Source organism: Pseudomonas sp. 22082, assembly GCF_052046055.1.
Lineage (GTDB): Bacteria > Pseudomonadota > Gammaproteobacteria > Pseudomonadales > Pseudomonadaceae > Aquipseudomonas > Aquipseudomonas pharyngis.
The window spans coordinates 309,993-498,112 of sequence record NZ_JBQEQB010000001.1; the positions used below are offsets into that span (position 1 = coordinate 309,993).

General features: G+C 60.3%; 175 protein-coding genes, 2 tRNA genes and 8 pseudogenes (1 of these 185 only partly in view). 113 read left to right on the top strand and 72 right to left on the bottom strand.

All coding sequences use genetic code 11. The features are described from left to right. The 4 genes from ACTJK9_RS01510 to ACTJK9_RS01525 all read left to right on the top strand — a co-directional run. On the top strand, positions 1-1,244 hold the 3' portion of the coding sequence (locus ACTJK9_RS01510) for a molybdopterin cofactor-binding domain-containing protein (RefSeq protein ID WP_440811543.1). It extends 1,006 nt beyond the left edge of the window; the window shows 1,244 of its 2,250 coding nt (coding positions 1,007-2,250); its start codon lies off the left edge, out of view; it ends in the stop codon at positions 1,242-1,244. A 17-nt stretch (positions 1,245-1,261) separates the two neighbouring features. Continuing rightward, positions 1,262-2,614 carry a c-type cytochrome gene (locus tag ACTJK9_RS01515; protein ID WP_440811546.1) on the top strand — a complete coding sequence of 451 codons (1,353 nt, stop codon included), beginning with the start codon at positions 1,262-1,264 and terminating at the stop codon, positions 2,612-2,614. A 157-nt stretch (positions 2,615-2,771) separates the two neighbouring features. Then, positions 2,772-2,933, top strand: a complete 162-nt coding sequence (locus tag ACTJK9_RS01520) for a hypothetical protein (protein WP_166742318.1) — start codon at positions 2,772-2,774, stop codon at positions 2,931-2,933. Between the two features lie 219 nt (positions 2,934-3,152). Continuing rightward, on the top strand, positions 3,153-3,572 hold the full coding sequence (locus ACTJK9_RS01525; protein ID WP_221399556.1) for an organic hydroperoxide resistance protein: 420 nt from the start codon (positions 3,153-3,155) through the stop codon (positions 3,570-3,572). A 123-nt stretch (positions 3,573-3,695) separates the two neighbouring features. Here the strand turns inward: ACTJK9_RS01525 and ACTJK9_RS01530 are convergent, their stop codons facing one another. After that, entirely contained in the window at positions 3,696-4,214 is a 519-nt protein-coding gene (locus tag ACTJK9_RS01530; RefSeq protein WP_440811549.1) for a hypothetical protein, read from the bottom strand. 326 nt (positions 4,215-4,540) lie between these two features. Between ACTJK9_RS01530 and ACTJK9_RS01535 the strand changes: the two genes are divergently transcribed. Both ACTJK9_RS01535 and ACTJK9_RS01540 read left to right on the top strand, forming a co-directional pair. After that, a complete protein-coding gene (locus ACTJK9_RS01535) occupies positions 4,541-6,715 on the top strand; it encodes a TonB-dependent siderophore receptor (protein ID WP_440811552.1) in 2,175 nt (724 codons plus the stop codon). 345 nt (positions 6,716-7,060) lie between these two features. Continuing rightward, the gene (locus tag ACTJK9_RS01540; protein ID WP_440811852.1) at positions 7,061-7,879 is read left to right on the top strand and encodes an alpha/beta fold hydrolase; all 819 of its coding nucleotides are present in this window, start codon (positions 7,061-7,063) and stop codon (positions 7,877-7,879) included. A gap of 111 nt (positions 7,880-7,990) precedes the next feature. On the opposite strand, the gene ACTJK9_RS01545 is transcribed toward ACTJK9_RS01540, so the two are convergent. Next, entirely contained in the window at positions 7,991-8,965 is a 975-nt protein-coding gene (locus ACTJK9_RS01545) for a LysR family transcriptional regulator (protein WP_414881642.1), read from the bottom strand. A gap of 402 nt (positions 8,966-9,367) precedes the next feature. Between ACTJK9_RS01545 and ACTJK9_RS01550 the strand changes: the two genes are divergently transcribed. The 5 genes from ACTJK9_RS01550 (at position 9,368) to ACTJK9_RS01570 (ending at position 13,614) form a co-directional block, all read left to right on the top strand. After that, the gene (locus ACTJK9_RS01550) at positions 9,368-10,015 is read left to right on the top strand and encodes a response regulator transcription factor (protein WP_440811556.1); all 648 of its coding nucleotides are present in this window, start codon (positions 9,368-9,370) and stop codon (positions 10,013-10,015) included. A 346-nt stretch (positions 10,016-10,361) separates the two neighbouring features. After that, a complete protein-coding gene (locus ACTJK9_RS01555; RefSeq protein ID WP_440811558.1) occupies positions 10,362-11,816 on the top strand; it encodes a sensor histidine kinase in 1,455 nt (484 codons plus the stop codon). A gap of 47 nt (positions 11,817-11,863) precedes the next feature. Then, positions 11,864-12,574, top strand: a complete 711-nt coding sequence (locus ACTJK9_RS01560) for a GlxA family transcriptional regulator (protein ID WP_440811561.1) — start codon at positions 11,864-11,866, stop codon at positions 12,572-12,574. A gap of 15 nt (positions 12,575-12,589) precedes the next feature. After that, positions 12,590-13,114 (top strand): hypothetical protein, encoded by a 525-nt coding sequence (locus ACTJK9_RS01565; RefSeq protein WP_221399551.1) that lies wholly within the window; start codon positions 12,590-12,592, stop codon positions 13,112-13,114. Positions 13,115-13,239: 125 nt separating this feature from the next. Next, a complete protein-coding gene (locus ACTJK9_RS01570; RefSeq protein ID WP_221399550.1) occupies positions 13,240-13,614 on the top strand; it encodes a response regulator in 375 nt (124 codons plus the stop codon). A gap of 144 nt (positions 13,615-13,758) precedes the next feature. On the opposite strand, the gene ACTJK9_RS01575 is transcribed toward ACTJK9_RS01570, so the two are convergent. After that, positions 13,759-14,718 carry an MBL fold metallo-hydrolase gene (locus ACTJK9_RS01575; protein WP_064596038.1) on the bottom strand — a complete coding sequence of 320 codons (960 nt, stop codon included), beginning with the start codon at positions 14,716-14,718 and terminating at the stop codon, positions 13,759-13,761. Positions 14,719-14,993: 275 nt separating this feature from the next. Here ACTJK9_RS01575 and ACTJK9_RS01580 point away from each other — a divergent pair, with 275 nt between their 5' ends. The 3 genes from ACTJK9_RS01580 to ACTJK9_RS01590 all read left to right on the top strand — a co-directional run bounded on the left by ACTJK9_RS01580 (position 14,994) and on the right by ACTJK9_RS01590 (position 17,962). Continuing rightward, positions 14,994-16,013, top strand: coding sequence for a GlxA family transcriptional regulator (locus tag ACTJK9_RS01580; protein WP_085611789.1), 1,020 nt, complete (start codon positions 14,994-14,996; stop codon positions 16,011-16,013). Between the two features lie 148 nt (positions 16,014-16,161). Beyond that, on the top strand, positions 16,162-16,536 hold the full coding sequence (locus ACTJK9_RS01585) for a response regulator transcription factor (protein ID WP_041475244.1): 375 nt from the start codon (positions 16,162-16,164) through the stop codon (positions 16,534-16,536). Positions 16,537-16,759: 223 nt separating this feature from the next. Further along, on the top strand, positions 16,760-17,962 hold the full coding sequence (locus ACTJK9_RS01590) for an NAD(P)/FAD-dependent oxidoreductase (protein ID WP_440811564.1): 1,203 nt from the start codon (positions 16,760-16,762) through the stop codon (positions 17,960-17,962). Positions 17,963-18,081: 119 nt separating this feature from the next. Here ACTJK9_RS01590 and ACTJK9_RS01595 read toward each other — a convergent pair whose 3' ends face one another. Further along, entirely contained in the window at positions 18,082-18,999 is a 918-nt protein-coding gene (locus ACTJK9_RS01595; RefSeq protein WP_440811566.1) for a LysR family transcriptional regulator, read from the bottom strand. A gap of 100 nt (positions 19,000-19,099) precedes the next feature. Next, on the bottom strand, positions 19,100-20,299 hold the full coding sequence (locus ACTJK9_RS01600; RefSeq protein WP_440811568.1) for an MFS transporter: 1,200 nt from the start codon (positions 20,297-20,299) through the stop codon (positions 19,100-19,102). A 308-nt stretch (positions 20,300-20,607) separates the two neighbouring features. Between ACTJK9_RS01600 and ACTJK9_RS01605 the strand changes: the two genes are divergently transcribed. The 5 genes from ACTJK9_RS01605 to ACTJK9_RS01625 all read left to right on the top strand — a co-directional run bounded on the left by ACTJK9_RS01605 (position 20,608) and on the right by ACTJK9_RS01625 (position 26,431). Beyond that, positions 20,608-21,873: a c-type cytochrome gene (locus tag ACTJK9_RS01605; RefSeq protein ID WP_440811571.1), complete on the top strand. Its 1,266-nt coding sequence runs from the start codon at positions 20,608-20,610 to the stop codon at positions 21,871-21,873. Beyond that, positions 21,870-22,343 (top strand): (2Fe-2S)-binding protein, encoded by a 474-nt coding sequence (locus tag ACTJK9_RS01610; protein ID WP_440811574.1) that lies wholly within the window; start codon positions 21,870-21,872, stop codon positions 22,341-22,343. Before ACTJK9_RS01605 ends, ACTJK9_RS01610 begins: the two co-directional genes overlap by 4 nt. Next, positions 22,340-24,577, top strand: coding sequence for a molybdopterin cofactor-binding domain-containing protein (locus ACTJK9_RS01615; protein WP_440811576.1), 2,238 nt, complete (start codon positions 22,340-22,342; stop codon positions 24,575-24,577). The genes ACTJK9_RS01610 and ACTJK9_RS01615 overlap by 4 nt, the downstream gene beginning before the upstream one ends. A gap of 150 nt (positions 24,578-24,727) precedes the next feature. Continuing rightward, positions 24,728-25,840, top strand: a complete 1,113-nt coding sequence (locus ACTJK9_RS01620) for an alkene reductase (protein WP_440811579.1) — start codon at positions 24,728-24,730, stop codon at positions 25,838-25,840. A gap of 111 nt (positions 25,841-25,951) precedes the next feature. After that, a complete protein-coding gene (locus tag ACTJK9_RS01625; RefSeq protein WP_039772141.1) occupies positions 25,952-26,431 on the top strand; it encodes a helix-turn-helix domain-containing protein in 480 nt (159 codons plus the stop codon). Between the two features lie 57 nt (positions 26,432-26,488). Here ACTJK9_RS01625 and ACTJK9_RS01630 read toward each other — a convergent pair whose 3' ends face one another. Beyond that, positions 26,489-31,543, bottom strand: coding sequence for a trifunctional serine/threonine-protein kinase/ATP-binding protein/sensor histidine kinase (locus ACTJK9_RS01630; RefSeq protein WP_440811854.1), 5,055 nt, complete (start codon positions 31,541-31,543; stop codon positions 26,489-26,491). Between the two features lie 348 nt (positions 31,544-31,891). On the opposite strand from ACTJK9_RS01630, the gene ACTJK9_RS01635 reads away from it, so the two are divergent. Beyond that, positions 31,892-32,884 carry a response regulator gene (locus ACTJK9_RS01635; protein WP_064596008.1) on the top strand — a complete coding sequence of 331 codons (993 nt, stop codon included), beginning with the start codon at positions 31,892-31,894 and terminating at the stop codon, positions 32,882-32,884. Then, on the top strand, positions 32,881-33,285 hold the full coding sequence (locus tag ACTJK9_RS01640) for a response regulator transcription factor (protein WP_052266604.1): 405 nt from the start codon (positions 32,881-32,883) through the stop codon (positions 33,283-33,285). Before ACTJK9_RS01635 ends, ACTJK9_RS01640 begins: the two co-directional genes overlap by 4 nt. Positions 33,286-33,377: 92 nt before the next feature. On the opposite strand, the gene ACTJK9_RS01645 is transcribed toward ACTJK9_RS01640, so the two are convergent. Both ACTJK9_RS01645 and ACTJK9_RS01650 read right to left on the bottom strand, forming a co-directional pair. Further along, the gene (locus ACTJK9_RS01645) at positions 33,378-33,803 is read right to left on the bottom strand and encodes a cupin domain-containing protein (RefSeq protein ID WP_440811582.1); all 426 of its coding nucleotides are present in this window, start codon (positions 33,801-33,803) and stop codon (positions 33,378-33,380) included. A gap of 132 nt (positions 33,804-33,935) precedes the next feature. Continuing rightward, positions 33,936-34,823, bottom strand: a complete 888-nt coding sequence (locus ACTJK9_RS01650) for a transcriptional regulator GcvA (protein WP_440811585.1) — start codon at positions 34,821-34,823, stop codon at positions 33,936-33,938. Positions 34,824-34,931: 108 nt separating this feature from the next. Between ACTJK9_RS01650 and gstA the strand changes: the two genes are divergently transcribed. After that, positions 34,932-35,546 (top strand): glutathione transferase GstA, encoded by a 615-nt coding sequence (gene gstA / locus ACTJK9_RS01655; protein WP_440811588.1) that lies wholly within the window; start codon positions 34,932-34,934, stop codon positions 35,544-35,546. Between the two features lie 155 nt (positions 35,547-35,701). Here gstA and ACTJK9_RS01660 read toward each other — a convergent pair. Next, positions 35,702-35,893: pseudogene (locus tag ACTJK9_RS01660) on the bottom strand (hypothetical protein); the annotation flags it as partial. Between the two features lie 157 nt (positions 35,894-36,050). Between ACTJK9_RS01660 and ACTJK9_RS01665 the strand changes: the two are divergent. Both ACTJK9_RS01665 and ACTJK9_RS01670 read left to right on the top strand, forming a co-directional pair. Further along, positions 36,051-36,647, top strand: a complete 597-nt coding sequence (locus tag ACTJK9_RS01665; RefSeq protein ID WP_011333863.1) for a paraquat-inducible protein A — start codon at positions 36,051-36,053, stop codon at positions 36,645-36,647. Then, positions 36,644-37,315: a paraquat-inducible protein A gene (locus ACTJK9_RS01670; RefSeq protein ID WP_064381884.1), complete on the top strand. Its 672-nt coding sequence runs from the start codon at positions 36,644-36,646 to the stop codon at positions 37,313-37,315. The genes ACTJK9_RS01665 and ACTJK9_RS01670 overlap by 4 nt, the downstream gene beginning before the upstream one ends. Positions 37,316-37,321: 6 nt before the next feature. Here ACTJK9_RS01670 and ACTJK9_RS01675 read toward each other — a convergent pair whose 3' ends face one another. Then, positions 37,322-38,071 (bottom strand): SDR family NAD(P)-dependent oxidoreductase, encoded by a 750-nt coding sequence (locus tag ACTJK9_RS01675; RefSeq protein ID WP_440811590.1) that lies wholly within the window; start codon positions 38,069-38,071, stop codon positions 37,322-37,324. A gap of 164 nt (positions 38,072-38,235) precedes the next feature. On the opposite strand from ACTJK9_RS01675, the gene ACTJK9_RS01680 reads away from it, so the two are divergent. Together ACTJK9_RS01680 and ACTJK9_RS01685 are read left to right on the top strand one after the other, a co-directional pair. Further along, positions 38,236-39,132, top strand: a complete 897-nt coding sequence (locus ACTJK9_RS01680) for a LysR substrate-binding domain-containing protein (protein ID WP_440811593.1) — start codon at positions 38,236-38,238, stop codon at positions 39,130-39,132. A gap of 116 nt (positions 39,133-39,248) precedes the next feature. Then, entirely contained in the window at positions 39,249-40,241 is a 993-nt protein-coding gene (locus tag ACTJK9_RS01685; RefSeq protein ID WP_440811595.1) for a zinc-binding dehydrogenase, read from the top strand. Positions 40,242-40,247: 6 nt separating this feature from the next. Here ACTJK9_RS01685 and ACTJK9_RS01690 read toward each other — a convergent pair whose 3' ends face one another. After that, on the bottom strand, positions 40,248-41,174 hold the full coding sequence (locus tag ACTJK9_RS01690; protein WP_440811597.1) for a LysR family transcriptional regulator: 927 nt from the start codon (positions 41,172-41,174) through the stop codon (positions 40,248-40,250). A 101-nt stretch (positions 41,175-41,275) separates the two neighbouring features. Here ACTJK9_RS01690 and ACTJK9_RS01695 point away from each other — a divergent pair, with 101 nt between their 5' ends. The 6 genes from ACTJK9_RS01695 (at position 41,276) to ACTJK9_RS01720 (ending at position 46,466) form a co-directional block, all read left to right on the top strand. Next, a complete protein-coding gene (locus ACTJK9_RS01695; protein WP_440811600.1) occupies positions 41,276-42,115 on the top strand; it encodes a type 1 glutamine amidotransferase domain-containing protein in 840 nt (279 codons plus the stop codon). Between the two features lie 109 nt (positions 42,116-42,224). Next, entirely contained in the window at positions 42,225-43,076 is an 852-nt protein-coding gene (locus ACTJK9_RS01700; protein ID WP_440811603.1) for a putative selenate ABC transporter substrate-binding protein, read from the top strand. After that, positions 43,073-43,870 carry a phosphonate ABC transporter ATP-binding protein gene (locus tag ACTJK9_RS01705; protein WP_440811605.1) on the top strand — a complete coding sequence of 266 codons (798 nt, stop codon included), beginning with the start codon at positions 43,073-43,075 and terminating at the stop codon, positions 43,868-43,870. Before ACTJK9_RS01700 ends, ACTJK9_RS01705 begins: the two co-directional genes overlap by 4 nt. After that, complete coding sequence (locus ACTJK9_RS01710; protein WP_440811607.1) at positions 43,864-44,691, top strand: PhnE/PtxC family ABC transporter permease; 828 nt, start codon at positions 43,864-43,866, stop codon at positions 44,689-44,691. Before ACTJK9_RS01705 ends, ACTJK9_RS01710 begins: the two co-directional genes overlap by 7 nt. Beyond that, positions 44,688-45,455, top strand: a complete 768-nt coding sequence (phnE, locus tag ACTJK9_RS01715) for a phosphonate ABC transporter, permease protein PhnE (RefSeq protein ID WP_440811609.1) — start codon at positions 44,688-44,690, stop codon at positions 45,453-45,455. The genes ACTJK9_RS01710 and phnE overlap by 4 nt, the downstream gene beginning before the upstream one ends. A 210-nt stretch (positions 45,456-45,665) precedes the next feature. Then, a complete protein-coding gene (locus ACTJK9_RS01720; RefSeq protein ID WP_440811611.1) occupies positions 45,666-46,466 on the top strand; it encodes a hypothetical protein in 801 nt (266 codons plus the stop codon). A gap of 260 nt (positions 46,467-46,726) precedes the next feature. Here ACTJK9_RS01720 and ACTJK9_RS01725 read toward each other — a convergent pair whose 3' ends face one another. Both ACTJK9_RS01725 and ACTJK9_RS01730 read right to left on the bottom strand, forming a co-directional pair. Next, the gene (locus tag ACTJK9_RS01725; protein ID WP_440811614.1) at positions 46,727-48,391 is read right to left on the bottom strand and encodes a TIGR04141 family sporadically distributed protein; all 1,665 of its coding nucleotides are present in this window, start codon (positions 48,389-48,391) and stop codon (positions 46,727-46,729) included. A gap of 147 nt (positions 48,392-48,538) precedes the next feature. Next, positions 48,539-48,778, bottom strand: a complete 240-nt coding sequence (locus ACTJK9_RS01730; protein ID WP_282473879.1) for a DUF2188 domain-containing protein — start codon at positions 48,776-48,778, stop codon at positions 48,539-48,541. Positions 48,779-48,875: 97 nt separating this feature from the next. Between ACTJK9_RS01730 and ACTJK9_RS01735 the strand changes: the two genes are divergently transcribed. The 8 genes and pseudogenes from ACTJK9_RS01735 (at position 48,876) to ACTJK9_RS01770 (ending at position 54,962) form a co-directional block, all read left to right on the top strand. After that, positions 48,876-49,232, top strand: a complete 357-nt coding sequence (locus tag ACTJK9_RS01735; protein WP_440811857.1) for a DUF7079 family protein — start codon at positions 48,876-48,878, stop codon at positions 49,230-49,232. A gap of 357 nt (positions 49,233-49,589) precedes the next feature. After that, on the top strand, positions 49,590-49,949 hold the full coding sequence (locus tag ACTJK9_RS01740) for a DUF6124 family protein (RefSeq protein WP_039773181.1): 360 nt from the start codon (positions 49,590-49,592) through the stop codon (positions 49,947-49,949). A 296-nt stretch (positions 49,950-50,245) separates the two neighbouring features. Further along, positions 50,246-51,220: a quinone oxidoreductase family protein gene (locus tag ACTJK9_RS01745; protein WP_440811618.1), complete on the top strand. Its 975-nt coding sequence runs from the start codon at positions 50,246-50,248 to the stop codon at positions 51,218-51,220. Positions 51,221-51,256: 36 nt separating this feature from the next. Further along, positions 51,257-52,186, top strand: a complete 930-nt coding sequence (locus tag ACTJK9_RS01750) for a LysR family transcriptional regulator (protein ID WP_440811620.1) — start codon at positions 51,257-51,259, stop codon at positions 52,184-52,186. A 144-nt stretch (positions 52,187-52,330) separates the two neighbouring features. Beyond that, positions 52,331-52,690: a c-type cytochrome gene (locus ACTJK9_RS01755; RefSeq protein ID WP_143492923.1), complete on the top strand. Its 360-nt coding sequence runs from the start codon at positions 52,331-52,333 to the stop codon at positions 52,688-52,690. Positions 52,691-52,841: 151 nt separating this feature from the next. Beyond that, a complete protein-coding gene (locus tag ACTJK9_RS01760; protein WP_440811623.1) occupies positions 52,842-54,032 on the top strand; it encodes an MFS transporter in 1,191 nt (396 codons plus the stop codon). A gap of 186 nt (positions 54,033-54,218) precedes the next feature. After that, positions 54,219-54,458, top strand: a pseudogene (locus ACTJK9_RS01765) (alpha/beta fold hydrolase); the annotation flags it as partial. A 243-nt stretch (positions 54,459-54,701) separates the two neighbouring features. Further along, positions 54,702-54,962, top strand: a complete 261-nt coding sequence (locus ACTJK9_RS01770; protein WP_440811626.1) for a hypothetical protein — start codon at positions 54,702-54,704, stop codon at positions 54,960-54,962. Positions 54,963-55,063: 101 nt separating this feature from the next. Here the strand turns inward: ACTJK9_RS01770 and ACTJK9_RS01775 are convergent, their stop codons facing one another. Further along, positions 55,064-55,798 carry a DUF695 domain-containing protein gene (locus tag ACTJK9_RS01775; RefSeq protein ID WP_085611823.1) on the bottom strand — a complete coding sequence of 245 codons (735 nt, stop codon included), beginning with the start codon at positions 55,796-55,798 and terminating at the stop codon, positions 55,064-55,066. A 235-nt stretch (positions 55,799-56,033) separates the two neighbouring features. Continuing rightward, positions 56,034-56,336 carry a DUF7660 family protein gene (locus ACTJK9_RS01780; RefSeq protein WP_085611824.1) on the bottom strand — a complete coding sequence of 101 codons (303 nt, stop codon included), beginning with the start codon at positions 56,334-56,336 and terminating at the stop codon, positions 56,034-56,036. A 196-nt stretch (positions 56,337-56,532) separates the two neighbouring features. Between ACTJK9_RS01780 and ACTJK9_RS01785 the strand changes: the two are divergent. Then, positions 56,533-56,706, top strand: a pseudogene (locus ACTJK9_RS01785) (HIT family protein); the annotation flags it as partial. A gap of 34 nt (positions 56,707-56,740) precedes the next feature. On the opposite strand, the gene ACTJK9_RS01790 reads toward ACTJK9_RS01785, so the two are convergent. Further along, positions 56,741-57,187 carry an anti-virulence regulator CigR family protein gene (locus tag ACTJK9_RS01790; RefSeq protein WP_085611825.1) on the bottom strand — a complete coding sequence of 149 codons (447 nt, stop codon included), beginning with the start codon at positions 57,185-57,187 and terminating at the stop codon, positions 56,741-56,743. Positions 57,188-57,438: 251 nt separating this feature from the next. Here ACTJK9_RS01790 and ACTJK9_RS01795 point away from each other — a divergent pair, with 251 nt between their 5' ends. Then, the gene (locus ACTJK9_RS01795) at positions 57,439-58,356 is read left to right on the top strand and encodes a bifunctional helix-turn-helix transcriptional regulator/GNAT family N-acetyltransferase (protein ID WP_440811630.1); all 918 of its coding nucleotides are present in this window, start codon (positions 57,439-57,441) and stop codon (positions 58,354-58,356) included. A 211-nt stretch (positions 58,357-58,567) separates the two neighbouring features. Next, positions 58,568-59,128 carry a hypothetical protein gene (locus ACTJK9_RS01800; RefSeq protein WP_440811633.1) on the top strand — a complete coding sequence of 187 codons (561 nt, stop codon included), beginning with the start codon at positions 58,568-58,570 and terminating at the stop codon, positions 59,126-59,128. A 106-nt stretch (positions 59,129-59,234) separates the two neighbouring features. Here the strand turns inward: ACTJK9_RS01800 and ACTJK9_RS01805 are convergent, their stop codons facing one another. Continuing rightward, entirely contained in the window at positions 59,235-59,969 is a 735-nt protein-coding gene (locus ACTJK9_RS01805; protein ID WP_440811636.1) for an SDR family oxidoreductase, read from the bottom strand. Between the two features lie 180 nt (positions 59,970-60,149). Next, positions 60,150-61,094 carry a helix-turn-helix domain-containing protein gene (locus tag ACTJK9_RS01810; RefSeq protein WP_440811639.1) on the bottom strand — a complete coding sequence of 315 codons (945 nt, stop codon included), beginning with the start codon at positions 61,092-61,094 and terminating at the stop codon, positions 60,150-60,152. Positions 61,095-61,380: 286 nt separating this feature from the next. Between ACTJK9_RS01810 and ACTJK9_RS01815 the strand changes: the two genes are divergently transcribed. The 5 genes from ACTJK9_RS01815 (at position 61,381) to ACTJK9_RS01835 (ending at position 64,788) form a co-directional block, all read left to right on the top strand. Beyond that, positions 61,381-62,145: an SDR family NAD(P)-dependent oxidoreductase gene (locus ACTJK9_RS01815; RefSeq protein ID WP_039773162.1), complete on the top strand. Its 765-nt coding sequence runs from the start codon at positions 61,381-61,383 to the stop codon at positions 62,143-62,145. Positions 62,146-62,322: 177 nt separating this feature from the next. Next, on the top strand, positions 62,323-62,697 hold the full coding sequence (locus ACTJK9_RS01820; protein ID WP_085611829.1) for a hypothetical protein: 375 nt from the start codon (positions 62,323-62,325) through the stop codon (positions 62,695-62,697). 19 nt (positions 62,698-62,716) lie between these two features. Continuing rightward, positions 62,717-62,974 (top strand): Atu4866 domain-containing protein, encoded by a 258-nt coding sequence (locus ACTJK9_RS01825; RefSeq protein WP_440811644.1) that lies wholly within the window; start codon positions 62,717-62,719, stop codon positions 62,972-62,974. A gap of 81 nt (positions 62,975-63,055) precedes the next feature. Next, positions 63,056-63,973, top strand: a complete 918-nt coding sequence (locus ACTJK9_RS01830; protein WP_085611830.1) for an AraC family transcriptional regulator — start codon at positions 63,056-63,058, stop codon at positions 63,971-63,973. Between the two features lie 452 nt (positions 63,974-64,425). Then, on the top strand, positions 64,426-64,788 hold the full coding sequence (locus tag ACTJK9_RS01835) for a DUF6124 family protein (protein ID WP_240865021.1): 363 nt from the start codon (positions 64,426-64,428) through the stop codon (positions 64,786-64,788). 159 nt (positions 64,789-64,947) lie between these two features. On the opposite strand, the gene ACTJK9_RS01840 is transcribed toward ACTJK9_RS01835, so the two are convergent. Then, on the bottom strand, positions 64,948-69,717 hold the full coding sequence (locus ACTJK9_RS01840; RefSeq protein WP_440811647.1) for a DUF3320 domain-containing protein: 4,770 nt from the start codon (positions 69,715-69,717) through the stop codon (positions 64,948-64,950). A 539-nt stretch (positions 69,718-70,256) separates the two neighbouring features. On the opposite strand from ACTJK9_RS01840, the gene ACTJK9_RS01845 reads away from it, so the two are divergent. The 6 genes from ACTJK9_RS01845 (at position 70,257) to ACTJK9_RS01870 (ending at position 75,531) form a co-directional block, all read left to right on the top strand. Further along, positions 70,257-70,724, top strand: coding sequence for a metallophosphoesterase family protein (locus tag ACTJK9_RS01845; protein ID WP_440811650.1), 468 nt, complete (start codon positions 70,257-70,259; stop codon positions 70,722-70,724). 43 nt (positions 70,725-70,767) lie between these two features. Beyond that, complete coding sequence (locus ACTJK9_RS01850; protein WP_440811652.1) at positions 70,768-71,388, top strand: LysE family translocator; 621 nt, start codon at positions 70,768-70,770, stop codon at positions 71,386-71,388. A 118-nt stretch (positions 71,389-71,506) separates the two neighbouring features. Next, complete coding sequence (locus ACTJK9_RS01855; protein ID WP_085611839.1) at positions 71,507-71,854, top strand: metalloregulator ArsR/SmtB family transcription factor; 348 nt, start codon at positions 71,507-71,509, stop codon at positions 71,852-71,854. 9 nt (positions 71,855-71,863) lie between these two features. Beyond that, positions 71,864-72,334, top strand: coding sequence for an arsenate reductase ArsC (locus tag ACTJK9_RS01860; RefSeq protein ID WP_440811656.1), 471 nt, complete (start codon positions 71,864-71,866; stop codon positions 72,332-72,334). Between the two features lie 11 nt (positions 72,335-72,345). After that, positions 72,346-73,035, top strand: coding sequence for an arsenical resistance protein ArsH (gene arsH / locus ACTJK9_RS01865; protein WP_221399514.1), 690 nt, complete (start codon positions 72,346-72,348; stop codon positions 73,033-73,035). A gap of 117 nt (positions 73,036-73,152) precedes the next feature. After that, positions 73,153-75,531 (top strand): DUF3772 domain-containing protein, encoded by a 2,379-nt coding sequence (locus ACTJK9_RS01870; RefSeq protein WP_440811660.1) that lies wholly within the window; start codon positions 73,153-73,155, stop codon positions 75,529-75,531. Positions 75,532-75,558: 27 nt separating this feature from the next. Here ACTJK9_RS01870 and ACTJK9_RS01875 read toward each other — a convergent pair whose 3' ends face one another. From ACTJK9_RS01875 to ACTJK9_RS01890, 4 genes and pseudogenes are all read right to left on the bottom strand, one after another. Further along, a complete protein-coding gene (locus ACTJK9_RS01875) occupies positions 75,559-75,723 on the bottom strand; it encodes a DUF2986 domain-containing protein (RefSeq protein WP_064595861.1) in 165 nt (54 codons plus the stop codon). A 54-nt stretch (positions 75,724-75,777) separates the two neighbouring features. Further along, complete coding sequence (locus ACTJK9_RS01880) at positions 75,778-76,473, bottom strand: tRNA (adenine(22)-N(1))-methyltransferase (RefSeq protein ID WP_440811663.1); 696 nt, start codon at positions 76,471-76,473, stop codon at positions 75,778-75,780. Between the two features lie 105 nt (positions 76,474-76,578). Then, positions 76,579-77,175, bottom strand: coding sequence for a LysE family translocator (locus ACTJK9_RS01885; protein ID WP_440811667.1), 597 nt, complete (start codon positions 77,173-77,175; stop codon positions 76,579-76,581). 52 nt (positions 77,176-77,227) lie between these two features. Continuing rightward, positions 77,228-78,064: pseudogene (locus ACTJK9_RS01890) on the bottom strand (AraC family ligand binding domain-containing protein). 167 nt (positions 78,065-78,231) lie between these two features. Between ACTJK9_RS01890 and ACTJK9_RS01895 the strand changes: the two are divergent. Together ACTJK9_RS01895 and ACTJK9_RS01900 are read left to right on the top strand one after the other, a co-directional pair. Then, positions 78,232-78,426 (top strand): PLDc N-terminal domain-containing protein, encoded by a 195-nt coding sequence (locus tag ACTJK9_RS01895; RefSeq protein ID WP_041475233.1) that lies wholly within the window; start codon positions 78,232-78,234, stop codon positions 78,424-78,426. Positions 78,427-78,636: 210 nt separating this feature from the next. Then, positions 78,637-79,701, top strand: coding sequence for an alpha/beta fold hydrolase (locus ACTJK9_RS01900; RefSeq protein WP_440811671.1), 1,065 nt, complete (start codon positions 78,637-78,639; stop codon positions 79,699-79,701). Positions 79,702-79,722: 21 nt separating this feature from the next. On the opposite strand, the gene ACTJK9_RS01905 is transcribed toward ACTJK9_RS01900, so the two are convergent. Beyond that, on the bottom strand, positions 79,723-80,748 hold the full coding sequence (locus tag ACTJK9_RS01905) for a GlxA family transcriptional regulator (RefSeq protein WP_085611847.1): 1,026 nt from the start codon (positions 80,746-80,748) through the stop codon (positions 79,723-79,725). Positions 80,749-81,103: 355 nt separating this feature from the next. Here ACTJK9_RS01905 and ACTJK9_RS01910 point away from each other — a divergent pair, with 355 nt between their 5' ends. Then, positions 81,104-82,414 (top strand): MFS transporter, encoded by a 1,311-nt coding sequence (locus tag ACTJK9_RS01910; protein ID WP_085611848.1) that lies wholly within the window; start codon positions 81,104-81,106, stop codon positions 82,412-82,414. A gap of 74 nt (positions 82,415-82,488) precedes the next feature. Here ACTJK9_RS01910 and ACTJK9_RS01915 read toward each other — a convergent pair whose 3' ends face one another. The 4 genes from ACTJK9_RS01915 to ACTJK9_RS01930 form a co-directional block, all read right to left on the bottom strand. Beyond that, positions 82,489-84,477: a peptidase U32 family protein gene (locus ACTJK9_RS01915; RefSeq protein WP_085708386.1), complete on the bottom strand. Its 1,989-nt coding sequence runs from the start codon at positions 84,475-84,477 to the stop codon at positions 82,489-82,491. Positions 84,478-84,733: 256 nt separating this feature from the next. Then, entirely contained in the window at positions 84,734-85,114 is a 381-nt protein-coding gene (locus tag ACTJK9_RS01920; RefSeq protein WP_440811674.1) for a RidA family protein, read from the bottom strand. Positions 85,115-85,215: 101 nt separating this feature from the next. Beyond that, positions 85,216-85,947, bottom strand: coding sequence for a DUF72 domain-containing protein (locus ACTJK9_RS01925; protein ID WP_440811676.1), 732 nt, complete (start codon positions 85,945-85,947; stop codon positions 85,216-85,218). Then, entirely contained in the window at positions 85,944-86,375 is a 432-nt protein-coding gene (locus ACTJK9_RS01930) for a DNA methylase (RefSeq protein WP_440811679.1), read from the bottom strand. The genes ACTJK9_RS01925 and ACTJK9_RS01930 overlap by 4 nt, the downstream gene beginning before the upstream one ends. A 462-nt stretch (positions 86,376-86,837) precedes the next feature. Between ACTJK9_RS01930 and ACTJK9_RS01935 the strand changes: the two genes are divergently transcribed. The 3 genes from ACTJK9_RS01935 to ACTJK9_RS01945 all read left to right on the top strand — a co-directional run bounded on the left by ACTJK9_RS01935 (position 86,838) and on the right by ACTJK9_RS01945 (position 90,305). Beyond that, positions 86,838-87,221, top strand: a complete 384-nt coding sequence (locus tag ACTJK9_RS01935) for a DUF6124 family protein (protein WP_440811681.1) — start codon at positions 86,838-86,840, stop codon at positions 87,219-87,221. Between the two features lie 314 nt (positions 87,222-87,535). Further along, positions 87,536-89,212, top strand: a complete 1,677-nt coding sequence (locus ACTJK9_RS01940) for an MFS transporter (RefSeq protein ID WP_440811683.1) — start codon at positions 87,536-87,538, stop codon at positions 89,210-89,212. A gap of 124 nt (positions 89,213-89,336) precedes the next feature. Further along, a complete protein-coding gene (locus ACTJK9_RS01945; RefSeq protein ID WP_440811686.1) occupies positions 89,337-90,305 on the top strand; it encodes an AraC family transcriptional regulator in 969 nt (322 codons plus the stop codon). A 29-nt stretch (positions 90,306-90,334) separates the two neighbouring features. Here ACTJK9_RS01945 and ACTJK9_RS01950 read toward each other — a convergent pair whose 3' ends face one another. Beyond that, positions 90,335-92,245, bottom strand: a complete 1,911-nt coding sequence (locus ACTJK9_RS01950) for a tyrosine-protein phosphatase (RefSeq protein WP_440811689.1) — start codon at positions 92,243-92,245, stop codon at positions 90,335-90,337. Positions 92,246-92,469: 224 nt separating this feature from the next. On the opposite strand from ACTJK9_RS01950, the gene ACTJK9_RS01955 reads away from it, so the two are divergent. Genes ACTJK9_RS01955 through ACTJK9_RS01965 form a run of 3 tightly spaced genes read left to right on the top strand, consistent with a single transcriptional unit; the run spans position 92,470 to position 93,706 of the window. Continuing rightward, positions 92,470-92,724, top strand: a complete 255-nt coding sequence (locus tag ACTJK9_RS01955; RefSeq protein WP_085611857.1) for a FecR/PupR family sigma factor regulator — start codon at positions 92,470-92,472, stop codon at positions 92,722-92,724. 55 nt (positions 92,725-92,779) lie between these two features. Further along, positions 92,780-93,274, top strand: a complete 495-nt coding sequence (locus ACTJK9_RS01960; protein WP_440811692.1) for a PaaI family thioesterase — start codon at positions 92,780-92,782, stop codon at positions 93,272-93,274. 24 nt (positions 93,275-93,298) lie between these two features. After that, the gene (locus tag ACTJK9_RS01965; RefSeq protein ID WP_440811695.1) at positions 93,299-93,706 is read left to right on the top strand and encodes a RidA family protein; all 408 of its coding nucleotides are present in this window, start codon (positions 93,299-93,301) and stop codon (positions 93,704-93,706) included. Between the two features lie 11 nt (positions 93,707-93,717). On the opposite strand, the gene ACTJK9_RS01970 is transcribed toward ACTJK9_RS01965, so the two are convergent. Beyond that, complete coding sequence (locus tag ACTJK9_RS01970) at positions 93,718-94,680, bottom strand: LysR family transcriptional regulator (RefSeq protein WP_440811698.1); 963 nt, start codon at positions 94,678-94,680, stop codon at positions 93,718-93,720. A gap of 134 nt (positions 94,681-94,814) precedes the next feature. On the opposite strand from ACTJK9_RS01970, the gene ACTJK9_RS01975 reads away from it, so the two are divergent. The 3 genes from ACTJK9_RS01975 (at position 94,815) to leuD (ending at position 97,387) form a co-directional block, all read left to right on the top strand. Continuing rightward, positions 94,815-95,231 carry a RidA family protein gene (locus tag ACTJK9_RS01975; protein ID WP_085611861.1) on the top strand — a complete coding sequence of 139 codons (417 nt, stop codon included), beginning with the start codon at positions 94,815-94,817 and terminating at the stop codon, positions 95,229-95,231. A 122-nt stretch (positions 95,232-95,353) separates the two neighbouring features. Next, the gene (gene leuC / locus ACTJK9_RS01980; protein WP_440811702.1) at positions 95,354-96,775 is read left to right on the top strand and encodes a 3-isopropylmalate dehydratase large subunit; all 1,422 of its coding nucleotides are present in this window, start codon (positions 95,354-95,356) and stop codon (positions 96,773-96,775) included. A gap of 3 nt (positions 96,776-96,778) precedes the next feature. Then, a complete protein-coding gene (gene leuD / locus ACTJK9_RS01985; RefSeq protein WP_440811705.1) occupies positions 96,779-97,387 on the top strand; it encodes a 3-isopropylmalate dehydratase small subunit in 609 nt (202 codons plus the stop codon). 37 nt (positions 97,388-97,424) lie between these two features. Here the strand turns inward: leuD and ACTJK9_RS01990 are convergent, their stop codons facing one another. Further along, entirely contained in the window at positions 97,425-98,342 is a 918-nt protein-coding gene (locus ACTJK9_RS01990; RefSeq protein WP_221399495.1) for a LysR substrate-binding domain-containing protein, read from the bottom strand. Positions 98,343-98,473: 131 nt separating this feature from the next. On the opposite strand from ACTJK9_RS01990, the gene ACTJK9_RS01995 reads away from it, so the two are divergent. From ACTJK9_RS01995 to ACTJK9_RS02005, 3 genes are all read left to right on the top strand, one after another. Next, entirely contained in the window at positions 98,474-99,811 is a 1,338-nt protein-coding gene (locus ACTJK9_RS01995; RefSeq protein ID WP_440811708.1) for a 2-hydroxycarboxylate transporter family protein, read from the top strand. Positions 99,812-99,950: 139 nt separating this feature from the next. Next, positions 99,951-100,157 (top strand): hypothetical protein, encoded by a 207-nt coding sequence (locus ACTJK9_RS02000; RefSeq protein WP_440811710.1) that lies wholly within the window; start codon positions 99,951-99,953, stop codon positions 100,155-100,157. A gap of 229 nt (positions 100,158-100,386) precedes the next feature. Beyond that, a tRNA-Gln gene (locus tag ACTJK9_RS02005) sits at positions 100,387-100,461 on the top strand. 264 nt (positions 100,462-100,725) lie between these two features. Here the strand turns inward: ACTJK9_RS02005 and ACTJK9_RS02010 are convergent. Together ACTJK9_RS02010 and ACTJK9_RS02015 are read right to left on the bottom strand one after the other, a co-directional pair. Beyond that, positions 100,726-101,067 (bottom strand): hypothetical protein, encoded by a 342-nt coding sequence (locus ACTJK9_RS02010; RefSeq protein ID WP_115077529.1) that lies wholly within the window; start codon positions 101,065-101,067, stop codon positions 100,726-100,728. Between the two features lie 86 nt (positions 101,068-101,153). Beyond that, complete coding sequence (locus ACTJK9_RS02015) at positions 101,154-101,801, bottom strand: ATPase (protein WP_440811713.1); 648 nt, start codon at positions 101,799-101,801, stop codon at positions 101,154-101,156. A gap of 163 nt (positions 101,802-101,964) precedes the next feature. On the opposite strand from ACTJK9_RS02015, the gene ACTJK9_RS02020 reads away from it, so the two are divergent. After that, on the top strand, positions 101,965-102,210 hold the full coding sequence (locus tag ACTJK9_RS02020; RefSeq protein WP_440811716.1) for a hypothetical protein: 246 nt from the start codon (positions 101,965-101,967) through the stop codon (positions 102,208-102,210). Positions 102,211-102,324: 114 nt separating this feature from the next. Here the strand turns inward: ACTJK9_RS02020 and ACTJK9_RS02025 are convergent, their stop codons facing one another. Next, positions 102,325-102,987, bottom strand: coding sequence for a hypothetical protein (locus tag ACTJK9_RS02025; RefSeq protein ID WP_156669326.1), 663 nt, complete (start codon positions 102,985-102,987; stop codon positions 102,325-102,327). Between the two features lie 334 nt (positions 102,988-103,321). Between ACTJK9_RS02025 and ACTJK9_RS02030 the strand changes: the two genes are divergently transcribed. Next, positions 103,322-103,483 carry a hypothetical protein gene (locus ACTJK9_RS02030; RefSeq protein ID WP_170928274.1) on the top strand — a complete coding sequence of 54 codons (162 nt, stop codon included), beginning with the start codon at positions 103,322-103,324 and terminating at the stop codon, positions 103,481-103,483. Positions 103,484-103,536: 53 nt separating this feature from the next. Continuing rightward, positions 103,537-104,127 (top strand): helix-turn-helix domain-containing protein, encoded by a 591-nt coding sequence (locus tag ACTJK9_RS02035; RefSeq protein ID WP_165369529.1) that lies wholly within the window; start codon positions 103,537-103,539, stop codon positions 104,125-104,127. A 69-nt stretch (positions 104,128-104,196) separates the two neighbouring features. Here the strand turns inward: ACTJK9_RS02035 and ACTJK9_RS02040 are convergent, their stop codons facing one another. Further along, positions 104,197-104,706: a hypothetical protein gene (locus ACTJK9_RS02040; RefSeq protein WP_074690788.1), complete on the bottom strand. Its 510-nt coding sequence runs from the start codon at positions 104,704-104,706 to the stop codon at positions 104,197-104,199. A gap of 390 nt (positions 104,707-105,096) precedes the next feature. On the opposite strand from ACTJK9_RS02040, the gene ACTJK9_RS02045 reads away from it, so the two are divergent. After that, positions 105,097-105,558 carry a DUF3574 domain-containing protein gene (locus ACTJK9_RS02045; protein WP_440811719.1) on the top strand — a complete coding sequence of 154 codons (462 nt, stop codon included), beginning with the start codon at positions 105,097-105,099 and terminating at the stop codon, positions 105,556-105,558. Here the strand turns inward: ACTJK9_RS02045 and ACTJK9_RS02050 are convergent. From ACTJK9_RS02050 to ACTJK9_RS02125, 16 genes and pseudogenes are all read right to left on the bottom strand, one after another. Then, positions 105,534-106,919, bottom strand: coding sequence for an APC family permease (locus ACTJK9_RS02050; RefSeq protein ID WP_440811722.1), 1,386 nt, complete (start codon positions 106,917-106,919; stop codon positions 105,534-105,536). The genes ACTJK9_RS02045 and ACTJK9_RS02050 overlap by 25 nt on opposite strands. A gap of 42 nt (positions 106,920-106,961) precedes the next feature. After that, positions 106,962-109,349 carry a TonB-dependent receptor plug domain-containing protein gene (locus tag ACTJK9_RS02055; RefSeq protein WP_440811725.1) on the bottom strand — a complete coding sequence of 796 codons (2,388 nt, stop codon included), beginning with the start codon at positions 109,347-109,349 and terminating at the stop codon, positions 106,962-106,964. 387 nt (positions 109,350-109,736) lie between these two features. Next, complete coding sequence (locus tag ACTJK9_RS02060) at positions 109,737-110,402, bottom strand: sulfite oxidase-like oxidoreductase (protein WP_440811727.1); 666 nt, start codon at positions 110,400-110,402, stop codon at positions 109,737-109,739. Between the two features lie 9 nt (positions 110,403-110,411). Further along, entirely contained in the window at positions 110,412-111,467 is a 1,056-nt protein-coding gene (locus tag ACTJK9_RS02065) for a substrate-binding domain-containing protein (RefSeq protein WP_197871566.1), read from the bottom strand. A 31-nt stretch (positions 111,468-111,498) separates the two neighbouring features. Then, on the bottom strand, positions 111,499-112,524 hold the full coding sequence (locus ACTJK9_RS02070) for an ABC transporter permease (RefSeq protein ID WP_221533448.1): 1,026 nt from the start codon (positions 112,522-112,524) through the stop codon (positions 111,499-111,501). Next, positions 112,517-114,073, bottom strand: a complete 1,557-nt coding sequence (locus ACTJK9_RS02075) for a sugar ABC transporter ATP-binding protein (protein WP_440811731.1) — start codon at positions 114,071-114,073, stop codon at positions 112,517-112,519. The genes ACTJK9_RS02070 and ACTJK9_RS02075 overlap by 8 nt, the downstream gene beginning before the upstream one ends. Positions 114,074-114,081: 8 nt before the next feature. Beyond that, entirely contained in the window at positions 114,082-114,753 is a 672-nt protein-coding gene (locus ACTJK9_RS02080; protein WP_074690781.1) for a methionine ABC transporter permease, read from the bottom strand. Further along, complete coding sequence (locus tag ACTJK9_RS02085; protein ID WP_221399485.1) at positions 114,750-115,550, bottom strand: methionine ABC transporter ATP-binding protein; 801 nt, start codon at positions 115,548-115,550, stop codon at positions 114,750-114,752. Before ACTJK9_RS02085 ends, ACTJK9_RS02080 begins: the two co-directional genes overlap by 4 nt. Continuing rightward, positions 115,547-116,356, bottom strand: coding sequence for a MetQ/NlpA family ABC transporter substrate-binding protein (locus ACTJK9_RS02090; RefSeq protein ID WP_440811859.1), 810 nt, complete (start codon positions 116,354-116,356; stop codon positions 115,547-115,549). Before ACTJK9_RS02090 ends, ACTJK9_RS02085 begins: the two co-directional genes overlap by 4 nt. A gap of 58 nt (positions 116,357-116,414) precedes the next feature. Next, positions 116,415-117,467 (bottom strand): isopenicillin N synthase family dioxygenase, encoded by a 1,053-nt coding sequence (locus tag ACTJK9_RS02095; protein WP_440811735.1) that lies wholly within the window; start codon positions 117,465-117,467, stop codon positions 116,415-116,417. A 182-nt stretch (positions 117,468-117,649) separates the two neighbouring features. Continuing rightward, positions 117,650-117,760 (bottom strand): annotated as a pseudogene (locus tag ACTJK9_RS02100) (PAAR domain-containing protein); the annotation flags it as partial. Beyond that, positions 117,747-117,878: pseudogene (locus ACTJK9_RS02105) on the bottom strand (dioxygenase family protein); the annotation flags it as partial. The pseudogenes ACTJK9_RS02100 and ACTJK9_RS02105, both read right to left, overlap by 14 nt. Before the next feature lie 11 nt (positions 117,879-117,889). Then, positions 117,890-118,261 (bottom strand): fe2+ zn2+ uptake regulation protein, encoded by a 372-nt coding sequence (locus tag ACTJK9_RS02110; RefSeq protein WP_440811738.1) that lies wholly within the window; start codon positions 118,259-118,261, stop codon positions 117,890-117,892. A gap of 89 nt (positions 118,262-118,350) precedes the next feature. Then, positions 118,351-120,555, bottom strand: a complete 2,205-nt coding sequence (locus ACTJK9_RS02115; RefSeq protein WP_085611882.1) for a TonB-dependent receptor — start codon at positions 120,553-120,555, stop codon at positions 118,351-118,353. A 160-nt stretch (positions 120,556-120,715) separates the two neighbouring features. Then, positions 120,716-121,117 carry a ParB N-terminal domain-containing protein gene (locus ACTJK9_RS02120; protein ID WP_039771147.1) on the bottom strand — a complete coding sequence of 134 codons (402 nt, stop codon included), beginning with the start codon at positions 121,115-121,117 and terminating at the stop codon, positions 120,716-120,718. A gap of 15 nt (positions 121,118-121,132) precedes the next feature. Beyond that, positions 121,133-122,020: an HpcH/HpaI aldolase/citrate lyase family protein gene (locus tag ACTJK9_RS02125; RefSeq protein WP_440811741.1), complete on the bottom strand. Its 888-nt coding sequence runs from the start codon at positions 122,018-122,020 to the stop codon at positions 121,133-121,135. A gap of 588 nt (positions 122,021-122,608) precedes the next feature. On the opposite strand from ACTJK9_RS02125, the gene ACTJK9_RS02130 reads away from it, so the two are divergent. The 12 genes from ACTJK9_RS02130 to ACTJK9_RS02185 all read left to right on the top strand — a co-directional run bounded on the left by ACTJK9_RS02130 (position 122,609) and on the right by ACTJK9_RS02185 (position 137,737). Beyond that, positions 122,609-124,003 (top strand): Y4yA family PLP-dependent enzyme, encoded by a 1,395-nt coding sequence (locus ACTJK9_RS02130; protein ID WP_440811743.1) that lies wholly within the window; start codon positions 122,609-122,611, stop codon positions 124,001-124,003. A gap of 14 nt (positions 124,004-124,017) precedes the next feature. Further along, positions 124,018-125,061, top strand: coding sequence for a PLP-dependent cysteine synthase family protein (locus tag ACTJK9_RS02135; RefSeq protein ID WP_440811746.1), 1,044 nt, complete (start codon positions 124,018-124,020; stop codon positions 125,059-125,061). 28 nt (positions 125,062-125,089) lie between these two features. After that, complete coding sequence (locus ACTJK9_RS02140) at positions 125,090-126,238, top strand: NAD/NADP-dependent octopine/nopaline dehydrogenase family protein (protein ID WP_221399480.1); 1,149 nt, start codon at positions 125,090-125,092, stop codon at positions 126,236-126,238. A 45-nt stretch (positions 126,239-126,283) separates the two neighbouring features. Then, positions 126,284-128,137, top strand: coding sequence for an IucA/IucC family protein (locus ACTJK9_RS02145; RefSeq protein ID WP_440811748.1), 1,854 nt, complete (start codon positions 126,284-126,286; stop codon positions 128,135-128,137). Between the two features lie 13 nt (positions 128,138-128,150). Then, positions 128,151-129,395: an MFS transporter gene (locus ACTJK9_RS02150; protein WP_074690762.1), complete on the top strand. Its 1,245-nt coding sequence runs from the start codon at positions 128,151-128,153 to the stop codon at positions 129,393-129,395. 14 nt (positions 129,396-129,409) lie between these two features. Beyond that, positions 129,410-130,594 carry an aminotransferase class V-fold PLP-dependent enzyme gene (locus ACTJK9_RS02155; RefSeq protein WP_440811750.1) on the top strand — a complete coding sequence of 395 codons (1,185 nt, stop codon included), beginning with the start codon at positions 129,410-129,412 and terminating at the stop codon, positions 130,592-130,594. A gap of 83 nt (positions 130,595-130,677) precedes the next feature. Continuing rightward, the gene (locus tag ACTJK9_RS02160) at positions 130,678-131,193 is read left to right on the top strand and encodes a sigma-70 family RNA polymerase sigma factor (protein ID WP_039771138.1); all 516 of its coding nucleotides are present in this window, start codon (positions 130,678-130,680) and stop codon (positions 131,191-131,193) included. After that, positions 131,194-132,171 carry a FecR domain-containing protein gene (locus ACTJK9_RS02165; protein WP_440811754.1) on the top strand — a complete coding sequence of 326 codons (978 nt, stop codon included), beginning with the start codon at positions 131,194-131,196 and terminating at the stop codon, positions 132,169-132,171. It abuts the gene before it with no gap. 93 nt (positions 132,172-132,264) lie between these two features. Then, positions 132,265-134,679, top strand: a complete 2,415-nt coding sequence (locus ACTJK9_RS02170) for a TonB-dependent siderophore receptor (protein WP_440811757.1) — start codon at positions 132,265-132,267, stop codon at positions 134,677-134,679. Between the two features lie 63 nt (positions 134,680-134,742). After that, on the top strand, positions 134,743-135,930 hold the full coding sequence (locus ACTJK9_RS02175; protein ID WP_085611891.1) for an ABC transporter substrate-binding protein: 1,188 nt from the start codon (positions 134,743-134,745) through the stop codon (positions 135,928-135,930). Then, positions 135,927-136,988, top strand: coding sequence for a FecCD family ABC transporter permease (locus tag ACTJK9_RS02180; protein ID WP_064595757.1), 1,062 nt, complete (start codon positions 135,927-135,929; stop codon positions 136,986-136,988). Before ACTJK9_RS02175 ends, ACTJK9_RS02180 begins: the two co-directional genes overlap by 4 nt. Beyond that, the gene (locus ACTJK9_RS02185; RefSeq protein WP_039771128.1) at positions 136,982-137,737 is read left to right on the top strand and encodes an ABC transporter ATP-binding protein; all 756 of its coding nucleotides are present in this window, start codon (positions 136,982-136,984) and stop codon (positions 137,735-137,737) included. The genes ACTJK9_RS02180 and ACTJK9_RS02185 overlap by 7 nt, the downstream gene beginning before the upstream one ends. A 10-nt stretch (positions 137,738-137,747) precedes the next feature. On the opposite strand, the gene ACTJK9_RS02190 is transcribed toward ACTJK9_RS02185, so the two are convergent. Further along, positions 137,748-139,874: a TonB-dependent receptor family protein gene (locus ACTJK9_RS02190; protein ID WP_440811761.1), complete on the bottom strand. Its 2,127-nt coding sequence runs from the start codon at positions 139,872-139,874 to the stop codon at positions 137,748-137,750. 143 nt (positions 139,875-140,017) lie between these two features. Between ACTJK9_RS02190 and ACTJK9_RS02195 the strand changes: the two genes are divergently transcribed. Next, positions 140,018-140,446, top strand: a complete 429-nt coding sequence (locus ACTJK9_RS02195; RefSeq protein WP_440811763.1) for a hypothetical protein — start codon at positions 140,018-140,020, stop codon at positions 140,444-140,446. Positions 140,447-140,503: 57 nt separating this feature from the next. Here ACTJK9_RS02195 and ACTJK9_RS02200 read toward each other — a convergent pair whose 3' ends face one another. Together ACTJK9_RS02200 and ACTJK9_RS02205 are read right to left on the bottom strand one after the other, a co-directional pair. Beyond that, entirely contained in the window at positions 140,504-140,776 is a 273-nt protein-coding gene (locus tag ACTJK9_RS02200; RefSeq protein WP_440811765.1) for a hypothetical protein, read from the bottom strand. Positions 140,777-140,840: 64 nt separating this feature from the next. Beyond that, positions 140,841-141,611 carry a helix-turn-helix domain-containing protein gene (locus ACTJK9_RS02205; protein WP_440811767.1) on the bottom strand — a complete coding sequence of 257 codons (771 nt, stop codon included), beginning with the start codon at positions 141,609-141,611 and terminating at the stop codon, positions 140,841-140,843. Between the two features lie 223 nt (positions 141,612-141,834). On the opposite strand from ACTJK9_RS02205, the gene ACTJK9_RS02210 reads away from it, so the two are divergent. The 5 genes from ACTJK9_RS02210 to ACTJK9_RS02230 all read left to right on the top strand — a co-directional run bounded on the left by ACTJK9_RS02210 (position 141,835) and on the right by ACTJK9_RS02230 (position 148,342). Beyond that, positions 141,835-143,466, top strand: coding sequence for an APC family permease (locus ACTJK9_RS02210; RefSeq protein ID WP_440811770.1), 1,632 nt, complete (start codon positions 141,835-141,837; stop codon positions 143,464-143,466). Positions 143,467-143,488: 22 nt separating this feature from the next. Further along, entirely contained in the window at positions 143,489-144,415 is a 927-nt protein-coding gene (locus tag ACTJK9_RS02215; RefSeq protein ID WP_440811772.1) for a 4-hydroxyproline epimerase, read from the top strand. Positions 144,416-144,469: 54 nt separating this feature from the next. After that, positions 144,470-145,417 (top strand): dihydrodipicolinate synthase family protein, encoded by a 948-nt coding sequence (locus ACTJK9_RS02220; protein ID WP_064595748.1) that lies wholly within the window; start codon positions 144,470-144,472, stop codon positions 145,415-145,417. Positions 145,418-145,497: 80 nt separating this feature from the next. Beyond that, the gene (locus ACTJK9_RS02225; RefSeq protein WP_440811774.1) at positions 145,498-147,090 is read left to right on the top strand and encodes an aldehyde dehydrogenase (NADP(+)); all 1,593 of its coding nucleotides are present in this window, start codon (positions 145,498-145,500) and stop codon (positions 147,088-147,090) included. Further along, positions 147,080-148,342: an NAD(P)/FAD-dependent oxidoreductase gene (locus ACTJK9_RS02230; RefSeq protein WP_440811777.1), complete on the top strand. Its 1,263-nt coding sequence runs from the start codon at positions 147,080-147,082 to the stop codon at positions 148,340-148,342. Before ACTJK9_RS02225 ends, ACTJK9_RS02230 begins: the two co-directional genes overlap by 11 nt. Before the next feature lie 8 nt (positions 148,343-148,350). On the opposite strand, the gene ACTJK9_RS02235 is transcribed toward ACTJK9_RS02230, so the two are convergent. Continuing rightward, positions 148,351-149,526: a XylR family transcriptional regulator gene (locus ACTJK9_RS02235; RefSeq protein ID WP_440811779.1), complete on the bottom strand. Its 1,176-nt coding sequence runs from the start codon at positions 149,524-149,526 to the stop codon at positions 148,351-148,353. A gap of 188 nt (positions 149,527-149,714) precedes the next feature. On the opposite strand from ACTJK9_RS02235, the gene xylA reads away from it, so the two are divergent. The 4 genes from xylA (at position 149,715) to ACTJK9_RS02255 (ending at position 154,947) form a co-directional block, all read left to right on the top strand. After that, positions 149,715-151,031: a xylose isomerase gene (gene xylA, locus ACTJK9_RS02240; protein WP_221399467.1), complete on the top strand. Its 1,317-nt coding sequence runs from the start codon at positions 149,715-149,717 to the stop codon at positions 151,029-151,031. A 142-nt stretch (positions 151,032-151,173) separates the two neighbouring features. Next, a complete protein-coding gene (gene xylF, locus ACTJK9_RS02245) occupies positions 151,174-152,175 on the top strand; it encodes a D-xylose ABC transporter substrate-binding protein (RefSeq protein WP_064595737.1) in 1,002 nt (333 codons plus the stop codon). 78 nt (positions 152,176-152,253) lie between these two features. Continuing rightward, positions 152,254-153,810, top strand: a complete 1,557-nt coding sequence (xylG, locus tag ACTJK9_RS02250; RefSeq protein WP_440811783.1) for a D-xylose ABC transporter ATP-binding protein — start codon at positions 152,254-152,256, stop codon at positions 153,808-153,810. After that, the gene (locus ACTJK9_RS02255) at positions 153,811-154,947 is read left to right on the top strand and encodes a sugar ABC transporter permease (RefSeq protein ID WP_039771099.1); all 1,137 of its coding nucleotides are present in this window, start codon (positions 153,811-153,813) and stop codon (positions 154,945-154,947) included. Between the two features lie 77 nt (positions 154,948-155,024). Here the strand turns inward: ACTJK9_RS02255 and ACTJK9_RS02260 are convergent, their stop codons facing one another. From ACTJK9_RS02260 to ACTJK9_RS02270, 3 genes are all read right to left on the bottom strand, one after another. Beyond that, on the bottom strand, positions 155,025-157,301 hold the full coding sequence (locus ACTJK9_RS02260) for a hypothetical protein (protein WP_085611905.1): 2,277 nt from the start codon (positions 157,299-157,301) through the stop codon (positions 155,025-155,027). 24 nt (positions 157,302-157,325) lie between these two features. Continuing rightward, positions 157,326-157,400, bottom strand: a tRNA-Arg gene (locus tag ACTJK9_RS02265). 107 nt (positions 157,401-157,507) lie between these two features. After that, positions 157,508-158,389, bottom strand: a complete 882-nt coding sequence (locus ACTJK9_RS02270) for a LysR family transcriptional regulator (protein ID WP_085611906.1) — start codon at positions 158,387-158,389, stop codon at positions 157,508-157,510. Positions 158,390-158,515: 126 nt separating this feature from the next. Here ACTJK9_RS02270 and ACTJK9_RS02275 point away from each other — a divergent pair, with 126 nt between their 5' ends. Next, positions 158,516-159,505, top strand: a complete 990-nt coding sequence (locus ACTJK9_RS02275) for a zinc-dependent alcohol dehydrogenase family protein (protein WP_440811787.1) — start codon at positions 158,516-158,518, stop codon at positions 159,503-159,505. Between the two features lie 88 nt (positions 159,506-159,593). Here the strand turns inward: ACTJK9_RS02275 and ycaC are convergent, their stop codons facing one another. Further along, positions 159,594-160,226 (bottom strand): isochorismate family cysteine hydrolase YcaC, encoded by a 633-nt coding sequence (gene ycaC / locus ACTJK9_RS02280; RefSeq protein WP_440811788.1) that lies wholly within the window; start codon positions 160,224-160,226, stop codon positions 159,594-159,596. Between the two features lie 219 nt (positions 160,227-160,445). On the opposite strand from ycaC, the gene ACTJK9_RS02285 reads away from it, so the two are divergent. The 4 genes from ACTJK9_RS02285 (at position 160,446) to ACTJK9_RS02300 (ending at position 164,321) form a co-directional block, all read left to right on the top strand. Next, positions 160,446-162,047 carry a sensor domain-containing diguanylate cyclase gene (locus ACTJK9_RS02285; protein ID WP_085611937.1) on the top strand — a complete coding sequence of 534 codons (1,602 nt, stop codon included), beginning with the start codon at positions 160,446-160,448 and terminating at the stop codon, positions 162,045-162,047. Positions 162,048-162,647: 600 nt separating this feature from the next. Next, entirely contained in the window at positions 162,648-163,154 is a 507-nt protein-coding gene (gene msrA / locus ACTJK9_RS02290; RefSeq protein WP_011333723.1) for a peptide-methionine (S)-S-oxide reductase MsrA, read from the top strand. Positions 163,155-163,288: 134 nt separating this feature from the next. Beyond that, positions 163,289-163,723 (top strand): DUF6130 family protein, encoded by a 435-nt coding sequence (locus ACTJK9_RS02295; RefSeq protein WP_440811792.1) that lies wholly within the window; start codon positions 163,289-163,291, stop codon positions 163,721-163,723. Between the two features lie 25 nt (positions 163,724-163,748). Continuing rightward, positions 163,749-164,321 (top strand): eCIS core domain-containing protein, encoded by a 573-nt coding sequence (locus ACTJK9_RS02300; protein WP_440811795.1) that lies wholly within the window; start codon positions 163,749-163,751, stop codon positions 164,319-164,321. 59 nt (positions 164,322-164,380) lie between these two features. On the opposite strand, the gene gabP is transcribed toward ACTJK9_RS02300, so the two are convergent. Then, positions 164,381-165,787, bottom strand: a complete 1,407-nt coding sequence (gene gabP / locus ACTJK9_RS02305) for a GABA permease (protein ID WP_440811798.1) — start codon at positions 165,785-165,787, stop codon at positions 164,381-164,383. Between the two features lie 297 nt (positions 165,788-166,084). Next, complete coding sequence (locus ACTJK9_RS02310; protein ID WP_236190744.1) at positions 166,085-166,732, bottom strand: hydrolase; 648 nt, start codon at positions 166,730-166,732, stop codon at positions 166,085-166,087. A gap of 178 nt (positions 166,733-166,910) precedes the next feature. Here ACTJK9_RS02310 and ACTJK9_RS02315 point away from each other — a divergent pair, with 178 nt between their 5' ends. Continuing rightward, positions 166,911-167,834 carry a LysR family transcriptional regulator gene (locus tag ACTJK9_RS02315; protein ID WP_440811801.1) on the top strand — a complete coding sequence of 308 codons (924 nt, stop codon included), beginning with the start codon at positions 166,911-166,913 and terminating at the stop codon, positions 167,832-167,834. A 20-nt stretch (positions 167,835-167,854) separates the two neighbouring features. Beyond that, a complete protein-coding gene (gene alaE / locus ACTJK9_RS02320) occupies positions 167,855-168,316 on the top strand; it encodes an L-alanine exporter AlaE (protein WP_440811803.1) in 462 nt (153 codons plus the stop codon). 13 nt (positions 168,317-168,329) lie between these two features. On the opposite strand, the gene ACTJK9_RS02325 is transcribed toward alaE, so the two are convergent. Next, complete coding sequence (locus ACTJK9_RS02325; RefSeq protein ID WP_440811805.1) at positions 168,330-169,544, bottom strand: aldose 1-epimerase family protein; 1,215 nt, start codon at positions 169,542-169,544, stop codon at positions 168,330-168,332. Between the two features lie 528 nt (positions 169,545-170,072). Here ACTJK9_RS02325 and ACTJK9_RS02330 point away from each other — a divergent pair. Further along, complete coding sequence (locus ACTJK9_RS02330; RefSeq protein ID WP_440811808.1) at positions 170,073-170,435, top strand: DUF6124 family protein; 363 nt, start codon at positions 170,073-170,075, stop codon at positions 170,433-170,435. 245 nt (positions 170,436-170,680) lie between these two features. Beyond that, complete coding sequence (locus ACTJK9_RS02335) at positions 170,681-171,112, top strand: hypothetical protein (RefSeq protein ID WP_440811810.1); 432 nt, start codon at positions 170,681-170,683, stop codon at positions 171,110-171,112. A 40-nt stretch (positions 171,113-171,152) separates the two neighbouring features. Here the strand turns inward: ACTJK9_RS02335 and ACTJK9_RS02340 are convergent, their stop codons facing one another. From ACTJK9_RS02340 to ACTJK9_RS02370, 7 genes and pseudogenes are all read right to left on the bottom strand, one after another. Further along, positions 171,153-171,740 carry a hypothetical protein gene (locus ACTJK9_RS02340; RefSeq protein WP_440811812.1) on the bottom strand — a complete coding sequence of 196 codons (588 nt, stop codon included), beginning with the start codon at positions 171,738-171,740 and terminating at the stop codon, positions 171,153-171,155. Beyond that, positions 171,686-172,210: a hypothetical protein gene (locus tag ACTJK9_RS02345; protein ID WP_440811814.1), complete on the bottom strand. Its 525-nt coding sequence runs from the start codon at positions 172,208-172,210 to the stop codon at positions 171,686-171,688. Before ACTJK9_RS02345 ends, ACTJK9_RS02340 begins: the two co-directional genes overlap by 55 nt. Before the next feature lie 103 nt (positions 172,211-172,313). Continuing rightward, on the bottom strand, positions 172,314-172,550 hold the full coding sequence (locus ACTJK9_RS02350; RefSeq protein ID WP_440811817.1) for a hypothetical protein: 237 nt from the start codon (positions 172,548-172,550) through the stop codon (positions 172,314-172,316). Beyond that, positions 172,547-173,722, bottom strand: coding sequence for an N-methyl-L-tryptophan oxidase (solA, locus tag ACTJK9_RS02355; RefSeq protein WP_440811819.1), 1,176 nt, complete (start codon positions 173,720-173,722; stop codon positions 172,547-172,549). Before solA ends, ACTJK9_RS02350 begins: the two co-directional genes overlap by 4 nt. Before the next feature lie 143 nt (positions 173,723-173,865). Continuing rightward, complete coding sequence (locus ACTJK9_RS02360; RefSeq protein ID WP_064595685.1) at positions 173,866-174,111, bottom strand: colicin E3-like toxin immunity protein; 246 nt, start codon at positions 174,109-174,111, stop codon at positions 173,866-173,868. 7 nt (positions 174,112-174,118) lie between these two features. Next, a pseudogene (locus tag ACTJK9_RS02365) lies at positions 174,119-175,343 on the bottom strand (colicin E3/pyocin S6 family cytotoxin). Between the two features lie 91 nt (positions 175,344-175,434). Then, positions 175,435-176,358: a LysR family transcriptional regulator gene (locus ACTJK9_RS02370; RefSeq protein ID WP_440811821.1), complete on the bottom strand. Its 924-nt coding sequence runs from the start codon at positions 176,356-176,358 to the stop codon at positions 175,435-175,437. A 105-nt stretch (positions 176,359-176,463) separates the two neighbouring features. Between ACTJK9_RS02370 and ACTJK9_RS02375 the strand changes: the two genes are divergently transcribed. From ACTJK9_RS02375 to ACTJK9_RS02390, 4 genes are all read left to right on the top strand, one after another. Beyond that, a complete protein-coding gene (locus ACTJK9_RS02375) occupies positions 176,464-178,431 on the top strand; it encodes an alkyl/aryl-sulfatase (RefSeq protein WP_440811823.1) in 1,968 nt (655 codons plus the stop codon). Between the two features lie 153 nt (positions 178,432-178,584). Beyond that, a complete protein-coding gene (locus tag ACTJK9_RS02380) occupies positions 178,585-179,223 on the top strand; it encodes a response regulator transcription factor (RefSeq protein ID WP_085611941.1) in 639 nt (212 codons plus the stop codon). 225 nt (positions 179,224-179,448) lie between these two features. Further along, positions 179,449-179,703, top strand: coding sequence for a transmembrane sensor/regulator PpyR (locus ACTJK9_RS02385; protein WP_085611921.1), 255 nt, complete (start codon positions 179,449-179,451; stop codon positions 179,701-179,703). Positions 179,704-179,785: 82 nt separating this feature from the next. Then, positions 179,786-180,301, top strand: coding sequence for a hypothetical protein (locus tag ACTJK9_RS02390; protein WP_440811825.1), 516 nt, complete (start codon positions 179,786-179,788; stop codon positions 180,299-180,301). A gap of 16 nt (positions 180,302-180,317) precedes the next feature. On the opposite strand, the gene ACTJK9_RS02395 is transcribed toward ACTJK9_RS02390, so the two are convergent. Then, positions 180,318-181,886: a winged helix-turn-helix domain-containing tetratricopeptide repeat protein gene (locus ACTJK9_RS02395; protein ID WP_221399451.1), complete on the bottom strand. Its 1,569-nt coding sequence runs from the start codon at positions 181,884-181,886 to the stop codon at positions 180,318-180,320. Positions 181,887-182,137: 251 nt separating this feature from the next. On the opposite strand from ACTJK9_RS02395, the gene ACTJK9_RS02400 reads away from it, so the two are divergent. The 4 genes from ACTJK9_RS02400 to ACTJK9_RS02415 all read left to right on the top strand — a co-directional run bounded on the left by ACTJK9_RS02400 (position 182,138) and on the right by ACTJK9_RS02415 (position 185,310). Then, positions 182,138-182,893, top strand: coding sequence for an SDR family oxidoreductase (locus ACTJK9_RS02400; RefSeq protein ID WP_085611924.1), 756 nt, complete (start codon positions 182,138-182,140; stop codon positions 182,891-182,893). A 30-nt stretch (positions 182,894-182,923) separates the two neighbouring features. Then, on the top strand, positions 182,924-183,337 hold the full coding sequence (locus ACTJK9_RS02405) for a cupin domain-containing protein (RefSeq protein WP_064595669.1): 414 nt from the start codon (positions 182,924-182,926) through the stop codon (positions 183,335-183,337). Between the two features lie 71 nt (positions 183,338-183,408). Next, the gene (locus tag ACTJK9_RS02410; RefSeq protein WP_440811829.1) at positions 183,409-184,101 is read left to right on the top strand and encodes an HlyD family secretion protein; all 693 of its coding nucleotides are present in this window, start codon (positions 183,409-183,411) and stop codon (positions 184,099-184,101) included. 159 nt (positions 184,102-184,260) lie between these two features. Next, positions 184,261-185,310 (top strand): NAD(P)-dependent alcohol dehydrogenase, encoded by a 1,050-nt coding sequence (locus ACTJK9_RS02415; RefSeq protein WP_085611925.1) that lies wholly within the window; start codon positions 184,261-184,263, stop codon positions 185,308-185,310. A gap of 108 nt (positions 185,311-185,418) precedes the next feature. Here the strand turns inward: ACTJK9_RS02415 and ACTJK9_RS02420 are convergent, their stop codons facing one another. Beyond that, the gene (locus ACTJK9_RS02420) at positions 185,419-186,741 is read right to left on the bottom strand and encodes a hypothetical protein (protein ID WP_440811832.1); all 1,323 of its coding nucleotides are present in this window, start codon (positions 186,739-186,741) and stop codon (positions 185,419-185,421) included. Positions 186,742-186,764: 23 nt separating this feature from the next. After that, entirely contained in the window at positions 186,765-187,676 is a 912-nt protein-coding gene (locus tag ACTJK9_RS02425; protein WP_158090091.1) for a GNAT family N-acetyltransferase, read from the bottom strand. Between the two features lie 269 nt (positions 187,677-187,945). Between ACTJK9_RS02425 and ACTJK9_RS02430 the strand changes: the two are divergent. Then, a pseudogene (locus tag ACTJK9_RS02430) lies at positions 187,946-188,120 on the top strand (type VI secretion system tip protein TssI/VgrG); the annotation flags it as partial.

The following is a 188,120-nucleotide window of genomic DNA, read 5'->3' on the forward strand; positions in this document are numbered from 1 at the left end:
GAGACGATGAACATGAGGGCGATGTGGCTTCGATTCTCAAGGAGTCCAAGACCCGGATCGACGCCACTTACCACAACCAATACCTGAACCACGGCCAACTGGAGCCGCCTTCCGCGCTGGCCCGGTTCAATCCGGACGGTTCGCTGGAAGTCTGGTTGCCGAATCAGGCGCCGGACATGTTCCGCGCCGACATCGCCAAACGCACCGGGCTGGATCCGTCGCGCATCACTTTGCATTCGCCGCTGCTGGGCGGGTTCTTCGGTCGGCATTTCCTCTACGACTCGGCCAGCCCCTACCCTCAGGCCATCGCGCTGTCCAAAGCGGTTGGTCGCCCGGTCAAACTGATCTGGAGTCGTGAGGAAGAGTTCCTGCGTGACGTGCTTCGCCCGGTTGCCGCGGTGAATTTCCGTGCCGCGCTGGACAACGACGGCTGGCCGCTGGCAATCGAAGCGATCAGTGCCACCGAAGGCCCGACCGAAGCCCTCGCCGGCAAGCAGGGTGAAAAGCTCGATCCGACGGCACTTGAAGGCTTGTCGGGCAAGTCCTATGCGATCCCCAACAAGCGCATCGCGCAGATCTACGTCAAAGGCCCGGCGATGCTCGGCTATTGGCGTTCGGTGGGCAATTCCCTCAACGACTTCTTCTATGAATCGTTCCTCGATGAACTGGCCGACAAGGGTGGCAAGGACCCGTTCGACCTGCGCCTGCATTTGCTGCGCGGCAACCAACGGCTGACCACACTGCTGCAATCCGTGGGTGAACTGTCAGGTGGCTGGAAACGTGGGCCGTTTACCGCCGAGGATGGCAGCCGACGTGCGCGCGGGGTGGCAATGGCTTCGCCGTTCGGTACGGAGACGGCGGTGATCGCCGAGGTGTCCATCGAGAACGGCCAGGTCAAGGTGCATGACATCTGGCAGGCGATTGACCCGGGCAGCATCGTCAACCCGGCGATTGTCGAGGCTCAGGTCAATGGCGCCGTGGCGCTGGGCCTGTCGCAAACACTGGTGGAAGAAGCCGTGTGGATCGATGGCAAACCCCGGGCGCGCAACTACGACTTGTATCCGATCCTGCCGCCTGCGCGGATGGCACGGGTTCATGTGCGTGTGGTCGAGAGCGGAGAAAAAATGGGTGGCATCGGTGAACCGCCGTTGCCTGCGGTCGCGCCCGCTGTCGCTAACGCGGTGGCAGCGCTGACCGGTCAGCGGGTGCGCAGCCTGCCCATGAGCCGACACACCTTCAGTTGATCAGCGCCGGAGCGTCCATGAATAACAGCCGATTCGCAAGAACCGCTGGCTGGCTGGCGGTGCCGTGCCTGGTCGCGGCAGGCCTGCTGGCCTGGTATGTCACCCGCGAGCCTGTCTCGCGCCTGGAGAACCATCAAATCGCCGTGGCCGATATCGACCCGGCGTTGGTAGCTCGGGGCGAATACGTCGCCAGGCTCAGCGATTGCGTGGCCTGTCACAGCGTGCCGGGTGGCGCGCCATTCGCCGGCGGCCTGGAAATGGCCACGCCGCTGGGCGCGATCCATGCGACCAACATCACCCCGGACTCGGAAACCGGCATCGGCCACTACAGTCTGGCGGACTTTGATCGTGCCGTTCGCCACGGCGTGGCGCCCGACAGTCGCCGTTTATACCCGGCCATGCCCTACCCGTCCTACGCCAAGCTCAGTGATGACGACGTGCGAGCGCTGTATGCGTTCTTCATGAAAGGGGTGGCGCCGGTCAAACAGGCGAACATCCCCAGTGCGATTCCATTTCCGCTGAACCTGCGTTGGCCAATTGCGCTGTGGAACGGTGTATTTGTCGACGCCGAACCTTATGTGACCAAACCGTCGCAGGATGAACGATGGAACCGCGGCGCTTATCTCGTGCAGGGTGCCGGACACTGTGGCAGTTGCCACACGCCGCGCGGCCTGGCGTTCAACGAGAAGGCACTTGACGAGTCCGGCAAGCCATACCTGGCCGGTGCCCTGCTCGATGGCTGGTACGCCCCGAGCCTGCGTGATGATCACAACACCGGGCTCGGCCGCTGGAGCGAGCAAGAGATCGTGCAGTTCCTCAAGACCGGTCGCAACCAGCACGCGGTGGTCTACGGCTCGATGACCGAGGCGTTCAACAACTCCACGCAGTTCATGAGCGATGACGATCTGACCGCGATTGCCCACTACCTGAAGTCGCTACCCGGGGATCGCGAACGGGATGGCGCGCCTTGGCAGTATCAAGCGGTTTCGGCAGCGCAACGTCTGGAATCGCCCGGTGCACAGACCTACGTGACGCGCTGTGCATCGTGCCACGGTCTGGACGGCAAGGGTCAATCGCAATGGATGCCGCCACTGGCAGGCGCCACCTCGGCATTGGCCAAGGAAAGTGCCTCGGCAATCAACATCACTCTGAATGGATCGCAACGAGTGGTGACGGCCGGCGTGCCGGATGCCTATCGCATGCCAGCCTTCCGTGAGCAGCTGTCGGATCAGCAGATCGCCGAGGTGCTGACCTTCATGCGCAGCACCTGGGGCAATCAGGGCAGTGCTGTTGATGCAAACACGGTTGGCAAGCTGCGTGAGCACACCGATCCGGCCAGCAGCAGTCCGATCATCCTGCAGATGCGTTAAGAGGAAAACCCGACGGGAGCCATCGACTTGCGTGTGGAAACGCCCTTGCGCCGTAGCACATTCCACACCTCGTCGAATGAACATACATTCATCTAAAACATCGCTCCAAGCGTCTAGTCTGCGGGTTCCGACATAGTGACTACAGGAGTTACCCACCATGTTCTCGCATGAAAGCATCCCGCTGATCATCATCTTCACCATCATGCTGCTTGGCGTTCTCGTCGCCGTCCTCCACCCGGTACATGCTGTCGTCACGTGGCTTCGCAGACGCCGCGAAGCATCTGCAACGCAACGTACGCGAAACGCCGATTCGCGCTGAATACGTCCATCACCCGCCCGGCAAGGTCCGGGCTTTCGGCTCCCCCTGCGCTGCACCCGGTTAAAAACGGCCAGGTGTGACCCCTTCCACACCGATAAGGCTACAGAGCGATACAAAAGCGCCACTGCACGACACATCCCGGGTACACGCCAATGCAAAAGTGTGGGCCATCGGAACCTTCGCTGTCCGACATCCCCCATCACTCAGGCAGGTATTTCCATGATCAATCAACTCGACACCGTGCTGTACACCGGCAAGACCCGCACCACTGGCGGGCGCGATGGCGCCTCACGCAGCTCGGACGGCAACCTGGACATCAAGCTTTCGCCACCGGGTTCAAATGGCAGCGGCACCAATCCGGAACAACTGTTGGCCGCCGGTTGGTCAGCCTGCTTCATCGGCGCCATGGGCAAGGCAGCCGCGGCACAGAAGATCAGGCTTCCGGCGGATGTGGCGGTCGAAACCGAAATCGATCTGGGCAAGGCCGGCGATGCATTCTTTCTTCAGGCGCGCTTGAATGTCAGCCTGCCGGGGCTGGAGCCTATGGTTGCCCAGGCGCTGGTGGACGCTGCGCATCAGACCTGCCCTTACTCAAAAGCCACTCGCGGCAACATCGACGTCACCCTGCGGTTGATCTGAATCAGCCCTGTTTGATCCTGCAAACCGCCCGATACACGGCTTCGGGCGGTTTTTTTTTACAGAGTTGAGCGATGCCGTTCCTCCGGTTCAAACAACCAGAGGAGCGAACGGTCATTGAATGATTTACGCGAACGATGTCTCGTGCTCGCTTTCGTGGACGTAAATCCACGAGATTCCCGATGGCGAATCCGGGTCGAGGCGCATGAGCGCCGAGTCGACTTTCTTCTTGGTGATCCCGTTCTTGACCAGGTCGAAAACCGTCAGGAAGAAATCACCGGGAAGCGGCGTGATCGAGAGATTGATGATGTGCGATTCGGGGCTGCCGGCACGCTGGCCGTGCAGACCCCAAAGGCGTTCCCAGTAGTTTTCCCGGTCCATGATCTGACCGTCCGTGAGCACCACTCGAAAATCATTCGCCAGGGCATCGTACAAAGGCTTGATCGCGTCTTCCGACTGGGAAGCCACACCGCGCGACCACGGGAAAAAGAGGTTGTACCAGCGGTACACCTCGGCTTTGACGAGTGCGGTTTTATCGGTTGTTTCGGTGACTCGGCTGATTGCCATCTGCGTTCTCCTTAACGAGCTCAAAGGCGCGGGTTCTCCGTTACGCATCGCCTGGGCGATGCTGCGCGCCTCATTCAAGATCCATCCTGAAATCAACGTCACGGGGTCAGCTCGAAAGCGCTTAATGACTTCAGAATGTCTCCTGTCATTTGGCTGACCCGGCCACAAAAGTAGACACCAACCTGTTGGTTTGCATGGCAAGCTGACCAACGGTGTAACCGGCTCCTGCGCTGCAAGTGCCGCGCTTAAGCGGTTCCTTGATCACGTTTGTCCACTCCCTCTCCTCCTGCGCAATTTCACATTTTTTTCACGAAGCGCTTTGTTGCTGTAAAAAACCCTGACACAATTATTAGCAATGATTCTCAACAGCTCTTTGTTTGCTATTTAAAAATCAGGAAGCCTTCATGTCGCGCCCTACCTCGCCGCATCGTTTCAACCCGTCACGCAACCTCCTGTCCATGGCCATCTGCATGGCCGTCATGGCCCCGGCGCTGGCCGATGAAACCCGCGAGGCGCAGGACACCGCCCCGCCCGCCACCCTCGAGCTCGGCGCGACCGCCATCACATCGACCCAACTGGGCAGCACCACCGAAGGCTCGGAGTCCTACACCACCGGCACCATGGCCACCGCCACCAAACTGCCGTTGACACTGCGCGAAACACCGCAAGCCGTGACCGTCATCACCCGCCAGCGCATGGACGATCAGGCGATGACCAGCATCAATGACGTGGTCAACGCCACGCCAGGGTTGTTCCTCGACTACTCCAACGGCCCAGGCCGGCAGGCCTACAAAGCCCGGGGCTTCAACATCGACAACCTGATGTACGACGGCATTCCAAGCGGCTACGACGGCGTGAACGTCGGATCCCAGCCGAATCTGGCGATGTTTGATCGGGTCGAGGTTGTTCGGGGTGCGACCGGTCTGGTCACCGGTGCCGGCAACCCTTCGGCGGCGATCAACCTGGTGCGCAAACGGCCATTGGCCGAGCAGCGCGTGACCCTGACCGGCGCCGCCGGGACCTGGGACAACTATCGCGGCGAGCTCGATGCTTCCAGCCCGCTCAACGACAGCGGCACCCTGCGCGGCCGGGTGGTCACGTCCTACCACGACGCCAACAGCTTCATCGATGACGTGGACGAACAACACAACCTGTTCTACGCCGTCACCGAAGCCGATCTGAGCGACGACACCACTTTGACCCTCGGTTTCTCGCACCAGAAGGACAGGACCAACTACTTCTGGGGGTCATCAATGATCGGTCTCGACGGCCATCACCTGGATCTGCCGCGCTCGTATAACCCCGGCACCTCCTGGGAAGACAAGGATCAGGAGATCAACACGGTCTTCGCCGAGATCCGTCAGCAACTGGCCAACGACTGGAAGCTGCAGGTCAACGCCAACTATTCCGAGCAGAACGCGCTGTTCTCTGGCTCGTACCAGTCGCGCTGGGTCAACGACACCCTGGCCCGCACGGTTTACCAGTCCAAGGCCGATGAAAACCAGGCAGGTCTCGACGCCTTCTTCAGCGGCCCGTTCGAAGCCTTCGGGCGCAGCCATGAACTGGTGGTCGGCGCCAGCAAACGCATCTACGACCTGACCACTCACAACTACTCGCCCTATGACACAAACTGGCCGATCAACGCCGGCAAACCGGACTTCGTCCACACCAACAACACGCGTGAAGTCACCACTCAGGACGGCGTGTACCTGACGACTCGCCTGAGCCTGGCCGACCCGCTGAAGCTGATCCTCGGCGGGCGTCTGGACTGGTACGACTACGACAACCGCGATGGCGACGGCGACTACAAAGTCACCCGCAACGTCACCCGCTATGCCGGTCTGATCTACGAGCTGGACGACCATCATTCGGTGTACGCCAGCTACAGCGACATCTTCACCCCGCAGAGCAACAAGGGCACCTCCGGTAACCCGGTCAAGCCGATCGTAGGCAAGAACTACGAGGTCGGCATCAAGGGCGAATACCTGGGCGGCGCGCTGAACGCCAGCCTCGCCGTGTTCCGCGTCGATCAGGAAAACCGCGCGGTGCAAGTGTTCGTCCCGAACTGCCCGCAGTCGTCCTGCTATGAAGCCTCCGGCGAGATCCGCAGCCAGGGTATCGACCTCGAGCTGCAAGGCGCGCTCACCGACAACTGGCAGATCGGCGGCGGCTACACCTACGCCCGTACGCACACCATCAAAGACGAGGCGAACCCGCAGAACGTGAACAAGCAGTTCGACACCGACACCCCGGAACACCTGTTCAAACTGACCACCCGCTACAACTTCCAGGGCCCGCTGGAAAAACTGCGCGTGGGCGGCAACATCTCCTGGCAGAGCCGCATGTACAACGACATCGAACTGCTCGATGGCGGCAACTACCGCCTCAAGCAAGGCGCTTACGCCGTGACCGACCTGATGGCCGGCTACCGGGTCAATGACAACCTCGACCTGCAACTCAACGCCAACAACATCTTCGACCGCAAGTACTACTCCACCATCGCCAACTCCGTCAGCTACGGCGGCGACAGCTATGGCACGCCGCGCAACATGATGCTGACGGCCAAGTACACCTTCTAAGTAGTCCAGGCGCAGGGACGCGCCAACCCCGCAGCACTCCTCTCGCCACGCCCTACATACCAAAGCGTTAATTTCGAAAACCCATGTCTGGTGGTCAGTGGTTGTCCTTTGCCCAAAGATTGCCTTCGGCCAGGGCGGCAGCCTTGCGCCGCCTGTGCAACTTCTTTAATTCAATGGGTGTTCAAAATGACTGACGAGAAAAACGGAACCACCCGTCGTGGCTTGATCACGACGGGCGCCATGGCCGCAACCCTGGCAGTGGCATTGCCGGCGCTGGCGACGCAGCAGACACCGGCATCCGCGTCAGGGGTCAGCAAAAGCGCCGGCAACGGCAGTGGCTCGGGAATGCTCACCGTCAGGGATGGCACGCAGATTTTCTACAAGGACTGGGGCCACGGCCAGCCGATCGTTTTCCACCACGGCTGGCCCCTTTCGAGTGATGACTGGGACACGCAAATGCTGTTCTTCCTCAACAAGGGCTTTCGCGTCATCGCCCATGATCGACGTGGCCATGGTCGCTCCTCGCAAACGGCCATGGGCAACGCAATGGACACCTACGCCGCCGACGTTGCCGAGTTGATGGCGCACCTGAACATCCGCAACGCCGTGCACATCGGCCACTCCACCGGCGGCGGTGAAGTGGCGCGCTACGTGGCGCGGCATGGTCGCGGCCGGGTGGCCAAGGCCGTGCTGATCGGCGCCGTGCCGCCCATCATGCTGCGCACCGCAAAAAATCCCGGCGGCCTGCCGATGGAGGTGTTTGACGGTTTGCGCAAAGCACTCGCGCAGAATCGCAGCCAGTTTTATCGTGACTTCCCGAGTGGACCGTTCTACGGCTTCAATCGCCCAGGTGCGAAAGTGTCTGAGGCGATCGTCGAAAACTGGTGGCGTCAGGGCATGAACGGCGGGATCAAGGCGCAATACGACTGCATCAGCGCGTTCTCCGAAACCGACTTCACCGATGACCTGAAAAACATCGATGTGCCGACCCTGGTGCTGCACGGTGAAGATGACCAGATCGTGCCGATCACCAATTCGGCTCACCTCTCAATCAAATTGCTCAAGCACGGCACGCTGAAAACCTACCCCGGCCAGCCCCATGGCATGTGCACCACCCACGGCGACACCATCAACGCGGACCTTCTGGCGTTTATCAATGCATGAGGTTCCAGGGCCGCGCCCTCACGACAAGCCACGTACAGCCCCCTGAAAAGAAAAGCTCCGATCGAGTCGGAGCTTTTTTTATTGGGCGAATCACACAGCCGTTGCAGTTATCTACCGGGCCATCATCAACGCCTGATCGACGGGCAACGCCGGGCGCAGCTTGGGCACTACCTGCAACTCAATCGGCGTACCGAAAAACGCCTGGCAGCGCGAACGCAGCCAACGCTGAGCGCAATCGTTGTGCGCAGCGGCACGCCAGACCATGGAAAGCTCCCGCGATGGCAGCAACAGAGGGGCCGGCTCGGCCCTGATGCCATTCACCGAGGCCATGGCCCTGGCCACGTAATCCGGAACGATGACCAGCATGTCGCTCTGCGCCAACAACCTTGGCAAGGCACTGAACTGCGGCACTGCCAGCACCACTTTGCGCCGACGTCCGAGCAGGTCCAGCGCGTGGTCGGTGTCGTCTTTGGCTTTGCCCATGGATGACACGATGGCGTGCGGTCGCTCGCAGAACTCATCGAGCGCCAGCAGGCCCGGGCGGGTATCCGAGCGCAGGAGCATTGGCCGGATCGACCGTAGACTCTTGCGTCGGGCGTTGGCCGGCAGATCGAGCGTAGGGCTGATGCCCAGAGAAATCTCGCCATTGAACAGCCGCTGCGACATCTGCTGCTGATCGACGCGCAGCACCACCAAGGCAATATTCGGCGCCTCGCTACGAAGCTGGCGCAGCAGTCGCGGGAGCAACGCGTATTCGACATCGTCGGACAGGCCGACCTGAAAGGTCACCTCGCTGGTAGCTGGGTCGAAGGGCTGACAACGGCTCAACGCCGCGACAACGCCATCCAGCGCCGGCGTCAGGTTGGCGAAAATTTCCTCGGCCCGCCTTGTCGGCTCCATCACCCTCCCCGCACGAACGAACAACGGATCGTCAAAAAGCACACGCAAACGCCCCAGCGCGGCACTGATGGTTGGTTGACCGAGAAACAGCTTCTCGCCGACCCGGCTGACGTTGCGCTCATGCATCAGCGTCTCGAAGACCACCAGCAGATTGATGTCGACACGACGGAGTTCATTTCTGTTCATGAAGTTCACCACCCGGCACGCGGCCATTGAGATCGACGGAGAGCTGTTAAAGGTTAAGGGCGCGGCTGCCGGACGTCTGTGGTACTTGGGGACAGCGGGATCATGCGTTAGGTGAGTGTTTTGATACTTGTGTATGAACCGTTTGAAACCGATAGCTGCATCGGGCCGCGCAAAGACCGGTGCAATGGCCGTTTTTTCGGGTTTTTTGTCCTAGCTGACGGCGTGCTGCGCCACTACGATGCTTAACCGTCTATCTACTCACGCCCACACCTGCGCAACGTGTCGCACGGCGCTATCGCCAGCGGGACCGTGTCTCTGGTCGGGCATCAACCCGCACGAGCAAACACCGGCCGCCCGGCCAAGGGATTCGCCACAACGTCACAACCTTTTGGGAAAAGAGCAATGAACAACAATCCCATCAGCAACAACCCCAGCGAGCCGGTGGTATTCATCGTCGACGACGATGCCGCGTTGCGCGACTCCCTCGGCAGCCTGTTGCGCTCCATTGGTCTGCGGGTGGAGCTGTTCGGGTCGGTCGCCGAGTTCATGACGTATCAACGTCCGGACACGCTGAGTTGCCTGGTACTCGACGTGCGCCTGCAAGGCAGCAGCGGGCTGGATTTCCAGAATGAACTGGCCACCGCCGGAATCAATGTGCCAATCGTGTTCATCACCGGACACGGCGATATCGCCATGACCGTGCGCGCGATGAAAGCCGGCGCGGTGGACTTCCTGACCAAACCGTTTCGCGAGCAGGACCTGATCGATGCCGTCTGCGCCGCACACTCGCGGGACAAGCAGCGTCGCGAGTCAGGGCGGCATGCCGATGAACTGCGCGCCCGTCATGGGACGTTGACACCCCGGGAGCAGACGGTCATGGCGCTGGCGGCCTCAGGCTTGATGAACAAGCAGATCGCCGGGGAAATCGGCCTCAGTGAAATCACTGTGAAGATCCACCGGGGCCAGGCCATGCGCAAGATGGGCGCGCGCTCGTTTGCCGACCTGGTGCGCATGGCCGAGGTCATCGCGGCGCTGCCTGCACATCGGTGACCGAATGAAACGATACGGTATGGCTCAAGCCGCCGTGGCTGGCCGGCACAATCAACACTCAAGTTCCGAACAACTAACACTTGGGTATAGCCGGTTCATACGCAGTCATACTGCAAATGACCCAATGCAGCAGTGCCAGCGTAGAAGTCTTCGAATAAGATCTTTATTCAAATAACCATTACTCAATACAACGATTGGTGAATGACAGACAGTCGCCAACAACCGTCATGCCTGAAAAACAACTTCAGACTTTTTAACCTCTTCATTAATACGCCTTTCATAGCGTTTGCCTGCTTCATCGAAAGAACACGCCCTGCCGTCCGATAGCAAAAATCTGGAAGAATAAATGTCTATCATCAAACGTCGCGCACAACTTCTATGTTCAGACGCCTTCGCCTGGCTTTGCGCCATAGCGGTCGGCAGCATGATCTATATCACCAACGCGTACCTCGATCTGGACGTTGCGCCGACGTTGTTCTACATCACGCTGGTATTCATGTCAGCGAACATCTTCCCGGTACCGGTATTTCTTGCCGTCGCGTTGGGTTGCCTCACGCTGCTGACGGCCGACTTCCTGGTCGATGAAGGTTATCGCGATCACCGCAGCATCGCCGGATTCGTCAGGTGCCTGATCGCGCTGACGACCATTTCCCTGCTCGCGTTGCGCAGCAAACGCGCCACTGAAACGCTGCGGCGCAAGGAAGCGTTCTTTCTGGGCGCACAGAAACTTACCCACACCGGCAGTATCGGTTTCATCATCGATAAAAAGGTCAGCGTGTCATGGTCGCAAGAGTCGTCGCGTATTTTCGAGTATTCGCCGGACGTCACCCCGACACTGGCGCTGGTCAAGTCACGCACTCATCCCGACGACCTGCCGGTTATCGATCAGGTGCTGGAGCAGTTTGCGCGCCGGCAGGAGCTGGTCGAAGTCGAGCATCGGCTGCTCATGCCGGATGGTCGGATCAAGCACGTGCAGATGATCGCCAGCCCGTTGCCCAGACATCGCGGGCGCACGCAATACGCCGGGGCGCTGATGGACGTCACCGCCAGCAAACAGTCGGAAGAGGCGTTGTTTCACTCGCAAGCCACCCTCGCCCACGTCACGCGCCTGACTTCCATGGGCGAACTGGCGGCCTCCATCGCCCACGAAATCAATCAGCCGCTGGCAGCGGTCATCACCAGCGGTGAATCCTGCAAACGCTGGATCAACCGGCCCGAACCCAACCTGGAAGAAGCCCGCCGTTCGCTGGACCGGATCATTCAAAACTCGGTCAGGGTCTCCGATGTCATCGCCTGTATTCGGGCGTTGTCGCGACACAGCGAGGTGCAACGCAATGTCGAAGTGTTCGACGAGATCGTCAGTGACTCGCTGACGCTGATGCAACATGACATCAGCTTCCATGAGGTGCGCCCGCACGCCCGACTGGGCACTCACGGGGCACGAATCAAAGGTGACCGGGTACAGCTGCAGCAAGTCATCATCAATCTGATCATCAACGCCTGCCAGGCCATGGCCAATGTACTTGACCGCGCCCGGACGCTGCGGATCACCACCTCGATCCTGCACAACGAGGCCGTGCTTGAAATCGCCGACTCCGGCGTTGGCATTGCCGAGGACATCCTGCCTTCGCTGTTCGACCCATTCTTCACCACCAAGCCCACCGGCCTGGGAATGGGCCTCTCGATTTGCCGTTCGATCATTGAATTCCACGGCGGCCGCATCTGGGTCAACAGCACCGAGGGCGTCGGCACGCAGTTTGTGTTTGCGATTCCATTGGCTGCGCTCGAACACGATCAATGACAACCATCCACCCCTGATGTCGCCCGGTGGCGATATGGAGACCCGCATTGTCTATCCAACGTACAACCCCCGGCGCAGAACCCGAAACCCCGGTACACGAACGAACCGTCGTTTTCGTGGCATACCCGCAAATGGGCCTGCTGGATCTGACCGGTGCGCAGACCGTTTTCTGGGCGGCGACGTGCGGACTGGCGCAACTCGGTTTGCCCGGTTATGCCTTGCACACCGCGAGCCTGCAAGGCGGGCCGGTGCAGACCGGCGAAGGCCTGGTGGTTCAAACCCGGCGGCTGGATGAGCTCGGCGACGAGCCGATCAATACGTTGATCGTTCCGGGCTCGGCGTTCATCAGCCAGGCGTTGCGAGACAACGCGCCGCTGGTCGATTGGTTGCGCGCCACGTCAGCCACTGCAAACCGTACGACGTCGGTATGCAGCGGTGCTTTTTTCCTGGCTCAGGCCGGACTGCTCGATGGATTGCGCGTGGCGACACACTGGTTGATGGCTGACATGTTCGAGCGGCTGTTCCCCAGGGTCGAGCTGGATCGCGAGGCCATCTTCGTCCACCAGGCATCGGTGTGGACCTGCGCCGGCGTCAGCGCCGGGATCGATCTGGCGCTGGCGCTGGTCGAGGCCGATCACGGTCGCGAGCTGGCCATGCAGGTCGCCCGGCGCATGGTGGTGTACTACCGACGCCCGGACAACCAGAAACAGTGGAGTCCGCTGCTGCAATCACAACATTCAATCGCGCACGAGCGCTAGCCGGAGACGGTGGTCATGAACGCACCGCACAAACTGTATTTGGTCAGTCACCCGCCCTGCGTCACCCGCTATGGCACGCACACATCGTTGTCCACCGCTGAGCGCGTGGAGATCATCGACGCATTGACGCAGACCCTGAGCGCGACGCTGAGCATTCTGGTGCGACTCAGACACAGCCAGCAGACATTGCGCACCGTCAGCTTTTTGCCGGTGCAGACACTGTTGCGCAGACTGTTGAATGCCAATACCCGTTACGCCGACTTTCTCGTCACCGGCATCACCGACCTGGGCGGCCATGCCCAGCGCGACGCGCTCTACCACCTCAACGAGGCTCCCGAACCTTTATGCTTTGCCGACTGCCTTAAAGGCATTGACCGTGCCCTGCGCCGACTACGGGCCGCCGATGCCTTGTTCCGCGACTGTCGCGCCAGCGCAATTGCCAACAACGACTACGCCAGCCGACAACTCTTTGAAGCCTGCACTCGACATAACAGTTACTTTCTTTCGTTAATCAACAACCATTTATTTGCTGAACATTGATTAACTGTCGCAACTAACAAAAAACCAACTAAACATACCCACGTATACTATTCCACAATTTTTGAAAGCGTATCTTGCAAGTATGGCGGGCGCGACAGACACCCGCAAAGAACGCAAGGTTTCCCATGTTCAACTCAGCTATTGTTTCAGTTGTCGATGATGACGAACTTGTTCTGGTTTCAATGGACAGTTTGTTGCGGTCTTGCGGTTATACGGTCAAGACATTCAACAGTGCTTTTGCATTTCTTGAATCGAGCGCGCCAGAGCAGACCGGGTGTCTGATCTCGGACATTCAGATGCCAGGCATGTGCGGGGTCGAAATGTACGAGGCGCTGGCGGCCAGGAAGATCCATATTCCGACGATTTTCATCACGGGCAAACCGGGCCTGCCCCCCGAGTTCAGTGCCCGGGTAAGGACGCCGGAAGGTTATTTCTCCAAACCGTTCCATACCGAGGCTCTGCTGGCTTGCATCGAGCAGGCGCTGATGCGCCGTCGTTGAGCGGTCCTCTCGAACAACTCGATGCAGAGCCGCCGCTGCCCGACCGACAAACCTCAAAGCAAAAAAAGGCCCCGCAAGTTCGTCACTTGCGGGGCCTGATTTTTATCGAGCCCGGCCGAATGCAGCCGGGCCGCCGACAGCCGATCAGTAATCCCAGAACGCTGCAATCCAGCGGAACGCATCGCCATCGACCGCCACTCGACCTACCGACGGGAACGGCAGATGGGTGGCGACAAACCACTCGCCACTCGCCGCCGCCTCACGCATCAGGCGTACGCGGACACGCACCGACTCTTCAGGATCATGCTCGAAACCGTTGTGCCATTCCGGATGCTCGAAGGCCACCGGAAACAGGGCGTCGCCGGCAAAGGTCAGGCGTTCGCCGCCCGAGTTGACGTAGACAATACTGTGCCCCGGCGTGTGACCGCCGGTGAGTTTCACCACCACCCCCGGCGCCACTTCGTATTCATCCTCGAAGGTGCGCACCTGGCGGCGGTAATCGTTGATGAACTGATTGGCCGTCGCGCGCAGAACGTCAGGCACTGGCGCCGGCATGACGGTCTGGGTGAAGTCCGGTGTCTCCCAGAACTCGACCTCTTTTGCCGAGACGTGAATGCGCACGTCCGCACGCAACCGGCTCTTCACCTCGTCGACCAGCAGACCGCCGACATGGTCCATGTGCATGTGTGTGATCACAATGTCAGTCACGCTGGCCAGATCGATGCCCGCCGCTTCCAGCCGTTTCGGCAACTGGCCGGCCCGGGGGAAACCGGGAAACTGCCCGCCCAGTCCGGCGTCGACCAGAATGATCTGCTCGCCGCTGCGCACGACCAGCACGTTGAGTGCCCAGTCAAACGCGTCCGGCCCCAGGAACATGTCCTTGAACCAGGCGGCGCGAGCCTGCGGGTCGGCATTTGTGGACATGGTCGAGGTCGGCAGCGGCAGCACGCCGTCGCTGATCACCACCACGTCAATGTCGCCGACCTGCAGTGCGTAGCGCGATGGCACCAACTCCTGCGCCGGAGCGAATGGCTGGCGGGTGACGGACGCCTGCCGGTCATCGGTTGCGTTGGTTTGATTGGAGTGATTCAGATACGTTGACATGGTCGCTTTCCTCTTGGCTGAGTCAAAATTTCCCGGACGAATGCCCTTGCTGGCGCAAGCGCTGAATGGCGCGCCTTGAAATCGAGTGTGCATCGCGACCACGACGTCCAACACCATACGCGGGTATAGGGCTTGAACCACATCGACCGAGTAACGCCGCTGTTGAGGTGGCTGTGGCCCATACCAATGTATATTCGCGCTCCTGCCCGCAAACACCGAAACTACGGCGCACCGGATCGCCGAAAAGCGGGCGATCATCAGGTCCCTGAGCAGTCATGAACTCTATTTTTCACCATCCCGACCCTCTCACCTGCTTGCTCGCGCAACCGCGCACGCTGGTGTTCCTGGCGTATCCGCAGATGGGCTTGCTGGACCTGACCGGCGCACAAACCGTGTTCTGGGCCGCATCCAAGGCCATGGCCGAACGCGGCTTGCCTGGCTACGCGTTGCACACCGCCAGCCTGGACGGCGGATTGATCGCCACCGCCGAAGGGCTGTCGGTCAACACCTTGGCCCTGCGCACCTTTGACGAGACAACCATCGATACGCTGATCGTGCCCGGTGCGCCGAACATCCGTCAGGCCATGCTCGACAATGTTGCGTTGGTCGACTGGCTGCGCGCGGCGTCGGCCAAGGCCAGACGCACCGCCTCGGTGTGCAGCGGCACCTTTCTGCTGGCCCAGGCCGGGCTGCTGGAAGGCTTGCGCGCAACCACCCATTGGGGAATGTGCGACATGCTCAAGGGTGGTTTTCCGAGTGTCGATGTCGACCTTGATGCGATCTACATCCAGCAAGGCAACGTCTGGACTTCCGCCGGGGTCACCACCGGAATCGACATGGCGCTGGCTCTGGTCGAAGCCGATTGCGGCCGCGCCGTAGCGTTGAAGGTGGCGCGGGAGCTGGTGGTTTTTCTCAAACGTCCTGGCGGTCAGGCGCAGTTCAGCCAGTTGCTGCAAGCGCAGATCGACGACAGAGGCTGCTTCGAAGAATTGCACCTGTGGATCAGCGAAAACCTCGGCGACCCGCAATTGAGCGTCGAATCGCTGGCCCGACAGGCGCAGATGAGCCCGCGCAATTTCGCGCGGGTCTACAAACGCAAGATCGGCCGCACGCCGGCCAAGGCACTCGAGCTGTTTCGCCTGGAAGCGGCGCGACGAATGCTCGAAGACTCTCAGCGCAACATCGACCAGATCGCACAGTTGTGCGGGTTTGGCGACGAAGAACGCATGCGCGACACCTTCTACCGTCACCTCTCGGTCTCGCCCCGGGAATACCGCAGCCGGTTCTCGCGCTGACGCCACACAGCGCAATGGCGCCGGGCTCGCAGACGTTCAAATATGGTCGCTATACACACGTATAAGTACGCCGCCGAACCGAGCGGCGTATCGTGCGGCAATGGCGGGCGTCCTTGACGGGCTACCCGAGATCAGCCCTGGTAAAGCAATGTCCCACACCGCTGTTGTATCGGTTGTCGATGATGATGAGTCCGTGCGCATGGCGCTGGACAGCCTGTTGCGCTCTCACGGCTACACCGTGCAGTTGTACCCGAACGCGGAGGCTTTTCTGGCGATGAAGGCGCCGCCCCGCCCTGGCTGCATCATCTCGGACATCCAGATGCCCGGTCTGTCCGGTATCGAGATGTATGATGAGCTGTGCGCCCGAGGCGTGCGCATCCCGATCATTTTCATCACGGGCTACCAAGGGCGTCCACCACGGGTCAACGCCGCATTCCCCGAGCCCCTCGCCTATTTCCCTAAACCCTTCCCGTGCGGCGAACTCATCACCTGCATCGAAAGCGCATTCAATCGCGCCGTTTGACGGCCCTCTTTCTATACCTGTGTATACCGAACCCCATACCTAAGCATGTCGGCACTGACCCTATGTAGAAGTGTCTCGCCGCACCTTCCCCGATAGCATCTTCCCCAGCGAATCGAACCGGCTCTGCGGTTGTTCACAACCACCTGCTTCGTGCAGAGCGGCAGACGGTCACGCATGAACGGACAAGCCGTTCAACGACCAGAATTTCCACAGGAGTCATCCGATGAAACAGCACATTTTAGTGATAGGCGCAGGGTTTGGTGGCGTCTGGAGCGCCCTGAGCGCCGCACGTCTGCTGGACCAGCATGATCGTAACGACGTGCAGATCACCGTCCTCGCACCCCAGGCAGAACTGCGCATCCGTCCGCGCTTCTACGAGCCGGATGTCCACAACATGAAAGCGCCGCTGGGTGAACTGTTCGATGCCGTGGGCGTGAAATTTGTCAAAGGCATCGCCGACAACATCGACACCGCCAGCAAGCAAGTGACCTACAGCGATGCCTTCGGCACACAAAGCACGCTGAGCTATGACCGACTGGTGTTGGCCGCCGGCAGTCGCGTGATTCGCCCACCGCTCAAAGGCATGATCGAACACGCCTTCGATGTCGATCAGATCGAAGAAGCCGCGCGCCTCGAAGCCCATATCAAGTCGTTGAAGGACCAGCCGTCGAGCGCTGCGCGTAATACCGTGGTGGTCGCCGGTGGTGGTTTTACCGGGATCGAAACCGCCACCGAAATGCCGGCCCGCCTGCGTGCCGCACTGGGTGACGATGCGCCGATCAGGGTCATCGTGGTGGATCGTTCGCCGCAAATCGCCGCGACGCTGGGTGACGGTATTCGCCCGTCCATTGTCGAAGCGTCCCGAGAGCTGGGCATTGAATGGGTAGTCGACGCCTCGGTCGCCTCGGTGGATGCCGGCGGCGTGACCCTGGCCGACGGTAAACGTATCGAGTCCAACACCGTCATCTGGACTGTTGGCTTTCGCGCCAGCCCGCTCACTGAACAGATTCCGGGCAGCCGTGATCCGCAAGGTCGCCTGCACGTCGACGGCCACTTGAAAGTGCTGGGGCACGTGGATGTCTTCGCTGCCGGCGACGTCGCTTATGCCGCTACGGATGATCTCGGAAACTACGCCGCGATGTCCTGCCAGCATGCGATCAGCCTGGGCCGTTATGCCGGCAACAATGTGGCCGCTGACCTGATCGGTGTCGCACCGGTCACCTACCGCCAGCCCAAGTACGTGACCTGCCTTGACCTCGGTGCCTGGGGCGCGGTGTTCACCGAGGGCTGGGACCGTCAATTGAAACTGGTCGGGCAAGAGGCCAAAGACCTCAAGACTCAGATCAACACCGTGTGGATTTACCCGCCGGCCGCCGATCGTGCAACCGCACTGGCCGCGGCCGACCCGTTGATTCCGGTGGCCTGATCACCCGACGCTTCACACTTCCCTATCGCTGCGCATTCCCAGGCGCCCGCCACGGTTTTTTTGGCGGGCGCTTTTTTTATGCAGAACTCACAAAGCGTCGGGCGGCAATAAACGGCACTCTAGCGTTGAGTCGATGGCTCCGCTGCCAGAATGTCTTCCAGAAAGTCGATGAACACATTGATACGACTGGAGCCCCGGTGATTGGGCAGATACAACGCATTGATGCAGCAGCTCGCATTACCGGGGTTGACTTCATAACCCTCCAGCAGCCGCGTCAAACGACCGGCCTCGACATCGGCGCGCACCAGCCAGTCCGCCAGCAGGGCCACCCCGCGCCCCGCCACCGCGGCTTCGCGCAGGATGTCGGCGTTGTTGCTTTGCAGGCGGCCATGCACATTGAGCTGGATGGTTTCCTCGTCGCCCTGGAACGTCCAGTGCTGGTGCGAACCCGCGTAGTCGAAGCGCAGGCATTGATGCTCGAGCAAGTCTCGTGGATGCGCCGGAACAGCGTGACGGCTCAGGTAATCCGGACTCGCCACAATCCAGCGCTGGAATCCGCCCACGCGCTTGCTGACGATATCGTCACTGACCACCGACGATCCCAGCCGCACCGAGACATCGATCTGCTCGCTCAGCAGATCGCTGACCTGATCGCTCAACGACACACTGATTTCAAGCCCCGGATGGCGGTCGAGCAATACCCCCAGTTGCGGTGCAATGATCTGCCGGCCGAACTCCACCGGCACACTGATGCGCAGGCGTCCTTGCGCCTCGCTGCCACGGTCGGCGACAACCGCGTCGGCCTCATCGATGGCATCGAGAATGGCCAGCGCTTTCTCGAAATAGGTTTGGCCGGCGACCGTCACGCTGGTGTTGCGTGTCGTGCGGTTGAGCAGGCTGGCGCCCAATTCGTTTTCCAGCCCCGCCACCTGGCGTGTCACCGAAGAGGTGGAGATGCCGAGTTTGCGTGCCGCCGAGGAATAACCACCGCAACGGACGGTTTCAACGAACATCTTCAGTGCCAGCAACTTGTCCATAAGTGGAGCCCGATCGAAAGGAAACGGTGATGATTGTGCATCACCGTTCGCCAATCGTCTTGTAGGACCGTGCTTCATCGGACTCAGCGGTGCCTGCGGTTCAGGCATCGGCCTTGCGGCTCAGGAACAGCGCCAGGGCCAGTGCTGGCAGCAACGCCACGGTCACGGCGGACAGGTTCCAGCCGAAATGCTCGTAGAGCGGACTGGCGACCAGCGATCCCAGCGCGCCGCCGACGAAGATGCTGGTCATGTACACGGCATTCAGGCGGGCCCGGCTGTGAGGGTCGATGGCGTACACCTCGCGCTGGCCCAGCACCATGTTCAGTTGCACGGCGAAGTCCAGCAGCACCGCGCAAACCACCAGCCAGACATAACTGCTGCCCGGCAGCGCGGCGATCAGCAACGAGACTGGCGCCAGCAACAGTGCCACGAGCGTCCCGCGCCGACCGTGCCCGGCATCGGCCAGCCGTCCGGCAATCGGCGCTGCGACCGCGCCGACGGCGCCGACCAGGGCAAATATCGCCACCTGTGCCTGACTGAAACCGTGGTGCCGCATCAGCTCAATCGGTGCGAGGGTCCAGAACAGGCTGAAGCTGGCAAACAGCAAGCCCTGATACAGCGAACGCTGACGCAGAACCGCGTGCCGACGGGCCAGCGCAAACACCGAGCCGATCAGCGCCACGTACGTCGCCTGATGGCTCGGGACGCGGCGCGGCAAGGCAATCGCCGTGATCAGGGCGATGACGGCCATCAGTGCCGCCGCGCTGAAAAACACTCCGCGCCAGCCGAACACCTCCACCAGCAGACTCGACAGTGGCCGCGACAGCAGAATGCCCAGCAACAGGCCACTCATGATGTTGCCCACCACCCGGCCACGGCTCGCCTCGGGCGCCAGGTGCGCGGCCAACGGCACGAGGATCTGCACCGCCACCGAAGTCAGGCCGATCAGCAACGACAGGACCAGGAACATCGACGGCGAGTGCGTCAGACCGGCGCACAACAGCGTCACGCTCGCCGCCAGGGTGAAGCCCACCACCAGCCGACGGTTTTCCATCAGGTCGGCCAGCGGCACCAGCAACAGCAGGCCCAGCGCATAACCGAACTGCGTGAGTGAAACGATCAGACTGGCATTGGCACTGGACAGGCCGATCTGCGGCGCGATCAGTTCGACGATCGGCTGAGCGTAATAAAGGTTGGCCACGACCGCGCCGCAGCAGAAAGCCAGGAACGCGACCATCAGGCCGGAAAGAGAAGCGGATGGTTCGGCCTTGGCCGCCGCTGCCGGATTGCCCGTAAGCATGATGACACCTCAATGAGTTGGGAAAGTGACGCCAAGGCTAAGGGTCGCGCAGGCCTTCGAGTATCCATCCCAAAGGCAATTGAGTGATGCGCCAAATGCAACGACCCTCGGCGTTGCACTTGGCGCAACGTGCTATTGCGCGGTCTGGCAATACTCGGACGTTTGCACCTTCTCTACCCTTGGGCACCTGGCGCAGGGCTTTGCATCGGCGCCCTTCCCCGGTCGTTCAAGGAGTTGTCGAAGATGCCGAATCCGTCCCTCACGCCCACCGCGTGCCTCTTGGGCCAACGCTCATGAACGGCCATTTCATGAGATCCAGAGCGCTGTGGGTCAGCGCGGCAGCCCTCGCGTCGATCGGTGCAATCGCTGCCCTGGCGCTGATGTGGCGGCCGGCAATTGCGCCGGTCGAACGCCCGCAAACCTTCGACTCCGCACAACTGCAACGCGGCGCGCGCGTCGTCGAGGCTGGCGACTGTGCGGTGTGTCATACGCGGCCCGGCGGCCAATACCTGGCCGGTGGATTGCCGCTGGTGACGCCGTTCGGCACCCTCTACAGCACCAACATCACCCCGGATCCACAGACCGGCATCGGCCAATGGTCGCTGCCGGCCTTCGAGCGGGCGATGCGTGAAGGGATCTCCCGCGACGGCCACTTCCTGTACCCGGCCTTCCCTTACGTTCATTACCGGCGCATGACCCAAGACGACATCGCCGACGCCTATGCGTACCTGATGAGCGGCCCGGCCGTGGACTCGCCGCCACAACAGAACCGCATGAACTTCCCGATGAACATCCGGCCTCTGGTGTCGTTCTGGAACCTGCTGTTCCTGCATGGGCAGCCGCTGACGCCACTGGCGGAGCAATCGCAGGCGTGGAATCGCGGACGTTACCTGGTCGAGGGGCCCGGTCACTGCGCGGGCTGTCATTCGCCGTTGAACCTGATCGGCGCCGAGAAATCCGGCGAAAACCTGGCCGGCGGCAGCGTGGATGGCTGGGTCGCGCCGTCACTGCTGGGCATGGCGCACCGTGCAAACCCGTGGAGCAGCGAGCAACTGGTGAGTTACCTGCGGGCCGAAGTGGTCGACGGACACGGCACGGCGGCGGGCCCGATGCGCCCGGTCAGTCTCGGTCTGGCGCGCTTGCCCGTGGAAGATGCTCAGGCGATTGCCGAATACCTGCTGAGTCTGCCGGCGAAGGCCACAATCAACGAGGTCCCCAACGCCAGCGCCAGCGCTGAACCTGCGGATCGATCCTCTGGCGCGTTGCTGTTCGCCAGTGCCTGCGCCGGCTGCCATGCCCAAGGCGCGCCGATGCGTGACATCGACGGCCGCCCGGCACTGGATCGCACCTCGGCACTACAGGCCGCCAGCCCGCGCAACTTTGTGAAAACCGTACTTGAGGGCATCCCGGCAGAACCCGGCCAACCGGGACCGGTGATGCCCTCGTTCGCCGCCAGCCTCGACAACGCTCAACTCGACGCCCTGGCCGTCTACCTGCGCCATCAGGCCAGCCCCGACCAACCGTGGACCGACCTTCCTGCCACCCTCCAAGCGCTACGTCAGGAGACGAAATGACTCAGATCACCCTCAACGTCAACGGATCTTCCCGGGCTCTCGAGCTGGAACCGGACATGCCGCTGCTCTATGCGCTGCGCAATCACCTGGGCCTGAACGGCGCCAAGTACGGGTGTGGCCTGGGCCAATGCGGCGCCTGCACCGTCATCGTCGATGACCAACCGGTGTTTTCCTGCCTGACACCCTGCGCCGGCCTCGAGGGCAAAAAGGTGCGGACGGTCGAGAGCCTGGGAACAGCCGAACGCCCCGGCTCCCTGCAGCAAGCGTTCATCGACAAACAGGCCGCTCAATGCGGTTACTGCATCGCCGGCATGTTGATGCGTGCGCAGTCACTGCTCGAAAGCAATCCGCATCCCGACGAGCAGACCATTCGCGAACACATGGCAGGCAACCTGTGCCGCTGTGGCACGCACTTGCGCATCATCGAGGCGATCAGCCTGGTCGCCCGGCAAAACGGGAGTGCGCAATGACGACGATCAATGAGGTCGATCAAAGTCGCCGTGCGTTCCTGCGCGGGGGCGCGCTGCTGGTGGCGTTTGCTTTGGTGCCGGTCTCGCGCCGCGCCCTGGCTGACACCGAAGTCGATACCCTCGGCACGGTCGTCCTGGCGCCGGACCTGCCCGGCAGCCTGCGCACCAACCCCTGGCTCGATGCCTGGATCCGCGTCGGCCACGACGGCATCACCGTCTACACCGGCAAGGTCGAACTGGGCACCGGGGTCAAAACCGCGTTACTGCAAATTGCCGCTGAACGGCTGGAGGTCGCCCCGACCGCGATCAACCTGCTCACCGCCGATACCGCACTCACGCCGAACGAAGGCTACACCGCCGGCAGCCACACGATTTTCGACAGCGGCACCGCGCTGTTCAACGCGGCGGCACAAGTGCGCGAGATGCTGCTGGAATCGGCCGGGCGCAGCTGGAACGTTGCGCCGGCACTGCTGACGACTCGCGACGGCAGCATTCTCGGCCCGACCGGGCAACACATGTCCTACGCCGACGCCGTGCAGCAGGTCGATCTGCACCGCTATGCAACGTCCGAGTCACCCTCGATGCCGCCGGCGTCGTTCAAGCTCATCGGCCATTCGCTGCCACGCCTGGACATTCCGGGCAAAGTCAGCGGCGGCGCCGCGTTCGTGCAGGACATTCGCCTGCCGGGCATGCTCCACGCCCGGGTCATCCGCCCGCCGCGTCCCGGCTGCACGCTGGAAGCCATCGATATTGAATCGATCAAGACGCTGTCCGGGGTGGTGCAGGTGATTCGCGACGGCAATTATCTGGCCGTGGTCGCGCGGGACGAATGGCAAGCGATCAAAGCCATGCGTCATGGATACGCCTCGGCGCGCTGGAGCGGCGGGCAGGCGATTCCCGAATCGCGCGACATCCATGCGCTGCTCAAGCGCCTGCCCTCGCGTCGTTATCCGATCAGCCATGAAGGCACGCCCCAAGGCAAGACCGACAACGAATATCGCGCCCGGGTGACCAAGCAATATCTGATGCATGGCTCGATCGGTCCGTCCTGCGCCGTGGCCTGGTTCAAGGACGGCACCCTCACCGTCTGGACCCACACCCAGGGCGTATACCCGCTGCGTGCCGGGATCGCCGAAATGCTGCGGCTGCCGCCCGACCGAGTGCGCTGTATCCACACTGAAGGTTCCGGCTGTTACGGCCATAACGGCGCAGACGATGCCGCGGCCGACGCGGCGCTGATTGCCATGCGCGTACCGGGCACGCCGGTGCGGGTGCAATGGATGCGCGAGCAGGAAAACCTTTGGGAGCCGTACAGCTCGGCGATGGTCACCGAAGTGCAAGCCAACCTTGACGCACAGGGTCGGCTGCAGGACTGGAACTATGAGCTGTGGACCACGCCGCACAACGAACGCATCGTCAACGCCGGGCGCTTGCTGCCCGCACGCCTGCTGGCCCGGCCGTTCGCTTCCGCACCCTCGGTGCCGATCGCCCAGCCTGAGGGCGATGGCGATCGCAACGCGGTGCCGCTGTACACCGTGGCCTCCTCGCGGATCGACATGAACTTCGTCACCGAGATGCCGTTCCGCACTTCAGCCATGCGCTCGCTGGGGGCGCACATCAACGTCTTCGCCATCGAAGCCTGTATCGACGAGCTGGCCGCCAAGGCCGCAGTCGATCCGGTTGCCCTGCGCCTGGCACACCTGACCGATCCTCGGGCACGGGCGGTGGTGGAAAAGGTTCGCGATGCCGTCGGCTGGGCGCAAAAAAGCAGTGAACCCGGCGCAGGCCTTGGCTTCGCCTTCGCGCGCTACAAAAACATCATGGGCTACTGCGCCATCGCCGTGCGTCTGCGGGTGCATCCGCAGACCGGCGAAGTGCAGATTGACCACGTCGTCACCGCAGTGGACGTGGGGCAGATCGTCAGTCCCGATGGCCTGCGCAACCAGGTCGAGGGCGGGATCGTGCAGTCCACCAGCTGGACGCTGTATGAAAAGGTCGCCTATGACGCCGGCGGCATCCGCAGCTACGACTGGAGCGGCTACCCGATTCTGCGCTTCTCGCAAGTGCCCAAAAAGGTCGACGTTCACCTGCTCGACCAGCCGGGGCAACCGTTTCTCGGTGCCGCCGAAATCGTCCAAGGCCCCATGGCGGCTGCCATCGGCAATGCAGTGGCGAATGCCACCGGCCGGCGTTGGCTGAACCTGCCCCTGACCCGCTCGCAACAGCCTTCCTGAACCGCGCCACGTTGCATTTCACGCAATGCAGCGTGGCGTCGCGTGCGGATTATCAAGCACCGGACAGCCGCTTAACGTAGGGCCATCCGGTGTCGGGCCAAATGTCCCGACACCGCCCTGCCGATCCTTTTCGAAGACTGGAGAACCCCCATGACACAACAACTGTTCCGCCCCATCGCCCTCGGCCCCTACACACTTCCCCATCGGGTGGCGATGGCGCCGTTGACTCGCTCCCGTGCCGGGCAACCGGGCGACATCCCGACGTCCATGAACGCCGAGTACTACCGCCAGCGGGCGAGCGCCGCGCTGATCATCACCGAGGCGACGCAAATTTCCCGTCAGGGCCAGGGTTATGCGTGGACGCCTGGCATCTACAACGATGAACAAGTGCAAGCCTGGCGCGAAGTCAGCCGCCAGGTACACGAGGCCGACGGGTTGATCTTCATGCAGCTGTGGCATGTGGGCCGCGTATCGCACCCAAGCTTTCAACCGGACAACGCACTGCCGGTGGCGCCGAGCGCATTGCCTGTACCGGGCAAGACCTTCATCGTCGATGCCGAGGGCAACGGTGTGTGGGGCGACGTGCCAGTGCCGCGCGCACTGCAGGTTTCGGAAATCGCCGACATCATCAGCGACTACCGCCGCGCCGCCCGCAATGCGCTGAGCGCCGGGATGGATGGCGTGGAAATTCACGCCGGCAACGGCTATCTGCTGGACCAGTTCATCAACAGCAACAGCAACCAGCGCACGGACGGTTATGGCAGCACCCTGGAAAACCGTGCGCGCCTGTTACTGGAAGTGGTGGCGGCCGTGGTCGACGAAGTCGGTGCCGACCGTGTCGGCGTGCGCCTGACGCCCATGGGTCGCTTCATGGGCATGGGCGATGAATCGCCGGAGGCCACATTCGGCTACATCGTGCGTTCGCTGAACCGCTGGAAGCTGGCCTACCTGCACCTGGTCGAGCCGGCGGTGGTCGGCACCGTCAAGGACGAAAATTTCGACCCACGCTGGGACGCGATCATCGCTCAGTTGCGTGCGGCATGGGATGGCGTGCTGATGATCGCCGGCGGCTACGACCCCGAGTCGGCGGAACAGGCCCTGGCCGACGGTCGTGCCGACATCATCGCGTTCGGCCGACCGTTTCTGGCCAACCCCGATCTGCCTCGGCGAATCCGCGAGGGCCTGACGCTCAACGCACCGGACCCGAGCACGTTCTTTGGCGGCGATCAGCGTGGCTACATTGACTACCCGTCCCATGCCTGACCCGCTGACCGCAGGGTGCTGACCGAGGGAATTTAATAACTCTTCAGGATTGTTTAAGGACTTTAAAGGGCGTCGACGCAGAGACTTTGCACAACGATAAGGAGAGCAAACATGAGCCCGCAATCGCTGATTTCCGACCATCCACGCCCCCTGATGCGCCCGCTGGGATCGTTGACCAGTTGGCAGGAACGTCGCGCCAAGGAACTGATGCTCAGGGACCTGAGCCGCAGCGCGCGCATCAGCGAGATCGCCGGCCTCTGCAATCTTTCGCGCAGTCATTTTTCCCGTGCGTTCAAAAAGAACACCGGGTACTCACCGCAGGAGTGGTGGCTGAGGATGAAGATCGAGAAAGCCAAAAGCCTGCTGATCACTTCGATGCCGATCACCGAGGTCGTCTACGAATGCGGGTTTTCGGACCATTCGCACTTCACCCGCACCTTCAACCGCCTCGAAGGCATGCCGCCCCGAGAATGGCGTCGCGCCTTCGTCGCCAACCGCGCGCCCATCGCGCTTCAGTTGCCTGCCATCGAACTCGACGCTGCACTCTGGAGCGTGCACAACGCTGGGCACGCCCACCCCTCGCACGCGTGACCTGACCGAACCTGACGTTACCCGCTCCTCCCCTTTGGCCGCTGATGCGGCCTTTTTTTATTCGGCGCCAGCCGGTTCCAGCGGCAGGTCGAAACTGAGTCGGGCACCCTGCTCGCTGTCCTCGATCAGCAACGTCCCGCCATGTGCGCCGATCACCGACCTGCAGATGGCCAGGCCCATTCCCATCCCGCTGCCCTTGGTGGTGTAAAAGGCATCGAATACCTGCTCGCGCTGAGGCACGCCAATCCCCGGCCCGTTGTCCTGGAACGTCACCCGCACATGGCCGTCCCTGACGGTGGAGCTGATGACGATGCGCCCATCCGGCACCCCGGCGCCGGCGATCGCCTCCATCGCATTGGTGATCAGGTTGTACACCACCTGCTGGATCTGCACCGAGTCGACCCACACCTGACATTGCGCTTCGAGTCGGGTGTGCAGGGCAACGTTGCGGTTGGCCAGTTCGGTCGCTGTCAGTTGAACGACACCACTCACCAACTCGTCGATCTGCACCGGCAAGCGCTTGAGCGGCGCCTGCCTGGCCAGTGCGCGCAACGCCTGGACAATGTCGGCGGCCCGCGTGCTGTCCGAACGAATGTCTTCCAGGCCCTGAATCGCCTCGTCCAGATCGGGCTTTTCACGCTTGAGCCAGCGCAGGCTGGCCGAGGCATTGGATTGAATGCCAAGCAGCGGCTGACTGATCTCGTGGGCGATGGAGGCTGAAAGTTCGCCCATGACCTTGAGGTGCGAGTTGCGCGCCAGTTCGGCGCGGGAGCTGCGCAGATCCGCTTCCATCTGCGCCCGCAGGCGGTTGTCTTCCACCAATTGCGCATACAGCCGGGCGGTCTCAAGCGACACCGCTGCCTGCGAGGCAAGAATTTCCAGCATGGTCAGCCGTTCGGCATTGAACAGGCCGGGTACCAGGCTGTTTTCCAGATAGACCAGACCAATCAACGTGCCTTGTCTGAGCAGCGGCAGGCACAACATCGAGCGGGTCTGCCGCCGACGCAGATCGGCGCCATAGGCTTCCGGGCAATCGACCCGCACATCGTCGAGCATCAGGGGCGCACGGGTACGCATCGTTGCATTGAGCACCGACGCAGGCGCCAGCGCTTCAAGCGCCTGATCGCTGTCCAGCGCAATCAGCAGATTGCCGGCTTCCATCGACGCGGCGGCCGCCAGGCGCAGGTCGCCTTCAGCGACCATCATCAGCACGCCTTGGTCAGCCCCGGCCTGAACCATCAGGTGGTTCATCAAGGTCTCGACCAGCCGATCCAGCAAGACCTCCTGGGACAGTGCCCGCGCGGCCTCGATACCCGCCTCCAGATCCAGCCGGCCCCGGTTGATCGGTTGTGAAGGTTGCGAAGCGGGTTCCGTGCGCAGAAACGGATGGCGGTTTTCCAGTTGCCGCGCCTTGGCGCTCGCCCCCCAGAGGTCGTAGCAATCCCGGGCAAAACGCAGGTGGTGATGAGCCCCCGAGACCAGCTCATTGGACATGCAGACGTCGGCCAGTTGCTCGTGCGCCAGTGCCTGTTCGTGAACGAAACCGGCGGCGGCCGCTGCGATCTGCGATTGATCGAAGCAACGGATGGCAATCAGATCCTGACCGCGCAAGCGCGCGATCACGCCCTCGATCAACAGCAGTTTGTTGCGGAACGTCGCCGGATTGAGCGCGGCCCATGCAAGAAATCGCTGGCGTTGCTGCTCAAGCATTTGCAGCTTTCGCTGAACGTCACCCGGCACTTGCGCACTGGCCAGTGCGAGGCTGCGAAAGAGATGGTAATCGGCAAGATTGATATGCGCCGGAATGGACCAGGCCACCGTCGCAGCGTCTTCGAAACGCCGCCAGGCATACAGCGCATCACCTGCATAAAAGGCCGACATGCCGGAATACAGCCACGACAGGAACAACGTCGACTGCGAAACACTGGCGCGATCAATGGGGCCGAAACGGTCGTGTTCCACGCCCTCCAGTTCAGACAGCGGCCGCACGGGGCGACCGTCACGCAGGTCGATGGCGAACGCCTGCTGCGCCAGCAAAATGCGTTCGATATCGACGTAATTGAACTGCCTCACCCAGGCCAGTCCGTGCTCCAGTTCGTCCAGCACCTTTTGCAAGGGTTCGCCCATGAACAGCAGGTCGGAAACGATGTGATTGCAGGCATAGCAGGACATGCCCAGGTCACCCCCGGCCTGACCGCACTCGAACGCCGCGAGCGCTGTCTGCCGGGCATACGCCATCGGCCGGGTCCATGGGCTGACCTGATCGAGCGCCACCAGGGTGCCTGTGCGGCCGGCCTCATAGCCATGCAGGTCAGTCAGTTTCAGGGCGACTTGCGCAAATGCCAGTCCGTCCACGTATTCGCCGAAACGCTCGGCGATCATCACGCCAAACCATGCAAATCCGTAGCCACTGCTTGGCGTAGTGCCGTGCTCGAGCGTGAGTTCGACCATTTTCGCCAGGTGCAGCAAGCGGAGATCGTCATCGACGAAGAACGAAGGAATCAATGTGCCGAGCAGCTCCATGGCCGCCTCGATCTGCGCATCCTCAGCCTTGGGCAAATGAACCAGATCGGCGATCGCTCGCGTGCCGATCAGGTCGCGCACCTGCGCAAAGGCCCGGGTCAGATGGTCCACGGGAGGTTTGCGTTGCAAGGTGATGCCCAGCAGCGCCAGGCCGGTCAAAGCCTCGGTGATCGCCCCTTCATAGTCGGAGTGCAGCGTGCGCAACGTGGCACGCAAGCGATAGGTTTTCGCGCGGTCCGCGTCCGTGAGCGCGTGGTTCAGGCAATCATCGAGACGTCCCTGGGCCCCCGCCAGATCCGCCAGCAGCATCGCGCACTCGGCAGCGAGCCACGTGCTGGCGAACGCTTGCGGATAGAGGTGGGTCCAGCCGCTCTGACCAAGGAGGCGTTCGGCCGTCTGCAGATAATCCGCCGCCAGTTGCACGGCGGCCGAATCCCTCGCGCGCTCGGCAGCCTCGACCAGGACATCAATAAACGCGGCGCGCTGCGGCTCCATCAGTGCAGCATCGTCGACACGCTGGATCTGACCGGCAACCTCGAACACGCGCTCATGGGCCTGTTCGCCCCACAGGTCCAGCATGGCAGCGGCGATGCGCGCATGCTCACTGCCACGCCCCACCGGCGAAGGCAGCTGACAGGCCGCCTCGAGCACCCGGTCGTGGCCGAACACCAGTTGCGCGCCGGCGCGCAGCAGCAATCCCCCCTCGACCAGACTTTGTACATCACGCGCCAGTTGCACCGAATCAAACGGCAACAACCGGCCCAGCAGCGACTCGTCACAGCGACCGCCGATGTAACCCGCCGTGCGCAGGACGTCTCGTTCGGTCAGTGTCAGACGGTCCAGTCGCTGCACCATCAACTCGGCGACGTTGTCGGCATAGCGATAGCTGTCCACGTCGCTCTGGTTCCAGACCCAGCGATCCGCCGCCGCGTCGAAACGCACCAGACGCTCATCGATCAGCGCCCGCAACACCTGACTGACGAACAGCGGATTGCCGGCCGTTTTCAAATGCACGACCTGGGCGAGCACTTCAATGCTGGTGGGATCGGTGTCCAGTTCTGCGGCCAGCAGTTGCGCGACGGCGGACACCGACAAGGCGCCCAGCGTGATGTGAATACCGGGCAATGCCTGTTCGCCGCGCAGCACGTCGAGTATGGCGTCCTCCCGCGCAAAGGCCTTCGACCCGCTGTCCCGGTACGCCAGGATCAGTACCAGATGCCGCGGTGGCCGGGCGAAGAAAGCGCGCAGAAACGCAAGCGTCGAATCGTCCGCCCACTGCACGTCATCCACGAAAAGCACCAGCGGCCGCCCGGGCTGAGCAAACACCTCGAGCGCATCGAGCAACGTGCGATTGAGCCGCTCAAGTGCGTGCCGGGCGGGCATGTTGGGTAATTCCGGCGTGGCACCGATCACCAGTTCGGCCTCGGGGGCCAGATCCACCAGGATCCTGCCGCGCCCCTTGAGCCGTTCAATCAGTTGCGCGCCGAGGGTTTGCAGTTCCAGTGCGGGTTTGCCCAGCAACTGAGTCATCAGCGAGCGAAAGATTTCCGCCAGAGGCGCATTGGGGATTTCCTGCTGCAACAGGTTGATCTTGCCGCTGGCCCAATAGCCGGGAACCAACGGCCGCACGCCCTGATGGATCAGGGTTGACTTGCCCGCCCCCGGTGTACCGCCCACCCACAGCACGCGGGCGATACCGTCGCTGCGCACCTGGCTGATCTGCTCGAGCAGTTGTGCGCGCTCCGCCTCCCGACCAAACAGCACCGGGTCGTCAGCAATGGATGGCAGTGCATCGAAGGTGCCCAGCCTGAAAGCCTTCACATGGCCATGCTCCAGCCATTGCTGACGGCACCAGACAAGGTCAGTGGCCATCGACTCCATGCTTTGATAGCGAGCACCCGGCTCCTTGGCCAGGCCTTTGAGCAACACGCGACAGAGGCCTTCCGGCAGGTCGGCGACATGCACGGCCGGCGATGCCGGCTGGACCGCGGCATGCACATGCCGCCAGTGCGAAGGGTCGCGCGCCGTCAGGGGCGGCTGGCCGGTCAAGGCGTGATAAAGAATGCTCGACAGCGCGTAGACATTGCTGCGCTCATCGAAACCGGCGCCATCGCGCCGAACCTGCTCGGGGGCCAGATAGGGCCAGTGCTCCAGCGCAGGAAGCTCGGCGACGGCGCCCGCCTGCTCGTCGGTGTGATAACCCAGAAGGCTCACCGAATCATCGGCGCCCACCCGCAAGTGCCAGGGCAACAGATTGGACTGTCGTGTGCCGGCCCTCCCGGCATTGACCAGCGCATGGGCCGCGGCGACCGCGATGGCAAGCAAGCGGCCCGGCGGCAGGCCAGGCTGACCGAGCAGATCAGACAGGGCCACGCCCGTCTCGGGGTAGACCAGCAACGGCCCTTCTGCCGAACGGATGAAGGCGACGGGACGGATCGCCCAGGCTGAATCCGGGCGCAGATGAAAGTCCCGTTCCAGACGCTTGCCCACGTCAGGACGCTGGATCGGTGCGCGGGCGGCCAGCCAGCGGAAGTCCGACCGAGGATCGTGGATGGTGAACCAGGTCAGGTCGTTTTCCCGGCGCAGCAGCTCGAATGCACAGCCCTCCAGCCAGGCGTCATCCGGCACGACATCCGGGTTGCAGAGGGCTGGAGAGGAGGAAAGTCTGCCGGGCATTCGCTGTCACCGCTCATTATTCGTTTCAGGCCTGGCGCAGGAGTATACGCAAGGCTCTGGCGCAGAGGTTTCGTGGTGATGCCCATGTCCGCATCCGGCACCATCATGGCCGTCGAGCGCCCGTCCCGACCGGTTGCAGAGATTGAAAAACCACCGGCCTTATCCCTCGGGATAATTGCATTGTGCGAGGTCGTCGCCTAGCGTGTCGTCCTGATGAACCGGCGCCCTGTGCCACTCACTCGACACCACGCAGAGAACCGTATGATCCGACTCGGCCAAGCGACTATTTCCCTGGAGCGGCGTGAAGCCTTTCTTGACGGACGGCCGCTTCGCGTGGGAGGACGGGCATTCGAACTGCTGTCGGTGCTGATGCAGGCCGATGGCCGGATCGTCAGCAAAGATGAATTGCTCACCCAGGTCTGGCCCGATACCGTCGTCGAGGAAAACAATCTTCAAGTGCAGATCTCATCGCTGCGCAAGTTATTTGGAGAGAATGAGATCATCCAGACGGTCCCGCGCCGAGGTTACCGATTATTGAAAGACAGTGCCCCTTCCCTGCCCCCGTTCCACCCGGTCGCTGCGAGCGTCCCTGCAACAGAGGTTCAGCCTGCGATTGATCCGGACAGCGTGCCGGTGTTCATCGTGGACGACGAGGCTTCCGTGCGCACGTCACTCAGCCGTCTGCTGCGGGCCGAAGGCGTGCCCCACCGGATCTTCAATTCGGCTGAAGAGCTGCTTGGCGCTGACCTCGAGGCCGGGCCGGCCTGCCTGTTGCTCGACGTCAGCCTGCCGGAGGCGACCGGTCTGCAGCTGCAGTCGACGCTCGGCGAGCGAGGACATCCATGGCCGGTCATTTTCATGACCGGTTACGGCACCATCCCGATGTCGGTACAAGCGATGAAAGCGGGCGCCGTCGAGTTTCTGACCAAGCCGTTCGACGACGACCAGTTGCTGGCCATCCTGCAAGCGACCCGCCAACGCGCAGCGGTTGATTTCCAGCAGTGGCAGCGGGTCCAGAGCGTGCGCCAGCGAGCCGCCCTGCTGACGCCACGGGAGCGTGAAGTGTTGCCGTTGATCGTTGCGGGTCTGTCCAACAAGCACATCGCCAACAGGCTGGGCACCAGTGAAGTGACGGCCAAGGTTCATCGCAAACACATCATGGTGAAAATGCAGACGCGCTCGCTCGTCGGGCTCGTCGAGCTGTATGGCCTGATCAGCGCGCCGCCACCGTCCGGCGTGCAGAACCCTTCATGAGTCAGGACACCGACACGCCCGCGCTCACCGTCAGCGCGGTTATCGTCTGCATCGTCGACGACGATGCTTCCGTACGTAAAAGCCTCGCCAACCTGCTGCGCTCCGCCGGTTACCACGCGCGGTTATACAGCGGTGGCGAGGATTTCCTGGCGCAGGAACATTTCGAGGACATTGCGTGCCTGTTGCTGGACCTGAAAATGCACGGTTTGTCAGGGATCGAGGTGATGCAGGCGCTGGCGTCCCGAGACAGGAAATTCCCGGTCATTTGCATGTCCGCCCATTGGGACGACGCCGCCCTGGCCGAGACCCGTCGCTACAATGCCTTCGCCTGCCTGGGCAAGCCGTTCTCCGGTGATGTGCTGCTCAGGGCCGTGGAGTCGGCACTCGAAAACGACAGTTGAAACGGTCGTTCGCCGCGTCCCACGACTTTGGCTGCACGCCAGATGCAAGAAGGCCTGCCAAACCGGCAGGCCTTCTTCGTTTTCGCGGAGCGTTACTGCTTGAGAATCAGCAGTGGCTCGCCCTTCTTGACGATGTAAGTCGCCAGTTCGGAGCCCTTCTCGTTGCCAATGTTCTTGGCGATATGCGCCACGCCCGCCGGGATGAACAGCGAATCCCCCGCCTTGAGCGTCACCGGCGCCTGGCCTTCGAGCCGGTACTCGAAGGTGCCGCTGATCACGTAAGCCACTTCCACACCGGGATGCGCATGGTTGGGCGACGTGACGCCCGGTTCGAAATCGACGCGAGCCTGGATCACCTCGCGATCCGCAGCACCCAGGTCCTGTCGGACCAGATCGGTACGGCTCAGGCCTTGTTGCCAGTTCTTCGCCGGGGCGGCAGATGGGGTGTCAGCCGCGTGGGCGAGGCCGGTCAGCGAAACGAGTACGGCGGCAGCGGTCATCAGAAGTGTGCGGCGCATGGTGTTGTCCTCTTGGAAGTAGTGATGTGTTGGCCACTACTTTGAGCGGGGCATGTACTCGGGATGTGTTCTGAGGTCGGGGTTTGTTACCCGATTGTGTACGGCGGCGGGATTGATACACGCGCATACAACTCACAGCACGTCTGACAGCCATTGCCTGAATGCCACGATCTTTTTCGACTCGGCATTTTCATGGGGCGTGACGAGGTAGAAGCCGGAAGCGGATTTCAAGCGCAGATCAAACGGCGCCACCAGCCTGCCCGCGCGCAGATCGTCATCGACATAGGTCGAGCGACCGATGCACACGCCCTGCCCGTCAATTGCCGCCTGCACCGCCATCATCGCCAGGTCGAAGGTCAATCGCGGGCCTTTGGCCGTCAGCGGTGGCTGGCCTGCCGCATGCAGCCAGTCGTTCCAGTCATTGGCGGTCACGCCGCTGACTTGCAGCAAAGGGTGATGGGCCAGGTCCACCGGCGTATTCAACGGTTTGTCGCCGGTCAGCAAGCGCGGGCTGCACACCGGAAAGATCTCGTCGGACATCAACCAGTCGGCCCGCAGCCCCGGCCAGTTCCCGTCGCCGTAGCGGATCGCCGCATCGATGCCGCCCTTGCGAAAGTCCACCCACTCGGTGGAAGCACTGATCCGCACATCAATCTGCGGATGCGCCTCGCGAAACGATGGCAGACGCGGCAACAGCCATTTGGACGCCACCGACACCAAAGTGCTGATGGTCAGGACGCTGTTGTTGCTCGACTCCAGCAGCTTTTCAGTCGAGTAGCGCAATTCAAGAAACGCCGAACGAATGCCGGGCAAGTAGGCATTGCCCTCCTCGGTCAACGCCAAACCGTCCTTCAAACGCATGAACAGACGCACGCCGAGTTCATCCTCGAGGCGACGGATCTGATGGCTGATCGCAGTTTGCGTGACGTTCAGTTCTTCGGCGGCGCGGGTGAAGCTCATGTGCCGGGCGGCACATTCGAAGGCGCGCAATCCGTTGAGCGATGGCAGTCGGGACAGCATATGACCTCTTCAGTCCATGAGAATTTGTCATACGCTAGCACCGGATTTGTCCTTTGCGAAGTCGAGCGGCGATGGCGGATTCTGAGGCTCCATTTGCAAGGAGCTCTCATGAAACTGTACTTCGCCCCAATGACCTGTTCACTGGCGCCGCACATCGTATTGCGCGAACTGAACCTGCCGTTCGAACTGATCCGGGTCAACAACCAGACCAAGCAAACCGCCGACGGCCGGGACTTTCGCCAGATCAACCCCAAGGGTTACGTGGCCGCGCTGATGCTGGACAACGGTGAAGTGCTGACCGAGGGGCCGGCCATTCTGCAATACCTCGCCGACCTCGTGCCCGGTCATGCGCTGGCCCCGGCCAATGGCAGCTGGGAGCGCTCGCGTTTGCAGGAGTACCTGAACTTCATCAGCTCGGAAATTCATGGCGGCAGCGCGCCGTTGTTCAGCAGCGAAATTCCGGAAACCACCAAAACCATCTTCAAACACAAACTGTTCAAGCGACTGGATTACCTGAACCGCATCCTCGCCACCCAGCCGTTTCTGATGCAGGCCTTCAGCGTAGCGGATGCCTATCTGTTCACCGTGCTGAAGTGGTTGCCGACATTCAGTATCGCTATCGAAGACTGGCCAGCGCTGGCGAGCTACATGTCGCGCATCGCCGAGCGGCCCAGTGTGCGGGCTGCCATCGCGGCAGAGGAAGCCACGCAACCGGTGCTCTGACACGACCGATTGCGCTGAACGCCCTTAAATGAGCCGGCGCGCAGTCAGGCACCGGACTCCGGATCACTTGCCGGCAGGCCCCGCGCTTCTCGGTCCTCATCATCCTTGGCGGTGCTCGGCGGGTTGGCGTCGGCGCTTCCCGAGCCGTTGCCGTCCTGCGGATGCTCGGATCCCACTGAATCGTTGGCCGCCACATCGCTCATGTCTTCTTCCAGCGGTGCTTCATCGTCCGGCGGCAAGGGGACTGGCGACTCGTCTTTGCGCGGATCATGGCCGGTTTCGTTGTCGGTGGTGCGCGTCACAGCCTGTTGTGACAGGTTGCCGGGTGCATTTTCATCAATGTCCATGGGGTTCTCCGTTCTGGTGCGCAATGTTCGTACCTGAAGGTGTGAAACGAGTGAGTGGTGGTTAGTGCCCGGCATTGGACGAATGGCACCCCGGTTGCCGAATGCCCCAGCGCTTCTATAGTGAAGGGGTTCAAGCCCTCCTTCCGTCGAGCGCCCCATGGCCAGCACCGATCAACTGATCATCTGCGAGCATTGCGACTGCGTGTACGAAAAAGTCGTGCTGGCCAAACACCAGAAGACCCTCTGCGTGCGTTGCGGCGCCGTGCTCCAGCGCTACAACAACCTGAGCGTGGAGCAACGGCTGGCCCTGAGCTTCACCGCGGCGATGCTGTGGCTGTTCGCCAATTTCTACCCGGTGATGAGCATCAGCATGAAAGGCCTGAAGAACAGCGCGACCCTGTGGGATTCAGTGTTGGCCCTGAGTCAGGGGCCGATCACCTTCATGGCGATGGTCGCGGCGATCTCGATCATCATCGCCCCGGCCTTTCAACTGGTTTTGTTGATTTGGGTCTTGAGCTTCGCCCTCGCCTCGCGCCGTTCACCGGGGTTCAAGCTGTGCATGCGCTGGCTGGAAACACTGCGGCCGTGGAGCATGCTCGAAGTGTGTTTGCTTGGTGCGATGGTGGCGGTGTTCAAACTGGCGGGCATGCTCGACGTCATTCCCGGCATCGGCCTGTTTGCGCTGGCCGTGCTCAGCCTGTTGCTGATCCGCATCGCCGGGCGCGACGTGCGCGAACTGTGGGACATCCTATGAAACGGCCACCGACTGCCAGCGAACTTAACCTGTGCCTGTGCCACAGCTGCGGGCTGGCCTGCGACATGACCGGCGAACCGCACCAATGCCCGCGCTGCGATGCGCCGCTGCACCGGCGCAAGACCAACTCGCTGACCCGCACCTGGGCCTACATGTTCGCCGCGCTGGCGTTTTACGTGCCGGCCAATCTGCTGCCGGTGATGAACACCACCCTGCTCGGCAGTGGCGCCGACAGCACCATCATGAGCGGCGTGCTGGAGTTCTGGGAACACGGTGCGTGGGACATCGCCGTCATCATCTTCGTCGCCAGCATCGCCGTGCCGGGGGTGAAATTCGTGGCGCTGACCTTGCTGCTGGTCACCGTGCAACGGGACAGCCACTGGGCGCGCAAGGAGCGTTCGAAGCTGTACCGCTTCGTCGAGCTGATCGGCTATTGGTCGATGCTCGATGTGCTGGTGGTCGCGTTGGTGGCGGCGCTGGTGAAATTCCAGGCGCTGGGGGATATCGAGCCGCGCGTAGGGATTCTGTTTTTCGGCCTGGTGGTCGTGTTCACCATGCTCTCGGCCATGAGTTTCGACCCGCGCCTGATCTGGGACAACGCGCCGGACGAAGAAACGGAAAAACCCCGGCACTCGACTGAACAAGTGCCGGGGCATCAAGCGGTTTAAATCAGATCAGATCTGCGCGGTGCCACCGTCGACGAACAACTCGATGCCGTTGACGAAGCTGCTGTCATCCGAGGCCAGGAACAGCGCAGCCTTGGCAATCTCGCTCGGCTCGCCCAGACGCCCGATCGGCACGATAGACGCCAGTTGATCGAACAGCCCCTGGGTGTGTTCCGCCGGCACCAGCCCTGCCAGACCTGGCGTGCGCACCGGGCCAGGGCTGATGGCGTTGACGCGGATGCGCCGTGGTTTCAGGTCCAGCAACCATGAGCGGGCGAAGTTGCGCACCGCCGCTTTACTCGCGCTGTAGACGCTGAAGTTCTCCGTGCCCTGCACCGAGGTGGTCGACGAGGTCAGCAGAATCGAGGCGCCATCGCGCAGCAGCGGCAAGGCCTTCTGCACGGTAAACAGCGTGCCCTTCACGTTGGCGTCGAAAATCCGGTCGAAGTGTTCTTCGGTGATCGCGCCCAGCGGCAGCATGTCCCCGCCGCCGGCGTTGGCGAACAGGATGTCGAGGTGCCCGGCCTTCGCGGCGATCTCGCTGTAGATGCGATCCAGATCCTCCAGCTTCGCCACATCGCCCTGGATGCCGATGGCACGCGGGCCGATGGCGGCGACCGCTTTGTCCAGTTCGGCCTGACGGCGGCCGGTGATGAATACCGTGGCGCCTTGGGCGACGAATTCCTGCGCCGAGGCCAGGCCGATGCCGGTGGTGCCGCCAGTGATCAGTGCGATTTTGCCTTCAAGTCTGTTGCTCATGATGAATCTCCAGTAACCGTTTCGAGGTAGGTGACGGGTCGTAGGTGAGCCGTTGGAAGCGACTTTAGGCCGATCGATTGAATTGAAAAATCCGCAAAATCGGTTTTGTTTGTGCACAGACATGCACAATACTCAACCGCATCTACCCCACCGAGCCCGAATCGATGAACCAGTTAATGGCGATCCGCACCTTCGCCCGCGTCGTGGAAAGCGGTTCTTTCACCAAAGCCGCCGATTCGCTGAACCTGCCGAAAACCACGGTCAGCAAACTGATCGGCCAACTGGAAAACCACCTCGGCGTGCGCCTGCTGCAACGCACCACCCGCCGCCTCACCGTCACCGCTGACGGCGCCTCCTACTACCAATTGACCCAACAACTGCTGCATCAACTGGACGACATCGATCAGGGTTTCAGCCAGGCGCAAGGCCTGCCGCGCGGCAGGATTCGCGTGGACATCGGCGGCTCGACCGCGACGATGCTGGTGATCCCCGAACTGCCGAAGTTCTTCGAACGCTATCCGGATATCCAGGTTGATCTGGGCGTCAGCGACCGCCCGGTGGACCTGATCAGTGAGCGGGTGGACTGCGTGATTCGCGGCGGCCAACTGACCGAACAAACCCTCGCGGTGCGCCGCCTCGGCGAAGTGTCCTGGACCACCTGCGCCACGCCCGATTATCTGCAACGCCACGGCACCCCGAGCCACCCGCTCGACCTGGCCAGCCATCAGCTGATTGCCTACCGCTCGGCCTCCACCGGGCGCATCCTGCCGTCGAACTTCCAGCGCAACGGCGAGCGCCACCAGATCGAAGGCAAAGGCCTGATCAGCGTCAACGAGAGCAACGCGCACCTGGCGGCCGGGCTCGCCGGGCTGGGGATCATCCACACCTTCAGCTACACGGTCAGAACGGCCATCGAGCGCGGCGAACTGGTGCCGATCCTCGAGGACTGGCGTCCACCGGCCTATCCGTTTCATGTGCTGTATCCGCCGAACCGGCATTTGAGCAACCGGGTGCGGGTGTTCATTGATTGGCTGGTGGAGCGGTTTGCGCAGGTCGATTGACGTACTGCGGAAGCATTGCTGACTTTTACGCAAAACACCTTTGACCCAGGGCCGGTTCTTCTCATGCCCGTTGCCACCGATACTGGCGGCCATTGACTGTCATGGGAAAACGCACAATGCAAACCGACTACGCTGCCTGGGCGTGGACGTCCGGCCAAGGGCTGGATGGCCTGACACTGACCCGCAAACCTCTCCGGCAACCCGGCCCCGGGCAAGTGCTGGTGGCCAACCGCGCCATCGCCTTGAACCCGGTGGACTGGAAGATCATCGAGTGGGGCCATCCCGCCTGGAGCACCGGCCGAGTGCCGGGTGTCGACGGCATGGGCGTGGTGGTCGCGGCCGGCGCCGGCGTGACACTACAACCCGGCAGTCGCGTGGCGTATCACCAATCACTGGCGAACGATGGCAGCTTCGCCGAGTACTGCCTGCTCGACGCCGCCACCGTGCTGTCGGTGCCCGCCGCGCTCGATGATGCCGCGGCGGCGTCACTGCCCTGCCCCGGACTGACCGCGTGGCAAGCCGTGGAAAAAGTCCCCGCGAATGGCGCGGCCGATGTGCTGGTGATCGGCGCCGGCGGCGCGGTCGGCCTGCTGCTGGTGCAACTGGCGGTACAACGCGGATGGCGGGTCTGGGCGACCGCGTCCGGCGCGCATCATGCAAAGCTCAAGGCCCTGGGCGCAGTCGGCGTATTCGATTACCGCGAACCGGACTGGCAAAGCGCACTCGCAGCCAGCCTCGGCGAACGTCGTTTGCACGCCGTATTCGACACGGTCAGCGGCGCTCACGCGGCGAAAATGGCCGACCTGCTGGGCTACAACGGCCATCTGGTGTGCATTCAGGATCGTCAGGAAAGCGCGCCGCTGCCGGCCTTCACCAGCGCGATTTCGCTGCATGAAGTGGCATTGAACAGCTTCCACGTCCACGCCAGCCTGCACGATCGCCAGACCTTGCGCCGCAACGGCGAGCACCTGCTGCAAGCCTTGCTGGACGGCAGCCTGATCGGCCCGGCGCTGCAGATGTTTGACTTCGATGAATTGCCCCAGGCCTTGCGCGCCCTGAAGGACGGCGCGGGTGGCGGGAAATGGGTGACGCGTCTGCCCGTCGTTTGAATCGCGTCAGTCGAGGCCTTCCCCAGTGCCTTGACTGACCTCCCGGGTCAAACAATCAATCAGCGCCCGCGCCGAAGCCGACAGCTGCCGGTGCGGCGGGTAGATCACCGAGAACGGTCGGGAGCGCCCGCCCGACTGTTCAAGCAGGCGCACCAGTCGCCCGCTTTCGATCCGCTCGCGGACGATGAAGTCATAGGTCTGGCAGATGCCCAGCCCCTGCTCCGCCAGCGACACAATTCCCAGCACATCGCCGGACACCTGAATATTGGCGCTGGGCAACCATTCGCGGTCTTCGCCCTGCTCACGGAACAGCCACGGCCCGACGCGCCCGGTGCTGGGCATCACGAACGGCAGGCACGCATGCCGCTGCAAATCGTCGACGCTCTGCGGTGTTCCGGCCCGTCGCAGATAATCCGGCGCGGCCACCACACATAAACCCGCGTCCTCCAGCTTGCGACCGATCAGCCCGCTGTCCGGCAACGCGCCCAGCCGAATAGCCAGGTCGAACCCTTCGGCCACCAGATCGACGTTGCGATTGCTGATGCTCAACTCAACGCGCACTTGCGGATGCTGCCGGGTGAAACGGGCGAGCATGGCCGGCAAACGATAGTGGCCGTAAGTCGTCGGCACGCTGAGGCGCACGCGGCCGCTGAGTTCGCCGTCCTGTCCCTGAATCGTGCGCTCGGCGTCGTCGATCAGGCCGAATGCCGCCCGCGACTGCTCCAGATACAACACCCCGGCATCAGTCAGACTCAAACGCCGCGTGGTGCGCCGCAGCAACTGCACACCCAGGCGCGCCTCCAGCCGCGAAATCGCCCGGCTGACCACCGACGGCGTGGTTGCGAGAAACACTGCACCGGCGCTCAGCGAACCCTTCTCCACCACCGTGACGAACACTTCGACGTCGGCCAGATAATCGAATCGGCGACTCATCTTGATCTCCAGAGAACAAATGCTTTGCTGTGGCGCGAGTTTATCGCCGCCATGAGCATCAATACAGTGAGCCGCACTTTCCTTCATCTTCTGGAATCGCCATGCGCTCAATTACACGTCTTGCTTTCGCCTTGTCTCTCTCCGTTGCCGCGTTGAACGCCCAGGCGGCCAATGTACTGGTGGTGCTGTCGGACTCCGACCATCTCGATCTGAAGGACGGCAAGGTCTTCAGCACCGGTTTCTACCTCAACGAACTGATGCAACCGGTCAAGCTGCTGCTCGATGCCGGCCACACCGTGACCTTCGCCACCCCGACCGGCAAGGCGCCGACGCTGGATCGCTCCTCCGACGACAAGATGTATTTCAACAATGACGTGGCAGCCCTGCAGACCCACAAGGCGCTGCTGGAAAAACTGAAGATCACCTCGCCCGGTGAATCGCCGGTCATCAGCCTGTCGCGGGTCGAGCAAGTCGGTTACGAGCATTTCGATGCCGTCTACATTCCGGGTGGCCACGCACCGATGCAGGATCTGCTGCACAGCCAGGCGCTGGGCAAACTGCTGAACAACTTCCATCGAACAGGCAAAACCACAGCGCTGGTGTGCCACGGCCCGATTGCACTGCTGTCGACCCTGACGGATCCGACCGCATTCACCCGCCAACTGGAAACCGGCAAAACCACGACGGCAAACAACTGGACGTATGCCGGCTACACATTCACGGTCATCAGCAATCAGGAAGAAGAAATCGCCAAAGGCCTGTTGAACGGCGGTGCGATGAAGTTCTATCCGCAGACGGCACTGGAAAAGGCTGGCGGTGTTTTCAGCAGTAACACGGCGCCGTGGGCCAGCCACATAGTGGTTGATCGCGAACTGGTCACCGGACAGAACCCGGCGTCGGCCCTGGCCGTGGGCAAGACCCTCGTTGACCGCTTGAAGTGATCTCGGCGCCCTCGCACTTTCACCGTTTCGTCTAACCTGACGTTGCACCCGACGATGATTGCCCATCGACGGGTGCATCGACCTTGATGCCCACGAAACGGAGAATTCCATGCTCAAGCGAACCCTGGCACTGACCGCTGGTTTGGCCCTGTCCCTGTCCGCCGTGCTGGCGCAAGCCGCGGAGGTGTTGAAGGTCAGCGCGATTCCCGATGAAGCCCCGACCGAGCTGCTGCGCAAGTTCGAGCCGCTGGGGTCTTATCTGGAGAAGCAACTGAACATGAAAGTCGAGTTTGTGCCGGTGGCCGACTACCCGGCAGTGGTCGAAGCGTTGGCCACCAACCGTCTCGATCTGGCCTGGCTCGGTGGCTTCACCTTCGTTCAGGCGCGGCTGAAAACCGGCAACGCCATTCCGCTGGTGCAGCGTGAGCAAGACGCGCAGTTCACCAGCAAATTCATCACCGCCGACCCGAACGTCAAAAGCCTTGCCGACCTCAAGGGCAAGACCTTCGCCTTCGGCTCCGTGTCGTCCACCTCCGGCAGCCTGATGCCGCGCTATTTCATGCTCAAGGACGGCATCAAACCGGAAAGCTATTTCAGCCGCGTCGGCTACTCCGGCGCCCACGACGCCACCGTCGCCTGGGTGCAGGCCGGCAAGGTCGACGCCGGTGTGCTGAACGCCAGCGTCTGGCAGAAACTGGTAGACGCCGGCAAGGTCGACACCAACAAGGTCAAGGTCTTCGCCACCACCCCGGCCTACTTCGATTACAACTGGACCGTGCGCGGCACCCTCGATCCGGCGCTGGCGGCGAAGATCAAAAAAGCCTTCCTCGACCTCGACCCGGCCAACCCCGAGCACAAGAAAATCCTCGACCTGCAAGCCGCCAGCCGCTTCATCGAAACCAGCCCGGACAATTACAAAGGCATCGAGGAAGCCGCCCGCGCCGCCGACTTGCTGAAATGACGCTGCGCCTCAAACAGGCTTTTCTGCACCACACCAATGGCGTGGAAGCCCTGCGCGGCGTCGATTTGCAGATTGAGGCCGGCGAACAGGTGGCGATCATCGGCCCGTCCGGTGCTGGCAAATCCAGCCTGCTGAATATGCTGGCAACCGCCATTCGGCCCAGCAGCGGCGACATCGAAGTGCTGGGCGAGCGCGCCTGGCACTTGTCCGCCCGCCAACGGCAACGCCTGCGTGCGCGCATCGGTCTGGTGCATCAGGCGCCGCCGCTGCCGCCCCGGCAACGGGTGGTGACGGCGGTGCTGGCCGGCAAACTCGGCCAATGGAGCCTGGGCAAAAGCCTGATCAATCTGCTGCACCCGCTCGACGTGCCCGGCGCCCGCGCCGCCCTGGCAAAACTGGATCTGGCCGACAAACTCTTCAGCCAGTGCCAGCAACTGTCCGGCGGGCAATTGCAGCGGGTCGGCATTGCTCGCGTGCTGTATCAGGCGCCGGAGGTGTTGCTGGCGGATGAGCCGGTCTCGGCGATGGACCCGGTGCTGGCCGGGCACACGCTGTCGATCCTGTCGCGCCATGCTCGCGAGCACAACGTCACGCTGGTGGCGAGCCTGCACGCGGTGGAACTGGCGCTGGCGCACTTCCCGCGAATCATCGGTTTGCGCGAGGGGCGGATCCTGTTCGACTGCCCGTCCGCGCAAGTCAGCCGCGACATGCTCGACACCCTCTACGCCAACGAACAACTGCAATCCCCGGCGCCCGCCGTCCCCCCGCTGATTGTGCAGATTCCGCGATGCTGAGCGCCGACACCCGCGACCCCGCCGCGCTGCCACGGTTGCTGCTGACCGGACTGGCGATTGCCTTGCTCTGGCCCGGTATCCAGCTCAGCGAACTGAATCTGGGCGTGCTGTTTCACGCCGACAGCCAGAGTGAAATGGGCCGCTTCGTGTCGATGTTCTGGCCACCGGCCCATGACCGCGAGTTTCTGCAATTACTCCTCAAGGCCACCCTGCAAACCCTGGCCATCGCCACCGCCGGCATGGCCCTGGCGCTGCTGTTGGCGGTGCCGGCCAGCCTGCTCGCCAGCCGCGCCCTGTCGCTGACCGCCGCCTCCCGCAGCGGCCGCCCGAGCCTGTTGGGCCGACTGCTGCGCTGGCCGGTGCGCGGGCTGCTGATCTTCCTGCGCAGCGTGCCGGAAATCGTCTGGGCGCTGCTGTTCGTGCGCGCCGTCGGCCTCGGCCCGGCGGCGGGCGTGCTGGCCATCGCCATCACCTACAGCGGCATGCTCGGCAAGGTCTACGCCGAAATCTACGAATCCACCGACCAACGCCCGGCCCACGCCCTGCTCCAGGCCGGCAGCGGCCGCCTCGCCAGTTTCGCCTACGGCGTACTGCCCAATGTCGCAGCGGAACTGCTCTCCTACACCGTCTACCGCTGGGAATGCGCCATCCGCGCCTCGGTGGTCATGGGCTTCGTCGGCGCCGGCGGCCTCGGCCAACAGATCGACCTGTCGATCCGCATGTTCGCCGGCGGCGAAGTCGCCAGCATGCTCCTCACCTTCCTCCTCCTCGTCCTCGGCGCCGACCAACTCAGCCGCCTGCTGCGCTGGAGGCTGGCATGAAACGCCTGATCAATTCGGTGCTGATCCTCGCCATTGTTGCGGCCGTTATCGCGTCGTTTGCCTACCTGGGCCTTGACCTTGAAGAACTGGGCAGCGCCACCAGCCTGAAACAGATGGGCCTGTATGTGGCGCGCTTTCTCAGCCCGGACCTTAGCGCTGACTACCTGACAGCCATCCTGCGCGGATCGATGGAAACCCTCGCCATGTCGGCCCTCGGCACCCTGCTCGCCGCTGTGCTGGGCCTGTTGTTGGCGCTCCCCGCCGCTGGCCGATTTGGCTGGCTTTTTCAGAGTGCTGCTCGTCTGGTGCTCAATGCACTGCGCGCGATTCCAGAACTGGTCTGGGCTGCGTTGATGGTGCTGGCGGCTGGGCTTGGGCCGAATGCCGGGACACTTGCGCTGGCCCTGCACACCACGGGCGTATTGGGGCGGTTGTTTGCTGAGGCGCTGGAGAACACACCGCCGGAACCGGCGGATGCGATTCGGTTGCAAGGGGGGAATCCGGTTTTGGCGTTCTGCTACGGCACGCTGCCGAACCTGGCGCCGCAGTTGCTGGCGTACTGTTTGTATCGGTGGGAGAACAATATTCGGATGGCCAGCGTGCTGGGGTTTGTCGGGGCTGGGGGGTTGGGGCAGATGTTGTATGTGAGCTTGAGTTTGTTTCAGGAGGCGCAGGCGGGGACGGTGATATTGGCTATGCTGATTTTGGTGTGGGGGGTGGATTGGTTGAGTGGTTGGGGGCGGGGGCGGTGGGTTAAGGCGTAGTTGTTTTTTAGAGTATTCCTCCTATCAAGTAGGACAGTTGATGCAAATCTGAAGTGGTCGCAATCGAAAAAAGCACGCTGTAACCCGACGCTAACCATCTTCGGAAAACCTCGCATTACAGAATGTATACGCAGAAATCTTGATGTAAAATCAGCATTCGAACCAAACTATATTTTGCCCTATAACAGCTTCGATTAGAGACCCCAAAATATGCCAGATCCTATCTCAATAATTGGTGGCGGTGCAATTGCAGCCTACATAGGCAAAGATGGATTAGAAAAGCTCTTAGGCCCAACCGCTTCTTACTTAGGCGACACTCTTAAGGAGATAACCAAAAGCAGAGTCGAGAACATTGGGAAAATCTTCAAAAAAGGAGAAAGCAAACTTGGAGAAAAGGCAAGACAAAAAGGACAGATTCCTCCAAAGTTGCTTAATACGATTCTAGGGGACGCTTCATTCAACGAAGACGACTTGAGCATCGAATACTTCGGTGGGATACTCGCTTCATCAAAATCAGAAACGGGACGAGACGATCGAGGAGCAAGCATAGCAAAATTATTAGACAGCCTTTCGACCTATCAAATTAGAGCACACTACATTTTATACAAAGCATTTATCGATCACTATAAAGGCCCTAGTGAAATCTCTGCCTCCGAAGTTCGATCAAAGATAAAACTTTTCATGCCAATGAATACGTTCATATCAGCGATGGAGTTTTCAACAAAAGAGCTTGAAAATATTGATCGAATGTTCTCACATACGCTATTCGGCCTCTACCAATATGGTCTCTTAGAAAACTTTGAATACGGCGGAGCTAATCATATGAAAACATTCATGCCAGATATTCGAGAGGATGGGATAGGCTTTGTTCCTAGTGTAAAAGGTTTAGAGCTATTAGCTTGGGGGTTAGGAGTTGGAGACAAGGATCACTCTTTACTATTCTCCGGCGGGTACATTGAACCAGATGTAAATATTCCAGCTTTCAGCACAGGGGTAGTCATAACAAACTGAATAGTTATGTGTGGAAAAACAGGGGACGAATTTATCTCCAAAGGATAATCCTCTTTTTTTGGTTTATGAGTACAAAGATGACTGCGCACAAAGGTGACAGTTTTATTTTCTGAAAACAATTCAGTCACCTTTTCTCAAATCAAAAAGCGCAGATCAAAATTATCACAATATCAGCAAAAAAAAACACGAAACACGAAACACGAAACACGAAACACGAAACACGAATACAAGATCGCAGGGTAAATATAAAAACATCAACGTCATTTCGGTTTGTATTTTTTTCTTACCTTAAGCGTTGGATCAATATCAATAGCAACCATCTTAACCGAATAATTTAACCCTCGAAGAACCTTTAGCGCGTTTCTCAAAGTGACCTTCGAAAAAAATGGCAGCTCCAAGGGCAATTGTTTTGTAGTCGCTATAGCGTATACAACTGTATATCTCTCGGGACTTGGGCGCGGCACAGGATCTTCTAACTGAATTGATTTCGGAAGCTTGGCGTTAAGCTTCTTTCTAAATTCCACGTCCCTGACGAATGCTTCGGCTGAAACACAACCTTGTGAGAACAGGTGACTTAAAGTGCTCGAGCTTCTGTAATATTTTACGTGAATTAAGTCTTCTCCATTTCGAACCAAATCACAAAACTCCAACTTATCGTAAGACCCGCCTATCTTAATATTTTTCTTATCCAGCAACTCAAACGAAGGATCACCAACTACAATTTTATTATAATCCTCCTCCCTATCCTGACTATAAACCGGAAATGAATAACCGTACAACTCCATACTTGACAAACTAGAATCAACAGCTGTTAAAAAATCACTATCAACCCTATACCAAGTGGCATTCCTTAGAATAAATTGATCCGCACCATACTTTACCTCAGCATACAAACACTTGTATGCACTCCACGTTTTTATCGCATGGTATTGCGAGTCATTTATATGAATAGAAGTATGCTTTAGGCTCTCGACAGAAAGCGGCAATGATTTCGTACCAAGATACGACAAAAGTTGTGATAACTCTAAAACTGCATAGCGCTCACTACGCGCATACAACTCAAACGAATAACCGATCTGATCTTCCCAATCGACGATCTCAGGCTCACCGAGCCACAAGCCAGACAAATCAGCACCACATAAAATCTTTTCTAGTTCGAGATCCAAAATATGAATTTCATCATGATCTCTTACCTTATTTACGTTATCCACCCACTCAAAAGCATCCGGAAGTTTTTTCTTATACCTTTCAAGCGCCTCCGCCAAAATGCTTTCTAATTTATCCAGCTCCATACCAGTAATTACCGTTAGAGCGTCACGCCCAGTTACATGAGTCCCAAACAAATCCACAATGGAACTACCCGTAACTGCGTATAGCATTTCCAGATCAGAATCTATATGCAGGTCAAATATATCAACCTCTCGTGTGCTTTGCGTTCTCGAATTCAAAGGATTGTGATCATAACTTGACTTATCCAAGCTTCTAAGCTTATCAGGATCAACTGAATTCAATGTAACCCGCAAACCGAAATCTCGCTCAATCGCCTCCTCACGCAGAAGATGAAAACCCGTCCCGAACGTTAGTATGAATTTGTTTTGATGCACAAAAACACACAGTGCAGCCCCTACACTACTGCTACTCCCAAATGCATCAGAAGACACCTCCGGTCTTGAAGTAAACAGATCCGTCCATGGAGGTGAGTGTTTTGGAGGCTCTTTTTTTATATACAGCCGAGCAATCTCAAGTCCAGAAATGGAAAGTTCAATTGGCGATTTAGTATTCTCCAGCTTCAAAAGAACGGAATCTTCGACTTGCGAATTTTTTGCCAAATATATAGATAGCTTCTCTTTTCTCTCCTTTTTATTCTTTTGCGGAACTAACGTCGAATTACCTGGCACAGCACTGACATCATTCCATGTCGACATGTCCGCTCCTATTTTTCTCTGCCTCGCCAGAACTCACTTAGAATAGAGGAGGCCGCTTATTTTGACCGCTATATGAAAAGGAGGCAGGTGTGTCCTGCCTTCTTTTCCTTCATTTCCTAATAATCATCACATGCAAACATTGTTGGTCTATCCTTTCGGTGGATTGGGGTCATTCCCGGGCGCGACAGTGTCTTTGTCGCGAATTCGCCCATCAACGCCCTTCGTCGTCAATTCACCTCCACCTTGATTCTTGAGCATTTCACGAGCTGCTTTCTGGGCATCCGCTTGTGTGCTGTGAACGCTCGATGCGCGCTCTGCGTCATTGCGCTTGTTTTCCCAGGTTCCGTCAGGTCGCTTGGATATTGTTCTGTCTCGGCCTTTACTCATGATCGCCTCCTAGGCAATGTGGTCATTGAGGTATAGCTCAATGCCATCAAAACGCACACGGCCACAAAATCTGGACGCGAAACAGGAGGTTCTTTGTATTGGGCACTTTCTGAGTGAATCACAGCTGACCGACGTCAGAGCTGCACTTTCCTGGCCTTTCAACGATTTGCCGGTCGAATACGACTACGTAGCAGCGGAGGTCAGAGGCATCGATCCTGACGTGCTCTACGGAATCCTTTATTCAGAGGTCGCACCGGTGTGCTTCACCAACCTTGTGGCCACAGTGCCCCCGGTATGGACTGGCTTTGATCCTGACTCGCTCAGGGTAATGATCGAGGAAAGGCTGGCCGCGAGGGAGAACAGCTGGTTTCGCAGGCAGTTTGATAAGGCGTTGGTTCGCTGGCTGCGATACAACTACGGCTACATTTGGAAGGAGATTTCCTCCAGGCTTTGAGCGCTTAAACAGCTCCGTTTAAAGCAACCCGCCGTAACTTCCCCAAGGCTACAACGCCTTGCGTCATTGCCTACGACTACGCCAGAATCCGCCGGCTTGTGCGCCTGGCATGCGGCTTTTATCGTTCTGGGGTCACTGAAAATCAGTGATCGGGTTTGGTAGCCCGGTATTTCCAGGCGCATAGCGCCACCTCTTTGCAGGGATCGTTCTCGTCTCTGCTTTTTTATGGTGGCCGTGCGCAGGGCTTCTTCGGAAGCGCCGGGTTCCTGGACCGGTCTACCAACCTGAGCATGGCCACCACCTTACGTTTGGTAGCGAAGGGTGATGGCTCCTAGATTGCTTTCCAGGAGATACATCATGATCAAACCAACACCCAACCCACCCGAAACAGACCCCACCTCCCCCTACGAATCCCCCAACTCCAAAAAACTCCACGACGCCGCCGAGCGCGCGCTGGATCACTACCTCTTCCCCGCCGCCGGGATCATGTCGTCCTTGAACGAGCCCGAGCGGATGTACCTGGCCAATCCGAAATTCAACACCGAATGCCTGCTGGCCAATGCCAGCGAAAACCTCGGTGCGGCCAGTGAGATGCTGAGTAATTTCGCGGCCACGCTCGATCCCTCGCATCGCAAGACGGCGATCGGTATTACGCAGATCGTGATGATTGCCGAGCTGGCGGTGAATCAGGCGCTGGATCACGTCGAGGTCGCGTAAGTCGGCGATGACTGTAGTAGCCGTTCGTGGCGGCTTCTACAGCGCGACTAATTGAGTCTCCCGTTGCAGGAAAAAGTGAGGCTCAAGAGGTAATGGAATGCAAAACAGCCCGGGCCGACACCCTCGTTAACGACGAAGGGCGTCGGCCCGGGCTGTTTGCGTTTCAGTAAATCGAACCACGGAGCCTTGATCCATTTACTGCATCAAATGCACATATGAACTGCAATCAACCCAACTAGTGCTCCCCAAGCAGGCCTTTAGACTCTCCCCACGATCAACGTAAGGGAGCGTTCAACATGGTCACCAGCGCCGTCATCCATCAAATCGGTGAGCCTCAAGTCATTCAGCTGGAGCAATCCACCGCGCAAACACCCGGCCCCGGCGAGGTCTGGCTTGAGCAGTTGGCCGTTGGCGTCAACCCGCTCGACTTGAGCCAGCGTTCCGGTGCCGCGCCGTTGGCGTTGCCTTCCGGGCTGGGGCTTGAGGGCGCCGGGCGGGTTGTGGCGGTGGGGGCCGATGTGACGAACGTGGTCGTCGGCGACCGGGTCGCTTATGCCACGGGACCTATTGGCGCCTATGCCAGCGGCCGCCTCTACCCGGCCAATCGTCTGGTGAAGATCCCCGACAGCCTGAGTTTCGAGAACGCGGCGGCGGTGCTGTTCAAGGGCATTACCGCGCAGTATTTGCTCAAGTCCACTTACCCGGTCGGGCCGGGGTCGACGGTGCTGATCTACGGTGCGGCCGGTGCGCTGGGGCAGATCATGGTGCCGTGGGCGAAGCATTTGGGGGCGTTGGTGATTGGTGTGGTGTCCCGCGCCGAGAGTGTCGAGCGGGCCCGGTTGGCGGGTTGTGATGAGGTGTTGGTGTTCGATGCGGCGACGCTGGCCGAGGCGGTGGTCGACCTCACCCAGGGCAAGAAAGTGGATGTGGTGTACGACCCGATTGGCCGGGTGTCTTTCGAGGCGTCGTTGAATTGCCTGCGCCCGCGCGGGTTGCTGGTGTCGTTCGGCATGGCGTCGGGGGCGCCGGCGCCGGTCGAGATCAGCACCCTGAACGCCAAGGGTTCGCTGTTCCTGACCCGACCGTCCCTCGCCGCCCACACCGCCACGCCGGAGGAATACCAGCAGCGCGCAAAGGACGTGTTGCAAGCGATTGACGCCGGTATCATCCAGCCCAATGTCGGGCGTCGTTATCCGCTGGCGGACGCCGCCCGGGCCCATGCCGATCTGCACCTGGGCGGTTTGCCGGGGGCGGTTGTGCTGGTGCCTTGAGTCTTTTTTCGGGTCATCCACGAGGGTTGTCGTTGCATGGATCTGTTCGATAGCCGTCAGGCCGATGAAGTCGCCACCCTGCTGGCCCTGGCCGAGCACGGCTCGTTTGCGGCGGCGGGCCGGACGTTGCAGCGCCATCCCTCGGTGCTGTCGAAACGGCTCAGCGCGCTGGAGTCGCGGCTGGGGGTGCGGCTGATCGAGCGCACCACCCGGCAATTGCGTTTCACCGATGAGGGGCAACGGCTGGTGGCGCGGTTCGGGCATGCGGTCAGCCTGATCGCCGAAGCGGAGCAGGATGCGCGCGAGGGCGCCGCCGAGGTTCGCGGGCGTTTGCGCATCGCCCTGCCGGCCGCCATGGGTCGGCTGTGGCTGGGCGATATCGTTTCGGCGTTTGCCTTGGCCCATCCGAGCGTGGCGTTGGAAGTTGAGTATGCCGAGCGCTTTGTCGATATCGTCGCTGAGGGTTTCGACGCGGCGATCCGCATCGGCGAGCTGGCGGACAATCGGCTGGTGGCGAAGAAACTCTGCGATCACCGCCGAATCCTGTGTGCCGCGCCCTCCTATCTTCAACAGCACGGCGAGCCGAAAACGCCGGTGGATCTTGCCGATCATCATTGCCTGGGGTTTACCGGGTTGCATTCGTATCCCGAATGGCGGCTGACCCGAGGCGACGAGAAACACACTCTGAAAATCCGCAGCCGACTGGTCAGCAACGACAACGAAGCGCAACTGTGTGCCGCGCGCATGGGCGTGGGGATTTTGGCCGGCGGCGACTGGCTGATGACCAAAGAACTGCGCGAGGGGCGTCTGGTGCGGGTGCTTCCCGAGTGGCAACTGGATGCCGACACGGGAGTTTATCTGGTGCGGCCTTCGGCGCGGTTCAACACGGCGACGACTGCGGCGTTCAAGGAGTGGATCGAGGGCGCTTTTGCCGAGGGTGCGCCTTGGATGACTCTGCCCCGCTGATTTACCAGCCGCGATGGGATATCGTGCCGGCCTCGGAATCGACGTGCATTCATGGAGGAAAAAGTGCGGATTTACATGACCAGGGCTTTTTGTGCGGGCGTGTCCACACCGGGACGCCTGAGATTCAAAATATTCCTAATCGCCATGTCAGGCTTCTTTGCCCTCACCCAAACGGCGCTATCCCTCGCCGATACTGCCAATGGAAAAGCCCTCTACTCCCAGCGATGCGCCGTGTGCCACGGAGCAGACATCAAGGGCACCGGGCCGTTGGCCAGGAAAAGCAATCCGCCGACACCTGACCTGACAACCACAGCTTTCAAGAAGCGACTGAGTGATTATCCGGGCGTTATTGTGTCCTCGGTGATACTTCGCCCCAACGGGGATTTGATTCCAAAGACCTTGCGGGAGAATGGCGTGAAGATCCCGCCGCACGCCTGGAGCGTTAACGATTTTCGCGACTTGCACCAATATATGAGCGGTGTGATTTCCCATACGAACAGATAAAAATGGCGACGAATCTATTATCCGGTGGTGAAAAAATAGATCCGTCCCCATTTCTGCGTGCAATCAAAGGACATATGGCTTGAGCATATTTAGAAAGTATCTTTGCCTTGAAGCTTTAATATGGATATATCTCAGCTGTTGGAATGCAACCGTGCCCCTTATTATCGTTCAGCGTGGAAGCTTGTTGGAGCTGGCAACCTATGAAACGGGGCTGGCCCTTGCCGCCGTCATTTCCATACTGTTTTTGGCTTCCCGCGTCGAAGTCATGCGACGCAGCACCGCTCTAAGGATAGGCTGTATCGCCATTGCGTTGACCGGCATCCTGCGCTACGTGTCTGTTTCCGCTTCGTATTCGATAGAGGCTCTGCTGATAATTGACATCCTTGCGGTCGCGGCTTTCGGCGTCGTTCAATCTCTTTTCGGTGTTTATCCGGCTGAAACCGTAGAAAAAGTTCGAATAGAACATGCCTTTCGCATCCGGCGCATCATCGTAACCATAAGTCGCGTTATTGGCCCGCTCCTGGCGGGCGTTGTCATTGGATTGTCTTCCCCACAAGCCTCACTTCTCTTTGCAGCCATTGTGGGTGTGTTCGCAATGGGGTTAGCGTTCGTATTACCGCACAGCGTCAAATCCGACTCGACACAGATAAAATCGCCGGTACAACGAGTTCGGGAAATGTTTTTGGGAATTAGACTTAAATTAATTCTTCCACCTGAAAGATTCCTGACTGTTGCTGGTTTCATGTTGAGCCTGGCTGTTACTGCCACAGTACCCATGCTGATTCCAATTCAAATTCACACCCATAATCTCGCTGAAAGCAGTGTCGGCCTGTTCAACGCCATATTTGCGGGAGGCGCAATCGGTGGCCTGTTATTTTTGAGCCCGTTTGTTGCCAGAAGACACAACCAGCGAAACAAATATATTGGACTCTGGACTTTATTAACCGCCGCCCTCGTCACAGCGGCTCTCTCTGTCGAAGTCTGGCAATTGGCTCCATGCCTCTTTATTGCTGGAGCCTCCAGTGCTTCGCTTTCACTGATCGGGATGGATAAGAGAACTGTCTCGGTGCCGTCTGGAGTTCGTATCAGATTAATGGCCGCCACACTTATTGTCGGCCAACTCGCAAATTCGGCCTCTTATATGATGATGGGAACAACGATGACGCAGTTCGGCACCCATGGTTTGCTATTGGTTTACTGCGCAATTTTTCTGTTTGTCTTGTTTCATGCAGCACTTTCGAAGTCCGTCTGGTTTTTCCTTGAAGATGCAGCAGACTGCGAACTGTTTTATAAAAAGAACCATCCCGGACTGGAGTCGATCATGGTTTCGGTTGCAAAGTGATGAGTGATGATGTTCACCGCCTCGTTGAGGGCCGTGTTTGTTCACGGGTTGGAGACGATATTAAGGGGTGGGATAGTGCTAAAAGATCGGCTAGCTGGACAAACACTGTTGCCGGATTTCGTATGAATACTGTCTGAAACATCAAATCCGTCTACGCTCCAGCCACCCCCCTCTGGAGTGAACGCCATGATCCGCGCCCTGCTCACCGCTTCCCTGCTGCTAGCCATGAGTGTTCCGGCCCATGCGGACGTGACGCCCTTCCCCGCCTCGTTCCGCACTCAGGACATCGCCCTGGAAGGGGCGAAAATCCACACGCGCATCGGCGGCAAAGGCCCGGCGGTGGTGCTGTTGCACGGTTTCGGCGACACCGGGGATATGTGGGCGCCGCTGGCGGCGGATCTGGCGAAGGATCACACCGTGGTGATCGCCGGTGCGGGGCATTGGCTGATGGAGGAAGCGCCAGTGGGAACCACTCAAGCGATTCGCAGGTTTATGGCGCAGTGACTGGCAAGCGGGTTGTTGTCATCGGTGCCGTTCAGCGCATCTCAGGCCACCGAGCTCAATCATTGACTGCATCAATAACAACCATTAACTCAATGAAGTTCTCATATCGAATCCAAAGCGTAGGATCTGCTCCATACCAACCCACTGCACACGGAGTACAGAACCATGAAACGCCAAACCCTTCTCGGTATCGCCTTCTCGCTCTTCGCCCTGAATGCTTTTGCAGCGACTGAAACCGATCCACTGTTCAGCGATGCAGTTGCTGCTGCGACCCAAACTGATCCATTGTTCAGTGACGCTGTTGCCGCGACCGAAACCGATCCGCTGTTCAGTGATGCCGTTGCCGCGACCGAAACCGATCCGCTGTTCAGTGATGCGGTAGCCGAAGGTGGTTCTGACCGTCTGATCGAAAGTCGTAACGCCTGAATGCAGGCTTTTACCGCAGTACCCGACGAAAGCCCGGCCTTATCCGCCGGGCTTTTTCATGTCTGATGGGTATCGCCCTGTCCTTTGTGGCTATGCAGCTTTCACTCCACGCATTTTTTGGGAGTGATGCGAATCACTTCCGCCAGGTTGTCAGCAGGCTGCGAACCGGTACTCAACACCACATCCCGGCGTGCACTCAACTCGATAGGGTATGGCCCGCGCTGCGAAAGCGCCGACCGCGTCCTGGCGGTAAACGCTTCATCGTTTTGCGTATAGAAAATCCACTCCCGCTGGTGTCCACCCGTCACCGTGCAGACCCACTTCGCCAGTCCCTTGTCCTCTACCGCCGGCACTATCAACTTCTCCATTTCAGCCATGCGGATGGCGTCCCCACGCTCCGGTATCACGCCTGTCGATGTGTACTTCCAGACGATCCTGATTTTGAAAGGCAACGCTCGTTTCTCAATCAGCGATATCGAGTCCAGCCCCTTGTAGATCATGGGTGCGGGGGATTCTGGAAAATCGGATGGCTGATAGTTGCTTTCAGAGGCCTCGAGAATTTGCTGCTGTGGGGGATAAACGAATTTGTCGTCGAGAAGCGCTTCGAGCGCCACCCTGCTTTCGCGTTCTCGATTCGCTACACAATTATCGTAATCAACACTTTTGGCCGGACCAGCCTCCAGGCACGCGTCACGCTCGACCGGAGGAGGCGATTTGGAGCTGGAGCAGCCAGCGACGACTACGCTGACTATCGCCATCAAGCGGAAGCGGTTTGTGGCGTGCATCACGCCAAAACCGGACCTCATCAGAGAACGCCCGGTTTTATCAATGACCATGAATAGCTTTCCTTTAAACCTTGACCTGTGGCTGCAAACCAGCTTCGCTGGCTTCAATTTTTATTGCGTCCATGATGTCCTCCTGAAAATAGATCGGCAGGTGTAAAACATCTTCAGGACGTAACAGTTGTCGTCATTGCGAGCATTTTCTGAAGATCGGAGAACCGGCTTAAAGAGGACGCATCTTTTGTCGGGGGAGAAGAAACTGTCACTTCTGTGCCCGACAATACAACTGTCACTCATAAAACTTTCCAGCGAACAGAATCGCTGCACAGCGCTGCCATACATTCGATTGGGCATTATCGTCCAAAGGAGATCGGTTGCTGGCATGCGCCCATGCAGCTGCCGCATCGAGAAACGCATCAACCGTTCCGTTTTCCCATTCCTGGCTATCTGATCGATCTATTGATGAGGGAGCGTTATGTTCCAACAAACGTTCACTGGCAAAATCAGCCCCCAGCGCCTCGACAAATCGAATGAACGACTGCTCATCTCTGACAAGCGCTAACAATTCATCAAGATCTACAGGCGTGTGCATAGGTTTTCCGGGTAAGGCGTTTGAGTGAATGCATGCTGCGACAGGGAAACGCGAACGGTCAACTCAACGTCGGACGTAACGGCACAGTTCCTCCGGCAGAAAGGTCTGCACTTTTGCTACGCTGGCGCACCGCTTGCCCCATGGCACATGGCACATGGCACATGGCAAATGGCAAATGGCAAATGGCAAATGGCACATGGAAATTGCCCCGCACTTCATTCTTCATGAAACCGAGCACTGGATCATCAACCACCATCTGGCCAGTGCACTTCCCGGCTATCTGATGCTGGGGACCAAAATCCAAACCAATTCACTGGCCGAGCTGTCGACAGAGGCACTGGCGGAGCTCGGAGGGCTGCTCGTTCAAATAATCAGTTCATCGAGTCGCCCGCTGCGCTGATCACTCAATCGAAGACGCCATTCAGCACTTCATAAATCAGCCCTGTAGCCAGCGCGACCAGGATCAGATCGGTACCGACCTGCTGCCATTCATAGCCGTCGTAGTGCGGCAGTCTGCCGACCAGTCGACCATCGAGCTTCTTCGCAATCCCTGGCGGCAGCGGTTTGCCCCGCGCCAGGTTCTTCTGAATGCCGGGCGGTAACGCCGGGCCCGGGGTCCAGTAGCCACGATAGCCTTCCACAATCCCGATCACCCCGCCGCGATCGATACTCGGACCGTGCCCCTGATAACCGCCCCCGCCTTTTTTCCCCTGATTGCCATGATCCTGGCTGTTATGCGGATTGCCTTTGCCCTGCCCCTTTCCGTTACCAGGATCGGCCAGCGCGGTCACCGAACTGCACAGCAGCGCAATACAGGTCGTGGTCGCAATCAACGTGCGTAAACCGGACATGAGTCGTTCCTTGAATGAATGGGTGTGTTTGGATTCTAGTCAGTTTTTTTTACAGGCATGGAGAGATGGCCCTGTCATCGCGGTCACGCGGCGACGCATCTGGAAACCGTGAGCCTCAGAACATACGAACGGACACGACTGAGCGGTTTTTTCCGGCTGACTTTGCGTTCGGGGTCGTGAAATCATTCATTTGACTTGCTTGCCTAAGGCAACTATATAGTTGCTTAAAGCAAATATATGAGCATCACGCCATGTCCACGATCACCGACCGCGCCGACATCGTCCGGCAGTTCAACCGTTTCTACACCCATCAGATCGGCGTGTTGCAGGAACACTTGCTGCAAAGCGACTACTCGCTGACCGAGCTGCGCATCCTCTACGAACTCGCGTCCCAGGGCGATCTGACCAGCACCGACCTGCGCCAGATGCTGGGCCTCGACGCGGGCTACATGAGCCGGCTCATCAGCGGTTTCGACAAAAAGGGTCTGATCCAGAAAGTCCCCTCCACCACCGACGCCCGCGCCAGTCAGTTGCACATCACCGACCTCGGCCGCGAGATCCTCGCGCCGCTGGAACAAGCCTCTCGGCAAGAAGTCATCACCCTGCTCGAACGCCTGTCCGAACCGCAGCAACTGCAACTGATCGCTTCCATGAAGCAGATCCAGACGCTGCTCGAGGGCGGCCAGTCGACGACCTACCTGCTACGCGATCCGCAGCCCGGTGACATGGGTCTGGTGGTGCATCAGCAGACTGCGATCTACAGCCGTGAATACGGCTGGAATTCAGAGTTCGAAGCGCTGGTGGCAGAGGTCGTCGCCAAATACCTGCGCGAATTCGACCCCACGGGCGAGCGCTGCTGGATCGCGGAGAAGGACGGCAAGGTGGTGGGTTCGGTGTTCGTCATCCGTCACGACGAAACCACCGCGAAACTGCGCATGCTCTACGTGGATGCCAGTGCGCGGGGTTTGGGGATCGGCAATCGGCTGATCGAGGAATGCCTGCGTTTTGCCCGGGATGTCGGCTACAAAAAGATGATTCTGTGGACCACCAGCAATCTGGTGGATGCCCGCCGGTTATACCAGCGGGCGGGGTTTGAATTGGTCGAGGAAGAGCCGATTCACAGCTTCGGAAAGGAACTGGTGAGTCAGACGTGGGCGATTGAGTTGTAAGGTCTACACCCGCTGTGAGTCGTTGTAGTCAGGCAGGACAATGGCGTCGGCTTTCGGCGGAAGGAATCGCCGAATAGTCTTTTGAGCCCCAGCGCAGTGGCCAACCGAAGCACTGCATCAAGCAAAATGACGATAGACGAGGCGCTTGAATTTAGCCAAGGTGTCGAACGACAGAACCCTAGACCATGAATAACCGGGATGAAAACCGAGCATGCATCGATTAATAGCGAATGGATTTACTGTTATCAGCATTGCAATACTGTTCTCTGGCTGCACTTCATATTCGTCGCAGCCCACAATCAACCAACACGTTGGAGCCGGCAACGCAGAAATCATCTCCAGCTACAGTTACGAAATGGACTCTCCATTGAAAGTTAGTCGCTTTGGCAAGGACACATACGCAGCGACACAAAAAACCATTCCAGATGCAAAAGACGTCAGCTCCAAGCCGACAAATTCGCCTCTCCCTACGTTAGAGATAAAAGTCTCAGAGTTCACGTTTGGTGGTGCTTGCGGACAAGAGTATTTAACCGGTTTGAGTCTTGGTTTGATTCCTAGCTGGTGCACAAGGGAAAATCTGTTCAAGTTTGATTTCACGCTAAACAATGAACATGGCTTTTGCAGGCAAAAAACCTACTCAATAAACGCCACGACATTCTCACATCTGGTCTTGATTCCATTTGCCTTGTTTGAGGCTGACAACCGACCGTTAGCTATTTACCAGGCTGCTCTAAAAGATTTCCTTCAAAAAAGTCAATGCGTAACGCTCTGACATAAAACCGAGGGGGGACTGTTTTTTTCAGAAAGTAGAAAATAAATCAGTCCCCTTTTTCTGGCAGAACGGGGCACAAACCACGGGTGATTGCGCCTGGAACGGCTCAGTGCGGACTGGCGGTCGGACGAACCACGATCTCACTCACATCGACATCATCGGGCTGTTCGATGGCATAGGCGAGCGCTCGCGCAATGGCGTCTGCATTGAGCGCCACACGGCGGAAGGCTTTCATTTCCTCGCGGGCCACCTCATCGGAAATCGTATCGGCCAGTTCGGACTCGACCACACCCGGGCACACCACGGTGACGCGGATCTTGTCCGTTTCCTGGCGCAGACCGTCCGAGATAGCCCTGACCGCGAATTTAGTCGCGCAGTAGACCGCGGCGGTCGGAGAAACCGCGAGGCCACCAATCGACGAGATATTGATGACCTGACCGAAACCCTGCGCCTGCATGTCCGGCAGGACAGCGGCAATACCGTGCAATACGCCACGCACGTTGACATCGAGCATCTGGTTCCATTCGTTGACCTTCAACGAGGCCAGCGGAGACAACGGCATCACGCCCGCGTTATTGATGATCACATCGACCTTGCCATGTTGCGTCTTGGCGAACGCCACGAAGGCGTGCATCGATTGCAGATCCGTAACGTCCAGTGCACAGGCACTTGCTGAACCACCTTCGGCCTGGACCTCGCTGACCAGTTTGTCCAGACGCTCGGTGCGGCGGGCACCGAGGACCACATGCGCGCCTTTGGCGGCGATCAACCTGGCCGCTGCTTCGCCAATACCACTGCTTGCACCGGTAATCAGGACGACTTTGTTTTGAATGTTCGACATATCCGTAGCTCCTGCTGTCTGCATTGAGGTTCAGCACCGACCGCTGAAGACGCGTTCGTTGCTGCGGGGTACGTCGAAAAGATTAAGGGCACGAGCCTCGTCGGCGCGTGCCGAAACCTGCGCCACTTTTGCCTATTCGTGTCTGTGTGCATCGCCTGCAAATTTTTAATGAGGCGCCGCTCAGGCCCCACGGAACTCGCTGGGCGTTACGCCCACTTCACGACGAAATACCTGCGAGAAATGACTGGGGCTCGAGTAGCCGACCTCCAGCCCGACGTCGATGACGCTAAGGCGGGTTTCCAGTAGCAGGTGCCGCGCACGAACCATACGCATGCGAATGAAGTACTGCGATGGCGACAGCCCTGTCGCCCGCTTGAACAGGCGACTGAAGTGGTACTCGCTCAGCTCGGCAAGGCTGGCCAGTTTGGCCAGGCTGAATTCAGCGCTCAGTTGCGCGCGCATGGCGTCCGTGACTTTGCGCAACTTGTAGGCTTGCAAGGCGTTGACCCGACGCCCGGGCTGGCTTTCAGCAAGATAGCTGCGCACCAGATGCACGGCCAGTGCCTGCGCCAGAGAGCGGGCGAAAAGCGCGCTGGGCGAGCGTTCCAGAAGCAATTCGGTGCGCAACTGCTCCATGACAAACGCGACGCGCCCGTCCCGTGCCCCTGAAACATCGCGTAACCGCACAGGCCCGGCGTGCTGGCCCGACAGCTCTCGAGACGCTTGCTCGATCAAGGGCAGCCCCAGATAAAGATGCATGACTTCGAAGGTATCGCCTCCGTGCGTCTGCCAGCGCATTTCATACGGCTCATCGGAACTGGTGAGGAAAAAATCGCCGGCACTGACATCTGCAGCTTCCCACTCGCCACCCAATGCGCGCTCCTCTACCGTCGCCGCCCCGGCCAGAACCAGAACGAGCAGCGGTTCCACCACTGCAGGCACGAGAATCGGCTCAGTAACGCTGCGATGGGTAAACAGCTGAATCACCACGTCCGTGATTTCCGGGCGCGAGGGTAACGCCTGGGGTTCACTTGGCAGGAACTCACCCATCGACTCGCCGTTGATGCGCAAGTCTCGAGAGGATGTCGACAACGCGTCCTGGGAGGTACGCCCGGTATTTGCCATGAACTCGTCCTTTTCAGATTCGGCTGTGCGAAGCCAGACAGGTCTCGGATGCTTGCCCGCACGCCGCGTCACGGAGACCGGCTCGATGATATCGGGCTTTTCCCGTGGGTTGAATCGAGCACCAAGCCTCGCTCACTGACATTCAGCGCAAAACCCCGACAGCATGGGCAATCTCACGAAAGCCGACCTCACTCCGCTGCGAGACAGTAGGCCCGTCGCCGATGAAAGCGCCTCGCCGGCGCCAACACGGCTTATCCCTACTCGATCAAAAACGCTGGAGAACATCATGACCGACTTCAAGAACAGCACCCCAAACGAAGTGGCCGGTAAAGTCGCGCTGGTCACTGGCGCGGCCAGTGGCATCGGCAAGGCCATCGCACTGCTGCTGCATGCCCGCGGCGCCCAGGTCATTGCTGAAGATATAAACCCTGAAGTGGAAGCACTGGCCCGCCCCGGCCTGATCCCCCTGGTGGCCGACATCACTCAGGACGGGGCCGCCGAACGCGCGGTCGCCCTGGCCGTCGAGCAATTCGGGCGGCTGGACATTCTGGTCAACAACGCCGGCATCATCATCAACAAACTGGTCATCGACATGACCCGCGAAGACTGGGAACGCATTCAGGCGGTCAACGCCACGGCGGCCTTTTTGCATAGCCGGGAGGCGGTCAAAGCGATGATGCCCAACAAGTCCGGATCGATCGTCAACATCGCGTCCTACGCCTCCTATTTCGCCTTCCCCACCATTGCCGCCTACACCGCCTCCAAAGGCGCGCTGGCCCAACTGACGCGCACCCTGGCGCTTGAGGTCATTGGCCACGGCATCCGCGTCAATGCTGTCGGTGTCGGCGATGTGGTGACCAATATCCTCAACAATGTGGTCGACGATGGCCCTGCCTTTCTCGCCCAACATGGCGAAGCGGCGCCGATCGGCCGCGCCGCCCAACCGGAAGAAATCGCCGAAGTGGTCGCGTTCATCGCCTCGGATCGGGCCAGCTTCATGGTCGGTTCGGTGGTCATGGCCGACGGCGGCATGACGGTCACGGCCGGCTGAGCCGCAGCACAAACGCGCCGCAGGACATGCCCGACCAGCCCGAGAGGATCAGGCAAATCTGCGGCAGTTTCGTCCTAACACCGCTGCGCTCGGCTACGTAATCTGAAAGCACGCAACGGATGCACACACAGGCCACGGCAGGCCGCTCAGATGAACAACGTCAATGAGGACTGAATAATGAAAAACGCAAAACGGCTTTCCCTTTCACTGGTGATCGGCGCGATGGTGGCCTGCGCGATCAACCTTTCCTCGACCAGCCTGTACTTGGCCGCTGACGGTGCTGATCGAACTCCCGGCATGCGCGTGAGTGAAGGCGGCAGTGACCGCACTCCAGGGTTCCGCGTTGCCGCAGATGGTTCGGACCGCACGCCAGGCATGCGCGTCACTGAAGGCGGCAGTGATCGCACTCCAGGGTTCCGCGTTGCCGCAGATGGTTCGGACCGCACGCCAGGCATGCGCGTAACTGAAGGTGGCAGTGATCGCACTCCGGGTTTTCGCGTTGCCGAAAACGGCTCTGATCGCACGGCTTTGGGCCGTATCGGCTCAGTCTGAAAATCCGAGGAAAAAAGTGATGAAAGATGCCAAAAAAACCACTCAGGACCATCGTTACGCAGGCATGTGGGTCACCGCGGATGGATTCATCCGTCATGAGCTTCTGACGACTGGTCGTTACGACGAGGCCCGTGGTAAAAACACGAGCGCCTATCAGGGCCGTTACGAACTGGTCGGTGATTACATCCAGTACTGGGACGACACCGGCTTCACCGCTGATGGCCACTTTCATGACGACGTGCTGTATCACGCCGGAATGATCCTCTATCGGCAATGAGTACTTTGATGATGTCGGGTGAATATCGTCTGCCTGAAAAGCTTCAGGCAGACGCTCATGAACACTTGTGAGAGCCTTGAAATGGAACAGAGCGATGCTTTCATCCTTCAAAACACAGCCGTCTACCGTGACGAACTGGTTCGCCTGCTGACGCAACGCTTTACCACACCCGGGATCTATGAGACCGCCATAGCTCCCCTGCATGTCATCCGTTTCGATGCACCTTCGGAGCTGATCCATACCGTGCACAAACCGGCACTTTGCCTGATCGTGCAAGGGCAAAAGGAAATCGGCCTGAGTGACGACCACTACCTGTACGACCCCCTCAGCTACCTGGTGGTTTCGGTCACCCTTCCGGTGTCCGGTCGCGTGCTGATGGCGAGCCCGGAGGCGCCCTACCTGTGTATCCGGTTTGATTTCGAGCCCACGGAAATCGCTCAGGTCATCGCCGACGCTCCGCCGGCAGGTGTCCCGGACGAGCCGGAGCTTGGTCTTTTCCTCGAGAAAGTCGATGTGCCCCTGCTGGAAACAATGCTGCGGCTGGTTCGGCTGCTGGAAACACCGAAAGACATCGGCATGCTGGCACCGCTCGCCCTTCGCGAGTTGTATTACCGCCTCCTGCGAGGCGTGCACGGCCGTCGTCTGTACGAGCTTGCCCTCGGCGACTCGCAAACACGGCGAGTAACACGGGCAATCGATTGGTTGAACAACCACTACACCCAACCCTTGCGCATCGAAGAACTCGCCCGGGTCGCCAACTTGGGCAACTCCACATTGCATCATCGTTTCAAGGCGGTGACTGCCATGAGCCCGCTGCAGTATCAGAAACAACTGCGCCTGCAGGAAGCCCGCCGGCTGTTGCTCGGCGAAGGGCTGGATGTGGCGAGCGCCTGTTATCGAGTGGGCTACGAAAGCCCGTCGCAATTCAGCCGGGAATACAGTCGCCAGTTCGGGTGCCCGCCCTCCAGAGATGCCAGCCGGGTTCGGAATCCTGCTTGAATGCCTGGCCAGAGCCAGTCCAGAGCAGCAGAGCGCCGGGGAAAGATCCAAGACACCGGTTATTGAAGGAACCATCGGAGGTTGTTTAAGGGCTTTGGCCTTTGCTGTTTAAAGACACTCAGCGTTACTTCCTCAAGGCTACAACGCCTTGCGTCATTGCCTACGACTACGCCAGAATCCGCCGGCTTGTGCGTCTGGGACGCGGGTTTTATCGTTTCCGGGTCACTGAAAAACAGTGATCGGGTTTGGTAGCCCGCTTCGTTCTAGACTCATGGCGTCACCGTGTGCAGCCCTTTCTCTGGGCTCGGATTTCATGGTGGTCATGCGTGGGGCTCATTCGTGGGCGCCGGGTTCTAGTGCGACCGGTCTACCAACCCGCGTATGGCCGCCACCCAACGTTTGGTAGCGAAGGGTGATGGTTCCTTTTGGTAATCGCGCTAGAGGATTCATCCATGTTCAAACCAACACCCAACCCACCAGAAACCGATCCAGTCTCCCCCTACAAATTCCCCGACTCCCGAACCCTCAACGAAGCCGCCGAACGCGCCCTCGATCACTACCTGACTCCGCAGCAACGGATCATGGGCAGCCACCACAAACACGACCCCATGTATCTGGCCAATCCGGCCTACGACACTGAATCCCTTCTCGCCAACGCTAGCGAATCACTGGGATCGGCGAGTGAAATGCTTAATAACTTTGCGGCCACGCTGGAGCCCGCCCATCGCAAGACCGCAATCGGGATCGCGCAATTGGTGATGTTGAGTGAGTTGGCGGTGAATCAGGCGTTGGATCATGTTGAGGTGAAGAGCTAAGCGTTTGCCCTTTGCGACAGAATAGTTCGCGGGTAAAGACGGCATGAGCGTTGGCCGTAGCTGCCACGATGAATGGCAGCTATCGGCCAAAAACGGACGGCCACATAGCAGCTTAGTGGACATCCATTTGAGGTTTTAAGATGTCTACGAAAGCGGGGACTATTCAGGAGTTATGAGCCCATCAACCATTCGCAAACGCCCGCTGTTGACCAGAACAACAATCCTTTCGTCAACCATTCCAGTTATCTTCGCCGTTGCCCGTCCAAAGCCCAGAAGCGCTAGCGCTCCTGAAATAACTTCATCCCGACTCATCGAGAATCCTAGGGTGACCGTTTCTACAAGCGCCTGATCAAGCTCTTCCGGGGCGACCCATTCCACCTTACGCTCCGAAGATTCAAAATGGGCCCGGTTACGAATAGGGATAGCTTTGTTTTCAGCTGAATACATAAAGCCACCTCGCCCGTGGAATAACCTGTGCTGCACACCAAGACGGATAGCCTGCTCGACCGCATTAGTAATCCTCGCACCGGCCCTTGTCACGCCGAACGCCTCCATGAGTCGGCGGGTGACTTCGGTGGTGTGCACCGGAGCTTCGACCTCGACCACAGTACGAATCATCTGCATTAGGTGCTCTGTTTTTTCCTGATGCAACTCATTCAGCGAAACTACGGCTGCCAAGCGAGCTTTCACGTATTGCCTGCTTGCATTCGGCATGGTTTCAGCGGCCGCCTCATCCCTAAAAATCTCATGCTTCGGTTCTGGAACCACCTGGGGAGGCGCATGCCGCCCCTCGGCGATCCTGGCACGAGCGGCTTCGATCGCGGCAACGACACGTGTAGTTTCCTGCTGAGGATTGCGGAACCAGTCCGTGCTCCAGATCCGGTGGAAGTTCCAGCCTAACCCCTCCAGCACTCCCTGGCGCAGGCGATCACGATCACGCGCCGATCGTGCGCTGTGATAGGCCGCGCCATCGCATTCGATCGCCAGGACATAGCGCCCCAGATACTCGGGATCCTTGACGGCAATATCGATGAAGTAACCTGCGGTTCCTACCTGCGGCTCTACCACATAGTTTCGCTCTCTCAGCGCCTCGATCACTTCCAATTCGAAGGGCGAATCTGCTGCTTTACCGGTCTCGCACGCGACTTCGAGTTCGCCTGTCTCAGCATACTTGAGGAAGTTCTTCAGCGCCCTAACGCCTTGGGGAGCATTAGCGTCGAGTTCAAGTTCTTCGGCCTTAAAGTTGCTGAACACGCGCATAGCCAGTTTGGCCCGGGTGATCAGAACATTGAGGCGACGGTGGCCACCCTCCCGGTTTACCGGACCGAATTCTTTGGCGATGCGGCCGGATTCATTACGCCCATACCCGATGCTGATGAATATCTTGTCCCGCTCATCACCTTGTATGTTTTCCAAGTTCTTGACGAAAAATGGTTCACTTCCTTGGGCGGTAAAGAACGCTTCCGCTTCCGGCGACTGACGACGCAGCAACTCGATTTCCACCTGGATCAGATCACGCTGCGCCACACTAAAAGCAGCCACTCCCAGCGATAAGTCGGGCGTGCGGATCGCGTGCTCCATGACAGCATTCGCGACAGCCTTCGCCTCCCCCTTGTTCGTGCGGGTACGCCCCCGGTCGTAGAGTGCCTCGGGCAAGTAATCGAAGCTGATACCCGTGGCGTGGGGATGCTGCCCCGCCGATGGGAAGACCACCAATTTACTCTCGTAAAACTCGACGTTAGAAACCGCGATCAACGACTCGTGCCGGCTCCGATAGTGCCAGCGCAAATAGCGCTCCTGACTACCGGCGGCCTTGAACATGCTCAAAATACTCTCAATGTCGGCGGTAGCACCCTCTTCGTCGTCCATCTCGACATCACGACTGAAGAAATCGGTAGGTGGCATCTGGCGAGTGTCACCCACGACCACGACCTGCTTGCCGCGCATGATGGCGCCAAATGCATCGACGGCTTTCACTTGCGAAGCTTCGTCGAACACCACCACGTCGAATTCGACTTTGCCTGGCGGGAGGAAGTTGGCGATAGACATGGGGCTCATCATGAACACCGGTTTAATTTGCTGGATCGCTCGCCCCGCCTTCTCGATCATTTGCCGGATCGGCATATGGCGGCGCTTTTTGTTCAGCTCGGCTCGCAATACCGCCATCTCCCCGGGCTGATTAATATTGGGCATCCCCTCCCATGCCTGCTTGGCCAGGGATGTCTGGGCGTGGTTGAGGGAGGCGAGATCGAGTGACTTGAAGCGCGCGATCTGGTGCTCATGCTTGATCCGGTCGAACTGCTGAAGCGTGGGGTTGTGGGCGTACACCGATTGCACCAGACCTGCGTACCAGGAGAGATCCAGAATGGCAGTCAGACTTTCGTGCTGGTCACTGCTGATGGCAATGCCGAGCAGCTCCCCCAAGTTGGCAGTAAGCATCTGCCCCGCGAGCACGTTGAATCGTGAAATCTGATAGAGCGCGGTGAGATTGCCCTGCCATTCCAGCAGACGCGCTTCCAGAGTAGCCAGAGAGAGCTTCCTAACATCAGCCTTAACGTTCTCCTCCTGCATGCCGGTCACTTCCAGCGAATCTCGAATCGCTTTGTCCAGACCGCTTACATGCTGCTCTACATCAGCGACCGCTGCGCCTAACCCTGTGGCATCGGCATGTCCGGCCAAGAAGGCGATGATGCCCTGCGGGATCTGTCCATGGCCTAAGTCGTCATGCAATTGGATCACCCAGGCACTCAGGCGCTCAAGTACCGGCCAATCGGTCTTCTGCCGCTGCCACTGGGCGCCAAACAGCGCGCTTCCCAAGGCTTCATGCTGGTCATACACCTTCTTGTTCTGCTGGTAGGTCAAAACCGAGTCGACCAGTTCCAGCATGCCTGCATTACTTTTAGGCAACACCTCGCGGACCAGCCCTTGCAGTCGAGTACGCGAGGCGCGAAAGCGTCCGGAAAAGACTCTCCACCACTTATCGCCGTAGGCCTGCAGATTCTGGCGAACCTCTAGGAGATCTTGGTCCCAAGCCGCATCGATCAACTGTTTGTCGAGCAGATCACGACAGGCAGACATCTTCTCGCCCGCCTCGAGCAAATCGCGAATGGAGTCGCGACGCGACTGCCATTCCCCCGTGGAAATCTTGATACCATCAAGTCGCGGGGCCTCCGCCGCACGGCGTGCAGCGCGGCAGACTACATCGACGTCTGCCAAGGTGGCCGGCTGGGTAAGCATCAATCGCTCGGAGAGCGCGGTTGTGGAGGATTGCAAGGCATTGAGGTGAGAGATCGCCGACTGCAACGCGTCATTAGCAGTGCTTTGTTCGATGGGAGAGAAGAAGGTGCGCTGGCTGCCCCAGAATGGGTTGCGATCCGGTCGCCCCATCGAGTTGAGGTGGAGCACCAGTTCTTCGACCAGCTCTCGCTGTTTTTGCTGTTGAGTGAAACTCCAGCCGGCCATTGGCCCAAACGGGATCACAGGTAGTCCCGGATGAACTCTCTTCAGCTTCAGATAGCGACCAAGTACGTCGAGAAAGGGCAAACCACTCGCCCCGGCCGACGCGCTGACGGCTTCGCAGTAGTTATTAAGGGAATCCTGCAGCTCTTTCAGGCTGGCTAGGTCTCCCTCTGCGCCTTTTGTCATGGGTCGCCCTTGGTTCAGAGTTCGCCCCAACTCCTTGAGCACGGACTGCTTTGTGGATTTATGGGAATGCAGCTCTAGCACTGCGTCGCCGAGATGACTTTCATCTAGACGGCGCTTCACCACCTCCAGGGCCGCCATTTTCTCGGCAACGAAAAGTACCGTTTTCTTTTGCCCGATAAGCTCGGCGATGATGTTGGTAATCGTCTGGGACTTGCCGGTACCCGGTGGGCCCTGAATGACTAGGTTGGAGCCATCGCGCACTTCCAGGATTGCTTCAGTCTGGCTGCTGTCGGCGTCCTTGACGAAACGGACCTCACCCGGCTTGATCACCGAGTCGATATTCACATCCTCTGAATATGCCGCACGCAGATCGCCGAAGCCCGAGCCCAGCAAGCGCTTCATCACCGGGTTGGCATCGGGTTGTTTGTCTTCTGGCCAACTTTTCGGATCGAGATCCTTGAACATCAGGAACTTGCCGAACGAGAAAAAGCCGAGTGCAATTTCGTTACTGGCAACATTCCATCTCGGTTGTTTGCTGACCACAGCCGCGACATCGCTGAAAAAGCGATCAAGGCTCCTGTCGTCAGTTTCGAAGATGTCTTCGTCGAATGCACAAGAACTCAGGTCCAAGCCAAAATCGGTCTTGAGTTTGGCGACTAAGGATAAGTTCGGCATCAACTCGTCACCGGAGTATCTCAGCTTGAACGCATCCTTGGCCCCACTGCGTTCAAGGGTGACGGGCAGCAGGATCAAAGGCGCCTTGCGTAGGTTTTCTGAGCTGTCGGCCTCGTACCACTGCAGAAAGCCAAGAGACAGGAACAGCGTGTTGACGCCCTGTTCCTCGATAAATCCTTTGGCCTCGGTATGGATTTTCAATAGTTGGAGGAAAAGCCGATCATCTTCGATGGCAGTCTGTAAACGCGTATCGAGATGACGGCGAGCCTTGCCCGTTTCATCCTCGTCGGCGTCGCCAGTGGCAGCGTTCCAGTCCAGACTATCGAGCTCATACAACAACTCTTCATCGCCAGGGGTATCACCATCTTCCCCAACCTCCTCTGCCGACTTGGAAGCCTTGACTAGTTCCGCCAGTTTCTTGCGAGCCATTGGCGCAAAGGTCATGGCCTTTTCCTGACGATAGAGGATCTTGAAGACCTCTTCGGACTGCTCATCGACCACCATCAAGGTCTTGGCGGTCTTGCGGAAATTAAGCATGTTGTTGCGAAGCCCGATATCCAGAAGCTCTTTGCGACTGCTCTGTAGCTTCTGGCCGATCACTGCATTCATAAGAAAACCTGCTATCTGAATTTGCACATCAACGGTTTTGATCGTGTCCGCGGCCTGGAAAGATGCTGATAGATAACTATCCCACCTTGGCGCTATCCCCGTAGGTTTGGCCTCAAGTCTAGCGAGCAGCCAGCCGAAAGATTGAACGCTGAGGCGGTCAACTCATCGGACAAAACGATTGCTAAGCTTGGCTTGCTAGAGTGACAAAGATCAGGGAGGGATGGAGATGGGTGAGCCAGTCGAGTGATCACTTTGAGCGCCTTTCCTTGAGACTCGAATATTTAATATCCTTTTGCCAGCAACATATCCGCAGCATGAATACAGGTAAAGAAATAAGTGATTTGCGGTCATGGCTTCACGCTAGAAGTGGACGCTTCTGGATCCCCCGATCAATAACTTACACATGAACGGCCGACCTCGGAAATACATCCCTGCCTGAATCCTGATGCCCAGGTATGATGCGGCGGCCTAGACCGAATAAAGCGCAAGTTCGCTCCCAGCAACATTGCTAGGCGCCGAACCACCAACGGAGAACCCACATGAAAACCGCCCTAATCTCCGACACCCACAACCTCCTCCGCCCCGAAGCCCTCGCCGCGCTCCAGGGCTGTGACCAGATCATCCACGCCGGCGACATCGGCAACGCGGACGTCCTCGCCCAACTGGCCAAAATCGCCCCGGTCCACGCCGTGCGCGGCAACAACGACCTCAACAGCCCATGGGCCGAAAACCTCCCCGACCTCCTGACCTTCACCCTCAACGGCTGGCCAACCCTCCTCGTCCACGACATCGCCGACGTCCCCGCCGATCTCGATCCGGGCATCAAGCTCATCATCACCGGCCACTCCCACAAACCCCGCATCGAATGGCGCGATGACCGTCTTTACGTGAACCCCGGCAGCGCCGGCCCTCGGCGTTTCAAATTGCCGGTGACGCTGGCGATCCTCGAGATACAACCCGACCGCATCGAACCGCGCCTGATTTCCCTGCTGGATCCCCCCGCCTGAAACCGCTACCGTTCCCGCATCCAGAACAGGGAACCCACGCACCATGTCCATCGCCGACAACCTCCTCGCCTTCACCCTCGCCGCCACGCTGTTGACCCTGACGCCCGGTCTCGACACCGCGCTGGTGCTGCGCACCGCCACCGTCGAAGGCAAGCAGCAGGCGTTGCGTGCAGCGTTGGGGATCAATGCCGGTTGTCTGTTGTGGGGCGCAGCGGTGGCGTTTGGGTTGGGGGCGTTGATTGCGGTGTCGGAGCTGGCCTACAACCTGTTGAAGTATTGCGGCGCGGCGTATCTGGCGTGGCTGGGGTTGAACATGCTGCTGCGCCCTCGCCGCTCGCTGGCACCGGCCGAAGCCGACGGCAAGCCGGGGGCGAACTGGTTTTTCAAGGGCATGCTGGGGAATGTGCTGAATCCGAAGATCGGGATTTTCTACGTGTCGTTCCTGCCGCAGTTCATTCCGCAAGGTCAGCCGCTGGTGCCGTGGACGTTCGGGCTGGTGAGCATTCATGTGGTGCTCGGGCTGATCTGGTCGCTGGCGTTGATTGGCGCGACGCAGCCGTTGTCCGGGTTTCTGCGGCGCGAAAAGGTGATTCGCTGGATGGATCGCACCACCGGGATGATTTTCGTGTTGTTTGCTGCGCGGTTGGCGTTCAGCAAGCGTTGAAGCGCCTGCGCTAAACAAATCTTGGGTCGAGAGCTGCCACCGTCATCAAACTCCAGACTTGCCCAACACATATGGATATCCGTATATTCGGACAACCATATGTACTGAAGACCTCGTCATGCTCACCCCCGCTTCCGTTTTCAAATGCCTCGCCGACGAAACCCGCGCCCGGGCCACGCTGCTGATCACCCGTGAGGGTGAGTTGTGTGTCTGCGAACTGGTCTGCGCGCTGGACGACAGTCAGCCGAAAATCTCCCGCCATCTCGCGCAATTGCGCACCTGCGGTCTGTTGCTGGATCGCCGTCAAGGCCAGTGGGTTTATTACCGGCTCAACCCTGATTTGCCGGCATGGATTCGCACGCTGCTTGAAACCACGCTCGCTGCCAACACCGCCTGGCTGGAAGAAAACAGCGCACGGCTGGCGGCCATGGGCGATCGCCCGCTCAATACGTCTGCCTGCTGCTGAGGATCGAAAATGCGCGTTCTATTCATGTGCACCGCCAACAGCTGCCGCAGCATCCTGTCGGAGGCGATGTTCAACCATCTGGCGCCGGCCGGTTTCGAAGCGGTCAGTGCCGGCAGTTTCCCCAAGGGCCAGGTGCTGCCGCGCAGCCTGACCACGTTGCAGGCAGCCGGCATTTCCATCGCCGGGTTGAGCAGCAAGGGCAACGAGGCCTTCGAAGACAACCCGCCGGACATCGTCATCACCGTGTGCGACAAGGCCGCCGGTGAAGTCTGTCCGGTGTACTTCGGCCCGGCCCTTAAAGCTCATTGGGGGCTGGAAGATCCATCGGATGTGGTCGGCGATGAACGGACCATCGATGCCGCCTTCCGCGCCACCCTCGCCCGCATCGAAACCCGCTGCCGAGCCTTCCTCGCCCTGCCCTTCGCCCAACTTGACCGTGATGCCCTCAAGCGCGAGCTCGACCGCATCAGCACGCTGTAACCGGAGCCGACATGACCGACCTGCCCAACCTCGACCCTTCACTGGTTCAAACAACCACGCGTGACGAAGACGCGCCCAAGCCGCGCATCCTGCTGCTTTACGGCTCGACCCGCCCGCGCTCCTTCAGCCGTTTGCTGGTCGAAGAAGCCGCCCGCCTGCTGGAGCACTTCGGTGCCGAGACACGAATCTTCAACCCTTCGGGTCTGCCGCTGCCGGACGATGCGCCGGGCGATCACCCGAAAGTCCAGGAACTGCTCGAACTGATGCAATGGTCGGAAGGCCAGGTCTGGTGCTCCCCGGAACGCCACGGCGCCATGTCGGCGGTGTTCAAGGCGCAGATCGACTGGGTGCCGCTGGCCCTCGGCGCGGTGCGTCCGACCCAGGGCAAGACCCTCGCGGTGATGCAGGTCTGCGGCGGTTCGCAGTCGTTCAACGTGGTCAATCAACTGCGCGTACTGGGCCGCTGGATGCGCATGTTCACCATCCCCAATCAGTCATCGGTGCCCAAGGCTTATCTGGAATTCGACGAAGGCAACCGCATGAAACCGTCGGCGCTGTACGACCGGGTGGTGGACGTGATGGAAGAACTGGTGAAATTCACGCTGTTGCTGCGTGATCGCCCGGATCTGGTGGATCGCTATTCCGAGCGCAAGGAATCGGCGGAGGAATTGATGCAGCGGGTCAATCAGCGGTCGATCTGAATAACCGCAACGCCGCGAACGGTGGCCCGTCGCCCGGGTCACCGAAACTTTTCCGCGCCCTCCGGCCCCATCACCTAACCTCAATGTTTGTGTGATCAACCGGAATCGCCCAGTCCCATGCGTAATGCATTGAAGTCATTGATGTTCATCACCCTGACGCTGCTCTGTCCGGGTGTCTTGATGGTGTCGGCCGCCGACCTGCCCGGCACGCCCGATGTCGGCGCCCCGCTCCCCGGCGTCACGCAAAGCGATCTGCAAGCCCTTCAACTGCGCCTCGACGGCCTCAAGCAGGAGATCTCGTCCGCCAACAATTACAACCAGCTCGAAGGCCCGCAGGACCGGGTGCAGACGTTCATTCTGGACATCGATCGGCTGTCCGCGTCGCTGTTGCCGCAGCAGGCGCAACTGACCGTGCAACTGGGCGTACTCGGTGCCGCGCCGGCCGAAGCGGTCGCCGCCGAACAAGCCGATATCGCGGCGCAACGGGCGACGTTGATCGAGCAGAAAACCAAAGTCGATACGGCGTTGAAGAACCTCGCCACCCTCAAGCAAAACGCCACGGAGCTGATCACCCAGATCGCCGGTATCCGCCGCACGTTGCTCGAAAGCGAACTGACGCTCAGCACCCACAGCATTCTGAATCCCGGCTTCTGGGCTCCCCTTGTCAATCCGTCGGCGGATGACCGCCAGCGTCTGAGGCTTTTCGTCGATCAGGTGCAACAGACCGGCGCCGAAGCCTGGCAACCGGGTCAGCGCTTTTACACCGCCCTGCTGGTGGTGCTGGCCTTCGTCGTCTGGACGCTGGGTCGGCGGCTGGCCGACCGCTGGCTGGCGTGGGTGTGCATTCACCGCATGCCGGAGGGTCGACTGCGCCGCAGTTCGCTGGCGTTCGCCTCGGCGCTGGCGACTCTCGCGACCACCGCCATCGCCCTGCAACTGCTCTATTACGCCTGCACCCGTCACGTGCCGTTGCCGCCGATGCTGGCGACATTTTCCGATGAGTTCGGGAAAGTGGTTTATGCCTGCGTGCTGATCACAGGGCTCAGCCGCGCGTTGCTCTCGACCGAGCACCCGTCCTGGCGACTGCCGGCGGTGGCTGACCCGGTGGCGCTCGCGCTGCATCCCTACGCGCGGATTCTCGCCGCGACGCTGCTGGTGCTGGTGACGGCGGTGCAAGTCAGCAATGCCGCCGGCATGAGCAGTCAGATTGTGCTCGCAGGCCGGGGCATCATTGCGCTGGCGGTGCTGGGTATCGTCACCACGCTGCTGATGCGCGTCGGCAGGGTGCGCAAAACACTGGCCGCAGCCGGAGACAGCCAAGTGGCGGGCAATGCCTTCGCCGGGGTGGTTTACACCGTTGCCACCTTGGCGATGGTGCTGTCGTTCGGCGTCCTGCTCACGGGTTACGTATCGCTGGCGCGGTTCATCACCTATGAACTGGTGTGGGCGTTTATCGTGTTTTCCGGGTTTTACCTGCTGATGCAGCTGCTCAAGGACAGCTGCGAGTACTTCTTCTCGCCCCGCCACTCCAGCGGCAAGGCGCTGAAACAACTGCTGGGCGTCGGCGACCGGCGACTCGAACAAGCCTCGACCCTGCTGGCCGGTTTCGGTCGAGCCGCGCTGTTGCTGCTGGCGGTCATCACCCTGTTCGTCGGCGGGATCGGCACCACCCTGGGCCAACTGGCCAACAACATCGGCACGATCCTCGGCGGCGCCGGCCTGCGCAAGCTGAACATCGTCCCCGGCCACTTGCTCAACGCGATGCTGGCGCTGCTGATCGGCATCTACCTGATCCGCGCCCTGCGCCGCTGGCTCGACAACGAGTTCCTGCCCAAGACCGACATGGACCCGGGCATGTGCGCCTCGCTCAGCACGCTGTTTTCCAACATCGGTTATGCGGTGGTGATCCTGCTGACCCTGTCATCGCTGGGGGTGCAATGGACCAATCTGGCGTGGATCGTCAGCGCCCTGTCGGTGGGCATCGGCTTCGGCTTGCAGGAGATCGTGAAGAACTTCGTCTCCGGCCTGATCCTGCTCACCGAACGCCCGGTCAAGGTCGGCGACCTGATCAGCATCAGCGGCGTCGAGGGCGACATCCGCCGGATCAACGTGCGCGCCACCGAAATCCAGCTCAGTGACCGCTCGATCGTGATCGTGCCCAACTCGCAACTGATCTCGCAGAACCTGCGCAATGTCACCCTCGGCGGCAGCGCCCAGGGCGTGGCGACGCTGGAGCTGATGTTCCCGCTGGACATCGACCCCGAACAGGTGCAGAACCTGCTGTTCGACACCTACAAGGAACACGAAACCATCCTCGAAAAACCGGCACCGTTCGTGCGCTTCAGCAAGCTGACGCCGGACGGGATTACGTTGACGGTGACCGGGTATGTGGCGAGCCCGAGGATTGTCGGGACGACCAAGAGTGATTTGCTGTTCGAGATTCTCAAGCGGCTGGGGGCGGCGGGGATCGAGCTGGCGAAACCGCCGAGTACCTGAGGTAAAACCTGCTGCGCGCCAGCTTGATCAAGCCTCAGGGGTTTCAATCGACTCTGGAGCCGCTTGCGCCTCGAGCTTCAAGCGATCCGCCTTGCTGATGTACTTCGGCTTGTTGCTCTTGGGTGCCAGTTTGGCGTTGGCCTTTCTGGATTTTTCCTTGAAGAGCTGTTGCAGTTTTTTCTGACGGTTCATGGTGTTTTTTGGCCTGCTTGAAAGTTGTTGGATGATATCAGCGTTGGGCCTGCTTCACCCCAGCACGTCAGTAATCCACCGCACCTGCTGCGTCAGCTCCTGCACCTTGTGTTCACAAACGGCATGCCGAGCCCGTCCAAAGTGCGCCAGCGTCTGCTGCTTGTGCCGCAGCCGGTGCTGCCACTTGCTGACAAACGCCGGACTGCGCGCCTGCAATTGCAGCGGGCCGAAGTACAGTTCCTCGGCGGTATACGTCACCGGCTCGCCGCGCTTGGCCACGATGATTTCGTAGTCGAAGCGGTTCTCCCGCAGGATTTCCTCACAGAGGATTCGGTAGTCGTTGTCCATCAGCCATTGGCGCAGCGGTTGCTCGCCGCCGTTGGGTTGCAGGATCAGGCGTTCGCGACCGCTCAGGCGCGCCTTGCCGGCTTCGAGGATGTCGCGGATGGTTTCACCGCCCATGCCGCATACGGTAATTGCCGTGATCCCGTCTGCCGGTTCGACGGCCATCAAGCCATTGGCCAGACGCACGGTGATCTGCTGCTCAAGATCGTTGTCGCGCACGGTGCGTTGCGCCGAACGGAACGGCGTCTCGGCCATCTCGCCCGCCACCGCCGCCGCGATCGCGCCACGGCGCATCAGGGCCACCGGCAGGTAGCCGTGATCCGAGCCGATATCGGCCAGCCGCGCACCGGCGGGCACGTGCGCCGCCACCCGCTCCAGGCGCATGGACAATGTCTGTTCGTTCAACCGCAACCCCTTTCACTCTGAACGCCCGGCGCTGGTGGCCGGATCGGGGCGCGATTCTGGGGGGCAACGGCGGGCAATTCAAATTTATGTGACCAAACGCGCCGGCTACACCAACACCGCCAACCAGGCCGACAGCAACAACAAAAACGCCAGCCCGGCATTCATGCGCCGCAATGCCCGTGGCGAGCCAAAAAACCGCGCACTGCCCACGCCCAGCAGCGCCCACGCCGTCATGCACGGCAGGCAGACCATTAGAAAAACCGCCGACAACAGCAGCATCCGCGCGCTGTCGTCGCCGTTGCCGCCAAACACACTCACCACCGCCACGGCCATCATCCACACCTTGGGGTTGATCAATTGCAGGCCGGCGGCGCCGAATACGTTGAAGCCTTCGTCACTCGACGTTGAAGACTCCAACGATGGCGGTGTGCTGCGAAAGATCTGCCACGCCAGCCAGCTCAGCCACAACACCCCGGCCCAAGCCATGGCCTGCTGTACTCGCGGATAACAGAGCAAGGTTTCCCCCACGCCGAGTCCGAACACCAACACCACCAGCGCCGCCGACACACACGCACCGAAGATGATCGGCACGGTGGCCGTCAGACCGCGCCGCGAACTGTGGCTCATCACCAGAATATTGGTCGGCCCCGGGGTGATCGAGGCGACGAAGGAAAACAGCAGAAAAGGCAGCAACGATTCCATGACAGGACTCCCGAATCAAAACAGGAGGCCATGGTCGCGGTTGCGCGGGGGTTCAGTCTGGAAGGTTTGAGCAGCGCTTGCGGTAGTCCGCCGGCGTCAGGTGATAGGCGCGGCGGAACCAGCGCCCGAGATGGCTTTGATCGGCGAAACCGAGGGCGCTGGCGACGGTGGCGGGTGTTTCGCCGCGCGCCAGCAACTGCCGGGCGCGGGCCAGCCGCAGCTGAATCAGATAGGCATGCGGCGCCAGTCCGAAAGCGGCCTTGAATGCACGGGTCAGACGAAAGCGATCGACCCCGCAGGTCTGGGCCAGGTCGTCCAGCCCGATGTCTTCGAAGGCATGCGCATGCAGATAGTCCCGCGCCACCTGGGCCACCCGTGGCAGGCGCGGATCGAACGGCTGGCGCTTTCGCCAGTCGAGGTGGGACGTCAGCGAACCGAGCAAGGTGTCGATGGCGGTCTGGCGCACGATGCGCAAGTCGCCGTGATGCAGGGCGTTGAAGGCCTGATTGATGGCCGTGGACAGGCGCGAATCCTGACTCAGGGTATCGGTGAACCCGAGCTGGCTGTTGTCCGGCGCATGCTCGAACAGCACGCGCAATTCGCGCTCCAGCCAGTGCGGGTCGAGGTAGAGCATGGAATAGGTGAAACCCTCCTCCGTCGGCGCGTGCCCGTCGTGGATCTCACCCGGTTCCAGCATGAAAATCTTGCCCGGCGTACTCAGATGGCGCACGCGCCGGCAATGAAACTGCTGCACACCCTGCTCGGTGACGCCCACCAGAAAGCTGTCGTGCCAGTGCGGATCGTAGGCGTGGCCCTAGAAATGGGCACGAATCGACTCGATCCCGGTGTCGGCATCCTGAGACAAGTCGATCCAGTTGCGTTTGTCCACGCAAGGCTCCGAAGGCAGTGGTTGTTCGTCAAGGACGTCTACGTTACCGCGACTTTGCCGATGGGTTTAGAACATTTGTGCACGTGAGCCAGGCAGGCCATCCAGCAAATTTAATGAACCCTGAGTGTCACGGCCCGCCTAAGCCAAAGACCATCAGGAGGTAGCTCATGCAAATTGAAACCACGTGGATCGTACTGGCCGTCGTGCTTTTGCTCATCGAATTGTGGGCGATCAACCGGGTGCGCAAGAGTGAGGGGAAAGCCAGCAACAAAGGCGTCTGGATCGTATTGATCGTGTTTGTGCCGCTGTTCGGGCTGATCGCCTGGGCGCTGGCCGGGCCCAAGCACGTCACGCAGGCCTGAAGCCCAAGGCAAGCAAGAGCCCCGAACATTCGGGGCTTTTTGTTGGCCGCTGGTTTGTATCCCAGTGTGTACGAATGCCGCCCGGATACATGCCTGGGCATCAGATGACGAAAACGGAAACAGCGCAGATACGTGGCCAGTCTTTAATGGGCTCCAGATTCGAAGGGTTCGGCCAGAACCCGGCCCTCGCCGATCATAAGGAGACTTGCCATGAAGCACGCACCACACGCCACCGTCACTACTGGGAAAAACCGTCGTCGCCTGTTGGGCTTGTCGATTCTTGCGACTGCGCTGCTGCAATTCGGCGCGCTCGCCCAGGCACAAACCGCAACGCCCGATCCAGTCAAGACCGCAGCCGCCAGCGTCAAGGCCGATCTGCCCTTCGGCCCGCTGAAACACGTGAAGGCTGGCCTGCTGGACGTGGCCTACGCCGAAACCGGCCCGGCCAATGGCCCAGTGGTGATTCTGCTGCACGGCTGGCCGTACGACATTCACAGCTACGACGACGTTGCGCCGCTGCTGGCGGCCAAGGGTTATCGGGTGCTGATGCCGTATGCCCGGGGTTATGGCGAGACGCATTTCCTGTCCGACAAGACCGTGCGCAACGGTCAGCCGGCGGCGCTGGCCAGTGACGTGATCGATTTCATGGATGCGCTGAAGATCAAGCAAGCCGTGTTCGGTGGCTACGACTGGGGCGCGCGATCGGCAGACATCGTTTCGGCGCTGTGGCCGGAGCGGGTCAAGGCGCTGGTCTCGGTGAGCGGTTACCTGATCGGCAATCAGGCCGCCGGCAAGAACCCGCTGCCGCCCAAGGCCGAACTGCAATGGTGGTATCAGTTCTACTTCGCCACTGACCGTGGTGAGGCGGGTTACACCAAGAACACCCATGATTTCGCCAAGCTGATCTGGCAACTGGCGTCACCGAAATGGGCGTTCGACGACGCCACCTTCGACCGCAGCGCCAAGGCGTTGCAGAACCCCGATCACGTCGCGATCACCGTGTTCAACTACCGCTGGCGTTTGGGCCTGGTGCAAGGTGAAAGCCAGTACGAGGCACTGGAACAGAAACTCGCCACCGCACCGTCGATCAGCGTGCCGACCATTACCCTGGAAGGCGATGCCAACGGCGCGCCGCACCCGGCGCCCGAGGACTACGCCAAGCGCTTCACCGGCAAATACCAGTTCCGCCTGATCGACGGCGGCATCGGTCACAACCTGCCGCAGGAAGACCCGAAAGCCTTCGCTCAGGCGATCATTGACGCCGATCACCTCTGAAGCCGCACGCCAAACGGCTCGTCATTTGACGAGCCGTTTTTCTTTGGACGGGCGATAACCGAAATAGGCGCTGTAGCACTTGCTGAAATGGCTCGGCGAAACGAATCCGCAGGCCACCAGCACGTCCACTTGGGACAGCTCGGTGTGTTGCAGCAGGCGCCGAGCCTCGGTGATGCGCAGTTCCATGTAATAACGCTGCGGCGTGGTGCCCAGTTGTTCCTTGAACAGCCGCTCCAGTTGACGCCGGGAACGCCCGGCATACACCGCCAGTTGTTCCAGCTCCAGCGGTTCCTCCAGATTGGCGTCCATCAGCTTCACCACTTCACGCAACGGCGCGCTGACGCAGAGGTTCTCGGTCGGTTTGATCCGCCGGTAACGCGATTCCTCGAACGCCAGAATGTCTTCGATGCCTTCGACCAGCGCCTTGTCGTGCAGGCCCTTGATCCAGTCCAGCGCCATGTGGAACGCGCCGGACGGACTGGACGCGGTCAACCGGTCGCGGTCGATTACGTAGGGTTCGCTGCTGACCTGGGTCGCCTTGGAAATCTCCGCCAGCGCCGGCCGATGCTCCGGGTGAATCGCACAGCGATAGCCTTCCAGCACCCCTGCCCGGCCCAGGAACCACGCGCCGTTCCACAACCCGGCCAGTATCACGCCGGCCTCGGCGGCCATCTTCAGCAGGTTGATGAGCTCATCGCTCGCCTTCAATTCCGTGCGGTAACCGCCGCAGATCACCAGCAGATCCAGCTCCTGCAACACGCTGGTTTCCAGACGCGAGTCCGGGCGAATCACCAGCCCCAGATCGCTGATCACTTCGCCGTCGCTGAGGCCGAAGGTGCGCGTGGAAAACAGACCGGGGCGCAGCAGATTGGCGGTGACCAGGGTGTCCAGCGCCTGGGTGAAGGCCGGCAGGGAAAAATGCTCCAGCAGCACAAACCCGGTGCGGGTCATGCGTCCCGGCCCGCTGGCGGGCTCGTTCAGGTAGCGAAGGTTCTTGCCCTTCATGCCACCGCTGAATTGGCGTCGTTCGATCAAGGTGGGGTCCATCGTTTCGTTGTTATGCCGCCATGCTAACCGGCGCCGCAGCAAATTACTCGCGAACGACGCAAGCACGTCAGTGCGGTCGCTGCTGATACCAGCGAGCCTGCGTCCCAACGTCGCAGGCCCGGCACCTTGGCAAACGCCACACAAGGCTTAAAATCGCGCCTCCTCTTGCAGTCGCCCGAACGGCGCCTGCCCGCAGCCATGACAACCCTCAGGTTTGAACAGCCGGCCACTTTCACGAAGTGCGCCAGGCTCAATCGCCCTGCCCGTTCGGCGGTCGTTTGTCTTCAACACACTTCGGCTTGGCACTCGCATGCGCAGAGGCGCACGTTCCGCTGTTCGATCACTTGAGGTTTTTATGACACCGCGTTTGCTGGCCATGGCGCTGGCGCCCCTGCTCGGGCTATTCATTGTTGCCCTGGGCAACGGCTTTCTGTCTTCTTTGACCACCCTGCGCCTGGGCGCTGCCGGCGAATCGGCGACGATGATCGGCATCGTGTCCTCGGCCTATTTCATCGGCCTGACCCTGGGCGCGATCTTCAACGACCGGCTGATCCTGCGCATCGGCCATATCCGCGCCTACAGCAGCTTCGCCTCGCTCATCGCCGCGACCATCCTGCTGCAAGGGCTGTTTTATGACACCTGGGGCTGGGTCGTCCTGCGCCTGATCAACGGCTGGGCCACGGTCGGTGTATTTCTGGTGATCGAGAGCTGGCTGCTGCTGGCCGGTGACGCGAAGATTCGCGGCCGCCTGCTGGCGCTGTACATGATCGTTCTCTACGGCGCCGGCGTGCTGGGTCAGGCGTTTTTGGGAAAAATCACCGGGCTGGGCGACACCGCGCCGTTCATGGTCGCCGGCATGCTCGCGACCCTGTCGGTGCTGCCGATCGTGATCCTGCCGCGGGTTTCACCGCTGCTTGAACAGGTCGAACCGCTCAAGCCACGGGCGCTGCTGGGTGTGTCGCCCACCGGACTGGTCGGGTGCTTCGGCTCCGGCGTGACCATCGCGGCGATCTACACCCTGCTGCCGCTGTACCTGCAACGCATCGGCCTGAACGTCGGCGAAGTCGGCAGCATGATGGCCTGGACAATCCTCGGCGCGATGCTGCTGCAATACCCGGTCGGGCGCTGGTCCGACCGCAAGGATCGCCTGCAAGTGCTGACCGTGCTGTGCGCCGCGTGCACGGTGCTGTCGCTGGTGATCGTGCTGGTGCCGCTGTCCTCGGCCATGCTCGCGGCGATGCTGTTCCTGCTGGGCGGCGGCGTGTTCGCGTTGTACCCGGTTGCGGTCAGCCACGCTGCCGACCGGGCGCCGGTGGAAACCTTGGTACCGATGATTCAGGGCATGCTGCTGATCAATTCGCTGGGCTCGGCGATGAGCCCGCTGCTGATCTCCCCGGCGATGAACGCTCACGGCGAAACCGGCTTGTTCTGGGCCTTCGCGCTGGTCAACCTGAGCATGGTGACGTTCTTCTTCTGGCGTCGCGGCAAGCGTCCGGTGCCGGCCAATCCGGCGCCGTTCGCAGCAGCGGCGACCTTCTCGCCAACTGGCGCCGAACTGCGGGTGACCGAGGATCTGCGCCAGGCGGCGCAGGAGCATCCGCCGATGGTCGATGCGTTGAGTGGCGAAGCGGCGCCGCAGACAGGATCGCGCTACGAAGCCAGTTGAGTTTCTGGCAGGCATAAAAAAACCGGTGACTTTCGTCACCGGTTTTTTTTATTTATCGCACAGCAGCCTCTGAATCAGTGCGGCGCGCGCGGGATCGTCTTCATCAGATCCTCAGGGCTGATATGCCCCACCACACTGCCCGGCTGCGGCAGGTTCAGGATGTGGCCCTTCATCTTGCCGATCACGTGCATCTCGCACGGTTTGCAGTCGAACTTCAGGGTCAGCACTTCGTCGCCGTGAATCAGCTGCATCGGCGCGACCTTGGTTTTCACACCGGTCACGCCTTTGGCCTGTTTCGGGCACAGGTTGAAGGAGAACCGCAGGCAGTGTTTGGTGATCATCACCGGCACTTCGCCCGCCTCTTCGTGGGCCTCGTACGCCGCATCGATCAGCTTCACGCCGTGACGGTGGTAGAAGTCGCGGGCCTTCTGGTTGTAGACGTTGGCCAGGAACGACAGGTGCGCTTCCGGGTACACCGGCGGTGGCGTGGTCTCAGCCTTGCGCGAACCGCGCGGATGAGCGGCAACGCGGGCAGCGGTCAGCGCTTCGATCACTTCACGGCGCAACGACTTGAGCTGCGAGTTCGGGATGAAGAACGCTTGCGGCGCATCCAGCTTGATCGAGGTCGCGTGGTACTCGGTGGTGCCGAGCTGACCGAGCAGATCGTGCAAGGTGTCCAGCGCCTGTTCCGGTTTGTTGGCGACGCCGAACGGGCCGTCCAGCGCGACGCTGGCGCTGATGCCCTCTTCGCTGGTCACGGTCAGTTCCAGACGCTCTTCACGCAACTTCGCCAGCCAGCTCACGCCGATCCGACGCTCGGCGGAGGTCTTGAGCAAGGCCTGCTGCCAGTTGTGGTCGAGGTTGCGGTTCAGTGGGTGGTTCGGACGCAGCTTGTACAGGCCTTCCGGCATTTCGTTCGGCTCGACGCGGTAGCGGTAGCGCTTCTCGCCTTCTTCCTCGAACTCGCCCTTGGCTTCGGCGATGTTGGCGCGGAACCCCACCACTTCGCGCTTGACCAGCACGTTGAGGCCGTCGCCGTTGGACAGCGGCTCGTGGGTGATGACCTGCATGTCACGCTTGCCGACTTTCTCGACCGTGCCCACCGCCAGACCGGTGAAGGTCGGCGAATCGAACGCGCCGATGTCGATCTTGCGCTCGCTGACGAAGTAGTCGGTGCTGCCCCGGTGGAAGGTCTTTTCCGGGTCCGGCATGAAGAAATGCGCGGTGCGGCCGCTGGAAGCGCGAGCCAGGTCCGGGCGGTCGTTGAGCACGTCGTCGAGGCGCTGGCGGTAATAGGCGGTGATGTTCTTCACATAGCCCATGTCCTTGTAGCGACCTTCGATCTTGAACGAACGCACACCGGCCTCGACCAGTGCGCGGATGTTGGCGCTCTGGTTGTTGTCTTTCATCGACAACAGGTGTTTTTCGTAGGCGATCACGCCACCCTTCTCGTCTTTGAGGGTGTACGGCAGACGGCAGGCCTGGGAGCAGTCGCCACGGTTGGCACTGCGCCCGGTCTGCGCGTGGGAAATGTTGCACTGACCGGAAAACGCCACGCACAAAGCGCCGTGGATGAAGAACTCGATGGCGGCATCGGTTTCGTCGGCGATCGCGCGGATTTCCTTGAGGTTCAGTTCACGGGCCAGTACCAGTTGCGAGAAACCGGCCTGATCGAGGAACTTGGCCCGCTCGAGGGTACGGATGTCGGTCTGGGTGCTGGCGTGCAGCTCGATGGGTGGAATGTCCAGCTCCATCACGCCCAGGTCCTGGACGATCAGCGCATCGACGCCGGCGTCGTACAGCTGATGGATCAGCTTGCGCGCCGGCTCCAGTTCGTTGTCGTGCAGGATGGTGTTGATGGTGGTGAAGATGCGCGCGTGATAACGACGGGCAAATTCCACCAGTTCGGCGATTTCGCTCACCTCGTTGCACGCGTTGTGTCGCGCACCGAAGCTCGGACCGCCGATGTACACCGCGTCGGCGCCATGCAGGATGGCCTCGCGGGCGATGGCCACGTCACGGGCGGGGCTGAGCAGTTCCAGGTGATGTTTGGGCAAGGACATATATAGTTTTTAGTCAGGCTGTCACGGTCGAGGCGCGCATTGTAGCCGCGAAACGCGTGGCCGGCACGCCTGTGCTGCCGGGTGGCAGCTTTGGTTCGGCCCTGTCCCTGCAGGGGACACCCCGTAACCCTGTGGGAGCGAGCCTGCTCGCGATTGCGGTGAATCAGTCAACATCTTTATCAACTGACAGTCTGCTATCGTCGGATCGCCGCCCGGAGCAGGCTCGCTCCCACAGGAAAAGTGTCATAGGGCTGAATCAGGCCTTCGCGGCCATCGCAGTCACTTCCACCTTCATCCCTTCAACCGCCAGCGCCGCCACGCCGACCGCCGCACGCACCGGCCATGGCTTGGCGAAGTAGCGCTTGTACACTTCGTTGAACGCAGCGCGATCAGCCATGTCGGTCAGGTAGATGGTCAGGTGCAGCACGCGGTCCATCGAGCTGCCGGCCTTTTCCAGCGCCACTTTCAGCGCCTGCAACGTGCATTCGCTTTGCGTGGTGATATCGCCCAGTTCCAGGCTGCCGTCGGCACGGGTCGGAATCTGGGTCGACATCAGGATGCCGTTGAATTCGGTCACGTCCGAAGAGATCGAGTCTGCATCCGGGTCCGGGGTGTAGGTGATGTCTTGGTTGGCCATGGGAAAGTCCTTCGCTGGCAGTGAGGACGGCGCCATCGCGCGCCGTTTCGGGCGGCCAGTTTACAGACCCGGTCGGCGGTTGGAAGTCCCGACGCGGTGTGTCAGCCCTGCGCCAGTATCCGCCGCAGTTCCAGCGCATTGCCGAGTGCCGCGCCGCTGGCGGTGTTGTCGAAAATGCACCAGGTGTCGATGCCATCGACAGCCGCCACCTGCAAATCGCCGGCGAGCGTTTCCAGATACGCCGAGTCGTAGGGGCTGTGATAAATCCGTGGCGAACCGTGCAGCCGCCAGTAGCGCACGCCCGGCCAGCCGCACGGAGCCGTGTCGGTGCTGATTCGCGAGGGATCGACCACCGCTTGCGCGATGCGATACGCCATCAACAGCAGTTCGGCGGCGGCCCAGGATTCGTGGCGCGGCTCCAACACCACGGCCCCGGAATAACGCTGGCGCAAGCCGATGAAAAACGCCTCGGCAACCGGTTCGTCAAACGCCAGCGACGGTGGCAACTGCAGCAGCAGGCAACCCAGGCGATCACCGAGTCCCGAACACTGCTCGAGAAAGGCGTCGAGCTCAGGTTCACAGTCCCGCAGACGCCGCTCATGGCTGATCGACTTGGGCACTTTCACGCAAAAACGAAACCCGTCCGGCACCGACTCGGCCCATCGGGCGTAGGTTTGGCGTTTGTGCGGACGGTAGAAGGAGCTGTTGATTTCCACGCCATTGAGCAGCGCGGCATAACGTTGCAGATGAGTGCCCTGCTCCGGAAAGGCCGGCCAGTGCTGCCGGGGCAGGCTCCAGCCGGCGCAACCGATGAAGATCGACGGCACACTCAAAACAGCACCTTGCCCGCTTCGCGCATAAAGATTTCCACGGTTTTCGGGCCGATCCCTTCGAAGGCTTGCAAACGCTTTTCGAAGTCCTGGCGGTCGGCGCTTGCCTCGACCATGTTCATTACCTGACCGGCGTACTCGTGATTCAGTTTGGCGGCCAGGACCAGCAAGCGTTCGGCGGTGGTTTCGTCGTAACGCACGTAATGCGCCTGGCCGAGCATCCGCACCAGCTCGCGGTGGGTGCAATGGCCGAGTTTGCGCGGCGTATCGCGCTGGTGTCGTTCAACGATCACTCGGTAGGCTTCGGCGGCGATGTCGGCCTGGATGCGTTTGCCCATCAGGAAACTGGCGAGCAGCCATTTGAACAGCGCTGATTCGTTCAGCGGATGCAGGTCGATGTGCAAGTCTTGGGCGTTGATGGTTTTGGTCATGCAGCTTTTGAGCGAGGGGCGGCGTGATGAGTGCGGGGCTGGCGACGAATGGTTTTGGGGCTTAACGCGTCAGATTTCTCCTCGTCGGGCGATGATTGATAAACAGGCTTGAATCACGCCGTTTAAAGACATGTCGGAATGCTTCCGGATGCCTACAAATCCTTGCGCCAGAGCCTACCGCTACGCCAGAATCCGCCGGCTTGTGCGCCTTGGGGTCGGCCGGTAACTTGGATCGGGTCACTGATTTGCAGTGATCGGGTTTAGTAGCCCGGCTCAGAAGGCTTACGGTTTGCACAAGCGTATTCAATCAGGCGTCCGCCTGGTCTTGATGGTGGCTGTGCGCATGGCATCTTCGGATGCGCCGGGTTTGAGTCTTCTGCCGGTCTACTAACTTGCGCACAGCTGCCACCCCTTCGTTTAGTAGCGAGATGGTTGCAGCTCTACTGATAGAAGGAAGACTCAATGTTCAAAGTAACGCCGAATCCCCCGGTCACCGAACCGGCCAGCATCACCAATCCAACATCCCCCTACGAATGCCCTGACTCCAAAAAATTCAACGAAGCCGCCGAACGCGCCCTCAACTACTACCTCGGCCCGCCCGCCCCTTACATCATGGCCGCGCCCTACGTTCCCAACCGCCTCTACCAGGCCAACCCGGCCAGCAACACCGAATCCCTACTCGCCGACGCCGTCGAAACTCTCGGCTCGGCCAACGTCATGCTCAACAACCTCGTCGACGCCCTCGAAGGCCCCCACCGCAAAACCGCACAAGGCATCGCACAGATCGTGATGCTGGCGGAACTGGCGGTGAATCAGGTGCTGGATAACGTCGTGCCGACGGAATAATCCGCCGAGCATCGCCAAATCCTGTGGGAGCTGGCCTGCCAGCGATGACGTGCGATCAGACAACATCCGTGTTGAATNGCTGGCAGGCCAGCTCCCACAGGTCATGCGCCGGTGAGTATCCGGCCCCCCAAATCTCGTCGGGTGGACATCCAACAGAACCCAATTATGCTCAATGAAACCCCGCCCTCCCGCGCGGGGCGGTGATTCTGTGCACGCTCCACGAAATACCTGAACCGGCATCCGCCACAGGCCTTGGGTACGCGACGTTGATGAAGTGCTCCGGCCTACAAAAACAAGCACGACGGAGAACACCCATGGCAGTACTCGACAGCATGTCCACAGGCAGTGCCCCGCACCACAGCGTCAGCCGGGAGGAGCGCAAGGTCATCTTTGCGTCGTCGCTCGGCACGGTGTTCGAGTGGTACGACTTTTACCTCTACGGCTCCCTGGCGGCGATCATCGCCAAGCACTTCTTTGCCGGGGTGAACGAGACCACGGCGTTCATCTTCGCCCTGCTCGCCTTCGCCGCCGGTTTTGCGGTGCGGCCGTTCGGGGCGATTGTGTTCGGGCGACTGGGCGACATGATCGGGCGCAAGCACACGTTTCTGATCACGATTGTGATCATGGGTGTGTCGACGGCGATTGTGGGTTTCCTGCCCGGTTACGCGACCATTGGCGTGGCGGCGCCGATCATTCTGATTACCCTGCGTTTGCTGCAAGGCCTGGCGCTGGGCGGCGAGTACGGCGGCGCGGCAACGTATGTGGCCGAGCATGCGCCGAAGGGCAAACGCGGTTATTTCACTTCCTGGATTCAGACCACCGCGACCCTGGGTCTGTTTATGTCGTTGCTGGTGATCCTCGCCTGCCGCACCGCGCTGGGCACCGAAGCCTTCGAGGCCTGGGGCTGGCGGATTCCGTTCCTGCTGTCGATCCTGCTGCTGGCGGTGTCGGTATACATCCGTCTGCAGCTGAACGAGTCGCCGGTGTTCAAGAAAATGAAGGAAGAAGGCAAGTCGTCGAAAGCCCCGCTGACCGAATCCTTCGCCCGTTGGGACAACCTGAAAATCGTGATCATGGCCCTGCTCGGCGGCACCGCCGGCCAAGCGGTGGTCTGGTACACCGGGCAGTTCTACGCGCTGTTTTTCCTGCTGCAAACCCTGAAGATCGACCCGCAGACCGCGAACCTGCTGATCGCCGGTTCGCTGCTGATCGGCACGCCGTTCTTCGTGATTTTCGGCAGCCTGTCCGACCGCATCGGGCGCAAGGGCATCATCATGGCCGGGTGCATTCTGGCGGCGGTGACCTACTTCCCGATCTTCCATGCGCTGACCCAATACGGGAATCCCGACGTATTCGTGGCCCAGGAGAAGAACCCGGTCAAGGTGATCGCCAACCCCGAGCAGTGCTCGTTCCAGTTCGATCCGGTGGGCAAGGCCAAATTCACCAGCTCGTGCGATCTGGCGAAAACCATCCTGGCTAAACGCGCGATCCCGTACGAAAACGTGGTGGCGGAACCGGGCACCGTGGCTCAGGTGCGCATCGGCGACAAGGTCATCGAAAGCTTCGAAGGCACGACCCTGCCGGCCGCCGACTTCAAGACCCGTAACGACGCGTTCACTGCCAGCCTCGGCACCGCGTTGAAAGAAGCCGGTTACCCGGAAAAAGCCGACCCGGCGAAGACCAATTACCCGATGGTCTTGCTGCTGCTGACCATCCTCGTGATCTACGTGACCATGGTTTACGGCCCGATTGCGGCCTGGCTGGTCGAGCTGTTCCCGGCGCGCATCCGCTACACCTCGATGTCGCTGCCGTACCACATCGGCAACGGCTGGTTCGGCGGGTTCCTGCCGACCGTGGCGTTTGCGATGGTTGCGGCCACCGGGGATATCTACTACGGCTTGTGGTACCCGATCGTGATTGCGGTGATGACGGCGATTCTCGGGATCTTCTTCATGCCGGAGACCAAGGATCGCGACATTCATCACACCTGACCCAACCTCGCCGGATGCTGTGCGTGGCGTTCACGTACAGCATCCGGCGTTGTCACATCAGCGTCATTCTCCCTTGGTAACGTCCTCGCGCCCCTATGCCCCGACCACCAAGGTGAACCTCCCGGTGTACTCAAGCCCGACACGCCAGACCCTCATCCTGCGATCCGACAACATGGCCAGTGACGACTTCGGCGCCCTGTTCTCGCGAATGTTCGGCAACCGTTATGGCGACACACCACCGCCGCCCAAAGACATCATCATTGGCGGCGTTTACGGGCGGTACGAAGGCGTGAGTTTCCGGCGCATGCATTACCGGGGCGATTTCACGGTCGCCTTCCCCGAGCCGTTCGACGAAATCACCTTCGTCATTCCCACCGCCGGCAAGATCGTTTTCAACCATGAATCCGTCGGGCTGCGCGATGTGGGGCTGGCCATCGACAAGGCTGACCTGCGTTCGATGCGTTTTATCGACAATCATGCCCAGCACGGCATGTCGATCAGCCGTGCGGCGCTCACCGAACGGCTGTCGACCCTGCTGGGCAAACCGATCGTGCACAAGCTGCATTTCGAGCCGAGGGTGGATCTGAACAGCCCGGCGTTTCAGGGCATTCGTGCGCTGATCGATCTGGCCACCGGCACCGAGTTCGATCTGCTGCTGAACTCCGGTTCGCTGATGCCGTCACGGCTGCGGGAGATGCTGGTGGACGCGGTATTGGAGGCCTGGCCGCACAACTTCAGCCAGGTCCTGCGTCGACCCGAGGCGTTGATTGCACCACGGCATGTGAAGCAGGCCATCGAGTACATTCAGGCGCATCCCGAGCGAATGGTCAGCGGGACGGATCTGGCGGGGTTGGTGAACGTCAGTCTGCGGGCGTTGCAGGAAGGTTTCCGGCGGTTCGTCGGCACCTCGATTGTCTCGTACCAGCGACAGGTCAGACTGGAGCGCGCCTGTGATGCATTGAAGCAAGGCCAATCGTCATCGGTGACCGATGTGGCCCTGCAATTCGGGTTCAGCAATGTCGGTCGGTTCTGCCAGTACTTCCAGGACGCCTACGGCGTGAGTCCCGCAGAAATGCGAAAAGGACTGCGCTGAGGCAGTCCTTTGTCTTAAACGTCAGTTGGTCAGAACTGATAACTGGCCTTGAGCCCGCCGCTGAAACCGTGGCTGTCGCCGCCACCGCTGGCACCGACTTCAGCGCCCAGGCTCAGAGCACCGAGATTGGCCATCAGGTTGACGCCCCCGCTGAACTGATCGCGGTTGTCGAACGCTGCACGCTGCTCGATATCCAGCCCCAGCAGGTGCCCTTCGCTGTCGACCTGATGATCGCCCAGCACACGCTCGTAACCAACCCGAACGCCTGGCACCAGTTGCCACGCGCCCATGGGCATCGGGGCAAACGAGACGTCGAGATTGGCCACCGCACTGCGGCGGGTTTCCTGAATGTCATCGACATTGAGGGCCAGTTCGCTGCCCTTCTCCTGGAAGCCTGACAGGTCCAGACGACTGACGCGCACGCCAAGGCTTGGCTCCAGAATCACAGTGTTCAGCGGCATGCGATACCCCAGCGCCAATGTGGCGTCGCTGAGATTGCCGTGAGTGTCGCCCTTCGCCGAACCGAGGCCACCGCCGAGATCGCGTTTGCTGTCGTAGTCGACGTAACCGGCGCTGATGTTGGCGTCGACAAACAGGCCTCGTTCCAGGCTGGTGAAACCATAACGGGCGCCAAGGTTGAAGAACGTGAAATCGGTATCGACCTCGCCGCCCGCGCCGCCCACCGAGCCTTTGCTGTAACCGATCCCGCCACGGGCGCTGAGCTGTTCGGAGAAGCGCTGGGTGACGCCGACCATCAGGCCCTGGCTGTGTTCATTGCTGCTTTGCGCATGGGCCGAACCGTCGGTGCCCAGATAACCGGCGAGCGCGGTGCTCCACAACCGGTACTGGCCGACCTTGAGGTCGGTGCCGCTGGAGAACGGCGCGGCGGCTTGCTCGATCATTGCGTTCTGACGCAGCAGGTAACTGGCCGCATCGGCGTGCACCTGGCCGCCGACCGTGGACTCGACACCGCCCAGAGTGCCGGCGTCGATGGCCGATTGCAGGTAGTAGTTGTAGGCGCTGTAAGTGCCCGACAGCTTGCTGTTCTGCAGTTCCTGCAACAGTTGCGTGCCAGCGGCGGCGTTGCCGATCAGCCCTGCCTGGCCGGGCAGGCTGTTGTACTCGACCATTTTGCCGCGCAGTACATAAATGGTTTCCTGGGACAGACCCAGCCCCTGCTTGAGGTAGTTGTCCATGCTGCCGTACTGCGCGGTGACCTGATCCAGCCCCGCTTGCAGGTAACTGGCTTCGACGCCCAGCAGCGGCGCGTAGATCGCGGCCATGCTCGGCGGCATCATCGCCAGGGTCTTGGCGACCCGTTCGGCGGTGTAGTCGTTGGTCGCCAGGTAATTGCTCATGATCGTGGCGTTATCGACGCCGGCGATGCTCAACAGAACGGCAGCGGTCCAGCCGGTGCGGTCCTTGCCGGCGGTGCAATGGAACAGCGCGGCGCCGTCGACACCGGCCAGCTCGTTGAACAGTACGTTGAACTCACCACGCATGCCAGTATCGCTGACAAACGCGCGGTTGGTCTCCTGCATCATCGCAATCGCATCGGCCGCGCTTTTGAACGACACGGTGGTGATGTTCGCGCCGGAGGTGGTGCTGCCGATGATGTCGATATTCTGGTAGATCGCACCGCTTGGCATCGTGTCCGGCGTGCTGGCAATTTCGTTGGGCGTGCGCAGGTCGTACACCGACTTGATCCCCAGACCGTTGAGGGTCGCCAGGTCCGCCGCCGTCGGCGTCAGGGCATTGGAGCGGTAGAACACACCGGCGCGCATTGTGCCGTCATGGGCCGTGGAATTGGCGGTGGTGGTGCCGGCGATATCCCGGAAGTTGTCGATGCCTGCCAGGCGCGGGGTATCGAGGTCAGCCGCCTGGGCGGCAGCAATGGACAGACTCAGCACGGACAGCGAACAAACAAGACGTTGAAACACGGGGCAGCCTCACTGGAAACAGGTTGGGCTGCCCACTATCTGCATTGAAATGTGAGGGAATATGACAAAGCGACGAAGCCCGGAAATCACGGCGCGATCTGTCCATCGGCAGCGTTTTTTGTCCGTTGAACGTTCACTAACCGTTTAAATACTCAAGGTGCTTTGACGTTTTTTTTGCAAGCGGCAACGTAAAATGCCCTCCCCAGCCATCGTGGAAACCGTCAATGACCGACGCAGACGAAGAAATCCTGAACCAGGCAGCGCACTGGTGCCTGCGCCTGCAGGAGGACGATTGCACGCCCGACGAACGCCAGGCGTTTGAGCAGTGGATTCAGCAAAGCCCGCGCCACGCCTTCGAATACGCGAAAATGCTGGAAATCTGGGACATCAGCGAGCAATTGCCGAACCACTCGACGACTCGCAAAAAACTGCTGACCGATCCACAACGGCCCACGCAAAAGGAGCAATCCTCACGTTGAGCATTCGGGGTTAGAATCCGCGGGGTTCGGCTTACAGTTTAAGGATGATCCCGGCATGGCCACCCCCGACATTTCCCTGCAAGACACCGCCGCCCCCGAGGGCGTCTGCTTCGGCTGCGGCAGCCACAACCCCCACGGGCTGCACATCAAAAGTTTCTGGCACGAAGACGGCGTACACGTCATGGCCGAGCACGTGCCCGAGGCCAAGTACAGCGGCTGGCCGGAGCTGGTCTACGGCGGCCTGATCGCGATGCTGGTGGACTGCCATTCCAACTGGACGGCAATGGCCTACCACTACCGGGCCGAACAGCGCGAACCCGAAAGCCTGCCGCGCATCAACTGCGTCACCGGCAACCTCGGCATCAAGTTCATCAAACCGACGCCAATGGGTGTGCCGCTGACGCTGAAGGCCTGGGTCGACGGTGAAGTCGGGCGCAAGACCCGGGTGATCTGCGAGGTCTACGCCGGGGATGTGCTGACGGCGGTGGGTGATTCGGTATTCGTGCGGGTGGATACCGAGCAGTTGGCAGCGGCCGCGCACGGTCGCTGAAATCCGTCATTGAAGGAAAACACCATGCCAGATCGCAAAATCATCATCCCCGAATCCATGAAACCCATCGTCGAACGCGCCGGATACGCCCCGGCGGTTCTGGTCGGCGATACGCTTTATTGCGCTGGTCAGGTGGGCCGCACCGCTGATTTGCAAGTCATCGAAGACCCCGAGCAGCAATTCATCCGCGCCTGGGAAAACCTCCACGAAGTGCTGAAGGCCGGTGGCTGCACCTTTAACGATGTGGTGGAGATGACCACCTATCACGTCGACATGAGCCAACACATGCCGGTGTTTCGCGAAGTGAAAAACCGCGTATTCCCCAAAGGCTTCTGCGCGTGGACCTGCATCGGCGTCAGCGAACTGGCCCATCCGGGGCTGCTGGTGGAAATCAAATGCGTGGCGGTACGCAGGCGCGCTACCTCTGGGTAACGCCATTCCGCTCACCCTGTTGTTGAACGATGAGCCTGACCTTCTGCTGGCGAACCTGAGCGATCCATGACCGGTGCGTGACGGGCCATCACTTCGGCGATCCAGTCGATGAACACCCGCAACTTGCGGCTGATGTGGCGGTTTGGCGGGTACGCGACGTAGAGCGGCATCGGATCGAGGAGCCAGTCTTCAAACAGCGGCACCAGATCACCGCTCGCCTCGTGTGCTCCAGACATGTACCTGGGCAACCACAACACGCCCAGCCCTGCGAGGCCCGCCGACAGATAGGCGTTGCCATCATCGACCGCCAGCACGTGACGACCCTTGATCTGCAAGTCTTCGTGCTCGTTGTGCAGGGCGTACGGCACCGGTTTGCCGGTACGCGCCCAAAGAAAACCGACCACCCGATGATGACTGTCTTCCAGCTCCCGGGGATGCATCGGGGTGCCGGCGCGGGCCAGGTAACTCGGCGCGGCATACACGCCAAGCTCAAGATCGGCGACCCGCCGGGCCATCAGCGATTGGTCCCGCAACTCGCCGCCGCGCACCACGCAATCGACGTTTTCATCGATGATGTCGACGATCCGGTCACTGACGCCCATGTCGATCTGGATCTCCGGGTAGCGCGCGTAAAACTCGGGCAGCGCCGGCACCAGAATCAGATTGGCCAGAGGGCTGGGCACATCGACCCGCAAGCGGCCCTTGGGCTGCGATGCCGCACCGGGAAGACTGGTCTCGGCGTCGTCCATGTCCGCCAGCAACTTGATCACCCGCTCGTAATAGGCCGCGCCGTCCGCCGTGGCGTTGACCTTGCGCGTGGTGCGATTGAGCAACTTGACCCGCAGCCGCGCCTCCAGTTGCTGAATGAGCTGGGTCACGGTGGTCTTGCTCATGTGCAGGGTTTCGGCGGCCTTGGTGAAACTGCCCGCCTCCACCACTCGGGCGAAGGCTTGCATCGCGTCAAAACGGTCCATATCCCACCTCTGATAGCGGCTCGATTGTTTGGGATTTGCAAACAGTGATCGCCAAGGTTGCGCGTTTATCGCGCCAAGGCAAGCCCATAAAGTTGCTCCATCACCGGTTTTCAACCCATTGAAGGAGACTCCCCATGACTAACGCCCAGCCAAAACGCGACGTGGTTTTCCCGCCCGGACGCCATGCGCTTTACGAGCGCAATCGGTACTCCCCGGCCGTTCGCTCCAACGGTTTTCTGTTTGTCTCAGGCCAGGTCGGCAGCCTTGAAGACGGCTCGCCGGAACCGGATCTCAAGCAACAGGTGCGACTGGCCTTCACCAACCTCAACGCCATTCTCGGCGCGGCCGGCGCCAGCTTCGATAACGTGGTGGACGTGACGGTGTTCATGGTCGACCCGCAATCGACCTTCGAAACCATCTGGGAAGTGGTCCCCGAATTCTGGGGCGAGGCGCCGCACCCGACGATTACAGCGGTCGGCGTGACCTGGCTGTATGGCTTTCAGTTCGAGATCAAGGTGATTGCCAGGTTGCCGGAGGAGACACGGGCGTAGGTTTACGGCAATTGCTCACAATCCGTGTTCAACGGCTTCACTGAAGCGCTCTTGATGCCATTTCCGCGATCAATATTCTGTCCTCATATTGTTTTTGCCCCGGTCAGAAAAGAGCGCAAGCCATGCCCAGCCCGAGAACGCTGTACCAGAAGCACATCGACAGTCACACCGTCTGCACCCTCGACGATCAGGGCCACGTGCTGCTTTACATCGATCGCCAGGTCGCCAACGAATACACCAGCCCGCAAGCCTTCAGCGGCCTGCGCGAGGCCGGGCGCACGGTGTGGCGGCCCGGGGCGACGCTGGCGGTGGTCGATCATGTGAACCCCACCGCACCGAAACGCATCGCGACCATGCCCGACGCCGGGGGCGCGCGGCAGGTGTCGTACTTCGAAGAAAACTGCCGCGACTTCGGCATCGAGCTGTTCGATGTGCTGGACAAGCGCCAGGGCATCGAGCACGTCGTGGCGCCGGAACAGGGTTTCATTCTGCCGGGCATGGTGGTCGCGGCCGGTGACAGCCACACCACCACTTACGGCGCACTGGGCGCCTTCGGTTTCGGTATCGGCACTTCGGAAATCGAACACCTGCTGGCGACGCAGACCTTGGTCTACAAACGCCTGAAAACCCTGCGGGTGACGGTCAACGGTGAGCTGGGCGCAGGTGTCACGTCCAAGGACATCATCATGGCGCTGATCGAGAAGATCGGTGCGTCCGGCGCCACCGGTTACGCCATCGAATTCACCGGCCCGGCTATCAGTGCCCTCAGCGTCGAAGCGCGCATGACCATCTGCAACATGGCCGTCGAGGCCGGCGCCCGGGGCGCGTTCATGGCGCCGGACGACAAGGTGTTCGCCTACCTGCAACACAAGCCGCGCGCGCCCAAGGGCAAGCTCTGGGAGCAGGCCGTCGAACGCTGGAAAACCCTGCACAGCGACGAGGGCGCGGTGTTCGATCGCGAAGTCATTCTCGACGTCGCCGCGCTGGAGCCGATGGTGACCTGGGGCACCAGCCCCGATCAGGCCGCGCCGATCAAAGGGCACGTGCCGGACCCGGCCGCCCAGCCCGATCCGATCCTGCGTCAGGGCCTGCAGCGCGCCCTCGACTACATGGGCCTGACACCCGGCATGCCATTGAACGAAGTGACGATCAGCCATGCCTTCATCGGTTCCTGCACCAATGCGCGGATCGAAGATTTGCGTGACGTCGCCCGGGTGGTGCGCGGCAAGCGTGTGGCGGCCCACGTGCGGGCGATGATCGTTCCCGGCTCGACCCTGGTGCGCAATCAGGCCGAGGACGAAGGCCTGGCGCAGATTTTTCTCGACGCCGGTTTCGAATGGCGGCAATCGGGCTGCTCGATGTGTCTGGCGATGAACGACGACGTGCTCGCGCCGGGTGATCGCTGTGCGTCGAGCACCAATCGCAACTTCGAAGGCCGTCAGGGCGCCGGTGCGCGCACCCACCTGATGAGCCCGGCGATGGTCGCCGCCGCCGCCATCAGCGGCCATTTGACTGACGTGCGCAACGTAGCGCTGGAGGCTTGAACCATGCAACCTTTCGACACCGTCAGCGGCAGCGCTGCGCCGTTTCTTGGGTCCAACATCGACACCGACATGATCATGCCCAAGCAGTTTCTCAAGGGCATCGATCGTCAGGGGCTGGATCGCGGGCTGTTCTTCGATCTGCGCTTTCTCGCCTCCGGCGAACCCAACCCGGAATTCGTGCTCAACCAGCCGGCCTGGCAGGACGCGGCGTTTCTGGTGACCGGCCCCAACTTCGGCTGCGGTTCCAGCCGCGAACACGCGGTGTGGGGCTTGAAGCAAGTGGGGATCCGCGCACTGATCGGCACCACGTTCGCCGGGATTTTCTACGACAACTGCCAGCGTAATGGCGTGTTGGCGATTCAGCTGGACGACGTGCAGTTCAAGCGTGTGGCCGAGGCAATCAGCGTCCCGGCGACCGCGCGGATCAGCGTAAACCTGGCGCAGCAAACCATCGAGCTGGGGGACGGCACGCTGATCGGCTTCGAGATCGATCAGTTGCGTAAACAGTCGCTGCTGCTGGGACTGGACGCCATCGGCACCACGTTGCAACGCACCGAGCAGATCCGCGCCTTTGAGGCACGGCATCTGGCGGACAATCCCTGGCTGGCTTGATGGCAAAAAAACGGGCAGTTCACTGAACCGCCCGTTTTCATTCCACGGACAAATCGCGGAAATACTCTTCCAGAAACTCCACGCACACCCGCAATTTCGCCGACTCGCTGAGCCGGGTCGGATAGACCGCCCAGACGTTGGCGCTCTGGGTGTAGCCGTCCAGTACCTGCACCAGCCTGCCCTGCTCGAGCATCGGTTTGACGTCCCACATCGAGCGCAACAGAATCCCGCCGCCGCTCAAGGCCCACTCCAGCACGATCTCGCCGCTGTTGGAGGACAACGGACCATTCACTCGCACCGTTTCTTCCTGTCCGTCCTTGCTCAGGGTCCAGATACCGAACGCATTGTTGCGCTCCTTGAGCACCAGACAATCGTGGTCTTTCAGGTCTTCGAGGGACTGCGGCGTGCCTCGGCGTTCGAGGTATTCCGGCGTGGCGCACAGCACGCGCCGGTTGCTCACCAGTTTGCGCGCCAGATGCTGGCCCGGCAGGTCATCGCCGACGAGGATTTCCAGATCGAAGCCCTCGCCTACCAGATCGACCACCCGGTCGAACACGTCCAGCCGAATGTCGAGTTTCGGGCAAGCCCGGGATAACTGACTGATCGCCGGCGCCACATGATTGCGGCCGAAACCGAAGCTGCTGCAAATGTGCAGCGACCCCGCCGGCTGGTGCCGGGCCTGGGAAATCTCGCCGAGAAACTGATCGAAATCCCCCAGCAGTTTCTCCGCCCAAATCCGCACCCGCTCGCCATCGTCGGTCAGCGCGATGCGCCGGGTGGTGCGGTGCAGCAGTTTGGTCGCCAGCGTGGTTTCCAGCACCGAGATGCGTTTGCTGACGTAGGCCGGCGAATAGCCCAACTCGTCAGCGGCGCTGGCAAAGCTGTTCTTGCGGATGACGGTAAGGAACACCTTGAGGTCTTCGGGCAAGGGAAATTGGTCACGATTCGTGTTCATAGGCCGCATGCTTCCGCTGTTTATCACGCATTTTGCGAAGGATACCATCGAATCACCGCCTCGCCACCCGAGCCCGGTGCACCGTGGTTTCCCGTCCATCCTCGATAAAAACAAACATGAGGACATGCGTCATGAGCGACTCCCTTGAGCAATCCCTGAACGTCGACGGCCCTCGCGCCGGCGGCTTCATCCAGCGCCTGCGCAGCTATGAGATCGGCGTGATCCCGCTGCCGATCTTCCTCGGCATCGCCGTGATCGTGTTTCTGTCGGCCCACCTCGGCTTTCTGCCGAAGAACATGATCGGCGGACTGGCCGTGATCATGACCATGGGCGTGTTCTTCGGCCAGATGGGCTCGCGTCTGCCGATCCTCAGGGAAATCGGTGGCGGCGCGATCCTGTGCCTGATGTTGCCGTCGGTGCTGGTGTTCTACGGCTTCTTCGGCGCGCCGACGATCGACGCCACCAAAATGCTGATGAAGGAAGCCAACTTCCTGTACTTCGTGATCGCCAGCCTGGTGGTCGGCAGCATCCTGGGCATGAGCCGGTTCATTCTGGTCCAGGGCATGATCCGCATGTTCATCCCCTTGCTGGCCGGCACCCTGGCCGCCGTCGCGAGCGGGCTGATTGTCGGCAAGCTTGCCGGCTACAGCGTCTACCACACGTTCTTTTTCATCATCGTGCCGATCATTGGCGGCGGCATCGGCGAAGGCATCCTGCCGCTGTCCCTGGCCTATTCGGCGATCCTCGACGGCACGCCGGACATCTACGTCGCGCAACTGGTCCCGGCGGCCGTGGTCGGCAACATTGCAGCGATCATCTGCGCCGGTTACCTGGCACGACTGGCACTGAAACGCCCGGCCATCAACGGTGAAGGCGCACTGATCCGGGCCCGGGCCGAGAACGACAAATTCAAGGTCAAGGAAGAAACCGGCACCAGCATCGACCTGCGGGTCATGGGCGCCGGGGTGCTGGTGATCTGCACTTTCTTCGTCCTCGGTGGCCTGCTGGAAAAGGTCGTCGGGATTCCGGGGCCGGTGATGATGATTCTCGCGGCGGTGCTGTTCAAATACGTGCGCGTGCTGCCGGAGAAGCTGGAAAAAGGCGCGCAGTCTTTCTACAAACTGGTTTCCGCCGCCTTCATCTGGCCGGTAATGATTGGCCTGGGCATGCTGTATGTACCGCTCGACAGCGTGGTGAAGGTGTTTTCGATCGGCTATGTGCTGGTGTGCCTCAGCGTCGTGGTGTCGATGACCGTCGCCGGTTTTTTCATTGGCAACCTGATGAAGATGTACCCCATCGAATCGGCCATCGTGACCTGCTGCCACAGCGGTCTGGGCGGCACCGGCGACGTCGCGATTCTGTCGGCGTCGAACCGGATGTCACTGATGCCCTTTGCGCAGATTTCCACCCGGATCGGCGGCGCCTCGACGGTGATTCTGGCGACGCTGTTGCTGGGTTTTGTCGCCTGAACAAATATCGGCTTGTTGCCGGTGAGCTACCGGCGGTTCATCAACCCGGCTCCGCAGTTTTCCGCACGGTTGCCGCTAAAAAACTCGAACTCGCGCCAGAGCGCTGCATCCAACGTTTAAGCCAACGGAGGTCAGCGCCATGAACAACGACAGCAAAGCCCCAGCCACGGATACGTCTGGCAAACCGGTCGATGTGGTGAAACGCGATCTTGAGGATCCGGACGACAAGAGCCGCGGCGTGGATGAGGTCATAACGCCCTCGTCGACCCGCACCAAAGAGCAGGACGCTGAGGCGTTGCAACGCAAGGTCGACGAAATCGAACGCAAGGTTGCAGACGGCAACTGATCGGTTCATCGAGGCAGGTCTTGGCCAGGTTTTCGGGCTACAGCGGTCGCGCCGGTTTTCATGGCAATCGCTGAAAAGCCCGAAAAACCTGACCGGCGATACTATCCGGGAAATAAGTAGCTGTTTTCCCTGAAATTTATTTGTTTCAGGGGTTCACAGAACGCAAGAGCGCTGGTAAAGTGCCGCCCACTGTTGCAGAGGTCCTCCCGGGACTGAAACCAATAGCTACAGGGGCGTCGCCAAGCGGTAAGGCAGCAGGTTTTGATCCTGCCATGCGTTGGTTCGAATCCAGCCGCCCCTGCCATTTTTTCCTCGTTTCACCCTCTCCAGTTCCCTCTCGCTTTCTTCGTTATCCATCCTTTCCTGTTTGAATTTGCGCCTGGCGTATTTCTTCACGCCCGAACAATCAATAAATCGCAGCTTTCATAAGCTCTCGCATTTCTTTCTGCGGAGCTGATGAAAGCTGCGATTTTTTTTGGCAAAAAAAGCCCCGCAAGATGCGGGGCAAAGGAATTGGTTGGTTGCGGCCAACCAAAGGAGCATCGTCAAAAGCGTTAACCGTCAGGCGTTACAGGCACTCCTGGGCAGCCCGTTCAAAACTCGACGGCATGAAACTCGACGCCAGCAAGTGGCGCTCATACAAAAAGACCTTCCCACCGTCCTGTGCCTTGTAAGCCTCCAGCACGTTGTCCGCTGCGACTTTGCTTGGCACCACGATCCGGTAGCTGCGCTGGGTCTGCGAGACGGTCGGATTCAGCGCACTACCCTGCAGTTTCGGCACCACGCATTCGGCGTACTGGGCGGGCGTCTTGTGCGTCTGCAAGGTCAGCGTCGGATCGTTCGGCGCAGAGGCGCATGCGGTGAGCAACAAAGTGGCAGACGCCATGGCAGGGATAAAAAAGGCACGCATGGATAAAATCCTGAAAATAAAAGGTTCGGTTCTTCGGCAACGTTCAGTGTCACGGGCACTGCCGTTGCCGTTTTTGCTTTAGGTGTTCAGCCTGCACTCACCAGGGCTTTGAGCGAGTCATCGAACTGCTTCAAGGCACTCAATTGCAGATCGCGTTGCTGTTCGATTCCGGCAGCGATTTCGGGCGCGGCCTTGTTGTGTACCCACACCGACGGCAGTTGCTTCTCCACCGCGCCCTCGGCCTTGCCGATGTATTGCAGGTTGGCGTCGTAGAAGCGTGCGGCGAACCGCGCTTCGACCTGGCTGTTGCGTTGGGTCAGCAGACGGTTGTGGGTGTCGAGCATCACCACTACGTCCGGATGGGCCTGTACCAGCGCATCAAGGTTTTCGTAGACGGTCACCGAGAGAAACTGTTGTTGCAGCGAACTCATCAGCCAGTCGATGGCCAGCTCCGGGTCGGAGCTGTCGACGAAGGCGTCACGGATCCGCGCATCGAGTGCATTCTTGGCACCGTTCACCGCCACATCGTGGTAACGCTCGAGGTATTGCAGGTTGTCCAGAGTGTTTTCGCTGTACAGCACACCGACGGTTTGCGAGTGCTGCAGCGCGGCGCTGCTGGCGGCGACGGGCAGAAAATGGCACGACTTGGCGTCGTCTGCGTAAGCCGGGGCTACGGTAGCGGCCACCCCGCCCATCAGCAGGGCGACTACAGCCAGTCGGTTCAAAGTCTTCATCGCGCAATTCCTTCAGCGGCGTGTTCGATGGAGGCGATTTTCCGCCCATCGGCGCCAAAGCAGAACTTGCGTTTCTTGATGGTCACTATTACTTGAACCGATAGTTGCGCGGCGTGCAGACTGCGGCACACTCAATCACAACGAAAACAGATGAGGATTACCCGTGCGAACCTTTGATCTGATCCGCGATGCGGTCGTGCCCGAATTCCGCGACCGCGTGGCGGAATACCTTGTCGAATACGAAACGGTCCTGGGCCAGAACGTTGCCGATTCCGAAACAGTGCGGGCCGTCGCCTATCAGTTGCGCGGCTATTTACGCGGCCTGAACACCACGCGCGTTTTGGGCATGGCGGACTGGGAAGAGCTCGACCGGCGCGTGCTGAACACTTGGCTAGCGCCCGCTCGATGACACGCGGACAACCTCGACCCGGTCCTCGCCGGCCCTTTGTTTTGCGCAGGCTCCACAGTCCCCGCTTTCGTAAATATCCTGGCCTGAGGTTCGCTGATGCACCCCAAGGGAACGTCAGATGCTCGACAATAGGAATGCCAATAGCAACAACGCACAGATAGCGACCAGACTCACGGCCATGCTCAGCCACTTGGATCCGCCATACAGAGCCTTCATGCCGAGCTCGCCATTGCGCCCGGCGAGCCTCATGGCTACGCCTATACCGAGCAATGTCACGAGCACTCCGGTTTGATGCTGTTCAACGTATTGATTCAAGAGCATCGCAAGGTCAACTTGAGCCTTCCACTGCCACAAGCCATACACAACGACAGCACTGTAGAGACTCAGCCACAGCCCCCACGCTGCAGTGGTGACGACGAAGTATTTCAGCGGTGGATTGCTTAGATTGGGACGCCATCTGCGTATGAACGAGATAGCCCCGAAGTGATAGCTCCAGCGCAGGCCGGCCAGGGCATAAACCAATACTGCGGAAAAAACGAACGCAAACCAGAAATAGCGTCCCTCGGTATTGTGCAGCATGAGTAGCAAGTCGGCCGCTGGACTGGAAGGATCGGACTTGTTCATTTCACGCCAGAACACCCACTGGTAAAACGACCGGATAGTCGCCGCAGCCACGCCGGCCACCAACAGGGGCGTTCCCCAAAGGCCTGGCAGTTTTGCATAGATCGGCTGAGCCTCATGAGGCACTCTCACAAATGCCAAGGGTTTGATAAACATTGGGCCCAGCATCAGCAAAACGTAGGCAGTGGCTTTGGCTCCGCGCAGAAAGCGCCAGGCTCGACGAAGTAAGGGGGGCATCAAGACCATCTCTGAATTTCAAAACACAGACGCTATCCGTCACCTGCGCGAAGACCAACCTAAAATTCGATTTGCCAAATTCGCAGAAAAGAAGCCGAGTATGTATCGCCCCCTTACCGCCGATGACAAAGAAAAATCGGCGAACCGATCAAATAACCAGAAAGCATTAATAAATAAACAATCAGTATTTATCGTTATAAAAATCTCGGCGTACTCTCACCTCATCCCGTCATTGAACACAGTGAAGTGCGCCATGAAACCAACTGACAACCTGATCGACTTCGCCGTCTACCGCAAACGCCGCCACGCCCAGCAACAGGCCCGGCTGATGTGGGAAATGTATGCGCGCAATGCCGGTTATCAGGCTTGGCAGTGGGTGCAGGCCGCTCGTTCCAGCGAGACGCGTCAAGCGTGAACGCGCGTGAACCCTCGCGCTTTCTGGCGAGCGCCGATGAACCTGTGCTGGACCTGAACAATCTCGAATCCCTGGAAGAAGACCCGATCTGTGAACGCGTCGCGCAAAACCTGCAACGGCTGCGCGGCAAGCGGCATCTGTCGCTCGACGCCCTAGCCCGCCAGTGCGGTGTGAGCCGGGCGATGCTGGCGCAGATCGAATCCGGGCGCAGCGTGCCGTCGATCAAGGTGCTGTGCAAAATCGCCAAGGGTTTGAAGGTGTCGGTGGCGGCGTTTCTCGAACATCGCGCGTTTGAAGGCGTAGCCGTGTTGTCGGCGAGCCAGAGCAAGCGGCTGGTCAGCGCCAGCGGTGCCTTTGTCAGCCGTGCGCTGTTTCCCTTTGATGTGGCGCGCCAGTCGGAATTCTATGAACTGCGCCTGAGCCCGCTGGGCGAGGATCAATCCGAAGGCCATGGCCCGGGCGTGCAGGAAAACCTGGTGGTGGCTCAGGGCGTGCTGGAGATCAGCGTCAACGACGAGCGCTATCTGCTGTCGACGGGCGACTCGATTCTGTTTTACGCCGACCAGCCCCACCGCTATCGCAACCCCGCCGACAGTGAAGCGGTGGCGTACCTGGTGGTGACCTACCCCGAACGCCTGGACTGAAAAACAGACAGACATGAAAAAGCCCGACCGGGAATTTCCCGGTCGGGCTTTTTCATGCGCTGGCGAAAATCAGCAGGTGCAGCACATCATCGGCATGCCGTTGCAGCTCATCATCATTGGCATGCTGCAGTCGTTCATCATCTTCATCATCAGGGCGCAGCAGTTTTTCATCATGTCCATGTTCATGCCCGGCATCGGCATGATTTTGCACATCATGCAGTCGGCCATCATGGTGCATTCCATCACGCACTTCATCGATGGCATCGGCATGCCCATCATCGGCATCGGCATCATCATGTTCATCATCGGCATGGCCATGGCCGCCGGGGACATGCACATCATGCTCATGTTGCCGCAATGCATCATCATCGGCATGCCGCAGTCCATCATCATCTGCATCATTTGCGCGCTGTTCTTGAACATGGCCATGTCCATGCCAGCGGCCGGCATCATCTTGCACATCATGCCGTCGTCCATCATGTCGCAGCTCATGGTCGCCATCATCATCGGCATGCCCGTCATCGGCATCATCGGCATGTTGGCGTTCATCGGCATTTGCATCTGCATGGCGTTCATCATGGTGTAGCTCCCTGAGGATTAAGAACTGGATGAGAAGTTGATGGAGCGGATTCTAAGGATTGGAAAATCCGCAACAAGCTGTCCATCGAGCAGCAAAAACTGCTGTTCAAACGCTTCAAGTGCAGCGTTCCGTGCGACTTGAACCGTTGCAGCAGCAGAGTAGACGCCATGACAGATCCGGCCAATGCGGGAGCAGGTTTTTGAATGTCATGGATATGCGATTCAACACCAAGCAAATAACTTAAAGAAATAATCGTTCTAACCAGCGGGCATTATTTTCACTTTTTTTGCTTATTCCATTAGTTCAACGTTGATCCACTTTTTAATCTTTTATTGCTATTAACCGTCCCCTCTATAATTCGGGACAGTTCTTAACAATAAGGAAGTTCCATGCCGCAACGTTTAGTACTGGCTGCACTGTTCCTGGCAGTCACCGGATGTGCCAGCCCTCCTCCGGTTTCCGTGCATACCAAGGATCCCGTCAGTTCGACCCTGCAAGGCGATGCCACGCGACCGGCGCAGGCGCAGTGGGTGCGCACCGAGTTGTATTTCTCGGTGGGGCCGCTGGAAGGCAAGGAAGGTGTGGTGAGCCCGGCGCGCTGGCGCGAGTTTCTCGATCAGGAAGTGACGACGCGGTTCCCGGACGGGTTCAGCGTGTTCGATGCGTATGGGCAGTGGAAGGACCACGACGCGAAAGTGCCCGAGCGGCTGGCGACCAAGGTGATTGTGATCCTGCACGAGAGCAGCGCGAAACGTGAGAGTGACATCGAGGCGATTCGTTTGGCTTACAAGCGGATTACCGGGGATTTGTCGGTGCTGCGGTTATCTCAGCCAGCGGCGGTGTCCTTCTGATCCGAGGTCTTTTGCAGAGCCTGCCGAGGTGTCGACACCAGGTGGCTCAACCCGGCCAGCAACAACGCGCCAACCACCAACACCCCGATCCCCAGAAACGCCCCCAACCCCACCACTGTCACGCTGGAATACAGCATGTAAACGCACAAGCCAAAAAACAGCAGCGGCAAAACCGGATAAAACGGCACCCTGACCGGCCGGGGGATCTCGGGGAAACGCCGCCGCAGAATGATCAACGCCAGGCTGCTCAAGCTCAAAAACAACCAGTACACCGGTGTCAGGTACTCAACCATGGTGTTGAAACCGCTCTGGGTAAAACTGCCAAACAACACCAGCAACAACGCGACCGCCCCCTCCGCCAGCAACGCCTTGCGCGGCACGCCGTCGCGTTCGTCCCATTCGCCGAAACGTCGCAGTTGCGGCACATCGCGGGCGGCGGCGTAGGTGGTGCGGGCGCCGACCAGCAAGGTTGAGTTGATGGTGGCGATGGCCGCGATGCCGACCATCAGCAAAATCAGCAGCACGCCGGGAGCCCCGAAAGCGCGGTTCAACAGTTCCACCGCCGGCGCGTTGCTCGCGGCCAGGCCTTCGAATCCCAGCCCTTGGACAAACGCCCAGTTCAGCGCCAGATAGATCGCCATCAGCACTGTTAGCGCACCGAGCATGGCGATGAAGATCCCGCGTCGACCGTCGCGCACTTCGGCGGACAATGTCGCGGCATCGCTCCAGCCGCCGAAGGCCAGAAACACAAAGATCATCGCCGCTGAAAATCCCGCCGCGCCAGTGTGTTCGGGCACGACCGGATCGCTGGGCAGCGCGGGTTCGATCCCTTGCCACACCAGCCACACACCGGCGCTGGCAATGCTCAGGAACCCGAGAGCAAGCAGCCCGACCAACACAGTCTGAGTAATGAAACCAACGTGCTTGCCCGTCAGATTCAACAGCACCAGCGCGGCAATGATCGCACCGGCAAACAGCCCCGACCCGTGATGTCCCAACGGCACGACCGCATTGAAGTAGTCGGCAAACATGAACGCCGACAAGGCGATCCACCCGGTGTGCATCACCGAGAATCGCGACCAGGCAAACAGGAAACCCATGCGCTCGCCGTAAGCGGTGCGCAGGAAATGATAGTCACCGCCCGGATGCGGGAACGCGGTGGCCATCTCGGCAAAGCACAAGGCCCCGGCCATCGACGCCAATCCGCCGAGCACCCAGACCCAATAGAAATGTTCCGGCCCGACGTTCAAGGCAACGGTCGGTGCGGTTTTGAGAATATCGGTGGTGATGACCATGCCCAGCGTGATCAGCAACGCCTGAAACACCGGCAGATGCCGCTTGGGGCCATTGGTTTGAGTCATGAAGGTTCCCGCTGATGATCCGCCATCCATGGCGGAAAAGACTCAGAAGCCGTAAGTGGCGGTGGCGTAGTAATAAGCGCCGTTGGTGCCGATCGGCGAGAGCACGTCGTACGGCAGGTTGCCGCCGTAGTTGATGGCCGAGCCGGAGCGTTCCGGGTAGTTGTCGGTCAGGTTGTTGCCACCCAGGGCGATGCTGAATTTCGGGGTGAATTTGTAGGTCACCTCGGCGTCCAGTTGCCACACCGCGCCGTAGGTTTGCTCAGGCTGCGAGTCGCCGAAATCGAACACCCGAGTGGTCTCGCCCTGACGGGTCAGACGCCCGAGCAGGCCCCAGTGTTCGCTGGTCCAGTTGGCGGAAAACACGAAGCGATCCTTGGGTGCGGCGTCGGTCAAGGTGTTGCGTTCCTCGACGCCGACCAGCGCGTCATTGCCGATCCCCAGGGCGGTCAGCTGCGACGGCGTGCCCTTGGTGCTGGTGACCTTGGTGTGGTTGTAGGTGTACGCGGTGGTCAGCCCCAGTTGCCCGTCGTAGAACGGCTGATGGTAGTTGAGCACCAGTTCGGCGCCGTCAGTGCGGGTGTCGGCGGCATTGGTGAAGAAGTTGACGTCGTGCACGCCCGGCACGCCGAAGTTATCGTTGATGTAGCTTTCCAGTGCGTCGCTGCCGATTCGCTGCGACAGGGTGATCCGGTCCTTGACGTCGATGCGGAACACGTCCAGCGACGCATCGAAGCGTTCGTTCAACTGGAACGTCAGGCCGAGGCTGAAGTTCTTCGAGGTTTCCGGATCGAGTTTTTCCGCGCCCAGGGCACGGGCAATCGGGTCGTTGACCGACAGCACGCGGATGTCGGTGAGCGTGCCGCCGTCGCCGAAGTTGCTGGTGGTGTTCTGGAAACCGCTCTGGGCCAGCGACGGCGCGCGGAAGTTGTTCGACACCGCACCGCGCAACGCCCATTGATCGGTCAACTTGTAGCGACCGCTGAGCTTGCCGGTGAGTTTGCTGCCGGCGTCGTCGTAATGTTCCCAACGCGTGGCGGCGTCGACGAAGAAACGCTCGGTGAGATCACCGGACAATTCGGCGTAGGTGCCGAACACGTTGCGATCCAGATCCGACTCTTCACTCGGACGCAGGCCGTTGGCGCCATCGGCCCCGGAGCCAATCCAGGAGGCCTCGTCCCCGGCGAAGGTCAGGTAGTTTTCGTAGCGATATTCGCCGCCCACCGCCAGCACGAACGAGCGGCCGCCGAGGCGCAATTCGCGGCTGAAATCCAGGTTGGTGGTGGTCTGACGCAACTCGTAGTCGCCAGTGTCGAAACGGGTCGGCGAGTCCGCGCCGAGGCTGACGTTAAGGGTGCGACGGGTCGCCGACTCGAAGCGGTTGCGGCCGTGGGTGACGCTGCTGTCGAAATCCCAGTCGTCGCCGATCAGGCCTTTGTAGCCGGCGGTGGCGGAGATGTCGGTATTGTCGCCCAGCGATTGCGGCAAGTAGCCGTTGGGGTAGAACTGCGGCTGCTCGGACGGGTAGCGATAGAACTCGGCGCCGGTGGTGTGGCGTTCGTTGTAGGTGCCGAAGCTGTAGGCCTTGCCGCCAGCCAACGGCAATTCACCGTTGAACCAGGCGTTGACGTCCCGCGCCACACCGTCGCCCATCACGTAGTTGCGCTGGCCCGGGGTGTCGGCAAAACCGTCGTAGCCGGCGCGGTTGGTCGGATTGCGATCCTTGTACTCGGTGCCGCCGCGAATGAAACCGCCCTCCTCGCCCAGCCGCGTACCGATCTTGGCGGTGGTCACGCTGTTCTGGCCGTCGGTGGTGGTTTTGCCGATGGCGTCCTGGTGGGTGTGGTAGGCGCCGTAGCTGGTGGAGACTTCGCCGCCTTCGGGGGCGTCGTCGAGGATGATGTTGATCACCCCGGCAATCGCGTCCGAGCCGTATTGCGCGCCGGCGCCGTCACGCAGCACTTCAATGCGTTTGATCGCGCTGATCGGAATCGAGTTGAAGTCCACCGGCGCCGTGCCGCGCCCGATTTTCGACGAGTCGTTGACCACTGCCGAGGTGTGACGGCGCTTGCCGTTGACCAGCACCAGCACCTGATCCGGGCTCATCCCACGCAGCTGCGCGGCACGCACGTGGTCGGCGCCGCCGGAGTTGGACTGGCGCGGAAAACTGAACGACGGCAACAGCGTCTGCAATGCCTGACCCAGTTCGCCGCCACTGGCGCCGGCGGTCTTCAGGTCCTCGGCGGTCAGCACATCCACCGGCACCGGCGAATCCAGCACTGTACGAGCAGTGCCCCGGGTGCCGGTGACCAGCACGGTACCCAGCCGTGTGTCATCGTCGACGCGCGCGGAAGACTCTTCGGCTTGCGCAGGAAGTTGCCAGATTGCACTGACAACAGCGATGGCGAGTAATGAACGCGAACGGTGAATCATGCGACAGCTCCTTGAATCGCAGTTAATAACCGGCCGCTGCCGAATCATGAAGTGTCGGCAATCAGTGCACGGCAATTTCTGCTGTAGTTTTGATATTCAGAAAGGCAGCCAAGTGTGTTGAGCAACTATCGGCTGTTAGAGCGCAAGAACCCCAAAGTTAGTAGAACCCCCTGATTACCGATGCTAGACGAGCGGTCGCCTGCCGCAAAAGAACCAATAACGCTTAGGTTATGCCCGACGAACGGAGTGTTGCCTGAGCAACACTTGTGTTTGCGCAACAACATGAATACCCAACTAACCAACAACTAATCACGTACAAAAACACACTCCACGTTGTTGTAGAGAGCATTATTAATCTGTGTTTTTTCGGTGCGAAGTTAGATGCCGTCAGTCGAAGTCCTTTTCCCGCCAGGCATCTTCGGCAATGTCCAGCGCATCGCCGCTGAAACGCTGTTCAATGAACGGATCGGCGTGCAAGTGAAAACCGTTGCGCTCCCAGAAGCCCGGTTGTTCCTGATCGGTGAACTCGAGCCCGCGCAGCCATTTCGCGCTTTTCCAGAAGTATCGCCCCGCCACCACCAGCCGCAGCGGCCAGCCATGCTGCGCGGTCAGCGGCTGACCGTCGTGATGGGTGGCCAGCAGGCTGTGCGGGTGCAGCAGGTCGTCGAGGCGCAGGTTGGTCTGGTAATCGTGATCGGCGTGGGCCATGACAAAGGATGACGTCGGCCGGATGTCCAAGGCCTGCAACAGGTCTTGCAGATGAACCCCGCTCCAGCGGGTGTCGAACTTCGACCAGCGTGTCACGCAATGAATGTCGCATTGCAACGAGCGTTGCGGCAGCGCTTGCAGATCGGCGTAGGTCAGCTCGACCGGGTTGGCCAAAGTGCCGAACAGGCGAAGCGACCACGTCGTCAGGTCATAGGCCGGCACCTCGCCTTCGTGCAGGATCGGGAAGCGCTCCGTCAGCACTTGCCCCGGCGGCAGCCGTTCGCCCAGCGCCATATCGGCGTTCGGCGAACGGCTCTTGCGCAGACGCGTAGCCTTGTCGTGCATGTCGGTTCCTCAGTTCGCCACGGGAATCCACGGTGCCCGCGCGACATTGGCGGTGTCACCGAAGGCCGGCAGCTTTTGCCCCAGGTCCCGTACGTTTTTCACGTCCAGATCCAGCAGTTGCTGACGGGTAATGAGAGTCGGCGGCACCAGCACCTTGTGCCCCGGATTTTCCCCGGCAATCAGCATCGCCAGACTGCGCACGCTGATCGCCCCGGCCACTTGCGGATTGACCGCGGCGGTGGCGGCCCAGGCGCTGTCCGGTTCTTTCATGATCTGGATGTCGGCGGTGGAAATATCGGCGCTGTAGATCTTCACCTTGCGGCTCAGACCCGCCTCATCGACGGCGATCTTCGCGCCTTTGGCAAACTCGTCGAACGGCGCAAAAATCACGCTGATCCCCGGATTGGCCCGCAACACGGCGCTGGCCTGATCCGCCACCGAGTTGGCAATCGGCGGATTGAGCGTGCCGAAGCGCGCCTTCTCGATGATCCCCGGATTGCTCGCCTTGACCTGGCTCCAGATCTCGTCGCGGCGCTCCATCGGCGTGAAGCCGCTGATGTAGACATACCCGGCGTCGAAGCGGGTGCCGTTATCCTTCACCGCTTGATCGAGTGCCAGCCGCGCCAGTGCGTGGTGATCCTGCTCGACCTGAGTCACTTGCGGCGTGTTCAGGTCGACGTCGAATGCGACGACCTTGATGCCTTTGGCCAGCGCCCGCTCAATCGGCCCTTTGAGGGTTTCCGCCAGCCCCAGTTGCACGATGATCCCGTCGACACCGAGGTCGGCGGCCTGATCGATCATCTCGCCCTGGCTCGCCGCCTGTTGCCGCGCGTCGAACACCCGCAGGTTGGCGCCCAGCGCTTCGGTCTGTTTCTCCACCCCGCGCAGATAGGCTTCAGGGAAATCCCCGGAGAACAGATAGCCCACCAGCGCGATCTGTACCTGACCTTTATCGAACGGCGCCGGCGCACCGGGCAAGGCCTTGGCCTGGGCATTGAGGGCCAGCGCCGAGAGCAGCGCCCCGGCGAGGCAATGACGTGCGAACTGTTTGATTGAACCGTGCATGGATCTTTCCTTGAAGCATCAATGAACCGGCTCAGCGCGCCCGATGCGCGAGGCCGAAGGTGAACATCAGGGCCAGCACCAGCACCAGTCCCTTGACGAAATCCTGCGCGTAATACGGCGCGTTGAGCATGGTCAGGCCGTTGAGCAACGAGGCCACCAGCAGCGCGCCGACCAGCGTGCCGAACGCGTTGGGCTTCTTCGCCCCGAGCACGGCAAAACCGATCAGCGCAGCGCCCAGCGCATCGAGCACCAGACCGTTGCCGGAGCTGACATCGCCGCGCCCCAACCGCGCCGCCAGCAGCAAGCCGCCCAGCGATGCGAGCAACGCCGAGAGCACATAAGCCAGCAACTTGAAGCGCTGCACTGGCGCACCGGCCAGACGCGCCGCCTGCTCGTTGCCGCCAATCGCATAGAACAACCGGCCGATGCGCGTGCGTTCGAGAAACAACCACACCGCCACCGCGACCACCGCCGTGATCAACACCGGAATCGGCACGATGTCCCACAGTCGCCCGCGACCCAGTGCCAGAAACACCGCACTGAACGATCCTTCGGCTTCGTCGCCATTGGGCAGGGTCATGCCCACCGCAATCGAGCGGCCGCCCGTGGGGATCAGTTGCACGCCGATCACCAGGAACATGCTGCCGAGCGTCGCGAGTATGTCCGGCACGCGCATCTTCACGATCAGCCAGCCGTTGAGCAGCCCGACCAGTGCGCCACCCGCCAGGCTGATCAGCACCGCCGGCACCGCGCCCCAGCCGAGCACCACCATCACGTAACTGGCGATCATCAGACTCATGGCCGCCACCGCGCCGATCGACAGATCCAGCCCGCCCACGGCCATGGTCAGCGTCACGCCCAACGCCAGCAGCGCGACAATCGACACCGACTGCAAGATGCTGAACAGGTTGCCAACCCGCAGGAACGCCGGTTCCGCGACACTGAAAAACACCACGATCAACGCCAGCACCCACAGCAGGCCGTAGCGGATCAGCGCTTGCACGAAGCGCTCGGACGGCGCCGGGGCGGATGACAACAGGGAACTCGAATCAGGCACTCGCTCTACTCCTTGGCGCGGCGTGAACAAAAGAATTTAGCGGGTCGCTGCCGGCCAGCGCGGCGACCAGGGTGGCGCGATCCAGCCCCGCGCGCGGGTACTCGGCCACCACCGCGTGATCGCGCACCAGCAGGATCCGGTCGGCGATCTCCAGCGCTTCATCGACGTCCGAGCAGATCACCAGCGTGGCGCGGCCAGCGGCGCTGTCGCGCAGCAACTGACCGATCTCGCGCCGGGCACGCACATCAACGCCCTGAAACGGCTCATCGAGGATCAACACCCGGCCCTCGCCGAGCAGCCAGCGACCGAGCACGACTTTCTGCTGATTGCCGCCGGACAACGCGCTCATCGGCACATCAATGCCGGCGGTCTTGATTCCCAGCGCGGCGACTTGCGCCTCCACCGCCGCCGCTTCGGCACGGTTGCGGATGAAACCGCCACGGGTGAAGCGTTCGAGAAAGGGCAAGGTCAGGGTTCGGCGCAATGAAAAATCCGCCACCAGCGATTGGCTCGCGCGATCCTCGGCGGCGAAGAACACACCGCTGTGGATCGCCTGGCGGGGCGAGCCCGGTTGCCACTCGATGCCATCCAGTTGCAGAGAGCCGGACAACGGTTTGCGCAGCCCGAACAGCACTTCGGCGATCTCGCTTTTGCCGGCGCCGAGCAACCCGGTCAGCACCACCACTTCGTTTTCGTGCAAGGACAAATCAAAGGCACGGGTGCGCGGCAGGACTTTCACGCCGCGCAGTTTCAGCACTTCGCGCCCCGCCGCTCGCGGTGTGTAGACGTGAGCCTCCAGCGCCTGACCAAGCATCGCCTCCAACGCCTCGGGCAATTGCCGGGCACTGAACTCACCCGCCAGTTGCCCGTCACGCAAGACCACGGCGCGGTCGGCCACCCGTTGCAGATCGGACAGGCGATGGGAGATGTACAGAATCGCCACACCACGGCTGCGCAAGGTGTCGATCAGCCCGAACAGGCGCTGCGCTTCGGCATCCGACAGGGCCGCCGTGGGCTCGTCGAGAATCAGCAGGCGCGGTTGCAGGGCGAAGGCGCGGGCCAGCACCACCAATTGCCGCTCGGCCTGGCCGAGGTGTTCGATCGGCTGCTCCAGCGGCAGCACCAGCCCGAGGCCGGCGGCGATGCTCGCAGCGCGCTCCAGCAGGCGTCTGCGATTGAGCCAGAAGTCGGCGTCAGGGCGGCACAGTTCATCGAGCAGCAGGTTTTCCGCCACGCTCAAACCGGGTGCGATGCCTTCGTTGATCTGCTGATGAACCGCGACGATGCCGAAACGACGCGCCGACAACGGCGAACTGAAATGCCGGGGCTGACCATCGATCCAGATCTCGCCGCCGTCGTGGGTCTGGCTGCCGGCGAGGATCTTCACCAGCGTCGATTTGCCCGCACCGTTGGCGCCGAGCAACGCCACCACTTCGGCGGGAAAAATATCCAGGCTGACCCGGTCCAGCGCCCGGTTCGAGCCAAAGGTCTTGCTCAGTTCACGTACACGAATCAGTGGCTCGGAGACCACGGCGACAGGCGCACCCATAAAATTCCTTAACGTCGATGAGCCAGCGAACGCACCAGTCGATCGCCCAGGCTTTGCACACCCTGGACGAGGATGACCAACACCACGACGGTGGCGACCATCACTTCATTGTTGAATCGTTGATAGCCGTAGCGGATCGCCAGATCGCCCAGTCCACCGCCCCCGATCACCCCGGCCATGGAAGAAAAACCGATCAGCATCACCAGCGTCAGGGTGATGCCCGCCAGCAAGGCCGGCAGCGCTTCGGGCAACAGCACTTTGAAAATCACGTGGCGGATGTCACCGCCCATGGCGAGGATCGCTTCGATCCGGCCCTTTTCGACCTCGTCGAGGGCGTTCTCGACGATCCGCGCAAAAAACGGAAAGGCGCCGATGGTGATCGGCACCACGGCGGCAGTGCTGCCCAACGTGGTGCCGACCACAAGGCGGGTCAGCGGGATCAGGGCAATCAGCATCACCACGAACGGCAGCGAACGACCGAGGTTGATCACCGCGCCCAAGGCCTGATTGAGTCTCGGCAACGGGTACAGACCCTGACGACGGCTGATGAACAGCAACACCCCCAGCGGCAAACCGATCAGCAAGGTGAACAGCCCGGCGAGTAGCACCATGTACAGGGTTTCGCCGGTAGCGTTGAGCACCAGTTGCAGGATTTCATTCCAGTCGATCACGCGGTTCATGAGTGGGCCGCCCGTACGCCGTATTGCCGCAGAAAACTCAAACCGGGCGCGTCATGCCCCAGCGGCAAGCCGCAACTGGGCCGCAGTGAGGCACCGAGTGAGGACTGTGGATCGGCCAGCAATCGAGCGACTGGCCCCGCCTCCACCAGTTTTCCGTTGGCCATGGACGCGGCGTGATCGCAGATCGACTTGACCACGTCCAGCTCGTGGGTGATCAGGACGATGGTCAAACCTAGCTGGCGGTTGATGTCGCGCAACAACTCCAGAATCGATGCGGTGGTTTCCGGGTCGAGGGCGCTGGTGGCTTCGTCCGACAGCAGATACGCCGGTCGTGCCGCCAGGGCCCGCGCAATGCCCACCCGCTGCTTCTGCCCGCCGGACAGTTGCGATGGAAAGGCTTCGGCCTTGTCGCCCAGGCCCACCAGATCCAGCAGCTCGCGAACCCGTTCATGGCGCTGTGGCTTGGCGACTTTGGCGATTTCCAGCGGCACCGCGACGTTGTCGAACACGTTGCGCGAATGCAGCAGGTTGAAGCCCTGAAAGATCATGCCGATGCGCTGACGCTGGCGGCGCAACTCACGGTCGGACAGCGCCGTGAGGTCTTCGCCGTCCAGCAGAATCCGCCCGGCATCCGGGCGTTCGAGCAGATTGAGGCAACGCAGCAGCGTCGATTTGCCCGCGCCGCTGCGTCCGAGAATCCCGTAGATCGCCCCATCGGGAATGCTCAGCGACACCTGATCCAGCGCCGGGCTCGACGCTGACGGATAGGTCTTGCTCAACTGCTCGACGACGATCATGGCTTGGCATCCGCCACCGGAATCACCGAGCCCTTGAAGTTCTCGGCGATGTATTTGGCGACTTGCGGCGAGGTCAGGTCCTTGGCCAATTGCTGGATGCGCGGATCGTTTTCCAGTTTCGGCGTGGTCACCAGAATGTTGGCGTAAGGGTTGTGCTCGGCCTTCTCCAGCCCCAGCGCATCCCTGGCCGGCACCAGCCCCGCTTCCAGCGCGTAGTTGCCGTTGATTACTGCCAGGTCCACGTCATCCAGCGCACGGGGCAGTTGCGGCGATTCGATTTCGAGGATCTTCAGGTGTTTCGGGTTTTCGGCGATGTCCTTGGGCGTTGCCTGATCGGCCGCCGGGTCATTGAAACCAGGCTTGAGCTTGATCAGGCCGTTGTCCTGCAACAGGTACAGCGCGCGGCTCAGGTTGGTGACATTGTTCGGCACCGCGACCGTGCCTTTGTCCGGCACCTGGGCGAAGGTTTTGTGGCGATGGGAATAGATGCCCAGTGGTTCGATGTGCACCGTGGCGGCCACCGCGAGCTTTTCGCCGAGGGCCTTTTCCTGGGATTGCAGGTACGGCAAATGCTGGAAGTAGTTGGCGTCCACATCGCCGTGCACCAGCAGTTCGTTGGAGTTCACGCCCTGCGGGATTTCGATCACCTTAAGGTTGAGCTGCGGATCGAGTTTCTGGATGTACGCCAGGATCTGCGCGTGGGGCACCGGGTCGGCGGCAACCCGCAATGGCTCCAGCGCTTGAGCACTGAACGAAGTCACCAGCGCGCCGAGGACGGCCAGGGTCAGGCCTGTTTTTTTCAACACTGCTTTTTTCAACACTGCTTTTTTCAACATGGGAAAGCGACCTTTTGCGAGTGATGGATCAGGCGTTGGCGGTCTTGCGAAGCGGTGTGCTGGTGTTCGACGCGTCGGCGTAAAAGCGCTGCGCGACATCGGGATGGGAGCGCAGTCGACCCTTCAGATAATTCCAGCCGACATCGCGGAACAGCGGATTGAGCGGATCACTCGCCGGGCCGCGCGCCTCACGCAACAGCGCCGTCGGCAAGGGATACAGCGGCACCACTGCATCCAGTTGCGCACCGAGGAAAAACGCGATGGACAAGCGCTCGCTGCCCACCGGCGGCGACACCACACGATGCACCGTGGCGCGCAGATAACCGTTGGTGGCCAGCTCCAGCAATTCGCCGATGTTCACCACCAAGGTGTTGTCCCGAGGCAGCGCATCGATCCAGCGCCCCTCTTCGATTTCCACTTGCAGGCCGGCCTGCTGGTCTTGCAGCAGGAAGCTGAGAAATCCCGAATCCTTGTGCGCGCCGACGCCCTGATTGCTCGCCGTCGAGGCTTGCCCCGGATAGCGCATCAGCTTGATGTGTTCGTTGGGTTTGTCGCCGTACAACCGGTCAAAAGCGTCTTCCGGCAAGGACAGCGCCTGAGCGAATGCGCGCAGCAGGCGCAGCGACATTTGGGTCATCGCCTGCTGCCAGTCGAGCAACAGCGGCTTGAGTTGCGGCAACGCCTCGGGCCATTGATTCGGCCCTTGCAGCCGCGCCCACAACGGACTGTCGGCGTTCAACGGCAAGACCTCACGCTCGGCGCCCAGATCGAATTGCTCACGCTGATCGGGCTGGCCACGGGTGATCTCGGAAGCGGCGCGGTTGTAGCCACGAAAGTGCGGCGAATTGATCATGCCGACAGCGGTTTTCTCGCTGTCAGGCAAGGCGAAGAACTGGCGCGCGTGGTCCTGCACTTGCTCGAGCAGGCCGGCGTCGATGCCATGACCGGTCAGGTAGAAAAAACCCACATCGCGGGCGGCATGGCGCAAGTCATCAAGAAATGCCTGGCGTTGCGACGGCGTACCGTCGAGCTGGGACAGGTCGAGGATGGGTAATGCGGTGATGTCTGAGGTGTGCGGCATGATTCACTCCCGTGTGAATCAAACCTGAAGAGTCCGTGATCGATTCAGCGTGTGCCGTCATGGCAATCGGGGGTCTGTCGGTTTGATGCTTTTGGTTCGTCTATGAAACAAAACTAAACGATATTAAAAACACCGAACAAATATCTTTTTTGCATTAGCTTAGGTCTGTCTGACTACGGGACTCAGCTGACCACCACGCCTTTCGGGCCGCTGGCGATAAGCGCCGCCCCACACGCAGTTTTCATCCCACCCAGCGCAATGGGCGTGCCATCGACGGTATAGGTGCTGCTGCCCCGGTGCGGAAATGAAGAAGTGAATATGAGCCGGGCGCTGGCCGTGTTTGCGCGAATCAGAATTGACCGCCCCCAACGAAAAAACCACCTGCGAACAGGTGGTTTGATCTGGCCGGCACACCCGATCACTCAGCGATCGGCATGCTGCTCCAGCATCGCATAGGCCTCGCCGGTGAAACGGTAGCTTTTGTCGGAATGAAACACGATGACGCCCTCCTCGCACAAACGCTTGAGCACTTCCCTGACGCTGATGAACTGAATGCCGCTGACAAATGCCTGCAGATACCCATGCACCCCGCGCCCGCCAACGGCGCGTCCTTCCCGTGTGGCAACCAGCAAGGCATCGATCACCTTGATCCGGATCAGGCTGGTGCGCAGCCCGTAATAATGCAGCAGCTCACGGATATGCTCGTTGGTGCTGCGCTCGAAATCGAAGGCTCGCTGGACTTTCGGGATCGGCAATGGCGTACCAGAGGAAGTCGATGCCGGGCTGGTTAACATTCGAATACTCCTTTCCTTGAAGGCTCTGTGATCAACCGCTGTGCGTAGCTCTATATAGAAGAAGGCGCACCCGACAGTGCGCCCCCGGATCAGAAGTCGACGGTCGCCGACAACTGCAACGTGCGTGGGTAGCCCGGGGAGAACGCGCCATAGGACGCCACACCCGACCAGTACTCGCGATCAAACACGTTCTGCACCGTGGCGCGGAATGTCGTTGGCCGACCCTCGATCTTGGTGGCGTAGCGAGCGCCGGCGTCGATGCGGGTCCAGGAAGGCAGTTCCTGGGTGTTGGCCTGATTGACGTATTGGCTGTCGGTGTAGATCGCGCCGCCGGTCAGGGTGAAACCTTCGACCCACGGTGTGTCCCACTCGGCCCAGAGGTTGGCCTGGACATCCGGCACGCCCACCGGTTTGTTGCCACGGTTGGCGGCGGTGGCCGAATCCGTCAGTTCGCCATCGAGCAAGGTCACGCCGCCCATCAGGCGGGTGCCCGGCGCGACTTCACCGAACATGCTCAGCTCGACACCACGGTTACGTTGTTCGGCTTGCACCGAGAACACGTTGCCGGCGCCGATTTCGCCGCTCGGCTTCTCGATCTGGAACAGCGCCAGGGTGGTCATGAACGTGCCGTGTTCGTACTTCACGCCGATTTCGTGCTGCCTGGACTTGTAGGGGGCGAAGGTTTCGCCGGAGTTTGCTGCAGTGCCCGGAGCGATATCACCTTTGCTCAGGCCTTCGACGTAGTTGTAGTACAGCGAAACGTCTTCCCACGGTTTAACCACCACGCCAGCCAACGGCGTCGTCGCGTTGTCGTCGTAACGGGAGCTGACCGCACCCGAAGCGTTGTAGTTACGCGATTCGATGTCCTGACGGCGCACGCCGAGGGTCAACTGGATCCGGTCATCGAGAAAGCCCAGGGTGTCGGTCAACGCGATGCCGGACAGTTCCGATTCGGAAACGCGCAGCACTTTCGGCGAGTTGATGTACTGCTTCGGCACGTCCACCGGGTGGTAGATGTTCGAGCGGATCTCTGTGCCGTTGTTGATGCCACGGGACAACTCGTCCTGATAACGGGTCGCCATGATCGTGGTCGTGTGGGTGACCGGGCCGGTGGCGAACAGCGCACGCATGCCCACGTCGGCCGTCGAACGGTCGACGTTGAATTTGTAGTAGCCGGGGATGTTGCTGGTGTCGCCGGCGTCGTTGAGGATTCGCGGCACCTGGTCGGACATGCGCTTGACGTCGGAGCGGCCACCGCCGGCGTGGGCGAATACCGTCAGATTATCGTTGAGGTCGTACTCGCCGCCGAGCAAGGCCGACTGCTCCTTGGTGTCCGACCAGCCCCAGTCCTGCGGCAGGTTGGTGCGGCCGTTGGGCGCCGATGGAATCTCGACGCCCGGTGCAATGGTGAACGGGCGCGACGCCGCCTCGAAGCTCTCTTTCTGGCTGATGAAATCCAGGTTCAGACGCAAGCGCTCGCCCTGGTAGTCGAGGGCGATGGCACCGATGTTGAGGTCCCTCTCCTGATCATCCACCGCAGTGTCGCCGCCCTGGAGGCTGCCATTGAAACGTACGCCGAACTGGTTTTCGTCACCGAAACGCCGACTGATGTCCAGGTGCCCGCCCACTTGCGAGTCCGACGCGTAACTGCCGGTGAAGCGGGTCAGGTCTTCGGCCAGCGGCCGTTTGGGTACGATGTTGATCACGCCGCCAACGCCACTGTTGGGCGAAATCCCGTACATCAGCGCGCCTGGACCCTTGAGCACTTCGACGCGCTCGGCGTATTCGGTGAACACGCGATAGTTGGGCGCAACGCCGTACACACCGTCATAGGCCAGCTCGCCGAGGTTGCCCTCGCCTATCGCAAATCCCCGGATGAAAAACGAATCGACGATCCCACCGGTCTGCCCGGTCGAGCGCACCGATGGGTCGCGCTCCAGTGCATCAGCCACGGTGACCGTTTGCAGATCCGCGAGGGTTTTGGCGGTGTAGCTGGTCACGCTGAACGGCGTGTCCATCACGTCTTTGTTGCCCATCATCCCCAGCCTTGCGCCTCGGGCGACCTGCCCTCCGGCGAGAACTTCCGGCAATGCGGTTGCGCCGTTGTAACGGGCGTTGACGTTGGTGGTGTCCAGCGTCAGCCCTTCCGTGGCGGCGGCGTCCTGTTGCTCGGGTTGCTTGGGGTCTGCTGCCCAGGCAGTGGCGCTTCCTGCGGCCAGGATAGAACTCAGCATCGCGGTGCGAATGGCCAGTGTGAGGGCGCGTTCACTGCAGGGTCGGCGTGCAACAGACATGACGATTGGGTCCTTCTCGAATGGCTGAAAATGGTAATGACTCCTATTTGCCAGTCGACAATCGAAAAAGTATCAGCGTGGCCGAATATTTTTTTGCGCGGATCGCCCGCAGGGGAAAACGCCGGAGGATGGGGCAGTGAAACCCACCCTCCGACGCCGATCAGTCATACAGGCAGTGCAGCGGGATGGAGACCACCGGCAGCGCGGGGTCGAACGCGTGGCGGGTGGTCTTGTACGGGAACAATTCGCCACGCTCGATGGTGGTGAAAATCTGCGCCACTTCGAACGCTTGTCCAGTTTGCCAGTGGCGCACACAAACCCGTGGGTCGGCGTAGTCGAGCTGGATGCACGGCACGCGTTTCAACCCCAGTGCCCGCGCTGCGTTGAACCGGTGGTTGCCGTCCATCACGATGCCCCGGGAACGCTCGACGATGATCGGTTCCAGCCAATGCCCGGCCTGGATGATCGCCTCGCGCAGACGTTGCACGTTGAGCGGATCGACCTGCTCGGATTGCCGCACGTCGCACAGCGCACGCAAGGCAATCTGGTAACCATGTCCCATGCTTCACCCCCGGTTTCAGCAGGCATCCGCGTTGACGTGCAGCGCGTACTGGCTGGCCATGTCCCGCAGGCGCTGGGCCTGTTCGATGAGCGGCAGATCGACCATTTCGCCGTCGACCTGCACCGCGTGACTGCCCCCGGCCACCGCGCTCAGGACCCGATCCGCCCACGCCAGTTGGCGGGCGTTGGGCAGGAAGGCTTTCTGCACCTTGGTGATTTGCGAAGGATGGATACACAGCTTGGCGCCGAACCCCAGCGACCGGGCGTAACGCGAGTCGCGCTCGACCACCTCCATGTCGCTGATGGCCGGGGTCACGCCATCGATTGGCGCCGGTAACCCGGCCACCCGCGAAGCCAGCACGATGCGATTGCGGGCGAACAGAAACGCTTCGGGAATCTGGCTGCAATCGATGTCCAGGGAAAAATCCAGCGAACCGAATGCCAGCCGCGCCAACCCGGGAATCGCCGCAATCGCCTCGACCTGATGCAAGCCCTTGGCGGTCTCGATGATGGCGACGATCTGCAGCTCTGGGTTCCATTCCAGCAGGTGCCCGACAACATGGGACAGGCTCTGCGGGCATTCGGCCTTGGGCAGGAAAATCCCCGCGCAGCGCTCGGGGTAGCGCATATCGCCCAGCCACGTCATGTCCTGGCGAAACAGCGAACTGCCGACGCTGTTCAGCCGGATGTAACGCCGGCAGGCGGTTTCAGGCGTGCTCTGTTGCCAGGCCCAGATCGACGCCCGGGCCACGGCTTTGCTGTTCGGATGAACGGCATCTTCGAGGTCGAGAATGATCGCGTCCGGCCCGGCGTCGACCGCTTTGGAAAAACGCTCCGGGCGGTTGCCGGGAACGAACAGGTAGCTGATGGGAAGCGTAGCGTTGGTGCTGTGACGAACAGTCATCGGGACTCTCCTGAGCGTGCTTCAGTCGTGGGTTTTCAAAAAAAATTCGAGCACCTGTTACAGGGGAAAAACCGGGTTGATTTCAGGCGCATTGAATCAATCGTCAACACCTTGAATAACAAGGCGTTAAGAGAATTTTTAATCAATACGCGAGCGCTTACTTGAGCATGCGAATAAGCGGCTTCGCACTCCCCTGTTGTGTGTGTTCATTCAAAAATATTTGAAAACCTTACTTGATAATCGTTCCCGTTCGCAATATTGTTCGAGCCGCTGACAGGGTCGAGACTCAAATCAAGACCTGCGATTTTGTTCACGGAAAGTTCGGCGCAATGATGTCATTTACATGTCAGGTACTGGCACTTCAAAAGGGACAAGGCCATATTTTATTGGCCTTCTCCTTGCCTGCCTGAGCCTTAAGGAGTGGGGTTCTCATGAAACAGATTTGTGAAAATTTTATGAAAGAACATGCCCCTTGTTTAATTCCAGAGCGGATCTGTCATCCGCCTCCACCTTTTTAAAAATTCGTATCTGACGAGCAGCAAGAACACGCAACATACATATGGCGATTATTTACGCCAGAGGTTTTCTATGCCTGAATTAATTGCGCCGCCCATTAAAGAAACAACTGTAGCTCAGTACACAAAAGTGCTGAAACCGTTACTCGACCCTATTATCGAAAACCTTCTTCAACATTCACCGGGAAAACTTGTTGAGCTTGTTAAACAACACGGATCGCCGCTGAATCTGGTGTGGCCACATGCCTTTGAGGCCAACGCCCAAGCGCTGCAATCGGTGCTGAAGAAGCACAACGTTGACTACGCGATTTTCTACGGCGCCAAAGCCAACAAGTCCCAGTGCCTGCTGGCTGCGGCTGCGTCGTCAGGCATCGGCACTGACGTATCGAGCCTGTTTGAACTGCAAGCTGCGCTGCGCGCCGGGACCGAAGCGGAACATCTGTGCGCAACCGGGCCGGCGAAGACGACCGCGTTTCATCAAGCGCTGGTGCAAGGCGGTTCGCTGATTTGTGTGGATTCACGGGAAGAGTTCAGCCAGCTCAAAGCACTGCTCGACACTACGCCGGCACCGGCCAAAGCCCGAGTTCTACTGCGTTACAGGCCGACAAGTTGCCTGGCGAGCCGCTTCGGCATGGGCGCCGATGACGTGTTTCAGTGCCTGCAATGGCTGACGGAACATCGGGAGTCGTTGCACTTCGAAGGTTTCCATTTCCACCTCGGCGGATACGGCTACGAAACCCGAGTACAGGCCTTCCGTGAAGTGACCGGGTTCTTCGATGCCGCCAGGGAAATGGGCCTCGACCCGGTCATGATTGACATCGGTGGTGGCCTGCCGATGCGCTATGTCGACCCACGGCAGTACGACAGTTTTTTGCAGAACGACAACAACCCTGGTCATTATCAGAACCGTCGAGTACCCCACTCTTATTACCCTTATGGCAGCAGTCTGACGGCTTGCCAGTGGTTGGACTTATTCCTGGCGTCGGAGCATTCCCCGGAAAAAACCATTGCCAGTTACTTGAAGAGTCAGAATATAAAACTGGCACTGGAGCCCGGCCGAAGTCTGGTGGATCAAGCGGCGATCACCGTCTTTCGCGTAACGCGCACCAAACAATTGGCCGACAACAAAGTTGTGATATTCGCCGAAGGCAGCAGTTTCAGCGCGTGCGAAACCTGGTTCTCGTCTGAATACCTTGTCGATCCAATCCTGATCACTTCGAAAGAATCAAGACAAGTTCCAATGCAAGCCTACATCGCCGGGCATAGTTGCCTGGACGATGATGTGATTACTCATCGATTGATCAACTTTGAAACAACACCGCAAACCGGCGATTTATTGATCTATGCCAATACCGCCGGTTATCAGATGGACTTGCTGGAAAACGAATTTCATCGTCACCCGTTGCCACGGCGACTGATGGCGACTTGTTGTACGGAAGGTAACTACGCATTCACACCTGACTATTAAGGGAAGACGTCCAGATGATACTGAATAAAGTTTCGGATCTTATTGGCAATACACCAATGTTGGGCATTGATGTTCCGGATAGCAACGCTCGACTTTTGCTCAAGATAGAGAAGAACAACCCCGGCGGCAGCATTAAAGACCGTATGGCGCGCAACATGGTATTGGCGGCGCTCAAGTCCGGAAAGTTGAAACCCGGTGGTGTGGTCGTGGAGTCGTCCTCCGGCAATACCGGCATCGGCCTGGCGATGGCAGCCGTGGAGTTCGACCTGCATTTCATTGCGGTGGTCGATCACCATGCAGCGCAGGACAAGATCGCGGTGATGAAGGCTCTGGGCGCCGAAATCCGTTTTGTCGCCGGCACTTACCGCGAAGACGAAGTGGCCGTGGTCGAGCGTCAACGGTTGGCGGCCGAACTGGCTTCGCAGATCCCCGGCGCGGTGTTCATGAACCAGTCCGACAACGCGGCCAACGCTGGCGGCTACAGCGATTTTGTGCGTGAAACCATCGCCCAGGCCGGTGGCCACATTGGCGCCTACGTCGGTTGCGTCGGCACCGGCGGCTCGATGACCGGCATTGCCCGTGGCCTGAAACTGCACAACCCGGACATCGTTACCGTCGCCGTCGAACCGGCCGGTTCCATCGTCTTCGGCCATCCCGGCTATCCCTATTACCAATCGGGAACCGGCACGCCTGCCGGCGACACCGTCGGTCTGGTGCTCGACTATAGCTGCATCGACCTGGGCTTGCAGGTCACCGATTCCCAGGCCTTCGAAACCGCCCGCTACATCGCGCGCAACCTGGCACTGCTGGTCGGCGGATCCACCGGCGGAGCGATCTTCAAGGCGCTGGAGCTGATTCACAAAGGCACGTTGACCGGCAACGTTGTGGTGCCGATTGCCGACGGCGGCGAGAAGTACTTGCACACCGTGTTCGACGACAAATGGCTGCAAGAGCGGGATCTGCTGGACCCGGACGTCGCACCGCAACTGGATCGCTGGCTGGGCAAGACCCGCTGGCTGGAATCCGACGCTACTTCCTTGCAATTGAGCGTCGCCTGACGCGTCTCCCACACAGGAAAGTCTCTGTATGAAACCGCTGAAAGTCGCCATCTGCGGCGCAGGCCGGACCGGGCATCTGAATGCCATCCTGTTTAAACAGTTGCCCAATGTTCACGTTTCGATACTCACCAATAATCAAGAGGTGGTTGATCGTCACCTCGCCAATCTGCCGATGCTGGCGCTGATGCCGGACGGCTCGACGCTGAGCGCGCGACCGGACCAGGTCAGCAGCGATGCGAGTGTTGCAGTTGCCGACGCTGACATCGTGATCATCACGGTTCCGGCCCACGCACGACCGCAGACCCTGCAAGCCATCGCACCGCATTTGAGTTCAGGCAAACCGGTGTACGTCGGCGCGATCCCGGGTTTCTGCGGTTTCGACTGGCTGGCGCAAGCCACGCTGGGCGAACGTTCGAACGTGGTGATCTGGGGCATGAAGGATGTGCCGCACACCGCGTTCGATCTGAAGCCAGGGGTGTCGGTCAAGATGGGCGGCGGCAAGAGCCAGTTGTATGTCGCGTTGCACGACCGCGAATCAGCGCAATCACGGCTGCACCTGGAAAAAATCCTCACCACGCTTTATGGCCCCTGCGTGACGATGCTCGACCACTACCTGGAAATCACCCTGACACCGGGCAATCCGATCATGCACAGCTCGGTGATCTACGGTTTGATCGGTCCTTACGGCCAATGGCATCGCAAGATCTTCCCGCAACGAATGTGCTGGTGGACCGAATGCCCCGAGCTGGGCGCCTATTTTCTGGAGCGCATGGATCAGGAAAGTCAGGAACTGTGCAGCGTGATCAGCCAGCGCATGGGCATCGACCTGTCATCGGTCAAATCCCTCAAGCAGGAAATCGTCGAGGCCTATGGCGAGCAGATCCGCGATCAGAGCAGCATGCTGTCGATCCTGCGCACCAACCAGGCCTACAACGACATCCTCGCGCCAATGATTCCGGCCGACGACAACCGCGCCGGCTACGTGATCGAGCGCGAAAGCCGCGCCTTCAACGAAGACGTTGCCTACGGCCTCGTGCTGCTGGTGGAAATGGCCCGGCGCTTCGAACTGAAAGTCCCCTACATCGAAGAAGTCCTGCAATGGAGCGTTTCCTACATGCAGGGCCTGCGCGACTCGGCGCTCGACTACTTCCCCAGCCAATGGCCGCGCACCGCGTGAGCGGGTTCAACTTTTCATTAATTTCTCGACGAGCAGATAGCTGATATGGATGACTTCAAGACACTCATCGCCTACTCCCGCAAGAACGCCCTGCGACGGATGATCCGTTGCCTGTTTGCCGAAAACATTCTGGATCGCGCGGGCCTGCGCTTCTCTGAGGCCGGTAACGAGGCCACGTACGCGCTGAAAGACGGACGTTCCCATGTGTTCTTTTCCAACATCGCCAAGGGCCCGGCCGATACCGTGGTCAATGACGGCGACGTGATCCTGATGACCGATGAAGGCGTACGCCAGGTGATCTACACCCATCATGACCTGCTGGATGTGCTGCGCGACAGCTTCGATTTCGAACCCACCGATGAAGGCATCGCCGGGCTCAAGTCAGACATGGAAAACAGCCTGATGAACGACGCCCACGCGCGTCAGCATCGCCAGCAATGGAACGCTCGACTGGCCGCCGCCGCCCGGGAACAGGGCCTCGACAGCCTGACCGATTACCTGCGCCAGCACGCCAGCACCAAGGACGCCGCGATCCTTCTCGACCAGTGGGGCTCGCTGGAAGGTCACCCCTACTATCCGACCTGGAAAGCGCGACCGGGCCTCAGCGATGAGGAAGTCGAGCAACTGTCACCGGAGTTCAACGCCCAGGTGCCGCTGCGCATTGCCGCGCTGCGGGCCGACATGGCGAAAAGCGAAAGCATGCCTCACGTCAGCGATTACCACAGCTGGTTCGCCAGTAACTTCCCAACGCAATGGGCGCAATGGAAGGCGTCGCTCAACGACAAGGGCCTGGACGAATCCCAGTGGTTGCCGCTACCGATTCACTCATGGCATTTGCAGGCTTACGTGCTGAAAAACTTTGCGGCGGAAATTGCAGAAGGCATTCTCATCACCGACGGTCCGGACATCCAGACCCTGCCGACCATGTCCTACCGCACGATGATGCCGGTGCTCAAGGAGAGCGCGCCGCTGATCAAGTTGCCGATTGCCGTGTGGATGACCAGCGAACTGCGCAGCCTGCAAGCCAAGTCGATTCACATGGGGCCACGCATCAGCACCGTCATCACGAAGATCCTCGAGGTCGAAAACGGTTTCGAGCAACGCCTGGAAATCTTCCCGGAGGAGATCGGCGTGCGTTACAAGCACGCGATCACTCAGGACGACCATCCCGGCCGGCATCTGTCGGTGGTGTTCCGTGCCAGCCAGCAAGCGTTCGAGCGTAACGACGATTGTCTGCCGATCACCGTGGCTTCTCTGTTCACTCGCTTGCCGGGCAACGGTCGACCACTGTTCACCGAGCTGATCGAGCGCGACGGCGTTCGGGCCAATGCCGCTCAGGTGGAAGACTGGTTCCGTCAGTACGCCAAAGTGGTCACTCATCCGGTAGTGGCGATCTACCTGATGTACGGGATCGGGCTCGAAGCACACCAGCAGAACACGATGGTGCTGTTTTCCCCGGATGGCAAAGCACGTAGTCTGCTGATCCGCGATTTCGGCGATGGCAGGACCTATGCGCCATTATTGGAGGGACGCGGCTACACCCTGCAACCGCATGTGCAGCCGGGCATTCTGCCAACGGTGTTCGAGGGCGATATCGAGCCGGTGCGCATGTTCGTGCTCGACGCAGCCTTCCTCACGCACCTGCATGAAATGGCCCTGTGGCTGACCAAGGAGTACGCGCTGGACAACAACCGGATGTGGGGCATTCTGCGTGAAGAAACCGAGCAGGCGTTCGCAGCGGTGCGCGAGCGTGTCGCGCCGGATCTATGGGAAGTCGAACGCAAGGCCTTCCTCAATGATCCATGGCCGACCCGTTCGTTGCTGCGCATGCACATGATGCAGTATTCCAACTACCGGATTCAGCACACGCTGACCAACCCGCTCAATGTCGTTCAATAACCGAGGCTGACTCATGACCCAAGCAGGTGCCATCGCGGGTTCGCGCGTTAGAGTCCTGATTTATCTTCTGTTCGCGATCCAGCTTATTTCGATGGGCGCGATGGAAATGAGCGGGCCATTCTGGCCTGTCCACCTGCGCGGGCTGACCTCGTCAGACTCGCTTTTCAGCTTCGCCAGCATCGCCGTGTACGTCGGGCCGATGCTGGGCATTATTCTGACCAGCGCATTCTGGGGCCGTATCGGCGACCGCTACGGCCACAAGTTGATGATGATCCGCGCCCTCGCCGGCCTGTCATTGACCCAGCTTGGGCTGGCCCTGTGCAGTGACATCTGGGTGATCCTGATCCTGCGCTTCCTGCAAGGCGCCTTCGCCGGCTACATCGCCCCGGCCCAGGCGTATGGCGTGAGCATTGAAGCACCTTCGCGGCGGGCACGGCTGTTCGCGATCCTGCAGATCTCCACCAACGTCGGCTCGTTGCTCGGCGCAGTGGTCGGCGGACTGATCCTCGATTACGCGACATTCTTCTGGATCAACATGATCGCCGCTGTGTTATGCGCCATCTGCACCGTGGTCGCAGCCGTGACGTTGCCGGATGTACCGCCAGTGAAGAAAGCGCCGGTCGCTGATAAAGCGGCTCCTGCCAGCCATAACACCAGCGTCTGGCAAGGCACGCCCCTGCTGTCGCTGCTGGGCGTCATGGGCATCCTGCTGCTGGCGCGGATGCTGCCGCAGACGTCGTTCTCGCTGTATGTCAGTTCGGTGTTCGAGGTCAGCAACTCGGTGGTCGGGCTGTGTTATGGCTTGCTGGCGCTGGGTTTCATTCTGTCGGCAACCGCATGGTCGCGTTACTTCGAGCACCGTACCCAGCAAGACACCCTGCAACGCATCACTTATGTCGTCCTCGGCTGTATTGCGCTGACGGCCCTTGCCGGCTACACGCGCAACCCGATCGTGTTCGTCGGTGCCTATTTCATCTGGGGCGTATTGCTGGGGGCCACCACGCCGGTGCTGATGGCCCTGATTTCCAAAACCGCCGACAGCTCGCGCCAGGGCTACGTGCTGGGCATTGCCCAAAGCACTGCGCAATTCGCGTCCATCGCCGGCATTTCGGCCGGTGGGTTACTCAGCCAGGTCTATGGTTTGCAGTACACCTACCTGTTTGTCTGCCTCGCCTACATGCTCGCGCTGATGCCCATCGTTGCCTTGCGTTACCGGCCGATGGTCATGCAACCGAGCCAGATGCCGCCGGGCGACTGACCAAGGAGTTTTCGTTGAACATTGAACAACTGCGCGCCGACACCCTTGGTGTCGAGCAACTGATTCACTTCAACAATGCGGGCGCGGCGCTGATGCCCAATCCAGTCATCGAAGCGGTGACCCGTCACTTGCAACTTGAAACCCGGATCGGCGGTTACGAAGCCGCCGGGCAACAGGCCCGGGAAGTGGAAGACGTTTACGACGCCATCGGTCAACTGATCAACGCGCGTCCCGAAGAAATCGCGGTGATTGAAAACGCGACCCGCGCCTGGGACATGGCCTTCTATTCATTGCCGCTGCGGCCCGGTGATGTGGTGCTGACGTCGACCACCGAATACGCCGGCAACTACATTCCCTACCTGCAACTCAAGCAACAGCGCGGCATCGAGATCAGGGTGATTCCCAACGATGAACAGGGCCAGGTGTCATTGCCGGCGCTGCGGGACATGCTCGGCGATGACCGGGTTGCCCTGGTGTCGCTGCCGGTGATCGCCACCAACGGTGGCCCGGTGCAACCTATCGAGCAGATCGGCGCCCTCGCCCGCGCGGCCGGGGTTCTGTTTCTGCTGGATGCCTGCCAGGGCGTCGGGCAGATGCCGATCGATGTGCAGAAAATCGGCTGTCATATGCTGGCGGCCACCAGCCGCAAATACCTTCGTGGCCCTCGGGGCATGGGGTTTCTCTACGTCGAAAAGACTTTGTGCGAAAACCTTGAGCCAGCGTTTCTCGACCTGCATGCGGCTTCATTGCTGACACCGGACACCTTCAAAATTCGTGGCGATGCCCGGCGCTTCGAAAACTGGGAATGCAACGTCGCGGCGAAACTCGGCATGGGCGCGGCGGCCCATTACGCACTGGCGCAAGGTATCGAACCGATGTGGCAGCGCATTCAACGATTGTCGGCACACCTGCGCAATCGCCTGGCTGACGTGCCGGGTGTTACGTCGCAGGATCGGGGCGCAGTCAAGTCAGGCATCGTCACCTTCACCTGCCAGGACGCCAGTGCCGCGCAAGTCCAGGCATGGCTGGCGGCGCAGGACAAACGCATCAACGTCACCACCTCGACTTTCCGCTCGACGCTGCTCGACATGCAGCAGCGGGACCTGCTGGAAGTCAGCCGGGCATCACTGCACGCCTACAACACCGAGGCGGAAATCGATGCCATGGCGGACGCGTTGATGAGAATGCCACGCGCCTGAAAACGGATACGAATCGCGCTTGCGTCGCAGGCTCTTTGTAAACTAGCATTGGGAATACTTCTCAATTGCAAAACACTGCAGCCATGAGCGAAACCCTTCCCGCGAACAACGACAATCATCTGCGCGTGATCGAAGCGCTGTACAGCGGCCATCACGGCTGGCTGTACGCCACGCTGAAGAAAAAACTGGGTAACGCCATGGATGCGGCAGATCTGGCGCAGGATACTTTCACTCGGATCCTCGCTTCTCAGGTCACGACCATCGAGCAACCCCGGGCCTACCTGAGTTGCGTGGCGAAGGGCATCCTCATCAACTGGTATCAGCGCAAGGCTCTGGAACGCGCCTACCTTGATGCCCTTGCGCATTTGCCCGCACCGGAAGTGCCCTCCCCCGAGTTGCGCTTCGTGGTGCTGGAAACCCTGCACGAAATCGACGCGATGCTCGACACCCTGCCGCCACTGGTCAAACGCGCGTTCCTGCTGTCGCAGATCGGCGGCTTGAAATACGCCGACATCGCCGAGCAGCTGGACGTTTCGCTGATCACCGTCAAGCGCTACATGAAACAGGCTTTCGTGCAGTGCCTGATGCTGGTGGAATGAATGCTTACGCGCCGCAGTGAACCGCCGCTCGATCCGAAAATCCTCGAAGAAGCCGCCGAGTGGCTGATGCGCCTGAGCGAAAACGACCTCAGCGAAACCGAGCGTGCGGAGTGGGAGTACTGGAAAGTCAGCAGCCCCGAGCGCAACCGGGCATGGGCCCGCGCGCAGTTGCTGCAAAGCAAGTTCGGCGGCCTGCCGCCGTCGCTGGCGATGTCGGCGCTGGATCGCCCGAGCAACCCGGAACGCCGCGCAGCCCTGGGCAAACTGGCCTTGCTGCTGGCGGCGATACCCGCCGGTTGGGGCAGCTGGAAACTGGCGCAGTCGCAGCAATGGTCCGCCGATTACCACACCGCCGTCGGGCAGCGCCGCGAACTGACCCTGGCCGACGGCTCGCAACTCACCCTGAACACCGACACGGCCATCGACGTTCTGTTCGACACCCGACAGCGGCTGATCCATTTGCGCGAAGGCGAAATCCTGGTGCAGACCGCGCCGGACAACGCCGCGCAGCCTCGACCTTTTCTGGTCAGCACCCGTCAGGGCCGGATGCAGGCGCTGGGCACGCGCTTCACCGTTCGTGAATGGCAGCCGCACACCCAACTCGCAGTGCTCGAAGGCGCTGTGCAAGTCGAGCTGGCCGACAGCCCACAGAGCGCGCCGATCATCGTCAACGCCGGGCAACGTACCGACTTTTCATCACAGGCCTTTGGCTCGCTGAACCCGACCGACCGCAACGTTGGCGCCTGGACCGAGGGCATGCTGATGGCCGACAAGATGCGGCTGGCGGTTTTCGTTGTCGAACTGGCGCGCTATCGCCGAGGCTTTGTGCGGTGCGATCCAGCCATTGCCGACCTGCGCATTTCCGGGGCCTTTCCCATCAGTGATACCCAACGCTCGCTGAACATGCTGGCGCAGACCTATCCCGTGCGCGTCTCCGGGCACTTGAGTGGTTACTGGGTGACGCTCTCACCCGCCTGAGCAAAAAAATCACCGCACGGGTGATACTTTTTTTGATCTCGGCTGGCTATGAAAGGAACAACCATTCCACCTCGTCCATAGGGTCATCCCTTCATGCTCGTTGCACGACCCTTGCTTGCGGATCGTCTGCTAAAGCCCGTTATGCGCGGCGTGTTGCTCAGCGTTGTGCTGGGCCTGGCCAGCAGCGCCCTCGCCGAGGCAGCCAGGCCGGAGCAGCTGGACGCGGTCACTGTGCGAGCCTACAACATCGGGCCCGGCCCGCTTGGCGTGACCCTCTCGAGCTTTGCCGTGGACGCCGGTATCGCCTTGTCGTTTCAGCCGTCGATCACCGAAGGCCTCGTCAGCCCTGGGTTGTCCGGCAGCTACCCGGTGCAGGAAGCGGTGTCTCGACTGCTCGAAGGCAGTGGCCTGGAGATGGTCGCTCGCAGCGACGGGACCTGGACGCTGGTAGTGCGCCGGGTCACGTTGGCGGACACCACGGTCGAAGGCATCGACACGCGCACCGACAGCTTGCCGCCGGTGCTTGCGGGCGGTCAGGTCGCCCGCGGCGGACGCCTTGGCATTCTGGGCAACCGCGATGCGATGGACGCTCCGTTCAGTGTCAGCAGCTACACCTCGACACTGATCAAGGACCAGCAGGCTGTCACCGTCGGCGACTTGCTGGAGCGCGACTCATCGGTGCGTTCCACAGGGCAGACAGGGGGGATTGTCGACTCGTTCTTCATCCGTGGTTTTCCGGTCGGCGAAGGCAACCTCGGTGAGCTGGCGTTCGACGGCGTGTACGGCGTGGCCTCCAACTACCGGGTGTTCACCGAGTACGCCGAACGGATCGAACTGGTCAAAGGCCCCGGCGCCCTGCTCTACGGCATGTCGCCCAACAGCGGTGTCGGCGGCGTGATCAACGTGGTACCCAAGCGCTCACTGGACGAAGACCTGACTCGTTTCACCACCAGTTACGCATTGAATACCCAGCTCGGCGGCCACCTCGATGTCAGCCGACGCTTCGGTGAAGAACGCCGCTTCGGCGTGCGGATCAATGGCAGCGTCCAGCAAGGCGATACGGCTATCGACAAGCAATCCCGAGAGGTCGGTATCGGCGCGATGTCCCTCGACTACCAGGGCGAACGCCTGCGCACCACCCTGGACCTGATCAATCAGAAAGAGAGTTTCGACGCCGCATCCCGCCCCTTCCTGATTGCCTCCGGCGTGGAGATTCCGTCCGCAGCCAACGGCCGCACCAGCGTCAGCCAGGAATGGGGCTGGTCGGAAACCCGCGACAAATCGGCGTTGCTCGGCGGCGAATACGACCTCAACGACAACCTGACAGTGTTCGCCCACGCCGGCGGTGGCCGATCGGATGTCGCGCGCATGTCCGACCAGACGCCGACCATCATCAACGAAGCGGGCGACACCTCGTCGATCCCCGGCTATTACAAATTCGAAGTCCAGCGCTACACCGTCGATGCCGGTGCGCGGCTGCGGTTCGACACCGGGCCGATCAGTCATAGCACGGCGCTACAAGTCACCCGCTACCGCGATAACCTGTCCCGGGGGATTATTTCCGGCCCGGCGATCCTGTCGAACATCTATCACCCGCTCGATCGCCCGAAACCCGCGATCGCCAAGCCGGATACCCCGAAGGTTTCCGAAAGCGAGCTGTCGGGCGTGGCCCTCGCCGACACCCTGTCGGTGCTCGATGAACGCCTCCAGGTCACGCTCGGCGTGCGCCAGCAGAACATCAAGTCGGATAACTACAACACGGCCGGCTCAATCACCACGTCCTACGACAAAAGCAAATCCACGCCGCTGTTCGGGGTCGTCGCCAAACCCTGGGATCACGTGTCGTTCTACTACAACTACGTCGAAGGCCTGAGCAAGGGTGACATCGCACCATCCGCTGCTGCCAACGCGGGCGAGATCTTCTCCCCCTATGTGTCCCGCCAGCAGGAAGTCGGGGTCAAGCTCGACTACGGCCGTTTCATGTCCACCATCGCCCTGTTCCAGCTTGAAAAGCCCAGCGGTGAACTGGCATCCGGGGTGTTCTCGGTCAATGGCGAACAGCGCAACCGGGGCGTCGAACTGAACATGGCGGGCGAGATTGCAACAGGCACACGCCTGATCGGGGGCGTGACGCTGCTCGACGGCGAACTGACCCGAACCGGTGTCGCTGCCAACCGTGGCAACAAACCGGTCGGGGTTCCCGAAGTGCAAGCCAACCTCTGGGCCGAATGGGACGTGCCGCAAGTCGAAGGCCTGACATTGACCAGCGGCGCGATCCACACCGGCAGCCAGTACGTCAATCAGGCCAACACCCAACAACTGGACGCCTGGACCCGCTTCGATGTCGGCGCGCGCTACGCCACTCGCATCGCCGGACGGCCGACCACTTTGCGGGCCACCGTGCAGAACGTGTTTGACCGTGAATACTGGTCGGGCGTCGCCTCCTATGGCGCGTTCTCCCAGGGCGCGCCTCGAACCTTATTGCTCTCGGCCACTGTCGATTTCTAAACGTCCGGCCCGGAGCGGCGCCTGGCGTCGTGGTCCGATCCGGCTTTTGCAAAGGCATACACCATGGTTAATGTTTTTCGCCGCCGCCAGACCTTCGCCGCCCTGCTGATCGCCGGGCTGCTGGGTTTGTCGATTTCTTCCTTGATGCCAAGCCGCGTACAGGCTGGCGAAGCGGATCCGGCACTGGGCACCGTGACTGACTTGCAGGGCCGCACGGTCAAGGTTCACCTGCCGGTGCGCCGGGTCATTCTGGGTGAAGGTCGCCAGCTGTATCTGGTGGCCGCGCTGGATACGCAGAACCCTATCGAACGCATCGTCGGCTGGCGCAAGGATTTGATCCAGTCCGACCCGGATACCTATAACGCCTACCTGCGCAAATTCCCCGACATCGCGAAAATCCCGACCTTCGGCGGTTTCGAGAGCGGCACCTTCGACATCGAGCAGGCGATCTCGCAGAAGCCTGACGTGATCATCCTCAACATCGAAGCGCAGCACGCAACCGAGGATGCCCGCTACATCGAGAAACTCGATGCCCTGGGCATCCCGGTGGTGTACGTCGACTTTCGCAACAACCCCATGCAGAACACCGAGCCGACCATGCGTCTGTTCGGCAAGTTGTTCGGCAAGGAAGAGCGCGCCGAAGCGTTCATCGATTTTCGTAACCAGCAGATCCACCGCGTCACCGACGTGATCGAGAAATACCATCCTGCCCGTCCCAACGTGTTCATCGAGCGCATCGGTGGCTATACCGATGATTGCTGCCTGAGTTTCGGCAACGAGAACTTTGGTCTGTTCGTCGACATGGCCGGTGGCAATAACATCGCCCGTCGGATCATTCCGAGCACCTTCGGGCAACTTAACCCTGAGCAAGTGATCGTCGCCAATCCCGACCATGTGGTGGTTACCAGCGCCGACTGGGAAGCCTTTGCGCCGGGGGGCCATTGGGTCGGCGTCGGCCCGGGCGCAGACCTGACCGAAGCCCGGCGCAAACTGGCCTGGTACACCCAGCGCCCGGCCTACGCCGGCATCAAGGCGCAGAACACTCAGGCGTTTCATGCGATCTGGCACCAGTTTTACAACAGCCCTTACCAGTTCGTGGCCATTCAGCAATTGGCCAAATGGTTCCACCCGGAACTGTTCGCCGATCTTGATCCCGATGCGGAATTTCGCGAGATGCACGAGCGCTTCCTGCCGGTGCCGTATGAACCGGGCTATTTCGTCAGCCTGCAAAAAACCGAGGACAAGCCATGAGTTCGCTGGGCGAAGCACCGATTGTGCAGAGCGTCACCTACCGGCGGCTGGTGCTGCGTAAACGGCTGATTCTGCTAGGGCTGGCCGTGCTGCTGATCTTCAGCGTGTTGCTCGATCTGGCACTGGGCCCGGCCCGTTACAGCCTCAGCGAAGTGCTCGGTGCTTTGTTCTCGCCGGAAACCGCATCGGCACAAGTGCGGGTGGTCATGTGGGACATCCGCCTGCCGGTGGCGTTGATGGCGGTCGCTGTCGGCGCGGCGCTTTCGCTCGCCGGGGCGCAGATGCAGACCATCCTCAACAACCCGCTCGCCAGCCCGTTCACCCTCGGTATTTCGGCGGCGGCCGGTTTCGGCGCGGCGCTGGGGCTGGCCTTCGGCGTGGCGCTGTTTCCGCTGGCGGCGCAATACATGGTGCCGCTCAACGCGTTCATCATGGCGATGCTCTCGGCGCTGTTGATTCACTTCATGAGCATGCGTCGTGGCGTGACCGCCGAAACCATCGTGCTGCTCGGCATCGCCCTGGTGTTTACCTTCAATGCGTTACTGGCGCTGGTGCAGTTTTTCGCCACCGAACAAGCCGTGGCAGCCGTGGTGTTCTGGACCATGGGCAGCCTGACCAAGGCCACGTGGCCGAAACTCGGGGTGATCTGCGTGGTGATCCTCATCACCCTGCCGATCTTCGCCAAACGTGCGTGGGCGATGACGGCCCTGCGCCTGGGCGACGACAAGGCTGCGAGTTTCGGCATCAACGTGCGCAGCCTGCGCTTTCAAACGCTGATCATGGTCAGTCTGCTCGCTTCGTTTCCGGTGGCGTTCGTTGGCACGATCGGTTTCATCGGGCTTGTTGGGCCGCACATCGCGCGGATGCTGATCGGCGAGGATCAGCGGTTTTTCCTGCCGGCCTCGTTGCTGACCGGTGCGCTGATCCTGTCCGCCAGTTCGGTGGTCAGCAAGACCCTGATCCCGGGAGCGATATTCCCCATCGGTGTGGTCACGTCACTGATTGGCGTGCCGTTCTTCATTTCTCTGATTCTCAACGGTAAGAAAAACTCATGGTGAAGATCCGGCTCGACAACCTCGGCGCCCGCTACGGTCAGCGCGAGATCATTTCCGGCGTCAGTACCGCAACGTTTACCGGCGGCCAGGTCGTGGCCGTCGTCGGCCCCAACGCGGCAGGCAAATCGACGCTGTTCAAGCGCATGGCCGGGCTGATCGACGGGCCGGGCGAAGTGATTCTGGAAGGCTCGAAAAAAGGCACTCAAGGCATCAGCTACATGCCCCAGGGCCTGAACGCCAGCGCCCGGCTCACGGTGTACGAATCGGTGCTGCTGGCGCGCAAGCAACTGACGCCCAACTGGGCGGTTCACGATGATGAACTGAAACTGGTGGACGAGATTCTCGAAGCGCTCGGGATCACCGAACTGTCGTTTCGCAACCTCGGTGAGCTGAGCGGCGGCCAGCAGCAATTGGTGTCAATCGCCCAGACGCTGGTGCGCGAACCGGAAATCCTGCTGATGGACGAACCCACCAGCGCACTCGACATGCACCGGCAGGTTCAGGTGTTGAACTTCATGAAAGCCCTCGCGCGCCGTCGCGAAGTGATCGTGTTCATCGCCATCCACGACCTGAATCAGGCGCTGCGTTTTGCCGATCAGGTGCTGGTCATCGCGGGTGGCACGGCCCATGGCAGCGGGCCCAGCCATGAAGTCATCACCGAACCGATGCTGCGCGCGGTCTACAAGGTCGAGGCGCGGATCGAACAATGCAGTCGCGGGCAGCACCATATTCTGATCGATGACATTGTTTGAGGGTTGGCCCTCAGAGCAGACTCCACGACACCCCGACATACATCGCCATGCCCTCACCCGGTGTGGAGCGTGCGGCGTCCAGACCTTTATCGTCATAGCCCGGCGTAACTGTATCGGCGTAGTGCTTGTCGGTCAGGTTGCGCATGTCCAGCCAGGTCTGCCAGTCGCCTTTCGGTGCGTTGTAGCCCAACGTGGCGCCGAAGGTGGCGTAAGGATCGGCGTAATAGCTGTTGGCGTAATCCACTGCGGTTTTCGAGACCAGTTGCGTGTTGACCGCTGCGAAGAAACCTTGTGGAAAGTCGTAGCGCAGTTCGCCCTGGTAGTAATGCATCGGCAGGCCCGGCAAGCGGTTGTCGCCGAAGCGGTCGTCGTCGCGGTAGTGGAAGTCGCTGAAGGTGTAGGCCTGACGCAGGCTCAACTTGCCGCCATCGTTCGCTGACCACAGGTTGCTGAGCAGACTGGCTTCCACGCCTTGGTGCACGGTCGGGCTGGCGTTGAGTTCGTATGGCGTGGTGGCGTTGGCGTCCGACAACACCGAAAGCAATTCGTGGCGCACCTGAGCGTAGTACCAGGCCAGACTCCACTCGCCGAGCGCGCTGTCGCCTCGGCCGCCGAGTTCCAGGGTGGTGGCGGTCTGGTTTTGCAGTTTGACCGGATCACGCTGGGTGCCGGTGGCGGCGCCGCTGCCGGTCGGGAAGCGTATGTTGGAGCTATAGATCAGCGACCACGGATGCGGCGCTTCGACCGAACGGCTGAGGTTGCCGAACAGTTGCAGGTCCGGCGTCACCTGATAGCGCAGGCCCAGACGTGGTGCGTAATCCCAGTCGCCGAGGCTGGTCTTGCCGCCACCTTCCGGGTAGGTCACCGCGCTTTCGCGACGGGTGTAGATCGCGGCGAGGCCGGTGGTCAGCCACAGGTCGTCGGCGATTTCCAGGTCGTTGCCCACGTGCAGGACAGAATCCGAACCCTGATAAGTGAAGTTGCGCATGTGGGTGCCCAGCGCGTAACCGGCGGTGTTGCCGGTGGGAATCCGCACCAGTTCGCTGGCACCGTCATTGGGCAGGTGCTTGGTCACTCGCAGGCCCACGGTGCTGTTGCTCTCCATCCCCCAGAGCGTGTCGCGGCGCTTGTAGTCGAACGTGCCGCTGACATCGGTGTAGGCGACCTTCAGGCGATTGGGGCCTTCGCGCAGGTCCATCGGGTAATCGTGATAAACCAGACCGGTCTGGATGCTCGAATCGTCATCGATGTAGTACGTGGTCTTGTTGCCGATGAAGGTGCTGCCGGGCTGATCGCGGCTGTCGTTGCGCGTCACGTAGGCCGGGTTGGCTGCGCGCGGATCGTGTTCGATGGAGTGTTTGGTCACCCGGCCGGCGAGGTCGTTGTCGGTCTCGCGGTGACGGATGTAGAAGCGGGTTTCCAGATTCGGATTGAAGCGATAGCCGAAGTTGGCGATGACGCCCTGGCTCTTACTCGCGGTGTGATCCTGATAACCGTCGGAATGCGCGTCGGTCATCGACAGGTAGTAATCGAAATCGCCCAGCACCTGGCCGGAGCTGACTTGTCGCTGAGCGTAACCGTGGCTGCCCATGACGTAACGCACATTCAGCAGTGGCGCGTTATAGCCTGTGTGGCTGACGTAATCGACGGCGCCACCGAGGGCCAGCGCACCGCGATCAAAACCGTTGGCGCCGCGCAGCACTTCCACATGATCCAGCCACAGCGGCTCCAGCAGTTCATAAGGCGTGCCGCCGGGGCCGGTCAGCGGCAGACCGTCGAGCATCGTGTACAGGCCCGAGGCGTGGGCGCCGGGGGCACGGTTAATGCCAGAGCCACGGATCGAGATTTTCGTCCCTTCGTTGCCCGCCGACTGGGCATAGACACCGGGCTGATACGCCAGCACGTCCTGATTGCTCGCGACCCGGCCCTGCAATGGCTGGCGCATATCGACCACGTTGCTGCCACCCGGCACCTGGGCCAGACGAGCCTTCGCCTCTTCCACCGACAGATCGTCACCGCTCTGATCCTCGGCCCCGATCAGCACTTGCCCCAGTTCCAGCCCCTGAGATTGCGCCTTGACCGGACAGACAAGGGCCAGCCCCAGCAAGGCAGCGGGCAGGGTTTTGAGCGAAGGCATCGGGTGAACTCCAGACAGGCGGGAACGGACAGTGACAACTGCGACGCAGGAAAGAACGAAGGAAACACATGGCGATTTGGTTTTTTGTCAGGTAAACAGGCGGCTGAAATGCCGGGCTGTGATTTGAACAAGGAGATGCAGGGATGGCCGAAGAAGTTCTGAAGTCGAAGATGGTCAACTTTCTGGTGACCGATACTGAACTGAACTACGAAGATGTAGGCGAGTTCTACGAGGTCGTGGGGAGCGGCAATGTCGGCGTACTGGCCGGGGTGCTCGAGGGATTCAGAAATCACTATGGCGGATTGTGGGTGGGCGGCAGAGTCACCGTCACCGAAAACGCCGTTTACTTGAATGCCAATGCCATGAACCGCATGGTTCAGGACGGGACACTGGATGTCGAGATACCAATGCCGGCGATCCGCAAGGTCACCGTCGAAGGCGGTTTCGTGACGAAGATCGTCCGTCTCGACACAGACGCCTACAGTGTCAAATTCCGTTGCTACGCTGCCAAGGACGTTGCCTCGCTGATCGCCAGGCAGGCCCTTTCGCAATCACTGAAACGCGCACGCTAGTTCTGGTCTGAAGACAACAGCGCCACCGGCCTTTGAGGTGGCGCCTGGATCACAACGTCAATTCTTGCACTTGGCCAACACCACCTGACAGGTGTTGGGCGTTCCGCCCGAACGTCCGGCGTAGCGCATGCAGTTATTCATGGATTTTTTTTGCGCGATACCCAAGGTCGCTCCCCACGCAAGACCACCCTCGCCTGACGTCGGCACCGCTTTGGCGTAGCAGCGATCACCGGTAGTCGCGTAGTGAGCCGTGCTCGAACAGGACGCCGTCAGCGTCAGCAGGATCGCGCACAGGCCATACGAGCATCGGCGTACCCAGAATTCGCTCATCTCGTTTCACCTGCAGCAAGTGGGGCTGACCTGTTCAGTCTAGTCGCAATGACTCGCAAACCGCTCATTGCTCCGTCGCCTGCCGGTACTGACGCGGGGTGAAACCGGTCGACGCCTTGAACTGGCGGGTGAACGCGCTGTGATCGGTGTAGCCGCATTGCAGCGCCACCTCGGTGATCGGCAGTTCGGTATGCAACAAGCGATGGGCATGTTCCAGCCGCACTTTCTGAATCATCTGCCTCGGCGTCAGGTGAAAGACCCGTTTGCAGTAGCGCTCCAGTTGCGCCACCGAAATGCCGGCGATCCGGGTCAGCTCGCCCAGCGTCACCCGACGATTGAAATGCGCGCGGATGTGTTCGTCGACCGCCGCCAGGCGCTGAAACGCCGGGTGGGTTTCGCTGGCCGATTGCAGGTCCACCGAAATCCCCGCGAGGCCGATGATATCGCCGTCGCGGTTGAACAGCGGACGCTTGTGCGTCAGGCACCAGCCCGGTTCGCGACTGCCGTACAGGTGCAGTTCCAGCTGATCTTCCAGCACGAAGCCTTCTTCCAGCACTCGCCGATCCTGCTCGGTATAGCCCGGCCCCAGTTGCGCCGGAAACACCTGCGCACTGGTTTTGCCGAGTAGCGGTTTCAGGTCTTTCAGGCCGCAGCGCTGCACCAGCGTGCGATTGGCCAAGACGTACCGCGCCTGCACGTCCTTGATGAAAATCGCCGCGTTCGGAATCACGTCCAGCATCGGCAACAGCGGCGCCACCCCCGCCAACAGCGCCTCGAGGGTGTGGGGACGATTGTGCTCATCGCCCTGGCACAGGATCGCAAATGCGTTCTGCATGGTGACGGTTTTCCCCGGTGAGTGGATCGGGCTGAGGCGTTCGCGTGCAGATTGCAGCAACGTTCGAAGCGTGTCGAGCGTCGCTGGCTTTCTTCGCAACTGTGCCGAATTCGTCATCCGGAGCTGCGCAAAACATCAATCGCCCGACGCCCGATGAGTTCACTGTTTAGCCGTTCCAGTGACTCACACCTGCCTATCCAATAACTCACAAGAAGGCGATGCCATGTCAGGCCAAGGCAAGTTCAAAAAACAACTTTCATTGATCGACCTCACCTTTATCGGACTGGGAGCGATCTTCGGTTCCGGCTGGTTGTTCGCGGCCAGTCACGTGTCGGCGATTGCCGGGCCGGCGGGGATTTTTTCCTGGTTGCTGGGCGGGTTCGCGGTGTTGCTGCTGGGCATCGTCTACTGTGAACTGGGCGCGGCATTGCCAAGGGCCGGCGGTGTGGTGCGCTACCCGGTTTACAGCCACGGGCCGCTGCTCGGTTACCTGATGGGTTTTATTACGCTGATCGCGTTTTCCAGTCTGGTGGCGATCGAGGTGGTCGCTTCGCGACAATACGCGGCAGCCTGGTTTCCGAGCCTGACCAAGGCCGGCAGCGGTGACCCGACCCTGCTCGGCTGGCTGGTGCAGTTCGGCCTGCTGTGCGTGTTCTTCCTGCTCAACTACCGCAGCGTGAAGACCTTCGCCAAGGCCAACAATCTGGTCAGCGTGTTCAAGTTCATCGTGCCGCTGCTGGTGATCGGCGTGCTGTTCACCTTCTTCAAACCGGAAAACTTTCAGGTTCAGGGCTTCGCCCCATTCGGACTCTCGGGTATTGAGATGGCCGTCTCCGCCGGCGGTGTGATCTTCGCCTATCTGGGACTGACCCCGATCATTTCGGTGGCCAGCGAAGTGAAGAACCCGCAACGCACCATCCCGATTGCGCTGATCCTGTCGGTGCTGCTTTCCACCGCGATCTACGTATTGCTGCAAACGGCCTTCCTCGGCGGCATCCCGACCGAACTGCTCGCCAATGGCTGGGCCGGGGTTTCCAAGGAATTCGCCCTGCCGTACCGCGACATCGCCCTGGCACTGGGCGTGGGCTGGCTGGCGTATCTGGTCGTCGCGGACGCGGTGATCTCCCCCAGCGGCTGCGGCAACATCTACATGAACGCCACGCCTCGGGTGATCTACGGCTGGGCGCAGACCGGCACGTTCTTCAAGGTCTTCACCCACATCGACGCGAAGTCCGGCATCCCGCGTCCGGCGTTGTGGCTGACCTTCGCCCTGTCGGTGTTCTGGACCCTGCCGTTCCCATCGTGGGAAGCACTGATCAACGTGGTGTCCGCCGCACTGGTGCTGAGTTACGCAGTGGCTCCGGTGACCGTCGCCGCGCTGCGGCGCAATGCGCCCGACATGCCGCGCCCGTTCCGGGTCAAGTGCATGGGCGTGCTGGGGCCGGTGTCGTTCATCATCGCTGCGCTGATCGTTTACTGGTCGGGCTGGAACACCGTGTCCTGGCTGCTCGGCCTGCAAATCCTGATGTTCGTCGTCTACCTGATCTGCGGCCGCTTCGTGCCGACCGCCCACCTCAGCCTATCCCGCCAAGTGCGCTCGTCGGCGTGGCTGATCGCCTTCTACGCGGTGACCATCGTCCTGTCGAAACTCGGCACCTTTGGTGGTCTGGGCGTCCTCACCCATCCGTTCGACACCCTGGTCGTCGCGGCCTGTGCGATGGGCATCTATTACTGGGGCGCCGCGACCGGCGTACCGGCACACCTGCTGCGTCTGGAATCGGAAGAGGATGAGAGCGAAGTCGCTTCGCCGTCACCCGCCTCCGCCGCCAATCCTCGCGCTGCCGGCGCTTACTGAAATCACTTAATGGGATCTGTCCATGAAACGAGTACACGTCATTGATTCCCACACCGGCGGCGAACCCACGCGTCTGGTGATGAAAGGTTTTCCCGATCTGCCCGGGCGCACCATGGCCGAGAAACGCGACGCCCTGCGCAATCAGCATGATCAATGGCGCCGCGCCTGCCTGCTGGAACCGCGTGGCAACGATGTGCTGGTGGGCGCGCTGTATTGCGAGCCGGTGTCGCCGGACGCCACCTGCGGGGTGATTTTCTTCAACAACGCCGGTTACCTCGGCATGTGCGGCCACGGCACCATCGGCCTGGTCGCATCGCTGCAGCACCTGGGGCTGATCGCACCGGGGGTGCACAAGATCGACACGCCGGTCGGCCCGGTCAGCGCAACGTTGCATGAAGACGGCGCCGTAACGCTCGGCAACGTGCCCGCCTATCGCTCACGCAAGCAGGTGGCGGTGGAAGTGCCGGGATACGGTCGCTTCCTTGGTGACGTGGCCTACGGCGGCAACTGGTTTTTCCTGGTCTCCGAACACGGTCAAACGCTGACGATGGACAACGTCGACACCCTGACCGACTTCACCTGGAAAATGCTCAAGGCCCTCGAAGACCAGGGCATCCATGGCGAAGACGGCGCGCTCATCGACCACATCGAACTGTTCGCCGATGACGCCGAAGCCGACAGCCGCAATTTCGTGATGTGCCCCGGCAAGGCTTACGACCGCTCCCCTTGCGGTACCGGCACCAGCGCCAAACTCGCTTGCCTGGCCGCCGACGAAAAACTCGCGCCCGGCGAGCGCTGGGTGCAGGCGAGCATCACCGGCAGCCAGTTCGAAGGCCGCTTTGAATGGGAAGGCGATCGCATCCGCCCCTACATCACCGGCCGCGCCCACATGACCGCCGACAGCACGCTGCTGATCGACGAAACCGATCCGTTCGCGTGGGGCATCTGAGCCGCTGCGCTGCACTTCAAACCCCTCTGAATGACCGTTCCAAGGAGAACAATAATGAGCGACAACATCTTCACCGGCTGCATGCCCGCCCTGATGACCCCGTGCACCGCCGCGCGCAAACCGGACTTCGACGCCTTGGTGGCCAAGGGTCGCGAGCTGATCGACATCGGCATGAGCGCCGTCGTGTATTGCGGCTCCATGGGTGACTGGCCGCTGCTCACCGAAGCCGAGCGTCAGGAAGGCGTGGCGCGGCTGGTGGCGGCCGGGATTCCGACCATCGTCGGCACCGGCGCGGTTAACACCCGGGAAGCGGTGTCCCACGCGGCCCACGCGGCGAAAGTCGGCGCGCAGGGCTTGATGGTGATTCCTCGGGTGCTGTCCCGTGGCGCTTCGGCGGCGGCGCAAAAAGCCCACTTTGCGGCGATTCTGCAAGCCGCGCCGAACCTGCCGGCGGTGATCTACAACAGCCCTTACTACGGCTTCGCCACCCGCGCCGACCTGTTCTTCGAACTGCGCCGCGAATACCCGAACCTGATCGGTTTCAAGGAATTCGGCGGTGGCGCCGACCTGCGCTACGCCGCTGAAAACATCACCTCCAAGGATGATGACGTGACCTTGATGGTCGGTGTCGACACCCAGGTCGTGCACGGCTTCGTCAACTGCAACGCCACCGGCGCCATCACCGGCATCGGCAACGCCCTGCCCCGCGAAGTGCTGCAACTGGTGGCCCTGAGCAAGCAGGCCGCCAAGGGGGACGCCAAGGCCCGGCGTCAGGCGCGCGAGCTGGAATCAGCGCTGGCGGTGCTGTCCTCCTTCGACGAAGGCACGGATCTGGTGCTGTATTACAAACACCTGATGGTGCTCAACGGCGACAAGGAATACACCCTGCATTTCAACGAAACCGATGCCCTCAGCGACTCACAGCGTCGCTACGCGGAAGCCCAGTACACGCTGTTCCGTCACTGGTACGAAAACTGGTCGGCGGAACAGAACTTCGCCTGACCTGCCGCTGCGTTAAAGCCCGCCGCCACCCACAGCGGCGGGCCTTATTCGTGACCTGTTTTATTGATAAGGAATGCGCCATGACCCTGACGGGCCAACTGCTGATCGGTCAGCAAACCCTCACCGGCGACCGCGACGTCATCCACGGGATCAACCCCGCCACCAACTTGCCTTTGGAGCCGGGCTACGCCGGCGGCTCTGCCGAACATGTCGAGCAGGCCTGCGCACTGGCCTGGGCGGCGCTCGACCGTTATCGCGAGACATCGCTCGAGGCACGGGCCAAGTTCATTGAAACCATCGCGAGCGAAATCGAAGCCCTCGGCGACGAACTGATCGACCGCGCCCTGGCCGAAACCGGCCTGCCACGCCCACGCCTTGTGGGTGAACGGGGCCGCACCTGCCAGCAACTGCGCTTGTTTGCCCGCACCGTACGGGCCGGTGAATGGCTGGATGTGCGAGTCGACACCGCGCAACCGCAGCGCCAGCCGATGCCGCGTTCGGATCTGCGTCAGCGGCAGATCCCACTGGGCCCGGTGGCCGTGTTTGGCGCGAGCAACTTTCCACTGGCGTTTTCGGTGGCGGGCGGCGATACCGCTTCTGCGCTGGCCGCCGGTTGCCCGGTGATCGTCAAGGCCCACGGCGCCCATCCCGGCACCAGCGAACTGGTTGGCCGTGCCGTTGCGCGGGCGGTCAAGGCCTGTGATTTGCCGGAAGGGGTGTTCTCGTTGTTGTACGGATCCGGTCGTGAAGTGGGGATCGCGCTGGTCAGCGATCCACGGATCAAGGCGGTCGGCTTCACCGGTTCGCGCAGTGGCGGCCTCGCGCTGATCAAAGCGGCACAGGCACGGCCCGAGCCGATTCCGGTGTACGCGGAAATGAGTTCGATCAACCCGGTGTTGCTGTTTCCGGCAGCATTGCAGAATCGCGCCGAGGCGTTGGCCCAAGGGTTTGTGGCTTCGCTGACGCTGGGCGCCGGTCAGTTCTGCACCAATCCCGGTCTGGTCATCGCCCACAAGGGGCCGGCGCTGGACGCCTTCATTGGCGCCACCAGCGAACTGATCCAGCGCAGCCCCGCGCAGACCATGCTGACGCCGGGAATTTTCAACGCCTACGAATCCAGCGTGAATGCCCTCGCGGAAAACCACCGAGCGCGTATTGCCGCCGTCGGCCAGCGCGCGACGGAACCGAATCAGGGCCAGGCTCATGTGTTCATCACCGATGCCGCCGACTTCCTCGCCGATCATTCGTTGCAGGCCGAAGCGTTCGGCGCCGCGTCCTTGATCGTGCAATGCGCCAGCGACGCTGAAATCCGTCAGGTGCTCGAACAGTTGGAAGGCCAACTGACCGCCACGCTGCACTTGGATGACGAGGATCTGCAACAGGCCCGCGCCTTGCTGCCGACCCTGGAGCGCAAGGCCGGACGCCTGTTGGTCAACGGCTGGCCGACCGGCGTTGAAGTCTGCGACGCGATGGTGCATGGCGGGCCGTTCCCGGCGACTTCCGATTCACGCACCACCTCGGTAGGCACCGCGGCGATCCTGCGTTTCCTGCGCCCGGTCTGCTATCAGGATTTTCCCGACAGCTTGCTGCCGATCGCGCTCAAACACGCCAATCCACTGTCGCTGCGTCGCTTGCTCGATGGCCAAAGGGAAACCGCGAAAAATGCCGAATAACCCGCACGACATCGCCGTGGTCGGCGCCGGCATCATCGGCGTCGCGAGTGCCCTGCGCCTGGCCCGTCATGGCTTGCGGGTGGTGGTGATCGACCCGCAGGAACCGGGCCACGGCGCCTCGTTCGGCAACGCCGGGCACCTGGCGACCGAGCAGGTGTTTCCGATTGCCGACAGCTCGATCCTCAAACGCCTGCCGGCCATGCTCATGGACCCGATGGGCCCGCTGCGCCTGGACTGGAAATACCTGCCCCGAGCCCTGCCCTGGTTTACGCGGCTGTTGCTGAACCTGCGCTCGGCACCGTTCCAGCGCACCGTTGCCGGGTTGCGGGCGCTGAATGAAAGCTCGCTGGGTGCTTGGCACCGCTTGCTCAATGACATTCAGCGCCCCGAGCTGTTGAAGATGGAAGGTTCGCTGCTGGTGTTCGAACGCCCCGACTCAAGTCCAGCTCTCGAAGCATTACAGCGACGCATGCAACAGCAACAGGTGCCAGTCGATTGGTGGCAGGCCGGAGCGGTACGCGAGACCGCGCCGCAACTCAGCGAACAGATTCAGGGCGGATTGTTTTTCCCGAACACCGGGCATTTCATCGACCCCTACCGCGTCGTGCGTGAGTTGGTGGACGCGGCGAAAGCCAGCGGCGTGCAGTTTGTGAAACAGGCGGTTCAGGGCGGGCAACTGCAAGAACATGGCGTCAGCCTGATGACCGGAACCGGCACCCTGTCAGCTCGCCAGGTACTGATCGCCTGCGGTGCCCACTCGGCAAAACTCACCGCTGCACTGACCGGCAAAAAAGTCCCGCTGGACACCGAGCGCGGCTACCACCTCATGCTGCCTCACGAACATAACCGACTGCCCTTCCCCGTCACCTCGCTGGAACGCAAATTCATCATGACCCCGATGTCCGAAGGGCTGCGCCTGGCCGGCACCGTCGAATTCGCCGGCCTCGAAGCCCCACCCACCATGGCCCGCGCCTGGCAGTTGCATCGGTTGAGCAAGGGCTTGTTTCGTGATGAGTTGAGTGTCGAAGCAGCCACACCGTGGATGGGGTTTCGGCCGTCGCTGCCGGACTCGCTGCCGGTGATCGATCGGGTGTGTGACGGGAGGGTGTTGCTTGCGTTCGGGCATCAGCATCTGGGGCTGACGCAGGCGGCGGTGACGGCGGAGATGGTTGAAGAGATGGTTTCACCATCGGCGCAGGACACGGCGCGTATTCTCCCGTCGAGCGAGCGCTACCGGCTGGATCGTTTTTGAGTGACCGTCTATCGGGCGCCCTGCTGGTATTCACGGGGCGTACACCCGAACTCTCGGCGAAACACCGTCTGCAGGTACTGAGCGGATTTGAAACCGCACGTGCGGGCAACGTCCGCAATCGGCGTGTCGGTTTTTTCCAGCCCGCGGGTGGCCGCCGCCAGTTTGAAACGCAGAATCTCGTCATGCACGCTGCAACCACGCACCGCACGAAAATGCGACTCCAGCGAGGAACGCGACACGCCGACATAAGCCGCCACTTGCGCGGTCTTGATGCCCTGGCAGGCATATTGGCGGATGAACAGCAGCGCCTGCATCACGTAGGGGTTGCCCAACGGTTGATGCAAGCTCGACACCTGGACGTTGATCGCTTCAGGCGGGACCAGGACATGCGCGCCCGTTGACGGCTTGCCGTGCAACATCTGGTGCAGCAGTTGCGCGGCGGTGCGGCCCATGGTTTCGGTGCCCTGTATCACTGAACTCAGCGGGACCCGGGTCAGGCTGCGGGTCAGCGGGTCGTTGTCGATGCCGATCAGCGCCACCTGCTCTGGCACGGCGATGCCGGCGGTCAGGCAGGCTTGCAGCAACTGCCGGGCGCGAGCGTCACTGACCGCGATGATGCCAATGGGTTTGGGCAGGCTTTGCAGCCAGGCGATCAACTGTTCGACGGCGCTGTCCCACAGCGGTGCACTAGTGCCCATGCCGCGATAGACCTCGGCGTGCAAGCCGTCCCGTTGCATCAATCGTAGAAAGGCTTTTTCGCGCTCCTGAGCCCAACGATTGGCCTGCGCTTCGGGCAGGCTGAAGCAGGCGAACCGTTGCAGCCCGGCCTCGACCAAGTGCTCATAAGCCATGGTGATCAGCGCGTTATTGTCGGTGGCGACGTACGGGATCCCTTTCGGATAGGCCCGCTCATCCTGATAAGAACCACCTACCGCCACCACGGGCAGCTTGATATCGGCCAGCGCCTCGCCAATCAGCGGATCGTCGAAGTCGGCGATGATCCCGTCACCTTGCCAACGCTCGATGCCCTTCAAGCGGCAGAGAAAATCCTCCTCCAGGAACAGATCCCAAGACGCGCGCGTGCTGCTCAGGTAGTTGCCGATGCCGCTGATGATGCCGCGGTCATAGATCTTGCTCCCGTTGAACAACAGGGCGATGCGGTGAACAGGCGGTAGGGTTTTCATTGTTTTCAGGCTTGTTCCGGGCCCCTTGCCGTAGAGGCGGTCTGCACAGACTAGGCGCGCAGAGGGCGAATCTCAATACGCAAAATCGCACTGCGTGTTGGTGATTTTCGCAATCGGCAGGCACAGGGCCGTTGCTAGTATCGGGACACGCCCAAGAACAACAACCAAGAACAACAAGGACATTGCCAATGCCGTACTTCCCCGATGTCGACCGGATTCGCTACGAAGGTCCTGCCAGCGATTCTCCCCTTGCCTTCCGTCACTACGACGCCGACAAAATCATCCTCGGCAAGCCCATGCGCGAACACCTGCGCATGGCCGCCTGTTATTGGCACACCTTTGTCTGGCCGGGCTCCGACGTGTTCGGCGCCGGGACGTTCAAGCGCCCGTGGCAACACGCCGGTGACCCGATGGAGCTGGCCATTGGCAAGGCGCAGGCCGCGTTCGAATTTTTCTCCAAGCTGGGTATCGACTACTACTGCTTTCACGACACGGATGTCGCCCCCGAAGGCCACTCGCTGAAGGAGTACCGCAACCACTTCGCCCAAATGATCGATCACCTGGAACGCCATCAGGAAGAAAGCGGAATCAAGCTGCTGTGGGGCACCGCCAACTGCTTCAGCAATCCGCGCTTTGCCGCCGGCGCCGCCAGCAACCCGGATCCTGAAGTGTTCGCCTGCGCCGCGGCCCAGGTCTTCAGCGCCATGAACGCGACTCAACGCCTCAAGGGCTCCAACTATGTGTTGTGGGGCGGTCGCGAAGGTTATGAAACTCTGCTTAATACAGACTTGAAACGTGAGCGCGAACAACTGGGCCGCTTCATGCGCATGGTGGTCGAGCACAAGTACAAGATCGGTTTCAAAGGCGACCTGCTGATCGAACCCAAACCGCAGGAGCCGACCAAGCACCAGTACGATTACGACAGCGCCACGGTGTTCGGTTTTCTCCAGCAGTTCGGTCTGGAAAAGGAAATCAAGGTCAACATCGAGGCCAACCACGCGACCCTGGCCGGTCACAGTTTTCATCACGAGGTGGCGACGGCCGTCTCGCTGGGGATTTTCGGCAGCATCGACGCCAACCGGGGCGATCCGCAAAACGGCTGGGACACCGATCAATTCCCCAATAGCGTCGAGGAGATGACCCTGGTCACCTATGAAATCCTCAAGGCCGGCGGCTTCGGCAATGGCGGGTTCAACTTCGACTCCAAGGTACGCCGCCAGAGCCTCGACGAGGTCGATCTGTTTCACGGTCACGTCGGCGCCATGGACGTCCTCGCCCTGTCGCTCGAGCGGGCCGCCGCCATGGTCCAGAACGACCAGCTGCAACGGCTCAAGGACCAACGCTATGCCGGCTGGCAGCAGCCCTTCGGCCAGTCGGTGCTGGCGGGTGAGTTCAATCTTCAATCCCTGGCCGAGCACGCCTTCGCCAACGAACTGAACCCGCAGGCCGTCAGCGGCCGGCAGGAAATGCTCGAGAACGTCGTCAACCGGTTTATCTATCGCTGATCGCCAATGAGGACTGCGGACGCTGTGACATTTGCGCGACAAATCTGTAGTCCGTTTCGCCTGCTGATTCTCTACAGTTCCACCAGCCCGATATTCATCGTCAGGCCGTGTCTTTCAAACAAAAATAAAAGGACGCACCACCATGAAGAACGTAAAACGCACGCTGCTGGCCAGCGCCCTGGCGCTGTTGTCGTTACCGGTTATGGCCGACGCGGCCCATCCGAAAATCGGTTTCTCCATTGATGATCTGCGGCTGGAACGCTGGTCCCGTGACCGGGATTACTTCGTCGCAGCGGCGGAAAAAATGGACGCCAAGGTCTTCGTGCAGTCGGCCGATGCCAACGAGCAGAAGCAGATTTCGCAAATCGAAAACCTGATTTCCCGTGGTGTCGATGTCATCGTCATCGTGCCATTCAACGCCACCGTGCTGACCAATGCGGTGGCCGAGGCGAAGAAAGCCGGGATCAAGGTCGTGTCCTATGACCGTCTGATACTCAACGCCGATATCGACGCTTACATTTCCTTCGATAACGAAAAGGTCGGCGAGATGCAGGCCAGCGGCGTGCTGCATGCAGCGCCCAAGGGCAATTACTTCCTGCTGGGCGGTGCGCCCACCGACAACAACGCGAAAGTCCTGCGCGAAGGTCAGATGAAGGTGCTGCAACCGGCCATCGACAAGGGTGATATCAAGATCGTCGGCCAGCAATGGGTGAAGGAATGGAACCCGACCGAGGCGCTGAGCATTGTTGAAAACGCCTTGACCCGCAACGACAACAAAATCGACGGCATCGTCGCCTCCAACGACGCCACGGCGGGCGGCGCCATTCAGGCCCTGGCCGCTCAGCAACTGGCCGGCAAAGTACCGATCTCCGGACAGGACGCGGACCTGGCAGCGGTCAAGCGGGTCATCGCCGGCACGCAAACCATGACGGTGTACAAGCCGCTGAAACTGATTGCCTCCGAAGCCGCCAAACTCTCGGTGCAACTGGCGCGTAACGAGAAACCTGTCTACAGCTCGCAGTACGACAATGGCAGCAAAAAAGTCGACACCATCCTGCTCACCCCGACCCCGTTGACCAAGGACAACATCGACCTGCTGGAACAGGACGGCTTCTACACCAAGGCGCAGATCGCCGGCCAGTGACACTCGTTGAGTGATGCCCCCGCAGGCGTTCCGCTCCTGCGGGTTGAGCCCCGTATCTGCCGCTTATGAGCCTCTGCCATGTCCGACTACCTGCTGCAAATGAACGGCATCGTCAAAACCTTCGGCGGTGTCAAAGCGCTCAATGGCATCGACCTCAAGGTCCGGCCGGGTGAGTGCGTCGGGCTGTGCGGCGAGAATGGCGCCGGCAAGTCCACGCTGATGAAAATCCTGTCTGCGGTTTATCCCCATGGCACCTGGGACGGTGAAATCCTCTGGGACGGTCAGCCGCTCAAGGCGCAATCGATCAGCGAAACGGAAGCCGCCGGCATCGTCATCATTCACCAGGAACTGACGCTGGTTCCCGACCTCTCGGTGGCCGAAAACATTTTCATGGGCCATGAGCTGACGCTGCCGGGTGGGCGGATGAATTATCCGGCGATGATCCACCGCGCCGAAGCCCTGATGCGTGAACTGAAAGTGCCGGACATGAACGTTTCGCTGCCGGTTTCGCAGTACGGCGGCGGTTATCAGCAACTGGTGGAAATCGCCAAGGCCCTGAACAAGCAGGCACGCCTGCTGATCCTCGACGAGCCGTCTTCGGCCCTGACCCGTTCGGAAATCGAGGTGTTGCTGGACATCATCCGCGACCTCAAGGCCAAGGGCGTCGCCTGCGTCTACATCTCCCACAAGCTCGATGAAGTGGCCGCCGTGTGTGACACCATTTCGGTGATCCGCGACGGTCAACACATCGCCACGACTGCCATGGAAAACATGGATATTCCACAGATCATCACCCAGATGGTCGGCCGGGAAATGAGCAACCTCTACCCCACCGAACCCCACGACATCGGCGAGGTGATTTTCGAGGCACGCCACATCACCTGCTACGACGTCGACAACCCCAAACGCAAACGGGTCGACGACGTTTCCTTCAGCCTCAAACGCGGGGAAATCCTCGGCATCGCCGGGCTGGTCGGTGCCGGCCGCACGGAGCTGGTGACCGCGCTGTTCGGCGCCTACCCCGGTCGCCACGAAGGCGAAGTCTGGCTGGACGGCCAACTCATCGACACCTGCACGCCGTTCAAATCAATCCGCGCCGGCGTGTGCCTGGTGCCCGAGGACCGCAAGCGTCAGGGGATCATTCCCGACCTGGGTGTCGGCCAGAACATCACCCTGGCCGTGCTGGACAGTTTCTCGAAACTGACCCGCATCGACGCCGAAGCCGAACTGGGCAGCATCGATCGGGAAATTTCCCGCCTGCACCTCAAGACCGCGAGCCCGTTCCTGCCGATCACCAGCCTGTCCGGGGGCAATCAACAAAAAGCCGTGTTGGCGAAGATGCTGCTGACCCGGCCCCGGGTGCTGATTCTCGACGAGCCGACCCGAGGGGTGGACGTCGGCGCCAAGTACGAGATCTACAAGTTGATGGGGATGCTGGCCGCCGAAGGCGTGTCGATCATCATGGTGTCTTCGGAGCTGGCCGAAGTGCTCGGCGTTTCCGACCGCGTCCTGGTAATAGGCGAAGGTCAACAGCGGGGTGACTTCATCAACCATGAACTCACCCAGGAACAGGTGCTCGCCGCCGCACTCAGCCAGCCTGACAGCCATAACAATAAAGATCGGAAATCCGCGTAAATGAATCAGGTCAAACAACTTTTCACCCGCTACAAGATGCTCGCACTGGTGTTTGCCGTGGCGTTGATCTGGCTGTTCTTCAGCTGGCAGACCGAGGGCGGATTCCTGACACCACGCAACCTCTCCAACCTGCTGCGCCAGATGTCGATTACCGGGATTCTCGCCTGCGGCATGGTGCTGGTGATCATCAGCGGCGAGATCGATCTGTCGGTCGGCTCATTGCTGGGCCTGCTCGGTGGCGTGGCAGCCATTCTCGATGTTGTCTATCACATACCGCTGCTGGCGAATCTCAGTCTTGTGGTGGTGTGCGGATTGCTGATCGGCCTCGCCAACGGCTACATGGCGGCCTACCTGCGCATTCCGTCGTTCATCGTGGGGCTGGGGGGCATGCTGGCTTTTCGGGGGATTTTGCTGGGAATAACCGGCGGCACGACCATTGCGCCGGTGTCGCCGGAACTCGTCTACATCGGCCAGGGTTATCTGCCACATGCGGTTGGCGCAGGTCTGGGCGTCCTGCTGTTCGCACTGACGTTGTTCCTGACCTGGAAACAACGGCGCAATCGCGCCCTTCACGGTCTGGCAGCGCATTCATTGGTGCGTGACGTGGCACGCGTGTTGCTGATCGGCGCGGTGCTGGCCGGTTTCGTCCAGACCCTCAACAGCTATGACGGCATTCCCGTGCCGGTCCTGCTTTTGCTGATCCTGCTGGGCGGCTTCAGTTACGTGACCAGCCAGACCGTGTTTGGCCGACGCGTGTATTCGGTGGGCAGCAACATGGAAGCGACGCGCCTGTCGGGGATCAATGTGCAGGCCGTGAAGCTGTGGATCTTCGGGATCATGGGCGTGATGTGCGCCCTCGCCGGCGTGGTCAACACTGCGCGCCTGGCCGCCGGCTCACCCTCGGCCGGCAGCATGGGCGAACTCGACGCCATCGCCGCCTGCTTCATCGGCGGCACCTCGATGCGCGGCGGTTCCGGCACAGTCTACGGCGCCCTCCTCGGTGCGCTGGTCATCACCAGCCTGGACAACGGCATGTCCATGCTCGACGTCGACAGCTACTGGCAGATGATCGTCAAGGGCAGCATTCTGGTGTTGGCTGTCTGGGTGGATGTGAGTACGCGGACTGGGCGGCGTTGAAATGAAGGCATCTCTGAGAATGCAAAAAGCCTGCTTTTGAAGGCAGGCTTTTCGTTACGCCTGGAGCTTTCCGATATCTAGGAAGGCATCAGCCAGTGCCGTTCAGTGGTCCACCCGAGAAAAACCTTACTTCCCTCACGCTCTTGGTGAGCCGAAGTCAACCGACACCCAGATACCGCCATGCGCAACCCGATCATGGCGGGAAGAAATCGCCCCTGAAATGCGCTGGGTTGAGCCTCGAAATGCACTTCAATGTTTCCAAGCACAGTTTCCAGCCGGGACTGATCCAGCATCGACAGGTAAAACATCATCTGGCGCCACGCATACGCTGTGTTCTTCAACATGACCAGACGCGCGTGGTAGAGCTTGATCTGCATCTGCTGCCGACTGCATATCCATTTGAAACATGCCTCGGCCATTGAGCCCAAACGATCATGTAACAGCGTCTTCAGGTCCAGATCATCAAACAGGATTGCCAGATTTTGCGTGGTCAATATTTGTTGCTGTTCGATGATCGTGCCGTTGTTCGCTGGACTCCATCTACCGATGTCGGCATTCGCCCGCCGCGCGCACAAACCAGCCAGCACACCACTGTTGTTTCGTGAATCCCGCTGCTTGGGTAGTGCAGCCAACTCATCCATATCGATATCGTAATAGCGTGCGTAAAGAGACCCGTCCATCAACCGGACTGAACGCTTGGCAGCCTTTACGAACTTGCCGGAGAAAGCGCCCATGAAAATATCAGCCGCGATTTCCTCTACGAAGGGAAGATCCAGCTTGGCCGATTCGGCAAGCGAAGAAAATTCCTGAAGCAACTTGTTGGGCAGAATGGCCTGAGGAAATGCGGTAAGGGTCAACGCGGACGCTTCGACCAAAGCCTGCCTGGCACCTTCAACCGCAAGAGCACCCGCCTCGTATTCGGTTTCCAAGGCTTTCACCCAAGGCAAGTCATCGATTTTCACCTGACGCTGCATGTTCAGCAGCAATAGAGAGCGTCGACGCCTGAACGCACGATAGGTAGCGACAGACAATGCCCGCAATGCTACGTCTCGATATCCGGCGCTACAGATTTGCGCCGTCATCGCCGGCAGCACTTTTGCCACTGTATCTGCGGATGTAATGACCCTATGTTCAATCAACTCTGCAACCGTTCCCTTTCGGCAACGTTCGAGGCGTCGACGAATCGAAGGAGGAATGGTCTCTCCCACCTTCAACGAGTAAGCCTTAGCCTCTTCGTCGGTAATGGGCGTCAGTAACGGGGCGAAATCAGAGATGCCTTCCGAGACTGGATATCTCGCCAGTCGCACGGAAGCAGCCTTGGCAATCAGATGGTGTGCCGAAGCTGATACGTGATGACGCTGCTGTGCGCGCTTGCTGGAATGATCTTCGGACTCAGGGTGTCCATGCTTGGCTACAAAGTCATCGACGATTCTGCGAATTCGCCCAACCTGGCGCCCCGTTAGCGATGCAGGATCGATAGAGCATTGCTTGAGCAATGCCAGCAACTCCGTCACTCGATCACTGGAATTATCCGTACGACGGGGATCAGCTTCAGTGGCGTTATCAAACTCTTTACCAAGCACCGAAGCACGCTCGAACCACCCTTCAGGGTAATGCCGGCAAGGCCAACCATCGTTGTACGTCAGCAGGAATAGCGAGACCGCCGCGTCGTAGAGAGGCAACCTGCGTTCAACAACATGCTTTTGAACGGCAAGACGAGGCTGGGGTGAGAGAACGGACAGGCGCAGGCTGATTTGGCCAGCATTGAAAACTTCAACTTCAGCCATCGAGAGCGGGCGCTCGTTGGCTGCCGCGGGAAAGAAACGCACTCGTTCGAAGAAAGGCGCGATCTGCTCGATCAACGTCCTGGCTTCTTCGACGCGTTGCTGCCCCAGAAACCAGGCCACTGTCAGCAACGCGGCCTCTTCCGGTACATCGATCCGATAGTCTTCGTTCGTCAATCGCTCTTGCAGCGTTCTGACGCCTTCGTCTGAAAGATGCCACCTATTCAAATCGAGTCGTTCGTAACCCGCTCTAATGCCGGGAATCGATGACGCCAACAGGCGCTCATGAGCGGTCAGCTCGCCACCGGCCAGAAGGTTGCCCGTTGCAAAGCCGCCAGTGGCCACTTCCAGCGTGATCCATTCTGGCAGGTCGGCAAACGGTGTTCGCGAGCCATACAGTGCACGGCCATGCATCAGGTTTTCGAGAACCTTTTGCCAGCGTTCGATCCGGGCAAGTGCTTTCGGACTGGCGTCGTTGTCGCGTGCAGTGAGCGCGCGAGACAGTTGAAAGTGCGCATAACCGGCGTTTATTCCGCCGAGCGCACCCGATTCATCCTCAGGCCTGGACATACTTCCTTGTGACCTACTATGTAGTGGGTCCGGGGGCTGGATTCGAACCAGCGCCCACCCGGTTAGGAGCCGAGTGTTCTACCGCTGAACTACCCCGGAACAGAGCGCGCATTGTCGATGAGTCGCGAAAGTATGTGAAGCACGGATTCAGGGATTTTGTTGCGACAAATCTCTGATCGTTAAGCCTTCATCACTCAATGCAGCGCTTATCCAAACGCTACGCGCACAAAATCGATAAAGCTCCTCAGTTTGGGTGTCAGCCGCCGATCCGGCGCATACAACAGATTCATCGGCGAAACCGGCACCCTGTACTGCGGCAGTAGAGTCACCAGCGTGCCGCTTCGCAGCGAATCCTTGACCAGTTCCAGCGGCAGCATCACCACCCCCAGCCCCGCAACCGCCCCGGACAGTAACGGATCGCCCTGATTAATCGTCAATCGGCTTTTAATCGGCACGTCGATACAGCCTTCCGGACCTTCGAATCGCAGGTGTGAGCGGCCGTCGGAATAGGCGAACGCCAGGCATTCATGTTCCTGAAGATCCCAAGGCGTGGTGATGGGTGGGCGGCGTGCAAGGTAGGACGGCGCTGCGCACAGCACCATTTGATAGGGCATCAGGGGCAGTGCCTTCAGGCCACAGTCGGCGAGTTCGCCGATGCGGAACACCGCGTCGTATCCGCCGTCCACCAGGTCGACCAGTTCATTCGACAGCGTCAGGTCCACCGACACTTGCGGATAACGAACCATGTACTCAAGCAGCTTCGGCGACAGCGAACTGACGCCGAACGTGACGGGCGCATTGATCCGCAACCGGCCACTGGGCACGCCCCGGGTCACGGCGGCCATTTCTTCAGCGGCGTCCATGTCGGCCAGAATCAGTTTCGCCCGCTGATAGAACGTGCGGCCGAAATCCGTGAGGCTCTGCTTGCGGGTGGTGCGGTTGAGCAGCGAAACGCCCAGATGCTGCTCGAGCATTTTCACTTGCTTGCCGACCATTTGCGGGGACAGGTTGAGTTCGTCCGCCACCGCGCTGAAGGAACCCAGCTCCACCGCTTTGACGAAAGTGGCCATGAGTGTGAGGCGATCCATTGGAAACTCATTGTTTCTAGTGTTGCGCCATCCTAGGCCTTTATCCGGAGCAGGCCAAAGCCTAAATTGGCGTCCATGGCACCGGATCACGTCGGTGCAATTTCATCGATAACCGAGGAAGTACAGATGGCACGCATTGTCAGGATTCATGAATACGGTGACGCGAGCGTCCTGAAACTGGAAAACGTCGACGTCCCGTCCCCCGCTGCGGACGAAGTGCAGATCGAGGTCAAAGCCTTTGGCCTGAATCGCGCCGAAGTGATGTTCCGCAACCACGCTTATCTGCAGGAAGCGGAGTTTCCCAGTCGACTCGGCTACGAGGCTGCCGGAGTGGTGGTGGCGGTTGGCGCCAACGTCAGTGAATTCAACATCGGTGATGCCGTCAGCCTGATTCCGCCGCTGGACATCGCGCGCTGGGGTACTTACGGCGAACTGGCCAACGTGCCCGCCCACCTCACCGTCAAACACCCGCAAAACCTGTCGTTTGAACAAGCGGCGGCGGCCTGGATGCAATACGTCACCGCGTGGGGTGCGCTGGTCGAACAGGCCAGATTGCAAAAGGACGATTTCGTGATCGTCACCGCCGCCTCCAGCAGCGTCGGCCTGGCAGCTTTCCAGATCGCGAAAATGGTCGGCGCCACCTCGATTGCCGTCACCCGCACCCGCGCCAAGAAACAGGCTTTGCTCGACACCGGCGCCGCGCACGTGATCGTCAGCGATGAAGAAGACATGGTTGCAGCCGTCATGGCGCTGACCGACGGCAAAGGCGCGCGGGTGGTGTTCGATCCGGTGGGCGGCCCGTCGTTCGAACCGCTGACCCAAAGCATGGCGCGCGGCGGCATCCTGCTGGAGTACGGCGCATTGAGCCCTGAGCCGACGCCGTTCCCGCTGTTCACCGTGCTGGGCAAATGCCTGACCCTCAAGGGTTACCTCTACTCGGAGGTCGTCTCCGACCCGGCCACCCTGGCACGCGCCAAGACTTTCATCGGCGACGGGCTGGCGTCAGGTGCGCTGCAACCGATCATTGCCAGGACATTCGCCCTGGATGACATTCAGGAAGCGCATCGCTTTCTTGAGGCCAATCAGCAGGTCGGGAAGATTGTCGTCACGGTTTGAGGTGACGAGTCCCCTGCTCTTCTCTTTGCGGTAGAAACGACGAAAGCCTGCTTTGAAAAAAGCAGGCTTTCGTCTATCCGGCATCCGGTTATTTCTGATGCGCCGTCAGTGCGGCATAGCCGTTCATCAAGTTGCGGTAGTTCGGAATGCGCTGGGACAGCAGGTTGCCCAGGCCTTCGATGTCGTTGCGCCAGTCGCGGTGCAATTCGCAGGCCACCGAGAACCAGTTCATCATCTGCGCGCCGGCCTGGGTCATGCGATTCCATGCGGCTTGTTGCACGGTGGTGTTGAAGGTGCCGGAGGCGTCGGTCACCACGAACACGTCAAACCCTTCCGCCAGCGCCGACAGGGTCGGGAACGCTACGCACACATCGGTCACGACACCGGCAATGATGATCTGCTTGCGGCCGGTGGCCTTGATCGCCTTGACGAAGTCTTCGTTGTCCCAGGCGTTGATCTGGCCTGGACGGGCGATGTATGGCGCGTCCGGGAACATTTCCTTGAGTTCCGGCACCAGCGGGCCGTTCGGGCCTTGTTCAAAACTGGTGGTGAGGATGGTCGGCAAATCGAAGAATTTGGCCAGATCGGCCAGCGCCAGCACGTTGTTCTTGAACTCGTTTGGCGAGAAATCCTGAACCAGAGAAATCAGGCCGGTCTGGTGGTCGACCAGCAGAACTACGGCGTCGTCTTTGTTCAGGCGGTTGTAGGTTGGAGTGCTCATGTGTGAATCCCTTTTTAGTTGTGGAAGTTCGTTTGCGTTCAAGATGGGCACAGATTACTGACTCGCCTGAAAGCGATAAATCGTCTGAAAAGCGTTTCACCGTCAACTCAAAACGGACAATTCGTTCAAACTGCCGAGCAGATCACACAGCCAGCCCGACCTTCCCCCCGATCCTTGTCATACTGTTCACTCGCTCACAACGACAGCCAGGGAATGTTGATGCCCGGACGCAACACGCAAGCGCCCACCCCAGATGAAACACCGCGCGCGCCTCGCCAAGGCGTGAAGGCCGGCTCGACCTTTCGCCTGACCGTCAGTTTCATGCTGATGGTGGTCGTGGCTTTTTTGACCGTCGAGAGCTGGAGGACGTGGCGCGATTACCGTTCGGTGTTTGCCTCTGCGCGCGATTCGGTGACCAACCTTGCCCGTGCCACGGCGCAACACGCCGAGGACACCATCCGCCAGGTCGATGTGCTGACCGCCGGGCTGGCCGAGCGGGTTGAAGGCGATGGGCTGCAGAACCTGGATGTGGCACGGATTCACAAGCTGCTCATCCAGCAGTCGAAAATCATGCCGCAGCTGCATGGCCTGTTCATCTACGGCCCGGACGGCCAGTGGATCGTGACCGACAAGGAGGTCACGCCCGAAACCGCCAACAACGCCGACCGCGATTATTTCCAGTACCACCGCACCCATGAAGACCGGCACGTGCGCATCGGTCAGGTGGTGGAAAGCCGTTCCACCCACGACCTGATCATTCCGATCTCGCGGCGTTTGAACAACCCCGACGGCTCGTTCGCCGGCGTGTTGCTCGGGACAGTCAAGGTCAGCTATTTCGTCGACTACTACGGTGACTTCCGCATCGATGACAAAGGCGCGCTGGTGCTGGCGATGCGCGACGGCACGATCCTCGTGCGCCGGCCGTTCATTGCCTCCGTGGTCGGCAAAAGCCTGGCGAACAGCGAGATCTTCAAGACTTACCTGCCCAACGCCAACCAGGGCATTGTCCAGATCCGGGCGGTGGTCGACGACACCGAACGCCTTTACGGCTATCGCGCCCTGACCACCTACCCGCTGGTGGTCGAGGCCGGTTTGTCCCGTGACTCCATCATCGCGCCGTGGCGCCAGGACCTGCTGAAAAACGGCTTCGTGCTGGTGTTCCTGATTCTGGTCCTGGCCTGTTTCGGGCTCATCGTTCTGAGCCAGTTGCGTCAGCGGATGGCGATGGAACGGGAGATCCGCTCCGCGCACAAGACCATGCGCGACATGGCGCTGACCGACAGCCTCACAGGCCTCGGCAATCGCCGTCGTCTGGACGCGGCGCTGACGGACGAGATTCGCCTGGCCCGGCGTCAGGGTTCGCCGCTGTCGTTGATCATGCTCGATGTCGACTACTTCAAGCGCTACAACGACCAGTACGGTCACGCTGCCGGCGACGACTGCCTGATCGCGGTCGGCGACGGCATCCGCAAAGCGGTCAAGCGGCCTTCCGACCTGGCCGTGCGCTACGGCGGCGAAGAGTTCACCGTGCTGCTGCCCAACACCGACAACGCCGGGGCGATTCAGGTGGCTGAAGACATTCTGCAGACCATTCGCTCGCTGGAGCTTGAACATGCCGGGCATCCGCTGGGGTATGTCACTGCGAGTGCGGGGATCACCACCCGCTATCCGGTTGACGATGCGGTGACCCCGGTTACTTTGCTCAAATCCGCCGATACTTGTCTGTATCAGGCCAAGCAGCAAGGGCGGAATCGCTGGTGCTCGGCGCAGGCATCCCGGCAAATCCAGCCGATTGCGGCGATGCCGCGGACGGATCGCTGAGAGCAACTACCACCCGCCAATTCCAGCGTCCTTCAAGTACATAAGCAGCGTCCTACAGCAGCCGTCCCTCACGCCTGATTACGTGGGCACCCTCGCCTTCGATACCGTCTGCTGCCTGATCCGGACAGAACACAGACGATGCGAAGAAAAGGCGTCTTTCCACTAGACCACCCATAAGATCGATTCAAGCAACGAAGACACGAGAGGTGTCCATGAAACACAAGAAGCCAAAAGCTCAACCAGCGCTTGCTTCCAGACTTCGTGCCGAAGAGCCCGGTTTGCCCATCAGGGTTTCCGCTAGTCAGCGGCATTTTTTGAAAGTAGCCGCAACGTGTGGCAAAGAAATGGAGCCTGATGGTTGGCTCGCCGGTGGCAGAACCTGAATCCCGCTTTGAAAAAACCGCCTGATTGGCGGTTTTTTTTCGCTTCAATATTGGCGCGCCCCGCGCCGGGCGCTCCAAAGACAGTGACGCGAAGCAAAAGCAGGAGAATTCCGAAAGCCCGCGCTTCATGATTTATTTACCGACTCAACCTTGGAATCGGCCCACACTCCCTCATATCAAGGAACATCTGCGACCCATTCGAGAGGAAGGACATGCCATGACTACTCAAACCGAAACTGCGATTCTCGCCGGCGGCTGCTTCTGGGGCATGCAGGATTTGTTGCGCCGCTACCCCGGCGTGCTGCAGACGCGGGTCGGTTACACCGGCGGCGATGTGCCGAACGCCACTTACCGCAATCATGGCAACCACGCCGAGGCCATCGAAATCGTCTTCGACCCCGCCGTGATCAGCTATCGGCAGATCCTTGAGTTCTTCTTCCAGATTCACGATCCGAGCACGCCCAACCGCCAGGGCAACGACCTCGGTCCGAGCTATCGTTCGGCGATCTATTACCTGAACGAGCAGCAACGCGATATCGCCGAAGACACCGCTGCCGACGTCGACGCATCGGGCCTGTGGCCAGGTCGTGTGGTTACCGAGATCGAACCGGCGGGCCCGTTCTGGGAAGCGGAGCCGGAGCATCAGGATTACCTCGAGCGCATTCCGAATGGCTACACCTGCCACTTCATTCGCCCGAACTGGAAGCTGCCGAAACGCGGTTGAGGTGCAGCGGGGTCGGTGCGCAACGCGGTGTTCGTCGCGTTGTGCCTGATCCCTTTCTTCGCCAGACATGTAATACGTAGACAACCTCCCAGCTTGATCTAGCCTTGAAGGACATCACGCGGGAGTAGAACACCATGCCCCTCGTTCCCCGAAACCTGCTCGTCCTGCTGACTCTTGTCTGCATGGCAGCGCAGGCTCAAGGCGCAGATCCGCTTCAGCCGCCAGCCATCCTTCCCCTGCCATCCGAATCGGCGCCGCAACTCATCGCCTACCCGCCGCTCCCCGAGCCGCTCGCGCGCGGCGTTGTCATCATCCAGTACCGAACCGAACACGCCCGGATCATGCCGGTGTTTGGCAAAACGGCAGCGGATGTGTCACCTCGTCTCGGTCACCTGCATGTCACGGTCGACGACTGGAAAGGCACCTGGGCGCACACCAGTGAAGATCCGATCATCCTGGTGGGGCTGACACCGGGCACACACAAGGTTCTGCTTGAAGTGGCGGACCCGACTCACCGGATTCTCACCCGTGCGACAGTGGATTTTGTCGTTCCCGAGAAAACGCCCTGAAGAGGCCATACATCGAATAGCGCCCATGCCCTCCACGCTCATCAGCTTCGTCATCTGGCTTGCCCTTGTAACGCCGGCCCAGGCTGCCCCATGCCCCGCCGGCGAAAAACAATTGTGTCTCGACAGCTGCATTTGCCTGCCGGACCCGGGGCGTCTGTCTGAAGACCTGTTCCTGATCGCGGTACCCGCTCTGGCGATGGGATTGACCCAAGCCCGCGCCGAAGCCGCCAGCACCGAGATCAAACCGATTCCCCCGCACATCCGGGAGCAACTGCTGCGCTGGTACGACCCCGGCGTCCTCGATGCCGTGCACTACAAAGTCACCAATGACGGCCAATACAACGCCGCCACGGCCATTCTGCAAAACCCGGATGTCGGCGCGGTGACGCTGATCGACATCATTCTGTTCCGCGACGCTGAGACCGCAGAGCAGAACGTGGCGCTCTCGGCGCACGAACTGAAGCATGTGCAGCAGTTTCAGCAATGGGGAGTCGAAGGGTTTGCTCAGCGGTATACGCAGGATTTCAATGCGGTCGAGGCTCCGGCCTATGCGATACAGGGCGAAGTCAGACGTTGGCTGCGAGCCGAAGCCCGGTGATCGGACATCCCCTGCGTCCATGCCGGGGCCAGCCCCACCGTTAAAGCACCAGAAAAAACCTAGGCCTCGCCCGCCGAAACCGTCGCCCTCGCCTGCCCATGCTGCCGCGTGGTCACCAGCCCGATAAAGGAAATCGCCAGCGCCAGGCCGATAGTGGACGTCACTTCCAGACGATGCTCGGGCGTCACCATCATCACCGCCAGCGCGGCGCAGATGAACGCGATTACCAGCCACGTCAGCCATGGAAACAGCCACATGCGAAACGTCAGCTCGACGTTCTGCCGACGCAACATCCGGCGCATGCGCAATTGCGAAATCGCGATCACCAGATACACCAGCAACGCAATCGCGCCGGAACTGGCGAGCAGAAACTGAAACAACCCGGCCGGCATGAAATAGCTGAACAGCGTCACCCCGGCGCCGATCACGGTGCTGGCGATCACCGCCGCCCTCGGCACGCCCGCCGCGGAGGTCACCTTCAGCGGTTGCGGAGCATCGCCGCGTCGGCCCAGCGAGAACAGCATCCGCGAAGAAATGTAGATCGAGGAATTCATGCAGCTGGCCACTGCGATCAGCACGACCACATCGACCAGGAATTTGGCGTTGGGAACGTTCATCAACTCCAGCGCGCGCTGGTAAGAACCGACGGACGCCAGCAGCGGATCGTTCCAGGGCACCACGGAAATCACCACGAAAATCGACAGCAGATAAAACACGCCGATGCGCCAGATCACCGAGCGCGTGGCCTTGGCGATGTTCTGCGCCGGGTTGCTCGATTCGGCGGCCGCGATGGTCACCGCCTCCGTCCCGATAAAACTGAACATGATGGTGATGAAGGCGCCAACCACCGCCGACAAACCATTGGGCGCAAACCCGCCGTGCTCTTCCATCAAGCGGCTCAACCCGCTGGCCTCACGTTCGGGAATCCAGCCCATCAACACCGCAAAACCCAGACCGATGAACCCGATGATCGCCACCACCTTGGCCATCGCAAACCAGAACTCGAACTCACCGTACTTGGACACGCTGAACAGGTTGGTCACCACCAGCAAAATGATCGACAACAACGCGAACAACCACGCATCGACCTGGGGAAACCACTGATTCAAGACATGCCCGGCGGCCAGCGCTTCGATCGGAATGACCAGCACCCAGAACCACCAATACAACCAACCAATGGTGAACCCCGCCCAACGGCCGATGGCCTGATCGGCGTAGGTGGAAAACGATCCCGTGTCCGGATGGGCCACGGCCATTTCACCGAGCATGCGCATGACCAGCACAACCAGCAGGCCGGAAAACAGATAAGCGAGCAAGACGGCCGGGCCGGCGGCGGCAATGGCGTGGCCGGAGCCGACAAACAGCCCCGCACCGATGATGCCGGCAATGGAAAGCATGGTGACATGACGCGGCTTGAAGCCCTGCGCCAACTGACCGTTCGAGTCCTTCGAGTTCAGGCTATTCATTGTTTTTGTTGTTCTCTGGTGATCGACGTTTGGGCGTACTGACGACGTGTCAGGCGATCATCATTTCTTCCTCTTGCCCTGCTCCAGAGCGGCGCACCTCAAGCGCTGCAGCGTTACAAATCGGTCGGACGACGACGCAGGGCGATGAAATGATGCGTCACCTTACGTGCCCGGCGTTGATCGCAAATAGCCTGGGAGCGGCATGGACGAGTCTGATTTCGACATGAGTCGACCTCGCGCAAAAAACAAAGGCAGCACCCGCTTTCGCGAGGTGCCACCTTCATCAATTGCCGCTCATCAGGCCTTGTTGCCTGCCTCTTCCAGAGCCTTTTCAGCATTAAACCCGTCGAAGTTCTCGAACACGCCCATAAAGCCCGGCACGGTCACTGCTCGCGCCCAGTCGCGCTGCAGTTCGCAGTACATCTGCACGCGGCTGATGAGCTTTGCGCCCGCCTGCTCCATTCTGCGCAACGCCGCCTCGTGTGCGGCGAGCGATGTGCCGCCAACCGCATCGACCGGCACATACACCTCATAACCTTCCTGAATGGCGTCGAGCACCGGGAAAGTCAGACAGGCTTCGGTCCAGAGTGCAGTCATGATGAGTTTCTTGCGTCCAAGCGCCTTGACCGCCTGTTTGAATTCCGTGTCCTCCCAACTGTTGATCGAGGTGCGGTCATAGGTCGGCAGGTGACCGAGCACCTGTTGCAGCTCCTGAATCGGCGGCTTGTTGCGGCCGGTCGCGACATTGACAGTCGAGTGGATGATCGGAAGGTCGTAGTTGACCGCCGCCCTGGCGACGCTGGTGATGTTGAAGACGAGTTCGTCACGCGGCATCGAGCGGATCGAGGAAACCTGAACAGGCTGATAATCGATGATGATCAACGCCGAGTTTTCCGGGGTCAGCAACTGATCGGTCTGGGCGTTGCGGAGCGTTTCGCTTGCCATGGGCAAATCCTTTTTATGGGTGACGCACGTTGGTGAAAGGGCCGAAGCCCGTGCGGAAAAGCAATTCCAGGAAAGGCGAAAAGCCTGAGGTGCCTGGAAAATCCATTGTGCTGTTCCCATGTTCGAGGCAGTAGTAGCATCACGCGATGTGCTGTGTCGCACAACGGGGAACGCAAGCATGGATATCGAAGAACTACAGACCTTCGTGGAAGTGGCTGACGCCGAGGGCATTTCGCAGGCTGCACTGCGTCTTGGCGTATCGAAGTCGATCGTCAGTCGCCGCCTGGCCCGCCTTGAAACCGAACTGGGTGTGCAACTGCTGGCACGCTCAACGCGCGGATCGGCACTCACGGAGGCCGGCGCGATCTTCCGGGACTACGCCGCCAGAGTCTGCACCGAGATCAACGTCGCCAAGGAAACCATCCTGCCCGCCGGCGCGCTCCGCGGCCGACTGCGCGTGGCCGTCCCGCTGTCGTTCGGCCCGACTCACTTCGCGCCGGTGCTGGCGGAAATGGCGCGCCGTCACCCTCAGCTGCATATGCAGACTTGCTACAGTGATCGCTTCGTTGACCTCATCACCGAAGGCTACGATTGCGCCATTCGAGTGGGTTATCTGAAGGACTCCAATCTGATCGCAAGGCGTATTGGCCCGGTCTTCACCAAGCTCGTCGCGAGCGCGGACTACATCAAGGCCCACGGCGCCCCTGAGAAACCGGACGATTTGGTCAACCATGAGGCGCTCATGCAGGGCACCGAAGCCTGGCAATTCATGGACGGCGACAAGACCGTCACGGTTCGTCCACAAGGACGCTTCAAGGCCGACAACGGCACCGCCCTCGTCGCCGCTGCCATCGCAGGCCTCGGCGTCGCCTACCTGCCCGACTGCCTCACCCACGAGCACTTGGCATCGGGCGCACTGATGCAGATCATGACAAACCATCCCCCACCCCAGGCCGGCGCCTACATTCTCCGCCCGCCGGGTCCGCATCCTGCCCGGAAAATACGCGTGCTCACCGAGCTGCTGATCGAGTTCTTCGGCGAATCTCCGCACCTGGCGGTGCAGCCGCTGTCACATCAGGAGGATGCGCTGACGCCTACCTGAACCCACACAGGAGATGTGATTTGCTGCAACGCCCGCAACAGTCAATGCGTCGAACTGCGTTTCTCGCAGACACAACGGCGCTGATCCTGTTCTTCACAACCACCGACATCATCAATGAACGATTCATTGCCGGCATGACGTGGGATCAGGTTCTTCATGCGCGCCTTGTGGGCGCCGTATTGATGGTGCCAGTCGCAAGGCCTTACGGCCTGTGGCGGGACTGGGTGATGAAGCGAGCCAGTCCGCGTCGGGTTTCCAGGTTGCTGTGGGACAGCTTCGCCCTAGTCAGTTTCCAGGTCCCCCTCTATGCAGCGATCATTGCCTCCAGTGGGGCATCGGGAGGTGAGTTGATTCGCGGAACGCTCGGTGCGGCATTGATGATGCTGGCGCTGGGGCGACCCTACGGCGCATTTCTCAACAGGGTGCGCAAGGTATTCGGCTTGCCTCCGGGTGGCGACAAGCCGATGTCGCTGAACAGTTGAGCGACCGCCGGCTTCAGCCCTTGGTCAGATCAACCAACGGCGCCTGTCGCACCTCGGTCTCCCGCCCGCCCTGAATGTCGCTCACCTGCTTCAAGGCCTTGTCCACGGCCGCCTTATCCGCCAACAAGCTGTAGCTGATGCGGAAGTTTTTGTGTTCCTTCGGCCCGATTGTGGGTACCAGGTTCAGTGGACGCTGATAACGGCGGTTGTAGGAAAAACTCGTCCCCGGCTCCAGCCCGGTGACATAACCCTGACCTTGGGTATCGGTGTTCTTCCACAGGGAAAACACCGGCAATGTCTGCGTATTGAAGCCAACCGAAACGCCAAGGCTGCCAGCCTTGTTATGCAACACGGTCAACGTATCGCCCTTGGCATCGGCATACGGCACCACGTTGTAAACCGTTTCGTCGTAGTCCTTGGTCGGTGCGCGGTAGGTTTGCCATTCAGCCAAATCACCCTTGGCCTTGTCGTTGAACGGCGACACTTGTTTCACCGGCGCGGCGAAACGAGCGCCCTGCTCCAGGAACGGGGTGCTGAAGTTGCTGTGGTACAGCGCCTGGTATTCCTTCGGATAGTCACCGTTGTTGGTCAGGGTGTCGTTAAGCGCGAACACGACGCTGCCGGGCTCGGTGACCAGTTCGGTGGCGACGGAGAAGTCGACTTTCTTGAACGCCTGCTCTTTCAGCTCACCGCGCAGGGTGATGGCGTATGGTGGCGTTTCATCGATGTGCAAGGTGACTTTGTTCGCCGGAATGTTGGCGGCCCGACCATGCAGGGTCAGCAGTTCGCCGTTGTCGACGCCGGGGTGGCCGACCCATTCGTATCCGCAGCGGGTCACCAGCTCGTTGAAGCCCTCCAGCCAGCCCAGACCACCGCGGCCATTGAGTTCGATGAAGGACGGATTGACCACCTCCTTGACCGGCGAATCCCAGCCCATACGCACATTGCCGACCGAGGCCTGCAAGATGTTCATTCCTCGCGTCGGCACCACCGAGAGTTTCATCGTGCCGTTATCGATGTCGACGATGCTGACGCCTTCCTGCCGCCCGCCATGCAAGGTGCGCAGGCTGACGCTGAAGGGTTTGTCGGTTTTCACGCCGAGTTGCTGGCTGGTGATCTGCCAGTTTTGAGCAGCTTTATCGGTGTCGAGCAGAACGTAATCCCAGGCCATGGCGTGGGAGGCAGCGGACAGTGCGCTGAGGGCAACAACGAGTTTAAGCGGGGTCATGGGAGTGGCCTTTCTTGGAGTTGTGCCGTTTTTATAAACCTGCTGAAACGTTTCATCAAGCTTAAAAAGCGACGCGTGTTGGTAGATGCCGAGAAAGAATGGGTACGGACAGGAAAATTGAAATCGATGGGATCTCGTTGTCCCGCCGAGCGACATGGCGAGGGACTTGTTTAAGCGTTTTTCGAATGATGTTTAGAAACGCCCGGCATTACTTCCCCACGGCTACAGCGTCTTGCGTCATTGCCTACGACTACGCCAGAATCCGCCGGCTTGTGCGTCTGGGGTGCGGGTTTTATCGTTTCCGGGTCACTGAAAAACAGTGATCGGGTTTGGTAGCCCGCAGCGCTGACGCATTGCGTCACCTCATGCAGTTGCATTCATGCGACTGGATTTATGGTGGCCATGCTCAGGGCTTCTTCGGAAGCGCCGGTTCCAGTGCTCCGGTCTACCAACCTGCGTATGGTCGCCACCCCTCGTTTGGTAGCGAGAGTGGATGACTCCCCTTTAATAAGTGCTGGAGATTCATCTATGTTCAAACCAACACCGAACCCTCCCGAAACCGATCCGGTTTCTCCCTACAAATTTCCCGATTCCCGAACGCTCAACGAAGCGGCAGAACGCGCGCTCGATCACTACCTCACACCGCAGCAACGGATCATGGGCAGCCATCACAAACACGACCCCATGTACATAGCCAACCCGGCGTACGACACCGAATCCCTCCTGGCTAACGCCAGCGAATCATTGGGGTCCGCCAGCGAAATGCTCAATAACTTTGCGGCGACTCTGGAGCCTGCCCATCGCAAGACTGCGATCGGGATTGCGCAGTTGGTGATGTTGAGTGAGTTGGCGGTGAATCAGGCGTTGGATCATGTCGAGGTGAAGAGCTGAAAGCCGACCCCTCTGTCATGACTGATTAGTAGGGGGTCTGAGAAAACGATGTCAGCCGAAGCTGCCACAGTAAATGGCAGCTATCGGTCATGAACGTATGTTCGCCGGCGGGTGCTTTCCATCGTACAGATCTACCCCAGAAATCAGAAATAACTCTATTCCTCACAAAACAGATGTTGAAATTACGGTCTACGCTCGACACATGGGTAAATCAGGGGGCGCCGAAAGTGACAGGGAAAGCAGAAGTGACTCTTTACATCACAGAGAAAAGCTTTAACCGGCAAATGCTATTGCTTTCTAAACTTTCTAATAAAATGCGACTTGAACTAGTAATTTGGCTTTACCCAGAATCGAACGCCGATAGCATAATTGGCTTCTACGCCGATTCACCCACCACAGCCAATGCTTTGCCGGTCACAACTTATCCAAACAAAATTGCCAGCAGATGCACTCAGCGAATTCGAATGACCGATGACTTAATTAAAACCATCACCATTAATGAAAGCCATTTTATTAGCGAGTGCGACAGCCTGTGCATTTACCACCCCGAAAAGTTTGAGTGGGACGCAAGCATTATATTGCACGAAGGGATTATTTTGATTAAGGACAGTTCTCTGCTCGTGGGCCTGGAAGCTCTTGATTTCAAGGTTTCACCGCATGCGCCATCTTGGTGGTGAACCGGTTCGACTTAATCCGCTTTCGGCCCTTGATTACCGCTCATGATATCGTGTCCCAATAAAAATGGATGTACTCATCTTTATACTCCGCGAACAGTGAAACAGTGAACTCCGTCTTCATTGAATACATCAACAACGCTCCGATGAAACCGTTCGGCTCATGCAGCGGTTGTTTGAGGGGAGCGATCAAATCCCGTGCCTGATCCGCGACCATCTGATTGAAAACAGTTTCCGAAATTTCCTCAAACTTGGCGTCAGAAACGTAGCCCAGGAAGTAGCTTTCTCTTTCTGGATGCCAATCTACACATTCGGCATGGAGCCAGAATTTCAATCCGTTCTCGCCTTGTTGTTTGGGCGCGCGGGCTATGCGAATCGTCTCTTGAGAGTAGGGGCATTGAAAGGCGAATGCTGGATAGGTGACGTAATAGAGACCGCGGCAATCATCGCGCGCGCTCCAGTAAGTCACTTCTTTCCCGGAGAGTTGATCAAAATCGCTTCTGTTAAACATGGAAAAACCTAATAAAAAAATGGGGACGCATCTATTTTCGCCCACGCTGCCATTGAACAAAATGCTCATTCCAGCGAGGTCACCAAACAGGTTTCGATGCCCTCCAAACTCTTGGGCCATTCGTTAATCAGAACGACTGCATCGTCACCTTGATTCAGGTAGATCAGGTAGTCGCCAGTCTCAAAGGCAACTTGAAAGCCGACAAGCCAAACCTCTCCGCCCGCCCCTTTATCGACAACACCTTGAACCGCTGTAATGATTTTGCCTTCGAGGAAGAGAGCTGACCTGTTGCGAAGCAGATTTTCCCTACGCCACGAGCAAAAGCTCACTGCATCAAGCGCGAAGGATGTGGGAGGTTCCAGATCGGACTCATCAGCTCCCACACTTTCCCCATCGCTCAGCAGGTACATCGCAACTTTCTGATGTTCGCTACACCGCCAGAGCAACGCCCCTACGTCAGACAGGCATTTTTCCTCGTTGAAGTAATATTGGTCATGCAATAACTCAGCAAGTCGCTGCCCCTGCAGCAGCTGCGCATTTCTCAAGTCATTCGCCATCCTCTCTCGGGAGGCGGTATAGCGGTTAAGCACTGGGCAGTTCCCTATTTATTCGCAATCCAGGCTCCCGGAATAGCCTGATATCCGCCCTCTTTATGACGTCCGGAGGGCGTGCTCGATACCTTTGATTGGCGGATCATTCCCACCCCAACTCTCTGTAGGACATCTTGTCCTGTTCGGGAAAGTCCGTCACATACTCACCCCACTGCATGTGCGCATAGTATTGGGTCATCGCTTCAAAATGACTTTCTGCCTCGACCTCCCACACCAGTGTCGCCCCCGGATCCATCAGTGCACGTGCACCATCTCCACGAGGACCGGCCAGACAAAAAGTCTGACAGCCATCGGATTCCTGCCAAAGTTCATGATTCATAGAGATTGGCACTCCCGCTCAAACCGCCCCACCGAAAACAACGAAAGATCCAGCTCACTCTCCCCCCGCAAACACCACTGCGCAAACGCCTCCCCCAGCGCCGCCGAGTGTTTGAACCCGTGCCCGGAGCACGCCGAAACCACCAACGTGTGTTGCAACCGTGGATGCTCATCAATGATGAAATGTCGATCCGGCGTAACGGTGTAGGCGCAAACCGCTGACTTCACCACCCGATCCGTCAGCCCGGCGATCCGCCCCTTCACCTGCTGCTCGTACATCTCGCGTTCTTCCTCGGCCGAGATTGTGCGATCCAGAGTTTCAGGCGTGGATGCGCTGTGATACTGCGCCGTCGCCACCTTCAAACTGCCCTCCCCCGGCAACGCGGGAAAGCCATAGAAGTCGTCGTCGGGTCCGTGAGTGAAGATGAACGTGGGTGAGTGGCCGACCAGTTCCGCGTCAGGCTCGGTTTCGAACCAGAACAGTTTTTGCCGATAGACGCTGAGCAGTTTGTCGAACGGTGCGCCGAGCAAGCCGCCCGCCCAGTTGCCGGCGGTGACCACCAGTTTGTTCGCCCGCACGGTGCGCTGGTCGGTGGTGACGCTGACGCCCTGTTCGTCCGAGTTGATGTGGGTCACGGTCTCGCCCTTGTACAGCGTGGCGCCGTGTTGTTCGGCCAATCTCAGTTGTACGTCGATGCAGCGTTCGGGCCTTACGAAACCGCCCTCGGGTTCGAAGTAGCCAATGGCGTCGTCGCGCACCTGGGCAAACTGCGGGAAGCGCTGGCGGATCTGGGCAGCGTCGAGGACTTCGTGTTCGATGCCGTAGGTCTGTGCCAGGGCGATGGTGCGCAGGGTGAAGTCGGTTTCGTCGGCGGGATCGAAGTCGGGGCTCGAGGTCAGCACCAGCAGGCCGGTCTGTTCGAACAGGGACTCGCCCGACAGCGCCTCCAGCTCGCGCCAGATGCGGTGGGAGTTGCGCACGATGGGCACGTATTGCGCGCCCTCGCCCACGGACAGCCGGGTGATGCGGGTATCGCCATGGCTGGAGCCGAACGCGTGCGGCGGATGGTGGCGGTCGATGCCGACCACGTTGACCCCGGCTTTCGCCAGTTGATACACCGTGGCCGCGCCCATGGCGCCGAGGCCGATGACCAGTGCTTCGCATCGTTCCATGATTGATTTCCGCTCAGACAAAAGAGCCACAGTGAAGCGGATCAGGCGATGGAAAACAATCCGTTGAACGCCGCGCCCAGGCAAAAATGCGGGAAGCGAGCTAATGGGTGTCCCATTTACTGTCAATCAGCCGTCTGTCGGTACTAACTGTAATCAAACGAAATTTGATAGTCGTTGGTACTCAGAGCGATCCGATGCTGAAAGTACGGCTGAATAGTCACGACCCACTTCTCGACGACGTTGAAGCTGCCATTATTGATGTTGCCCTCTACTGGAATGCCTAAGGCATTCAATACTGATTCATCATCCCCCAGATCTTCTGACGTCTCCTCGCCCTGGAATTCCAGGGTTGCTGTGTCGTACCACTCCAGTCTCAGTTCCAGTCCCATCTCTTCCTCACAGATATCTTTTTTTGATGCTTCTTTCTTTTATAGGCCCTTCGCGTTGCTCACCTGTGAAGGGATCGAAGGCTCCCAGGTGAGTTCCATCGCTTCGGTACATTTCTAGCTCTCCATGCCTTGAGTCCCATTCGTAAATTTTCTTTCCTTTGGCATCTGTCCAACGCTTGCGAAGTCCTCCTCCACCCTGAACCGGATTTTTGTCTTTAGCTTTTTTCAGGTCTGGAAATGCGGTGATTTGCTCTGTAGTCGGCGGCTTATGGTAGCTATGACCTGCAGGTGCCAAACCTTTACGTGCTGTGCTCAATACAACGTATAACGGTTTTACCCCCGACCCCCACCGGAAACACCAAAATGAAATCCCGATACTCCGGCGGATAAACCGGACTCACCAGAATCCCGTCCGCCGCTTTCGTCGGCGGGTACACCCAAATATGCGGCGCTTGCGGAGCAGCCTCCAGCGCCGGAATACCGAGGATGTCGGCCCCGTCTACAGCTGGCGTCCAAACCAGCTCAACACCTTCGCCAAGATCTGCAATAAACCGGTTACCACGTGCAGCGAACTGCACGACATCGACCATCTCCCAATCGCGGTTCTTGCCGGTGTAGAAGCCGTAACCCTTGAGGCTGCCATCCGCCTGCTGTTCGACTTGCAGGCGAACGCGGGTTCGGGCCTGTTTGAGGGCGAGTAACTGGTCTTCGGTATAGAGCGCGCTATCGCCCAGGTTCGAGGGCATGAACATCGCCACCAAACCGAGCAGCGGGCTGATGACGGCAGCAGAGGCCATCGCGGGCAATGCCTTGAACGCCTCACCGGCAAGGGCGAAAGTGCCCAGCCCCGCAGGAATGGCAGTGCCGCTGATTTTCTTGAGTGCGACGCCACCGCTGTCATCGGCTTCCCGGCCACCCAGCAATATCAGCTCGCCGTAATCCTTCAGGCTGTCGGTCGGCACCATCCCCGACGGATTTGAGTAATCGATGATCGCGTCCGGCAGCTTGCAGGACTTGGCAAACACGCAGCCCGCGCGCACCGGCTCAGGCTTGTTCGCCGCCACCTCACGGCTGCGCTCGAAGGCGTCCTGTCTCGCCAGCATGGCGTCGTACTTGTCTTGTCGGTCTTGCTGATCGGCCAGTTCGGTGGCCGTCATGTAGCGGTAAGTGACGTGATGCCCGTCGCCCGCTGGTGGGTTGGGAACCCGGGGAATGTCCTTTTGACCAGCCACTGATTGTCCTTTCGTTCATGCATCGGCAGCCCCTCGCAAAGGGCTGCACGACGTTAACGAAGCAGGAAAATCGTGGCTGTAGGACGTCTCTCTAAAGACGTGGGGATTGTTCGACGTGAATGGATTGCATCTCGGCAACGACCGCCTCGATCACACACAGAGCCGTCGGCGACAGGCTTCTACCCTGCAAACTCACCACGCCAATTTCCGAATGAAACCCCGGCCTGTCGACAACATGAAGCTCAATCAAACGCCCCACCCGAATGTCTTCGGCCACGGCGCCATGGATGACGCCAAGGATAGTGTCGGTTGAACCAGCAACGGTCTTGAGCAACGCCACATCATCACACTCCAGCACGATGGGCAGTGCCTGGCGGGTGGAGATGCCGAGGGTTCGGGCGGTCTCGAGTTTCACCACTTCCGGCAGGCGCGTTGTGGCGATGCCGTAGCCTTCCAGTTCGCCCATCGCCACTTTGCGCCCGGCCAGCGGGTGCTCCGGACGTACGAAGAAGCCTGCCGAGACCTGGCCCAGCGAACGGATCAGCAGATCGGATTCCGCCGTGAAGTTGCGGATGTCGGCAACAAAGAATTCGATCGCTTCAGCGCGCAGCCGCGCTTCGAGAATCTGCCAGTTGTTCACCTCGACACGCAGGGTGACTGCCGGGTGATCCAGGCGCAGTCGCGGCACCACCTGATGCATCAACATCGCGGCCGGGAACGGCCCGACGCCAAACGCCAGGCTGCCCAGTTGGCGATCGCTGTAGAGCGCCATGTCCCGCTCCAGCGACCGGGCATCGAACAGCAGCCGCCGCGCCCGCTCGATCAGAAACTCCCCCGCCGGCGTCGGGCGGACGTCGCCGGTGTCGCGATCGAACAGGCGCTGCCCGGTTTCGCTCTCCAGCGCCTGAATGCTGCGGCTCAGGGCCGGCTGGCTGAGGTGCACGCGCTCGGCCGCGCGGCCGAAATGGCGTTCATCGGCCAGCGCGAGAAGGTGTGACAGTCGTTTAAGGTCCATTCACCCGATGCTAGCGACGCATTATCCGGATGTAAACAATGCATTGGATACATCGCCGCCCTGCCCCTAGGCTGGAGCGCATTCGACCCTCAGAGAACAACAAGAATGAAACCGACCCTCTACACGATCCTCGCCCTGACGCTGGTGTCCCTCGGCGGCTGCGACAACAAGCCCAGCATCGCAGCCGGCGACGCCACGCCCGCCACGGCCGCGCTGATCCAGGCGTCGATCAAGGGCCTGGATCTCAGCGACAACCGGGACATGGAAGATGCCCAACGCGGTTTCATCGCCCGCCCCACCGGCAAGATCCTCGGCTCCGACGGCAATGTCCTGATTGATTTCGACGCGTACCGTTTCGTCGAAGGCCAGGCGCCGGCCACCGTCAACCCGAGCCTGTGGCGGCACGCGATGCTCAACGCGCAGATCGGTCTGTTCAAGGTCAGCGACGGGATTTACCAGTTGCGCGGTTTCGACATCGCCAACATGACGCTGATCGACGGGCAAACCGGCTGGATCGTGGTCGACCCGCTGACCTCCCGGGAATCCGCCGCCGCAGCGCTGGCATTTGCCCGCGAGCATCTGGGCAACAAGCCCGTCACCGCGATCATTTTCACCCACGACCATGCCGACCATTTCGGCGGTGTACTGGGCATCACCTCGAGCAGCGAAGTGGCCCAGCGCAACATTCCCATCGTCGCGCCCGCCGGGTTCATGGAGGAAGCCACCAGCGAAAACATCCTGGCCGGCCCGGCGATGGCGCGGCGTTCGATGTATCAGTTCGGCAAGAACCTGACGCCGGGCGCCACCGGCATCGTCGACACCGGGCTGGGCAAGAACGTCGCCTACGGCAGCATGGGCATCCTGCCGCCGACGCAGATCATCGACCAGCCGATCCAGCCGCTGGTGCTCGACGGCGTCAGCTTCGTGTTCCACAACATGCCCGGCGCGGAGGCCCCGGCCGAGCTGACCTTTTCGATCCCCGCGCTCAAGGCATACGGCGGTGCGGAACTGCTGACGCAGACCATGCACAACCTGCTGCCGATCCGTGGCGCCAAGGTCCGCGATGCACTGCGCTGGTCCGACTACATGCAAATCGCCCTGGATGAGTTGGGCGACACCGAGGTCTATTTCGGTCAGCACAACTGGCCGATCTGGGGCAACGAGCGGATCCGCGAATTCATCACCAAGCACCGCGACGTCTACAAATACCTGCACGATCAGACCGTGCGCCTGATGAATGCCGGTTACACCCCCAACGAGATCGCCGACAAGATCCAACTGCCGGACTCGCTGGCGTCGTACTTCGGCACTCGCGGCTATTACGGCGACCTGCGCCACAACGTCAAGGCGATCTACCAGCTGTACCTGGGCGCCTACGATGGCAACCCCGCCCACTTGAATCCGCTGGTGCCCAAGGAATCGGCAAAGCGCTACGTCGAATTGATGGGAGGTAACGCCAAGGTGGTCGAGGCCGCGCGCGTGGCCTATGACAAGGGCGAATACCGCTGGGTCGCCGAGCTGCTGGATCAGGCCGTGCTGGCCAAACCCGACGACACCGCCGCCAAGGAACTGCTGGCCCGCGCGTACGAACAGATGGGCTATCAGGCGGAATCGGCAACCTGGCGCAACAGCTACCTGACCGCTGCCATGGAGCTGCGCAACGGCCCGCCGGCCAAGGGTGTCAAACGCTCCGACCTGATCGAACTGATGAAGCAGACGCCCACCGAACGTTTCCTCGAAGCCATGGCCGCGAGCCTCGACGGGCCGGCGGCGGTTGGCAAGAACTGGACGTTCAATCTGGTGCTGACCGATACCGACGAATCGTTCGTGCTGTGGATCGAGAACGCCGTGCTGCACTACCGAAAAGGCCCGACGGCGGAGAATGCCAACGCCACGCTGACCGTCACCAAGGACCTGTTCGTCCAACTGCTGGGCGGCACCGCCGGACTGAAGGAAACGCTTACCTCCGATGATCTGAAGGTGGATGGCAGCAAGGTCGATCTCGTGAGGTTTCTGGGGCTGCTGGAAAAGGCGCCGGGGAATTTTGCGATAGTCGCCCGGGCAGGAAACTGACCCACCGAGGCCATCGATTGATCAAACTCCCGGTCGATGGCCTCTGGACGTTTACCCAAGCAAAATCCAATGAAAACCGGAGGCTCGGGCAAAGCTTTCCATTGGATTGTTCAGCATCCTGCGCAACCCGATCGCCGCGAAGCCATCCAGCGTATGGACGTAGAACCTGCACCCGAGCGAAACCCCGAATCCATCGTTTTCATCATCGATGATGACGCTCCTCTGCGCGAGTCGCTTGGCAGCCTGCTGCGCTCCATCGGCCTGCGCGTCGAGCTGTTCGGATCGGTCGCCGACTTCATGCAATACCAGCGACCTGACCTGACCAGTTGCCTGGTGCTGGATGTGCGATTGCAAGGCACCAGCGGGCTGGTCTTTCAGCAGGCGCTCGCCGACGCCAACATCCATTTGCCAATCATTTTCATGACCGGGTACGGCGACATCGCCATGACCGTTCGCGCCATGAAAGCCGGTGCCGTCGATTTCCTGGAAAAACCGTTTCGCGAGCAGGCCATGATCGACGCCGTGGTCGCCGCGCATACGCGGGACAGGTCGCGCCGCGAGTGCGAACGCCGCCAAAATGAATTGCGCACACGCCACGGGACACTCACGGTCAGAGAGCAAGCGGTGATGGCGCTGGCCGTCTCGGGTCTGATAAACAAGCAGATCGCCAGTGCCATCGGCCTGAGCGAGATCACCGTGAAAATTCACCGCAGCCAGGCCATGCGCAAGATGCGCGCGCAGTCGTTTGCCGATCTGGTTCGAATGGCCGAAAGTCTGGGCATTAACCATTAGATGTATCGCCCTTATGCGGCGCGCATAGAGTTGCTTATATACGTTGGTATGACTTCTCCATACGCTGGCAGGATAAAACCAAACTTATGCAACATGGTTGATCCCTACCGCCAACAGTAAAATCCCTCCATCAAATGCGACGGCCGGCAAAGTTATTGACTTCGCGGTTTCCTCGCGCGCCGACACTTGTCGATCCACTCATTGACTCAGGGATGACTGATCAACATGTATGACTTTTTTGAAGACCCGTACCGCGTGCTGAAGTTGTCCCACGTGTTGCTGGTCGGTGGCCTGGGCATGTTGATGGTGGGGATTTTCCTGGCTTATGTGTTTGACGCTCACCTGACCTTGCCCACGCTGGTCGGTGCGCACGGGATGACGATCCTCGGGCCGACCGCGATCAAGCTGGGCTACGTCATGCGCTTGATTGCGTACAACCGTATTCGCCTGGCAGCACAGGAACATGGAGTTTCCCACTAGAAGTATTCGATTGAATTCAAACCTGTCTGGTTGCAACCGGAAGTTCATTAACGAAGTCCCACTACGACTCAGGATGATCACGATGAAAACTATTGGATTGGTATTACCCGTCGCCATTGTTTCAGCCACCTGGATAGTTGCCACTCATGCATTCGGCGCAAATTGCCTGCCCGATATGCCGGTGGCCAACAGACAGGAAACCAGTGCTCCGGATTCAGAAACTTCATCAGTGCAACAGCACCGAGCCAGAAAGGCGCCGACCCAGATTGCCGAAGGGGGTTCGGATCGGCTGATGGAGCGTCGTGTTGCCGAGGGCGGTTCGGATCGTCTGATCGAACGCCGCGTGGCCGAAGGCGGCTCCGATCGCCTGATCGAACGCCGCGTGGCCGAAGGCGGATCCGATCGCCTGATCGAACGCCGCGTTGCCGAAGGCGGATCCGATCGCCTGATTGAACGTCGCGTGGCCGAAGGCGGCTCCGATCGCCTGATCGAACGCCGCGTGGCCGAAGGCGGCTCTGATCGCCTGCTCGAACGCCGGGTAGCCAGCAATCAGTACGATGCCGCGATGAACATGCAAATGCATTTTTCGATGGATTGATTGGCCGGCTGAGCCCTTACTCCGGCAACCCCGCCAACCGCAAACCTTCGGCAAACCGGGCAACGTCTTCAGGTCGTTGAATGGGCAACCACGCGCGCAGGCTGGACACCCGCAACGTCGGGTCCAGCTGACGCAGCCGTTCCATGGCCTGCCCCGCTTTGTCGGTTCGCCCGCTGAGCGCGTGGCTGGCGGCGATCAGGGCCGCCGCTACCAGCAGACTGGGCAGATTTCCCTGCGCTTTCTCGGCCCAGGAAACCGAACATTCGAAGCGACCGGCGAAGAAGTGCGCCAGCGCCATCCCGACCTGCATGCGGAACATTTCCGGATCCAGCGGGCTCAGGCGCACGGCATGTTCAAGGTTGGCAATGGCGGCTTCGGTTTCGCCACCCAAGGCGCGCAGGATGCCACCCAGATACCAGGCCGGCGCCAGATTGGGGTTGAGCAATCGAGCTCGATCAAGCAGGGCGATGCCGCAGTCGACATCCCCGGTCAGATGGGCCAGGGCATGACCGCAACGGGTCAGCGCCACCGCGTCATCGCGCCCCAGCTCCACGCCCATGCGCGCCAGCCGCGCACCTTCGGCGATTTCCCGGGGCCGGTCGGTCATCCAGCCGTTGAGCTTGCGCCAGAAATGGCACCACGCGGCCATGCCGTATGCCGAGGCAAATTCCGGATCCAGTTCGATTGCCCGGTAGAACAACGCCAGTGCCTGCTCGATCGCCTCTCGGGTGCCGATGTGCAGTTTGGCCGTGCCCCGCAGGTAGTAATCGTAGGCATCGAGGCTGTCGGTGGGCTTGCGCTTGGCCCGCTCGATTTCCGCTCGTTCAAGCTGCGGCGCAATGGCGCCCACTACGCTCTCGGCCACTTGATCCTGGAGTTCGAAAATATCGTCGAGCAGGCCTTCGAAGCGCTCGGCCCACAGATGCGTGCCGCTGCACGCATCAATCAACTGGCCGGTGATGCGGATCTTGTTGCCGCTCTTGCGCACGCTGCCTTCCAGCACGTAACGCACGCCCAGTTCCAGCCCGACGCCCCGCGCGTCGACCGCCCTGCCCTTGTAGGTGAAGCTGGAGTTGCGGGCGATGACGAACAGCCAACGCAGGCGCGACAGCGCGGTGATGATGTCTTCGACGATGCCGTCGGCGAAGTAGTCCTGCGCGGGGTCGCCGCTGAGATTCTGGAACGGCAGGACGGTGATCGACGGCTTTTCCGGCAGGACAAGTGTCGTGGCCACTTCGGGTATCGCAGGCGCTTCGGGCGCATTGACGGGGCTGTCGCTCAAGGTGATTTCGCCGACGAAGCGATAGCCCTTGCGCGGCACCGTACGCACCAGGCGCTGCTGCTCACCGGTGTCGCCGATGACCTTGCGCACGGCGTTGATGTGGCTGGTGATGGTCGACTCGGAAACGATCCGGCCACTCCACACGGCGCTCAACAATTCGTCCTTGCTCACCACCCGCTCGCGGTTGCTGACCAGCAGCAACAGCAGATCGAAGACCTGCGGCCCGACCGTCACGACTTGCCCGCGCCAGGTCAGTTCCCGGCGCAGCTGATCGAGCAGGTAGTCTTCAAACGCGAATTGCACGGTGGCTGTTCTCTGGTCTGGCGCCCCCGACTCCGTGTCCGAGCGGGCGATTGTCGTGCGCCCAATGATACGGCAGACCCTGGGCCGTCGCACCGGTCTGGGCATTGGTCTACGCATCTGCCGACGGATTGGCCTGTCTGGACAAAAAACCAAGGCAAATCCAAGGTCACCACAAGGATTTGCCCGAGCGCCGCAAGCATGCTCAACCCACATCGACAGCAACGGTTGCGGTCGGCAAGTGGAGAGATGTCATGAAGATAGTCGTTATCGGAGGCACCGGCCTCATCGGATCGAAACTTGTGAACAATCTGCGCGAACGCGGCCACGACGCACTCGCCGCCTCGCCTAACACCGGCGTCAACAGCATCACCCGCGAAGGCCTGGCCGAAGCAATGGACGGTGCCCAGGTGGTGGTCGACGTGTCCAACGCGCCGTCGTGGGAAGACCAGGCCGTACTCGACTTTTTCGAGACCTCTACCCGCAACCTGCTTGCCGCCGAAGCCGCCGCCGGGGTTCGCCATCACGTTGCGCTGTCGATTGTCGGCAGTGAGCGCCTGCCCGCCAACGGTTACTTCCGCGCCAAGGTCGCGCAGGAGAATCTGATCAAGGCGTCCGGCATTCCGTACAGCCTGTTACGGGCCACGCAGTTCTTCGAATTTGTCGGCGGCATTGCCCAGTCCGCCACCGTCGGCGACGAAGTGCGCCTGTCGCCGGCATTGATCCAGCCCATGGCCTCCGACGATGTCGCCGCCGCACTCACCGACGTGGCACTGGCCGCGCCGATCAACGGCACACAGGAAATTGCCGGCCCCGAAGCCATGCCGCTCGACGAGTTGGTCCGGCGTTTTTTCCGCGCCACCCACGACACCCGCAAAGTGATCCCGGACGTCCACGCCCGCTACTTCGGCGACGTGCTCGACGACCAGTCGCTCACCCCCGGTAGCAGCAACCCGCGCCTGGGCTCGACGCGCTTTGAAGACTGGCTGGCGCAATCGATCCAGCGCTAACCCCCCCATCCGCTTAGAAGGAGTCTCGCCATGTTCAGCCGAATCCTGCTGGCCGCCACGTTTGCGGCCCTTTCAATCTCATCCGTCTCGGCCGCCGAGCCGCAGGGGGGCAAGGTCACCGTGGTGTTCGACCGTGCCCTGCCCAACGTCCCGGGCAAATCCATGCGGGGCGTGCTGGTGGAATACGCGCCCGGTGGATCTTCGCCGGCGCACTTTCATCCGAAGTCCGCGTTCATCTACGCCACGGTGCTTGAGGGCGCCGTGCGCAGCAAGGTCGGCGACGGGCCGGAGAAGGTTTACAAGGCGGGGGAAAACTTCGTCGAACAACCGGGCGACTTCCACGCGGTGAGCGCCAATGCCAGCACCACCGAACCGTCACGTCTGCTGGCAGTGTTCGTGCTCGACAGCAACGAGACCGACCTGGTCAAACCGGTCAAGCCGTAGTCGATCCATTCGCCGATCCACCTTCGGCAGCCCGGCTGCCGAAGGAATCGGCCTTGCGCGGGACCCCGAACATGAACGCGCCCCGGCCCACCACCGCCAGCACGGTGCAATCCGAAACAACGCCGGCGACACCGCGCCAAGGCAAGCGCAAGGCGACAGGACTGCTGTTGTGCGCCCCCGCTCTGGCGATTGTGGCGGGCGGTTATATCGTGCTGTACGGCGGCAAAAGTATCTCGACCGACAACGCCTATGTGCGTGGCGATGTCACGTCACTGGCGGCCGAGATTGCCGGTTACGTCACCAGCGTCGAGGTGCGCGACAACCAGTCGGTACAGAGCGGCGACGTGCTGTTTCGCATCGACGATCAGGACTATCGCGCCCGCCTCGCCCAGGCCGAAGCCAACTTCAAATCGGCACAGGCACGCCTGAGCGATGTCGATGCCCAGACGCAACTGCAACATGCGCAGATTCGCCAGGTCGAGTCCGAGCGCCGCTCCGCCGCCGCGCAGATGAACCTCGCCGGCAAGACCCACGACCGCAACCGTAAACTGGTCGCCAGCAATGCCGTGAGCATGGCGCTGGTCGATGAGACGGCGGCGGCCCGTGCCGCGACCAGTCTGCTGGGGCGAACGGTGTCGGAGCAGTCGCTGGTGATCGCCTTTGACAGTGCGTTCATGGCGGTGACGTTGCTATTTGCGGTGGCGGCACCGCTGCTGGTGGCGATCAAGATCGGCTTTGCGAAACAAGCCGGATCAAAACATTGATCTTTCACCCCGCACTCAGTGAAAACCCCGGGTACACGTCGGGGGTACGTTGCTTTCTTCGAAAACAGAATCAGGCAAGTAATCGGTAGAAATACACTACAGGCTGTGCGAGCAATCCGGGAAGAATGGTTCTTCGATACATTCATCAAGGACTTTCCCATGCTCGTACACGCCTACGGCGCCCATGCCGGCGACCAACTCCTTGAGCCGATGCAGATCAATCGCCGCGCTCCGGCGGCCCATGATGTGCAGATCGATATCGCCTTCTGCGGCATCTGCCACTCCGACCTGCACCAGGTGCGCGCCGAATGGGCCGGAACGCAATTCCCTTGCGTGCCCGGGCACGAAATTGTCGGCCGTGTTTCGGCGGTCGGCGCCCATGTGTCCGACTACAAGGTCGGTGATCTGGTGGGTGTCGGCTGCATCGTCGACAGCTGCAAACACTGCGACGATTGTGAAACCGGTCTGGAAAACTACTGCGACGGCATGATCGGCACTTACAACTTCCCGACCCCGGACGCACCGGGCTGGACCCTTGGCGGCTACTCGCAAAACATCGTGGTGCATGAGCGCTACGTGCTGCGTATCCGCCATCCTGAAGCTCAATTGGCTGCCGTCGCGCCGCTGCTGTGTGCGGGCATCACCACCTACTCGCCGCTGCGTCAGTGGAATGCCGGGCCGGGCAAAAAGGTCGGTGTGGTCGGTATCGGTGGCCTAGGCCACATGGGCATCAAACTGGCCCATGCGATGGGCGCGCATGTCGTGGCGTTCACCACCTCCGAGTCCAAGCGCGAAGCCGCCAAGGCACTGGGCGCCGATGAGGTGGTGGTGTCGCGCAACGCCGAGGAAATGGCCACGCACACGAAGAGCTTCGACTTGATCCTCAACACCGTCGCCGCGCCTCACGATCTCGACGAGTATCTGGTGCTGCTCAAGCGCGACGGCGCCCTGACGCTGGTCGGCGCGCCCGCCTCGCCGCATCCGTCACCGAACGTGTTCAACCTGATCATGAAGCGCCGGACCATCGCCGGTTCGATGATCGGCGGCATTGCCGAAACCCAGGAGATGCTGGATTTCTGTGCCGAGCACGGCATCGTTTCCGACATCGAGCTGATTCGCGCCGATCAGATCAACGCGTCCTACGAGCGGATGCTGCAAGGCGACGTGAAGTATCGGTTTGTGATCGATAACGCGACGCTGGCTGGCTGAATACATCATGACGAAAGAAACCCGCAGACTTTGACCGGCGCGAAGGTAGCCCCTGTTTCCAGTGGGGGCTATCTTCTGATTCGTTTTCATGTCAACGGTCTGTTTCACTCATGAAAGCGCCTGCTCTTTATATTTCAGCAAAATCTTTTCGATAATCAACGAACGAATGTGCAATGCTGAAATTTTATGTTTGTCGGCAAACTCTTTTGCTAGCGTCCCTACAGTGGTGGTCCGTATTTTTTCGTCCTCATAATATTCAATGTTCACATCATCTTCCCACGTCAACGTAGCCAGATAGTCATCGCGCAACTTCCCGTATGCCTGAGTCAAGAACACATTCCCCATGTCGACTTTTTCAATGGTTCTGCTCTTCACCCGAAAGGTTTTATGATCGATTCTGCCTCTGGATCGCCAGCTTCTTTCTTCTGCTACAAATGTTGCGGTCACATCAGAGTCTTCTGAGGATGTGATGAAGCACGGGTCATACATCAACTCGTCACTGATCATGATGACCTGTTCAAGCGGCCGTCCACCGCCCCCCTCGCTCTTTTTAGCCTCGACCATCATCCCGACCTGAGCGCCATCTTCAACTTCATCGGCAACTACAGGATCGCGCCATTTATAAACAGGAACTCCGGAACCACTGCCCATAGAGGAATATCGATAGGTGGATTTGAAGGGAAGTTTATCTTCCCTGTCAGTCTCGTAACCGCTCTGCAGGTTGCCGGTATTGACAACGTTGACATCCGACATCACGACAATGCCTCTGTGACTGTAATGCAGTCCGGCTTGTTGGGCGGCAAGCCTTGAAACACCAAAGCCTGCAATCGGTTGATCGCACGTCCAGGAGACAATTCCGACGTTAAGTTTTTCCATGACGTCTCCGACATTATCCATATAACACTTTGCCTCCGCGCCATGGACAACGAGGAACGTAGGGCGTTCTTCGGCATGGGCCGCCCACAAAAGTGCTCTGCAGAAATTGATGTCTTTCAGCAGCGCAGGACAACCAATTGTCGGAACAGCCATGACTTTGCGATGAACGTCATTGCATCCGGGCTTCAGCAACATTTCAAACTTGAACTTGACCTTTGCCCTTCCTCGTCGTTGGCGCAGCTCTTCACACTGCGCTGGCAAATAAATATTAGAGCAACCCACGGGCTGATATTTCATGGCGCCTTTGCCACCGTTATCGTGATATCGATAAACGAATGAGCAATAGGCCACCGCATCACCCTTTTTGAAATCTGAAAGTTTCGCCGGTAATTGCGGGTAACCCAATCCGAGTGCCACACTGAATGTGTCGTCAAAAATCTCTATCGGGCACTCTTGCATGATCATGTGTTCGGCGAAGTGTTCGTCATCCTCATCATAGATACCGGATGCCGCCTGGATATCCTCTTCCATCATGCTGGATTGATCCATTTCCATCTCGACACGCTCCGTCACCGTCCCTAGATATGAAACTCGTAGATCCTGTTGCCCTTGCTTTCGCGCGTTCGCGCCAGCTCTTTCCACCCCAGTGTCTCGACCAAGCGTATCGACGGCAGGTTCGTTCGTGCAATGTTCGCCCGTAACCTTATCGAGTGCGGTTGTTTGCTCAGATGCACAAGCAGTTTTCCAATGGCATTGGTGGCAACTCCATAGCCCCAGAACGGCCGGGCGACCCAATAGGCGATGGATGTGAAGGGCAGTTCGTTACGTAATGTGATCGCTCCAATGAATCCAGCCTCCGAGTGTCTGATCGCGTAGGCCTCCTGACCATTTCCGGCACTGACCGACCTGATGTGCGTCCGAATCTGTTCCAGACTTATACGCGGCAGCATTCGGCCAAGCCTCCAGACATCCGGGTGTAGTGCATAGTGGAAATATCGCTCGGCATGGACTGTCGCCAAAGGCTCAATGGATATCGAAGGGCGAACCGGCGCGCAGACTCCAGCGCTTCGGGAAAGCCTGCCTGCGAACGGATTGTCGAACGGAAACGGAGTTTGCGCTCGAGTGACGATATCGTTGTCGGCAGCACGCTCCCAGATGTCCGTTTTCATACCTTCGAACAACGGTGTCATGCGCCGGCTCTTGTCCGGCCCCGCCGAGATCAATAAATCATGTGCAGCGGGATACTCTGCAAACAGCGGCCCGACTACAAAGCAAAGCCGTATGAATGAGCGAAGATCCGGCGCCTCTCGCAAAGTGTATTTCTCAGCCATCTCCAGCGCCGTTGCCAGCCGAGCGTCCATCTCCGCCGATGACAATCCCATAACGGTATGCGGGGCTGTTTCCTTCAGGTCAAGTATCACCTTCCTGCCAACTTGTTCGCGCGCGTTGTAGTTGAACGCCTCCATCTGCTCATGCCTGATCATCAGCATACAATCGACCGTCCCTTGGTTTATTGGCATGCCTGCCTACGCCAAACTCACGTTTGCACACCTTCAACTCCACAGGATAGTGGCATTCAGCCATTTTGCAGACTACCTTATGCATGCCGCATCAACCGCATACCGGCAAATCGCCCGACGCGCGGGAATGGCGACTCAGACACAAGCGCTGTCAGCCATAGGGTCGCTTCAGCTTTAAAAGGAATGGATTTCAATCTGGCGCAACGTCTCGTTGTGCCGACAAGGACGGAGTTCAAGGCATGCTGGACGCCAACGCTACCCACATTACCCTCACGCTCGAAGGCGCTTCGGCCGACCTGCAAGTCCTCAGCTTCACCGGTCGCGAAGCCCTCAACGAACCGTTCCGTTTCGACATCGAACTGGTCAGCGCCCGTCCCGACCTCAACCTTGAAGAACTCCTGCACAAGCCTGGCT

What these genes read in the sequence shown, in the direction of transcription:
- ACTJK9_RS01515 (WP_440811546.1), top strand. Translation starts at nt 1,262, where the DNA reads ATGAATAACAGCCGATTCGCAAGAACCGCTGGCTGGCTGGCGGTGCCG.
- ACTJK9_RS01520 (WP_166742318.1), top strand. Translation starts at nt 2,772, where the DNA reads ATGTTCTCGCATGAAAGCATCCCGCTGATCATCATCTTCACCATCATG.
- ACTJK9_RS01525 (WP_221399556.1), top strand. Translation starts at nt 3,153, where the DNA reads ATGATCAATCAACTCGACACCGTGCTGTACACCGGCAAGACCCGCACC.
- ACTJK9_RS01535 (WP_440811552.1), top strand. Translation starts at nt 4,541, where the DNA reads ATGTCGCGCCCTACCTCGCCGCATCGTTTCAACCCGTCACGCAACCTC.
- ACTJK9_RS01540 (WP_440811852.1), top strand. Translation starts at nt 7,061, where the DNA reads ATGCTCACCGTCAGGGATGGCACGCAGATTTTCTACAAGGACTGGGGC.
- ACTJK9_RS01545 (WP_414881642.1), bottom strand. Translation starts at nt 8,965, where the DNA reads ATGAACAGAAATGAACTCCGTCGTGTCGACATCAATCTGCTGGTGGTC.
- ACTJK9_RS01550 (WP_440811556.1), top strand. Translation starts at nt 9,368, where the DNA reads ATGAACAACAATCCCATCAGCAACAACCCCAGCGAGCCGGTGGTATTC.
- ACTJK9_RS01555 (WP_440811558.1), top strand. Translation starts at nt 10,362, where the DNA reads ATGTCTATCATCAAACGTCGCGCACAACTTCTATGTTCAGACGCCTTC.
- ACTJK9_RS01565 (WP_221399551.1), top strand. Translation starts at nt 12,590, where the DNA reads ATGAACGCACCGCACAAACTGTATTTGGTCAGTCACCCGCCCTGCGTC.
- ACTJK9_RS01570 (WP_221399550.1), top strand. Translation starts at nt 13,240, where the DNA reads ATGTTCAACTCAGCTATTGTTTCAGTTGTCGATGATGACGAACTTGTT.
- ACTJK9_RS01575 (WP_064596038.1), bottom strand. Translation starts at nt 14,718, where the DNA reads ATGTCAACGTATCTGAATCACTCCAATCAAACCAACGCAACCGATGAC.
- ACTJK9_RS01580 (WP_085611789.1), top strand. Translation starts at nt 14,994, where the DNA reads ATGAACTCTATTTTTCACCATCCCGACCCTCTCACCTGCTTGCTCGCG.
- ACTJK9_RS01585 (WP_041475244.1), top strand. Translation starts at nt 16,162, where the DNA reads ATGTCCCACACCGCTGTTGTATCGGTTGTCGATGATGATGAGTCCGTG.
- ACTJK9_RS01590 (WP_440811564.1), top strand. Translation starts at nt 16,760, where the DNA reads ATGAAACAGCACATTTTAGTGATAGGCGCAGGGTTTGGTGGCGTCTGG.
- ACTJK9_RS01595 (WP_440811566.1), bottom strand. Translation starts at nt 18,999, where the DNA reads ATGGACAAGTTGCTGGCACTGAAGATGTTCGTTGAAACCGTCCGTTGC.
- ACTJK9_RS01600 (WP_440811568.1), bottom strand. Translation starts at nt 20,299, where the DNA reads ATGCTTACGGGCAATCCGGCAGCGGCGGCCAAGGCCGAACCATCCGCT.
- ACTJK9_RS01605 (WP_440811571.1), top strand. Translation starts at nt 20,608, where the DNA reads ATGAGATCCAGAGCGCTGTGGGTCAGCGCGGCAGCCCTCGCGTCGATC.
- ACTJK9_RS01610 (WP_440811574.1), top strand. Translation starts at nt 21,870, where the DNA reads ATGACTCAGATCACCCTCAACGTCAACGGATCTTCCCGGGCTCTCGAG.
- ACTJK9_RS01615 (WP_440811576.1), top strand. Translation starts at nt 22,340, where the DNA reads ATGACGACGATCAATGAGGTCGATCAAAGTCGCCGTGCGTTCCTGCGC.
- ACTJK9_RS01620 (WP_440811579.1), top strand. Translation starts at nt 24,728, where the DNA reads ATGACACAACAACTGTTCCGCCCCATCGCCCTCGGCCCCTACACACTT.
- ACTJK9_RS01625 (WP_039772141.1), top strand. Translation starts at nt 25,952, where the DNA reads ATGAGCCCGCAATCGCTGATTTCCGACCATCCACGCCCCCTGATGCGC.
- ACTJK9_RS01635 (WP_064596008.1), top strand. Translation starts at nt 31,892, where the DNA reads ATGATCCGACTCGGCCAAGCGACTATTTCCCTGGAGCGGCGTGAAGCC.
- ACTJK9_RS01640 (WP_052266604.1), top strand. Translation starts at nt 32,881, where the DNA reads ATGAGTCAGGACACCGACACGCCCGCGCTCACCGTCAGCGCGGTTATC.
- ACTJK9_RS01645 (WP_440811582.1), bottom strand. Translation starts at nt 33,803, where the DNA reads ATGCGCCGCACACTTCTGATGACCGCTGCCGCCGTACTCGTTTCGCTG.
- ACTJK9_RS01650 (WP_440811585.1), bottom strand. Translation starts at nt 34,823, where the DNA reads ATGCTGTCCCGACTGCCATCGCTCAACGGATTGCGCGCCTTCGAATGT.
- gstA (WP_440811588.1), top strand. Translation starts at nt 34,932, where the DNA reads ATGAAACTGTACTTCGCCCCAATGACCTGTTCACTGGCGCCGCACATC.
- ACTJK9_RS01665 (WP_011333863.1), top strand. Translation starts at nt 36,051, where the DNA reads ATGGCCAGCACCGATCAACTGATCATCTGCGAGCATTGCGACTGCGTG.
- ACTJK9_RS01670 (WP_064381884.1), top strand. Translation starts at nt 36,644, where the DNA reads ATGAAACGGCCACCGACTGCCAGCGAACTTAACCTGTGCCTGTGCCAC.
- ACTJK9_RS01675 (WP_440811590.1), bottom strand. Translation starts at nt 38,071, where the DNA reads ATGAGCAACAGACTTGAAGGCAAAATCGCACTGATCACTGGCGGCACC.
- ACTJK9_RS01680 (WP_440811593.1), top strand. Translation starts at nt 38,236, where the DNA reads ATGAACCAGTTAATGGCGATCCGCACCTTCGCCCGCGTCGTGGAAAGC.
- ACTJK9_RS01685 (WP_440811595.1), top strand. Translation starts at nt 39,249, where the DNA reads ATGCAAACCGACTACGCTGCCTGGGCGTGGACGTCCGGCCAAGGGCTG.
- ACTJK9_RS01690 (WP_440811597.1), bottom strand. Translation starts at nt 41,174, where the DNA reads ATGAGTCGCCGATTCGATTATCTGGCCGACGTCGAAGTGTTCGTCACG.
- ACTJK9_RS01695 (WP_440811600.1), top strand. Translation starts at nt 41,276, where the DNA reads ATGCGCTCAATTACACGTCTTGCTTTCGCCTTGTCTCTCTCCGTTGCC.
- ACTJK9_RS01700 (WP_440811603.1), top strand. Translation starts at nt 42,225, where the DNA reads ATGCTCAAGCGAACCCTGGCACTGACCGCTGGTTTGGCCCTGTCCCTG.
- ACTJK9_RS01705 (WP_440811605.1), top strand. Translation starts at nt 43,073, where the DNA reads ATGACGCTGCGCCTCAAACAGGCTTTTCTGCACCACACCAATGGCGTG.
- ACTJK9_RS01710 (WP_440811607.1), top strand. Translation starts at nt 43,864, where the DNA reads ATGCTGAGCGCCGACACCCGCGACCCCGCCGCGCTGCCACGGTTGCTG.
- phnE (WP_440811609.1), top strand. Translation starts at nt 44,688, where the DNA reads ATGAAACGCCTGATCAATTCGGTGCTGATCCTCGCCATTGTTGCGGCC.
- ACTJK9_RS01720 (WP_440811611.1), top strand. Translation starts at nt 45,666, where the DNA reads ATGCCAGATCCTATCTCAATAATTGGTGGCGGTGCAATTGCAGCCTAC.
- ACTJK9_RS01725 (WP_440811614.1), bottom strand. Translation starts at nt 48,391, where the DNA reads ATGTCGACATGGAATGATGTCAGTGCTGTGCCAGGTAATTCGACGTTA.
- ACTJK9_RS01730 (WP_282473879.1), bottom strand. Translation starts at nt 48,778, where the DNA reads ATGAGTAAAGGCCGAGACAGAACAATATCCAAGCGACCTGACGGAACC.
- ACTJK9_RS01740 (WP_039773181.1), top strand. Translation starts at nt 49,590, where the DNA reads ATGATCAAACCAACACCCAACCCACCCGAAACAGACCCCACCTCCCCC.
- ACTJK9_RS01745 (WP_440811618.1), top strand. Translation starts at nt 50,246, where the DNA reads ATGGTCACCAGCGCCGTCATCCATCAAATCGGTGAGCCTCAAGTCATT.
- ACTJK9_RS01750 (WP_440811620.1), top strand. Translation starts at nt 51,257, where the DNA reads ATGGATCTGTTCGATAGCCGTCAGGCCGATGAAGTCGCCACCCTGCTG.
- ACTJK9_RS01755 (WP_143492923.1), top strand. Translation starts at nt 52,331, where the DNA reads ATGTCAGGCTTCTTTGCCCTCACCCAAACGGCGCTATCCCTCGCCGAT.
- ACTJK9_RS01770 (WP_440811626.1), top strand. Translation starts at nt 54,702, where the DNA reads ATGAAACGCCAAACCCTTCTCGGTATCGCCTTCTCGCTCTTCGCCCTG.
- ACTJK9_RS01775 (WP_085611823.1), bottom strand. Translation starts at nt 55,798, where the DNA reads ATGGTCATTGATAAAACCGGGCGTTCTCTGATGAGGTCCGGTTTTGGC.
- ACTJK9_RS01780 (WP_085611824.1), bottom strand. Translation starts at nt 56,336, where the DNA reads ATGCACACGCCTGTAGATCTTGATGAATTGTTAGCGCTTGTCAGAGAT.
- ACTJK9_RS01790 (WP_085611825.1), bottom strand. Translation starts at nt 57,187, where the DNA reads ATGTCCGGTTTACGCACGTTGATTGCGACCACGACCTGTATTGCGCTG.
- ACTJK9_RS01795 (WP_440811630.1), top strand. Translation starts at nt 57,439, where the DNA reads ATGTCCACGATCACCGACCGCGCCGACATCGTCCGGCAGTTCAACCGT.
- ACTJK9_RS01800 (WP_440811633.1), top strand. Translation starts at nt 58,568, where the DNA reads ATGCATCGATTAATAGCGAATGGATTTACTGTTATCAGCATTGCAATA.
- ACTJK9_RS01805 (WP_440811636.1), bottom strand. Translation starts at nt 59,969, where the DNA reads ATGTCGAACATTCAAAACAAAGTCGTCCTGATTACCGGTGCAAGCAGT.
- ACTJK9_RS01810 (WP_440811639.1), bottom strand. Translation starts at nt 61,094, where the DNA reads ATGGCAAATACCGGGCGTACCTCCCAGGACGCGTTGTCGACATCCTCT.
- ACTJK9_RS01815 (WP_039773162.1), top strand. Translation starts at nt 61,381, where the DNA reads ATGACCGACTTCAAGAACAGCACCCCAAACGAAGTGGCCGGTAAAGTC.
- ACTJK9_RS01820 (WP_085611829.1), top strand. Translation starts at nt 62,323, where the DNA reads ATGAAAAACGCAAAACGGCTTTCCCTTTCACTGGTGATCGGCGCGATG.
- ACTJK9_RS01825 (WP_440811644.1), top strand. Translation starts at nt 62,717, where the DNA reads ATGAAAGATGCCAAAAAAACCACTCAGGACCATCGTTACGCAGGCATG.
- ACTJK9_RS01830 (WP_085611830.1), top strand. Translation starts at nt 63,056, where the DNA reads ATGGAACAGAGCGATGCTTTCATCCTTCAAAACACAGCCGTCTACCGT.
- ACTJK9_RS01835 (WP_240865021.1), top strand. Translation starts at nt 64,426, where the DNA reads ATGTTCAAACCAACACCCAACCCACCAGAAACCGATCCAGTCTCCCCC.
- ACTJK9_RS01840 (WP_440811647.1), bottom strand. Translation starts at nt 69,717, where the DNA reads ATGAATGCAGTGATCGGCCAGAAGCTACAGAGCAGTCGCAAAGAGCTT.
- ACTJK9_RS01845 (WP_440811650.1), top strand. Translation starts at nt 70,257, where the DNA reads ATGAAAACCGCCCTAATCTCCGACACCCACAACCTCCTCCGCCCCGAA.
- ACTJK9_RS01850 (WP_440811652.1), top strand. Translation starts at nt 70,768, where the DNA reads ATGTCCATCGCCGACAACCTCCTCGCCTTCACCCTCGCCGCCACGCTG.
- ACTJK9_RS01855 (WP_085611839.1), top strand. Translation starts at nt 71,507, where the DNA reads ATGCTCACCCCCGCTTCCGTTTTCAAATGCCTCGCCGACGAAACCCGC.
- ACTJK9_RS01860 (WP_440811656.1), top strand. Translation starts at nt 71,864, where the DNA reads ATGCGCGTTCTATTCATGTGCACCGCCAACAGCTGCCGCAGCATCCTG.
- arsH (WP_221399514.1), top strand. Translation starts at nt 72,346, where the DNA reads ATGACCGACCTGCCCAACCTCGACCCTTCACTGGTTCAAACAACCACG.
- ACTJK9_RS01870 (WP_440811660.1), top strand. Translation starts at nt 73,153, where the DNA reads ATGCGTAATGCATTGAAGTCATTGATGTTCATCACCCTGACGCTGCTC.
- ACTJK9_RS01875 (WP_064595861.1), bottom strand. Translation starts at nt 75,723, where the DNA reads ATGAACCGTCAGAAAAAACTGCAACAGCTCTTCAAGGAAAAATCCAGA.
- ACTJK9_RS01885 (WP_440811667.1), bottom strand. Translation starts at nt 77,175, where the DNA reads ATGGAATCGTTGCTGCCTTTTCTGCTGTTTTCCTTCGTCGCCTCGATC.
- ACTJK9_RS01895 (WP_041475233.1), top strand. Translation starts at nt 78,232, where the DNA reads ATGCAAATTGAAACCACGTGGATCGTACTGGCCGTCGTGCTTTTGCTC.
- ACTJK9_RS01900 (WP_440811671.1), top strand. Translation starts at nt 78,637, where the DNA reads ATGAAGCACGCACCACACGCCACCGTCACTACTGGGAAAAACCGTCGT.
- ACTJK9_RS01905 (WP_085611847.1), bottom strand. Translation starts at nt 80,748, where the DNA reads ATGGACCCCACCTTGATCGAACGACGCCAATTCAGCGGTGGCATGAAG.
- ACTJK9_RS01910 (WP_085611848.1), top strand. Translation starts at nt 81,104, where the DNA reads ATGACACCGCGTTTGCTGGCCATGGCGCTGGCGCCCCTGCTCGGGCTA.
- ACTJK9_RS01915 (WP_085708386.1), bottom strand. Translation starts at nt 84,477, where the DNA reads ATGTCCTTGCCCAAACATCACCTGGAACTGCTCAGCCCCGCCCGTGAC.
- ACTJK9_RS01920 (WP_440811674.1), bottom strand. Translation starts at nt 85,114, where the DNA reads ATGGCCAACCAAGACATCACCTACACCCCGGACCCGGATGCAGACTCG.
- ACTJK9_RS01930 (WP_440811679.1), bottom strand. Translation starts at nt 86,375, where the DNA reads ATGACCAAAACCATCAACGCCCAAGACTTGCACATCGACCTGCATCCG.
- ACTJK9_RS01935 (WP_440811681.1), top strand. Translation starts at nt 86,838, where the DNA reads ATGTTCAAAGTAACGCCGAATCCCCCGGTCACCGAACCGGCCAGCATC.
- ACTJK9_RS01940 (WP_440811683.1), top strand. Translation starts at nt 87,536, where the DNA reads ATGGCAGTACTCGACAGCATGTCCACAGGCAGTGCCCCGCACCACAGC.
- ACTJK9_RS01955 (WP_085611857.1), top strand. Translation starts at nt 92,470, where the DNA reads ATGACCGACGCAGACGAAGAAATCCTGAACCAGGCAGCGCACTGGTGC.
- ACTJK9_RS01960 (WP_440811692.1), top strand. Translation starts at nt 92,780, where the DNA reads ATGGCCACCCCCGACATTTCCCTGCAAGACACCGCCGCCCCCGAGGGC.
- ACTJK9_RS01965 (WP_440811695.1), top strand. Translation starts at nt 93,299, where the DNA reads ATGCCAGATCGCAAAATCATCATCCCCGAATCCATGAAACCCATCGTC.
- ACTJK9_RS01970 (WP_440811698.1), bottom strand. Translation starts at nt 94,680, where the DNA reads ATGGACCGTTTTGACGCGATGCAAGCCTTCGCCCGAGTGGTGGAGGCG.
- ACTJK9_RS01975 (WP_085611861.1), top strand. Translation starts at nt 94,815, where the DNA reads ATGACTAACGCCCAGCCAAAACGCGACGTGGTTTTCCCGCCCGGACGC.
- leuC (WP_440811702.1), top strand. Translation starts at nt 95,354, where the DNA reads ATGCCCAGCCCGAGAACGCTGTACCAGAAGCACATCGACAGTCACACC.
- leuD (WP_440811705.1), top strand. Translation starts at nt 96,779, where the DNA reads ATGCAACCTTTCGACACCGTCAGCGGCAGCGCTGCGCCGTTTCTTGGG.
- ACTJK9_RS01990 (WP_221399495.1), bottom strand. Translation starts at nt 98,342, where the DNA reads ATGAACACGAATCGTGACCAATTTCCCTTGCCCGAAGACCTCAAGGTG.
- ACTJK9_RS01995 (WP_440811708.1), top strand. Translation starts at nt 98,474, where the DNA reads ATGAGCGACTCCCTTGAGCAATCCCTGAACGTCGACGGCCCTCGCGCC.
- ACTJK9_RS02000 (WP_440811710.1), top strand. Translation starts at nt 99,951, where the DNA reads ATGAACAACGACAGCAAAGCCCCAGCCACGGATACGTCTGGCAAACCG.
- ACTJK9_RS02010 (WP_115077529.1), bottom strand. Translation starts at nt 101,067, where the DNA reads ATGCGTGCCTTTTTTATCCCTGCCATGGCGTCTGCCACTTTGTTGCTC.
- ACTJK9_RS02015 (WP_440811713.1), bottom strand. Translation starts at nt 101,801, where the DNA reads ATGAAGACTTTGAACCGACTGGCTGTAGTCGCCCTGCTGATGGGCGGG.
- ACTJK9_RS02025 (WP_156669326.1), bottom strand. Translation starts at nt 102,987, where the DNA reads ATGTTTATCAAACCCTTGGCATTTGTGAGAGTGCCTCATGAGGCTCAG.
- ACTJK9_RS02030 (WP_170928274.1), top strand. Translation starts at nt 103,322, where the DNA reads ATGAAACCAACTGACAACCTGATCGACTTCGCCGTCTACCGCAAACGC.
- ACTJK9_RS02040 (WP_074690788.1), bottom strand. Translation starts at nt 104,706, where the DNA reads ATGATGAACGCCATGCAGATGCAAATGCCGATGAACGCCAACATGCCG.
- ACTJK9_RS02045 (WP_440811719.1), top strand. Translation starts at nt 105,097, where the DNA reads ATGCCGCAACGTTTAGTACTGGCTGCACTGTTCCTGGCAGTCACCGGA.
- ACTJK9_RS02050 (WP_440811722.1), bottom strand. Translation starts at nt 106,919, where the DNA reads ATGACTCAAACCAATGGCCCCAAGCGGCATCTGCCGGTGTTTCAGGCG.
- ACTJK9_RS02055 (WP_440811725.1), bottom strand. Translation starts at nt 109,349, where the DNA reads ATGATTCACCGTTCGCGTTCATTACTCGCCATCGCTGTTGTCAGTGCA.
- ACTJK9_RS02060 (WP_440811727.1), bottom strand. Translation starts at nt 110,402, where the DNA reads ATGCACGACAAGGCTACGCGTCTGCGCAAGAGCCGTTCGCCGAACGCC.
- ACTJK9_RS02065 (WP_197871566.1), bottom strand. Translation starts at nt 111,467, where the DNA reads ATGCACGGTTCAATCAAACAGTTCGCACGTCATTGCCTCGCCGGGGCG.
- ACTJK9_RS02075 (WP_440811731.1), bottom strand. Translation starts at nt 114,073, where the DNA reads ATGGGTGCGCCTGTCGCCGTGGTCTCCGAGCCACTGATTCGTGTACGT.
- ACTJK9_RS02080 (WP_074690781.1), bottom strand. Translation starts at nt 114,753, where the DNA reads ATGAACCGCGTGATCGACTGGAATGAAATCCTGCAACTGGTGCTCAAC.
- ACTJK9_RS02085 (WP_221399485.1), bottom strand. Translation starts at nt 115,550, where the DNA reads ATGATCGTCGTCGAGCAGTTGAGCAAGACCTATCCGTCAGCGTCGAGC.
- ACTJK9_RS02095 (WP_440811735.1), bottom strand. Translation starts at nt 117,467, where the DNA reads ATGCCGCACACCTCAGACATCACCGCATTACCCATCCTCGACCTGTCC.
- ACTJK9_RS02110 (WP_440811738.1), bottom strand. Translation starts at nt 118,261, where the DNA reads ATGTTAACCAGCCCGGCATCGACTTCCTCTGGTACGCCATTGCCGATC.
- ACTJK9_RS02115 (WP_085611882.1), bottom strand. Translation starts at nt 120,555, where the DNA reads ATGTCTGTTGCACGCCGACCCTGCAGTGAACGCGCCCTCACACTGGCC.
- ACTJK9_RS02120 (WP_039771147.1), bottom strand. Translation starts at nt 121,117, where the DNA reads ATGGGACATGGTTACCAGATTGCCTTGCGTGCGCTGTGCGACGTGCGG.
- ACTJK9_RS02125 (WP_440811741.1), bottom strand. Translation starts at nt 122,020, where the DNA reads ATGACTGTTCGTCACAGCACCAACGCTACGCTTCCCATCAGCTACCTG.
- ACTJK9_RS02130 (WP_440811743.1), top strand. Translation starts at nt 122,609, where the DNA reads ATGCCTGAATTAATTGCGCCGCCCATTAAAGAAACAACTGTAGCTCAG.
- ACTJK9_RS02135 (WP_440811746.1), top strand. Translation starts at nt 124,018, where the DNA reads ATGATACTGAATAAAGTTTCGGATCTTATTGGCAATACACCAATGTTG.
- ACTJK9_RS02140 (WP_221399480.1), top strand. Translation starts at nt 125,090, where the DNA reads ATGAAACCGCTGAAAGTCGCCATCTGCGGCGCAGGCCGGACCGGGCAT.
- ACTJK9_RS02145 (WP_440811748.1), top strand. Translation starts at nt 126,284, where the DNA reads ATGGATGACTTCAAGACACTCATCGCCTACTCCCGCAAGAACGCCCTG.
- ACTJK9_RS02150 (WP_074690762.1), top strand. Translation starts at nt 128,151, where the DNA reads ATGACCCAAGCAGGTGCCATCGCGGGTTCGCGCGTTAGAGTCCTGATT.
- ACTJK9_RS02160 (WP_039771138.1), top strand. Translation starts at nt 130,678, where the DNA reads ATGAGCGAAACCCTTCCCGCGAACAACGACAATCATCTGCGCGTGATC.
- ACTJK9_RS02165 (WP_440811754.1), top strand. Translation starts at nt 131,194, where the DNA reads ATGCTTACGCGCCGCAGTGAACCGCCGCTCGATCCGAAAATCCTCGAA.
- ACTJK9_RS02170 (WP_440811757.1), top strand. Translation starts at nt 132,265, where the DNA reads ATGCTCGTTGCACGACCCTTGCTTGCGGATCGTCTGCTAAAGCCCGTT.
- ACTJK9_RS02175 (WP_085611891.1), top strand. Translation starts at nt 134,743, where the DNA reads ATGGTTAATGTTTTTCGCCGCCGCCAGACCTTCGCCGCCCTGCTGATC.
- ACTJK9_RS02180 (WP_064595757.1), top strand. Translation starts at nt 135,927, where the DNA reads ATGAGTTCGCTGGGCGAAGCACCGATTGTGCAGAGCGTCACCTACCGG.
- ACTJK9_RS02185 (WP_039771128.1), top strand. Translation starts at nt 136,982, where the DNA reads ATGGTGAAGATCCGGCTCGACAACCTCGGCGCCCGCTACGGTCAGCGC.
- ACTJK9_RS02190 (WP_440811761.1), bottom strand. Translation starts at nt 139,874, where the DNA reads ATGCCTTCGCTCAAAACCCTGCCCGCTGCCTTGCTGGGGCTGGCCCTT.
- ACTJK9_RS02195 (WP_440811763.1), top strand. Translation starts at nt 140,018, where the DNA reads ATGGCCGAAGAAGTTCTGAAGTCGAAGATGGTCAACTTTCTGGTGACC.
- ACTJK9_RS02200 (WP_440811765.1), bottom strand. Translation starts at nt 140,776, where the DNA reads ATGAGCGAATTCTGGGTACGCCGATGCTCGTATGGCCTGTGCGCGATC.
- ACTJK9_RS02205 (WP_440811767.1), bottom strand. Translation starts at nt 141,611, where the DNA reads ATGCAGAACGCATTTGCGATCCTGTGCCAGGGCGATGAGCACAATCGT.
- ACTJK9_RS02210 (WP_440811770.1), top strand. Translation starts at nt 141,835, where the DNA reads ATGTCAGGCCAAGGCAAGTTCAAAAAACAACTTTCATTGATCGACCTC.
- ACTJK9_RS02215 (WP_440811772.1), top strand. Translation starts at nt 143,489, where the DNA reads ATGAAACGAGTACACGTCATTGATTCCCACACCGGCGGCGAACCCACG.
- ACTJK9_RS02220 (WP_064595748.1), top strand. Translation starts at nt 144,470, where the DNA reads ATGAGCGACAACATCTTCACCGGCTGCATGCCCGCCCTGATGACCCCG.
- ACTJK9_RS02225 (WP_440811774.1), top strand. Translation starts at nt 145,498, where the DNA reads ATGACCCTGACGGGCCAACTGCTGATCGGTCAGCAAACCCTCACCGGC.
- ACTJK9_RS02230 (WP_440811777.1), top strand. Translation starts at nt 147,080, where the DNA reads ATGCCGAATAACCCGCACGACATCGCCGTGGTCGGCGCCGGCATCATC.
- ACTJK9_RS02235 (WP_440811779.1), bottom strand. Translation starts at nt 149,526, where the DNA reads ATGAAAACCCTACCGCCTGTTCACCGCATCGCCCTGTTGTTCAACGGG.
- xylA (WP_221399467.1), top strand. Translation starts at nt 149,715, where the DNA reads ATGCCGTACTTCCCCGATGTCGACCGGATTCGCTACGAAGGTCCTGCC.
- xylF (WP_064595737.1), top strand. Translation starts at nt 151,174, where the DNA reads ATGAAGAACGTAAAACGCACGCTGCTGGCCAGCGCCCTGGCGCTGTTG.
- xylG (WP_440811783.1), top strand. Translation starts at nt 152,254, where the DNA reads ATGTCCGACTACCTGCTGCAAATGAACGGCATCGTCAAAACCTTCGGC.
- ACTJK9_RS02255 (WP_039771099.1), top strand. Translation starts at nt 153,811, where the DNA reads ATGAATCAGGTCAAACAACTTTTCACCCGCTACAAGATGCTCGCACTG.
- ACTJK9_RS02260 (WP_085611905.1), bottom strand. Translation starts at nt 157,301, where the DNA reads ATGTCCAGGCCTGAGGATGAATCGGGTGCGCTCGGCGGAATAAACGCC.
- ACTJK9_RS02270 (WP_085611906.1), bottom strand. Translation starts at nt 158,389, where the DNA reads ATGGATCGCCTCACACTCATGGCCACTTTCGTCAAAGCGGTGGAGCTG.
- ACTJK9_RS02275 (WP_440811787.1), top strand. Translation starts at nt 158,516, where the DNA reads ATGGCACGCATTGTCAGGATTCATGAATACGGTGACGCGAGCGTCCTG.
- ycaC (WP_440811788.1), bottom strand. Translation starts at nt 160,226, where the DNA reads ATGAGCACTCCAACCTACAACCGCCTGAACAAAGACGACGCCGTAGTT.
- ACTJK9_RS02285 (WP_085611937.1), top strand. Translation starts at nt 160,446, where the DNA reads ATGCCCGGACGCAACACGCAAGCGCCCACCCCAGATGAAACACCGCGC.
- msrA (WP_011333723.1), top strand. Translation starts at nt 162,648, where the DNA reads ATGACTACTCAAACCGAAACTGCGATTCTCGCCGGCGGCTGCTTCTGG.
- ACTJK9_RS02295 (WP_440811792.1), top strand. Translation starts at nt 163,289, where the DNA reads ATGCCCCTCGTTCCCCGAAACCTGCTCGTCCTGCTGACTCTTGTCTGC.
- ACTJK9_RS02300 (WP_440811795.1), top strand. Translation starts at nt 163,749, where the DNA reads ATGCCCTCCACGCTCATCAGCTTCGTCATCTGGCTTGCCCTTGTAACG.
- gabP (WP_440811798.1), bottom strand. Translation starts at nt 165,787, where the DNA reads ATGAATAGCCTGAACTCGAAGGACTCGAACGGTCAGTTGGCGCAGGGC.
- ACTJK9_RS02310 (WP_236190744.1), bottom strand. Translation starts at nt 166,732, where the DNA reads ATGGCAAGCGAAACGCTCCGCAACGCCCAGACCGATCAGTTGCTGACC.
- ACTJK9_RS02315 (WP_440811801.1), top strand. Translation starts at nt 166,911, where the DNA reads ATGGATATCGAAGAACTACAGACCTTCGTGGAAGTGGCTGACGCCGAG.
- ACTJK9_RS02325 (WP_440811805.1), bottom strand. Translation starts at nt 169,544, where the DNA reads ATGACCCCGCTTAAACTCGTTGTTGCCCTCAGCGCACTGTCCGCTGCC.
- ACTJK9_RS02330 (WP_440811808.1), top strand. Translation starts at nt 170,073, where the DNA reads ATGTTCAAACCAACACCGAACCCTCCCGAAACCGATCCGGTTTCTCCC.
- ACTJK9_RS02340 (WP_440811812.1), bottom strand. Translation starts at nt 171,740, where the DNA reads ATGGCCCAAGAGTTTGGAGGGCATCGAAACCTGTTTGGTGACCTCGCT.
- ACTJK9_RS02350 (WP_440811817.1), bottom strand. Translation starts at nt 172,550, where the DNA reads ATGAATCATGAACTTTGGCAGGAATCCGATGGCTGTCAGACTTTTTGT.
- solA (WP_440811819.1), bottom strand. Translation starts at nt 173,722, where the DNA reads ATGGAACGATGCGAAGCACTGGTCATCGGCCTCGGCGCCATGGGCGCG.
- ACTJK9_RS02360 (WP_064595685.1), bottom strand. Translation starts at nt 174,111, where the DNA reads ATGGGACTGGAACTGAGACTGGAGTGGTACGACACAGCAACCCTGGAA.
- ACTJK9_RS02370 (WP_440811821.1), bottom strand. Translation starts at nt 176,358, where the DNA reads ATGGACCTTAAACGACTGTCACACCTTCTCGCGCTGGCCGATGAACGC.
- ACTJK9_RS02375 (WP_440811823.1), top strand. Translation starts at nt 176,464, where the DNA reads ATGAAACCGACCCTCTACACGATCCTCGCCCTGACGCTGGTGTCCCTC.
- ACTJK9_RS02380 (WP_085611941.1), top strand. Translation starts at nt 178,585, where the DNA reads ATGGACGTAGAACCTGCACCCGAGCGAAACCCCGAATCCATCGTTTTC.
- ACTJK9_RS02385 (WP_085611921.1), top strand. Translation starts at nt 179,449, where the DNA reads ATGTATGACTTTTTTGAAGACCCGTACCGCGTGCTGAAGTTGTCCCAC.
- ACTJK9_RS02390 (WP_440811825.1), top strand. Translation starts at nt 179,786, where the DNA reads ATGAAAACTATTGGATTGGTATTACCCGTCGCCATTGTTTCAGCCACC.
- ACTJK9_RS02400 (WP_085611924.1), top strand. Translation starts at nt 182,138, where the DNA reads ATGAAGATAGTCGTTATCGGAGGCACCGGCCTCATCGGATCGAAACTT.
- ACTJK9_RS02405 (WP_064595669.1), top strand. Translation starts at nt 182,924, where the DNA reads ATGTTCAGCCGAATCCTGCTGGCCGCCACGTTTGCGGCCCTTTCAATC.
- ACTJK9_RS02410 (WP_440811829.1), top strand. Translation starts at nt 183,409, where the DNA reads ATGAACGCGCCCCGGCCCACCACCGCCAGCACGGTGCAATCCGAAACA.
- ACTJK9_RS02415 (WP_085611925.1), top strand. Translation starts at nt 184,261, where the DNA reads ATGCTCGTACACGCCTACGGCGCCCATGCCGGCGACCAACTCCTTGAG.
- ACTJK9_RS02420 (WP_440811832.1), bottom strand. Translation starts at nt 186,741, where the DNA reads ATGGAAATGGATCAATCCAGCATGATGGAAGAGGATATCCAGGCGGCA.
- ACTJK9_RS02425 (WP_158090091.1), bottom strand. Translation starts at nt 187,676, where the DNA reads ATGCTGATGATCAGGCATGAGCAGATGGAGGCGTTCAACTACAACGCG.